The organism is Streptomyces sp. NPDC046335, assembly GCF_055587985.1.
This window is the reverse complement of record NZ_JBVJFF010000001.1, coordinates 341,060-569,337: the sequence shown is the minus strand read 5'-3', so window position 1 is coordinate 569,337 and position 228,278 is coordinate 341,060. Positions and strand designations below refer to the sequence as shown.

Annotated in this window: 208 protein-coding genes, 4 tRNA genes and 3 pseudogenes (2 of these 215 running past the window's edge); 103 read left to right on the top strand and 112 right to left on the bottom strand. The window is 71.3% G+C overall.

Annotated features, from left to right (window positions below; all coding sequences use genetic code 11):
• The 5 genes from era to ACZ6JY_RS02495 all read right to left on the bottom strand — a co-directional run.
• On the bottom strand, window positions 1-375 hold the beginning of the coding sequence (gene era / locus ACZ6JY_RS02515; protein ID WP_469191434.1) for a GTPase Era. Its footprint begins 588 nt before the window's first position; 375 of the gene's 963 nt are visible here — the first part of the coding sequence; it begins with the start codon at window positions 373-375; its stop codon lies off the left edge, out of view.
• 194 nt (window positions 376-569) lie between these two features.
• Window positions 570-923 (bottom strand): cytidine deaminase, encoded by a 354-nt coding sequence (locus ACZ6JY_RS02510; protein WP_469191433.1) that lies wholly within the window; start codon window positions 921-923, stop codon window positions 570-572.
• An 81-nt stretch (window positions 924-1,004) separates the two neighbouring features.
• Window positions 1,005-1,859: a helix-turn-helix transcriptional regulator gene (locus ACZ6JY_RS02505; protein ID WP_469191431.1), complete on the bottom strand. Its 855-nt coding sequence runs from the start codon at window positions 1,857-1,859 to the stop codon at window positions 1,005-1,007.
• 93 nt (window positions 1,860-1,952) lie between these two features.
• Window positions 1,953-2,177, bottom strand: coding sequence for a DUF397 domain-containing protein (locus ACZ6JY_RS02500; protein WP_469191429.1), 225 nt, complete (start codon window positions 2,175-2,177; stop codon window positions 1,953-1,955).
• Window positions 2,178-2,370: 193 nt separating this feature from the next.
• Window positions 2,371-3,285 (bottom strand): helix-turn-helix domain-containing protein, encoded by a 915-nt coding sequence (locus ACZ6JY_RS02495; RefSeq protein ID WP_469191427.1) that lies wholly within the window; start codon window positions 3,283-3,285, stop codon window positions 2,371-2,373.
• 442 nt (window positions 3,286-3,727) lie between these two features.
• Here ACZ6JY_RS02495 and ACZ6JY_RS02490 point away from each other — a divergent pair, with 442 nt between their 5' ends.
• A complete protein-coding gene (locus tag ACZ6JY_RS02490; RefSeq protein WP_363248501.1) occupies window positions 3,728-3,859 on the top strand; it encodes a hypothetical protein in 132 nt (43 codons plus the stop codon).
• 202 nt (window positions 3,860-4,061) lie between these two features.
• On the opposite strand, the gene ACZ6JY_RS02485 is transcribed toward ACZ6JY_RS02490, so the two are convergent.
• The 18 genes from ACZ6JY_RS02485 to hrcA form a co-directional block, all read right to left on the bottom strand.
• Complete coding sequence (locus tag ACZ6JY_RS02485; RefSeq protein ID WP_469191425.1) at window positions 4,062-4,418, bottom strand: MmcQ/YjbR family DNA-binding protein; 357 nt, start codon at window positions 4,416-4,418, stop codon at window positions 4,062-4,064.
• Entirely contained in the window at window positions 4,415-5,719 is a 1,305-nt protein-coding gene (locus ACZ6JY_RS02480) for a hemolysin family protein (protein ID WP_469191423.1), read from the bottom strand. The genes ACZ6JY_RS02485 and ACZ6JY_RS02480 overlap by 4 nt, the downstream gene beginning before the upstream one ends.
• A 4-nt stretch (window positions 5,720-5,723) precedes the next feature.
• Window positions 5,724-6,221, bottom strand: a complete 498-nt coding sequence (gene ybeY / locus ACZ6JY_RS02475; RefSeq protein ID WP_469191421.1) for an rRNA maturation RNase YbeY — start codon at window positions 6,219-6,221, stop codon at window positions 5,724-5,726.
• Window positions 6,222-6,233: 12 nt separating this feature from the next.
• The gene (locus ACZ6JY_RS02470) at window positions 6,234-7,250 is read right to left on the bottom strand and encodes a PhoH family protein (protein ID WP_469191419.1); all 1,017 of its coding nucleotides are present in this window, start codon (window positions 7,248-7,250) and stop codon (window positions 6,234-6,236) included.
• A 181-nt stretch (window positions 7,251-7,431) separates the two neighbouring features.
• Complete coding sequence (locus ACZ6JY_RS02465) at window positions 7,432-8,535, bottom strand: carbohydrate kinase family protein (RefSeq protein ID WP_469191417.1); 1,104 nt, start codon at window positions 8,533-8,535, stop codon at window positions 7,432-7,434.
• Between the two features lie 67 nt (window positions 8,536-8,602).
• Window positions 8,603-9,907, bottom strand: a complete 1,305-nt coding sequence (locus ACZ6JY_RS02460; RefSeq protein WP_469191415.1) for a glucarate dehydratase family protein — start codon at window positions 9,905-9,907, stop codon at window positions 8,603-8,605.
• A gap of 347 nt (window positions 9,908-10,254) precedes the next feature.
• Window positions 10,255-11,244: a TerC family protein gene (locus ACZ6JY_RS02455; protein ID WP_469191413.1), complete on the bottom strand. Its 990-nt coding sequence runs from the start codon at window positions 11,242-11,244 to the stop codon at window positions 10,255-10,257.
• A gap of 135 nt (window positions 11,245-11,379) precedes the next feature.
• Window positions 11,380-12,567, bottom strand: a complete 1,188-nt coding sequence (locus ACZ6JY_RS02450) for a macrolide family glycosyltransferase (protein WP_469191411.1) — start codon at window positions 12,565-12,567, stop codon at window positions 11,380-11,382.
• 150 nt (window positions 12,568-12,717) lie between these two features.
• A complete protein-coding gene (locus tag ACZ6JY_RS02445) occupies window positions 12,718-13,719 on the bottom strand; it encodes an adenosine deaminase (RefSeq protein ID WP_469191409.1) in 1,002 nt (333 codons plus the stop codon).
• 50 nt (window positions 13,720-13,769) lie between these two features.
• Window positions 13,770-14,675 (bottom strand): ribonuclease Z, encoded by a 906-nt coding sequence (locus ACZ6JY_RS02440; RefSeq protein ID WP_469191407.1) that lies wholly within the window; start codon window positions 14,673-14,675, stop codon window positions 13,770-13,772.
• 15 nt (window positions 14,676-14,690) lie between these two features.
• A complete protein-coding gene (locus tag ACZ6JY_RS02435; protein ID WP_447037356.1) occupies window positions 14,691-15,044 on the bottom strand; it encodes a histidine triad nucleotide-binding protein in 354 nt (117 codons plus the stop codon).
• Between the two features lie 58 nt (window positions 15,045-15,102).
• Window positions 15,103-18,339, bottom strand: a complete 3,237-nt coding sequence (locus ACZ6JY_RS02430) for a S41 family peptidase (RefSeq protein ID WP_469191902.1) — start codon at window positions 18,337-18,339, stop codon at window positions 15,103-15,105.
• A 40-nt stretch (window positions 18,340-18,379) separates the two neighbouring features.
• A complete protein-coding gene (locus ACZ6JY_RS02425) occupies window positions 18,380-19,000 on the bottom strand; it encodes a hypothetical protein (RefSeq protein WP_469191405.1) in 621 nt (206 codons plus the stop codon).
• Window positions 19,001-19,093: 93 nt separating this feature from the next.
• Complete coding sequence (locus tag ACZ6JY_RS02420; protein WP_469191403.1) at window positions 19,094-19,486, bottom strand: VOC family protein; 393 nt, start codon at window positions 19,484-19,486, stop codon at window positions 19,094-19,096.
• A 23-nt stretch (window positions 19,487-19,509) separates the two neighbouring features.
• Entirely contained in the window at window positions 19,510-20,250 is a 741-nt protein-coding gene (locus tag ACZ6JY_RS02415; RefSeq protein WP_469191401.1) for a 16S rRNA (uracil(1498)-N(3))-methyltransferase, read from the bottom strand.
• Complete coding sequence (locus tag ACZ6JY_RS02410) at window positions 20,247-21,329, bottom strand: nitronate monooxygenase (protein WP_469191399.1); 1,083 nt, start codon at window positions 21,327-21,329, stop codon at window positions 20,247-20,249. The genes ACZ6JY_RS02415 and ACZ6JY_RS02410 overlap by 4 nt, the downstream gene beginning before the upstream one ends.
• Window positions 21,330-21,436: 107 nt before the next feature.
• Window positions 21,437-22,573, bottom strand: a complete 1,137-nt coding sequence (dnaJ, locus tag ACZ6JY_RS02405; RefSeq protein WP_469191397.1) for a molecular chaperone DnaJ — start codon at window positions 22,571-22,573, stop codon at window positions 21,437-21,439.
• Window positions 22,574-23,590 (bottom strand): heat-inducible transcriptional repressor HrcA, encoded by a 1,017-nt coding sequence (hrcA, locus tag ACZ6JY_RS02400; RefSeq protein ID WP_469191395.1) that lies wholly within the window; start codon window positions 23,588-23,590, stop codon window positions 22,574-22,576.
• 166 nt (window positions 23,591-23,756) lie between these two features.
• Here hrcA and ACZ6JY_RS02395 point away from each other — a divergent pair, with 166 nt between their 5' ends.
• Both ACZ6JY_RS02395 and ACZ6JY_RS02390 read left to right on the top strand, forming a co-directional pair.
• Window positions 23,757-24,500: an MBL fold metallo-hydrolase gene (locus tag ACZ6JY_RS02395; RefSeq protein ID WP_469191393.1), complete on the top strand. Its 744-nt coding sequence runs from the start codon at window positions 23,757-23,759 to the stop codon at window positions 24,498-24,500.
• Between the two features lie 35 nt (window positions 24,501-24,535).
• Entirely contained in the window at window positions 24,536-25,369 is an 834-nt protein-coding gene (locus ACZ6JY_RS02390) for a DUF3097 domain-containing protein (RefSeq protein WP_469191391.1), read from the top strand.
• 19 nt (window positions 25,370-25,388) lie between these two features.
• Here the strand turns inward: ACZ6JY_RS02390 and hemW are convergent, their stop codons facing one another.
• Both hemW and ACZ6JY_RS02380 read right to left on the bottom strand, forming a co-directional pair.
• A complete protein-coding gene (gene hemW / locus ACZ6JY_RS02385) occupies window positions 25,389-26,621 on the bottom strand; it encodes a radical SAM family heme chaperone HemW (RefSeq protein ID WP_469191389.1) in 1,233 nt (410 codons plus the stop codon).
• Between the two features lie 28 nt (window positions 26,622-26,649).
• Window positions 26,650-28,569 (bottom strand): SpoIIE family protein phosphatase, encoded by a 1,920-nt coding sequence (locus ACZ6JY_RS02380; RefSeq protein WP_469191387.1) that lies wholly within the window; start codon window positions 28,567-28,569, stop codon window positions 26,650-26,652.
• A 243-nt stretch (window positions 28,570-28,812) separates the two neighbouring features.
• Between ACZ6JY_RS02380 and ACZ6JY_RS02375 the strand changes: the two genes are divergently transcribed.
• Window positions 28,813-32,907 (top strand): HAMP domain-containing protein, encoded by a 4,095-nt coding sequence (locus tag ACZ6JY_RS02375; protein ID WP_469191900.1) that lies wholly within the window; start codon window positions 28,813-28,815, stop codon window positions 32,905-32,907.
• Window positions 32,908-32,919: 12 nt separating this feature from the next.
• A complete protein-coding gene (locus ACZ6JY_RS02370; RefSeq protein ID WP_469191385.1) occupies window positions 32,920-33,504 on the top strand; it encodes a response regulator in 585 nt (194 codons plus the stop codon).
• A gap of 35 nt (window positions 33,505-33,539) precedes the next feature.
• On the opposite strand, the gene ACZ6JY_RS02365 is transcribed toward ACZ6JY_RS02370, so the two are convergent.
• Together ACZ6JY_RS02365 and lepA are read right to left on the bottom strand one after the other, a co-directional pair.
• Window positions 33,540-35,429 (bottom strand): AMP-dependent synthetase/ligase, encoded by a 1,890-nt coding sequence (locus ACZ6JY_RS02365; protein WP_469191383.1) that lies wholly within the window; start codon window positions 35,427-35,429, stop codon window positions 33,540-33,542.
• Between the two features lie 261 nt (window positions 35,430-35,690).
• Window positions 35,691-37,562: a translation elongation factor 4 gene (lepA, locus tag ACZ6JY_RS02360; protein ID WP_469191381.1), complete on the bottom strand. Its 1,872-nt coding sequence runs from the start codon at window positions 37,560-37,562 to the stop codon at window positions 35,691-35,693.
• A gap of 379 nt (window positions 37,563-37,941) precedes the next feature.
• Here lepA and rpsT point away from each other — a divergent pair, with 379 nt between their 5' ends.
• Window positions 37,942-38,208, top strand: coding sequence for a 30S ribosomal protein S20 (gene rpsT, locus ACZ6JY_RS02355; RefSeq protein ID WP_469191379.1), 267 nt, complete (start codon window positions 37,942-37,944; stop codon window positions 38,206-38,208).
• 526 nt (window positions 38,209-38,734) lie between these two features.
• Here rpsT and holA read toward each other — a convergent pair.
• Window positions 38,735-39,721, bottom strand: coding sequence for a DNA polymerase III subunit delta (holA, locus tag ACZ6JY_RS02350; RefSeq protein ID WP_469191377.1), 987 nt, complete (start codon window positions 39,719-39,721; stop codon window positions 38,735-38,737).
• Window positions 39,722-39,838: 117 nt separating this feature from the next.
• Here holA and ACZ6JY_RS02345 point away from each other — a divergent pair, with 117 nt between their 5' ends.
• Entirely contained in the window at window positions 39,839-40,084 is a 246-nt protein-coding gene (locus tag ACZ6JY_RS02345) for a hypothetical protein (RefSeq protein WP_469191375.1), read from the top strand.
• Window positions 40,085-40,145: 61 nt separating this feature from the next.
• On the opposite strand, the gene ACZ6JY_RS02340 is transcribed toward ACZ6JY_RS02345, so the two are convergent.
• Together ACZ6JY_RS02340 and ACZ6JY_RS02335 are read right to left on the bottom strand one after the other, a co-directional pair.
• Complete coding sequence (locus ACZ6JY_RS02340) at window positions 40,146-41,039, bottom strand: YceI family protein (RefSeq protein ID WP_469191374.1); 894 nt, start codon at window positions 41,037-41,039, stop codon at window positions 40,146-40,148.
• Window positions 41,040-41,377: 338 nt separating this feature from the next.
• Window positions 41,378-43,015, bottom strand: a pseudogene (locus ACZ6JY_RS02335) (ComEC/Rec2 family competence protein); the annotation flags it as partial.
• Between the two features lie 35 nt (window positions 43,016-43,050).
• Between ACZ6JY_RS02335 and ACZ6JY_RS02330 the strand changes: the two are divergent.
• Window positions 43,051-44,592 carry a recombinase family protein gene (locus ACZ6JY_RS02330; RefSeq protein ID WP_469191372.1) on the top strand — a complete coding sequence of 514 codons (1,542 nt, stop codon included), beginning with the start codon at window positions 43,051-43,053 and terminating at the stop codon, window positions 44,590-44,592.
• Window positions 44,593-44,628: 36 nt separating this feature from the next.
• On the opposite strand, the gene ACZ6JY_RS02325 is transcribed toward ACZ6JY_RS02330, so the two are convergent.
• Together ACZ6JY_RS02325 and ACZ6JY_RS02320 are read right to left on the bottom strand one after the other, a co-directional pair.
• Window positions 44,629-45,156 carry a hypothetical protein gene (locus tag ACZ6JY_RS02325; RefSeq protein WP_469191370.1) on the bottom strand — a complete coding sequence of 176 codons (528 nt, stop codon included), beginning with the start codon at window positions 45,154-45,156 and terminating at the stop codon, window positions 44,629-44,631.
• Between the two features lie 13 nt (window positions 45,157-45,169).
• On the bottom strand, window positions 45,170-45,622 hold the full coding sequence (locus ACZ6JY_RS02320) for a helix-turn-helix domain-containing protein (protein WP_469191368.1): 453 nt from the start codon (window positions 45,620-45,622) through the stop codon (window positions 45,170-45,172).
• Between the two features lie 258 nt (window positions 45,623-45,880).
• Here ACZ6JY_RS02320 and ACZ6JY_RS02315 point away from each other — a divergent pair, with 258 nt between their 5' ends.
• From ACZ6JY_RS02315 to ACZ6JY_RS02100, 44 genes are all read left to right on the top strand, one after another.
• Complete coding sequence (locus tag ACZ6JY_RS02315; RefSeq protein ID WP_469191366.1) at window positions 45,881-46,105, top strand: helix-turn-helix domain-containing protein; 225 nt, start codon at window positions 45,881-45,883, stop codon at window positions 46,103-46,105.
• Entirely contained in the window at window positions 46,102-46,281 is a 180-nt protein-coding gene (locus ACZ6JY_RS02310) for a hypothetical protein (protein WP_469191364.1), read from the top strand. The genes ACZ6JY_RS02315 and ACZ6JY_RS02310 overlap by 4 nt, the downstream gene beginning before the upstream one ends.
• A gap of 94 nt (window positions 46,282-46,375) precedes the next feature.
• Window positions 46,376-46,810, top strand: a complete 435-nt coding sequence (locus tag ACZ6JY_RS02305; protein ID WP_469191362.1) for a DUF6197 family protein — start codon at window positions 46,376-46,378, stop codon at window positions 46,808-46,810.
• On the top strand, window positions 46,807-47,361 hold the full coding sequence (locus ACZ6JY_RS02300; protein ID WP_469191360.1) for a hypothetical protein: 555 nt from the start codon (window positions 46,807-46,809) through the stop codon (window positions 47,359-47,361). Before ACZ6JY_RS02305 ends, ACZ6JY_RS02300 begins: the two co-directional genes overlap by 4 nt.
• Entirely contained in the window at window positions 47,358-47,516 is a 159-nt protein-coding gene (locus ACZ6JY_RS02295) for a hypothetical protein (RefSeq protein WP_469191358.1), read from the top strand. The genes ACZ6JY_RS02300 and ACZ6JY_RS02295 overlap by 4 nt, the downstream gene beginning before the upstream one ends.
• A gap of 3 nt (window positions 47,517-47,519) precedes the next feature.
• Window positions 47,520-48,344 (top strand): hypothetical protein, encoded by an 825-nt coding sequence (locus ACZ6JY_RS02290; protein WP_469191356.1) that lies wholly within the window; start codon window positions 47,520-47,522, stop codon window positions 48,342-48,344.
• A 208-nt stretch (window positions 48,345-48,552) separates the two neighbouring features.
• Window positions 48,553-48,969 (top strand): hypothetical protein, encoded by a 417-nt coding sequence (locus ACZ6JY_RS02285; protein ID WP_469191354.1) that lies wholly within the window; start codon window positions 48,553-48,555, stop codon window positions 48,967-48,969.
• A 63-nt stretch (window positions 48,970-49,032) separates the two neighbouring features.
• On the top strand, window positions 49,033-49,989 hold the full coding sequence (locus ACZ6JY_RS02280) for a hypothetical protein (RefSeq protein ID WP_469191352.1): 957 nt from the start codon (window positions 49,033-49,035) through the stop codon (window positions 49,987-49,989).
• Between the two features lie 12 nt (window positions 49,990-50,001).
• Window positions 50,002-50,313 carry a hypothetical protein gene (locus tag ACZ6JY_RS02275; RefSeq protein ID WP_469191350.1) on the top strand — a complete coding sequence of 104 codons (312 nt, stop codon included), beginning with the start codon at window positions 50,002-50,004 and terminating at the stop codon, window positions 50,311-50,313.
• Between the two features lie 115 nt (window positions 50,314-50,428).
• Complete coding sequence (locus tag ACZ6JY_RS02270) at window positions 50,429-50,794, top strand: hypothetical protein (RefSeq protein ID WP_469191348.1); 366 nt, start codon at window positions 50,429-50,431, stop codon at window positions 50,792-50,794.
• Window positions 50,795-51,092: 298 nt separating this feature from the next.
• The gene (locus ACZ6JY_RS02265) at window positions 51,093-51,539 is read left to right on the top strand and encodes a hypothetical protein (RefSeq protein ID WP_469191346.1); all 447 of its coding nucleotides are present in this window, start codon (window positions 51,093-51,095) and stop codon (window positions 51,537-51,539) included.
• Between the two features lie 77 nt (window positions 51,540-51,616).
• Window positions 51,617-52,156, top strand: a complete 540-nt coding sequence (locus tag ACZ6JY_RS02260; RefSeq protein WP_469191344.1) for a hypothetical protein — start codon at window positions 51,617-51,619, stop codon at window positions 52,154-52,156.
• Between the two features lie 97 nt (window positions 52,157-52,253).
• Window positions 52,254-52,454, top strand: coding sequence for a hypothetical protein (locus ACZ6JY_RS02255; RefSeq protein ID WP_469191342.1), 201 nt, complete (start codon window positions 52,254-52,256; stop codon window positions 52,452-52,454).
• Window positions 52,451-52,636 carry a hypothetical protein gene (locus ACZ6JY_RS02250; protein WP_469191340.1) on the top strand — a complete coding sequence of 62 codons (186 nt, stop codon included), beginning with the start codon at window positions 52,451-52,453 and terminating at the stop codon, window positions 52,634-52,636. The genes ACZ6JY_RS02255 and ACZ6JY_RS02250 overlap by 4 nt, the downstream gene beginning before the upstream one ends.
• A complete protein-coding gene (locus tag ACZ6JY_RS02245) occupies window positions 52,633-52,959 on the top strand; it encodes a hypothetical protein (RefSeq protein ID WP_469191338.1) in 327 nt (108 codons plus the stop codon). Before ACZ6JY_RS02250 ends, ACZ6JY_RS02245 begins: the two co-directional genes overlap by 4 nt.
• Window positions 52,956-53,294 carry a hypothetical protein gene (locus ACZ6JY_RS02240; RefSeq protein WP_469191336.1) on the top strand — a complete coding sequence of 113 codons (339 nt, stop codon included), beginning with the start codon at window positions 52,956-52,958 and terminating at the stop codon, window positions 53,292-53,294. The genes ACZ6JY_RS02245 and ACZ6JY_RS02240 overlap by 4 nt, the downstream gene beginning before the upstream one ends.
• 2 nt (window positions 53,295-53,296) lie before the next feature.
• A complete protein-coding gene (locus tag ACZ6JY_RS02235) occupies window positions 53,297-53,956 on the top strand; it encodes a hypothetical protein (protein ID WP_469191334.1) in 660 nt (219 codons plus the stop codon).
• A 148-nt stretch (window positions 53,957-54,104) separates the two neighbouring features.
• Window positions 54,105-54,944: a MerR family transcriptional regulator gene (locus tag ACZ6JY_RS02230; RefSeq protein WP_469191333.1), complete on the top strand. Its 840-nt coding sequence runs from the start codon at window positions 54,105-54,107 to the stop codon at window positions 54,942-54,944.
• Window positions 54,941-55,123, top strand: a complete 183-nt coding sequence (locus ACZ6JY_RS02225; protein WP_469191331.1) for a hypothetical protein — start codon at window positions 54,941-54,943, stop codon at window positions 55,121-55,123. Before ACZ6JY_RS02230 ends, ACZ6JY_RS02225 begins: the two co-directional genes overlap by 4 nt.
• A 5-nt stretch (window positions 55,124-55,128) precedes the next feature.
• Window positions 55,129-55,272 (top strand): hypothetical protein, encoded by a 144-nt coding sequence (locus ACZ6JY_RS02220; RefSeq protein ID WP_469191329.1) that lies wholly within the window; start codon window positions 55,129-55,131, stop codon window positions 55,270-55,272.
• Window positions 55,273-55,279: 7 nt separating this feature from the next.
• A complete protein-coding gene (locus ACZ6JY_RS02215) occupies window positions 55,280-55,801 on the top strand; it encodes a hypothetical protein (protein ID WP_469191327.1) in 522 nt (173 codons plus the stop codon).
• Between the two features lie 507 nt (window positions 55,802-56,308).
• Window positions 56,309-56,431 (top strand): hypothetical protein, encoded by a 123-nt coding sequence (locus ACZ6JY_RS02210; protein ID WP_469191325.1) that lies wholly within the window; start codon window positions 56,309-56,311, stop codon window positions 56,429-56,431.
• 60 nt (window positions 56,432-56,491) lie between these two features.
• On the top strand, window positions 56,492-56,695 hold the full coding sequence (locus tag ACZ6JY_RS02205; protein ID WP_469191323.1) for a hypothetical protein: 204 nt from the start codon (window positions 56,492-56,494) through the stop codon (window positions 56,693-56,695).
• Between the two features lie 186 nt (window positions 56,696-56,881).
• Window positions 56,882-57,301 (top strand): hypothetical protein, encoded by a 420-nt coding sequence (locus ACZ6JY_RS02200; protein WP_469191321.1) that lies wholly within the window; start codon window positions 56,882-56,884, stop codon window positions 57,299-57,301.
• 61 nt (window positions 57,302-57,362) lie between these two features.
• On the top strand, window positions 57,363-57,653 hold the full coding sequence (locus ACZ6JY_RS02195) for an HNH endonuclease (protein ID WP_469191320.1): 291 nt from the start codon (window positions 57,363-57,365) through the stop codon (window positions 57,651-57,653).
• 111 nt (window positions 57,654-57,764) lie between these two features.
• Window positions 57,765-58,046, top strand: coding sequence for a hypothetical protein (locus ACZ6JY_RS02190; protein ID WP_469191318.1), 282 nt, complete (start codon window positions 57,765-57,767; stop codon window positions 58,044-58,046).
• On the top strand, window positions 58,009-59,568 hold the full coding sequence (locus ACZ6JY_RS02185; RefSeq protein WP_469191316.1) for a terminase large subunit domain-containing protein: 1,560 nt from the start codon (window positions 58,009-58,011) through the stop codon (window positions 59,566-59,568). The genes ACZ6JY_RS02190 and ACZ6JY_RS02185 overlap by 38 nt, the downstream gene beginning before the upstream one ends.
• A gap of 14 nt (window positions 59,569-59,582) precedes the next feature.
• A complete protein-coding gene (locus ACZ6JY_RS02180) occupies window positions 59,583-60,794 on the top strand; it encodes a phage portal protein (protein WP_469191314.1) in 1,212 nt (403 codons plus the stop codon).
• On the top strand, window positions 60,791-61,459 hold the full coding sequence (locus ACZ6JY_RS02175; RefSeq protein ID WP_469191312.1) for an HK97 family phage prohead protease: 669 nt from the start codon (window positions 60,791-60,793) through the stop codon (window positions 61,457-61,459). Before ACZ6JY_RS02180 ends, ACZ6JY_RS02175 begins: the two co-directional genes overlap by 4 nt.
• 137 nt (window positions 61,460-61,596) lie before the next feature.
• On the top strand, window positions 61,597-62,985 hold the full coding sequence (locus tag ACZ6JY_RS02170) for a hypothetical protein (protein ID WP_469191310.1): 1,389 nt from the start codon (window positions 61,597-61,599) through the stop codon (window positions 62,983-62,985).
• Window positions 62,986-63,064: 79 nt separating this feature from the next.
• On the top strand, window positions 63,065-63,268 hold the full coding sequence (locus ACZ6JY_RS02165; protein ID WP_469191308.1) for a hypothetical protein: 204 nt from the start codon (window positions 63,065-63,067) through the stop codon (window positions 63,266-63,268).
• A 1-nt stretch (window position 63,269) separates the two neighbouring features.
• A complete protein-coding gene (locus ACZ6JY_RS02160; RefSeq protein ID WP_469191306.1) occupies window positions 63,270-63,866 on the top strand; it encodes a phage gp6-like head-tail connector protein in 597 nt (198 codons plus the stop codon).
• A 10-nt stretch (window positions 63,867-63,876) separates the two neighbouring features.
• Window positions 63,877-64,326 carry a hypothetical protein gene (locus ACZ6JY_RS02155; protein ID WP_469191304.1) on the top strand — a complete coding sequence of 150 codons (450 nt, stop codon included), beginning with the start codon at window positions 63,877-63,879 and terminating at the stop codon, window positions 64,324-64,326.
• On the top strand, window positions 64,326-65,063 hold the full coding sequence (locus tag ACZ6JY_RS02150; RefSeq protein ID WP_469191302.1) for a hypothetical protein: 738 nt from the start codon (window positions 64,326-64,328) through the stop codon (window positions 65,061-65,063). Before ACZ6JY_RS02155 ends, ACZ6JY_RS02150 begins: the two co-directional genes overlap by 1 nt.
• A 6-nt stretch (window positions 65,064-65,069) precedes the next feature.
• Window positions 65,070-65,480, top strand: a complete 411-nt coding sequence (locus ACZ6JY_RS02145; protein ID WP_469191301.1) for a phage tail protein — start codon at window positions 65,070-65,072, stop codon at window positions 65,478-65,480.
• Window positions 65,480-65,989 (top strand): hypothetical protein, encoded by a 510-nt coding sequence (locus ACZ6JY_RS02140; RefSeq protein ID WP_469191299.1) that lies wholly within the window; start codon window positions 65,480-65,482, stop codon window positions 65,987-65,989. Before ACZ6JY_RS02145 ends, ACZ6JY_RS02140 begins: the two co-directional genes overlap by 1 nt.
• Before the next feature lie 13 nt (window positions 65,990-66,002).
• Window positions 66,003-66,413, top strand: coding sequence for a hypothetical protein (locus ACZ6JY_RS02135; protein ID WP_469191297.1), 411 nt, complete (start codon window positions 66,003-66,005; stop codon window positions 66,411-66,413).
• A 155-nt stretch (window positions 66,414-66,568) separates the two neighbouring features.
• Window positions 66,569-68,548, top strand: a complete 1,980-nt coding sequence (locus ACZ6JY_RS02130) for a phage tail tape measure protein (RefSeq protein WP_469191295.1) — start codon at window positions 66,569-66,571, stop codon at window positions 68,546-68,548.
• Between the two features lie 2 nt (window positions 68,549-68,550).
• Window positions 68,551-69,924 (top strand): hypothetical protein, encoded by a 1,374-nt coding sequence (locus tag ACZ6JY_RS02125; protein WP_469191293.1) that lies wholly within the window; start codon window positions 68,551-68,553, stop codon window positions 69,922-69,924.
• A gap of 3 nt (window positions 69,925-69,927) precedes the next feature.
• Window positions 69,928-72,633 (top strand): alkaline phosphatase D family protein, encoded by a 2,706-nt coding sequence (locus ACZ6JY_RS02120; protein WP_469191291.1) that lies wholly within the window; start codon window positions 69,928-69,930, stop codon window positions 72,631-72,633.
• An 8-nt stretch (window positions 72,634-72,641) separates the two neighbouring features.
• The gene (locus tag ACZ6JY_RS02115) at window positions 72,642-73,169 is read left to right on the top strand and encodes a hypothetical protein (protein WP_469191289.1); all 528 of its coding nucleotides are present in this window, start codon (window positions 72,642-72,644) and stop codon (window positions 73,167-73,169) included.
• A gap of 62 nt (window positions 73,170-73,231) precedes the next feature.
• The gene (locus tag ACZ6JY_RS02110) at window positions 73,232-73,951 is read left to right on the top strand and encodes a peptidoglycan recognition protein family protein (RefSeq protein WP_469191287.1); all 720 of its coding nucleotides are present in this window, start codon (window positions 73,232-73,234) and stop codon (window positions 73,949-73,951) included.
• A 2-nt stretch (window positions 73,952-73,953) separates the two neighbouring features.
• Window positions 73,954-74,208 (top strand): holin, encoded by a 255-nt coding sequence (locus tag ACZ6JY_RS02105; RefSeq protein ID WP_469191285.1) that lies wholly within the window; start codon window positions 73,954-73,956, stop codon window positions 74,206-74,208.
• A gap of 20 nt (window positions 74,209-74,228) precedes the next feature.
• Window positions 74,229-74,537 carry a hypothetical protein gene (locus ACZ6JY_RS02100; protein WP_469191283.1) on the top strand — a complete coding sequence of 103 codons (309 nt, stop codon included), beginning with the start codon at window positions 74,229-74,231 and terminating at the stop codon, window positions 74,535-74,537.
• A 215-nt stretch (window positions 74,538-74,752) separates the two neighbouring features.
• On the opposite strand, the gene ACZ6JY_RS02095 is transcribed toward ACZ6JY_RS02100, so the two are convergent.
• Entirely contained in the window at window positions 74,753-75,202 is a 450-nt protein-coding gene (locus ACZ6JY_RS02095) for a hypothetical protein (RefSeq protein WP_469191281.1), read from the bottom strand.
• Window positions 75,203-75,228: 26 nt separating this feature from the next.
• Between ACZ6JY_RS02095 and cutA the strand changes: the two genes are divergently transcribed.
• A complete protein-coding gene (cutA, locus tag ACZ6JY_RS02090; protein WP_469191279.1) occupies window positions 75,229-75,555 on the top strand; it encodes a divalent-cation tolerance protein CutA in 327 nt (108 codons plus the stop codon).
• Here cutA and ACZ6JY_RS02085 read toward each other — a convergent pair.
• Window positions 75,552-76,823 carry an XRE family transcriptional regulator gene (locus ACZ6JY_RS02085; RefSeq protein ID WP_469191277.1) on the bottom strand — a complete coding sequence of 424 codons (1,272 nt, stop codon included), beginning with the start codon at window positions 76,821-76,823 and terminating at the stop codon, window positions 75,552-75,554. The two genes, cutA and ACZ6JY_RS02085, sit on opposite strands and share 4 nt — an antisense overlap.
• A 177-nt stretch (window positions 76,824-77,000) precedes the next feature.
• Between ACZ6JY_RS02085 and ACZ6JY_RS02080 the strand changes: the two genes are divergently transcribed.
• On the top strand, window positions 77,001-77,174 hold the full coding sequence (locus tag ACZ6JY_RS02080; RefSeq protein ID WP_469191275.1) for a hypothetical protein: 174 nt from the start codon (window positions 77,001-77,003) through the stop codon (window positions 77,172-77,174).
• Between the two features lie 382 nt (window positions 77,175-77,556).
• Entirely contained in the window at window positions 77,557-77,787 is a 231-nt protein-coding gene (locus tag ACZ6JY_RS02075) for a hypothetical protein (RefSeq protein WP_469191273.1), read from the top strand.
• Window positions 77,788-77,798: 11 nt separating this feature from the next.
• Here the strand turns inward: ACZ6JY_RS02075 and ACZ6JY_RS02070 are convergent, their stop codons facing one another.
• On the bottom strand, window positions 77,799-78,032 hold the full coding sequence (locus ACZ6JY_RS02070) for a helix-turn-helix domain-containing protein (RefSeq protein ID WP_469191271.1): 234 nt from the start codon (window positions 78,030-78,032) through the stop codon (window positions 77,799-77,801).
• A gap of 211 nt (window positions 78,033-78,243) precedes the next feature.
• Here ACZ6JY_RS02070 and ACZ6JY_RS02065 point away from each other — a divergent pair, with 211 nt between their 5' ends.
• Entirely contained in the window at window positions 78,244-78,435 is a 192-nt protein-coding gene (locus tag ACZ6JY_RS02065) for a hypothetical protein (RefSeq protein ID WP_469191269.1), read from the top strand.
• A gap of 73 nt (window positions 78,436-78,508) precedes the next feature.
• Here the strand turns inward: ACZ6JY_RS02065 and ACZ6JY_RS02060 are convergent.
• From ACZ6JY_RS02060 to leuS, 5 genes and pseudogenes are all read right to left on the bottom strand, one after another.
• Window positions 78,509-79,582 (bottom strand): annotated as a pseudogene (locus tag ACZ6JY_RS02060) (ComEC/Rec2 family competence protein); the annotation flags it as partial.
• Window positions 79,582-80,412, bottom strand: coding sequence for a ComEA family DNA-binding protein (locus ACZ6JY_RS02055; RefSeq protein ID WP_469191267.1), 831 nt, complete (start codon window positions 80,410-80,412; stop codon window positions 79,582-79,584). The gene ACZ6JY_RS02055 and the pseudogene ACZ6JY_RS02060, both read right to left, overlap by 1 nt.
• A 433-nt stretch (window positions 80,413-80,845) precedes the next feature.
• Window positions 80,846-81,691, bottom strand: coding sequence for a DegV family protein (locus ACZ6JY_RS02050; protein WP_469191266.1), 846 nt, complete (start codon window positions 81,689-81,691; stop codon window positions 80,846-80,848).
• 88 nt (window positions 81,692-81,779) lie between these two features.
• Window positions 81,780-82,520, bottom strand: a complete 741-nt coding sequence (locus ACZ6JY_RS02045) for a hypothetical protein (protein WP_469191264.1) — start codon at window positions 82,518-82,520, stop codon at window positions 81,780-81,782.
• Between the two features lie 139 nt (window positions 82,521-82,659).
• Window positions 82,660-85,560, bottom strand: coding sequence for a leucine--tRNA ligase (gene leuS, locus ACZ6JY_RS02040; protein ID WP_469191262.1), 2,901 nt, complete (start codon window positions 85,558-85,560; stop codon window positions 82,660-82,662).
• A gap of 398 nt (window positions 85,561-85,958) precedes the next feature.
• Between leuS and ACZ6JY_RS02035 the strand changes: the two genes are divergently transcribed.
• The gene (locus ACZ6JY_RS02035) at window positions 85,959-87,011 is read left to right on the top strand and encodes a hypothetical protein (RefSeq protein WP_469191260.1); all 1,053 of its coding nucleotides are present in this window, start codon (window positions 85,959-85,961) and stop codon (window positions 87,009-87,011) included.
• Window positions 87,008-88,600 (top strand): NADH-ubiquinone oxidoreductase-F iron-sulfur binding region domain-containing protein, encoded by a 1,593-nt coding sequence (locus tag ACZ6JY_RS02030; protein WP_469191258.1) that lies wholly within the window; start codon window positions 87,008-87,010, stop codon window positions 88,598-88,600. Before ACZ6JY_RS02035 ends, ACZ6JY_RS02030 begins: the two co-directional genes overlap by 4 nt.
• 95 nt (window positions 88,601-88,695) lie before the next feature.
• Here ACZ6JY_RS02030 and ACZ6JY_RS02025 read toward each other — a convergent pair.
• Window positions 88,696-88,768 (bottom strand) — tRNA-Ala (locus tag ACZ6JY_RS02025).
• A 121-nt stretch (window positions 88,769-88,889) separates the two neighbouring features.
• Between ACZ6JY_RS02025 and ACZ6JY_RS02020 the strand changes: the two genes are divergently transcribed.
• Complete coding sequence (locus ACZ6JY_RS02020; RefSeq protein WP_469191256.1) at window positions 88,890-90,107, top strand: glycosyltransferase 87 family protein; 1,218 nt, start codon at window positions 88,890-88,892, stop codon at window positions 90,105-90,107.
• Here the strand turns inward: ACZ6JY_RS02020 and ACZ6JY_RS02015 are convergent.
• The 3 genes from ACZ6JY_RS02015 to ACZ6JY_RS02005 form a co-directional block, all read right to left on the bottom strand.
• A complete protein-coding gene (locus tag ACZ6JY_RS02015; protein WP_062773809.1) occupies window positions 90,076-90,309 on the bottom strand; it encodes a hypothetical protein in 234 nt (77 codons plus the stop codon). The genes ACZ6JY_RS02020 and ACZ6JY_RS02015 overlap by 32 nt on opposite strands.
• A gap of 3 nt (window positions 90,310-90,312) precedes the next feature.
• Window positions 90,313-90,495 carry a hypothetical protein gene (locus tag ACZ6JY_RS02010; RefSeq protein ID WP_447037386.1) on the bottom strand — a complete coding sequence of 61 codons (183 nt, stop codon included), beginning with the start codon at window positions 90,493-90,495 and terminating at the stop codon, window positions 90,313-90,315.
• Window positions 90,496-90,565: 70 nt separating this feature from the next.
• Complete coding sequence (locus tag ACZ6JY_RS02005; protein ID WP_469191254.1) at window positions 90,566-92,044, bottom strand: MFS transporter; 1,479 nt, start codon at window positions 92,042-92,044, stop codon at window positions 90,566-90,568.
• A 94-nt stretch (window positions 92,045-92,138) separates the two neighbouring features.
• Between ACZ6JY_RS02005 and ACZ6JY_RS02000 the strand changes: the two genes are divergently transcribed.
• Window positions 92,139-93,098 carry a helix-turn-helix transcriptional regulator gene (locus tag ACZ6JY_RS02000; RefSeq protein WP_469191252.1) on the top strand — a complete coding sequence of 320 codons (960 nt, stop codon included), beginning with the start codon at window positions 92,139-92,141 and terminating at the stop codon, window positions 93,096-93,098.
• 40 nt (window positions 93,099-93,138) lie between these two features.
• Here the strand turns inward: ACZ6JY_RS02000 and ACZ6JY_RS01995 are convergent.
• The 7 genes from ACZ6JY_RS01995 to ACZ6JY_RS01965 all read right to left on the bottom strand — a co-directional run bounded on the left by ACZ6JY_RS01995 (window position 93,139) and on the right by ACZ6JY_RS01965 (window position 97,804).
• Window positions 93,139-93,211, bottom strand: a tRNA-Ala gene (locus ACZ6JY_RS01995).
• Window positions 93,212-93,335: 124 nt separating this feature from the next.
• Entirely contained in the window at window positions 93,336-93,977 is a 642-nt protein-coding gene (locus ACZ6JY_RS01990; protein WP_447037389.1) for a histidine phosphatase family protein, read from the bottom strand.
• On the bottom strand, window positions 93,974-94,417 hold the full coding sequence (gene rsfS, locus ACZ6JY_RS01985) for a ribosome silencing factor (protein WP_469191250.1): 444 nt from the start codon (window positions 94,415-94,417) through the stop codon (window positions 93,974-93,976). The genes ACZ6JY_RS01990 and rsfS overlap by 4 nt, the downstream gene beginning before the upstream one ends.
• Before the next feature lie 156 nt (window positions 94,418-94,573).
• Complete coding sequence (locus ACZ6JY_RS01980) at window positions 94,574-96,481, bottom strand: LCP family protein (protein ID WP_469191248.1); 1,908 nt, start codon at window positions 96,479-96,481, stop codon at window positions 94,574-94,576.
• 16 nt (window positions 96,482-96,497) lie between these two features.
• On the bottom strand, window positions 96,498-97,136 hold the full coding sequence (gene nadD, locus ACZ6JY_RS01975) for a nicotinate-nucleotide adenylyltransferase (RefSeq protein ID WP_447037392.1): 639 nt from the start codon (window positions 97,134-97,136) through the stop codon (window positions 96,498-96,500).
• 225 nt (window positions 97,137-97,361) lie between these two features.
• Entirely contained in the window at window positions 97,362-97,526 is a 165-nt protein-coding gene (locus ACZ6JY_RS01970; protein ID WP_469191246.1) for a hypothetical protein, read from the bottom strand.
• Between the two features lie 86 nt (window positions 97,527-97,612).
• Entirely contained in the window at window positions 97,613-97,804 is a 192-nt protein-coding gene (locus tag ACZ6JY_RS01965; protein WP_469191943.1) for a hypothetical protein, read from the bottom strand.
• Window positions 97,805-97,903: 99 nt separating this feature from the next.
• On the opposite strand from ACZ6JY_RS01965, the gene ACZ6JY_RS01960 reads away from it, so the two are divergent.
• A complete protein-coding gene (locus tag ACZ6JY_RS01960) occupies window positions 97,904-99,031 on the top strand; it encodes a M48 family metallopeptidase (RefSeq protein WP_469191244.1) in 1,128 nt (375 codons plus the stop codon).
• A 10-nt stretch (window positions 99,032-99,041) separates the two neighbouring features.
• Here ACZ6JY_RS01960 and ACZ6JY_RS01955 read toward each other — a convergent pair whose 3' ends face one another.
• The 5 genes from ACZ6JY_RS01955 to proB all read right to left on the bottom strand — a co-directional run bounded on the left by ACZ6JY_RS01955 (window position 99,042) and on the right by proB (window position 104,050).
• Window positions 99,042-100,151 (bottom strand): SCO2583 family membrane protein, encoded by a 1,110-nt coding sequence (locus ACZ6JY_RS01955; RefSeq protein WP_469191242.1) that lies wholly within the window; start codon window positions 100,149-100,151, stop codon window positions 99,042-99,044.
• A 66-nt stretch (window positions 100,152-100,217) separates the two neighbouring features.
• Window positions 100,218-100,826 (bottom strand): SCO2584 family spore wall biosynthesis protein, encoded by a 609-nt coding sequence (locus tag ACZ6JY_RS01950; protein WP_469191240.1) that lies wholly within the window; start codon window positions 100,824-100,826, stop codon window positions 100,218-100,220.
• A 50-nt stretch (window positions 100,827-100,876) separates the two neighbouring features.
• Window positions 100,877-102,169 carry a glutamate-5-semialdehyde dehydrogenase gene (locus ACZ6JY_RS01945; RefSeq protein WP_469191239.1) on the bottom strand — a complete coding sequence of 431 codons (1,293 nt, stop codon included), beginning with the start codon at window positions 102,167-102,169 and terminating at the stop codon, window positions 100,877-100,879.
• 82 nt (window positions 102,170-102,251) lie between these two features.
• A complete protein-coding gene (locus tag ACZ6JY_RS01940; RefSeq protein ID WP_469191237.1) occupies window positions 102,252-102,740 on the bottom strand; it encodes a hypothetical protein in 489 nt (162 codons plus the stop codon).
• A gap of 203 nt (window positions 102,741-102,943) precedes the next feature.
• Entirely contained in the window at window positions 102,944-104,050 is a 1,107-nt protein-coding gene (gene proB / locus ACZ6JY_RS01935) for a glutamate 5-kinase (protein ID WP_469191235.1), read from the bottom strand.
• 317 nt (window positions 104,051-104,367) lie between these two features.
• Here proB and ACZ6JY_RS01930 point away from each other — a divergent pair, with 317 nt between their 5' ends.
• Entirely contained in the window at window positions 104,368-106,458 is a 2,091-nt protein-coding gene (locus tag ACZ6JY_RS01930; RefSeq protein ID WP_469191233.1) for a hypothetical protein, read from the top strand.
• Between the two features lie 114 nt (window positions 106,459-106,572).
• Here the strand turns inward: ACZ6JY_RS01930 and obgE are convergent, their stop codons facing one another.
• From obgE to folC, 18 genes are all read right to left on the bottom strand, one after another.
• Window positions 106,573-108,012, bottom strand: coding sequence for a GTPase ObgE (gene obgE, locus ACZ6JY_RS01925; RefSeq protein ID WP_469191231.1), 1,440 nt, complete (start codon window positions 108,010-108,012; stop codon window positions 106,573-106,575).
• 182 nt (window positions 108,013-108,194) lie between these two features.
• A complete protein-coding gene (gene rpmA, locus ACZ6JY_RS01920) occupies window positions 108,195-108,449 on the bottom strand; it encodes a 50S ribosomal protein L27 (protein WP_062773847.1) in 255 nt (84 codons plus the stop codon).
• A gap of 14 nt (window positions 108,450-108,463) precedes the next feature.
• Window positions 108,464-108,784 carry a 50S ribosomal protein L21 gene (rplU, locus tag ACZ6JY_RS01915; protein ID WP_055555985.1) on the bottom strand — a complete coding sequence of 107 codons (321 nt, stop codon included), beginning with the start codon at window positions 108,782-108,784 and terminating at the stop codon, window positions 108,464-108,466.
• Between the two features lie 195 nt (window positions 108,785-108,979).
• Window positions 108,980-110,326 (bottom strand): phospholipase D-like domain-containing protein, encoded by a 1,347-nt coding sequence (locus tag ACZ6JY_RS01910; protein WP_469191229.1) that lies wholly within the window; start codon window positions 110,324-110,326, stop codon window positions 108,980-108,982.
• 222 nt (window positions 110,327-110,548) lie between these two features.
• The gene (locus tag ACZ6JY_RS01905; protein WP_469191227.1) at window positions 110,549-114,661 is read right to left on the bottom strand and encodes an Rne/Rng family ribonuclease; all 4,113 of its coding nucleotides are present in this window, start codon (window positions 114,659-114,661) and stop codon (window positions 110,549-110,551) included.
• Between the two features lie 236 nt (window positions 114,662-114,897).
• On the bottom strand, window positions 114,898-115,698 hold the full coding sequence (locus ACZ6JY_RS01900) for a TIGR03936 family radical SAM-associated protein (protein ID WP_469191225.1): 801 nt from the start codon (window positions 115,696-115,698) through the stop codon (window positions 114,898-114,900).
• A gap of 48 nt (window positions 115,699-115,746) precedes the next feature.
• A complete protein-coding gene (locus ACZ6JY_RS01895) occupies window positions 115,747-117,144 on the bottom strand; it encodes a hypothetical protein (RefSeq protein ID WP_469191223.1) in 1,398 nt (465 codons plus the stop codon).
• A gap of 6 nt (window positions 117,145-117,150) precedes the next feature.
• Window positions 117,151-117,696, bottom strand: a complete 546-nt coding sequence (locus ACZ6JY_RS01890; protein WP_469191221.1) for a GNAT family N-acetyltransferase — start codon at window positions 117,694-117,696, stop codon at window positions 117,151-117,153.
• 44 nt (window positions 117,697-117,740) lie between these two features.
• A complete protein-coding gene (locus tag ACZ6JY_RS01885; protein WP_469191219.1) occupies window positions 117,741-119,666 on the bottom strand; it encodes a TIGR03960 family B12-binding radical SAM protein in 1,926 nt (641 codons plus the stop codon).
• A gap of 102 nt (window positions 119,667-119,768) precedes the next feature.
• Window positions 119,769-121,388, bottom strand: a complete 1,620-nt coding sequence (locus ACZ6JY_RS01880) for a CYTH and CHAD domain-containing protein (protein WP_469191217.1) — start codon at window positions 121,386-121,388, stop codon at window positions 119,769-119,771.
• Window positions 121,389-121,412: 24 nt separating this feature from the next.
• The gene (rodA, locus tag ACZ6JY_RS01875; protein ID WP_469191215.1) at window positions 121,413-122,612 is read right to left on the bottom strand and encodes a rod shape-determining protein RodA; all 1,200 of its coding nucleotides are present in this window, start codon (window positions 122,610-122,612) and stop codon (window positions 121,413-121,415) included.
• A 3-nt stretch (window positions 122,613-122,615) separates the two neighbouring features.
• The gene (mrdA, locus tag ACZ6JY_RS01870; protein WP_469191213.1) at window positions 122,616-124,790 is read right to left on the bottom strand and encodes a penicillin-binding protein 2; all 2,175 of its coding nucleotides are present in this window, start codon (window positions 124,788-124,790) and stop codon (window positions 122,616-122,618) included.
• Window positions 124,787-125,458 (bottom strand): rod shape-determining protein MreD, encoded by a 672-nt coding sequence (mreD, locus tag ACZ6JY_RS01865; protein WP_469191211.1) that lies wholly within the window; start codon window positions 125,456-125,458, stop codon window positions 124,787-124,789. The genes mrdA and mreD overlap by 4 nt, the downstream gene beginning before the upstream one ends.
• A 12-nt stretch (window positions 125,459-125,470) precedes the next feature.
• Window positions 125,471-126,466, bottom strand: coding sequence for a rod shape-determining protein MreC (gene mreC / locus ACZ6JY_RS01860; RefSeq protein ID WP_469191209.1), 996 nt, complete (start codon window positions 126,464-126,466; stop codon window positions 125,471-125,473).
• Between the two features lie 165 nt (window positions 126,467-126,631).
• A complete protein-coding gene (locus ACZ6JY_RS01855) occupies window positions 126,632-127,651 on the bottom strand; it encodes a rod shape-determining protein (RefSeq protein WP_447037417.1) in 1,020 nt (339 codons plus the stop codon).
• 305 nt (window positions 127,652-127,956) lie between these two features.
• Window positions 127,957-128,370 (bottom strand): nucleoside-diphosphate kinase, encoded by a 414-nt coding sequence (gene ndk / locus ACZ6JY_RS01850; RefSeq protein ID WP_469191207.1) that lies wholly within the window; start codon window positions 128,368-128,370, stop codon window positions 127,957-127,959.
• Window positions 128,371-128,438: 68 nt separating this feature from the next.
• Window positions 128,439-128,804 (bottom strand): DUF4233 domain-containing protein, encoded by a 366-nt coding sequence (locus ACZ6JY_RS01845; protein WP_447037420.1) that lies wholly within the window; start codon window positions 128,802-128,804, stop codon window positions 128,439-128,441.
• A 4-nt stretch (window positions 128,805-128,808) separates the two neighbouring features.
• Window positions 128,809-130,329, bottom strand: coding sequence for a bifunctional tetrahydrofolate synthase/dihydrofolate synthase (folC, locus tag ACZ6JY_RS01840; protein WP_469191205.1), 1,521 nt, complete (start codon window positions 130,327-130,329; stop codon window positions 128,809-128,811).
• Window positions 130,330-130,484: 155 nt separating this feature from the next.
• Here folC and ACZ6JY_RS01835 point away from each other — a divergent pair, with 155 nt between their 5' ends.
• Window positions 130,485-131,495 carry a rod shape-determining protein gene (locus ACZ6JY_RS01835; protein ID WP_469191203.1) on the top strand — a complete coding sequence of 337 codons (1,011 nt, stop codon included), beginning with the start codon at window positions 130,485-130,487 and terminating at the stop codon, window positions 131,493-131,495.
• Between the two features lie 50 nt (window positions 131,496-131,545).
• Here the strand turns inward: ACZ6JY_RS01835 and ACZ6JY_RS01830 are convergent, their stop codons facing one another.
• Window positions 131,546-132,706 carry a sensor histidine kinase gene (locus tag ACZ6JY_RS01830; protein ID WP_469191201.1) on the bottom strand — a complete coding sequence of 387 codons (1,161 nt, stop codon included), beginning with the start codon at window positions 132,704-132,706 and terminating at the stop codon, window positions 131,546-131,548.
• A gap of 125 nt (window positions 132,707-132,831) precedes the next feature.
• Between ACZ6JY_RS01830 and ACZ6JY_RS01825 the strand changes: the two genes are divergently transcribed.
• Complete coding sequence (locus tag ACZ6JY_RS01825) at window positions 132,832-133,497, top strand: hypothetical protein (protein WP_469191199.1); 666 nt, start codon at window positions 132,832-132,834, stop codon at window positions 133,495-133,497.
• Window positions 133,498-133,590: 93 nt separating this feature from the next.
• Here ACZ6JY_RS01825 and ACZ6JY_RS01820 read toward each other — a convergent pair whose 3' ends face one another.
• Window positions 133,591-136,215, bottom strand: a complete 2,625-nt coding sequence (locus ACZ6JY_RS01820; RefSeq protein ID WP_469191197.1) for a valine--tRNA ligase — start codon at window positions 136,213-136,215, stop codon at window positions 133,591-133,593.
• 136 nt (window positions 136,216-136,351) lie between these two features.
• On the opposite strand from ACZ6JY_RS01820, the gene ACZ6JY_RS01815 reads away from it, so the two are divergent.
• From ACZ6JY_RS01815 to ACZ6JY_RS01800, 4 genes are all read left to right on the top strand, one after another.
• A complete protein-coding gene (locus ACZ6JY_RS01815) occupies window positions 136,352-137,314 on the top strand; it encodes a hypothetical protein (protein WP_469191195.1) in 963 nt (320 codons plus the stop codon).
• A gap of 188 nt (window positions 137,315-137,502) precedes the next feature.
• Window positions 137,503-138,537 carry a hypothetical protein gene (locus ACZ6JY_RS01810; RefSeq protein ID WP_469191193.1) on the top strand — a complete coding sequence of 345 codons (1,035 nt, stop codon included), beginning with the start codon at window positions 137,503-137,505 and terminating at the stop codon, window positions 138,535-138,537.
• 107 nt (window positions 138,538-138,644) lie between these two features.
• Entirely contained in the window at window positions 138,645-139,607 is a 963-nt protein-coding gene (locus ACZ6JY_RS01805; protein ID WP_469191191.1) for a hypothetical protein, read from the top strand.
• Window positions 139,604-140,320, top strand: coding sequence for a hypothetical protein (locus ACZ6JY_RS01800; RefSeq protein ID WP_469191189.1), 717 nt, complete (start codon window positions 139,604-139,606; stop codon window positions 140,318-140,320). The genes ACZ6JY_RS01805 and ACZ6JY_RS01800 overlap by 4 nt, the downstream gene beginning before the upstream one ends.
• A gap of 105 nt (window positions 140,321-140,425) precedes the next feature.
• Here the strand turns inward: ACZ6JY_RS01800 and clpX are convergent, their stop codons facing one another.
• The 5 genes from clpX to ACZ6JY_RS01775 form a co-directional block, all read right to left on the bottom strand.
• Entirely contained in the window at window positions 140,426-141,712 is a 1,287-nt protein-coding gene (clpX, locus tag ACZ6JY_RS01795; RefSeq protein ID WP_469191187.1) for an ATP-dependent Clp protease ATP-binding subunit ClpX, read from the bottom strand.
• A 167-nt stretch (window positions 141,713-141,879) separates the two neighbouring features.
• The gene (locus tag ACZ6JY_RS01790; protein WP_469191185.1) at window positions 141,880-142,584 is read right to left on the bottom strand and encodes an ATP-dependent Clp protease proteolytic subunit; all 705 of its coding nucleotides are present in this window, start codon (window positions 142,582-142,584) and stop codon (window positions 141,880-141,882) included.
• A 62-nt stretch (window positions 142,585-142,646) separates the two neighbouring features.
• Window positions 142,647-143,252 carry an ATP-dependent Clp protease proteolytic subunit gene (locus ACZ6JY_RS01785; protein WP_062774006.1) on the bottom strand — a complete coding sequence of 202 codons (606 nt, stop codon included), beginning with the start codon at window positions 143,250-143,252 and terminating at the stop codon, window positions 142,647-142,649.
• Window positions 143,253-143,652: 400 nt separating this feature from the next.
• Complete coding sequence (gene tig, locus ACZ6JY_RS01780) at window positions 143,653-145,038, bottom strand: trigger factor (protein WP_469191183.1); 1,386 nt, start codon at window positions 145,036-145,038, stop codon at window positions 143,653-143,655.
• Between the two features lie 137 nt (window positions 145,039-145,175).
• Window positions 145,176-145,252: transfer RNA gene (locus ACZ6JY_RS01775), tRNA-Pro, on the bottom strand.
• 143 nt (window positions 145,253-145,395) lie between these two features.
• Here ACZ6JY_RS01775 and ACZ6JY_RS01770 point away from each other — a divergent pair.
• A tRNA-Gly gene (locus tag ACZ6JY_RS01770) sits at window positions 145,396-145,469 on the top strand.
• Between the two features lie 133 nt (window positions 145,470-145,602).
• Here the strand turns inward: ACZ6JY_RS01770 and ACZ6JY_RS01765 are convergent.
• Window positions 145,603-145,797: a hypothetical protein gene (locus tag ACZ6JY_RS01765; RefSeq protein ID WP_127910262.1), complete on the bottom strand. Its 195-nt coding sequence runs from the start codon at window positions 145,795-145,797 to the stop codon at window positions 145,603-145,605.
• A 666-nt stretch (window positions 145,798-146,463) separates the two neighbouring features.
• On the opposite strand from ACZ6JY_RS01765, the gene ACZ6JY_RS01760 reads away from it, so the two are divergent.
• Entirely contained in the window at window positions 146,464-147,612 is a 1,149-nt protein-coding gene (locus ACZ6JY_RS01760; RefSeq protein WP_469191181.1) for an acyltransferase family protein, read from the top strand.
• A gap of 105 nt (window positions 147,613-147,717) precedes the next feature.
• Here ACZ6JY_RS01760 and ACZ6JY_RS01755 read toward each other — a convergent pair whose 3' ends face one another.
• Together ACZ6JY_RS01755 and ACZ6JY_RS01750 are read right to left on the bottom strand one after the other, a co-directional pair.
• On the bottom strand, window positions 147,718-150,183 hold the full coding sequence (locus ACZ6JY_RS01755) for an ABC transporter permease (RefSeq protein ID WP_469191179.1): 2,466 nt from the start codon (window positions 150,181-150,183) through the stop codon (window positions 147,718-147,720).
• Window positions 150,183-151,010, bottom strand: a complete 828-nt coding sequence (locus ACZ6JY_RS01750) for an ABC transporter ATP-binding protein (RefSeq protein ID WP_469191177.1) — start codon at window positions 151,008-151,010, stop codon at window positions 150,183-150,185. Before ACZ6JY_RS01750 ends, ACZ6JY_RS01755 begins: the two co-directional genes overlap by 1 nt.
• A 323-nt stretch (window positions 151,011-151,333) precedes the next feature.
• Here ACZ6JY_RS01750 and ACZ6JY_RS01745 point away from each other — a divergent pair, with 323 nt between their 5' ends.
• On the top strand, window positions 151,334-152,542 hold the full coding sequence (locus ACZ6JY_RS01745; RefSeq protein WP_469191175.1) for a cation:proton antiporter: 1,209 nt from the start codon (window positions 151,334-151,336) through the stop codon (window positions 152,540-152,542).
• Between the two features lie 107 nt (window positions 152,543-152,649).
• On the opposite strand, the gene ACZ6JY_RS01740 is transcribed toward ACZ6JY_RS01745, so the two are convergent.
• A complete protein-coding gene (locus tag ACZ6JY_RS01740; protein WP_469191173.1) occupies window positions 152,650-153,816 on the bottom strand; it encodes a SpoIIE family protein phosphatase in 1,167 nt (388 codons plus the stop codon).
• 152 nt (window positions 153,817-153,968) lie between these two features.
• Here ACZ6JY_RS01740 and ACZ6JY_RS01735 point away from each other — a divergent pair, with 152 nt between their 5' ends.
• Window positions 153,969-155,198, top strand: coding sequence for a GNAT family N-acetyltransferase (locus ACZ6JY_RS01735; protein ID WP_469191171.1), 1,230 nt, complete (start codon window positions 153,969-153,971; stop codon window positions 155,196-155,198).
• A gap of 35 nt (window positions 155,199-155,233) precedes the next feature.
• On the opposite strand, the gene ACZ6JY_RS01730 is transcribed toward ACZ6JY_RS01735, so the two are convergent.
• Both ACZ6JY_RS01730 and ACZ6JY_RS01725 read right to left on the bottom strand, forming a co-directional pair.
• A complete protein-coding gene (locus ACZ6JY_RS01730; protein WP_469191169.1) occupies window positions 155,234-156,043 on the bottom strand; it encodes an Fpg/Nei family DNA glycosylase in 810 nt (269 codons plus the stop codon).
• A 170-nt stretch (window positions 156,044-156,213) separates the two neighbouring features.
• Window positions 156,214-156,699, bottom strand: a complete 486-nt coding sequence (locus ACZ6JY_RS01725) for a ribose-5-phosphate isomerase (RefSeq protein WP_469191167.1) — start codon at window positions 156,697-156,699, stop codon at window positions 156,214-156,216.
• Window positions 156,700-156,883: 184 nt separating this feature from the next.
• Here ACZ6JY_RS01725 and ACZ6JY_RS01720 point away from each other — a divergent pair, with 184 nt between their 5' ends.
• Together ACZ6JY_RS01720 and ACZ6JY_RS01715 are read left to right on the top strand one after the other, a co-directional pair.
• Window positions 156,884-158,326 (top strand): amino acid permease, encoded by a 1,443-nt coding sequence (locus ACZ6JY_RS01720; protein WP_469191165.1) that lies wholly within the window; start codon window positions 156,884-156,886, stop codon window positions 158,324-158,326.
• Window positions 158,327-158,420: 94 nt separating this feature from the next.
• On the top strand, window positions 158,421-159,749 hold the full coding sequence (locus tag ACZ6JY_RS01715) for an FAD-binding oxidoreductase (protein ID WP_469191163.1): 1,329 nt from the start codon (window positions 158,421-158,423) through the stop codon (window positions 159,747-159,749).
• On the opposite strand, the gene ACZ6JY_RS01710 is transcribed toward ACZ6JY_RS01715, so the two are convergent.
• Window positions 159,746-160,324 carry a biotin transporter BioY gene (locus ACZ6JY_RS01710; protein WP_469191161.1) on the bottom strand — a complete coding sequence of 193 codons (579 nt, stop codon included), beginning with the start codon at window positions 160,322-160,324 and terminating at the stop codon, window positions 159,746-159,748. The two genes, ACZ6JY_RS01715 and ACZ6JY_RS01710, sit on opposite strands and share 4 nt — an antisense overlap.
• Before the next feature lie 390 nt (window positions 160,325-160,714).
• Between ACZ6JY_RS01710 and ACZ6JY_RS01705 the strand changes: the two genes are divergently transcribed.
• From ACZ6JY_RS01705 to ACZ6JY_RS01690, 4 genes are all read left to right on the top strand, one after another.
• Window positions 160,715-162,070, top strand: a complete 1,356-nt coding sequence (locus ACZ6JY_RS01705) for an amino acid permease (protein WP_469191898.1) — start codon at window positions 160,715-160,717, stop codon at window positions 162,068-162,070.
• Window positions 162,071-162,216: 146 nt separating this feature from the next.
• On the top strand, window positions 162,217-163,668 hold the full coding sequence (locus tag ACZ6JY_RS01700; RefSeq protein ID WP_469191159.1) for an amino acid permease: 1,452 nt from the start codon (window positions 162,217-162,219) through the stop codon (window positions 163,666-163,668).
• A 192-nt stretch (window positions 163,669-163,860) separates the two neighbouring features.
• Entirely contained in the window at window positions 163,861-164,511 is a 651-nt protein-coding gene (locus tag ACZ6JY_RS01695) for a superoxide dismutase (RefSeq protein WP_469191158.1), read from the top strand.
• Window positions 164,512-164,636: 125 nt separating this feature from the next.
• Entirely contained in the window at window positions 164,637-164,864 is a 228-nt protein-coding gene (locus tag ACZ6JY_RS01690; RefSeq protein ID WP_469191156.1) for a hypothetical protein, read from the top strand.
• A gap of 51 nt (window positions 164,865-164,915) precedes the next feature.
• On the opposite strand, the gene ACZ6JY_RS01685 is transcribed toward ACZ6JY_RS01690, so the two are convergent.
• Window positions 164,916-165,557: a mycothiol-dependent nitroreductase Rv2466c family protein gene (locus tag ACZ6JY_RS01685; protein WP_469191154.1), complete on the bottom strand. Its 642-nt coding sequence runs from the start codon at window positions 165,555-165,557 to the stop codon at window positions 164,916-164,918.
• 187 nt (window positions 165,558-165,744) lie between these two features.
• On the opposite strand from ACZ6JY_RS01685, the gene pepN (ACZ6JY_RS01680) reads away from it, so the two are divergent.
• Window positions 165,745-168,309, top strand: coding sequence for an aminopeptidase N (gene pepN / locus ACZ6JY_RS01680; protein ID WP_469191152.1), 2,565 nt, complete (start codon window positions 165,745-165,747; stop codon window positions 168,307-168,309).
• Between the two features lie 441 nt (window positions 168,310-168,750).
• Entirely contained in the window at window positions 168,751-169,821 is a 1,071-nt protein-coding gene (locus tag ACZ6JY_RS01675) for a hypothetical protein (protein WP_469191150.1), read from the top strand.
• Window positions 169,822-169,830: 9 nt separating this feature from the next.
• On the opposite strand, the gene ACZ6JY_RS01670 is transcribed toward ACZ6JY_RS01675, so the two are convergent.
• The 3 genes from ACZ6JY_RS01670 to ACZ6JY_RS01660 form a co-directional block, all read right to left on the bottom strand.
• A complete protein-coding gene (locus ACZ6JY_RS01670) occupies window positions 169,831-170,985 on the bottom strand; it encodes a serine hydrolase domain-containing protein (protein WP_469191148.1) in 1,155 nt (384 codons plus the stop codon).
• A 91-nt stretch (window positions 170,986-171,076) separates the two neighbouring features.
• Window positions 171,077-172,840 carry a TIGR03767 family metallophosphoesterase gene (locus tag ACZ6JY_RS01665; RefSeq protein WP_469191146.1) on the bottom strand — a complete coding sequence of 588 codons (1,764 nt, stop codon included), beginning with the start codon at window positions 172,838-172,840 and terminating at the stop codon, window positions 171,077-171,079.
• A 246-nt stretch (window positions 172,841-173,086) separates the two neighbouring features.
• Window positions 173,087-173,551 (bottom strand): NUDIX hydrolase, encoded by a 465-nt coding sequence (locus ACZ6JY_RS01660; protein ID WP_469191144.1) that lies wholly within the window; start codon window positions 173,549-173,551, stop codon window positions 173,087-173,089.
• 308 nt (window positions 173,552-173,859) lie between these two features.
• Between ACZ6JY_RS01660 and ACZ6JY_RS01655 the strand changes: the two genes are divergently transcribed.
• On the top strand, window positions 173,860-177,156 hold the full coding sequence (locus tag ACZ6JY_RS01655; RefSeq protein ID WP_469191142.1) for a S8 family serine peptidase: 3,297 nt from the start codon (window positions 173,860-173,862) through the stop codon (window positions 177,154-177,156).
• Window positions 177,157-177,227: 71 nt separating this feature from the next.
• Here the strand turns inward: ACZ6JY_RS01655 and ACZ6JY_RS01650 are convergent, their stop codons facing one another.
• Together ACZ6JY_RS01650 and ACZ6JY_RS01645 are read right to left on the bottom strand one after the other, a co-directional pair.
• Window positions 177,228-178,004, bottom strand: a complete 777-nt coding sequence (locus ACZ6JY_RS01650; protein WP_469191140.1) for a hypothetical protein — start codon at window positions 178,002-178,004, stop codon at window positions 177,228-177,230.
• Window positions 178,001-178,534, bottom strand: coding sequence for an RNA polymerase sigma factor (locus ACZ6JY_RS01645; protein WP_469191138.1), 534 nt, complete (start codon window positions 178,532-178,534; stop codon window positions 178,001-178,003). Before ACZ6JY_RS01645 ends, ACZ6JY_RS01650 begins: the two co-directional genes overlap by 4 nt.
• 198 nt (window positions 178,535-178,732) lie before the next feature.
• On the opposite strand from ACZ6JY_RS01645, the gene ACZ6JY_RS01640 reads away from it, so the two are divergent.
• Complete coding sequence (locus tag ACZ6JY_RS01640) at window positions 178,733-179,749, top strand: aspartate-semialdehyde dehydrogenase (protein ID WP_469191136.1); 1,017 nt, start codon at window positions 178,733-178,735, stop codon at window positions 179,747-179,749.
• A 43-nt stretch (window positions 179,750-179,792) separates the two neighbouring features.
• On the opposite strand, the gene ACZ6JY_RS01635 is transcribed toward ACZ6JY_RS01640, so the two are convergent.
• Complete coding sequence (locus ACZ6JY_RS01635) at window positions 179,793-181,019, bottom strand: MFS transporter (RefSeq protein ID WP_469191134.1); 1,227 nt, start codon at window positions 181,017-181,019, stop codon at window positions 179,793-179,795.
• 105 nt (window positions 181,020-181,124) lie between these two features.
• On the opposite strand from ACZ6JY_RS01635, the gene ACZ6JY_RS01630 reads away from it, so the two are divergent.
• Window positions 181,125-182,000 (top strand): LysR family transcriptional regulator, encoded by an 876-nt coding sequence (locus ACZ6JY_RS01630; RefSeq protein ID WP_469191133.1) that lies wholly within the window; start codon window positions 181,125-181,127, stop codon window positions 181,998-182,000.
• 64 nt (window positions 182,001-182,064) lie between these two features.
• Here ACZ6JY_RS01630 and ACZ6JY_RS01625 read toward each other — a convergent pair whose 3' ends face one another.
• Complete coding sequence (locus ACZ6JY_RS01625) at window positions 182,065-182,574, bottom strand: DUF1203 domain-containing protein (protein ID WP_469191131.1); 510 nt, start codon at window positions 182,572-182,574, stop codon at window positions 182,065-182,067.
• A 189-nt stretch (window positions 182,575-182,763) separates the two neighbouring features.
• Window positions 182,764-183,990: an FAD-dependent monooxygenase gene (locus tag ACZ6JY_RS01620; RefSeq protein ID WP_469191129.1), complete on the bottom strand. Its 1,227-nt coding sequence runs from the start codon at window positions 183,988-183,990 to the stop codon at window positions 182,764-182,766.
• A 215-nt stretch (window positions 183,991-184,205) separates the two neighbouring features.
• Between ACZ6JY_RS01620 and pepN (ACZ6JY_RS01615) the strand changes: the two genes are divergently transcribed.
• Entirely contained in the window at window positions 184,206-186,770 is a 2,565-nt protein-coding gene (gene pepN / locus ACZ6JY_RS01615) for an aminopeptidase N (protein ID WP_469191127.1), read from the top strand.
• 77 nt (window positions 186,771-186,847) lie between these two features.
• On the opposite strand, the gene ACZ6JY_RS01610 is transcribed toward pepN (ACZ6JY_RS01615), so the two are convergent.
• From ACZ6JY_RS01610 to ACZ6JY_RS01600, 3 genes are all read right to left on the bottom strand, one after another.
• On the bottom strand, window positions 186,848-187,801 hold the full coding sequence (locus ACZ6JY_RS01610; RefSeq protein WP_469191125.1) for a LysR family transcriptional regulator: 954 nt from the start codon (window positions 187,799-187,801) through the stop codon (window positions 186,848-186,850).
• Window positions 187,802-187,850: 49 nt separating this feature from the next.
• Complete coding sequence (locus tag ACZ6JY_RS01605; protein ID WP_469191897.1) at window positions 187,851-188,714, bottom strand: DMT family transporter; 864 nt, start codon at window positions 188,712-188,714, stop codon at window positions 187,851-187,853.
• Window positions 188,715-188,953: 239 nt separating this feature from the next.
• The gene (locus ACZ6JY_RS01600) at window positions 188,954-190,480 is read right to left on the bottom strand and encodes an FAD-dependent monooxygenase (RefSeq protein WP_469191123.1); all 1,527 of its coding nucleotides are present in this window, start codon (window positions 190,478-190,480) and stop codon (window positions 188,954-188,956) included.
• 99 nt (window positions 190,481-190,579) lie between these two features.
• Between ACZ6JY_RS01600 and ACZ6JY_RS01595 the strand changes: the two genes are divergently transcribed.
• Window positions 190,580-191,191, top strand: a complete 612-nt coding sequence (locus ACZ6JY_RS01595; protein WP_469191121.1) for a TetR/AcrR family transcriptional regulator — start codon at window positions 190,580-190,582, stop codon at window positions 191,189-191,191.
• A 133-nt stretch (window positions 191,192-191,324) separates the two neighbouring features.
• On the opposite strand, the gene ACZ6JY_RS01590 is transcribed toward ACZ6JY_RS01595, so the two are convergent.
• From ACZ6JY_RS01590 to ACZ6JY_RS01580, 3 genes are read right to left on the bottom strand one after another with little or no spacing between them, the layout of a single operon-like run.
• On the bottom strand, window positions 191,325-191,564 hold the full coding sequence (locus ACZ6JY_RS01590; protein ID WP_469191119.1) for a hypothetical protein: 240 nt from the start codon (window positions 191,562-191,564) through the stop codon (window positions 191,325-191,327).
• Between the two features lie 20 nt (window positions 191,565-191,584).
• The gene (gene malQ, locus ACZ6JY_RS01585) at window positions 191,585-193,711 is read right to left on the bottom strand and encodes a 4-alpha-glucanotransferase (RefSeq protein ID WP_469191117.1); all 2,127 of its coding nucleotides are present in this window, start codon (window positions 193,709-193,711) and stop codon (window positions 191,585-191,587) included.
• The gene (locus ACZ6JY_RS01580; RefSeq protein ID WP_469191115.1) at window positions 193,711-194,031 is read right to left on the bottom strand and encodes a hypothetical protein; all 321 of its coding nucleotides are present in this window, start codon (window positions 194,029-194,031) and stop codon (window positions 193,711-193,713) included. The genes malQ and ACZ6JY_RS01580 overlap by 1 nt, the downstream gene beginning before the upstream one ends.
• Before the next feature lie 502 nt (window positions 194,032-194,533).
• Here ACZ6JY_RS01580 and ACZ6JY_RS01575 point away from each other — a divergent pair.
• The gene (locus ACZ6JY_RS01575) at window positions 194,534-197,548 is read left to right on the top strand and encodes a beta-N-acetylglucosaminidase domain-containing protein (RefSeq protein ID WP_469191113.1); all 3,015 of its coding nucleotides are present in this window, start codon (window positions 194,534-194,536) and stop codon (window positions 197,546-197,548) included.
• A 146-nt stretch (window positions 197,549-197,694) separates the two neighbouring features.
• Here ACZ6JY_RS01575 and ACZ6JY_RS01570 read toward each other — a convergent pair whose 3' ends face one another.
• The gene (locus ACZ6JY_RS01570) at window positions 197,695-198,231 is read right to left on the bottom strand and encodes an HNH endonuclease (RefSeq protein WP_150184145.1); all 537 of its coding nucleotides are present in this window, start codon (window positions 198,229-198,231) and stop codon (window positions 197,695-197,697) included.
• A gap of 326 nt (window positions 198,232-198,557) precedes the next feature.
• Between ACZ6JY_RS01570 and ACZ6JY_RS01565 the strand changes: the two genes are divergently transcribed.
• The 15 genes from ACZ6JY_RS01565 (at window position 198,558) to ACZ6JY_RS01495 (ending at window position 219,976) form a co-directional block, all read left to right on the top strand.
• Window positions 198,558-199,637, top strand: a complete 1,080-nt coding sequence (locus tag ACZ6JY_RS01565; protein ID WP_469191111.1) for a mechanosensitive ion channel family protein — start codon at window positions 198,558-198,560, stop codon at window positions 199,635-199,637.
• Window positions 199,638-199,949: 312 nt separating this feature from the next.
• Window positions 199,950-200,129 (top strand): DUF397 domain-containing protein, encoded by a 180-nt coding sequence (locus ACZ6JY_RS01560; RefSeq protein WP_469191109.1) that lies wholly within the window; start codon window positions 199,950-199,952, stop codon window positions 200,127-200,129.
• A 1,905-nt stretch (window positions 200,130-202,034) separates the two neighbouring features.
• Window positions 202,035-203,228: an ROK family transcriptional regulator gene (locus ACZ6JY_RS01555; protein WP_469191107.1), complete on the top strand. Its 1,194-nt coding sequence runs from the start codon at window positions 202,035-202,037 to the stop codon at window positions 203,226-203,228.
• An 85-nt stretch (window positions 203,229-203,313) separates the two neighbouring features.
• The gene (locus ACZ6JY_RS01550; RefSeq protein ID WP_469191105.1) at window positions 203,314-204,642 is read left to right on the top strand and encodes an ABC transporter substrate-binding protein; all 1,329 of its coding nucleotides are present in this window, start codon (window positions 203,314-203,316) and stop codon (window positions 204,640-204,642) included.
• A gap of 61 nt (window positions 204,643-204,703) precedes the next feature.
• The gene (locus tag ACZ6JY_RS01545) at window positions 204,704-205,639 is read left to right on the top strand and encodes a carbohydrate ABC transporter permease (RefSeq protein ID WP_469191103.1); all 936 of its coding nucleotides are present in this window, start codon (window positions 204,704-204,706) and stop codon (window positions 205,637-205,639) included.
• Between the two features lie 6 nt (window positions 205,640-205,645).
• Window positions 205,646-206,554 (top strand): carbohydrate ABC transporter permease, encoded by a 909-nt coding sequence (locus ACZ6JY_RS01540; RefSeq protein WP_469191101.1) that lies wholly within the window; start codon window positions 205,646-205,648, stop codon window positions 206,552-206,554.
• A gap of 8 nt (window positions 206,555-206,562) precedes the next feature.
• Window positions 206,563-207,828 carry a 6-phospho-beta-glucosidase gene (locus ACZ6JY_RS01535; protein WP_469191099.1) on the top strand — a complete coding sequence of 422 codons (1,266 nt, stop codon included), beginning with the start codon at window positions 206,563-206,565 and terminating at the stop codon, window positions 207,826-207,828.
• Entirely contained in the window at window positions 207,819-208,808 is a 990-nt protein-coding gene (locus ACZ6JY_RS01530) for an N-acetylglucosamine kinase (protein ID WP_469191097.1), read from the top strand. Before ACZ6JY_RS01535 ends, ACZ6JY_RS01530 begins: the two co-directional genes overlap by 10 nt.
• A gap of 246 nt (window positions 208,809-209,054) precedes the next feature.
• A complete protein-coding gene (locus tag ACZ6JY_RS01525) occupies window positions 209,055-210,629 on the top strand; it encodes a hypothetical protein (protein ID WP_469191096.1) in 1,575 nt (524 codons plus the stop codon).
• 32 nt (window positions 210,630-210,661) lie between these two features.
• Entirely contained in the window at window positions 210,662-211,678 is a 1,017-nt protein-coding gene (locus ACZ6JY_RS01520; protein WP_469191094.1) for a glutamate ABC transporter substrate-binding protein, read from the top strand.
• A gap of 84 nt (window positions 211,679-211,762) precedes the next feature.
• On the top strand, window positions 211,763-213,082 hold the full coding sequence (locus ACZ6JY_RS01515; protein WP_469191092.1) for a hypothetical protein: 1,320 nt from the start codon (window positions 211,763-211,765) through the stop codon (window positions 213,080-213,082).
• A 47-nt stretch (window positions 213,083-213,129) separates the two neighbouring features.
• Window positions 213,130-215,613: a serine/threonine-protein kinase gene (locus ACZ6JY_RS01510; protein ID WP_469191895.1), complete on the top strand. Its 2,484-nt coding sequence runs from the start codon at window positions 213,130-213,132 to the stop codon at window positions 215,611-215,613.
• A 3-nt stretch (window positions 215,614-215,616) separates the two neighbouring features.
• Window positions 215,617-216,927, top strand: coding sequence for a PP2C family serine/threonine-protein phosphatase (locus ACZ6JY_RS01505; RefSeq protein ID WP_469191090.1), 1,311 nt, complete (start codon window positions 215,617-215,619; stop codon window positions 216,925-216,927).
• Between the two features lie 100 nt (window positions 216,928-217,027).
• The gene (locus ACZ6JY_RS01500; protein WP_469191088.1) at window positions 217,028-218,374 is read left to right on the top strand and encodes a vWA domain-containing protein; all 1,347 of its coding nucleotides are present in this window, start codon (window positions 217,028-217,030) and stop codon (window positions 218,372-218,374) included.
• A gap of 129 nt (window positions 218,375-218,503) precedes the next feature.
• Window positions 218,504-219,976, top strand: coding sequence for an FHA domain-containing protein (locus ACZ6JY_RS01495; RefSeq protein ID WP_469191086.1), 1,473 nt, complete (start codon window positions 218,504-218,506; stop codon window positions 219,974-219,976).
• A 15-nt stretch (window positions 219,977-219,991) separates the two neighbouring features.
• Here ACZ6JY_RS01495 and ACZ6JY_RS01490 read toward each other — a convergent pair whose 3' ends face one another.
• Window positions 219,992-220,957: a methyltransferase domain-containing protein gene (locus tag ACZ6JY_RS01490; RefSeq protein ID WP_469191084.1), complete on the bottom strand. Its 966-nt coding sequence runs from the start codon at window positions 220,955-220,957 to the stop codon at window positions 219,992-219,994.
• A gap of 89 nt (window positions 220,958-221,046) precedes the next feature.
• Between ACZ6JY_RS01490 and ACZ6JY_RS01485 the strand changes: the two genes are divergently transcribed.
• Window positions 221,047-221,460, top strand: coding sequence for a globin (locus ACZ6JY_RS01485; RefSeq protein WP_469191082.1), 414 nt, complete (start codon window positions 221,047-221,049; stop codon window positions 221,458-221,460).
• 10 nt (window positions 221,461-221,470) lie between these two features.
• Here the strand turns inward: ACZ6JY_RS01485 and ACZ6JY_RS01480 are convergent, their stop codons facing one another.
• The 4 genes from ACZ6JY_RS01480 to ACZ6JY_RS01465 form a co-directional block, all read right to left on the bottom strand.
• Complete coding sequence (locus ACZ6JY_RS01480) at window positions 221,471-222,169, bottom strand: DUF8010 domain-containing protein (RefSeq protein ID WP_469191080.1); 699 nt, start codon at window positions 222,167-222,169, stop codon at window positions 221,471-221,473.
• A complete protein-coding gene (locus tag ACZ6JY_RS01475; protein WP_469191079.1) occupies window positions 222,166-222,606 on the bottom strand; it encodes an acyl-CoA thioesterase in 441 nt (146 codons plus the stop codon). Before ACZ6JY_RS01475 ends, ACZ6JY_RS01480 begins: the two co-directional genes overlap by 4 nt.
• A 7-nt stretch (window positions 222,607-222,613) precedes the next feature.
• Entirely contained in the window at window positions 222,614-224,278 is a 1,665-nt protein-coding gene (gene ettA / locus ACZ6JY_RS01470; protein WP_469191077.1) for an energy-dependent translational throttle protein EttA, read from the bottom strand.
• A 290-nt stretch (window positions 224,279-224,568) separates the two neighbouring features.
• A complete protein-coding gene (locus ACZ6JY_RS01465) occupies window positions 224,569-225,048 on the bottom strand; it encodes a hypothetical protein (protein ID WP_469191075.1) in 480 nt (159 codons plus the stop codon).
• Window positions 225,049-225,153: 105 nt separating this feature from the next.
• Here ACZ6JY_RS01465 and ACZ6JY_RS01460 point away from each other — a divergent pair.
• Window positions 225,154-225,381, top strand: a pseudogene (locus ACZ6JY_RS01460) (replication initiation protein); the annotation flags it as partial.
• Window positions 225,382-225,462: 81 nt separating this feature from the next.
• Here ACZ6JY_RS01460 and ACZ6JY_RS01455 read toward each other — a convergent pair.
• The 3 genes from ACZ6JY_RS01455 to ACZ6JY_RS01445 all read right to left on the bottom strand — a co-directional run.
• The gene (locus tag ACZ6JY_RS01455) at window positions 225,463-226,905 is read right to left on the bottom strand and encodes a Cys-Gln thioester bond-forming surface protein (RefSeq protein ID WP_469191073.1); all 1,443 of its coding nucleotides are present in this window, start codon (window positions 226,903-226,905) and stop codon (window positions 225,463-225,465) included.
• Window positions 226,906-227,244: 339 nt separating this feature from the next.
• Window positions 227,245-227,667, bottom strand: a complete 423-nt coding sequence (locus tag ACZ6JY_RS01450; protein ID WP_469191072.1) for a single-stranded DNA-binding protein — start codon at window positions 227,665-227,667, stop codon at window positions 227,245-227,247.
• 183 nt (window positions 227,668-227,850) lie between these two features.
• Window positions 227,851-228,278 carry the end of a YfjP family GTPase gene (locus tag ACZ6JY_RS01445; protein ID WP_469191070.1) on the bottom strand. Its footprint extends 1,441 nt past the window's final position, so the window shows 428 of its 1,869 coding nt (coding positions 1,442-1,869); its start codon lies beyond the right edge, outside the window; the stop codon is at window positions 227,851-227,853.

The window sequence follows — 228,278 nt, the reverse complement described above, 5'->3', positions numbered from 1 at the left end:
GAGCTCCTTGGCGATGAACCGGTCGCCGGGGCCGAGCTTCTCGTTCGCGGGCAGACAGAAGCCGATGACGTCGACCTCGGCCCACGTCGTGCGCACGATGTCGTTGAGCCGCTCACCGAGCAGCGTGCGCGGCTTGTGCAGGCCGGGGGTGTCCACCAGGATCATCTGGGCGTCCGGCCGGTGCACGATGCCGCGTACGGTGTGCCGCGTAGTCTGCGGCTGGTTCGCGGTGATCGCCACCTTCTTGCCGACCAGAGCGTTCGTGAGGGTGGACTTGCCCGCGTTGGGGCGGCCGACGAAGCAGGCGAAGCCGGCGCGGTGGACGGCCTCGGACGGCTCGGCTGATGACGGGGTACGGACGCTCATGGCGCCCATTGTCCCTGATCCCGGGACCCCCGCCGCACAGTACTGGCCGTGGGCCTCGCTTCGACCCCCTCATCGCCGGCTGCGCCAGGCTCGCCCTCAAACGCCGGACGGGCTTGATCTGCCTCACCCGGGGCTTCATATCGCCGACCGCACCGAGCTCGCCCTCAAGCGCCCGACCGGCTTCATTTGCCTCCGCCCGGGCTCTATTCGGCTGTCAGCGTCTCCCGGACCTCGCCGTCGGGGCCCGCCAGGAAGACCGGCGTGCCCGCGCCGCCTAGGTCCCGCACCGCGGCGACGTCCTCGTCGGCGAGCTTCTCCGCACCGGAGACCACGGCCGCTGCCTCCAGCGACTCGGCTCCGGAGGCCACCGCCATGGCGACCGCGGTCCGCAGCGCCGAGAGCTGGAGCGATGCGAGGCCCACGGTCCCCGCCACGTACGTACGCCCCGTCTCGTCCCGTACGGCCGCGCCCTCGGGCACTGCGTTGCGGGCCCTGGCCGAGCGGGCGAGGGTGACGATCTTGCGGTCCTCGGGACCGAGGTCGGTGCTCTGCGTCATGGCACGAGCATAAGGAGCGGGGCGGCCGCCGGGTGACTCACCCCGTGGCGGGCGCGGGGGCCGTGACGGGTGTCACATCGGTCACAAGGCCAGCCAGGCCAGCTTCGCCGCCGTGTCCACCTCGGGGTGCGGGACCGGTGTGTGCAGCACGATCACGAGATCGGGCCTTGCGGGCACCCTGAGCTGCGTCGACTCCAGGAACAGCGGGCCGGCCACCGGGTGCTCGATCTCCTTGGTCACCTGCCCGCCCGGCAGGATGTCCTGCCGCTCCCAGAGCGCGGCGAAGTCCGGGCTCGCCGCCTTCGCCTCGGCGACCACCGAAGCGAAGCCGTCGTCCCCGGGGCGCTCCGAGCACGCCGCCCGGTACATCGCCACCAACTGCGGGGCGTTCCGCTCCCAGCTCCTTGCGCGGGTGCGGTAGAGGGGGTCGGCGAAGAAGTTGAGCAGGCAGTTCTCGGAGGTCTCCGAGCGCATGCCGAGCACGGCCGCCGCCGCGTCGTTGTACATGACGCAGTTCCAGTAGGCGTCCATGATGTGCGCCGGGTGGGGCTGCCAGGTGTCGATGAGCCGGCGCAGGCCCTCGCGCATGTCCCGGTCGTCCCGCGCGACCTCGGGCCGCGGCGGATTGAGCCCGGCGAGCACGTACAGATGGCGTCGCTCGGCGCCGCTCAGCTTCAGGACGCGCGCCACGGAGTCCAGGACCTGCGGCGACACCGAGATGTCGCGGCCCTGCTCCAGCCACTGGTACCAGGACGCCCCCACGCCGGCGAGCACGGCGACCTCCTCGCGGCGAAGCCCGGGCGTGCGCCTGCGGCCGCCACCGCCCGGGAGTCCGGCCTCCGCGGGGCTGACCCGCGCACGGCGGCTCATCAGGAACTCCCGCAGCTCCCCGAGGCGCCGCGCCTTGGAGACGTCCGTGACCGATGCCGCGACCATATGGAGCTCCCCCAAGCCTTGACCGGTGTCCCGGCCACCAGCATAGGTACCGGCCCCGGGCGCGCCGCCGCGCCCATCGGCGGTCCGCCTCACTCAGAGGCGGACCGCCGACTCGTCCCGTGGGCGGGCGGCTGAGGACGACCGGACCACGAGCCCGAGAAAGGCCGTCCAGGCTTGCGGCGAGAAGGCGAGCACGCCGCCTCGGCGCCGCGCGGAGTCACGCACCAGAACCGTCTCCCCGGTCCAGGCGGTCTCCACGCACTGCCCTTCCCCGCCATCGCTCACGCTGCTCTTGCGCCACGTCCACGAGCTGCCCACGCTTCTCCTCCACCCCGGGTGCGGAAGGCCAGCCGTCACTGCCCACGGCGAACGGACGGAGACTGGGGTTCCAGCTCACTCGACTCCCCCGCGCGACTGGTGCAGGCACACGCAGCACCTCTTCCAGAATAACCGGACGTCATTCGAATATGAACGACCGGTTTCTCGCCAAGGTCCCGCGTCCTGGGGCGTGTTACTCCTGTGCGACGGCGTCCACGGGGATGCCTTGAAGCAGTGTCTCCAGATCGTCCCGCCCATCCGCAACACGCTCGGCGAGCGCCCTCAGGAGCGCTCCGACATCTTCCTTGAGTGCGAGGTCCTCCAGCTCCCAGAAGCGCTCCAGATAGCGGCCCGTCTCGTCCGCGGCGTTGGTGGTGTACGAGTCGCCGCGCGGGTTCTCCAGGTGGAGCGAGTCCGGCATCTCGTCCGCCTCGAACTCGAAGAGGCTGAAGGGCCCCTGGATTCCGGCGTGGGCTCCGATGCTGAACGGCAGGATCTGGATGGTGACACCGGGTTTGGCCGACAGCTCGGCCAGCCGCTCCAGTTGGGCGCGCATCACGCCCCGTCCGCCCACGTGGCGGCGCACGACCGCCTCATCGAGGATGTAGAAGAGCTCGCGCCCGCCCGAGGTCAGCAACTCCTGGCGCGCCAGGCGCACTTCGACGCCTCGCTCCAAGCGCTCCTCGGGGATGCTCTTGTTGTAGGCGGTCATGATCGCCCGTGCGTACTCCTCGGTCTGCAGCGGGCCCGGCATCACCAGAGCGCCGTAGTGCCGGATGATGGAGGCCGAGGACTCCAGGGAGAGGAACTCCAGGAACTCCTTGCCGTACAGATCGCGGTACTCGCTGTAGGGCATGCGCCGACTGCCGCGCGCGAGGTCGAGGAGCTCGTCGATCTTGCGGCGGTCCCTGATCCCGTACGCGTCGAGGAGCGGACGCAGGTCGTTGACGGAGATCCCGACTTCGCCGGCCTCGATCCGGATCAGCTTGGAGGGGCTCCACTCCATCATGGCCGCGACCTGGCGCTGCGTGAGCCGGGCGCCTGTCCGCGCCTTGCGGAGCTCGGTACGCAGCCGCAGGCGCTGAAGGGCCGCATTCGGCACGCTCATGATGGCTCCACCCCCAACCGGACCGTGCGAGGTGCTACGTAGCAGACTAGCAGCTTACTCATCGAGACCTTCCGAGGCGACGGTTCACGTCACTGACAGGAGAACCCATCCCGCTCGTCACGGCAACAGGGGGCCCGGCAGTTGCCGGACAGCTATATCGCATTTGGCCACCTGCTCATCGGACGCTCCTAAGTTGACACGTACTTCGGCAAGCTGTCGTACCGCACTCTACCCAGCCGCGCACCTCCAGGCTACGCTGGCCTGAAGCAGCGTCACGCCCAACTGAAAGCTCCAGCAAGGAGGTTGCAACGCAGCGACGACACGGCGCCCGACTCACTCCTTCGAGTGGCCCGGACCGCCGGTTCCCTCTTCCTGGCGCCACCCGTTCGTGGATCGCCGCGGTATCCACGGCTCTCGTGGGACCAGGAAGGAGAACAGCCCGATGGCCGAGAAGCCGGATGGGCGTCGCACCCTCCGCACGTGGACCGACCGGGCCGCTCTGGCGGCTCCGTGGGTCAGCCTTCTCGTGGTGATCCAAAAGATCATCGACGAGTGGGTGCTGCCTCACGTGTGAACGGAACTGGCCCCGACCTAGGGGCCGGGGCCAGGTGCGGCGAATGCCATCGCACAGACGTTTCCACTCCGTGTTACTTCGACGGCAGCCCGGAGTGGGAGCGTTTCGGATCCGCCCTCCCCACCATTCTGCCGCCCCGCCACCCCGATGGCGAGGGCCTGTGGGGACACATCGGGGAGTTCGTCCCGGCGCGTGTGCGCGTTCAGGCGCGGTCGAGGCGGAGCCTCTGCGCCCGTGGCAGGCCGGCGACCACCAGGTCGTAGGAGTCCTCGATCAGTTCCTTGAGCTGCCGCTCCGGGAGCGCGGCGTCGGCCGTGACCGTGTTCCAGTGGCGCTTGTTCATGTGGTAGCCCGGCACGATCTCCGGGTGCGCGGCCCGCAGTTGGACGGCGAGGTCCGGGTCGCACTTGAGGTTGACGGTGAGCGGGCGGCTGTCGAGAGTCGTGAGGGCGAAGATCTTCCCCGCCACCTTGAAGACCGAGGTCTCCGGCGTGAAGGGGAAGTCCTCCACCACGTCGTTGAAGGAGAGACAGAACGCGCGCAGCTCCTCGGGGGTCATCCCGGCTCGCCCTCCTTCACCACGTCCCCGGCCGCGACCGGCTCCACGAGCACCGTCACGATCTTGTTCCGGCGGCCCGCCGCGGACTCGGCGGTGAGCGTCAGCTCGCGGCCGTCCGGCAGCGGCACGACCGCCGACGCCCCCGCGATCGGGACGCGGCCGAGCCGCTTGGCGAGGAGGCCGCCGACCGTCTCGACGTCCTCGTCGTCGAACTCGTCGAAGCCGAAGAGCTCCCCGAGGTCGCCGATGTCGAGGCGGGCGGTCACGCGGTAGCAGCCGTCGGCCAGCTCCTCGACGGGCGGCAGCTCGCGGTCGTACTCGTCGGTGATCTCGCCGACGATCTCCTCGAGGATGTCCTCGATGGTCACGATGCCCGCCGTGCCGCCGTACTCGTCGATGACGACGGCCACGTGGTTGCGCTCCTGCTGCATCTCGCGGAGCAGGTCGCCCGCGTTCTTCGTGTCGGGCACGAAGGTCGCGGGGCGCATCGCCGTCGAGACCAGCTCGGACTCGCTGTCGCGGTTGATGTGCGTCTTGCGCGCCAGGTCCTTGAGGTAGACGACGCCCACCACGTCGTCCTCGCTCTCCCCCGTCACCGGGATGCGCGAGAAGCCGGAGCGCAGCGCGAGGGTGAGGGCCTGGCGGATCGTCTTGAACCGCTCGATGGAGACCAGGTCGGTGCGGGGCACCATGACCTCGCGCACCAGCGTGTCGCCGAGCTCGAAGACGGAGTGCACCATGCGGCGCTCGTCGTCCTCGATCAGGGACTCCTTCTCGGCGAGGTCGACCATCGCGCGCAGCTCGGCCTCGGAGGCGAACGGGCCGCGCCGGAAGCCCTTGCCGGGCGTGAGCGCGTTGCCGATGAGGATCAGCAGGGGCGGGATCGGGCCCATGACGCGGGCCAGCGGGAGCAGGACGTACGCCGCGGCGGTCGCGGTGTTCAGCGGGTGCTGGCGGCCGATGGTGCGCGGCGAGACGCCCACGGCGACATAGCTGACGAGGACCATGACGCCGATGGCGATGGCCAGCGCCTCCCAGGTCCGCTCGAACTCCTTCAGGCAGGCGTACGTCACCAGGGCCGCCGAGGCCATCTCGCACGCCACCCGCACGAGCAGCGCCACGTTCAGATAGCGGGTGGGGTCGGCGGCGACCTGCGCGAGCTTGGCGCTGCCACGCCGCCCGGAGCGGACGGCCTCGTCGGCGCGGAAGCTGGAGACGCGGGCCATGCCCGCCTCCGCGCAGGCCGCGAGCCAGGCGACGACGACCAGGGCGACCGCGCCCGCGATCAGCTGGATGTCCACGGCGCTACGAGACGGTGGGCGCCGGGGACGGGCCGGTCAGGCCCTTCTCCGCGCGCCAGCCGTCGACGATCGCCGCCTGGAGGCCGAACATCTCGGTCTTCTCGTCGGGCTCCTCGTGGTCGTACCCGAGCAGGTGCAGCACTCCGTGGACGGTCAGGAGCTGGAGCTCCTCGTCCATGGAGTGCTGCGTCGGGGCGTCCTGGCCCTGCTTGGCCGCCACCTCGGGGCAGAGCACGATGTCGCCGAGGAGGCCCTGCGGGGGCTCGTCGTCGTCCTTCATGGGCGGCCTGAGCTCGTCCATGGGGAAGGACATGACGTCCGTGGGCCCGGGCAGGTCCATCCACTGGATGTGGAGCTGCTCCATGGCCCCCTCGTCCACCACGATCACCGAGAGCTCGGAGAGCGGGTGGATGCGCATCCGAGCGAGGGCGTAGCGGGCGATGTCGAGGATCGCCTGCTCGTCGACCTCGGTTCCGGATTCGTTGTTGACGTCGATCGACATGGTGGTGCTGGTCTACTTCCCGTCGCGGCTGTCGTGCTGCTCGTACGCGTCGACGATACGGCCGACCAGCTTGTGCCGTACGACGTCGTGGGAGGTGAGCCTGGAGAAGTGGATGTCCTCCACGCCGTCGAGGATGCGCTGGACCTCGCGCAGACCGCTCTTCGTGCCGCCGGGCAGGTCGACCTGGGTGACGTCACCGGTGATGACGATCTTCGAGTCGAAGCCGAGGCGGGTGAGGAACATCTTCATCTGCTCGGCGCTGGTGTTCTGCGCCTCGTCGAGGATGATGAACGCGTCGTTGAGCGTGCGGCCCCGCATGTAGGCCAGCGGGGCGACCTCGATCGTGCCCGCCGCCATGAGCCGCGGGATCGAGTCCGGGTCGAGCATGTCGTGCAGGGCGTCGTACAACGGGCGCAGGTACGGGTCGATCTTTTCGTACAGCGTGCCGGGCAGGAAGCCGAGCCGCTCGCCCGCCTCGACCGCGGGCCGGGTCAGGATGATGCGGTTGACCTGCTTGGACTGGAGGGCCTGCACGGCCTTGGCCATGGCCAGGTACGTCTTGCCCGTACCGGCGGGGCCGATGCCGAACACGATGGTGTGCTTGTCGATCGCGTCGACGTACCGCTTCTGGTTCAGGGTCTTGGGGCGGATGGTGCGGCCGCGGGACGAGAGGATGTTCTGCGTGAGGACCTCGGCGGGGGTCTCCTCCGCGCCGTCGCCGTTCTCGTCCGCCCTCAGCATGGCGATCGAGCGTTCCACTGCGTCCTCCGTCATCGGCTGACCGGTGCGGAGCACCAGCATCATCTGGTCGAACAAGCGCTGGATGAGGACGACTTCGCGGGCATCGCCCGCGGCGCTCACGTCGTTGCCCCGGACGTGGATGTCGGCTGCCGGGAAGGCCTTCTCGATCACGCGCAGCAGCGCGTCGCCGGAGCCGAGGACGGTCACCATGGGGTGGTTCGCCGGCACGGTGAAGTGCGCCTTGGCCTGGCCCTGCGCGGCAGTGGGAGTCGTGGGTGTCTGAGTCATGGGCCGGCTCTAAAGGCCTGCTCAACCCTCCTTCGCGCCGGGTCCGGCGCCGCTCTCGCGGACCGGGACGTCCGCCGTCGTGGTTCCCTGGACAACTGTTCTTGCACTGCCAAGAGTACGTCGGCCCACTGACAGAGCCGTAGGCCTTTTCGCCCCGGACAACCGGAGCCCCTCCGCCCGCTCAGGTGGAGCGGAAGCCGATCGTCGGCACGGCCCTGCGCAGCGGCCAGGGTCTGCCCGCCGCCGGGAGCAGGGTCTCCAGGAAGCTGTAGCGCCGCAGGGCCTTCGGGTCCTGCTCGTCGAACTCCGTGACCCGCCGCCACCAGCCGCCCACCTCGGCCCAGCCGGGCGCGGAGAGGGAGCCGCCGAACTCCTGCACGGAGAGGGCCGCGGTGAGCCCGGCGAAGGCGAGGCGGTCCGCCAGCGGCCAGTCGGCCAGGGTGCCGGTGACGAAACCGGCCACGAAGACGTCGCCGGCGCCGGTCGGGTCCATGGCCTCCACCTCGATGGCGGGCACCTCCGCGGTCTCGCCGGTCCGCCGGTCCACCGCGTACGCCCCTTCGGCACCGAGGGTCACCACGGCGAGCGGAACATACTCGGTGAGCGCCTGGGCCGCCGCTCTGGGGCAGGAGGTGCGGGTGTACCGCATGGCCTCCTCCGCGTTCGGCAGGAACGCCTCGCAGTGCCGCAGGTCGGGGAGGGCGGCGAGGTCCCACTGTCCTGTGTCGTCCCAGCCGACGTCGGCGAAGATCCGGGTGCCGCTGCCTGCGGCCTGGGCGATCCAGGGGGCGCTGGTGCCGGGCGTGAGCGAGGCGACGGCGGCGCGGGCGCGCGGCGGGCAGCAGGGGGCGCCGCCGTCCGGCGCGCCGGCGTCCGGGGGCGGCTCGTGGCCGTGGCTGACCATGGTCCGCTCGCCCTCGTACGCCATGGAGACGGTCACCGGGGTGTGCCAGCCGGGCACGGTCCTCGACGAGGCGAGGTCGATGCCCTCGCCGCCTTCGAGGGCGTCCCAGCAGTACTCCCCGTAGTGGTCGTCGCCGAAGGCCGCGGCCAGCGACGTGTGCAGGCCGAGCCGGGACAGCGCGGTCGCCATGTTGGCGACGCCGCCGGGGCTCGACCCCATGCCGCGGGCCCAGGACTCCGTGCCGCGCACGGGCGCGGAGTCGAGGCCGGTGAAGATGATGTCCAGGAATACGGTGCCGGTGAGGTAGACGTCGCAGGCCGGATCACCGGCTCTGCGGGCCGACTTCAGCGGGTCGACGGTGGGCTGCACGGGTACGACCATGCAGGCAACGTAACCGACGATCGTCGCCGGGACCCCGGGTTACGGACCCTCCGGCGTGGAGGAGGCCCTACCAGCGCGGCACCGCCGGCGTCACCCAGCCGGGGTCGGTCACCCGCATCGCCGCCGCGTCGTCGCGCTCCCGCATCGCGCTGAAGCCGTCGTCCAGCCAGCGCGCGTGCAGGACCGCGAGCCTCTCCCGGTCGAGCTCGACGCCGAGGCCGGGGGTGTCGGTGACGGCGACCCCGCCGTCCACGAACCGCAGCCGCTCGGTCAGCACGTCCTCGGACTGCCAGGGGTAGTGCGAGTCGCAGGCGTGATCGAGGCCGGGCACGGTCGCCGCCACGTGCGTCATCGCGGCGAGGCTGATGCCCAGGTGCGTGTTGGAGTGCATGGACACGGCCACCCCGAAGGTCCGGCAGAGGGCGGCCAGTTCGCGCGTACGCCGCAGACCGCCCCAGTAGTGGTGGTCGGAGAGCACCACCTGCACGGCGCCCGCACCGAACGCCTCGGGTATCTCCTCGAAGGTCGTCACGCACATGTTCGTGGCGAGCGGCACCGAGGTGCCCGCGGCGACCTCGGCCATGGCGGGGGTGCCGAGCGCGGGGTCCTCCAGGTATTCGAGCAGGCCGTCCAGCTCGCCGGCGACCTTGAGCGAGGTCTCGACCGACCAGGCCCCGTTGGGGTCGAGCCTGAGCGGCGCCCCCGGGAACGCCTCCGCGAGGGCGCGGACCGCGGCGATCTCCTCCTCCGGCGGGAAGACGCCGCCCTTGAGCTTGAAGGACGAGAATCCGTGCCGCTCGGTGAAGAGCCTGGCCTGGGCGACGATCCCGGCCGGATCGAGCGCGGCGCCCCACCCGTCGTCGGGCTCGTGGGCGCTGCCCGCCGGGTGCTCGGCCCGCTTGTAGAAGAGATACGCGCTGTACTCCACGGCGTCCCGCACCTTGCCGCCGAGCAGCGCGTGCACGGGCAGGCCGAGCGCCTTGCCGAGCGCGTCGAGGCACGCCACCTCGAACCCGGAGACCACGGAGAGCCGCAGCTTGTCGGCGGTCTGCACGCCGCGCAGCCCGCCCACGTCGACGGCGGCGTCCACGCGCGCGGCGTCCACGGCCACGTCGTCCGCGAGTGTGAACAGCCCGTTCAGATCGGCAACGCCCCGCCCGACCAGCCGCCGGGCGAACGGCCGCGCGAGTTCCAGGTACTTGCCGTCCCCGTACGTCTCCCCGATCCCGGTCACTCCGCCCTCCGTGACCACTTCGATGATCAGGCGCGGGGTGTAGGGCTGATGGACGCCCTGGGTATTGAGAAGGGGCGGATCGGCGACGAGCACCGGAGTGAGCCGAACCTCGCTGATGACCAAGCTCTGTCCACGCATGAGAACGGAGACTAGGTATGCGAACGCCATGGGGTCAATGGCTCAGGAGTGATCCGGCTCTCTCCTGGAGCGCCGCTCCCCTTGCGCGCACTCCGAGCAGTCCGGGTTGTGACAGGGGCCCGGCTTCCACTGGGGCACGAAGACCCCCATCGTCTTGTGCCTGCTGACCTCTTCGCTCACGGGGTTGTGGCAGGCGGGGCAGACGTGCCCGGCCTGCGGCGCGTTCGAATGCTTACCTCTACCCATATGTCGAGAATAGGGCATTTTGCAATAATATGGGAGTCATTTTACGCGGCCGAGAACGGCCGAGAACGGCCGAAACGGCCGGGGACAGCGGTGGGAGCAGGTCAGCCGTCCTTCGGCGGGTCGTCGGAATCCCGCGCCTCTCGCGCGACGGGCTCGACCGGGACCGGGCGCCGGATGCTCAGCACGACCGACACGGCCAGGATCATGACGATGATCGCCAGGCTGAGGAGTGAGGGGACCTCCGGGATGCTGCTGCTGAACAGCTTGTGGGAGGCCTGAAGGATCAGCTTCACGCCGATGAGGGAGAGGATCAGCGCGAGGCCCTTGCTGAGGTAGTGGAACCGGTCGAGCAGCCCGGCGAGCAGGAAGTACAGCGCCCGCAGGCCGAGGATGGCGAACGCGTTGCTGGTGTAGACGATGAAGGCGTCGTCGCTGACCGCGAGCACGGCGGGCACACTGTCCACCGCGAAGACCAGGTCGGCCGCCTCGATCGCGGCGACGACGGCGAGCAGCGGGGTGGCGACCCGCTTGCCGGCCTCTTTCACGAAGAACTTCATCCCGGCGTACTCGTCCCGGACGGGTACGACCTTGCGCAGCAGCCGCACGGCGATGCTCTTGCCCGGGTCGAAGCTCTCCTCCTCGCCCTTGAGGATCTTGTAGGTGCTGTAGAAGAGGATGGCCGCGAAGACGAAGAGCACCGCGGTGAACCGGCTGACCACCGCCACTCCTGCGGCCAGGAAGAGGCCACGGAACACCAGGGCGCCCATGACGCCGAAGAACAGCACACGGTGCTGGTAGGCGCGCGGCACCTTGAAGTAGGCGAAGATCAGCGCGAAGACGAACAGGTTGTCGACCGACAGGCTCTTCTCCAGCAGCCACGCGGTGGTGTACTCCACTCCCGGCGTCGTGCCCAGGACCAGGAAGACGACCGCGCCGAAGACGAGGGCGAGGCCGACCCACACCGCGCTCCAGGCGGCTGCCTCCTTGAACCCGATGACATGCGCCTCCCGGTGCGCAAGCAGGTCCACGGCCAGCGACACGACGACGGTGACGGCGAACGCCGTCCACAGCCACAACGGCACATCGAGCACGGGAGCACCTCACACGGGCGTGGGCGAAAGCCTGCCTCTGTAGACAAATTCTGACCCAGAGGTTCCGGCTTGTCGCCCGCACCCGCGTGAGGGGGCCGACGGCGCGAAGCGGTGCTGGAGCTCCGCGAAGCGGTACTACAGCTCGGCCTCGATCAGGTCCGCCGCACGCGCGGTGCCGCCCTCACCGCGGACCTCGGCCCTGAGCCGCCCGCAGCGCTCCGCGACACCGGGGTCGGAGGTCAGGTCCAGGAGCGCGCCCCGCAGCGCGGAGACCGTCGCGGCCTCCGTGTCGAGCCGCCGGGCGACCCCCAGCTCGACCAGCCGGTCCGCGTTCATCGGCTGCTCGGCCCCCTGAGGGACCGCGATCATGGGAACCCCGCAGTACAGCCCCTCGGCACTGCTCCCCATCCCCGCATGCGTGACGAACGCGTCGGCCTGCTCGAGGATGGCCATCTGCGGCACCCAGGAGCGGACCTCGACGGAGTCCGGCACGGGCCCCAGCTCGGCCGGGTCGACGTGCTTGCCGATCTGGAGCACGACATGCCACCCGTCGAGGTGCCCGAACGCCTCCACGCACCGCCGGTAGAAGTCGGGCTGCTTGGTGTAGGCCGAGCCGAGCGAGACCAGAAGCACCTTCGAGGCGCCCGGGGGCCGCTCCCACGCCCCCTGGTCCGCCCGGTCCCCGAGGCAGGGCCCGACGAAGTCGACCCGGGCCGCGTCGACCGTGGAGGCGTGTGGCTGCATGGCCCGCGGAATCGTGGCGATGGCCCGGGGCGGGACGCCGGAGAACTCGCCCACGTCGAGCGTGGTCGCCCCGCACCCGCCGAGCCACTCCTTGAAGCGGGCCTCAAGGGCGTCGGCGCCCGGCAGCCGCGCGAGGTGGGCGCCGACGTCCTCCTGGTAGCTGCCCCAGGCGACGAAGGTGGGCGACAGCTGCACGGCGGGACGCCCCTGCGCCTCGGCGAGCGCACGGCCGACGTACGCCCCGATGTCGTACAGGTACACGTCCGCGGGATCGTCGTCGTACGCCGCGTGGAGGCGCGGGAGCACCGCCATCGCGTCGTCGAGGAAGAGCGAACTGGCCTCGATGGGGTCGTCGGGCCAGATGTTGTCGCGGTGCGGGAGCGTCGAGTCGTACGGGACGAGTTCGGCGCCGGTGGGCTCGATGAGCTCGGCGGCGGCCGGGTCGTTGGCGTACGTCACGCGGTGGCCGCGCGCGGCCAGCACCCGGATGATCTCCAGACTCGGCAGCACATGGCTGACCATCGGGACGCCGATCATGGCGATATGGGCACGGCGACGGGGGTTTCGGTGGGATGACATGAGGTTCCTTCACCTGCGGGAGAACTACGGACGGGGACACGGCGGCCCACCGCCGCGGCCCCTCGGGGGCGGGCGGGGGCCATCAGGCCGTGTCAGCCGTAGATCTGCAGGAAGGAATCCATGCCACGACCGTAACGCGGCTCCCGGGCCTCAGTCGAACGAATAAGCCTCGACCTCGGCGAGGTACCGCGCCCGAAGCGCCTCGTCCGCCGCGTCGCGGTCCAGGAAGGCCGCCTCGAAGGAGTTGCGCGCCAGGGTGCGCAGCCGCTCCCGGTCGAGGCCGAGCGCCTCGCGTACGGCGTCGAAGTTGTCGCCCGCGTACCCGCCGAAGTAGGCCGGGTCGTCGGAGTTGACCGTGCACATGAGCCCGGCGTCCAGCATCCGCGGCAGCGGGTGGTCCGCCAGCACGTCGATGGTGCGCAGCCGGACGTTGGAGAGCGGGCAGAGGGTGAGCGGCACGCGCTCGGCGACCAGCCGCTCGACGAGGGCCGGGTCCTCCACGCAGCGCAGCCCGTGGTCGACGCGCTCGACCCGCAGCACGTCCAGGGCCTCGGTGATGTAGGCGGGCGGGCCTTCCTCGCCCGCGTGGGCGACGAGGCGGAGCCCGAGTGCGGCGGCGGCCTCGTACACCTCCTTGAACTTGGCCGGCGGGTGGCCGACCTCGGCGGAGTCGAGGCCGACGCCGATGATCCGGTGGAGGTGGGGCTTCGCGGCCTGGAGGGTCTCCATCGCGGACTCGGCGGACTCATCGCGCAGGAAGCACATGATGAGCCGCGTGGAGACGCCGTGCCGCTCCTCGCTGCGGTCGAGTGCGCGGGAGAGGCCCTCGATGACGGTGCCGATGGGGACGCCGCGCGCGATGTGGGCCTGCGGGTCGAAGAAGATCTCCGCGTGCCGCACGCCCTGCGCGGCGGCGCGGGCGAGGTAGGCGTCCGCGAGCTCCTCGAAGTCGGCCTCGGTGCGCAGCACGGCCATCAGGCCGTAGTACAGGTCCAGGAAGCTCTGGAGGTCGTCGAAGAGGTAGGCCTCGCGCAGCTCCTCGGTGTCGGCGTAGGGCAGGTCGACGCCGTTGCGCGCGGCGAGGGCGAAGGCCAGTTCGGGTTCGAGGGTGCCCTCGATGTGGAGGTGGAGTTCGGCCTTGGGGATCGGCATGGTGGGGTCTCGCTCAGTTCTGTGGTGGTGCCCGAAGGCCGTGCTGGTGTTCAGGTCCGCTTGGGCACGGGGACGCGTGTCAGGTCGCGGGCGATGGTCAGTTCGCCCGTGAACCCGGCGGCGCGGGCCTGCCGCTCGTAGACGGCCGGGTCGGGGTAGCGCTGGCTGAAGTGGGTCAGGACGAGGTGGCGGACGCCCGCCTCCACCGCCACCCGGGCGGCCTGCCCCGCGGTGAGGTGCCCGTGGTCGGTGGCGAGCTGTTCGTCCTCGTCCAGGAAGGTGGACTCGATGACGAGCATGTCGCAGCCCTGCGCGAGGGCGTGCACGCCCTCGCAGAGCCGGGTGTCCATCACGAAGGCGAACCGCTGTCCGCGCCGCACCTCGCTGACCTCGTCGAGCGTGACCCCGCCGAGGCCGCCCTCCCGCTGGATGCGCCCGACGTCGGGCCCCGTGATGCCGCGCTCGGCGAGCAGCCGGGGCAGCATGCGCCGCCCGTCGGGTTCGGTGAGGCGGTAGCCGTAGGACTCGACGGGGTGGGAGAGCCTCATCGCGTCGAGGGTGTACGAGGGCCCCTCGGCCAGGGGCCCGTCGGCGGCGACGGGCTCCTGGCGCAGCGCCACGGTCTCGCGGTACGCGGTGGAGTACCGCAGCCGGTCGAAGAAGTGCTGGCCGGAGGCCGGGTAGTGGGCGGTGACGGGGTGCGGGACGCGGTCGAGGTTGATGCGCTGGATCACCCCGGCGAGGCCCAGGCTGTGGTCGCCGTGGAAGTGCGTCACGCAGATGCGGTGCAGGTCGTGCGCGGCGACCCCGGCGCGCAGCATCTGCCGCTGCGTGCCCTCGCCGGGGTCGAAGAGGATGCCCTGGCCGTCCCAGAGCAGGACGTAGCCGTTGTGGTTGCGGTGCCGGGTGGGAACTTGGCTGGCCGTGCCGAGCACGACCAGTTCACGTACGGACAAGGGGTGTTGGCCCCGCTATCCGGGAGGCCACTGGAGGCCGCGGCCGCCCAGGACGTGCGCGTGCGCGTGGAACACGGTCTGCCCGGCTCCGGAGCCGGTGTTGAAGATGATGCGGTAGCTCTCCGCCTTCTCGTCGGCGGCCACTTCGCCCGCCTCGCGCAGCACGTCGGCGGCGATCCCCGGCTCGGCGGCGGCCAGCGCGGCGGCGTCCGCGTGGTGCACCTTGGGGATGACCAGGACGTGCGTGGGCGCCTGGGGGTTTATGTCGCGGAAGGCGAGTGTCGTCTCCGTCTCGCGTACGACGGTCGCCGGCACGTCGCCCGCGACGATCTTGCAGAACAGGCAGTCGCTCTGTGGTTCGCCCGCCATGGCCCGGCCTCCTGGCTCGTGATGATCGATTACGTACGGAATGCTATCCCCGCGGCCGTCACGGGGCTCCGGGTACTCGCGGTGCCGTCTTCGCCGGGTTCTCCTCAAGGGCGGCGACGGCGATCCGCACGGCCTCGTCCAACTGCGGGTCGCGGCCCGCCGCGTGGTCGTCGGGGGTGGTCACGACCTCGACGTCGGGCTCGACCCCGCGGTTCTCCAGGCCCCAGTCCTGGCCCTCCAGCCAGAACGCGTACTTCGGCTGTGTCACGAGCGTCCCGTCGACCAGGTGGTAGCGGCTGTCGATGCCGACGACGCCGCCCCAGGTGCGGGTGCCGACGACGGGACCGATGCCGAGCGCCCTGATGGCGGCGTTGACGATGTCGCCGTCGGAGCCGGAGAACTCGTTGGCCACGGCGACGACGGGGCCGCGCGGCGCGTCCTGCGGATAGCTGAAGGCCCGCGAGCCGCGGGGGATGTCCCAGCCGATGATCCGGCGCGCCAGCTTCTCCACGATCAGCTGCGAGGTGTGTCCGCCGCCGTTCTCGCGGACGTCGACCACCAGGCCCTCGCGGGCGACCTCGACGCGCAGGTCACGGTGGATCTGCGCCCAGCCGGGCGCCTGCATGTCGGGGACGTGGAGGTAGCCGAGCCGGCCGCCCGAGCGCTCGTGGACGTAGGCCCGCCGGTCCGCGACCCACGCGTGGTAGCGCAGCGGCTCCTCGTCGTCGACGGGGACCACCACGGCGTGCCGCGGGTCGCCGCCGCCGGAGGGCGAGACGGTCAGCTCGACGGGCTTGCCCGCGGTGCCGACGAGCAGCGGTCCCGGCCCGGTCACGGGGTCGACGCCCTGGCCGTTGACCTCGATCACCGCGTCGCCGGGGCGCACCGCGACGCCGGGGGCGGCGAGCGGTGAGCGCGCGGCCGGGTCGGAGGTCTCCGAGGGCAGGACGCGGTCGACGCGCCAGAGGCCGTCCTCGCCGCGCGAGAGGTCGGCGCCGAGGAGCCCCTGCCGGAACGTGGCCCCGCCCCCGCCGCCGGAGACGACGTACGCGTGCGAGGTGCCGAGCTCTCCCTGGACCTCCCAGAGCAGGTCGACGAGGTCGTCGTGGGTGGCGACGCGGGCGAGGACGGGGCGGTAGCGCTCAAGGACGCCGTCCCAGTCGACGCCGCCGAGGTCCGCCCGCCAGAAGTTGTCCCGCATGAGGCGGCCGGTCTCGTCGTACATCTGCCGCCACTCGGCGGCCGGGTCGACGGTGAGCCGGATGCGGGAGAGGTCGACGGTGATGTTCGAGTCGCTGTCCTCGTCGCCGGAGGCGCGCCGGTCGCTCGGCACCACCTTCAGCTTGCCGTCGGTCCACAGCAGGACCCGTTTGCCGTCGCCGGTGACCGCGAAGTGGTCGGCGTCCGAGGCGAGTTCCTCCACGCGGCGCTGTGCGAGGTCGTACCGCTCCAGCTCGGTGTGCGGGTCGGGGTCGAGGGGGTGCGCCCGGGAGGCGCCGAGCACGCCGCGCACCGGGTGGCGCAGCCACAGCAGCCCGTCCTTGGCGGCGCGCAGCGTCGAGTACCGGGCGGCCTCCACGGGGAAGGGCACGATGCGGTCGGCGAGCCCGTCGAAGTCGACGCGGGTGACGGGGGCGCCCTCGCTGTCGGGGGTCTCCGGGCCGCCGTCCTGCGCGTCGAAGGGCCTGCCGTGGCGCTGCGGCCCGAACGGGGACGGCGTGGTCGCGGCGAGCGTGATCAGGTGCGGCCGTGCGCCGCCGACGAAGGCGAGGTCGAAGACGTGCTCGTCGTAGACCGGGTCGAAGGCGCGCGCGGAGAGGAACGCGAGGTGCTTGCCGTCGAGGGTGAAGGCGGGCGAGTAGTCGCGGAAGCGCAGCGGGGTGGCGTCGCAGACCGAGAGGTCGGCGGTGTTGGCGAGCCTGAGCTGCCGCAGCGGGCGCGGCCCCGGGTGCGACCAGGCGAGCCAGGCGGAGTCGGGCGAGAAGACGAGACCCGTGGCCTCGCCGTCCTCGCCGCGGTCGACCTCGCGGACCTCGCCGCTCTCCCGCTCCACGAGCAGCACCCGGCCGTCGTGCGAGGCGACGGCGGCGCGGCTGCCGTCCGGCGAAACGGTGAGCCCGAGGACCCGCCCGAGCTGCCCCGCGGCGAGCCTGCGGGGCGTGGCGCCGGGCGCGGGTCCGGTGGCGGGGGCGAACTCCAGTGCCTCGTCGCCCTCGGCGTCGGTGACCCACACGACGTGTTCCTCGCCCGCCACGCGGAAGGTGCGGGGCAGCCGGGCGCGGACGCCCCGGGTGGCGGCGAGGGCGCGGGCGGGGCCTTCGCGGTGCGTGACCCAGTGCACGGAGCCGCGCACGGAGACGGCGCTGCCGCGTCCGGTGTGGTCGGGCGCCGCGGCCCCGAACCAGCGGGCGGCGGCCACGCGGTGCGGCTGGAGGTCGGTGCGCTGGCCGCCGAGGCGGATGCCGAGGCGGCGCGGCTCCGCTCCGTCCAGGTCGTCCAGGAGCCAGAGTTCACCGGCGGACGCGTAGACGACGCGGGTGCCGTCGGTGGCGGCGTGCCGGGCGTAGAAGCCGTCGACGGGGGTGTGGCGGCGCAGGCCGGTGCCGTCGGGCAGTGAGGAGTAGACGGCCCCCACGTCCTCGTGATCACTCAGGAAGGCGATCCGCTCCCCCACCCAGAGGGGGTACTCGATGTTCCCCGCGAGCTCCTCGTGGACGCGTACGAACGGTGCGGCGGCCTCGCCCGGCGGCTCGGGGGCGGCGGCCGCGCGGAGCCACAGCTTTCCCGCCGTGCCGCCCCGGTACCGCTTCCACCAGGCGGCCTCGCGCCCCATGGGGGCCGAGAGGAGCAGGACCTGCCCCTGGGGGCCGTGCGTGACATCGCCGACGAGGCCGTACGGCAGGGTCTCGGCGGGGCCGCCGTCGAGGGGGACGGCCCGTGCCCAGGTGCGGCGCAGGGAGGCCTGGCCCGCCGCGCTGACGGCCAGGACGCGCCCGTCGGGGGTCCAGCCGCGCACGCCGGTCTTCGCCGTGCCCCAGTACGTGAGCCGCTGGGAGGGGCCGCCGTCGAGGGGCGCGATGTGCACCTCGGGCGCGCCGTCGCGGGTGGACGTCCAGGCGACGGTCGTGCCGTCCGGGGAGATACGGGGATGGTTCACAGGCATGTTGTCGGCGCTGACCCGCCAGGCCCGGCCCCCGTCGAGGGGGGCGACCCAGACGTCGTCCTCGGCCGTGAAGGTGACCAACTCGCCGTGAAGGTGCGGGTATCGGAGGTACGCAGTCTGTGTCACACCTATCAGCCTAGGCAGGCCCGCGGCGGTCCGACAGAGGTTTGGATCACTTGCCCGGCAGGCAGTCGCAGGTCGGCGCGGGCGGCGTCACGGTCACGGTGACGGTCGTGGTGGGGCCTGGCCGCGGCTCCTCCTCGGCGGGCGGCTGATGCGAGACGGGCGGATTCGAGCCGTTGCCGTCGCCGTTGTCGCCGTTGTCGTTGTCGTCGCCCGCGTCGCAGTTGCCGAGGACGTCGGCCTGGAACCACTCCTTGCCGTCGACCTTGGCCGTGAGGTCGCCGCGGACGCAGCCTCCGTCGACGACGGAGTACACCTTGCCCTTGATGGTGATGTCCTTGCCGTCGTCGCTCTCGCCCTGGCAGTCCACCGTGACGGCCGCGTTCTCGTCGGCGGAGGAGCCGCTCTTCGGGGTCACCTTGTCCTCGTAGCGCGCCGTGCAGCTCAGCCAGGCCACGTCCAGGTGCTGCCGCTCCAGCTCCTTGGTGCCCGTCCGGTCGGTGGTGAGCGCGACCGCGGAGGTGTTCATGTCGCCGTTCGCCGGGTCGCACGCGGTGACGCCGAGCGCGGCGGCACCGGCGAGCCCGACGGCGTACAGGACCGGCGCGCGCCGCTTCCGCGGCCGCGCGATCCCCTTTTCGCGACCGCCCGGCCGCCTCAATGCCCCCATGAGCGGCAGAGTGCCACCCCGCACGCCGGAGGGGTAGACCGCTTGCGGCCATCTGCCAGGGGGCCGAGGGCCGGTCGCCGAGCGGTCCCCGCCTCAGCCCTGCGAGAGCAGCCACTCCTGGAGCTCCACCACGTTGCCCTCCGGGTCCTTGAGGTGGGCCACCCGCATACGGTCCGTCATCGGTGCGGGCCCGTGCGCCAGGACGGCGCCGCGCCCGGTGATCTGCTCGCAGTACGCGTCCAGGTCGTCGACCCGCAGCACCACCAGGGAGCGGTGCCCGGTCGCGGGCCCGGCGAGCTCGCCGATCAGTCCGGCCGTCATCGCCCGATCCTGAAGCGCGATGCCCGCCGAGCCGACGGCCGGGCTGAACTTCTCGTACGGCCCCTCCTCAGCGCCCGACTGGGGCTTGAGGCCGAGGACCCCGGCGTAGAAGCGGTAACAGGCAGGGAAGTCCGAGACGAGCAGACGGACCTGGGCGAGTTCCAACGCAGCCCCCCGGGGGGTCGGGTTCAGGACCAGCGGCCCGTGCGTCCGAGGAGCAGCGCGCTCGCCGCGGTCCCCGCGGTCGATGTGCGCAACACGCTACGCCCGAGCCGGTAGGGCGCCGCCCCGGCCTGCGCGAAGAGCGCCAGCTCGTCGGGGGAAACCCCTCCTTCTGGCCCCACGACGAGCACGATGTGGCCGGTGGTGGGCAGTTCCGCGGTGGCCAGCGGCTCGCTGCCCTCCTCGTGCAGGACGGCGGCGAAGTCGGCCTCCGCGAGCAGCGCCGCGACCTGCTTGGTCGACGCCGCGTCCGCCACCTCGGGGAAGCGCGTCCTGCGCGACTGCTTGCCGGCCTCGCGCGCGGTGGCCCGCCACTTGGCGAGCGCCTTCTGGCCGCGCTCGCCCTTCCACTGCGTGATGCAGCGCGACGCGGCCCACGGCACGACGGCGTCGACGCCGGTCTCCGTCATGGTCTCCACGGCCAGTTCACCGCGGTCGCCCTTGGGCAGTGCCTGGACGACGGTGATACGGGGCGACTCCGCGGGCTCCTCGGCGACGGAGTCCACGCGGACGACGAGCCGGTCCTTGCCCTCGGTGTCCACGACCACGCACCGGGCCCACCGTCCGGCGCCGTCGGTCAGGACGACGTCCTCACCGGCGCGCAGCCGCTTCACGGAGACCGCGTGCCGTCCCTCGGGCCCGTCCAGCACAAAGCGCCCGCCGGCGCCCGCGTCGAGGGGCTCGACGACGAATACGGGTGCGGTCACCTGGTGCCTCCCTGGTCCGTCGCGGCCGACGACGCCTTCGCCTCGGCCAGTTCGGCCACGAGGACCTCCACGAGCTGCCCGGCGGGCAGCTCCCTGGCGAGCCGGTGGCCCTGCCCGGCCCAGAGCGCCATGGCCTGCGCGTCACCGGCCTTCGCCGCGGCCTTGCGCAGGTCGCTGGTCAGGTGGTGGACCTGGGGGTAGGCGGCGGGGGCGTACGGGCCGTGCTCCCGCAGGAAGCGGTTGACGAGGCCGCGCGCGGGCCGCCCGGAGAACGCCCGGGTCAGCTCGGTACGTACGAACAGCGGGTTGGTCATGGCCTGCTTGTGCAGGGTGTGGGCGCCCGACTCCGGGGTGACGAGGAAGGCCGTGCCGAGCTGCGCCGCGTCCGCGCCCGCCGCGAGCACGGCGGCGATCTGCGCGCCGCGCATCAGGCCGCCCGTGGCGATCACGGGGAGCCGCACGGTCTCGCGGACCAGCGTGAGGAGGGTGAGCAGGCCGAGTCCTGCGCCGTCGGTCTCCGGCTGGTCCCGGTGGGTGCCCTGGTGGCCGCCCGCCTCCACGCCCTGCACGCACACGGCGTCGGCGCCGGCCCACTGGGCGGCCTGCGCCTCCTCCGGGGTGGTGACGGTGACGACGGTCAGGGTGCCGGCGCGGGTGAAGGAGTCCAGGACGTCGCGGGTGGGGCAGCCGAAGGTGAAGGAGACGACCGGTACCGGGTCGTCGAGGAGGATCGCGAGCTTGGCGTCGTACCCGTCGTCGAGGCCGCTCTCCGGGTCGCCGAGCCGCGTCTCGTACCAGGTCGCCTCGCCCGCGAGCTGGTTGCGGTACACCTCCACCGCCCCCGCGTCGGCGCTGTCGGGCTGCGGCATGAAGAGGTTGACGCCGAAGGGCCGCGCGGTCAGCCCCCGCACCTGCTTGATCTCCTGGTACATCCCGTCGGCGGTCTTGTACCCGGCGGCGAGGAAGCCGAGCCCTCCGGCCTCGGACACGGCCGCGGCCAGTTGCGGGCTCGAGGCCCCGCCGGCCATGGGGGCCTGCACGATCGGACAGCGGAGGAGATCGGTCAGTGCGGAGGACATAACGGCATCGTGCCACGTCCCCGTACGAATCCCCCTCCCACCCCCTGAGCGCGGCAGGGGCCCCGGAGGCGGAACGCCCCGGGGCCCCTGTCGTACCGCTGAAGGCGCTACCGCCCGTTGAACGCGTCCTTGAGCCGGGAGAACAGGCCCTGCTGCCCCGGCTGGAACTGCCCCGTGGGCCGCTCCTCGCCGCGCAGCTGCGCCAGCTCCCGCATCACCCGCTCCTGCTCGGCGTCGAGCTTCGTCGGCGTGAGGACCTCGACGTGCACGATGAGGTCGCCCCGGCCGCCGCCACGCAGATGCGTGATGCCGCGCCCGTGCAGTGGGACGGACTGCCCCGACTGCGTGCCGGGCCGGATGTCGATCTCCTCAAGGCCGTCGAGCGTCTCCAGCGGCACCTTCGTGCCGAGCGCCGCCGCCGTCATCGGGATCGTCACCGTGCAGTGCAGATCGTCGCCGCGCCGCTGGAAGACGGCGTGCGGCAGCTCGTGGATCTCGACGTAGAGGTCACCGGCGGGACCGCCGCCGGGCCCGACCTCGCCCTCGCCCGCGAGCTGGATCCGGGTGCCGTTGTCGACACCGGCCGGGATCTTGACGGTCAGCGTCCGCCGCGAGCGGATCCGCCCGTCGCCCGCGCACTCGGGGCACGGCGTCGGCACGACCGTGCCGAAGCCCTGACACTGCGGGCAGGGCCGCGAGGTCATGACCTGGCCGAGGAAGGACCGCGTGACCTGCGACACCTCGCCGCGGCCGCGGCACATGTCACACGTCTGGGCGGAGGTCCCCGGCGCGGCTCCCTCACCGCTACAGGTCGTACAGACGACCGCGGTGTCGACCTGGATGTCCTTGGTGGTGCCGAAGGCCGCCTCGTCGAGGTCGATCTCCAGCCGGATCATGGCGTCCTGGCCGCGGCGCGTGCGCGACCGCGGGCCACGCTGCGACGCCGTACCGAAGAACGCGTCCATGATGTCGGAGAAGTTGCCGAAGCCACCGGCTCCGAAGCCACCGGCTCCGCCGCCGCCCGCCTGGGACAGCGGGTCGCCGCCGAGGTCGTAGACCTGCTTCTTCTGCGGGTCCGACAACACCTCGTAGGCGGCGTTGATCTCCTTGAAGCGCTCCTGAGTCTTCGGGTCCGGATTCACGTCCGGGTGAAGCTCACGCGCCAGCCTCCGGAAGGCCTTCTTGATCTCGTCCTGGGAAGCGTCGCGGCGCACGCCGAGTACGGCGTAGTAGTCCGTGGCCACTTACGACTCCGCCAGGATCTGTCCGACGTAACGTGCCACTGCGCGTACTGCTCCCATCGTTCCCGGATAGTCCATGCGGGTCGGTCCGACCACGCCTAGTTTCGCGACTGCCTCGCTGCCCGAACCGTAGCCGACCGAGACCACGGACGTGGAGCTGAGCCCCTCATGGGCGTTCTCATGACCGATCCGTACGGCCATGCCCGAATCCTGCACCTCACCAAGCAACTTGAGGAGCACGACCTGCTCCTCAAGGGCTTCGAGAACGGGCCGGATGGTGAGGGGAAAGTCATGTCCGAAGCGGGTGAGATTGGCGGTGCCGCCGATCATCAGCCGTTCTTCGGTCTCCTCGACGAGCGTTTCGAGGAGGGTGGAGAGGACCGTCGCGACGGTGCCGCGATCCTCGGCCTCGAAGGCCTCGGGCAGGTCCTGCACCAACTGCGGCACGTCCGCGAAGCGGCGCCCCGCGATCCTGCTGTTCAACCGCGCCCGCAGGTCCGCGACCGAGGTCTCACCGAAGGGCGCCGGGCAGTCGATCATGCGCTGCTCGACCCGGCCGGTATCGGTGATCAGTACGAGCATCAAGCGCGCAGGAGCGAGCGAGAGCAACTCCACGTGCCGCACCGTCGACCGCGTGAGCGAGGGGTACTGCACGACGGCCACCTGCCGCGTGAGCTGCGCGAGCAGCCGCACCGTACGCCCCACCACGTCGTCGAGGTCGACGGCGCCGTCGAGGAAGTTCTGGATGGCCCGCCGCTCCGGCGCGGTCATCGGCTTGACGCCCGCGAGTCTGTCGACGAAAAGGCGGTAGCCCTTGTCGGTCGGGATACGCCCCGCGCTGGTGTGGGGCTGGGCGATGAACCCTTCCTCCTCCAGCGCCGCCATGTCGTTGCGGACCGTGGCCGGCGAGACTCCGAGACTGTGCCGCTCGGTGAGCGCCTTGGAGCCGACGGGCTCCTCTGTCCCGACATAGTCGTGGACGATGGCGCGCAGCACCTCGAGCCTGCGTTCGCTGAGCATCGCGCACACCTCCAGCCGTCATCCGTCGCCGTGATCCCCGCCTGGCACTCAACGCGGGTGAGTGCCAGCCTGTCAAAGGGCCAGTGTACGGCGGTCGGGTACGGGCCCGGCAAGGCCGGACCCCTCTCGCTCTGCCGAGGCCTTCCACAGCGGTTAGCGTCACCGTATGGACGTGGAGCCGGCATGGGAAGCGGCGGGCTGGGAACGGCTCGCCCCGCGGGTGGGACGGGTGCGGCTGCCCGGCTGGGACTGCACGGCGGGACTCGTCGTCGGTGCCGGGGCGGCCCTCATGGTCGAGGCGGGGTCGAGCCTGGCGGAGGGCGCGGCGCTGCGGACACGGGCCCGGGATCTCATGGGCGGCGGGCGCAGAGTGACGCATCTCGCGCTCACCCACCCCCATTTCGATCACGTCTTCGGGACGGCGGCCTTCGCGGGGGTACAGGTGTACGCCGCCGTGGGCGTCGACACGGTCTTCGACGCGGGCCGCGAGGAGCTGCGGACGGACGCGGTGCGGCACGGCCTCGGCGCGGACGCGGCGGCGGAGGCGGCCGATCTCCTGCGCGCGCCGGGGCATCTGGTGTGCGGGGAGTGGACGCTGGACCTCGGCGGCGGGATCGAGGTCCTCCTCGCGAACGTCGGCCCCGGTCACACGGCGCACGACCTGGCGGTCCTGGTGAAGAGCCCCGGCGAAGGCCCCGAGGTCGTCTTCTGCGGCGACCTCGTCGAGGAGTCGGGCGACCCCCAGGCGGGTCCGGACGCGGTGCCCCGGCGGTGGCCCGCGGCGCTGGACCGGCTCCTCGAACTCGGCGGCGAGAACGCGCTGTACGTGCCGGGGCACGGTGCGGTGGTGGATGCGGCTTTTGTCCGTGCGCAGCGCGCCACACTGGCGGCTCTCTTCGGCGTGTCGTGAGCGCCGCCGCCCCCCTTATTCCTATCGTCGGCAGAATGCGCCAGTACTCCGCCGACCTCACGCCCCCCTGGAAGAAGCCGAAGGCCGTGCCCGAGGTGGCGGCGGACGCCGGTCTCGTGGTCGAGGAGCCGGCCACCGGGTTCTGCGGGGCGGTGATCCGCTGCGAGAAGACGGCGCAGGGGCCGACGGTGACGCTGGAGGACCGCTTCGGCAAGCACCGCGTGTTCCCGATGGAGCCGGGCGGCTTCCTCCTTGAGGGCCGGCCGGTGACGCTCGTCCGCCCGGCCGCGACGGCGCCCGCTCCGGTACGTCCCTCCCGTACGGCATCCGGCTCGGTGGCCGTCCCGCGGGCGCGCGCCAGGGGCGCGCGCGCGGGGCGCATCTACGTGGAGGGCCGCCACGACGCGGAGCTCGTGGAGCGGGTATGGGGCGAGGACCTGCGGGTCGAGGGCGTCGTCGTCGAGTACCTGGAGGGCATCGACGACCTGCCCCGCATCGTCGCCGAGTTCTCCCCGGGCCCCGACGCGCGCCTCGGCGTCCTGGTGGACCACCTGGTCCCCGGCTCCAAGGAGTCCCGCATCGCGGCGGAGGTCGGCTCCCCGGACGCCCTGGTGGTCGGCCACCCCTACATCGACGTCTGGGAGGCCGTGAAGCCCTCCTCGGTGGGCATCGAGGCGTGGCCGCGGGTGCCGCGGGGCCAGGACTGGAAGCTGGGCGTCTGCGAGGCCCTGCGCTGGCCCCCGAACACGGGCGCGGCCTGGCAGCGCATCCTCTCCTCGGTCCACAGCTACCGGGACCTGGAGCCGGAGCTCCTCGGCAGGGTGGAAGAACTGATCGACTTCGTGACGGAGCCTGGCCCCGGGGCCTAGGACCCGCGACAGAAGCCCCCTAGTCCACCAGGTCCCGTACGACCGCGTCCGCCAGCAGGCGGCCCCGTAGGGTCAGGACCGCGCGGCCGGCCGCGTAGGGCTCGGGAGCCAGGAGGCCGTCGGAGAGGGCTCTCCGCGCGGCGGCAAGACCCGCCTCCCGGAGGAGGGAGAGCGGGCAGCCGTCCTGGAGGCGGAGTTCCAGGAGGATGCGTTCGACCCTGCGGTCCTCGGCGGAGAGGACCTCCCGCCCGGCCCCGGGCGACCGTCCCTCGGCCAGGGCCGCCGCGTACGCGCCGGGGTGCTTCACGTTCCACCACCGCACGCCCCCGACGTGGCTGTGCGCGCCGGGTCCGGCGCCCCACCAGTCGGCCCCGCGCCAGTACAGCTCGTTGTGCAGGCACCGGCCCGCCGGTGTCGTCGCCCAGTTGGAGACCTCGTACCACGCGAAGCCCGCGGCCCCGAGCACCTCGTCGGCGATGAGGTACCGGTCCGCGTGGGCGTCGTCGTCGGTCATCGGCACCTCCCCGCGGCGGATGCGCCGCGCGAGCTGCGTGCCCTCCTCGACGATCAGCGCGTAGGCACTGATGTGGTCGGGCCCGGCACCGAGCGCCGCGTCGAGCGTGGCCCGCCAGTCGGCGTCGGACTCGCCCGGCGTGCCGTAGATCAGGTCGAGGTTGACGTGGTCGAAGCCGGCCGCCCGCGCCTCGGCCACGCACGCCTCGGGCCGCCCGGGCGTATGCGTGCGGTCGAGCACCTTCAGCACGTGCTGCCTGGCGCTCTGCATGCCGAAGGAGACGCGGTTGAAGCCACCGGCCCGCAGCTCGGCGAGGTACGCCTCGTCCACCGACTCCGGGTTCGCCTCGGTCGTGACCTCCGCGTCGTCCGCGAGCCCGAACTCCTCCCGTACGGCATCCAGCATCCGTACGAGATCACCCGCGGCGAGGAGCGTCGGCGTGCCGCCGCCGACGAAGACGGTCCGCACGGGCCGCGGGTCGTCGCCGAGGACCTTGCGGGCGAGCCGCACCTCGTCGGCCAGGGTCTCGGCGTAGTTGTCGCGCGAGGCGAGCACGCCACCGGAGCCGCGCAGCTCGGTCGCGGTGTAGGTGTTGAAGTCGCAGTAGCCGCAGCGCGTGGCGCAGTACGGGACGTGCAGGTAGAAGCCGAGCGGGCGGGAGGCCGCGCCGTCCAGGGCGGACGCGGGCAGCGCCCCGTCCTCGGGCATGGGCTCACCATCGGGCAGTGCGGAAGGCATGTACTCGATTGTCCCGCACCGCGCGCCTTTACCGCGCCTGGAGCACCAGCACCGCCAGATCGTCGTCCGGCGGCCGGTCGGAGAACTCGTGCACGAGCCGCCGGATCCGCTCCGCCACGAGCTCCGCGTCGAGCCCGGCACAGTCGGCGAGGGCCAGCGCGAGGCCGTCGCCGTCGTCGAACTGGAGCCGTCCCGAGCGCCGCTCGGTCACGCCGTCCGTGACGCACAGGAGCGTGTCGCCGGTCCGCAGCTCGAAGGACTCACTCGTGTACGTCTCGTCGTCGAAGACCCCGAGCAGCATCTGCGGGTTCGCCGCCACCCGCACCTTCCCCTCGGGGCCGAGCAGGAGCGGCAGCGGGTGTCCCGCGCACGCGATGGTGCAGCGGACCCCTCCCTCGTACGGCACGAGCTCTCCGTAGAGCAGGGAGAGGAAGCGCGCGGTGGGGCCGTCGGCCGGCACTCCCTGGCCGCCGCCCGCGACGGCGACGACCGCGGCCGCCGCGTCGGACGCCTCGGTGGCGTCGTCGAGGAGGAGCTGGTTGAGGCGGTCGAGGACCTCGGCGACCGCGTACCCCTCGCGGGAGAGCAGCCGCAGCCAGGGGCGGGCGAGGCCGATGACGACGGCGGCCTCGGGGCCCTTGCCCTGGACGTCGCCGAGCGCGAAGCACCAGCGCCCGTCGCCCGCCTGGAAGAGGTCGTAGAAGTCGCCGCCGGGCCCGCCCTTGTCCCGCGGTTCGTACACCACGCCGCTCGCCATGCCGGGGATCTGCGCGACCTTCTCGGGCAGCAGTCCGCGCTGGAGCACCTGGCTGATGTTGGCCTGGCGCTGGTACCGCCGGGCCGTGCTGATCGCGAGGGCGACCCGGCGGCTGAAGTCCTCGACGAGCCCGGTGACCTCGTCGGGGAAGCGGTCGAGGCCCGCCCGGCCGATCACCAGCGTGCCGAGGGCGCGCCCGCCCGCGGTGAGCCGGTACGCGAGCGCGGCACCGGAGGTGTCGTCCGGCAGGGCGGCGCCCGGCCAGTTGACGGCGTGGGCGCCGGAGCCCGCGGCGACGGGCAGGTGGGGCGGGTCCTTCTCCAGGACGCGGCGGAGCTCCTCCATGCGGCTCTCGCTGGTGTGCCAGACGCGGGCGAGCCGCGTCGCGGAGCCGTCGGCGGCCGTGTGGGCCGGGCCCTCGGAGGCGACGTCGAGCCAGACCGCGCACCAGTCGGCGAGCCGCGGCACGAGGAGCTGGCCCGCCAGGGAGGCCACCAGGTCCTCGTCGAACTGCCCGGCGAGGAGGTCGGACGCCTCGGCGAGGAAGCTCAGCGCACCGCGGTTGACCCACTCCATGCCGTGGGAGGTCTGCTTGGGCAGCGGCGCGAGGATCTCGACGGCGCGCAGACCGCGCTGGAACGCCTGGTCGTTCGCGTACGCCTCGATCCCCTTGACGGCCACGACGCCGTGGACGGGCAGGCTGGCCCAGACGCTCTTGGTGCCCCTGCGGTAGGTGATGCCCCAGGACTCGGCGAGGCTGGCGACGAGCTGGAGGCCGCGGCCGTACTCGGGGATGCCTGCCGGGCTCGGGCCCTGGTCGCCGCGGACGGCGCGGGCGGGGTGGTGGTCGGACACCTCGATGACGAGGGTCTCGGCCTCCTCCCCCGGCCCGGCCTCGTCAAGACGGCACAGCAGTTCGACGTCGGTGCCCGCGTGGACGACGGCGTTGGTCGCCAGTTCGCTGACGATGAGCACCGCGTCGTCGGCCAGGCGGTCGTCGATACCGGCCGCCGCCGGCACGCCGAGCTCGGCCCAGTCGGCGAGGGCGACGCGCACGAATCTTCGCGCGGCCGCCGGTGCCAGCGAGTTTCCGGGCAGCGACGTCCGCACCACCGCCGACGACCCGGGATGGTCCGGATCCTTGGCGGAGGCACGGAACGCGGTCTCCCGTTGCGTCGAAGTGGACCCCACGGTGCGGCTCCTGAGCAGTTCGGGCGAATACGCCTCAGGCGACACCGACAGAGTGACAGACTGGCCGCGCCCATAAGCACCGAGTTACCGAAGTGGGCCGCTATGAGTGAGAACAGTGCTATGCCCGCGCGTGGATCGAGCCGCGTTCCCGCCCCGGCGCGCCCTTCGGTGCCGGCGGACGGCGGCGCCCCCGCGAGCGTCGTCACCATCACCCCGGCCGAGCTGCGCCCGCTTCTCGCCGCCATGCGGGCCGCGCGGGACGGGGACTTCACCAAGGTGGTGCCGGTCGGCGAGGGGCTGACCGCCGAGCTGTACACGGTCTTCAACGAGATGATGGACCGCTCCCTGCACTTCGACGCCGAACTCGTCCGGGTGCGCAGGGAGATCATCCGGCACGGCCGTCTCGACGAGCGGTTCTCCGCGAGCCCGGGGCAGGGCAGATGGACGGCCCGGGTCCAGGAGGTCAACACCCTCCTCGACTCCCTGGTCGCCCCGGCCGCGAACGCCACCCGGGTGCTCAACGCGGTGGCGGGCGGCGACCTCACCCAGCGCGTGGACCTGCACGACGGCAGCCGCGAGCTGCGGGGCGACCTGCGCAGGCTCGGCCGCGCGGTCAACACGATGGTCGACCAGCTCTCCCTCTTCACGGTCGAGGTCACGCGCGTGGCCCGCGAGGTGGGCACCGAGGGGCGGCTCGGCGGGCGCGCCAAGGTGCGCGGCCTGTCCGGGAGCTGGCGTGACGTGACCGAGGCGGTCAACACCATGGCGGCGCGGCTCACCGCGCAGGTGCGGGACATCGCCCTGGTGACCACGGCGGTGGCGCAGGGCGACCTGACGCGCACGGTGACGGTCGAGGCGACGGGCGAGCTGCTCGAACTGAAGCTGACCGTGAACACGATGGTGGAGCAGCTCTCCGCCTTCGCCGCCGAGGTGACCCGAGTCGCCCGCGAGGTCGGCACGGAGGGGCAGCTCGGCGGCCGTGCGCAGGCGCGGGGCGTCTCGGGCGTCTGGAAGGACCTCACCGACAACGTCAACTTCATGGCGTCGAACCTCACCTCCCAGGTCCGCAACATCGCCCAGGTGACCACCGCCGTCGCCAACGGCGACCTGAGCCAGAAGATCACCGTCGACGCCCGGGGCGAGATCCTGGAGCTGAAGTCGACGGTGAACACGATGGTCGACCAGCTCTCCGCCTTCGCCGACGAGGTCACGCGCGTGGCCCGCGAGGTCGGCACCGAGGGCAACCTCGGCGGGCGCGCTCAGGTGCGGGGCGTCTCGGGCGTCTGGAAGGACCTCACCGACAACGTCAACTTCATGGCGGACAACCTCACCTCCCAGGTCCGGAACATCGCGCTCGTCTCGACGGCCGTCGCCCAGGGCGACCTCGGCAAGAAGATCACCGTCGAGGCCAAGGGCGAGATCCTGGAGCTGAAGTCGACCATCAACACGATGGTCGACCAGCTCTCCGCCTTCGCCGACGAGGTCACCCGCGTCGCCCGCGAGGTCGGCACCGAGGGCAACCTCGGCGGCCAGGCCCAGGTGCGGGGCGTGTCCGGCGTATGGAAGGACCTCACCGACAACGTCAACTTCATGGCGTCGAACCTCACCTCCCAGGTCCGCAACATCGCCCAGGTCACCACCGCCGTCGCCAACGGCGACCTCTCCAAGATGATCACCGTCACCGCGCGCGGCGAGATCCTGGAGCTGAAGGACACCGTCAACACGATGGTGGAGCAGCTGCGCGCCTTCGCCGACGAGGTGACCCGGGTGGCCCGCGAGGTCGGCACGGACGGCCGTCTCGGGGGCCGCGCGCAGGTCCTCGGCGTCTCGGGCGTGTGGAAGGACCTCACCGACAACGTCAACTACATGGCGGACAACCTCACGGGCCAGGTCCGCAACATCGCCCAGGTCGCGACCGCCGTCGCCCAGGGCGACCTCTCCAAGAAGATCGACGTGGACGCCCGCGGCGAGATCCTGGAGCTGAAGACCACCATCAACACCATGGTGGACACGCTCTCCTCCTTCTCCTCGGAGGTCACCCGCGTCGCCCGCGAGGTCGGCTCCGAGGGGCAGCTCGGCGGCCAGGCCCGCGTCGAGGGCGTCTACGGCACGTGGAAGCGCCTGACGACGAACGTGAACGAGCTGGCGCTGAACCTCACCACCCAGGTCCGCGCCATCGCCGAGGTCGCCTCCGCCGTGGCCCAGGGCGACATGACCCGCGCCATCACCGTGGAGACGCGAGGCGAGGTCTCGGAGCTCAAGGACAACATCAACCTCATGGTCTCCAACCTCCGCGAGACCACCCGCGCCAAGGACTGGCTGGAGTCCAACCTCGCCCGCCTCGCGGGCCTGATGCAGGGCCACCGCGACCTGATGGAGGTCGCCGACCTGATCCTGCGCGAGCTGACCCCGCTGGTGAACGCGCAGTACGGCGCGTTCTTCCTGGCCGATCCGGACACCGCGGAGAGCCCCGCGCCCACCCAGGTCACGGCGAAGGGCCTCGCGTTCATCGCGGGCTACGGCGCGGCGCAGGGCTCGGTCGTCGACACCGGCGGGATGCCCGCCCAGGGCCTGGTGCGGCAGGCGGCCCTGGAGAAGAAGCGCATCCTGGTCGAGGAGGTGCCGCCGGACTACATCAAGATCCATTCGGGGCTCGGCGACGCCGCCCCCGCCACCGTGGTGATCATCCCGATCCTCTTCGAGGACAAGCTCCTCGGCGTGATCGAGCTGGCCACGTTCTCCCGGTTCTCCGACGTCCACCTGGCCTTCTTCGACCAGTTCGTGAACACCATCGGCGTCGCGATCAACACCATCATCGCCAACTCCCGTACGGAGTCGCTGCTCGGCGAGTCCCAGCGGCTCGCCACCCAGCTCCAGGAGCGCTCGGACGAACTCCAGCGCCAGCAGGCCGAGCTGCGCCGCTCCAACGCCGAGCTGGAGGAGAAGGCGGCCCTGCTCGCCACGAGCTCGCAGTACAAGTCGGAGTTCCTGGCGAACATGTCGCACGAGCTGCGCACCCCGCTCAACTCCCTGCTCATCCTGGCCAGGCTGCTCTCCGACAACCCCGACAACCACCTCTCCGACCAGGAGGTGCAGTTCGCGACGACCATCCACCGCTCGGGCTCGGACCTCCTCCAGCTCATCAACGACATCCTCGACCTGTCGAAGATCGAGGCGGGCCGGATGGACGTACGCCCCAAGAAGCTGCCGCTGATCAAGGTCCTCGACTACGTCCACGCGACGTTCCGCCCGCTCACCCTCGACCGGGGCCTGGCCTTCGACGTGTCGGTCGGCGAGGACGTGCCGCGCGAGATGTTCTCCGACGAGCAGCGCCTCCAGCAGATCCTGCGCAACCTCCTGTCGAACGCGGTGAAGTTCACCTCGGCCGGCAGCATCGAGCTGCGGGTCAGCCGCGTCAAGGAGGCCGCGCGCGACCGCCTGGCCCACGACAACGACGACCTGCTCTGCTTCGCGGTCAAGGACACCGGCATCGGCATCCCGCCCGAGCAGCTACCGGTGATCTTCGAGGCGTTCCAGCAGGCCGACGGCACCACCAACCGCAAGTACGGCGGCACCGGCCTCGGCCTCTCCATCAGCCGCGAGATCGCGGGCCTGCTCGGCGGCCGGATCACCGCCGAGAGCCGCCCGGGACAGGGCTCGGTCTTCTCGCTGTACGTGCCCGTGGTGCACCCCGGCCACGGCGCCGCCGCCCTGGCGTACGCGGCGGCCCACACCCAGCACCTGCCCGAGCCCGTGGAGCACGCGGCCCTGCGGCCGCACACCGCCCTCGAACCCGACGACAGCTGGCCCACTCCCACGAAACTGGAGGAGTGGAAGGAAGGGCGTGCCGGCCGGATACTGCCGGGCCGCAGGGTGCTGATCGTCGACGACGACATCCGCAACGTCTTCGCGCTGACCCACGTGCTCAGCCGCGTCGGCATGCCCGTCCTGTACGCGGAGAACGGCCGCGAGGGCATCGAGACCCTGGAGCGCAATCCCGACGTCGACATCGTCCTGATGGACATCATGATGCCGGAGATGGACGGCTACGAAACCATGGCGGCCATCCGCCGCAGCCCCCGCTGGCGTGGGCTGCCGATCGTCGCGCTGACCGCCAAGGCCATGCCGGGCGACCGCGAGAAGGCGATCGCCGAGGGCGCCACCGACTACGTACCCAAACCCGTGGATGTGGACCAGCTCCTCGGTGTCGTCTGCGCCCTTCTGGACCAGGACGGCACCGCCACCGGCCAGGAGTCCGCCTCCCCCGACCCGGCATCCCTCGCAGCGGAACAGCCGAGCACCCCTGAAGAGAGCGCTGCTCCGCCGGCAACCGATTGAGGCACCATGACCATGAGCGCAGATTCCATGACCGACCACCGCGCGAGCATCCTCCTGGTCGATGACATGGAGGACAACCTGATGGCACTCGAAGCAGTCCTGGGGTCCTTGAACGAACCACTGGTGCGTGCCCGTTCGGGGGAGGAGGCGATGAAGGCGATCCTGAGGCAGCGGTTCGCCGTGATCCTCCTGGACGTCCGGATGCCCGGCATGGACGGCTTCGAGACCGCGACCAACATCAAGCGCCTCGACCAGACCAAGGACGTGCCCATCATCTTCCTGACGGGCACCGACAACGACGCGGGCTACGCCTTCCGCGGGTACGCCACGGGCGCCGCCGACTACCTCACCAAGCCCTTCGACCCATGGGTGCTGCGCGCCAAGGTCACCGTCTTCCTCGAACTGCACCGCAAGAACCGCCAGCTGGAGCGGATACTCGCTCGCGAGCAGCGCCAGTTCGACGAGCTGGCCGCCCGCCTCTCGGCGATCGAGAGCCACATGGCGGCGAGCAGTCTCCAGGACGTCCTGGAGCTGCGCCGCCATGTGACCCACATGGAGGAACTGGTGCAGGAGATGCGCCGCGGACGGGGCGTCTGAGGCCGGCCGCCCCGTGCGCCTACCCCTGCCGGGGCTCAGGCCTCGCGCGAGCCCGCGTACATCTCGTCGATCAGGTGCTTGTACTCGCGCTCGACGACCGGGCGCTTCAGCTTCAGGCTCGGCGTCAGCTCGCCGTGCTCGACGTCGAGGTCGCGCGGGAGGAGGCGGAACTGCTTGATGGTCTGCCAGCGCTGAAGGCCTTCGTTGAGCTGCCGCACATAGCCGTCGACGAGCTTGACGGCGGCGGGCGAGGCGCAGACCTCGGCGTAGGACCTGCCCTCCTGGCCGTTCTCCTTGGCCCACTGGAGGATCGCGGGCTCGTCGAGGGAGATCAGCGCGGTGCAGAAGTTCCGGTCCGCGCCGTGCACCAGGATGTTGGAGACGTACGGGCACACGGCCTTGAACTGGCCCTCGACCTCGGCGGGCGCGATGTACTTGCCGCCGGAGGTCTTGATCAGGTCCTTCTTGCGGTCGGTGATCCGCAGATAGCCGTCGACGGACAGCTCGCCGATGTCCCCGGTGTGGAACCAGCCGTCGGACTCCAGGACCTCGGCGGTCTTGTCGGGCAGCTTGTGGTAGCCCTCCATGATGCCGGGGCCGCGCAGCAGGATCTCGCCGTCGTCCGCGATCCGCACCTCGGTGCCGGGCAGCGGCTTGCCGACCGTGCCGGTGCGGTAGGCCTCGCCGGGGTTCACGAAGGAGGCCGCGGAGGACTCGGTCAGGCCGTACCCCTCCAGGATGTGGATGCCGGCGCCCGCGAAGAAGTACCCGATCTCCGGGGCCAGCGCGGCGGAGCCGGAGACGGCGGCGCGCAGCCGTCCGCCGAAGGCCTCGCGCAGCTTGGAGTAGACGAGCGCGTCGGCGGCCTTGTGCTTGGCGCGCAGCGCGAAGGGCACGGAGGCGGTGCCGGTCCTGCGGAAGTTGTCCTGGCTGACCTTCGCGTACTCGCGGGCGACGTCGGCGGCCCACAGGAAGATCTTGTACTTGGCCCCGCCGCCGGCCCGGGCCTTGGCCGCGACGCCGTTGTAGACCTTCTCGAAGATGCGGGGCACGGCGGCCATGTAGGTGGGCTGCACCACCGGCAGATTCTCGATGATCTTGTCCACCCGGCCGTCGACGGCGGTGACGTGCCCGAGCTCGATCTGCCCGGAGGTCAGCACCTTGCCGAAGACGTGGGCGAGCGGCAGCCACAGGTACTGCACGTCGTCCGGGCCGAGCAGCCCGGTCGACGCGATGGCCTTCGCCATGTACGACCAGTTGTCGTGCGGCAGGCGCACGCCCTTGGGGCGGCCCGTGGTGCCGGAGGTGTAGATCAGCGTCGCGAGCTGGTCGGCGGTGATCGCCGCGATCCGGTCCTTGACGAGCGCGGGGTTCTTCTCCAGGTGGGCGGCACCCCTGGCCTCCAGGTCGGCGAGGGTGAGCACCCATCCTTCGGGGTCGCCCTCGGCGGCCGAGACGCCCTCGGCGTCGATCACCACGACGTGCCGCAGCTCGGGCAGCTCGGCCCGCTTCTCGCGCGCCTTGGCGAGCTGGGCGGCGTCCTCGGCGATCAGCACCCGGCTCTCGGAGTCGGCCACGATGTACGCCGACTCCTCCGCGTTGGTCTGCGGATACACGGTCGTGGTGGCCGCGCCCGCGCACATGACGCCGAGGTCGGCGAGGATCCACTCGACCCGCGTGGAGGACGCGAGGGCGACGCGGTCCTCGGGGCGCAGGCCGAGCTCGATGAGGCCCGCGGCGATGGCGTGGACCCGCTCGGCGGCCTCCGCCCAGCTGAGCGCCTTCCAGTCGTCGGGGCCCTCGCCGGTGGCCGTGGGCACCGGGTAGCGATAGGCCTCGGCGTCGGGCGTGGCCGCCACGCGCTCCAGGAACAGATGCGCCACGGACGGCGGACGGTTCTCGATCAAGGTCTGTGTGTCGCTCACGACATCCTCCGGGCCCACGTCAGTGCGGCGAACTGGCTGGTTGGCTGCTTCTTACGTCCCTGCCGGCTACTTGTTTAACTTGCGAGTAACCTACGAGTGGTGATCAGAGTAGAGCGCCGACGCCCGGTGCGTAAGGGGCATCTGCCTGTCACTTCGTACAGACACTCAAACGGAATGAGCAGGCCCGCGGCAACATGCCGCGGGCCCGGTACGCATACGCACCGGGCCCGCGCGGCAGCGGCTCGACCGCCGCCGGTGTGACTACTTCTTGCCCTTGCCGGGGCCGCTCTCGTCACTGGAGAGCACGGCGATGAAGGCTTCCTGCGGCACCTCGACGGAGCCGACCATCTTCATGCGCTTCTTGCCCTCCTTCTGCTTCTCCAGGAGCTTGCGCTTACGGGAGATGTCACCGCCGTAGCACTTGGCGAGGACGTCCTTGCGGATCGCGCGGATCGTCTCGCGGGCGATGACGCGCGAACCGATCGCCGCCTGCACGGGGATCTCGAAGGCCTGCCGCGGGATGAGCTCGCGCAGCTTGGCGACGAGCCGCACGCCGTACGCGTACGCCGCGTCCTTGTGGGTGACCGCCGAGAAGGCGTCGACCTTGTCGCCGTGGAGCAGGATGTCGACCTTGACGAGCTGCGCGGACTGCTCGCCCGTGGGCTCGTAGTCCAGCGAGGCGTAGCCGCGCGTCTTCGACTTGAGCTGGTCGAAGAAGTCGAAGACGATCTCGGCGAGCGGCAGCGTGTAGCGGATCTCGACGCGGTCCTCGGAGAGGTAGTCCATGCCGAGCATGACGCCGCGCCGGTTCTGGCACAGCTCCATGATCGAACCGATGAACTCGCTCGGGGCGAGGATCGTGGCGCGCACGACGGGCTCGTGCACCTGGTCGATCTTGCCCTCGGGGAACTCGCTCGGGTTCGTGACCGTGTGCTCGGTGCCGTCCTCCATGATCACGCGGTAGACCACGTTGGGGGCGGTGGCGATCAGGTCGAGCCCGAACTCGCGCTCGAGCCGCTCACGGATCACGTCGAGGTGCAGCAGCCCCAGGAACCCCACACGGAAGCCGAACCCGAGAGCAGCCGAGGTCTCCGGCTCATACACCAGCGCGGCGTCGTTGAGCTGGAGCTTGTCGAGGGCCTCGCGCAGGTCCGGGTACTCCGAGCCGTCCAGCGGATACAGCCCCGAGAACACCATCGGCTTGGGGTCCTTGTAACCGCCGAGCGCCTCGGCCGCGCCCTTGTGCAGGGAGGTGATCGTGTCACCGACCTTGGACTGACGGACGTCCTTCACGCCGGTGATGATGTAGCCCACCTCGCCGACGCCGATGCCGTCGGCCGGGGTCATCTCGGGCGAGGAGACACCGATCTCAAGGAGCTCGTGCGTGGCACCGGTGGACATCATCCGGATGCGCTCGCGCTTGTTGAGCTGACCGTCGACGACTCGTACGTACGTCACGACGCCGCGGTAGGAGTCATAGACCGAGTCGAAGATCATCGCGCGCGCCGGAGCGTCCTTGACGCCGACCGGCGCCGGGATCTCGGCGACGACCTTGTCCAGCAGCGCCTCGACGCCCATGCCGGTCTTCGCGGAGACCTTCAGGACGTCGTCGGGGTCGCAGCCGATGAGGTTGGCGAGCTCCTCGGAGAACTTCTCCGGCTGGGCGGCCGGCAGGTCGATCTTGTTCAGTACGGGGATGATCTTGAGGTCGTTCTCCATCGCCAGGTACAGGTTGGCGAGAGTCTGCGCCTCGATGCCCTGGGCCGCGTCGACCAGGAGGACCGTGCCCTCGCAGGCCGCGAGCGAACGTGAGACTTCGTACGTGAAGTCCACGTGGCCCGGGGTGTCGATCATGTTGAGGATGTGGGTGCTGCCCTGGTCCGGGCCCTCGCTCGGGGCCCAGGGCAGACGCACCGCCTGGGACTTGATCGTGATGCCGCGCTCGCGCTCGATGTCCATCCGGTCGAGGTACTGAGCACGCATCTGCCGCTGCTCCACCACCCCGGTGAGCTGGAGCATGCGGTCGGCGAGCGTGGACTTGCCGTGGTCGATGTGCGCGATGATGCAGAAATTGCGGATCAGAGCCGGGTCGGTACGGCTCGGCTCGGGCACATTCTTAGGGGTCGCGGGCACGCAGGGTCCTGTCTCTTGAGGCGCCGGTCGCCTCGGGTCGGATCTATACGTAGCTTCCATCGTCCCATGGGCGCGGCGCGGGCCGGGCGCTTGGTGTGGCGGGGGGTGGTGTGGGGGCGGTGCGGGGGGCTCGGCGCTTGGGGTGGTGGGGCGTCGGTACTTCTCGGGGTGGGGGCTCGGCGGCTGGGGTTGGCGCTCGGCAGCTCGGTGCCGGGCTAGGCGGCTTGGCGGGGGCTGGAGCTGCGCCCGGTTTGGGCCGGTCGGAGGGCGGCTGGTACCGTGGACAGCTGTGTCTCGTAGCCCTCTCGAGCATCGAGGCGCGTGTCATAACACTCATCTGCAGTACCTCTGCAGTACCTGAACCTGAGAAGGCTCTTTCGTGGCGAACATCAAGTCCCAGATCAAGCGGATCAAGACCAACGAGAAGGCGCGTCAGCGCAACAAGGCGGTCAAGTCTTCTCTGAAGACCGCGATCCGCAAGGCCCGCGAGGCCGTTGCCGCCGGTGACACCCAGAAGGCCGCCGAGCTCACGCGTGAGGCCACGCGTCAGCTGGACAAGGCCGTCTCCAAGGGCGTCATCCACAAGAACCAGGCCGCCAACAAGAAGTCGGCGCTTGCGACGAAGGCCGCGTCCATCAAGGGCTGAAGCCTCTGCGAGTACCGCGGGCCCTCGCTTCGAGCGGCTGACAGCGGCCTCACTTGATTTGACGCCGGCACGGGAACCAGCGGGCCCCTCTCTTCCGCTCCCGTCCGGCACCCCGGATCCGTACACGATCTGCGTTCGCCACGCGGGTACGGATCCACTCAGTGTTTCTACGAAAACCCCGTCCCGCTGCCCTTCCCCAGGTCGGCGGGGCGGGGTTTTCGGCGTTGGGGGTACGGACGGCTCCGGCGGGGCGGGGGCTGGCGCCGGGCGCTGCGAGCGGGGCGTGGCTGGGGCACGCGGTGGCTGCGGGGCGGCGGCTGCGACTGCGGCTGCGAGGTGCGGCGACTGCCGGGCCCGGGGGTAAGGGAGCTGCGGGGCTCGGGCGGCTGGGCGCTGCGGGGGCTGACGCCAAGCGTTGCGGGGCGTGGCTGGGCCCGTGGTCATCGCTTCCGGGCGGCTGCGAGCGTGGTGGGCCGGCTCCGCGGTCGCGGAGGCGGGGCGGGGCTGTCGCCGGGGCCGGGGGAGGTCAGGTGCGGCGGGATCTGGCGGCGCGGGCGATGGCCACCACGGCCTTCTCCAGTGCGTACTCGGGGTCGTCGCCGCCGCCCTTGACCCCCGCGTCGGCCGCGGCGATCGCGGTGATCGCGGCGGCTACGCCATCCGGGGTCCAGCCACGCATCTGCTGCCGCACACGGTCGATCTTCCAGGGCGGCATGCCCAGCTCACGGGCCAGATCGGCGGGCCGCCCGCCCCGCGCGGAGGAGAGCTTGCCGATGGCCCGCACGCCCTGCGCGAGCGCGCTCGTGATCAGGACGGGCGCGACCCCGGTCGACAGCGACCAGCGCAACGCCTCAAGCGCCTCCGCGGCCCGCCCCTCCACGGCCCGGTCCGCCACCGTGAAGCTCGACGCCTCCGCCCGGCCGGTGTAGTACCGCCCGACGACCGCCTCGTCGATCGTGCCCTCGACGTCCGCCACGAGCTGCGAGACCGCCGAGGCGAGCTCCCGCAGATCGCTGCCGATCGCGTCGATGAGGGCCTGGCACGCCTCGGGCGTCGCCGAACGCCCCGTCGCACGGAACTCCGAGCGCACGAACGCCAGCCGGTCCGCGGGCTTGGTCATCTTCGGGCAGGCGACCTCCCGCGCTCCCGCCTTGCGGGCCGCGTCGAGCAGGGCCTTGCCCTTGGCGCCGCCCGCGTGCAGCAGCACCAGGGTGATCTCCTCGGCGGGCGCCCCCAGATACCCCTTCACGTCCTTCACCGTGTCGGCCGACAGATCATGCGCGTTGCGCACGACGACGACCTTGCGCTCGGCGAAGAGCGAGGGACTGGTGAGCTCGGCGAGCGTGCCGGGCTGCACCTGGTCGGAGGTGAGGTCACGCACGTCCGTGTCCGCGTCGGCGGCGCGGGCGGCCGCCACCACCTGCTGCACGGCACGGTCGAGAAGCAGGTCCTCCTGCCCCACGGCGAGCGTGAGGGGAGCGAGCGGATCGTCGTTAGCTGTCTTCCTGGCCATCGCGGTCAAGCATCCCACGCGGCACTGACAGTCCGTCCCGTACGACGGCCTTCCCGGCCGGGAGCCCGTGCCGGGAGCCCGTGCCGTGCCGCGCGGCCCGTATCGGAGAATGGGGGCGTGAACGACGTACGACATGTCCTGGTGCTGCCCGACCGCGATGCCGCGGAGGAGGTGGCCGAAGATCTTCCCGACCGCTTCGGCGTCACCGAGGAGCCCCAGCTCGTACGCGACGCCCTGGCCGGCGAGGACGACGCCGAGGACGCCCAGTGGCTGGTCGTGGTCGAAGACCCCGAGTCCCGCCTCGACCGCGCGGCGCTCGACGAACTGGCCGCCGAACACGAGGGCTGGCTGGAGGCCCCGTAGGCGTGGCGGTCGCGCGGCGGCGCGGGGCCGGCCTCGGGCCGCAGCGCGTACCCCCGCCGCGTCAGCTCTTGGGGACGACCTGGATGTCGAGGTCGACCGTGATGCTGTGCCCGACGGCCGCGATACCGCGCGCGAGCATCGTCTGCCAGGTGATCGTGAAATCGTCGCGGAGCAGCTCGGTGCTGGCCCGGCAGGCCACGCGGGTCTCCCCCTCGAGCCCCTGCCCGACCCCGAGATACTCGGCGTCCAGCGTCACCGTCCGCGTCACGCCGTGCAGCGTCAGCCCACCGGATATCGCCCAGCGGCTACCGCCCTTGTGCACGAAGCGGTCGCTGTAGAACTCCATCGTCGGGAAGCGCTCCACGTCCAGGAAGTCCCCCGAGCGCAGATGGTCGTCGCGCATCTTGACCGCGGTGTCGATGGACGCCGCGTCGATGACGACGTGCATCGCGGAGTCCTCCATGCGCTCGCCCAGCCGAATCGCCCCCGCGAAACTGTTGAACCGCCCGTGGATCCGGGCCAGTCCGATGTGCCGCGCCGAGAACCCGACCGAGGAGTGCTGCGGGTCGACCTCCCAGTCGCCGGGCTCGGGAAGCGCCGGGGGCTGGGCGACCTGAAGCGTGACGTCACCGAGCGAGGCGTGCGCGTCCTCGCCCACCGTGGCGCTCGCCCGGTACGGAGTGAACCCCTCCGCCGACACCGCGAGGCGGTACTCCCCCGCCGGCACGGTCGTGATGAACGACCCGAAAGGGTCCGTCCCCCCGCTCACCACCTTGCGGCCCACGGCATCGCTGACCACGAACTCCGCGTTCCGAACGGGCTCGTTCACGGCATCGAGCACCCGGCAGCTGAGCAACCCCGCACTCGGCGGAACCGTGAACGCCGACAGGGCCCCCGTCCGTCCCACCCGATTCGTACGGTTCCCCAACCGACTCCCCAGCCAACGGCCGAACACCTACGACACACCCCCGCGTTCCCTTGACAACACCTGAAACCTGCTAACTACAACGAAAGGGCATTCGATCACCGTTGCGGCATTCGATGCAACACGGACCTACATCACGCCAAATGCCGACGATGCGCTGTAGCGCCACTACTGGACCGCTTTGGCCCCTACGCTTCCGACTCCGGCGCAGGTCAGCCTGTGTTCCCGGCGGTAGCCCTACCGGCGGGGCCTAACGGAGGGGCCGGCCGGAGGGGTCGGCCGCTCGGGGCGATGTCCACTCAGCCCTGCGGCGGCCACCGGCCCCGCGTCCTGCGTTCTGCGCCACCGGCCCTGCGTCCTGCGTCCTGCTAAGGCGGCCGTGTGGCGACCTCCAGCCGCGGCGCCGATCTCCGCCCCGAAGCCAGCACCGCGATCGCGCCCTGCTTGTCCGTGCGCAACACCTCCGCCCCCTCCGCCCTCAGCGCCGCCACGGTGACCGGTGCCGGGTGTCCATACGTGTTGTCCGCGCCACTAGAGACGAGGGCCAGCCGGGGCGCCGCCCTGCGCAGTAGCTCCGGGTCCTGGTTGGCCGAGCCGTGGTGGGCGACCTTCAGGACGTCCACGGACGTGAGCGACGCGGCTTGCGGGCTTCGCAGCAACGCCCGTTGGGCGGGTGGTTCGAGGTCACCGAGCAGCAGCAGTCTCAGCCCGGCGGTCCGCACGAGCAGGGTGACACTCGCGTCGTTCGGCCCCTCGGGCCGCACCCGTGGCTCGGCCTGCGGCCAGAGCACCCGCCATTCCAGGGCACCCGCCCGCCGCCGCTCCCCTGCCGTGGCCCGGGTCACCGGCACCCCCTTCGCAGCCGCCTGCCGCCGGACGAACTGCGCCTGGTCCGAAGGCTCCTCGAACCCGGTTGTCTGGATCGCCCCCACCTCACGCCCCCGCAACACCCCCGGCAGCCCGGCCACATGGTCGGCATGAAAATGCGTCAGGAGCACCAGGGGCACACGTGTGATCCCGAGGGAGTGCAGGCAGCGGTCCGCCGCCACCGGGTCCGGCCCCGCGTCGACCACCACCCCGGCACCCCCACCCGCCGCGAGCACCATGGCGTCGCCCTGGCCCACGTCGCACATCACCATGCGCCAGCCCTGCGGCGGCCAGCCCGCGATCACCCGGGTGAGGGGCGGCGGCTGAACGATGACCAGGAGCAGCAGCAACGCGCAGGCCGCCGCGAGCCACGGGTGCCGTGCGAGCCTGCGCCCGGCCAGGACGACCGCCACCGTGGCGAGCGCCAGCAGGAACCCGCCACGCCAGCCGCCCGGCCAGTCGACACCACTGCCGGGCAGTGCCGCGCCCGTGCGGGCGATCTCCGCGATCCACCCGGTGGGCCAACTGGCGCCCCACGCGAGCACCTCCGCGACCGGCATCGCCACCGGCGCCACCGCGAGCGCGGCGAAACCGAGCACGGTGGCGGGCGCGACGGCGAACTCCGCCAGGAGATTGCACGGCACCGCGACCAGACTCACCCGGGCGGCGAGAACGGCCACCACCGGCGCGCACACCGCCTGCGCCGCGGCCGCCGCGGCCAGCGCCTCCGCCGGCCGTGGCGGCACCCCGCGCGTTCGCAGCGCGGCTGCCCAGCGGGGCGCGAGGGTGAGCAGGGCGCCGGTGGCCAGGACGGAGAGCAGGAAGCCATAGCTCCGGGCCAGCCAGGGGTCCCACAGAACGAGCAGCAGCACCGCGGCGGCCAGCGCCGGGATCAGCGATCTGCGCCGCCCGGTGGCGATGGCGAGCAGCGCGATCAGCCCGCAGGCCGCGGCACGCAGCACGCTCGGGTCCGGCCGGCAGACGATGACGAAGCCGAGGGTCAGCATCCCGCCCAGTAACGCCGTGGTCCGCAACGGAATGCCCAGCTTCGGCGCGAGCCCCCGCCGCTCGGCCCGCTGCGCCATGCCCGGCGGTCCGATGAGCAGCGCGAGGACGATCGTCAGGTTAGCCCCTGCCAATGTCACTCAGGCAGATGAGTCGATAGTCTCAACTCATGCCCATCGCGCCCGAGTACCTGCACATGGTCTTCCCCGACGAGGAATTCCCCGCGCTGCTCTACGGGCGCGCCTCGCGAGACCCGAAGAAGAAGGGCCGCAGCGTCGCCGACCAGATCGATACCGGCCGCCAGATGTGCGACCAGTTCGGATGGCCGATCGCCGAGGTTTTCGACCAAGACGTCGACCGCAGCGCGAGTCGCCACGCACGCCGCACCCGAAAGGACTTCGAGGCCCTGATCCTGGCCATCATGGCCGGTCGCGGTCGTATCGTCGTGGCCTTCGAGGCGTCTCGCTACTACCGCGATATCGAGGCGTACATCCGCCTGCGCAACGCCTGCATGGAGAACGACGTCCTGCTCTGTTACAACGGGCAGATCTACGACCTGTCCAAGCGCGAGGATCGCAAGATCACCGCTCAGCACGCGGTCGAAGCCGAGGATGAGGGTGAAGGCATCCGTGAGCGGGTGCTCCGCACGACACGGTCACAGGCGAAGAAGGGCGCTCCGCACGGTCGGATCCTGTGGGGGTACGGCCGCCGCTACGACCCGGATACCGGCGACCTGATTGACCAGTACGTGCTTCCCGAGCGCGGACCCGTCGTCGTCGACATCTTCCAGCGCGTCGAGGCGGGCGAGACCGAGTATTCGATCTTGCAGGATTTGCAAGCCGAAGGGGAGCGGGAGCCCGGCATCCCGTGGCGGTACGACCACTTGACCAGCATGCTGCGGAACCCCGGTTACATCGGAAAGCGTGTCTTTCAGGGTGAGGTCATCGGCGATGCCGCATGGCCGCCGATCTCGAACGGGAACGATGACGAAGGGTTCATCCAGACGTTCCACAACGTGCAAACGATCGTGACCAATCCGAAGCGGCGCACGTCGCACGACACATCGGTAAAGCACGAGCTGTCATTCCTTGGGTTGTGCGGCGAGTGCGAAGAGGAACCGCATCTCAAAGTCCTGAAGAACCGCGGCTATCTGTCGTACCAGTGCAGCCTCCGTTACGACACGGTCATGCGGAAAGAGACGCTGGAGGCGTACGTCGAAGAGGCAGTGGTCCAGTGGCTTTCCAGCCCGGCTGCCGCCGAGGCCTTCCGTAACGATGCGGAGCAGAAGGCTGCCGCCGCCTCACGCGCGCTCGCTCAGGCCCTGACCGAGCAGTTGGAAGAGGCGCGCGCTACGGCAGGCCAGCTGACGCCCCAGGGCCGCCCGGTCCTATCCATTGCGTCTCTGGCAGCCATCGAGGCCCGTTTGATCCCGCAGATCGAGGTGGCGGAGGCGGCCGGCGAGGTGACCTCTGCGCCGCCGCTTGTGCGGCGGCTGTTGAGTGCCGAGGACGTGGATGCGATGTGGCAGGGCCTGACGGTGCCGCAGCATCGGACGGTGTACCGGGCGGTGGTCACGATCCGTCTGAACAAGGCAAGGGCACGGGGGGTGCGCGCTGTCGAGCCGGGCCGCATCACGCTGGCCTTCGTGGGGCAGCCTGGGTTCCGGCCGTACAGGCTGACTCGCGCGTCTGCGCGACCGTCGCCGAAGTGAGGGGTACGCGTTGAACTGCGGCTGTTGGGCCAGCCGTTAGCGGACGTCGCGGCTCCTGGCCCTTTCCTGCTCCTGTTTTGGGAAGGCGATGACGCGGGCGTGTTCCTGGGTGGCCTCTGTTGCGTTGTGCTTCCGCATGAGCTGGATGCCGGCCTCTAGGGTGTCGCAGACGAGTTGGGCTTTCTGCTCGTCGAAATTGTCCTGCATTTTGGCGCGTTCGGCGGCGAGGATTGCTGTCGTTTGGGCTCGGTCTGCTGCGGCATCTCGCGAGAGGCGTTGCCGTTCCATCTCGATGGAGGCCTGCGCTGCGATGTATCGGGTTCGCTCGTCGTTGGCGCTGCGGATCGATTCTGCGAGTTCCGCCCGCTCCGCCTGTGTGTCTGTGATCCACCGGCGTATCGCGGTGAGGGTGAGCAGGGTGAGAGTGACCGTGGTGAGGCTTGCTCCACCCAAGGAGTAGGCCAGCTCGTTTCGTGCGACGCCGTAGAGGATGAGTGAGATTCCTGCGGCGGCTGTGAGTGCCGCTACCACCGCTGATGCTCTGGTTGCCCCTGTCGCCGCCATACGCACTCCCGCCCTACATCTGTGCTGCTGTGCCTCCGCGGGTGTCGTCGGCGCGATCACCGGCGTCCTCATCTTCTTGACGCATGAGGCGCTCGACGGTTGCGGTGAACATGTGGCGTCCCACTGCGTCATTAATGCCGAGTCGGTCTGCTGCATCGTCCGGAGTGAAGGACGAGCCTACCTGTGACTGATCGGTTTCGTGTGGTGACTGAAGCGAATCAGGAGAAATGAGCCCTGTATCGATCAGTAGGGCGACAGGGCTGTACTTGATGGCGGCGGCGAGGGGGCTCAGGAATTTGAGCTCAGGGATGGCCTTGCCCTTGAGCATGCGACTGACGCTGCTCTCGGACATGCCGGTGTCGCGGGCGAGTCGGGCTTGCGCTCCATGACCGAAGTAGCCGGCCGCCTTGGCGGCGGGGGCGACCACGGCAGCGAAGCGCTGCGCGTGCGTGGGGGCCTCTGTCATGTCCCGAAACTCTACCTCCCTCGATAGGGAGTATCCAGAAAATCCCTCGCGCGCAAGAGTGGCCATTGGGCCACTCACCTGCATTAACACAGGCCACACGCGCAATCGAACAAGCGTTCGCTTTAAAGAATCACTCTCCCTCTTGAGCAATCTCCCTTGCGCGGGAGGAAGCTTGGTGACAAAGTCTCCCTCGTGAGCAAGGAACACTCTGCTACCAGGGACGACGCCTGCCACAGAAGGCACGAGGGAGGTGAATTCGTGTTCCGCCTAGACGTAACCAAGCTCCTCGCCGCGACCGCCGCTCACGGCGACGACACCGGCGCCAAGATCTACCGCCGTACGGGAATTGCCGAGTCCTCCGTCTACCGGATCCTCAACGGCGAGACCCAGCCTGACCTGAACTCGGCCATGCGCCTCGCCGAGACCTACGACTTCGATCTACGTCAGGTCATCCAGCGCGTACGCATCGAGGCCGCAGCGTGACCGGCGAAGAGCGCCGCGCGCTCCTCGGCGACGCAGTCATTGAGCACATCCGCGAGTGCGTCAAGGACGCGCCCGCTCCCTCGCAGGACGTCATCGACACCCTGCGCCAGATCTTCGCCAGGCCTGCCGCACGCCCCTCCGTGCCGCAACGCCCCCCGGCTGATCAAGCCGCCTGACCCACCCCTTTTCGCGCCGAAGGGCCGCCCGACTTCCCGGCCTGGCGACCCCTCTACCGGCGCCTCTACCAACCCAGAAAACGAGAGGTCACCAATGGCCACATCATTGCAGACCAGCAGCAGGGTTCTCCCGCTGCACCAGGCGCCGCAGGCGCGGCCAGCGACCGTCTCCAGCCTGTTCCGGTCGGCGGCTCGACTGCTCGCCGTAAACGGCCTGTACAAGGGCGACTTCGTCCCGGACGCGATGGACCGGGAGATGTGCATCCCGCACGCCTTCCGCCCCATGAGCATCGTGGCCGCGCTGAAGTGCGCGACGACCGGCGACCCGCACCGCCCCTCCCTGCTGTCGGACGAGGCAATCGCCGTGCTGGCGCTGCGCCTGGAGGTCGACGGCGAGGGCCCGCTGTACGGCGGGATCTTCGACCTGGAGGCGCACGTCGACGCGTGGGGTGACGCCGAGTCGCGGACCACGGAGGCCGCAGTTGCGGTCCTGGAGCACGCCGCGGACGCGAACGAGGTGTCCGCATGAGCGCGCCGCTGGTGGTCAACCTCAGGGACGGGTCGGTCTGGGAGCGCCGTGCTGAGACCTCGGCTGGGGTGGCGTTGTACGCGGTGGCTGGTGCACCGAAGTGCTGCCCGCCGCAGGCGATGGCGACGCTGCCGGAGTTGGCGGAGCACGGAATCGCGGGCTCCGCGCACGCACTGCCGATGCCCATCGGCCCGCAGCCGGACACGATCACGTTCGCATTGACGCCGAAGGCAGAGCTAGGCAAGAAGGACACCCTTGCGGGCGAGTCCACTTCCCCGGCCACGTTGACCGTCTACCGCGCCGAGCACGACAGCGGCACCCCCCTCGGCCTCTACACCACCGAGACCGCCGCCCGCGCCCACTGCGAAGCCACCGCCAGCCGCGAACACCCCGCCAGCGTCGCCCTCTTCTTCGACTGGATCAACGACGACTCCGAGCCCGAGGACCCGCAGGAACTGACCGTGACCATCGACGGCGACGAGGAAACCACGGGCTACATCGTCACCCCGATCACCGTCGCCTCTGCGTACGACGACCAGGCCGACGAGTGACCGACACCCCGCAGGTCGTCGGCGCAATCGTCGTCTCGATCTGCCTCTACGCCCCCGTTGCCCTCGCCCTGAAGTGGCTCCTCGATCGCGACTGCGCCACCCAGGCCTCCGAGGACCCGCACACCACTCGCCCGGCACGTCACCACAAGGGATAACCCGTGAACCTCATCAATCTCGCCGCCACTGCCTACACCGAGGGAAGCTCATCCGCCGAGGACCAGGCCGCCGAGCATGCCGCGCAGGAGCAGGCCCAGTTCCTGAAGTACGCCCGCGGATGCGCCGGCAGCACCCTGGCCCACGCGGCGGCTGAACTCGACTGGCAGTACACGGCCGCCGCCGCCCTGCCCGAGCAGGTTGAGGAGGCTCGAGCTCTCCTCGCCCCGAGGCGTCCGGAGTACCTGCGCTACCGCATGGACCACCACAACGACCCTGACGTCACCGTGGGCCTGGAGCTGGTCCAGCCGTGTCAGGCCTGCAAGCACGAGCGCATCTCGTCCGTTACCAGCCTCTTCCACCTCGGCCGGCTCCTCGCCGAGGCGGAAGACGACCAGGCCCACGGCAGCGAGGAGGGCCAGGCGCAGGAGCCGGGCCCGCTCGCCGCGGTCGAGGAGCTGGAGAACCACATGGCACGCCTGGCCCGGCTCGCCCGCCGCCTCCTCATCGAACACCCGGACGCAGGCCTCGCCGTTCAGCATGTCTCCCTCTTCAGCCACGAGAGCGGCGGCGGCCGCGCCGAGGTCCACTTCAAGGCCGACGGCATGGAGGCGCTCCGCCAGGTCGCCGCTGCCTTGGGGACAGAGGTGGCCGCGAAGGTGTCCGGTCACTCCTCCTTCGTCCTCGAGCACGGCAGGGCGAGCGTCACGGTCGACGGGATCGATGTGGAGCTCTCCGGCTACAGCCAGCTGCCCGACGACGAGGCCGCCACGTGGCGCACCCAGCAGGACCAGCCCGAGGAGCCTGCCTCCCGGAACGCCGAGGCGTGAGCAACTCCAAGAAGCCGCCCGCGTGCGGATCGCTGGCTCTGCCACATGGGCTGACGTACGCGCGGCTGTACCCCTGCGGCTGGCGGTGTGCCCGTCACACGCCAGCCGCGCAGAAAGGCCAGCCCGAGGCCCCACCGGGCCCGGGCTGGCCGGTCCACCGCCAGCCCCCACCGGACGCCGACGCCCCTCAAGACCAACAGGAGTCATCGTGACGACCCAGGCCTCCACCGTGCCGACACCTCGCGACCTCGTTGCCCGGGGTTCCGCCCGCCGCGCCGCCGAAATGATCGCCCCCGGCACCGTGCTGCGCGGCGAGAGGTTCCGCCCGCTCTTTGAGCGCGGCATCCGTGCGAGCGGGATGACGCCGCACTCCCGCCTCGTCGCCCTCGCCCTGCTGGGGTTCGCCAACGGCGGCACCGGCGAACTGCCCGTCGAGCGACAGCCGTACCTGACCGGTCTGGTGGACGCGACCGGCCTCACCAGCGGCCAGGTCGTCGTGCAGCTGCGCGCGCTGGAGTCCCGCGGCTGGGTCCATCGCGACTCCAGCCGCTCCGCTCGGTACGAGGAGGCCCTGCTGCGGCCGGTCATCCCGCGCCACGCGCTGGAGCGCCTGCGCGCTTCGTGACCCCGTCCGGCCCAGCCGGATCTTGCCGCAACGGTTCAGCAACATCACGGAGAGAGCACCCACTTGAGCAGCAGCGAGCACGTGCAAACGGTGCGGAACGCGTGGATCAACCGCGTCCGTGACGAGGCGCTGCGTATGCGACGGCCCGAGGTCTCCAAGTGCGTCCACATCGGCATGCTCATCGCCACCTACGCCGACGCCGATGGCTCCAACGCGTTCCCCTCCGGCGCCACCCTCGCCGCCATCGCAGGGTGCACGGAGGAAACGGTCACCAGGTGCGTCAAGGTCCTCGTGGCCGTGGGCCTGCTGGAGCGCAAGCGCCGGCCGAACAAGTCCGCCATGTACCGGCTCATCGTCCCCATGCAGCGGCCTCTCTGGGCGCCGCACCTGCACCTCTACACCGACACCCGGCAGGCCAGGCGCAAGCGGGAGTTGAAAGAGAAGGAGGTAGCAGAGGCGCTCGCCGCGGAGAAGGCGAAGACGGCCCGGGACCCGTCGCAGAACGGTGTCCGGGACCCGTTCCAGAAGGGGGTTCCGGACACCGTTCCCGCCGGGGGTTCCGAAGACTCCGGAACCCGTTCTGGAACGCCCCCGGAACCCGTTCCGCACCGCGGTCCGGAACCCGTTCCCGCCGGGGGGGACCAGTCCACCCCTACCTTCGGTAGGGACCCAGAGCGTGACCACAACTTGGCTGACGACCCAGCTCAGCCACCGACGCCCGCAGGCGCCCGCGAGGCTGCCGACGCGGCGCCTGGTCTGCGCTCGGTCCCCAGGCCGCCCGGCGTCAACGCAGAAACCAGCGGCCAAGACAGCAGCGGGCAGCGGCCGTTACTGCTCCCCGTGCGCTCCCTTCACCAGGTCTCCCGCGAAGAGCTGGCCACGCTGCGCGCAACCGCGACTCCGGACGACGTGAGGCACGCCATCGCCGAACTCGGCCGCCAGCAGGCGCTCAACGTCTACGGCCACCGCCTGGTGCTCCCACACCTGCCTGACCTGCACGACACCGACACCGGCACCTGACCGGAGGAACCAATGCCCAGTGATCACGACGTCACGACGTGCTCCAGCTGCCTCGCCCGTATCCGCTGGGCGATCAGCGCCAAAGGCCGACGCCAGGCCGTCAACGCCGCCCCCGACGACGGCGGGAACCTCGCCTGCTACACCGACGGCACCGGCACTCTGCGGGCCCGCGTCCTGACACGGGACCGCGACCGCCTGGAGGGCAACGAGTGGCGTGCCATGCCGCACGCCGCCACCTGCACCGCGTCCCGACCCCGCCCCCCGTCCAGGCCCGGGCGTCGCGCCGCCGCACGCCCGGGGCCATGGCCGAGGCGGGCGCGGTGAGCCGGGCCCACGGCATCGTCACCGATGCCGTTGCCGCGGTCATCGCAGCCGAATTGCAGGCCATCGGCCCCACCATCCCCACCGCATGCCAACGCCGAGCCGAGAGGCACGCGTCATGACCTTCAAGTTCGAGCAGCCCCCAGAAGAGCTGACCTGGTACCACCTCCCGTCACTCCTCGACGCCGAGACCGGAACCCTGAAGTACGACCAAGAGCGGTACCGGGTCAGCGGCGTATCGAACAACGCCGTCGCCTGCGTCTGGTGCGGCCTCCTGGCCGACGACGGCGACGGCTTGGTGCTCACCGACCTCGGCCAGCGCATGCTCGCCGACTGGAAAGCCAGCCCCCGGGGACAGACCTGGCTCGCCGAACAGAGCGCTCTCGACGACGAGCCCGACGGCCACCAGGAACCCACCGGGGCCACCCCGCAGCTCGATACCGCGCGCGCCGACCAGCTCGACCTCTTCGGAGCCACCCCGTGACGGGCCCGTACGAGCGCCTCGCCGCCGAACAGATCCCCACCGGCACCTTCGGTCACGCACTGCCCCCACGACCCCCACAACCCCACGAACGGCCTGCGCCTCACTGGTCCCCAACCCAACAGGCGCAACACCGCGCCGACCTCCTCGCAGGAATCGACGGATGGGTCTGGGACGACGACCAACGCGACACCGACCGCCGACACCTCCAACTCATCACCCAGACAGACACACACGCCGCCTGACCGCTCGCATCCGGTTCCGCCCGCACTCGCGCACACACGAACCAACGGAGACCACCATGACCAAGGCCCTGCCCCACGATCCGTACATCACCGCCGTCATCGCCGCCCTCACCGCCGCCGGCCTCGAACCCGACAGCTTCTGGACGTCCGACGCCGAGATCGATCCGTACGCCACCGGCGACGACGCGGGCTGCACCACGATGCTCACTGCCGTCATCAGCTGGGACGACAGCACGGACGACGACACCGGCGGCCTGCTCCTGCTGTGGGACCACCCCGCCGAGGCGTGGCAGTACGCCCGGCCGCGCGTCGAGGGCGGCAACACCACGCCGGAGTTCCTGCCCCAGCTCGGCCGCTACGCCCACCCCGAATCGGTCGTCGCGACCGTGAGCGCACTCCTCGCCGGGGATCCGGTGCCCGAGGGCCACGCCCCGTACTGGCACGAGGCCGACGCCGTACGCGTCGCCGTGGACGCGTGGGCCGAGGACGAAACCAGCGAGTGAGCAGCAGCACGGCCGCCCCTGTCCTTAGCAGGGGCGGCCGACCCGGCCAGTCCACCACGACCACCCCGGAGACGACCATGACCGAGCCCCTCGACCTCATCCCGATCGAGGCCCGCGCTTCCGCAGCCACGCGAGGCCCGTGGGAACGCCACCCGCAGTACGGGCCGCACTTTCTGGCCAACATCACCGGCGCGTACCTGGAAGGCGTCGGAGACTTCAACTTCGGCGTCGGCGAGCAGGCCGCCGCCGACGAGGAGTTCGTGCGCCACGCGCAGCCGGACGTGACCGCGCTGATCGCGGAGGTACAGCGGCTCCGAGCCGCCGCGCCGTCTGCGCCCACCGACCGCCGCGACCGCATCCGGCACGCCATCGCCCGCGAGTTCCGAGGCGCCGACTACAGCGCAAACGACCTCGACCCTGAAGAGTTCGGCAGCTTCGCCGACGCCGTGCTGGCCGCCCTCCCCGCACCCGCCGACCGGGCCGCCACGTTCCGCGAGGCCGCCGACGCGCTCGACAACTCCGAACGCCTCCGTGACCTCACAGACGATCACATGCTCGACATCCACGCCGCCGCGAACGAGCTGCGCTGCCTGGCCGACGAGGCGCAGCAGCCGTGACGCTCGTCGTCGCCTACGTCGTCCTCGTCATGGTGACCGCCGGCCTCCCCCTCGCCCACTGGACGCAGATCCCGCCCTGGAAACCCTGGAGGTCCCGTTGACCACCCTCCCGTGCCTCTCCTGCCGTCGCCTCCGCCGCACCGGCCAATACCTCTGCCGCGCATGCTGGTTCAAGATTCCCGGCCCCTCCCGCAGCGCTTTGAACCTGCGCGACAGCCGGGCCTTGGCCCGACTGCGCGAGCTGCACACCCAGCTCACCGCCGGTGTGCCCCTCACCGAAATCCAGGTGACCCCGTGAGGCGCTGCACGCGCGGGCACTTCATCCCCGCCAACGCCCCGACGCACATCTGCCACTGCACGCTCACGCCCCGCCGCCGGCGCTACCGCAGCCACGAGCTGGGCTCAGACCTGTGGGGCCAAGGTCTCACCGCCCGCAGGAAGGTCATCCGCACCATCTCTCTCACCGGGAGCTACCTATGAGCCGCTTCGCCCGCGCCCTGTGCAGCCTCCAAGGCGGTGCCTTCCTCTGGCTGGCCTACTGCGCCGTGCAATCCGCCCGCAACGGAGCCACGTGGGAAGTCTGGCTGTTCGCCGCGGCCTCGGTCCTGCCCGTCATCGCCGTGTTCCGCGAGTACGAGCTGGCCGACGAGCGCCGCGCCGTCGCGGTCCGCGCCGAGCGCCTGGCCCGCCTCCGCATCCACGCCGACGAGCTCAACTGGGCGTGCTGCGAGCGGTGGTGGACGTCGTTCGCCACCGACCACGACCCGACCTGTCCGAACCAGACCCGCAGGAGCGCAGCATGACCGAGCCCCGAAAGACCGCCGACACGATCACCGACGACGACCTCGACGCCCTGTACGCCCGGGTGGAGGCCGAGGCGAAGGCCAGCCGCCGACTCCTCGCGCAACGGCAGGAGATGGCCGAGGAGCGGTATGCGTGGCAGCAGCGCGGAGACAGGGCCGAGGCCGCCATCGAGCGCGTGCGGAAGCTGGCCACCCGCTGGGCCGTGTTGCGCGCCTACGGCAGCGCCGCTACCGAGCTGCGCGCGGCCCTCGACGAGCCCGCCCTCACCGAGGATGACATGACGGACCTCCTGGCCGACCGCCGCGTGCCGTGCCTCGGGCGCAAGGAGCCGTGACCATGCCCCGTAGCTGCGGTCTGTGCGAGAACGATCTGGAGCACGGCTACCTATGCCCGGGCTGCACCCTGACCACTGCCCGCCGTCTGGACGCCGCGCCGTACTGGTACCGGGGTCTCGCCGCGTTTCTCCAGCCCGCCGCCACCGGCCCCGCCGTCGGCTGCCGCACCACGCGCGCCGAGGCGCCGATGCCGCTCGCGGAGGGGCCGTTCAACCTCCGCGGCCCCGGCGGGATCGTCGGCGTCCTTGAGGACTGGCGCAGCGCGATGCAGGCCGACCGCGGATGGGGCGAACCCGTCATCGCCGGGACGCTGGAGCAACGCATCGTTGTCGCCGCCCGTGCCCTGAGCATCAACCTCGAATGGATCGCGGTGTCCTGGCCTCTGGCCGCCGCCTGCTCCGAGGAGATCCGCGACCTCGAGCGCTCCGTGCGCTCCATCGTCGCGCCCACCGATCCCGCCGAGCGGCCCGTGCGTATGGGGCCATGCCCAACCGTCCTGGACGCACAGGACGCCCGTTGCGGCACCGTCCTGACTCGGCGTCCCGGCGAGGGGACAGTCACCTGCCGGGGGTGCGGCTCGACATGGCCGCCGTCCCGCGCGCTCGCCCTCGCTCGTGCGCAGCAGGACGCTTCCAACGGGCCCAGGACGCTGGCGAGTTGAGCCGCGAAATTCGCAACAGACCATCGCTTAACGGCTGATCTTGTGCCAAGCTGACCCGTACAACCACAAAAAGAACGGCCCCCGTCCGGTGTTGGAGCACCGAAACGAGGGCCTGACCGCCACCCCTGACGTAACCAGGAGGACGGCTATGGCAAATCTTGCCATGCGTCAGCGCGCCCGCCGCGCCCTTGGCCGGATCTTCCGGCCCACCCCCAGACACCCCCGCACCACCAGCTCGCGCCCGCAGGCACCCCTCTGGGTCCGCGGCCTCACCGCCGGCGGCCGCCCCGTCGTCCTCGGCGTCGCACTCCTCATGTGCGCCCCCGGTGAGTACCACCTCGCCCGCGCCGCAGGCTGGTCCGAGCAGTTCGCCTACGGCATGCCAGTGGTCCTGTCCGCTTACGCGGGCATCGCCGCCGCCGTGGCGTCCACCCGCCGCAAGGGCGACCGCGGACTCTGGTCCGCGATCATCGGCGCCTGCCTCGCCCTCGGCCTTGCCATGGCCGCGCAGGTCGTCTCGCACCTCATCGGCACCGGCCATGTCCGCGCGTCCCAGCCGTGGCTGATCGCCGTCACGTCACTCGTGCCCCCGGCGGTCGTCGGTCACCTCCTGCACCTCGCGGCGACCCCGCCCGCCGCGCACCAGGACGCCGAGGACGCAACATCGGCCCCCGCCGTCCCAAGCGTCCCGCAGCGCCCGGCAGTCGTCCCGGACAACGTCCGCTTGCTCCCGCTCGTTGCACGGCCCAAAACCGAGGCCGAGGACGCCCAGGACGCCGTCGAGACCGAGCAGGACGCCGATGGCCGCCCCGCTCCGCCCCCCGTCCTGCTGTCGTCCTCAGAGGTCGCCCGCTGGTACGGCGTCGAAGCCTCCACGGTTCGCACCTGGGTCGCCGCAGGACGCCTCACCGTCCACACCAAGGACGCAGGACGCAACTGGTTCGACCGGGACGCCCTGCCGGATCTGGCCGCCGAGGTGACGTCATGACGCACGCCGCGCCCGACGAGCGCCGCGTCCGGCACCTGCTCGTCACGAGCGGCGTAGGCCCCGACGCCGAGCAGCTGCTCCCCGCGCTCCCGCCCGGCGACCTGCCGCGCGGCTACGAGTCCGCCCCGGCCCCCTGGTCGTGGGACGTCTACTTCGCCGGCCTCCCGCTCACCGAGTAGCCCCGGTGCTCGCCGCGTTCTTCGCAGGCTCCGTGCTGGTCGCGTTCCTCGGCCTCTGCGCCGTCGCGCTCACCGACGTCCCCCGCATCACCGGGACCGTCGCCCTCATCGTCACCCTCGCCGCGCTCGCCGTGGCCATCCTCCACTGAGGACCCCATGACCCCGCTCGACATCCCGACGTACGGCCTCGTCTCCCTGGGAGGCGTCACCGTCGGCCTGTCCCTGTTCGCCTGGGACTTCACCCGCTGGTTCGCCTCCAACAAGAAGCGCTTCGCTCCCAAGGCCCTCCGAAAGCTGCTGCCGTTCCTGCTGTGCATGGCCTACGGCACCCTGCTGATCCTCTCTGCGGGAGGGATCATCGGCGGCCTGGCGGACTGGAGCCTGTGGGGCACCAATCAGGTCGGGGAGTTCGCCCTGGTCTACGGCGTCGGCGGCACCGCGCCGGACGTCACCCGCGGCTCGTCCCTCGCCCTCTCTCCGGGCGGCCACGCGTTCATCATCATCGCCACCGTCATCGTGGTCGCCGTCACCAGCGTCCGCGGCATGCGATGGGACTTCCTCCGCGGCGTCCTGAGCGGGATCAGCCTCGGCCTCGCGTCCAGCGTCGCGGGCGTCGCCGGGTACATCCTCGCGCCCGCCGTCTCCTGGGTCGGCGACTTCATTCCGGGGCTGTCGTGAAGACCCGTACAGCCGCTACGGGGCGGCGCATCGCGCGCGGCACGTGGCGCCTGATCGAGGCGTACGGGCACTGGCTCAGCGGCGAGTCACATCGGCCGGCCTCTGCCGGACTCCGCTCGGGTGTCCGGTGGTTGGGCGTCGTCGTGCTGCGCCTGGCGGCCTCGCTCTTCGCCCTCGTCTTCTACGGCTCGGTGGTCCAGCGAGCCCCGTACCTGATGTACGCGCTGCCTCCCGCGTGGGCCTACAACGCGTGGCACATGTCCGATTGGTCCGCCACTCCCCCGCCGAGAGGGGTGGCCCCCGATTCCGACGTTGATGCAGCTCGCAGGCGTGCACGCGCGAGAGGGGTGTTCGATCCGAACGGGGTTATGTGCGTCTACCAAGCACCTCGCGAGGAGACCAACGAGCCCGACTCACAGCCCACTTAGACACCGGGGCGGCCGACTGCTGCCAGGCGACCCGACCACCCCGGCCCACCCATCCCGATCACACGAGACAGGAACCGCCATGATCTCTCGACTCTTCGCTGTCGCGCGCCACCTCGCCGCACTCCGCTACGACCAGCCGCCCCTGGAGCTGTGCCAGAACTGCATGGGCTACTTCCCGCCCAGCCACTTCCCCTGCAACTAACGAGCAGGCACCCCGCCACGCGGCACTCCGCGCGGCGGGGCTCTGCCGCATCATGGCCCCATGGAGTCGCAGATCATCCGCCCCGGCTACCTCACCGCCCACCAGACCGCCCAAGCCCTCGGCGTCGGCCTCCCCGCCGTGCGCAAGCTCGTCGAGCGGGGAGAGCTGAAGAGAGCCCCCGGCAGCACCCCACGACAACCCTGGTACGCCCTCACCGATGTCCAGGCATACGAGGCCCGCCGCGCCACACGCGCCGCCGCTTGACGCGCAGGTCAGAGCAGTGTCACGATCCCGGTGAACACCTGTGCCCTCAACCGGCACCGCAGACGCACACGAAGCCCCGACCACATCCCCCCGGTCGGGGCTTCGTCGCGCCTCGGGAGCATCGCCAACACGGCTTCTCCCTATACCGCATGATGTCCCTTCACGCACAACATCCCAGGGGGGACCATGCGCATCCGTACCACCACTGCGGTCATCACCGCCGTACTCGCGCTCGCACTCGTCGGCTGCAGTAGTGACGATGGTGGCAGCGACGGCAAGGCCGAACCGAGCAAGAGCACCGCACCCAAGGCCACCAAGTCCCAGGACTACAGCGACGCCGAGAAAGCTGCTGGCATCCCGCCCGAGCCCAACGCCGCTGAGCGAGCCGCACTCATCAGGGCACTCAGGGCGGTGAACCCCGCGCTCGTCGCCGACGAGGACAAGGCCGTCGACAACGCGCGCAACCAGTGCGCCACCATCAACGGTGGTGGCAAGGCCGACGTGACCGCGCAAGCCCGCTTCTCCACCAGCGAGCACAGGGCCTCTGAGGCTGAGGCCAAGGCCATCAACGAGGCGCTGAAGGCCTTGGGGTTCTGCAAGGTCTAGCCAGCAGATCGGCCCGGCCCTCACGCGCGTGAGGCCGGGCTCTCGCATGAGGGGGAAGGTCATGGCTGGACGTACCGACCTGGTCAGCTACGACTACCGCAAGGTGCGCGCCCGCATTCTCGCGGAGTCCGACGTGTGCATCGTGTGCGGCCATGGTGCAGCCGAGGCCGTCGACCACATCCACCCGGTCGCCAAGGGCGGGGCGAAGCTCGACCCCGACAACCTCGCTCCCATCCACGGCGTGAACGGCTGCCCTGTCTGCCTGCGCAAGTGCAACAACGAGAAGGGCGCCCGCCCTCTCGCAGAGGTGCAGCAGCTGATCACCTCAGTGGATTGGTTCGCGGGCCCCTGATCTGGGGTGGCCCAAGATTTTTTGGAAACGGACATATCCCAACCCCGCGCCCAGCTTTTATTTTTCTCCCCCCGGGCCGATCTCGTCGGAACGATCATGGAAGGGGGCGTCATGGGTCCCGTCGAGCAAGCGGTCCGCGACGACATCCGGGAGCTCGGCGACCTGGTCGGTGTCGAGCCTTCGCTGTCGGAGATGGCCTACCGGCTCGCCCGCGAGATCGACGGGGCATCCTCCGCCGAGTGTGAGACGTGCGGCGAGCCAATCCCCGTGCAGGACGACGCCCGCAGCCTCCCCCAGTTGAACCGCGAGCTCCGCCAGACGCTCGCCCAGCTGCTGGAGGGGCGGGCCGCTGACGATGACGACGACCTCGGAGACCTGGCGAGCCCCGACTGAGGTCGCCGAGGATCTGCGCGAGCGGTACGGACTGCAGTGCCCGCCGCGCTGGGGCACGCCGCGTCATCCGGACCGGCCCTCGCTCGGGCCCAAGCTGTGGAAGGTCATGACCAAGCTCGGCGCGCCGCCGATGCCGTGGCAGAAGTACGTCTCTGACGTCGCCTTGGAGATCGACCCGGACACCGGGCTGTTCGCCCACCGCGAGGTCGGCATCTCGGTCTCCCGCCAACAGGGCAAGACCGAGCTGTGCCTGGGCGCGCAGGTTCACCGGGCGATGGCGTGGCAACGGCAGAACATCGTCTACGCAGCGCAGACCCGGGGCATGGCCCGGCAGCGCTGGGAGGACGAGTTCTGGGAGAAGATCTCGGGCTCGGACCTCCGCAAGCGGGCGCGCATCCGCAAGTCCAACGGCAACGAGGCGATCCTGTGGCCCGCGACGCGCTCGAAGATGGGCATCACTGCGAACACGGAAAAGGCCGGCCACGGGCCACCGCTCGACATGGGGTTCATCGACGAGGCGTTCGCGCACGAAGACGACCGGCTGGAGCAGGCGTTCAGTCCGGCAATGCTCACGCGGAAGATGGCTCAGCTGTGGTGGGCGTCCGCGGGCGGCACGACCAAGTCGGTGTGGCTCAACAAGAAGCGCGAGGCGGGCCGGAAGCTGATCGAGGAGTTCTTCGCCGTGCTGGCAGAGGACGCCGCGGCGCAGCGTCCTCGGGTCGCGTACTTCGAGTGGTTCGCCCCCGAAGACATGCCGCGCGATGACCCGGCGACTTGGTACGCGACGCTGCCCGCGCTGGGCCACACGGTCACGGTGGACGTCATCCGGGCCGAGCTGGGGAAGATGGACCCGGCCGAGTTCGACCGGGCGTATCTGAACCGCACCCGCAAGCCGACACCGCCTGTGGACCCAAACGTGCCCAAGAGCAAGTGGCCGGGCATGGTCGACGCCGAGAGTAGGCCGACCCGTGACGTGGCCTTCGCCATCGACGTGTCGCAGGACCGGGCGCACGCCTCAATCTCGGTGGCCTCACTGCGGCCGGACGGCAAGGTGCACGTCGAGGTCGTGGCCCGCCGCCCCGGCACGGACTGGGTGGTGCCCGCGGTGGTGAAGCTGCACAAGCTGTGGAATCCCGTGGTCGTGGCAATCGCCTCCGTGGGCACACCGGCCGGATCGCTTATCGACGACCTGGTGGCCGCGGGCATCGACGTACCCAAGGACAAGGAGCACCCGCAGCGCGGCGACCTGATCGTGATGCGTACTGGAGACGTCGTCGAGGCGTGCGGGCAGATGGCCGACGCCATGAACCAGAGCACCGTGCGGCACATCGACCAAGTGCCGCTGACCGCGGCCGTGAACGGCGCCAGGACCCGTAAGAACGGGGACGCCTGGACGCTGGACCGCACCAGTTCCATTACCGAGATCAGCCCGTTCTGCGCGGCGACGTTCGCCCGCTGGGCGCTGTTGATCCGGGGCCCGCACGTGATCGAGGACTACGACGTCGCGGACTCGTTCGCGTGAGGGGAGGGCAGGCCATGGGCGCCTGGTCCAAGCTGAGGCACGCATTCACCCGCAGCGCACAGATCACCAGCGCCGAGGACCTGATGGCGCGGGCCCGCGAGCAGCGCACAGGCGGCGTGCACGTCACCAACGACTCGGCGCTGCGGCACAGCGCGGTGTGGGCATGCCTGCGGCTGCGCGCGGACCTGGTGTCGACGATGCCGGTGGACGTCTACCGGCGGGTCAACGGCATCCAGGTGGAGGTGCCCAAGCCTCCTGTCCTGGTCTCTCCTGGCGGCGCTCAGGTCGGCCTGCCCGAATGGCTGTACTCCAGCCAGGTCGACCTCGACCGGGCGGGCAACTGCTTCGGCATCATCACCGAACGGTCGGGCGTGATCGGCCCGGACGGGCGCGGGCTGCCCGCGCGGGTCGAGCTGGTGGCGCTGGGAGACGTCACCGTCCGCGCGAACGGCTCGCAGATCCTGAAGTTCGTCATCGCGGGCAAGGAGTACGAGCCGTGGGACATCTGGCACGAGAAGCAGTACACCGTGGCTGGTCTACCCCTGGGGCTGTCCCCGGTGGCGTATGCGGCGTGGACGATCGAAGAGTCCCTGAACGCGCAGGAGTTCGCCCGTGACTGGTTCGCCGGCGGCGCGGTTCCGATGGCCGAGCTGAAGAACACCGCCAAGAAGATCGACAAGGGTGAAGCGCGTGTCGCCCGCGAGCAGTTCAAGGCCGCGGTGTCGACGGGTGATCTGTTCGTCCACGGCAACGACTGGGAGTACAAGCCGATCCAGGCCGTTGCTTCCCAGTCCGCATTCATCGAAGCCCGGCAGTACGGGCTGAGTGACATCGCGCGGTTCTTCGGCTGCCCCGGCGACATGATCGATGCGGCGGTGTCCGGGAGCAGCATCACTTACGCGAGCATCACGCAGCGCAACTTGCAGTTTCTGATCATGCATCTGGGTCCGGCGGTGGGGCGCAGGGAGAACGCGTTCAGCCGCTTCCTGGTGCCCGGCCCGCGGTTCGTGAAGCTCAACACCGACGCGCTGTTGCGCATGGATCCCGAGGCCCGCGCCCGCACCATCGGCGCACGGATCACCACGCGCATCCTCGCCCCCTCGGAGGCCCGTGCGCTGGACAACCTGCCGCCCTTCACCGACGAGCAGCTCGCCGAGTTCGACCGGCTCTTCGGCACGCGCGCCGTACCCACGCCACCTACCGCTGCTACGGGAGCAACGTCATGACCGTAACCACGCTCGCCGCAGCTGCGGCCCGTGCTCAGCAGGTGCGCCAGCGCGCCGACCGTCCCTCTCAGCGGCGCAGCGCCGAACAGAGCGGCTCGCGCGCCACGGTGCGCGCGGCGCTGTCCGGTGTGCAGGTCCGCGAGGCAGGCGAGGGCGGCGCCCTGGAGTTCCTGGGCCACGCCACGGTGTACGAGCAGAGCTACGAGATGTGGGACATGTTCGGTCCCTATTCCGAGGTCGTCTCAGCGGGGGCCGGTACGGATTCCCTGGCCCGCGCGGACCTGGACGTGCCGCTCGTGCTCGGCCACGACCAGCTGCGCCGCCTGGCCCGCACCACCACCGGGACGCTGCTGCTGTCCGAGGACGAGACCGGACTGTCGGTGCGCGCCCCGCAGCTGGACCCCGCCGACTACGACGTGGCGTACATCGCGCCCAAGCTGCGGTCCGGCCTCGTCGACGAGATGTCGTTCGCGTTCCGCATCGAGTCGGGCCAGTGGTCCCCGGACTACACCGAGTACCGCATCAACCGGTACGACATCCACCGCGGCGACGTCGCCATCGTCGGCTACGGCGCCAACCCCTACACCGTCAGCAGCCTGCGGCAGGAGCCCGCGCCGGCGAAGAGCCGGGCCCGCGCGCTCCTTGAGATCGCACTCGCCCGCTGACCCCCTGATCTTCCCGCCGCCCGGCGGGATGCTGCCCTGCGCTCTCGCGCGCACGAGCCCACCCGGCGCCATGCCTCGGGTGGCCGTCTGACCTGGACCGGGGCGTCTGGATTGAATCGACCAAGGAGAGCTGAGCCATGACGCTCGCTGACCTGATCGCCCAGGCGCGCACCGCGCTGGACACGGCGATCACTGCACGACAGCAGGAGCAGGACGCGCTGATGGCGCTGCGCTCCGACGAGAACCTGACCGAGGACGCGGTTGCCGCCCGGGTCGCCACCCGCGACACGGCCGACGCCGAGGTCACCCGACGGCAGGAGGCCCTGGCCGCACTGGAGGCCGAGCAGGTCCGCGAGGACGAGGTGGCCGCCCTCCAGGCGCGCACCGTGCCCGCGGCCAACCGTGCCCCGGCCTACGACCAGGTGCACCGTGTCGGCCAGGATGAGCGCACTTACCGGGCCGACCAGGACCGGCGTGGCGCGCAGTTCCAGTACGACGTGAGGGCCGCGTTCCTCGGGGACTACGAGGCGCAGGCGCGACTCTCTCGCCACATGCAGGAGGAGCGCGTCGAGCGCGGGCAGCAGATCCGCGCGGTGGGAACGGGCGCGTTCGCTGGCCTGGTCATCCCGCAGTACCTGACCGACATGTACGCGCCGCTGGCCCGCACGAACCGGCCGTTCGCCGACGCCTGCCGTCGCCACACGCTGCCGCCCACGGGCATGACGGTGGAGATCTCCCGCATCACCACGGGATCCGGCGTCGACAACCAGGCGGCGGAGAACGACGCAGTGACCGAGACGAACATGGACGACACGGCGCTGTCGATCCCTGTCCGTACCGCTGCCGGGCAGCAGACCGCGTCCCGCCAGTCCATCGAGCGGGGCGCCGGCGTCGAGGACGTCATCCTGGACGACCTGTTCCGCGCCTACGGCAGCCGCCTGGACACCACCATGCTGAACCTGGCGACGGTGGGCCTGTCGGCCGCGGCCACCGCGGTCGCCTACACGGACGCCACGCCGACCACGGCGGAGCTGTACCCCAAGGTGATCGAGGGACTGTCGGGCGTCGAGTCCGCGCTCCTGGACCAGGCGTCCGGCGACAACCTCGCCGTCATGCACTCCCGGCGCTGGTACTGGATGCAGAACGCCATGGGCACCTCGTACCCGCTGATCACCCAGCCGGGTGTCGTGGCGCAGACCCTGGGCGCGAACTACGCCGAGGCGTATGGGCGCGGCGTGCGCGGCATCCTGCCCAACGGCACCCCGGTCATCGTGGACAACAACATCGCCACGAACCTGGGCGCCGGCACCAACGAGGACGAGATCTACCTGGTGGACCGGCAGGAATGCCACCTCTGGGAGGACCCCGACGCCCCGGTCTACATCCGCGCCGAGCAGGCCAAGGCCGCCAACCTCGGCGTCCTGATGGTGGTGTACGGCTACTACGCCTTCACCTTCCAGCGCCAGCCGCACGCCCGGAAGATCGGCGGCACCGGCCTGGTCCCGCCGACGTTCACCGGCCTCTGATCCACCGCCACGCGGGGCCCGCTCCACACCAGGGGCGGGCCCTGCGTGCGCCCACCCTCCATCGCCTGGGAGCGAAGCAATGACCGAGGACACGATGATCGCCGCCCTGCTGCGGGAGCGCGAAGGGCTCATCCAGCGCGGCCTGACCGAACGGGTTGCCCAGGTCGACGAGCAGCTGGCCCGCCGTGGCCACACGCCGCCGGCCGACGAGAAGTCCGCCGCACCGGTGTCACGCTCGACGCCGCCCAAGGGCCGCCGCCAGCGGGGCCCGGAGAAGACCTGACGTGGCCAACGAGTACGGCGACCGGGTCACGCTCAAGGAGAGGCTGGGCCTCGAGGCCGCCGACACCAGCCGGGACACGCTGCTGGACAAGGCGCTGTCCGCCGCCTCCCGCAGCATCGACAAGACGTGTGGCCGCCGCTTCTGGCTCGACCCCGAGGCCGTGCAGCGCACCTACCGCACGCGCGGCCGGGTGGTGCGCGAGGACGACGGCGACCTGCTCCTGGTCGACGACATCGGCGTCATCACGGGCCTGGTCGTCGAGACCGGCTCGGGCAGCTCGTTCACGGCCGTCACCGGCTACGAGACGAGCCCGGACAACGCCCTGCTGGACGGGCAGCCCATCACCGGCCTGCTGCGCGTGAGCGGCACGTGGGGCAACGCCAGTGCCCGCGCCCGGATCACCGCACAGTTCGGCTGGCCTGCCGTACCGGACGACATCACCGAGGCCGCGCTCATCCAGGCAGCCCGCCTCTACAAGCGCAAGGACTCCGCCGAGGGCATCACCGGCTCGGCCGAGTGGGGCGTGGTGCGGCTCTCCCGCCGCGACCCGGACGTGTGGAACCTGATCGAGCCGTTCATCCTGCCCGGCTTCGCCTAGGAGGGACGGCATGCAAATCTCCCTGGTCCGCAACGCCATCGCGGCCGCGGCCCGCACCGTCGTCCTGCCCGCGGGCATCGGCAAGCTGACGACCACCGGCTACACCCCGGACGCCATCGCTGCCCCGCACTTCTTCGTCGCCGAGGTCGAGGTCACCTTCGACAAGACATTCGGCCGCGGCACCGACCAACTCGAGTTCACCTGCCGCGTCCTGGTCGGCCGCGCCGATGACCGGGCCGCCCAGCGGATCCTCGACTCCCTGCTGTCCGGCTCCGGCCCGGCCTCGCTGAAGACGGCGATCGAAGTGGCCCGCGGCGCCCCCGGAGAGCTGGCCCTGGGGGGCCTGGCAGATGACCTGCACGTGATGCGGGTGCAGGGATACCGCTGGTACGAGCACGAAGGCACCACCTACATCGGCGCCGAGCTGATGATCAAAGTCATTGGGGACGGGAGCAGCTGATGAGTAAGTTCGTGCTGACCGACGTGCGGCTGTTCACCGGCGGCGCCGACCTGACCGGACACTCCAACAAGGTGGAGATCTCCGCCGAGGTCGAGGACAAGGACACCACCAACTACGCCTCCCAGGGCTGGAAGGAGATCCTCGGCGGACTCGCCTCGGCCGAGATCTCCGGCGAGGGCCAGTGGGAGGCCGGAGACCCCGGCAAGGTCGATGACCACTCCTGGGAATCCCTCGGCGGCCTCGGCCCCTGGTCGATCGGCCCCGCAGGCGCGGCCGTCGGCAGCCTGTCCTACTTCACCAACGCGCTGCGCGCCGACTACAAACTCGGCGACGCGGTGGGCGAGGTCGCCCCCTGGACCGGCACCGCCAAGTCATCGTGGCCGCTGGTACGCGGACAGTTCGCCCATCCGCCGGGTACCGCGCGCACCGCCACCGGGGTCGGCACGTCGATGAACCTGGGCGCGGTCACGGCGGGCAACCGCCTGTACGCGGCCCTGCATGTGGTGTCCCTGGCCGGTACGGCGACGCCGACCATCACGGCCCGGATCGAGTCGGACGACGCCACGGGGTTCGCGTCACCGACCACGCGCTTGAGTTTCGCCGCGGCCACCGCGGTGGGCGGGCAGGTGCTGCGTACCGATGGCACCGCCATCACGGACACCTGGTGGCGGATCGCGTGGACGATCACCGGCACCACCCCTTCGTTCCTGTTCGTCTCCTCTATCGGGATCTGGTGATCACCCATGCCCAAGATGATTCTGCTGGCGGAGTTCGTCAGCCTCAACAGCACCGACATGACCGAGTACTGCCGCAAGGCCGAGCTGTCCACGGAGGTCGAGGACAAGGACGTGACGACCTACGCCTCCCAGGGGTGGAAGGAAGTCCTGGGCGGGCTGAAGTCCGGTGAGCTGGGACTGGAGTTTCTGCAGGACGTCGCCGCCACAAAGATCGACTCGATCATGTGGCCGCTGCTCGGCACGGTCGTCCCCTTCGAGGTGCGGCTCTCCCAGGCCGCCGTCGGCGCCGCCAACCCGAAGTACTCCGGCAGCATCCTGATCAACGGCTGGAACCCCATCGAGGGCTCCGTCGGCGACGAGGCGTCCGTGTCGGTGGGCTACCCCACCTCGGGTGTGGTCACCAGGGCGACCGCCTGATGGCCGGAGAGCCGCCGTTCGATCTGCGCTGCACGCACGAGGGCCTGGACTCCCTGGTGCGTGCCATCCGCGCAGAAGAGGACGGCAAGGCGCTGCGCAAGGATCTCGCGAAGAACATGCGCGAGGCCCTCAAGCCCGGGGCGGCGCAGGCCAAGAGCAGCATCATGGGCATGGTCTCCTCCGGCGGCATGCGCACCGGACCGGCCCTGCGCTCCTCCATCGCCCGCAAGATCCGGCCCGAGGTGAAGCTGGGCGGACGCTGGTCCGGCGCCCGCGTGAAGGCGTTCAAGACGAAGAACGTCCGCGGCTTCCCCAACGCGCCCAAGCGCACCAACCGCGCGTCCGGCTGGCGTCACCCCGTCTTCGGCAACCGCGAGGTGTGGATCCAGCAGCGCGGCAAGTTGGAGTGGTTCGACCGCTCGTTCACGGGCCGCGAGGCCATCTACAAGGAGGCGGTCGAGTCCGCCATGACCGACATGGCCCAGCGCATCGCGTCGCGGGTCCGATAGGAGGGGGACCCCGATGTACCTGATCTACACGCCCGAGGGCACGGACGAGCCGCAGCGCTGGAAGTACAACCCCAAGAAGCTGATGACGCCCGAGCGCGAGGACATCGAGCGGCGCACCGGCTACGACTTCTCCGAGTTCACCACCCGCGTCCTGAAGGGCAACAGCCTGTGCCGCCGCGCCCTGCTGTACGTCTTCCTGCGCCGTGAGCACCCCAAGACCCGCTACGAGGACGTCCAGTTCCAGTGGGACGAGCTCGACCTGGCCTACTCCGCGGGCGAGCTGCGCGAGATGCGGGCGCAGGTCGCCGAGAAGCTGCACGGCGATGAGCTCGCCACCGCCCTGGAGCAGCTGGACGAGGAGATCGCTGAGGCGTTCGAGGACCCGGACGACGAGGGAAAAGCGAGTCTGCCCGTCGCCGGATAAGGCGACTGGGCGACGCGGCCCACCTGCTCGGCATCCGCCCCTGGCAGTGGGACCTGATGACGGTTGAGCAGACCGACCACGTCCTTGACTGGCTCGACGCCTACGAGAAGGCCCAGGACGAGGCCGCAGCGAAGATGAAGTAGGGAGGTCGGGCCGTGAGCGACACCTCTCTGGTGTTCAACCTGGTCGCGACGGACAACGCGTCGCCCACGGTGGAGCGCTTCAAGGAGCGCATCTCCACCGCGGCGGCCGGTATCGGCGCCGGCGTCGCCGCCGCACTCGGCGTGGGCGTGGCCGCCAACCTCGACATGGAGGCCGCGGGCGACAAGCTCGCCGCGCAGCTGGGCATCGGCCCGGCCAAGGCCGCCGAGCTGTCCAAGGTCTCGGCGAGCGTCTACCAGAACGCCTGGGGCGACTCGATCGAGACCGTCAACGAGGCCGTGAAGGGCGTCTACTCCAACATCGGGGACACCTCCAAGGCCAAGGGCGGGATAGAGGGCCTGACCACCAAGGCCCTCGCTCTCTCCGAGACGTTCGGACAGGAGGTCGGGCCCACCACGTCGGCCGTCGGGCAGATGCTCAAGACGGGCCTGGCCAAGAACGCGGACGAGGCGTTCGACATCCTCACCCGCGGTTTCCAGTCCGGCGCCAACAAAGCCGACGATCTCTTGGACACCGTGAATGAGTACGGCACCCAGTGGCGCAAGTTCGGCTTGGACGGCAAGACCGCGATGGGTCTGCTCTCCCAGGGGCTGAAGGGCGGCGCGCGGGACGCCGACGTCGTCGCGGACTCCATCAAGGAGTTCTCCATCAGAGCCATCGACGGCAGCGAGAGCACCGCTGAGGGCTTCAAGATGATCGGCCTGAACGCCGACGACATGGCCGCCAAGATCGGAAAGGGCGGCAAGTCCGCGTCCGGCGCCCTGGACGAGACCCTCGACCGGCTGCGCAACATCAAGGACCCGGTCGAGCGCTCCAAGGCTGCCGTCGCCCTGTTCGGCACCCAGGCTGAGGATCTCGGGGACGCCTTGTACTCGTTGGACCCCTCCAAGGCTGTCGAGTCCCTGGGCAAGGTCGGCGGGGCCGCCGACAAGATGACCAAGACCGTGGGCGACAACCCCAAGGCCGCGCTGGAGTCCTTCAAGCGCACGTCCATCGCCAAGCTCGCGGAGATCTCCGGGACGTTCATCACCTTCGCCACCCAGAACAAGACCGTCATGGAGCCGCTCGCCTACACCCTGGGCGGCCTCGCCATCGCGGTGCTGGCCATCAAGGGCGGCATGATGGCCTGGGCGGCAGCTCAGGCGGCGTGGACGGCAGCGACGACGATCGCCACCGGCGCCCAGTGGCTGTGGAACGCCGCGATGGCCGCCAACCCGATGGTCTGGGTCATCGCCATCATCGTCGCCCTGGTCGCCGTGATCATCGTGATCGCCACCAAGACGACCTGGTTCCAGACGCTCTGGCGCAACGCCTGGGGCGGCATCCGCTCCGGCGTGGGCACGGCCTACGCATGGATGCGCGACAAGGTGTTCCTGCCCATCGGCCGCTTCTTCACCCAGACCATCCCCGGCGCCGCGGGCGTCGTCCGGGACAAGATCGTCGGCGCGTTCTCGACTGCGGGCTCCAAGATCCGGTCCGTGGTCGGCGGGGCCATCAGCGCGGCGCGCGGCAAGTTCAACGACTTCGTCGGGTTCGTCGGCGGTCTGCCGGGCCGGATCGGCAGGGCCGTGAAAGGCATGTTCAGCGGCGTGAAGAACGCGTTCAAGTCGGCGATCAACTGGGTGATCGGCAAGTGGAACGGCTTCGGGTTCTCCATCGGCGGCGGCTCGTTCATGGGCGTCGACATCCCCAAGGTCACCATCTCCACCCCGAACATCCCCTACCTGGCCAAGGGCGGCCTGATCAACCGTGCCGGTATGGCCATGGTCGGCGAGCAGGGCCCGGAACTGCTGTCCCTGCCGCGCGGTGCGGGCGTCACGCCCCTGTCGCGCATGGGCGGGGGCGGCGGCACCATCACCATCCGCTACGAGACCAGCGGCGCCTACGACAACTGGCTGCGCGCGATCCGACAGATGGTGCAGGTCGAGGGCGGCGGCGACGTGCAGGCCGCGTTCGGCAACGGGAGGCGGTAGCTGTGGCGTTCCCGCAGACCCCCCTCGCCGTGGCCATCGCCCTGTACCTGGGCGGCACCTGGGTGGACATCACTTCGGACGTCTACCTGCGCAACCGCATCCAGATCACCTGGGGACGCCAGGACTGGGCGTCGAAGGCCGACACCATCAAGTGCCCGCTGACCATCAACAACAGGTCCGGGAAGTACAGCCCGAAGAACCCCAACAGCCCCTACTACGGGCAGCTGGGGCGCAACACCCCCCTGCGGATCAGCGTCACCACACCCACCGGCCTGGAGTCGATACGTTTCGAGGGGCACGTCTCCAGCTGGCCCACCCGCTGGGACCTCTCCGGCAAGGACGTCTACGTGGGCGTGCAAGCCAACGGCATCCGCCGGCGCCTGAGCCAGGGCGTGCCCGCCGTGCTCGACACGCTGCGGCGTCACATCGAGAAGCACGCCCCACTCTCGTACTGGCCGCTGACGGACGGCGAGGACGCCCGCCACGGCTCCGAGATCGTGCAGGGCAGCCAGCCCATGCGGGCAATCGGCTCGGCCGGATCCTTCTACCAGGGGCAGCCGAACTGGGGAAAAGGCGTGCTGGGCTCGTGGCTGGAGCCGGTCGTGGAGTGTCCCGACGACACCGAGGGCCTGCTGACCGCGCCGGTGCGGGCGCGCCCCACGGGCGGCTGGTCCGCCGAGTACACCATCGCCAGCAGCGGCCAGGACTACCTGACCGCGTTCGAGCTGCTCGACACCGGACAGCAGACGACGACCACCACCCAAACTCAGTGGCAGGTCCTGACTGTCTCCTTCAGCAAGGTTGTGCAGCTGCACGTCACCGACAAGGGCGACGGCACCTCTTCCACCTCAATGCTCGCGAACGTGTCCGCGCCCATCGTGTTCGACGGCAGCGCCCACCACATCCGGCTATCCGTCGCGGACGCCGGTTCCGGCTCGATCGGCTGGACCCTGTACATCGACGGCGTCGCCGAGGCCTCCGGTAGCCGGGCGGTCCCCTACCGGCCGCTCGGCCGCTTCACCATGCGCTGGACCACGAACATCACGGACACCAACACCGTCGCCGTCAACGTCGGGCACATCGCCTACTGGGGGGCCACCCCGCCCCTGGCCATCGACACCTGGAAAGCCATGCGGGGCTACGTCCGCGAGCTCGCCGGACGGCGAATCGAGCGCCTGTGCGCCGAGCAGAACGTGCCACTGCAAGTGGTCGGCAACCTCGACGAGACGCCGCAGATGGGCCCGCAGCACCCCGGCACGTTCCTGGACCTGCTACAGACCGCGTCCGACGTGGACGGCGGCGTCATCTACGAATCCCGGGCCGTGGCCGGGCTCGCCTTCCGCACCCAAAGATCCAAGTACAACCAAGGGGGATGAGCCGTGGCTTTCGACGTCAAGAGCGCATGGTCCGGGGCCCTCACCGACACCTCGGTACGGATCATCGCCGACACCGCGCCGCCCACCAACGGCTCCGTCCTGGTCGCCGACAACGAGGCGATGACCGGCGCCGCCGTCATCGGCCCGGTCACCGCCACCGCTGAGGGCATCCTGGCGTTCACCGTGAGCGGCCTGGACCCGGACACCCGCTACTGGTACGTCGTCGACGCAGGCGGCCTGAACACCTCCTACAAAGGCACCTTCCGCACCCACCCGGGCCCCGCCGGCGAGCCGCTGAACTACATCTTCGGAGCAGCAGGCGACGCCGGACTGACCGGCGACGGCGACGAGGGCACCGTCACCAGCGCCGTCAGCAACAACCCCGTCTTCGACACCATGCGCGCCCAGTCCCGCACGGAAGAGTGGGCGTGGTTCTCCCACCTGGGGGATCTGCACTACCGCAACATCGCCACCAACGACCCCGCCCTGTACCGGGCTGCCTACGACGACACCCACAACTACGCGCTCGGCTTCAACCCGGCAGCACGCCAAGGCATGTTCCTGCGCGAGCAGGCGATCACCTACGTGTGGGACGACCACGACTTCGGGCCGAACAACTCCGACCGCACCTCCGCGGGCAATCCCGCCGCGAACCAGGCGTACCGCGAGTGCGTGCCGCACTACCCGCTCGCCGATCCGGCGGGGATCTACCAGTCGTGGCAGGTCGGCCGTGTCCTGTACATCGCCTCCGACGTGCGCAGCTTCCGCGACCCCAACGCGAACCCGCTGACCCCGGCCAAGACGATGCTGGGCACCGCCCAGAAGGCGTGGATCGAGAACCTGCTGACCACCACCTCGGCCGAGGCTCTGGTGTGGCAGTCGCCCTCTCGCTGGGTCGGCGGCTCGGACACCTGGGAGTCCTTCTCCTACGAACGCGCCGAGATGGTCCAGATGTTCGGCGACACCGGATGGTTGGACCGGATGCTGTTCATGACCGCCGACATGCACGCCCTGTCCATCTGCTCCGGGCCGAACAACGCCAACGGCCGCTTCCCGATGTTCATGTTCGCGGGCATGGACGCCGGGTCCTGGTCCACCGGAGTCGAGTACGACATCGGCTCGATCGCAGGACGGCGCCAGTACGGCACCATGCGCGTGCGCGACGACGGGCACACCATCGCCCTGACCGGCACCGGATACCGCGACGGCACCGTCCTGATGAGCCACACCGCCTACGTCGACATCGGCTCACCCGTCTTCGCCCTGAGCTACACCGCCGGGCACGTCTCCGAGCCACTGGAGCCCACCGACGACGACCAGGGCCTGCGCAACCACGTCACCGCCAAGCGCGAGGACGGCGGAGAAGCCCGCTACGCCAAGACCACCGGCCCGCTCAACACCAGCACCCCCGACCAGGACCCGGACGGGGTCGGCGTCTACGACGAGGGCGTCACCGTCAACGTCGCCCGCGACGACCAGCTGCCCGACCAGGCAGGCTGGCGCGTCCACCTGGGCACCGTGGACGAGGCCCGCTACCCGATGGTGCACATCGACCTGGCCGCCAACCCGGACCTGGCCGACCAGGTCGCCGCCCTCGGCCTAGGTGACAGGGTCACCATCGACAACCCGCCCGCCTGGCTGCCCCCCGACCAGATCCAGCTCATCGCCGAGGGCGGCACCGAAACGGTCGGCATGTACGACTGGGACGTCGAGCTCAACGCCAGCCCGGGGTCGCCCTGGACCGTCGCCCAGCTGCCCCCGGGCGACGCCTCGACCGCCGGCCCCAACCGGCCCAACCGGCTGGACACCAGCGGCTCACAGCTGGTCGCCGACGTCACCAGCAGCGCCACCGAGCTACTCGTGCACACCCCGCAGGACGAGATCCTCGGCCACGCCCAGTGGATCAACACCGAAGGTTTGACGGGGGTCTACCCCACGCACTTCCCCTTCGATCTGCGGCTCGGCGGCGAGGTTGTCCGCGCCACGGCCATCAAGCCGCTGAGCTACGACACGTTCACCCGCAGCGTCGCCGCGGGCAGCTGGGGCACCAGCACCGGCGGGCAAACCTGGACTCTGGACCAGGGAACCACCTCGGAACGCTCGGTCGATGGCACGCGCGGCCTGGTCGCCATGCCGTCCGCCATCTCCACCCTGCGCTTCCAGATCCTTCCGCAGGCCGTTGGCGACTGCGAGATCCGCACCCGGCTGTCCGTGAACCAGGTCGCCACCGGCGCCAGCCTGGTCCCCGGCGTGCTGCTGCGGTACGTCGACGCCTTGAACTACTACCGGGCCCGCATCCACTTCGGCACCGGCGGACTGCTCTTCGCCTCCATCACCCGCGACACCACCCAGATCGGCGGCAGCCCGCAGCTGCCCGGCACGTACACCGCGGGCGCCGAGTTCGAGATGCGGGTACGCCTGATCGGCCACCGCATCCTCATGCGGGTCTGGCCCGTCGGCAAGTCCGAACCAGAGCGATGGCACCACGAAGCCACCGTGACCACCAACCCCATCGAGACCGGCCGTGTGGGCACCACCGTGTCCGGTTTCGCCGGGAACACCAACGTCTCCCCGGTCGCGTCCTGCGACAACTTCGAGGTCATCACCCCGCAGCGCGTAACGGCCACCCGCAGCATCAACACCGTCGTCAAGGCGCAGACGGCGGGCACCGCGGTGTCGCTCGCGCAGCCCGCCCCCGTCGCGCTCTAGGAGGCCCGATGTCCTTTCCTCAGTGGTTCGCCGGGCAGGCCCTCACCGCGGACGGCCTCAACGGCCGCAACATGCGGCTGGTCATGCAGGAGAACGACCAGACCGTCAACAACTCGACGGCCTACGTCGCCTCGGAGATCGTCTTCACCCCCGAACCCAACGCCACCTACTGGTACACGCTGCTGGTCTCCTACAGCGCCGACGGCGCCGGCGACTTCAAGTGGAACTGGAACGCCGCAGGGGCAACGTTCGCGTCATTCACGCAGGCCCGATCGGTCGACGCGACCGGCACGTTCAACGCGGGCGCAACCGTGATCTTCCGGCGACCAGGCAACACCACGGACCGGCTCGCAGGCGGCGCCACGACGGGCACGCCAACGGACTCGTTCTACTCCGCCTACGACCAGGGGACGTTCGTCACCGACGGCACCATCACACCGGTCACCATGCAGTTCGCCCAGGCAACCGCCGCCGCCGTGAACTGCATCCTCCGCGGCGGCAACCAAACCCGGCTCCTGTACCAGCGCATCGCCTGACCCTGCCCGCCCTCACGCCCCGAGCCGATACGGCCGGGGCTTTCCTCATGCCCGGAGGCTTCGTGAAGCTGATCTCTCGCACCCAGTGGGGTGCGCGCGCCTACCGCACCCCGAACGGGGCGACGCCGTATAGCCGCGCCCGCCGCGGCGTGAAGCTCCACTACCTCGGCTCCGCCTACAGCGACCGGCCGCACGAGAAGTGCGCCGCCTACGTCCGGCAGATCCAGGCGCAGCACATGGACGGCAACGGCTGGTCCGACATCGGCTATTCGTTCATCGTCTGCACGCACGGCTCCGTGTACGAGGGCCGCGGCCTGCGTCGCCGCAACAGCGCGAACGGCTCAACATCTCTCAACGAGCAGGACTACGCGATCTGCCTCCTCGTCGGCTCGTCCGGGCTGACCGAGCCCACCGACGCGCAGCTGCACGGCGCCCGCGACGCCATCGACTACTGCCGCGGAAGCGGACCGGCCGGTGCGTGGCTCGGCGGGCACCGCGACGGCTACGCCACCACCTGCCCCGGCAACGCCATCTACGCCTGGGCCCAGCAGGGCGCACCGCGCCCGAACAGTGAGGAGCTCGACATGGACAAGGCCGACGTCTTCGACGCGGTGTGGGACCAGGACAAGGCGCCCGCCCCGTCCACCTCGTCCACCGCGAAGACCAACCCGCGTTGGAAGCCGATCAGTTTCCTTAGGGAGATCTACGACGCGGTGACCAAGCTGCGCGCGGAGGTTTCCTCGCTGCGGGGCGAGGTCGCCGCCATCAAGAAAGGGGTCTGACCATGGGCACCATCGCGTTCTGGAAGGCCACCGCCGAGCGCGCGGTGCGCACCTTCGCTCAGTCTTCCCTCGCGCTGATGGCCGGGGACGGCATCGGCATCCTCGACGTCGACTGGGGAGAGGTGGTCTCGGTCGGCGGCCTGGCCTCCCTCGTCGCTGTCCTGACCGCGATCGTCACCAGCGGCGGACCTGTCGGCCCCGGCCTCACCGAGACCGTCGCCACGGCGGACACCCCGCGCCGGCCTACCTCAATCTGAACTGAGGGGAGGCCCTACGCGTGACCGATGAGCCGACTACCGGGGAAGTCGTCCGCCGCCTGGAGGACGTCCGCCAGGACCTGAAGGAGGACATCCACGGCGTCGTCACGCTCGTCGCGCTGAAGGTGGACAACGAGATCCACCGTCTCGGCCAGGAAGCACAGGACGAGCGGCACACCACCCTCGTCGCCCGCGTGGCAAAACTGGAGGAGCAGGCAGCGGAAAGGGAGCGCCAGCGGCTCGCGGACCGCCGCCTGATCTTCTTCTCCCTCGTCGTGCCCGTGTTGCTCCTGGCCATCCAGCTCTACAACGCCAATCGGGGGGCCTGATGAGCACGCATAGGCCCGCCCGGCGGGACCCCGTTGCGCTGCTCCTGGGCGGGCTGCTTGCGCTCCTCGTCGCGTACATCTGGTGGCAGACGTCGCAGCTCTCCCACGACCTGCGCACCGCCAACGGCGCGCGCGACACCCTCGCGCGGCAGGTCCAGGGCCTCGGAGCAAAGCCCATCACGGGTCCGCCAGGTAGCCGCGGCGACGCCGGCCGTTCAGTCGTCGGGCCCCGCGGTCCTCGAGGAGAGCCCGGCGAACCAGGACCCGTAGGCTCGAGCGGAAAGCCAGGGGCCGAGGGAGACAAGGGCGCCGCCGGGGCCAACGGCACGGACGGCGTCGGCGAGCCCGGGGCCGACGGTGAACCGGGCGCATCTGGCGCAGAGGGAGTGGCAGGCCCGCCCGGTGCGCAGGGCGAGCCCGGCCCGGCTGGACCACAGGGGGAGGCCGGGCCCGCTGGCGACGACGGCCGCGACGGGCAGACCTGCCCCGACGGGTACAGCCTCCAGCCGCCCGCTGACGACCCAGCCGCCCTCGTGTGCCGCCGTGACGGCGCACCCCCACCGGATCCCGACCCCGAGCCCAGCCCACAGGCCGCGCTCGACCCCACCCGGCGCCAGTACTGACAGAGCCCCCATCGCCTTCGGGCGGTGGGGGCCTTTCGTCATGCCCACAGGCGGCTACCCTCACCGTCATGGCTGACTACGTGCAGGTATCAACCGCGACAGAAACCCGTGACGCCGCCGTGGAGTTGGCGCGCACCGCAGTGCGCGACCGGCTCGCCGCCGGTGCTCAGATCATCGGCCCCGTGACGAGCGTGTTCTGGCACAACGGCGAGTTCGGCACCGGTGAGGAGTGGCAGCTGCTCCTGAAGACCACGACCGAGCGCTACCCAGAGCTGGAGAAGCACCTCGTCGACAACCACCCGTGGAAGAACCCCGAGGTGTGCGCCACGCCCATCGTGTCCGGCGCCGAGCCCTGCCTGAAGTGGATCCGCTCGTCCACCACGCCCGCCGACTAGCTGCGGGCCTGCTCGACCACTTCGGCGACCGCGGGCAGGGACCCATGCCTACCCGACAGTTCCGCCAGGACCGGCGCCAGGCGCTGCCGCGGTCGCACCGAAGCCACACCGTCCGCCAAGGTCAGGGCGCGGCTGGCCACGGCCGCCGCCTGTTCTGGCTCCCCGGCCGTCACGTATGCCTGAGCCAGCCAGGAGGAGTACAGGGCTTTGTCCCGTGCGTGGTAGTCGTCGTAGCGGGCGAGGGCGGCTTCCAGGACGGGCACGGCCCGCAGGGGGCGGCGTAGCTCGGCCCAGCACCGGCCCGTCATGATGTCCAACTCGGTGCGGTCCACCCACGCTACCCAGTCGGGTTGAGGCTGCTCGGCCACATCGTCCAGTGCGTGATTTGCCGCGGCCAGTGACCGCTCTGCCTCGGTCGGCATGTCGGCTACAGCGCAGGCCCACGCTCGCCGCTCGTGCAAGAGCGCCCGCACGCCGGCGGGTGTGCGTCCGTCGATCGCCTCCGTCGAGCGGCCCGCGATCTCGGCCCCGGCTCTTCGGTCCCCGCCAAGCCGCTGGTAGGCCAGAAACGCCAGCGCATTCCCCGCGAGGCTGCCATCGTCTGCGTCCAGGGCGGCGGTTCGGCTGGCTTCGTACAGGCTGGTCGCGTCTGCCGCACGGCCTCCGTCGAAAGCTGCCCATCCGGCCTGTTGTGCCTGCTCGGCGAGAAGGGACAGCAGCGATCGGCCGGTCGCCTCGTCGTAACTTGCCTCGCGCAGCAGTGCCTTGGTGCGTTGGTACTCGGCGGTGTACACGGAATAGGTGTCGCCGCCCCCGAGGACTTCATCGAGGCGCCGCAGTCTGGCGGTGCGTTCACGTAGACGGGTAACGGTGGACTGCCCGACGCGGCCGTGCGGCGCGGGCATGGCGACGGCCAGCCCAGCGGCTAGCAGACGACGGCGCCGCAACAGGTCCTCCTCCGTATCGCTGCCCTGCGCGCGTTCCCACGGGCGTTCGGACAAGCCCAGCATGAGGCCCGGGATACGGAGCGCGTCGCTGATGGTGACGATCTTGTCGAAGGATGCCACCTTGCCCTGGCCTCGCGCGAGGGTCCCCACGCGGTCCGGCTTGATATCGCACTCCGCCGCGATCTGTGAGTAGCTGATGCCCGCCCGCTGGCGCGCGAGCCGGAAGACGGATCCGAAGTCGTGGCACTCGATGGCGGCACGCAGCTCGGGATCCTCCAGCAGCCATACGGGCAGAGCGGTCGGCGGCCTGTATCCGGTCATGCGCAGCACTCTTCCGTGCGGTCACTGCCTGTGGCGGCAACTCCGGGGATCCCTACCCATCATGGGTATACCCGCGCGGGGGAGGAAGGGTTACGGCCACTCCTGAACAGTGAGGCGTGAAAGCCCTGGCGACCGCGTGACCGGCCCCAGGGCGTGGCCGACCGGTAAGGAGTCGACATGGCCGAGCGTAGCGAGTCCAGAGGGACTGCGGCAGTGGCGGAGTCCGTCGCCGGTCTGGCGTACCGCGCGCTGCTGGACCACTTGGGAGGGTGCGGCAGGTGCGCGGCGAACTGGCGTGCGTGCCCCACCCGGCGGGCGCTCTCTGCGACGCTGCGCGAGGCGCGGCGATGAGCGACCGCGTCGTGATCCCCTGCATCTGCCACATCCGAAAGCAGGGAGCAGAGTTCCGGTGCACCCTCCCGCCGCAGCACACCGGGGGGCACCGGCACGTCTACCAGCGCATCGACTGGCCGCGCCGCTCAGGCGAGACGCAGGCCAGCTGAGACCCCCGCCCGTGGCTATGTCGGAGCCGCTAGCGGGAACGGGCGGCCGCTCTGAATGCGCGGAGAGCGGCCGCCTACCCCCATCGACCGGAGGACTCATGGCCACCCCACCATTCCACTCCCCTCCCCTCTGCGGGCGATGCGGCCATACGGTCCGTGAAGAAGTCGAGGAGTGCGAGCCCTGTATGTGGGAGACCACATCGGGGCCGCCAGTCCCGGGGTACATCCACGTGTCCAGCTGTCCCGGGGAGCGGGTACCTCTGCCCTGCACGCCGTGTCTGCTCCTGCTCCTCGACGGGCGGACCGACGAGGCGCATCTCTGCGCGCTCACGTCCGCCGTCGCCATCGAGGGGACGCTCCTCGTGGTCGGCCCCGAGTCGGACTGCACGTGCGCGTGTCAGCGACCGATGGAGGAGAGCGAGGCGCTGCGGGCGGCGCGGGCGAAGGCAAGGGGGGCGTAGGCGCGCGGTGCCTACACGAGGTCGCGGAGCGGGACGTCGAGGGCGTCGGCGATCCGGATGAGGGTGTCGAGGAGGGGCGATGCGTGGCCTTGCTCGATACGCGCGTAGGTGGCCCGATCCATAGGGATGGCCAGAGCGACGGCCTGCTGGGTCAGGTTGGCGTGCTCGCGGGCGGAGCGGATCTTTGCGCCGATGGTCCGTCGCCGGATGAGGACCCAGTCTGGCGATTCAGTGGAGCGCGGCACGCGTCTACGCTCACTGGCTCATGATCAAAAGTATGCAGGGTCTACCCTACATTTGTCGATCATGTGGCCCCTTTGTGGATCCCGTGCGAATAGTGCACACGTTCGAGTGACCCCGGGCATATCCCATTGCATAGGCCAATGACGTGCCCAAGCATGACCTCAACCCCCTGCGATCTTCCCCCGGCCCCACAGCTCTGACAGGTGCCCCCCTATGACCGAGCAGCCCATCCGCCTATCCCAGTCGCAGGCCTCGACCATCGACTTCGCGCGCCGCGACCTCGAACTCGTACGGGCGTCAGACTTGGCCCAACTCAACAGCACATCCCTCCTGCTCCAGGTTGAACGCTTGACCTCTCGGCTCGATGATGTGCTGCGGGTGCTCGACGAGGTCACAAGCACATAGCTGCACCTCAGGGGCCCGTCCTCCCTCACGAGGAACGGGCCCTCTCCGTATGCAACCCATCTCTTTGCCTTAGATTGGCGCCGCTGACGGCCAGCAAATGAGTCAGATCCGTCGCCCGGAACGCCTGCTCCAACTCGGCGGGCACCCGCGAGGTGTCCCCGATCACGAGCCCCGGCAGCAGCGCCCGGGCATCGGCCGGCAGTCCGTCCGTGGCCTCCCGCAACCCCGCCCGCAGTCCACCGGCGAGCCGCTGCGCCCGGGAGGGCGGCCCGATCACGTGCGGCGCCCGCCGCCCCGACACCCGCAGCACCGCCGCGGCCCTGCCTCCCTGCGGCAACGGCGGCGCCAGACGCCCTTGCACCCGCAGCCGCGTCGACGGCAGCAGAGCGAGCCAGGAACTACTGCCGGGGTCCCCGGCTTCGGGCTCCCGCGCGTCGCTCCCCCGCGCGTCGCTGCCCCGCGCCTCCGACGCCGAGCTCACCGTTCTGTCCGCGACCCCGCCCGGAGGCGCCTCCGCGGCCCTACTCGTGCCCCCGTCCTCAGTCCTTCCTTCCGTCCGCACGATGACCAGCACCGGCGCCCGCGTCACCGACTCCGACCCGTCAGCCTTCGTGAGGCGCACGACCTCGGCGTCCAGCAACACGGCGGGCGGCATCGCGTGCGCGCTCGCCGTGCGGGGCCGGGTGCGACGGGGATCGGACGTGACCCGCAGCTCCGCCTCCACCTCCGCGTACTCCCTCGCCGAGGCGGGCACCGGTCCACGACGCAGGTCCGCCCCGTGCAGCGCCGCGGAGCCGGCCGAAGCCGCGGTACACAGCAGCACGGCCGCCACCGTCAGCCGTCCCCAGAGGGGGCGTCGCCCCGGCGTTCTCCCGCGCTCCGATACGGCGTGCGACGGCCCCCGCGCCGCACGCGCCGTCCGCGCCACCAGCAGGGCTCCGGCCACCACCACGCAGGCCACGACCGTCGTGACCGCCCATCGGGGTGGGGCGTCCAGCATCAGCGCTGCCGTCGCCCACGCCGCCAGCGCGGGCGGCACGAGGCGGAGGTCGACCGGTCCCTCCTGCCGGGGATGCGAGGCGCCCAGGTGGTTGCCCGACGAGAGGTGGACCGCCTCGCGCGCCGTCCCGGCCCCGGTGCCCGGCATCATGGCCGTACGAGATCCTGGAGATCGGCGAACCGCCGGTCACCGATGCCGTTGACCTCGCGGAGCTCTTCGACGGAGCGGAAACCGCCGTGCTCGGTGCGGTAGTCGATGATGTGCTGAGCCAGGACCGGTCCGACGCCCGGCAGTTCGTCGAGCTGCGCGGCGCTCGCCGTGTTCAGCCCGACCGGCCCCGCGGCAGCCGCCGCCCCGCCGGCTCCGGCGCCACCCGCACCGGTCCCACCCGCGCCGGTCCCGCCCGGAGCGGCCGGCACGGCAGGGGCGCCGACGACCACCTGTTCGCCGTCCAGCAGGACCCGCGCACGGTTGAGCCCACCGAGGTCGACACCGGGCCGGACCCCACCGGCGGCCCGCAGCGCGTCGGCCACCCGGGAGCCGGCGGGCAGCCGCTGCACCCCTGGGTGACGCACCTTTCCGCTGACGTCCACGACGACCCGGCCGCCCTGCGCACCGGCCGCCGCGACACCGCCGGCCGCAGTCGTGCTGCCCCCTTTCGGCGCCGCACCCGGCGAAGGAACCGGTTCCGCACCGCGCTCACGGGCGCCGCCCGCCTCACGCACCACGTCAGGCGGCCGCACCGACTGCGTACGCCCCGCCCAGAAGTGCTGCGCCGCGAAGACCGCGGCGACGGCAAGGACCACGACGAGCGCGACGACGCCTCGCCGCTCCAGGCCGCACCGCGACTGCAGCCACACCGGCAGCCGCTCCCGCACGGCGAGCCCCGCCCGCTCCCGACGCGAGGGCCGCCCCGCCACCGCCTGCCCATCGGTGTCGGGCTCCTGCTCGGCGTCCCCTTCCGGCGCACTTCTCACCTCGGGCAATTCGGCAGGCACGGCCTTCCCCGCCCACTGTGGCCCGGGCACACACGGCGGCGCATGTGCCTCACCAGCAGCCGCTACGTCCAGCCGTGCCGAGGCGGGCGGCGGCTGTGGCTCGGGGAAGAGGTTCTCCGCGCGCAGCCGCACGGCCTCCACGGTGGCACGCCTGCGGCGGGCCCTGCCTCGGGCGTGCCGGCTCTGCGCACGGCCGTCGGATGCGGGACCGCGGCCGGGGCCGCTCGTCGCGGAGGGCGCCCGAGGCGTCCGGGCCGCGGAGGTCACGTGAGGTGTCCGGGAAGGAGATCGAAGAGTCATACCGACGACGTTAGGCAGCATCGCCCGATCGCGATGATCTTGGGCAAAACCCGTGGATCACCGGCCAGTTGTGGATAACTCCGTCACCCGCACGAGGGGTTTCGCGCCCCGCCTACCGAGGCGAGATCACAGCCCCCAGCAGCCCCGGCCCCGTATGCGCCCCGATCACCGCGCCCACCTCACTGACGTGGAGGTCCGCCAGGCCCGGCACCCGCTCGCGGAGGCGGTCGGCGAGGGTCGACGCGCGGTCCGGCGCGGACAGGTGATGGACCGCGATGTCGACACGGCCGGCTCCCGCGCGCTCCACGACGATCTCTTCGAGGCGGGCGATCGCCTTTGACGCCGTCCTGACCTTCTCCAGCATGTCGATGCGGCCGTCGTCCAGCTGCAGCAGCGGCTTCACGGCCAGCGCCGAGCCGAGAAGCGCCTGCGCCGCGCCGATGCGGCCGCCCCTGCGCAGATAGTCGAGGGTGTCGACGTAGAAGTAGGCGGAGGTGCCCGCGGCGCGCTTCTCGGCCGCCGCCACCGCCTCCTCGGCCGAGGCTCCCGCCTCGGCGGCCTCCGCCGCCGAGAGGGCACAGAAGCCGAGGGCCATCGCGACCATTCCGGTGTCCACGACCCGCACCGGGACCGGCGCGTCCTTCGCCGCGAGGACCGCGGCGTCGTACGTACCGGAGAACTCGGCGGACAGATGGAGCGAGACGATGGCCGTGGCGCCCGCCTCGGCGACCTTCCGGTACGTCTCCGCAAAGACCTCCGGGCTGGGCCGGGACGTCGTCACCGGCTTCCGCTTCTGCAAGGCCTGGGCGAGGGAGCGGGCGGAGATCTCGGTGCCCTCCTCGAGCGCCCGACTGCCAAGGACCACCGTCAGGGGCACCGCGGTGATGCTGTGCCGGTCCATCGTCCGCTGCGGCAGATAGGCCGTTGAATCCGTGACGATCGCGACATGGCGGGACATGAGCTGGAGGTTACCCGTCTGACCGGCGGGGCGGCAGTCCGGCCCCCGCTCACCCTGCCCCGGGGCGACGTGCCGGGTCACGGGCGGCTCAGGTCGTGCTCTCGGGCTTGGCCTGCTTCTCCCACGGATAGGTGACCGGCGGCTTGGGCGGGGTGATCGCGGGCCGCTGCGGCTCTTGCGTCTCCCGCGCGGAGGCGGGGGACGGCTCGGACCAGGTCTGCTCGGAGGCCTTGCCGGGCGCCGCCGGCTCCGGCCACGCAGCGGGCGGCTGCTCCGGCACGGGCTCCGTCGCCCAGTGGCGCAGGGCGCCCGCCTCCAAGTCGATCTGGGTGCTCAGCGAGTCCAGGTCGTCGTTGGCGAACCGGTGGGCGCGGTCGCGCGCCACCCACCGCAGCGAGTCCGCCGCCTTCGTGATCTGCTCGGTGCGCTCCCGCAGCTCGGGGAGGCGCGCGGCGAGGGCCGCCTTGTCCGGGTCCCGCTCCAGGCGCCGCAGCTCATCGTCCAGCTCGTGCCCATGGGCGCTGAGCCGGTCGAAGAGTCCGAGGGACTCCTTCAGCGAATTGTCCTCGACCGCGCCCGCGCGCAGCACGTCCTGCGTGGCCCGCATCGACGTGCGCAACGACAGGCGCAGCTGCGCCAATTGCGCGGCGCTGCCGACCTGCGCGAAGCTCCTCGCCCGCAGCGTGGTGTCCTCCACTGTGCGGCGGGCCTCCGAGATGGTGCGGTCGACTCCCCGCTTGGTCGCCTTGACGACCTTCACCGTCGCGTAGATCCCCGTCACCAGGAACAGTACGACGAGCAGCGCCACGATTGCGCCCACGGCTTCCATGACGCCCCTCTCCGATTCGCGTCCGCTCCTGCGACCGTCCTCCCACCGTAAACGGAGAAGGCAGGCCAGAGGTTCCAGCGGAACCCCCAACCTGCCCGTAGGGGATGACCCCCATGCCGCCCCCGCGGGGCGGTTCCGGCTACGCGGGAACGATGTTCACCAGCTTCGGCGCCCGCACGATGACCTTGCGGATACCGGCGCCGTCCAGCGCGGCGACGACCCTGTCGTCGGCCAGGGCCACCTGCTCCAGCTCCTCGTCGGAGATGGCGGGAGAGACCTCCAGGCGCGCCTTGACCTTTCCCTTGATCTGCACGACGCAGGTCACGGCCTCGTCCACGACGTACGCCGGGTCGGCGACGGGGAAGTCCTGGTGGACGACCGAGTCGGTGCGGCCCAGCTTGCGCCACAGCTCCTCGGCGATGTGCGGGGCCAGCGGCGCGATCAGCAGCACCAGGCGCTCGGCGACCGAGCGCGGCACCGGACCCGCGGCCTTGGTCAGGTGGTTGTTCAGCTCGGTGATCTTGGCGATGGCGGTGTTGAACCGCATGCCGTCCAGGTCCTGGCGCACGCCGTCGATCGCCTTGTGCAGGGCGCGCAGGGCGGCCTCGTCGATGTCGGCCTCGGCGGTGTCCGCGACGGTGACCTCACCGGTCGACTCGTCGATGATCAGACGCCACAGCCGCTGCAGCAGGCGGTACTGGCCGACGACCGCGCGGGTGTCCCACGGGCGGGAGACGTCCAGGGGACCCATCGCCATCTCGTACAGGCGCAGGGTGTCCGCGCCGTACTCGTCGCAGATCTCGTCCGGGGTGACGGCGTTCTTCAGGGACTTGCCCATCTTGCCCAGCTCGCGCTTGACCGGCTCGCCCTCGAAGAAGAACGTGCCGTCGCGCTCCTCGACCTCGGTCGCGGGCACCGGGAAGCCGCGGCTGTCCCGGTAGACGTAGGCCTGGATCATGCCCTGGTTGTACAGCTTGTGGAACGGCTCGGCCGACGAGATGTGCCCCAGGTCGAACAGGACCTTGGACCAGAAGCGCGCGTACAGCAGGTGCAGGACGGCGTGCTCGGCGCCGCCCACGTACAGGTCGACGCCACCGGTCGGCCGGTCCGCCCGCGGGCCCATCCAGTACTGCTCGACGGCCGGGTCGACCAGCTTCTGGTCGTTGTGCGGGTCCAGGTAGCGCAGCTCGTACCAGCAGGAACCGGCCCAGTTGGGCATGGTGTTGGTCTCGCGGCGGTACTTCTTGGGGCCGTCGCCCAGGTCCAGCGTGACGTTGACCCAGTCGTCGTTGCGGGACAGCGGCGTCTCCGGGGAGGTGTCCGCGTCGTCCGGGTCGAAGGTGCGCGGGGAGTAGTCCTCGACCTCCGGCAGCTCCAGGGGCAGCATGGACTCGGGCAGCGAGTGGGCGACGCCGTCCTCGTCGTAGACGATCGGGAAGGGCTCGCCCCAGTAGCGCTGGCGGCTGAACAGCCAGTCGCGCAGGCGGAAGTTGACGGTGCCCTCGCCGATGCCGCGCGTGGCCAGCCAGCCGGTGATGCGGGCCTTGCCCGCGGTGACGTCCAGGCCGTCCAGGGAGATCTCCTGGTTCGCGGAGTTGATCAGCTTCGCCTCGTAGGAGGAGAAGGCGTCGTCCCACGTGGCGGTGTCGGTGCCGCGGTCGTCCGACGGCTCGACCACGCAGCGCATCGGCAGGCCGAAGGCGCGCGCGAAGGCGAAGTCGCGGCTGTCGTGGGCGGGGACGGCCATGATCGCGCCGGTGCCGTAGCCCATCAGTACGTAGTCGGCGATGAAGACCGGGACCTGCTCGCCGCTGACCGGGTTGGTGGCGTAGACGCCGGTGAAGACGCCGGTCTTCTCCTTGGCGTCGGCCTGACGCTCCACGTCGGACTTGGCCGCGGCGCTCGCGCGGTACGCCGTGACGGCCTCGGCGGGCGTGGCGTGGCCGCCGGTCCAGGTCTCGTGGGTGCCCTCCGGCCAGGCGGCGGGCACGACCTTGTCGACCAGCTCGTGCTCGGGCGCCAGGACCATGTAGGTGGCGCCGAACAGGGTGTCCTGGCGGGTGGTGAAGACGGTGATGGCGTCACCCTCGGTGCCCACGGGGAAGCTCACGCGGGCGCCTTCGGAGCGGCCGATCCAGTTGCGCTGCTGCAGCTTGATGGCCTCGGGCCAGTCCAGCCCGTCCAGGTCGTCGATCAGCCGGTCGGCGTAGGCGGTGATGCGCATGTTCCACTGGCGCAGCTTGGCCTTGAAGACGGGGAAGTTGCCGCGCTCGGAGCGGCCGTCGGCGGTGACCTCCTCGTTGGCCAGGACGGTGCCCAGGCCGGGGCACCAGTTGACGGGCGCGTCGGAGGCGTAGGCCAGGCGGTACTCGCCCAGGATCTCCGCGCGCTCGGTGGCGTCCAGCTCGCTCCACGCGCGCGTGGTGCCCGGTACGGGGCGCTCACCGCTCGTGAACTGCGCGACCAGGTCGGCGATCGGGCGGGCCTTCCGGGCGTCGGCGTCGTACCAGGAGTTGAAGATCTGGACGAAGATCCACTGGGTCCACTTGTAGTACTCGGGGTCGATCGAGGCGAACGAGCGCCGCTTGTCGTGCCCCAGACCCAGCGCGCGCAGCTGGCTCTTCATGTTCGCGATGTTGGCCTCGGTGGAGACCCGCGGGTGGGTGCCCGTCTGCACGGCGTACTGCTCGGCGGGCAGGCCGAAGGCGTCGAAGCCCAGGGTGTGCAGGACGTTGTGGCCCGTCATGCGCTGGAAGCGGGCGAAGACGTCCGTGGCGATGTAGCCCAGCGGGTGGCCGACGTGCAGGCCCGCACCCGAGGGGTACGGGAACATGTCCATGATGAACTTCTTGGGCTTGGCGACCAGCGCGGCCTCCGCCTCGTCCCGCGCGGCCATGTCACCGCTGGGGTTCGGCGCCTCGTAGGTGCCCTCGGCGTCCCAGAAGTCCTGCCAGCGTGCCTCGATCTCAGCGGCCAGGGCGGCCGTGTAGCGGTGCGGCGCGGCCACCTCGGAGGCGGCAGCAGAATTCGTCTCGCTCATGATCCTCAAAGCTCCATCGATCGTCTCTGCCTGCGGAATTGACCGTGCGGGTCAAATAAAAATGCCCCTCGCACAGGAGGGGACGCCGCGCCGATTCCGACCGCGGTTCACCGGCGGTCGGGACTGATCAACGCGGCCCGCTAAGCAGAAGGCGTACGGCACGCATGGCGTCAGGGTACCGCAGCCCTCCCGCGCCCCGCGACGAGCTTTCCCCGCGTGGGCCGCCAGGCCGTGGATCTTCAGCCTTGGCCAAGGGTTACTCGGCGTACCGCCCACTATCGGGGCAACACCAAGAGCAGATAGCGCTTTGGTAACGACGCAATAACTCAAACCTCGTACCCACCGGTATGGAGCGACTTAGCATGCGGCGGGAACCGAACCATTTCGGAGCCGCCCCCATGAACCCTCTGCACCCTCATCGCCGGAGCCGAGTTCTCGCCGCCGGCGCCCTGCTCCTGATACCCCTGCTCGTCTTCGCGGGCAGCGACGGTTTCCGCGTCGCCCTGGACTTCACGACCGGCGTCCTGTGCCTGGTCTCCCTCACCGCGGCCGTGGTCTGGGGTCTGGTCGCCACCGACCGCCTCTTCCTCCGCTCCCGCCAGCGGCTGCTCGCCCAGGCCGTGCACCGTGCCACCGCGGTCGCCTCGGTGGGCTTCCTGCTGCTGCACGGCACCGTCAAGGTCGCACTCGACCACGTGTCGCTCCTCGGCGCCCTGGTGCCCTTCGGGCTCGGCGTCACCGGCAGCGCCGGGCTGATCGGCCTGGGCTCGCTCGCGGGCCTCCTCATGGTGGTCACGGGCGTCACCGGAGCCCTGCGCAGCGCCTTCGCCTCCCCCGCCCGGATCGCGTCGCGCTGGCGGTCACTGCACATGCTCGCCTACCCCGCCTGGTGTGCCTCGCTCACGCACGGCCTGTACGCGGGCCGCCAGCCGAAGCCCTGGGTGGTCGCCCTGTACTGCCTGTGTCTCATCGCGGTCGCCGGGGCCGTCGCCCTGCGCGCCGCGCCGCCGCCGGTCAAGCGGAAGGTCGCCGCCCGCATCCTGGCCCTGCTCGAACCGGGACGTGGCTCATCGCCCCCGGAAGGGCCTCCCGCGCGGGACACCGTTTCCGCCCCGCTGCCGGGCACGCTCACCGGCGTCGCGACCGACCCCGGCCCCGTGGTCGGCATCTCCGCGGCCTACCGCGCACTGGCCACCACGCCGCCCCTGTACCCGCCGGGGCCCCCACCCCGCGCCGAGCCCGCCGAGCGCTGGCCCACGCCGTCGCCGCCCCCACCCGTCGAGTCCCCCTACGTGGCGCCCCCGCCCACCTACGACACCGCACCCCAGCCCGTGTACGAGCCCTACGACCCCGCCTACGACAGTGGCTCCGCCACCGAGCCGCTGCCCGGGCCCTTCCAGGCCCCCAGCTCGGGTGAGCCCTGGAACGCCGCCACCGGAGGCCACCCGTGAACGCGTCGCTGCCCGACGTCCCCGAGGTCCGCGTCGTCGGCCTGCCCCTGCTCACGTCCGGCTTCGACCTGGTCGAACGCCTCGATCTGACGATGCACCTGAAGGTGCACGGGCCCCTGGAACCGATGGCGGGCGAAGCCCTCGCCGGACTCGCCGAGCAGATCGAGCTGCGCGGCAGAGGCGGCGCGGGCTTCCCCTTCGCGCGCAAGCTGCGCTCCGTCGCGGAGGCGGCGATACGGCGCGGCGTGCGCCCCGTGGTGGTCGTCAACGGCAGCGAGGACGAGCCGGCCTGCCGCAAGGACACCGTCCTGATCAACCGCGCCCCGCACCTCATCCTGGACGGCGCGCTGCTCGCCGCCGAGGCCCTCGGCGCCCGCACGCTCGTCATCGGCGTGACCCGCGACTCGACCGAGGCCTCGATGCGCACCGCCCTCGCCGAGCGCGGCCTGGGCAACCGCCGCGGCGCCGCACTACGCGCGCGTGTGCAGCGCAATCCGGTGCGCATGGTCACCGGGGAGTCCTCCGCGCTGGTCCGCTCCGCCGACGGCGGGCCCGCGCTGCCGCCGGGCCGCAAGGTGCGCACCTCCGACTCCGGGGTGGGCGGCGCCCCCACGCTGCTCTCGAACGCCGAGACGTTCGCCCAGCTCGCGATCGCCGCACGGATCGGCGCGGACCGCTACTGCCGCACCGGCCTGCGCGACGAGCCCGGCACGGTCCTGCTGACCCTCTCCGGAGCGGTCGCGCGGCCGATGGTCGTGGAGGTGCCCACCGGCGTCCCGCTGCGGTACGTGCTCCAGCTCGCCGGTGCTCCCGCGCTGCCCCAGGGCGTACTCACCGGCGGCTACCACGGCAAGTGGCTCGACAGCGTCACCGCGCACGAGGCGATCGTCTCCAGGGCCTCGCTGGACGCCTGCGGGGGCGCGCTCGGCGCCGGGGCGATCCTGCCGATCGGCGAGTCGACCTGCCCGCTGGGCGAGTCGCTGCGCGTCGCGCACTGGCTGGCCGCGGAGAGCTCGGGACAGTGCGGGCCCTGCTATCTCGGCCTCCCCGCGGCGGCCCGCGGCCTCGCGGACGTCCTCAACGGAGGCGGCCCCACCGCCCTGGAGGCGCTGCGCGAGGTGACCAGAGCCGTGAAGCGGCGCGGCGCCTGCAAACATCCGGACGGCACGGCCGCCTTTCTGGAGTCGGCGATCGCGGCGTTCACCGACGACCTGGCGGCGCACGTCCTCGGCGGCGGCTGCGGCCGCCCCGTGGCGGGCGTCCTGCCCCTCCAGGCGGAGGCTCCGCGGGGTGAGGCGCCCAGCGGCCGCAAGCTGGCCGTCGACTGGACGCTCTGCCAGGGCCACGGGCTGTGCGCGGACATCGTCCCCGAGCTGCTCCAACTCGGCCCTGACGGCTTCCCCTCGGTGGCGGAAGCCTCCGTACCGCGCTACTCCGAAGCGCGTGCCGCGCGCGCGGTGCGGCGCTGTCCCGCGCTCGCCCTGCGCATCGAGGAGGACCCGAAGGCGGCGCCACGGCAGCGTCCCGCACTGCCCGCCGCGCTGCCGCCCGGCCGAGGGCGCAGGGCACTCGGCAGCGGAAGGCAGTAACAAGTAGGGCCTCGCCCACGAAAACGACGACAAAGAAGGATGACGACAAAGAAGAAGCGGGCCACCCGATCCGGGTGACCCGCTTCCATTTGCTGTGGAGCTAAGGAGAATTGAACTCCTGACCTCCTGCATGCCATGCAGGCGCTCTACCAACTGAGCTATAGCCCCTTGCCTGTCCGCCCGGTTTCCCCGGCGGCTCCGCCAACATTACACGGTCATCCCCGTGCTCCACCAAATCGTTTCCGGTCTGCACCGGTACAGCCCGATTCGGCCGGTACTGTCAGCCCCCGTGACCGTGATCGCGCTCGCCGCCACCCGCCGCCGCGTCCCCGTGGCCGCCGGGGCCTGCCTGCTGTCCTTCACGGCCTTCTGGCTCGCCCAGCGTGCCGCCGACGTCTCGATGATCGACCTGATGGTCTACCGGGCCGAGGGCGAGACCGTGCGCGCGGGAGGCGACCTCTACGCGCTGCGCACCACCGAAGCGCACCTGCCCACCACCTACCCCCCGTTCGCCGCGCTCCTGTTCACGCCGCTGACGCTCCTGGACGTCCCGGACATGCGCGTTCTCACGACGCTGGGGAACCTGCTCCTGCTGGTCGTGTTCGTGGGGCTCTCCCTGCGGCTCATCGGCGGTGACGCGCGCCACGCGCGCGTGCGGACCGCCCTCGGCCTCTCCGCGCTCGCCGTCTGGTGCGAGCCGGTATGGACGACGCTGCGCTACGGACAGATCAATCTGCTGCTCGGCGTCCTCGTCCTGTGGGACCTCTCCCGGCGCCCCGGCCACCGCTGGGCCGGCGTGGGCATCGGGATCGCCGCGGCGATCAAGCTCACGCCCGCGCTCTTCGTCGTGTTCCTTCTCCTGACCGGGACCGCCGAGGCCCTGCGGCGCGGCCCGTGGCGGCCCGCCGTGCGGCACGCGTGCGTGGCGGCCGTCTCGTTCGCCGGGGCCACGCTCCTCGCGGCCGCCGTGCTGCCCCACGACTCGTGGCGGTTCTGGACCCGCATGGTCTTCGAGGCCGGCCGGGTCGGCCTGCCGGAGGACACCGCGAACCAGTCGCTGCGGGGCGTCCTCGCCCGGCTGCTGCACACCGCCGACCCCGGCGTCTGGTGGGCGGCAGCGGCCGCGGTGAGCTGCGCGTGCGGTCTCGCCGTCGCGGTGGCGGCGGCGCTGCGCGGGGAGCGGGCGTGGGCCGCGCTCTGCTGCGCGGTGACGGCCCTCCTGGTCAGCCCGGTGTCGTGGTCGCACCACTGGGTGTGGTGCGTGCCGATGCTGCTGCTCCTGGGCACTGACGCGGTGCGACGGGGCGGGCGGGGGCGCTGGGCGGTGACCGGGGGCGCCTCGCTGGTCTTCGTCTCGTACGCCCTGTGGTGGGTGCCGCACGGTGCGGGACGGCTCGAACTCGGCCAGAATTATGGCCAGATGTCGCTGTCCGCCCTCTACGTGGTGACCGCTTTCGGGTTTCTGCTGATCGGGGTCAGGCGGTGGCGAACGAGTAGAACCGCTTGAGGGTGCAGTGTTCGTCGAGCAGCCGGCCGTAGATCGGCTCCCCTTCGAGCTCTCGGTAGGTCTCGATGGGGTCGCCTTTTATGATCAGCGCCCGGGCACATTCCTCGCACCAGTACTGGTACTCGTCGTTGACCGGTTCCATGTCGCGGACGATCGGTGTGCCGCTGTCACACCAGTCGCATTTCCGCCTGTGTGCACCCATCGATCAGCTCCAGCTGTGGCCGCAGGCGGTGCACACGTACGAGACTCCGCCGTTGTCACCGAGTACTTGGGCGACATGGGACGAGCCGCAGGAAGGGCAGTTGAGGAGCGTGCGGCGCCCGGCACGTTCTCGCATCGCCGCCTCGCCGGAGAGGCGGTCGCCCTCTCCGATGATGCTCGCGGGCATCGCGCTCTCCCTCCCGTCGGGCTGCGTCCCCTTCCGGCCGTCCGATTCTGCCACGGCCTGAGCGACACGGTCAGCGACGCCGTCGTACCAGTCCGGACACGGCACCCAGTGCGGCCACTGAGGCGAGCGCGTATGCGCACACCAGGAGCGCGTCCGCGGATGAATACGCCCCCCGGCCCCCTGACGACTCAAGCCGGTGCAAGAAGAGCGCCCCGAAACAGGCGACTCCGGTCAACTGGCCGATCTGCGTGACCGTCGCGAGCAGACCGCTGGCGTCCGCCGCGTCTTCGGCGCGCACCGTCGCGAGCGCCCGCGTCAGCGTAGGACCGAAGCCGAGGGAGAGTCCGGCGCCCACGCCCACGAAGGCCACGTACAGCCAGAGCCCGCCGTCGCCGCCGTCACGCAGCAGCAGCCCCACGGCGGCCGTCGCCACCGCGGTCAGCGCGAAGCCGCCGGGGATCAGTGCCCGTTGCACCTGCTGCGGCCAGCGCCGCCACGTCAGTCCGACCGCGCCGAAGACGACGGCGGTCGGCCCGAAGGTGAGCCCGGCCCGCAGCGCGCTGTATCCGAGGCCTCCCTGGACGTGCAGGGTGAGCGCGAAGAGGAAGCCCGCGTTCACGGCCATCACGGCGGCGATGCGGAAGACGGCGAGCCCCATGCCCGGCGACCGCAGGAGCCGCGGCGCCATCAGCGGCGCCCCGCCGCGCCGGGCGAGCCGGGACTCGTACACGCAGAACAGGGCGAAGAGGACCGCTGCCGCGACCAGCGAGAGCCAGGACCACAGCGGCCAGCCCTCCTCCTGCCCGAGGACCAGCGGCACGGTGAAGAGCGAGACCGCGGCGCCGAGCAGCACGAGGCCCGGCACGTCGAACCCGCGTGCCCGCCCGGCCGCGAGCGCCGCGGCGTCGTCGCGCGGCAGCACCCGGGCCGCGAGGGCGAGCAGGACCACGCCGACCGGCACGTTCACCAGGAAGACCGGCCGCCAGCCGGTGCCGAAGAGGTCGGCGCTGACGAGGACACCGCCCAGCACCTGCCCGGCGGCGGCGCCGGTGGCGAGGACGGCCGAGTACGCGCCGAGCGCCTTGATCCGCGCCTCGCCCGCGAAGTTGCGCTGGATCAGGCTGAGCACCTGCGGGATCAGGACCGCCGATCCTGCCCCTTGCAGCAGCCGGAAGGCGATCAACTCCCCCGTTCCCTGCGCGAGTCCGCAGGCCAGCGAGGCGACGGTGAAGACGGCGAGGCCGAAGAGGTACACCCGCCGGTGCCCCAGGCGGTCACCGAGCCGGGCGCCGGTGATCAGCAGGACGGCGTACGTGATGGTGTAGCCGGCGATGACGAGCTGCAATCCGGCGCCGGACGCGTGCAGTTCGGACTGGATGGTCGGCGCCGCGACGTTCACGATGAACACGTCGAGCAGCGCCATGAACTGGGCGGCCAGCACGACCCCGAGCAGCCGTCCACGCCGATTGTCAGTGCCGGGGGCTTTACTGGTTGTGGGAGTTGGACCGGGAGTCGGACCCGCGGGGGCGGGTGAGGTGGTCGTCGTCATGCCGTCGAGCGTGCGGGCGATCCGGTACGGGTGACGAGAGCCCGCCGATGCTGGTACTGACAGCACCTGGCAGCGGCCGACGCGGGCGCGGACGATGGGGGACGTGACGACGATGACGACGACGCGGGAGTGGGCACCGGAGCAACCGCAGGGGCCCCAGAGGTGGGCGACAGGGCAACCGCGGCGGCCTCAGGGCCGGGCGGAGGAACAACCGCAGAGGCCGCAGCGGCGGCGACCGGAGCTGGCCGCCTTCCTGCGCGGGCGCAGAGCCAGGGTGACCCCGGCCGATGTCGGGATGCCTCCCGGGCTGCGCCGCCGGACGCCGGGGCTGCGGCGTGAGGAGGTCGCCCAGCTCTCCGGGGTGGGCGTCACCTGGTACACCTGGCTGGAGCAGGGCCGGCCGATCAACGCGTCGCCGCAGGTCCTGGACGCCGTGGCGCGCACGCTGCGGCTGGGCCGGCCGGAGCGCGAGCATCTGTACCACCTGGCCGAGGTGCCCTACGAGCCGGATCCCGAGGCCGTGGTGGCCGTGGTGGGCCCGGAGGTCCAGGACGTCATCGACGCGATGGACCCGCTCCCCGCGGTGGTCTACAACGCGCGGTACGACATCCTCGCCACCAACCCCGCGTACCGGGACCTCTTCCTGATCCCGCGGAGCGCCGAGGTGGGCGTCCCGAACGTGCTGTGGTCGCTGTTCACCGTCCCCGAGGTGGTGTGCCCGCTGGTCTTCCGCGACTCGGAGCTGCCGGTGATGGTGGCGACCCTGCGCAACGCGTACGGCCGGCATGTGGGCGAGCCCGAGTGGGAGGGCTTCATCCACCGGCTCTCCGCGGCGAGCCCGTACTTCGCCGAGCTGTGGGCGAGCGGGAACGTCATACCTCCCGGGTCCCGGGTGAAGACGTTCCGGCACAAGGCGATAGGCGAGCTGCGCATGACCTCGGTCTCCCTGAGCGTCAACGGCATGCCGGAGTGCCGGATCGTCGCCTACACCCCGGACGACGAGGAGAGCAGACGCCAGACCATGGAACTGCGCGCGCGAAGGCTGAGGGCATGAAAAAACCCGCCCCCTGACGGGGACGGGATTTCCGGAACTGTGGAGCTAAGGAGAATTGAACTCCTGACCTCCTGCATGCCATGCAGGCGCTCTACCAACTGAGCTATAGCCCCTTGTGTTCTTCCCGCTCGGCGGGCGAACAAGAAGAACTTTAGCCTGCGACCAGCCGGAATGTGAAATCCGGGTGCCGGTGCCCGCCGGGAGCCGTCCGGCCCACGTCACGGGCGCCCGGGGCGCTCAGTCGTCGTCGCCGAGCACCGGTTCCGGCAGCGTGCCGGCGTTGTGCTCGAGCAGGCGCCAGCCGCGCGCGCCCTGGCCGAGGACCGACCAGCAGCAGTTGGAGAGACCGCCGAGACCTTCCCAGTGATGGGAGTCCAGACCGAGGAGGCGACCGATGGTGGTGCGGATGGTGCCGCCGTGGCTGACGACGACCAGCGTGCCGTTGTCCGGCAGCTTCTCGGCATGGCGCAGGACGATCGGCGCCGCCCGGTCGGCGACCTCGGTCTCCAGCTCGCCGCCGCCCCGGCGCACCGACTCGCCGCGCTTCCACGCGTCGTACTGGTCGCCGAAGCGCGCGATGATCTCGTCGTGCGTCAGGCCCTGCCACTTGCCCGCGTACGTCTCCCGCAGGCCCTCCTCGTGGGTGACGGGGAGGCCGGTGATGGCGGCGAGCTCGTCCGCCGTGGCCGCCGCCCGCTTGAGGTCGGACGCCACGATGGCGTCCGGCTTCAGGGAGGCGAGCAGCCGGGCGGCGCGCTTGGCCTGGCCGGTGCCGGTCTCGGTCAGCTCGATGTCCGTGGAGCCCTGGAAGCGGCGCTCAAGGTTCCAGGACGTCTGGCCGTGCCGCCACAGGATGACCCGGCAGCCGCGGTTGCTCACCGAAGCTCACCGTCCAGGTCCGCCTCCTCGGCGGCCCGCTGCTCGGCGTGCTCGGCGGCCTTGCCGCGGGTCGCCGTGGCCTCCTCGGGCAGCGCGATCTCGGGGCAGTCCTTCCACAGGCGCTCGAGGGCGTAGAAGACACGCTCCTCGCTGTGCTGGACGTGCACCACGATGTCGACGTAGTCGAGGAGGATCCAGCGGGCGTCGCGGTCGCCCTCACGGCGGACCGGCTTGGCGCCGAGCTGCTTGCTGAGCTGTTCCTCGATCTCGTCGACGATCGACTTGACCTGGCGGTCGTTGGGCGCGGAGGCGAGCAGGAAGGCGTCCGTGATCGACAGCACGTCGCTGACGTCGTACGCGATGATGTCGTGCGCGAGCTTGTCGGCAGCCGCCTGGGCGGCGACGTTGATGAGCTCGATGGAGCGGTCCGTGGCGGTCACTGGTGAGCTTTCCTTCAGATGGTCAAGACACCCCAAGGGTCTCACGGACCGCCGACGGAGCCCCAGACGATTACGTCACGGCTCCGCCGGCCCCGTTCCGTGCCTGTCCGGCACGGCTCCGCACGCCCCGTACGGCACGGCTCCGACGGCCGGTCCTCACTTCGTCTCGTAGTCCTGGCCGAGCACCACGGAGACATCGGCGTTCGCCGTCGTCTTGCCCTTGCGGACCGCGCCTGCGGGCAGGCCGAGGGTCTTGGCGACCTCGGTGGCCTGCGACTTCTTGGCCGCGTCGGCGTAGGTGATCTGCGAGGACGGCTGGGCAGCGGAGTCCGTGCCGCCGTCGACGAAGGCGTAGCCGCCGTTGACCAGGGTGACGCGGGCCTCCTGGGCCGCGCCCTTGCTCCCGGAGGCGTTCTTGACGCCCACGCGCACGGCCGCGCCCTCCTCGGGGCTCTTGGCGGCGCCGCCGAGGATGTCCTTGACCACACTGTCCCCGGCCTTCTCGGTCAGCGTGCCGTCCTGCTGCACCGGGAGGAGCGTCGTCTTGTAGTCGCCGCCCTTGGCCCGGTCGGCGAGCTTGGCGAGGAAGGCGCCGAGGTCCTTCTCCTTGAGCGACGGGTCGAGGATCTGCGCGAGTGACTCGACGGTGGTGGTGGCCGCCTTCGCGTCGGACGACAGCTTGCGCAGGATGCCCTGCATGACCTGGCCGAAGCGGTTGAGCTGCGCGGCCTCGGTCTCGCCGGAGCCGCGGTGGGTGGCGTAGGCGACGGCCATCGGGCCGCTGAGGGTCTGCTGCTCACCCTTCTGGACCAGCGGGGCCTCGCCCTTCTTGGCCTTGGGGTCGGGCACGTCGGCGTCGGTGTCGACGTCGATGTTGCCGACGAGCTCGACGAGGTTCTGCAGATACGGCGTGTCGAGCCGCCAGGTGCCCTCGACCTCGGTGCCGAGGGCCGTGTCGATCGACTCGCGGGTGCCGGTCGAGCCGTCGTCGTCGACGGACTTGCCGAGCGTCGTCGCCGAGCCGTTGTCGTCAGAGACGGCGAGGGAGTTCGGGATCAGTACGGTCGCGCCCTGGCCCGTGGTGGCGTTGTTCACCAGGAGCGCGGTGGAGGTGCCGCCGCCCTTGGTGTTGTGCAGGTGGACGACGATCACGTCACGCTTCTGCGGGCCGCTCGCCGCCGCGGCGCCGCCCTCGCCGCCCGACTGGCCCGGCAGCTTGCCCGCGAACCACAGGTAGCCGACGCCGCCCGCGATCACCAGTGCGAGGACGACGACGAGCGCGACGACGCGGGAGCGCCCGCGCCGCTTGGCCTCCTCGCGCCGCTCGGTGCGGCTCTCGGTGAACTTCAGCCAGTCGATGACGTCCTCGGAGTCCTCGTCCGGCTCCTCGATGAACGAGAACTGCTCGGTCTTGTACTCGGGCTGCGCCTCGCGCGGCGCGGCGCTCGGCTCCGCCGGGGCAGACGCGGCGGGCGCGGGCCCGGCTTCGGCCGCCGCCCGGCCCCGCGCCGCCCGCGCCGCCCGCTGGGGCTGCTGGGGCTGCTGGGGCTGCTGGGGCTGCTGGGGCTGCTGGGGCTGCTGGGGCTGCTGGGGCTGCTGGGGCTGCTGGGGCTGCTGGGGCTCAGCCTGCCGCGCTTGCTGCTGCTGCGGAATCCACCCGGCGTCCCCCGTCCCACCGGTGCCGTACGCGGCTCCCCCGGCGTTTTCGTACCCGGACCCCGCGGCATTGTCGTACGAGGTCCCCGCCCCGTACGTGTCAGGCGTCGTCGTCCCCGTGCCGTAGGCATGCGCGTCGTAGCCCTGCTGCTGCCCGCCCCCGTAGGGGTCGTACCCGTACCCCTGAGGCTGCTGGTACTGCGGAGCCTGCTCCTGGTACCCGGAAGCCTGCTGCTGGGGCTGCTGGTGGGACTGCTGCTGAGGCACCTGCTGGTACACCGGCTGCCCATACTCGTCGTACCCGACGACCTGGTACTGATCCTGGTACTGATCAGCCGCGTACTCGCCCGCGTACTCGCCCGCATACGGGTCGCTGCCCGCATAAGGGTCGTACTGTCGGTCGTTCACCGGTGCCCCTCTCGGCTCATTCGCCGCGGTACAGCTCGCGCTTGTCGATATAACGCACCACGCCGTCGGGCACCAGGTACCAGACGGGGTCGCCCTTGTGGACCCGCGCGCGGCAGTCGGTGGACGAGATGGCCAGGGCGGGCACCTCCACGAGGGAGACGCCGCCCTTGGGGAGCCCGGGGTCGGTCAGCGTGTGGCCGGGCCGGGTGACCCCGATGAAGTGCGCGAGGGAGAACAGCTCTTCCGTGTCCCGCCAGGTGAGGATCTGGCCGAGCGCGTCCGCGCCCGTGATGAAGAAGAGGTCCGTGTCGGGGTTGAGGGCACGCAGGTCGCGCAGCGTGTCCGTGGTGTAGGTCGCGCCGCCGCGGTCGAGGTCGATGCGGCTCACCGAGAACTGCGGGTTCTCGGCGGTCGCGATGACCGTCATCAGATAGCGGTCCTCGGCGGGTGACACCTGCTTGTCGCTCTTCTGCCACGGCTGCCCGGTCGGCACGAACACCACCTCGTCGAGGTGGAACTGCGCGGCGACCTCACTGGCCGCCACCAGGTGTCCGTGGTGGATCGGGTCGAACGTGCCGCCCATGACGCCGAGGCGGCGCTTGCCGTTGGCTGCCGGACCGGTCTCCGGACCGGTGGGCATGTCCTGCTCTCCCATGCGTGCAGACCCTACCGGCCCGGTGGACGGGCTCGGTCCGGGCGGTCCCCTGCCGAAGCCCCCGGGCAGGACGGCTCACCGTTCCCGTACGGGAACGGCCTCAGTGATCCCGTAAGGGAACGCACGCAACGGCCCCCTACGGGAACCCACGGGAGCCCAGGGAAGCCCACGGGACGCCACGGGGACCCACAGAAGCTGCTCAGCGGCCCCGCACGGGCGCCGTGCTCAGCGGTCCCGGTTGAAGCGCGTGGTGATCCACAGGAGCAGCATCAGGGCGAGGAACGCGCCGCCGCCGGTCAGGAGGGGGCTCAGGCTCGTGTGACCGCCGGCGTGCTCGCCGCCCTCGGAGGCGAGAGTGACCAGCTGGGCGGCGTTGGCGTGGAGGCTCATCTCAGGCAGGACCTATCCGGGGGAGGGATGGACATAAGAACTTCCGGGCCATCGTAAGCGTGGGCCCTGCTCCGGCTCACGCCGACTCAGCTGTTGCGGTCCTCGTCGGCGCCCCGGCGGTACCCGCGCAGCAGGAACCAGCCCGCGAGGACGCAGCCGACGACCATGACGATCAGTACGATCCGCAGCAGATTGCCCGGGCCCTGCTCTCCGGCGGCCTTGGCCGCCTCCGTGAGCCAGTCGGCCCCGGTGTTGTACTCCATGGGATCCATGGCCATGACGGATGACTCCTTCTGTGTGCTGCCCTGTCACGGTATCTCCGCCTAGGCTGGGCCCCACCTCGGGGGCATCGGAGGACGACACATGGGGGAATCGGCATGACCGACGACAACCACCACGACGGCGGCACAGGCGGCGGCACGGGCGGCGGCACAGGCGGCGGCACGGACGGCGAAGGCCACGAGAACGTGCCCAGCCGGCAGCGCAGGCGTTTCCCCGGCATCTCGTCGCGCGCCTACGAGCACCCCGCGGACCGCTCGGCCCTGGTCGCCCTGCGCAAGCTCAGCGGCTTCGACACGGTCTTCAAGGCGCTCAGCGGCCTGCTGCCCGAGCGCAGTCTGCGGCTGCTCTTCCTGTCCGACTCCGTACGGGTCTCGGACGTGCAGTTCGCGCACCTCAACACCATGCTGCGGGACGCCTGCTACATCCTGGACCTGGAGAAGGTCCCGCCGATGTACGTGAACCAGGACCCGAATCCGAACGCGATGTGCATCGGTCTCGACGAGCCGATCATCGTCGTGACGACGGGCCTGGTCGAGCTGCTCGACGAGGAGGAGATGCGGGCGGTCGTCGGCCACGAGGTGGGCCACGCGCTGTCGGGCCACGCCGTGTACCGCACGATCCTGCTGTTCCTCACCAACCTCGCGCTGAAGGTCGCGTGGATCCCGCTCGGCAACGTCGCGATCATGGCGATCGTGACGGCGCTGCGCGAGTGGTTCCGCAAGTCCGAGCTCTCGGCGGACCGCGCGGGGCTCCTCGTGGGACAGGACCTGCGGAGCTCCATGCGCGGCCTGATGAAGCTGGCGGGCGGCAACCACCTGCACGAGATGAACGTGGACGCGTTCCTTGAGCAGGCCGAGGAGTACGAGGCCGGGGGCGACCTGCGCGACTCGGTGCTGAAGATCCTGAACGTGCTGCCGCGCACGCACCCCTTCGCCACGGTGCGGGCCGCCGAGCTGAAGAAGTGGGGCGAGTCCCGCGACTTCCAGCGGATCATGGACGGGCACTACCCGCGCCGGGACGAGGACGGGGACACCTCCGTCTCCGACTCCTTCCGGCAGTCGGCCTCCGCGTACGCGGACGACGTGCGCAACAGCAAGGACCCGCTGATGAAGCTGGTCAGCGACATCGCGGGCGGCGCGGGCGATCTCGGCGGCAAGCTGCGGGGCAAGTTCACGGGTGGCCAGGGCGGCGGCGGCACAGAGGGCCCCGCGGACCCGAAGTAGCGGGCGCCCGCTAGAGCGAGGGCTGGGCGGCGGCCGCCAGCGTGCCGCAGAGCGCCGGGGCATGGCCCGTGGCGTACGGGTCGGTGCCCGCCGGGCCGCCCGCCTTCGCGCGCTCCCCGGCGAGCAGCGGCCGCAGATGGCTCACCGAGTCGTCGCTGCACGTCAGCGGCCCGGCCTGGGTGTCGGACGTGACCAGCTCGGCCTGGTGCATCCGCAGGTCGTCACGGTCGAAGCGGAAGTGCAGCTCCCGCCGCACGGTGAACAGGGAGGCCTTCGCCTCCCCGTCGCCGGAGGCCTTCGCCTCCCTGGAGGCCTTCGCCTTGCCCGGCTCGGCCCCCCGTACCGCGTACACGAACGTGTGATCGGTGAACACCTCAAGCGTGCCCTTGTCCGTCTCGGCGGCCCGCAGCGTGCCCTCGACCCTGACGCGCTGGTCGGCGAGGGCGGTCCGTGCCGGGTCGAACCGCACCAGCCAGCCGGTGGGCGCGTGCCGCCCGTCCGCGGCGGGGTGCGCGAAGCTCCGGTCGAACTGGTCGTACTGCTCCGGGTCGAGGAGCAGCCGGACGGAGCGCGGTGATCCGCCGGTGAGCACGTCGGGGTCGAGGGAGGACTCGACCAGGTAGTCCTTGGCGGTGGTCAGCGCGGACGTCACCTGGCTGTCGGAGAAGTGCGCGGTGCGGCGCGCGGCGGGGAGGTTCACGCCGCCCGCGCCCACCCGGAACTGCGCGGCGGGGCTGTGCGCGTACAGGTCGGCGACTTTCCCGGCCCCCGGCACGCGGCCCTGCGGGGAGAGCGGTACCACCGTCATCCGCAGCGGATCGGAGCGCTTGGCCGGCGGGCTCGGATACGGCTGCCGTACGCCCACGAAGATCGCCGTGCCGAAGGCCAGCGCGATGAGCACGACGAGGATCACGGCCTGGCGGGACAGTCGGCGGCGGGACAGGGCGGGGCGGCGGCGCACGGCGTGCTCGTGGTCGATCATGCGTTCCTGGGCGGAGTACTCCTGGAGGCGTGCAGCGCGGACGAACGACTCGTCGAAGACAACGGATCGGTACTCGTCCTCGCCACCGCCGGGAGCGCCCTCGGGTGTACCCGCCGGCGGGTCTCCTGGCCCGCCCATACTTTGAGGGTAGGTCTCCGGGCGGGCAAGTAAACGCCCGGTTACGCCACAAGTTCTTCCGGCGGCTCAGGGAGTGCGCGGCGTCGCGGGCACCGCCGGGCGGCCGAACTCCGCGGAGGCCGAGGGACTGACCGCGACCTCGCTGTCGGCGCTCTGCCCGACCTCCGTGGAGGCGGGCGCGGGCACCTGGTCCTGGCGGCCCGACGAGGCGCCGCGGTAGACCGCGGTGAAGGCGAGGGCGACCATGCCGACGCCCATCAGGAGGGCCAGCATCCAGGCGACGGGGCGGTGCCAGCGGGACTGGCCGGGGTGGCGGCCCGCGCGGCCGTACCGCCGGGCGTCGGTGTCGTGTTCGTAGGCCTCGTCGAGGTCGTCGTGGCCGAACTCGCCCTCTTCGGGGTCGAAGCCGTCGTCGTAGTACTCGTCGTCAGGGGCGTCGCGTGCCGGGCCGCGCATACGGGCCCTGCGGTTCTCGGCCTCGGTGGCCTCCGCGCGCGCCTGGGCGGCCGCGAGCAGCCGCTCCACGGCGGACGGCTCACGGATCTCGGCGGCCCGTACGAAGTCCTCGTCGAAGACCACGGAGGCGAACTCTTCGTCCGCACCCCCGCGGTCGCGGTCGTCGTCGGGCTCCCCGCCGTCAGGGAACGACGGCGTGCCCCCCACGTCCTCCGGCACCCCTCCAGCCTAGACCTGGAAGGGGCAATTTGGGCAGGGCGCAGGGGAATTCAGCGGATGTGGCCGTCGCCCGTCACGATGTACTTGGTGGAGGTCAGCTCGGGCAGCCCCATCGGTCCCCGCGCGTGCAGCTTCTGCGTGGAGATGCCGATCTCGGCGCCGAAGCCGAACTGCCCGCCGTCGGTGAAGCGCGTCGAGGCGTTCACGGCGACGGTGGTGGAGTCCACGAGCTGGGTGAAGCGGCGGGCCGCCTGCTGCGAGGTGGTGACGATGGCCTCCGTGTGCCCCGAGGTCCACAGGCGGATGTGCTCGACGGCCTGCTCAAGGGTGTCGACGACGGCGGCCGCGATGTCGTACGAGAGGTACTCGGTCTCCCAGTCCTCGGTGGTCGCGGGGACGACGGTGGCCTTGCTGCCCTCGGCGTACGTGAGGACGCGCTCGTCGGCGTGGACGGTGACGCCGGCCTCGGCGAGGGCGTCCAGGGCGCGCGGCAGGAAGGCCCCGGCGATGTCGCGGTGCACGAGCAGCGTCTCGGCGGCGTTGCAGACGCTGGGGCGCTGCGCCTTGGAGTTGATCAGGATGTCGACGGCCATGTCGAGGTCGGCGGCGGCGTCCACGTACACGTGGCAGTTGCCGGTGCCGGTCTCGATGACCGGGACGGTGGACTCCTCGACGACGGTCTTGATCAGCGAGGCGCCGCCGCGCGGGATGAGCACGTCGACGAGGCCGCGGGCGCGCATCAGCTCGCGTACGGAGTCGCGGTTCTCGCCGGGGACGAGCTGGACGGCGTCCGCGGGCAGGCCCGCGCCGTGCACGGCGTCGCGCAGGACGCGCACCAGGGCCGTGTTCGAGGAGTACGCCGATGACGAGCCCCGCAGCAGGACCGCGTTGCCGGACTTCAGGCAGAGGGCGGCGGCGTCCACGGTGACGTTGGGGCGGGCCTCGTAGATGATCCCGACGACGCCGAGGGGGACGCGGACCTGGCGCAGGTCGATGCCGTTGGGGAGCGTGGAGCCGCGGACGACCTCGCCGACCGGGTCGGGCAGGGCGGCCACGTCGCGCACGTCGGCGGCGATGGCGCGGACCCGCTCGGGGGTCAGGGTGAGCCGGTCGACGATGCCCTCGCTCGTGCCCGCCTCACGGGCGCGCGCGATGTCCTCGGCGTTGGCCGCGACGATCTCGCTGGTCCGCACCTCCAGGGCGTCGGCGATCGCGAGGAGCGCGTCGTCCTTGGCGGCCCGTGGCAGCGGCGCGAGCGTGGCGGCGGCGCCACGGGAGCGGTAGGCGGCCCGGGCGACCGGTGAGAGGTTGTCGTACGGCGAGACGGGAGAGAGCGACGTCATGCCCGCAGGGTAATCCCCGCGCGCGGGGCGTCCACCCGGTATTCCAGTACCCGAGACCGGCGGGCGGCTGTGGGACGACGGCTCAAAACGGGTGCACGCCCACCGGGGTGGCGGGTAACGGACCGTAGCCCTCGGCCACCCGGTGGTGATAGGTGTCACGGTCGATCACTTCGAGCCCCACGATCTCCCACGGGGGCAGCCGCGCGCTGTGCCGGTGCTCGCCCCAGAGTCGGAGCGCGACGGCCGCGGCGTCGTGCAGATCGCGGGCCTCCTCCCAGTAGCGGATCTCGGCGTGGTCGGGGGCATAACGGCTGGTGAGGAGGAAGGGGTGGTCGTGGGCGAGCTGTTCCAGGCCGCGCCTGACCTCCTGCAACGGGGTCTCCGCCCCCGAGACGCTCAGCGTGACGTGCCACAGCCGGGGCGCCTCCACCGGCTCGCCGTCCCGGCTCTCGCGCGCGGCGCCCTCCGGCGCGGCCTGCGGCTCGCTCTCGTACGCCTCGCCCGCGGCGACGCTCGTCAGCGCCCGCTCCGCGGAGCCGCGGGACGCCACCCCAGGGCGCACTCGTCTCACGACGGCCTCCTTCACGCGATGGCGATGCGGATACGCAACGGTTCAGCGGAACTGTTCTCGACAAAGTTGAGCAGGCCAAGCCGTCCCGCGGGGCGGTTTTGGGGAGTTTCACCTCCCGCGGGGCGGCCTTCGGGGACGGTTCGCGGCGGTTTTCAGCCGGGGCGGGTGGGGCTGGTGTGACTGGTGGGGCGGGCCCGGGCAGGTCATCCGTGCAGCAGGACCAGGTCGTCCCGGTGCACGACCTCCCGCTCGTACGCGGGTCCGAGTTCACGCGCGAGGTCACGCGTCGAGCGGCCGAGGAGCTGCGGCAGCTCCTTGGCGTCGAAGTTCACCAGGCCGCGCGCGACGGCCCGCCCTCCGGTGTCCCGCAGCTCGACGGGGTCGCCCGCGGTGAAGTCGCCCTCGACCGCCGCGATGCCCGCGGGCAGCAGCGATTTGCGCCCCTCGACGACCGCGCGCACGGCCCCGTCGTCGAGCGTGAGCGCGCCGCGCGGCTCGGAGGCGTGCTGGAGCCAGAGCAGCCGGTCGCCCGAGCGGCGTCCCGTGCGGTGGAAGTACGTGCCCGTCGTGCGGCCCGCGAGGGCGTCGCCCGCCTGGCTCGCGGAGGTCAGGACGACCGGGATGCCCGCGGCCGCGGCGATCCGCGCCGCCTCGACCTTGGTGACCATGCCGCCGGTGCCGACCCCGGCCCTGCCCGCGCTGCCGATCTGGACGTGCGCTATGTCGGCGGGCCCGGTGACCTCGGAGATCCTGGAGGTGCCGGGCTTCGCGGGGTCGCCGTCGTAGAGGCCGTCCACGTCGGAGAGGAGCACGAGGAGGTCGGCGCGGACGAGGTGGGCGACGAGGGCCGCCAGGCGGTCGTTGTCGCCGAAGCGGATCTCGTCGGTCGCCACCGTGTCGTTCTCGTTCACCACGGGCAGCGCGCCCATGGCCAGGAGCTGGTCCAGGGTGCGGGACGCGTTGCGGTGGTGGGCGCGGCGCGCCATGTCGTCGGAGGTGAGGAGCACCTGTCCGACGCGTACGCCGTACCGCGCGAAGGAGGCGGTGTAGCGGGCCACCAGCAGCCCCTGGCCGACGCTGGCGGCGGCCTGCTGGCGGGCCAGGTCCTTGGGCCGTTCGGCGAGGCCCAGCGGGGCGAGGCCCGCCGCGATGGCGCCGGAGGAGACCAGGACGATCTCGCGCGCGCCGGCCCCTCTGCTCTTGGCGAGGGCGTCGACGAGCGCGTCGACGCGGTCGGCGTCCAGGCCCCCCGACGCGGTGGTCAGGGACGAGGACCCGACCTTGACGACGACCCGCTGGGCCTCTGCCACCGACTGCCTTGCCGCTGCCGCTGCCACGCTCTTCCCCAAATGATCTGGTGCTCCGGAACCCGCGAGCCGGGGTCCGGAATGTTCCGGAGACGCAATCTACGCGAGCGCCCGCAAGAAGCGCCCGTGCATTCCGAAGGGCGGACCTGACACCGCCGAACGGGTGACGAGGGAGAAAACAGCCCCTTGGTTCAGTCTTGTTTGCCCCAGTTTTCGGTGATTGTTGTCACGGAAGATTGCTACGGAGGTACCGCGCGTCATACGGTCAGTGGTCGACTTCCCCCCATTCCCTCTCCCTCCCCCGCCAGGAGCCCACACCCGTGCCCTCTGCCGGACTCGTCCCCCGACGCATCGTGCAGCTGACAGCGCTGTTCGCGATGTTCGCGCTCTTCACGGCCCAGCTCGTGAGCGCGTTGCTCCCCTATGTCCCGGTGTTCGTCGCCGCGGCGGCCGCGAACCTCGCGCTCGACATCTATCTGCAGTACAAGCAGCCGGGCCTCCTGTCGCTCCTGGGCAAGATCCGGTTCGACGTCACGGTCCGCCAGCTCCTGCGCGACATGCTGATCCTGGTCGGCCTGCTGCGCATAGACGGCATCGAGCCGCTGGCCGAGCAGTCGCCGCTGACCATCGCGCTGCTCGCCTTCTACGCCCTGCACTTCTGCTGCCAGGCCGTCGCCGTGCTCGTACGCCGTACGCGGTCCCTGCCGATCGTCACGCGGAACATCGACACCTCGGCGCTGCACCTGACGGCCGCGCCGCCGCGCATCCTCTCCCGCCGCCAGGCCCACCGCCTGCTGACGTTCTCGGTGCCGGGGACGGCCGGTCTGCTGGCCGCCGCGGCCACCACCGACGCCTACTGGGGCGGCATCGGCCTCGGCGTGTCGATCGTCCTGATCGGCGGTGGCGCGCTCTACCTCGGCACCTGGCTGCTGCCGAAGAAGCGGGCCAAGAACGACCAGAAGGTCATGGAGTGGCTCGACGAGTGGCTGGCCGAGTACAAGCCGACCGTCGGCATGTACTTCTCGGGCGGCACGACGTCCGCGTACCAGGCCAACATGTGGCTCTCGACCCTCTCCCGGCTCGACGGCAACCCGCTGATCGTGCTGCGTGAGCGGTTCATGGTCCAGAAGATCGACGCGACCGACGTCCCGATCATCTGCTTCCCGAAGGTCGCGACGATGTTCTCGCTGGAGACGTCGACGCTGAAGATGCTGCTGCACCCGGCGAACGCCGCGAAGACCTCCCAGGTCCTGCGCATCCCGACGATCAAGCACGCCTTCATCAACCACGGCGAGAGCGACAAGCTGTCCTCCTGCAACCCGTACGCGAAGGCCTACGACCAGGTGTGGGTGGCGGGCCCCGCGGCCCGCGACCGCTACCAGCTCGCGGACATCGGAGTGGACGACAAGGACGTCGTCGAGGTGGGCCGCCCGCAGCTCTCCCCGATCAAGCCGTTCTCGGGCGCGCCCACGGGCCCGTTCACCACGGTCCTGTACGCCCCGACCTGGGAGGGCTGGGACGGCAACCCCGGCAACACCTCGGTCGTCCTGGCCGGCGAGAACATCGTCCGCGAGCTCCTCGCCGACCCGGCCGTACGCCTCCTGTACAAGCCGCACCCGATGACCGGCTCCCAGGACCCGCGCGCGGGCGCCGCCAACGAGCGCATCAAGGCGATGATCCTCGCGGCCAACACCAAGCGCTCCGGCGCCCGCCCCGGCCCCGAGGTCGCGGCCGAGCTGGTCCGGCGGACCGCCGCGCTCGACGCCCTGACGGCGACCTCGTTCCGCAAGAGCGCGGACGAACAGGAGCGGATGATGCTCCAGGGTTCGCCCGACGGCGACCAGCAGGCCATGGTGGCCGAGGCGACGGCCGCCTGGGAGGCCGCGTACTGGGCGTCCTTCCCGGAGTGGGAGCACCAGATCATCACGACGGCGCGCCCGGCGATCTTCTCCTGCTTCAACCAGGCGGACCTGCTGATCAGTGACGTCTCCTCGGTCGTCTCCGACTGGCTGAGCAGCGAGAAGCCGTACGCCGTCGCCAACACGGCAGGCATGTCCGAGGCGGAGTTCCGCGCGAGCTTCCCGACGGCGTCCGCGGGGACGATCCTCGCGCCCGAGGCGGACGGCGTGGCAGCCCTCCTGGAGTCCGTGCGCACCCCGGAGCTGGACACCCGCGCGGAGGCCCGTGCCGAGCTCAAGGAGCACCTCCTGGGCCCCTCGGACCCGCCGTCCCTGGTCCGCTTCAACGCGGCGGCCCTCGCCCTGTCCGCCCAGGCCGACGCCCGGCGCGCCCGCATGGCCTCCCGCATCGACGCGGACATCCCCGGCCAGCGGGTGGCCGAGGAAGCCGCGGAGGAGACGGAGCAGGACCCGGCGGAGTCCCCCGGCGCGGAGGACTCGGTCACCGCGTAGCGGTACGCAGAGCGAAGAGAAGGGCCCCCGGAGCTTCGTGCTCCGGGGGCCCTTCTTCTTGTGCCTACGACGTGCCTGGGCCGGCCTGGTGCCTACGACCCGCCCCGGCGGGGCCTAGAAGGGCTCGAAGTCGTCGTACTCGCGCTGGGCGTCGTCCCGCTCCGCCTCACGGTCACGGCGGCGCTGGGCGGCGGGACGGGGCGCCTCCAGGCGGTGGTCCTCACCACGGCGGCCCAGCATCTCCGCGCCGGCCATCATCGTCGGCTCCCAGTCGAAGACGACCGCGTTCTCCTCGGGGCCGATCGCGACGCCGTCACCGCTGCGCGCGCCCGCCTTCATCAGCTGGTCCTCGACACCGAGGCGGCTGAGGCGGTCCGCGAGATAGCCGACGGCCTCGTCGTTGTTGAAGTCGGTCTGGCGCACCCAGCGCTCCGGCTTCTCGCCGCGCACGCGGTAGATGCCGTCCTCCTCACGGACGACCGTGAAGCCGCTGTCGTCCACGGCCTTGGGCCGGATGACGATACGGGTCGCCTCCTCCTTCGGCTTCGCGGCGCGCGCCTCGGCGACCAGCTCGGCCAGGGCGAACGAGAGCTCCTTGAGGCCCTTGTGCGCCACGGCCGACACCTCGAAGACGCGGTGGCCGCGCGCCTCCAGGTCGGGCCTGACCAGGTCGGCGAGGTCCTGCCCGTCCGGTACGTCGATCTTGTTCAGGACGACCAGGCGCGGCCGGTTCTCCAGGCCCGCGCCGTACTCCCGCAGCTCGGCCTCGATGACGTCGAGGTCGGAGACGGGGTCGCGGTCGGACTCCAGGGTCGCCGTGTCGAGCACGTGGACGAGCACACTGCACCGCTCGACGTGCCGCAGGAACTCCAGACCGAGCCCGCGGCCCTGGCTGGCGCCCGGGATGAGGCCGGGCACGTCGGCGACGGTGTAGACGGTCGAGCCCGCCGTCACCACGCCCAGGTTGGGCACCAGCGTGGTGAAGGGGTAGTCGGCGATCTTCGGCTTCGCGGCGCTCAGCACGGAGATCAGCGAGGACTTGCCCGCGCTCGGGTAGCCCACGAGGGCGACGTCGGCGACGGACTTGAGCTCCAGGACGAGGTCCCGCTCCTCACCCGGCACGCCGAGCAGCGCGAAGCCGGGGGCCTTGCGGCGGGCCGAGGCAAGAGCCGCGTTGCCGAGGCCGCCGCGGCCGCCCTGGCCTGCGACGAAGATGGTGCCCTGGCCGACCATGTCCGCGAGGACGTTGCCGTCCTTGTCGAGGACGACCGTGCCGTCGGGAACGGGCAGGACCAGGTCCTGGCCGTCCTTGCCCGAGCGGTTGTCGCCGGCGCCGGGCTGGCCGTTGGTGGCCTTGCGGTGCGGGCTGTGGTGGTAGTCGAGCAGCGTGGTGACGTCCTGGTCGACCACCAGGATGACGTCACCGCCACGGCCGCCGTTGCCGCCGTCCGGGCCGCCGAGCGGCTTGAACTTCTCACGGTGGACGGAGGCACAGCCGTGGCCTCCGTTACCCGCGGCGGCGTGCAGCTCGACGCGGTCCACGAAGGTGGTCATAGCGGGGTGCCTCCTGGGAATTGCTTACTGCGGGGGGTGGTGTGTCCATCCGGAACTCACACCCGTCCGGAATACACGTCTATCTAGAACACGCGAAAGGCGGACCCGCTTCCCGAAACCGGGAAGAGAGGTCCGCCCTCGCAGAAATCGCTCGACGAGCGCCAGTCAGTCGGAAAGACGGATCAGGCGACCGGAACGATGTTCACGACCTTGCGGCCACGGTGGGTACCGAACTCCACCGAACCGGCGTCCAGCGCGAACAGGGTGTCGTCCTTGCCGCGGCCGACGCCCGAGCCCGGGTGGAAGTGGGTGCCACGCTGGCGGACCAGGATCTCACCGGCGTTGACGACCTGACCGCCGAAGCGCTTCACGCCGAGCCGCTGAGCATTGGAATCGCGCCCGTTCCGAGTGGACGATGCGCCCTTCTTGTGTGCCATCTTGTCTCAGTCCCTTACTTCGCAGCCGTGGGGATGCCGGTGATCTTGATCGCCGTGTACTGCTGACGGTGACCCTGACGACGGCGGTAGCCGGTCTTGTTCTTGTACCGAAGGATGTCGATCTTGACACCCTTGTGGTGGTCCACGACCTCGGCCTGCACCTTGATGCCGGCCAGGACCCACGGGTCGCTGGTCACGGCGTCACCGTCGACAACGAGCAGGGTCGAGAGCTCGACCGTGTCGCCAACCTTGGCAGTGGAAATCTTGTCAACCTCAACGATGTCGTCGACAGCAACCTTGTGCTGACGACCACCGCTGCGCACGATGGCGTACACGCGGATCTCTCTCTCGCTCGGAACGGGGCCCCCGCAGTCCAGCCGCCCACAGAGCGGACGGCCTCTCCCGGCCCGGAACAGTGCCCACGAATCGGGAGGAAAAAGGTTTACAGGGGGTGGCGGTGTATAGGAACACGCCGACGGTCAAGGTTACGGGGCTGACCCGGAAGGGTCAAACCGGCCCCGCACCCCCGCTCACGTGGGCTCACCGTCCGGCGGCAGCGGCTTGACGCCCTTGCACAAGTCGGTCTTGTCGGCCTTGCCCGGCCAGGCCACGTTCCACGTGCGGTTGAAGTGCGAGCGGTAGGTGTTCTGCACCGAGTCGTCGTCGATCTTCACGATCGCCTCGTCGTTCTCGCGCAGCGCGGGAGCCGTGTAGTTCTGCGAGCCGGTGAAGGAGATCTTGTTCCGCTTGCCGTCGTACATGCCGTCGATGAGCAGGTACTTCGAGTGGATGATGTACGGCGTCGTCAGCCGCGAGCCGGGGCGCGAGGGGTCCCGGTCGTCGTTGAAGCAGCGCACCGAGGGGCCACCGGACTTGTGGAGCTGCTCCCAGGTGCCGGGGGTGCCGTTCTGGCTCTTGGCGCTGTCCGTCTCCGCGTACAGGATGCTCACCGAGCAGCCCGCCTTCTTCAGCGAGACCAGCTTGTCGGCGATCTGCTTCCGCGTGATCTTGAAGATCGCGGCGCGGACCTTGGTGCGCTGTGTCACACCCGCGGTGTCCTTGTACGTGCACTTCACGTTGTTCAGGACGGAGTACATGGTATCGGTCTCGTTGACCGTGCCGTTGCGCGGGAAGAAGTACGACTTGTAGCGCCCGCTGCTGACCGTGCGGTAGTCCCAGTCCTGCCAGCGCTTGCCCAGCATGTCCGTGAAGAACTCCGCGTAGGCGTCGTACATCGCCGGGTTGTCCGGGAGCAGCAGCGCGTCGTTGTAGAACTTCGTGTGCGCCGACGGCGTCGAGTTCGACGTGGTCTGCACGACGACGTCCTTGGCGCCCTCGACCTCCGAGAACAGCCAGAACTTGTTGTGCATGATCGATTTGCCGTACCGCGGGTTGCCCAGGCACGACTTCCCGGCCGGGCAGAGCGTCACGAAGGACGACTTGCTCTTGTCGGTGCCGAGCGCCTGCTTGAGCGTGGCGTACGACGTGTTGGTCGGCCGGTCGCTCTTGCTGGTCTCGTCCAGCAGGACCTGCACGCGGACGCCCCGCTTCTTGGCGTCCACCAGGGCGTTGACGACCGTGGCCTCCCACACGTGGTAGACCGCGACCTTGATCGTCGAGCCGCGCACCGCGGACTCGGTCAGCTCCACGAGCCGGCTGCGGATCGCGTACTGCTGGGCGGTGGTGCCCTTCGGATCGTTGAAGATCGGCCCCTCCGTCCAGGTCCGCTCCGTGTCCGCGGCCGCGGGGCTCACGGAGCCCACGGCCTGGATGCCCGCCGCGGACAGGACCGTGGCGAGGGCCACCGCCTGGCGTCCGCCCTTGACCGGCTTCACCGCACGGTGTCGTCCCGTGCCACGCAGGCGCACTTGCGCCATCTTTCATCCCTCCCCCGAGACCGAGACGCGGTCTCCCCAACCGGGTGCTCAAGCCTCTGTTCATTCGTCAGACCGCATGAGTTTTACAGGTATCCACCCGAGCACCAAGACAGGGTGGCGCGGTTCACGCTTTCGGGTCGCGCGACGCCCTCCCCGCGGACACGCCTGTGCCCCCCTGTCCGGCCTGGTGGCCGGGCAGAGGGGCACGGGTCGCGCCGGGTGTCAGCTCTCGCTGGAGGCGGAGACGGAAGACGCCGTCTGCTCGGCAGCCGCCGTCTTCTTGGCGGTCGCCTTCGTCGTCTTCTTGGCCGTCGTCTTCTTGGCGGCCGTCTTCTTGGCGACGGTCTTCTTGGCCGCCGTCTTCTTCGCGGGCGCCTTCTTGGCCGCCGCCTTGCGCGCCGTCTTCTTGGCCGGGGCGGCGGCCTCGGCCTCCGCCACGGGCTCCTCGGAGACCTGCGGCTTCTCCGCCGCGGGGACGACCACGACGGCCGCCTCCTCGGACGCGGTCGGCGCGGTGGCCTTGCGCACCGCACGGCGGCGCGGACGGGCCGGAGCGGCGTCCGCCACGGGCGCCTGGGCCACGGGCTCGGCGACGGGCTCCGCCACCGGCTCGGCCTTGGGCGCCGGGGCCACGACGACACCGGCGGCCTCGGGCTCGCTCTCCGCGGCCTTCGGCGAACCGGCGGGCGACGTCGCCTTACGGACGGCACGGCGGCGCGTACGTCCCTTCGGCGCGGCGTCGTCCACGGGGGCCTCGGGAGCCGCGGGGGCCTCGTGAGCGGCCTCCACAGCCTCCGGGGTGCCCACGACCGGGTCCTCGGCCGCCGGCGCCGCGGTGCGCGCCACGTCGGACTCGACGACGGGGACCTCGGCCTCGGCGGCCTCCGTCTCGGCCTGCGCGGCCCTCTCGGCGGCCCTCTCGGCGGCCTTGGCCCGCTTGCCCGACTTCTTCGGGGCGCGCGCCTTGGGGGCCTCGTCCTGCGCCACCTCGGCCTCGGCCTGCGGAGCCTCCGCACGCGGGGCCTCGGCCGGCGCGGACTCCGTGCGGGGAGCGCCCGCCGGAGCCGATGCCCTGCGGGTCGCGCGGCGGCGCGAGCGGCCACCGCGGGAGGCAGCGGCGGCCTCCGCCTCGGCGGCACTGCTGTACAGCTCCTCGTCCGCGACGAACTCCGGCTCGGGCAGGGCCACCGGAGCGGCGGCCTCCGCGGCGACCTCGGCCTCGGTCTCGGCGCTCTCGGCGCCGTCCGGGACCTCGTGCTCGTACGTGTGCTCGTGGTCGTGCTGGTCGGCACCGCCGCGCCCGCGCTTCTTGCGCTTGCCGCCGCCACCGGCGGAGGTGGGCTGCTCCATGTGCACGATGACACCGCGGCCGTTGCAGTGCACGCAGGTCTCGGAGAAGGACTCGAGGAGCCCCTGGCCGACACGCTTGCGGGTCATCTGGACCAGGCCGAGCGAGGTGACCTCGGCGACCTGGTGCTTCGTACGGTCGCGCCCGAGGCATTCGAGCAGACGGCGCAGGACCAGGTCACGGTTGGACTCGAGGACCATGTCGATGAAGTCGATGACGACGATGCCGCCGAGGTCGCGCAGCCGGAGCTGACGCACGATCTCCTCGGCCGCCTCCAGGTTGTTCCTCGTCACGGTCTCTTCGAGGTTGCCGCCCTGACCGGTGAACTTGCCGGTGTTGACGTCGACGACGATCATCGCCTCGGTCTTGTCGATCACCAGCGAGCCGCCGCTCGGCAGCCAGACCTTGCGGTCGAGGGCCTTCGCGAGCTGCTCGTCGATCCGGTACGTCGCGAAGACGTCGACCTCGGACGTCCAGCGCGAGAGGCGGTCCGACAGGTCCGGCGCGACGTGCGCGACATAGCCGTGGATGGTCTCCCACGCCTCGTCGCCACTGACGATGACCTTGGAGAAGTCCTCGTTGAAGATGTCGCGGACGACACGCACCGTCATGTCCGGCTCGCCGTACAGCAGGCTCGGCGAGCTGGTGGTGGACATCTTCGCCTTCTTCTGGATGTCCTCCCACTGCTCCTGGAGCCGCTCGACGTCACGGCGCAGCTCGTCCTCGCTCGCGCCCTCGGCGGCGGTGCGCACGATGACGCCCGCGTCCTCGGGGACGATCTTCTTGAGGATGGTCTTCAGACGCGCGCGCTCGGTGTCGGGCAGCTTGCGGCTGATGCCGGTCATCGAGCCCTCGGGCACGTACACGAGGTAGCGGCCCGGCAGCGAGACCTGGCTGGTCAGGCGGGCGCCCTTGTGGCCGATCGGGTCCTTGGTGACCTGCACGAGGACCGACTGGCCGGACTTCAGCGCCGACTCGATGCGCCGGGGGCCGTTGGCCATGCCCAGCGCCTCGAAGTTGACCTCACCGGCGTACAGGACCGCGTTGCGGCCCTTGCCGATGTCGATGAACGCGGCCTCCATGGACGGCAGCACGTTCTGGACCTTGCCCAGGTAGACGTTGCCGACGTAGCTGGTGGCCTGCTCCTTGTTGACGTAGTGCTCGACGAGCACGTTGTCCTCGAGGACGCCGATCTGGGTGCGCTCGCCGTTCTGGCGGACGACCATCACACGCTCGACGGCCTCACGGCGGGCCAGGAACTCGGCCTCGGTGATGATCGGCACGCGGCGGCGGCCCTGCTCGCGGCCCTCGCGGCGGCGCTGCTTCTTCGCCTCCAGACGCGTCGAGCCCTTGATGGACTGGACCTCGTCGGCGCCGGTGCCGAGCTCGCGCTCCTCCTTCTTGCGCGGCTCACGGACCTTGACGACCGTACGCTCCGGGTCGCCGTCGCCGGGCTCGCCCTCGGCGGAGTCACCGGCGCGACGGCGGCGGCGCCTGCGGCGGCGGCTGCTGCTTGAGCCGTTGGAGTCCGCGCCGGACTCGTCGTCGTCGTGCTCGGCGCCGTCCGCGGCGTCCTCGTCGGCGTGCTCCGCCTGCTCGGCGGTGTCGTCGGAGTCGGCGGCGTCCTGCTGCTCGCCGTCCTGGTCGCCGGAGTCACCGCGGCGACGGCGGCGGCCACCGCGACGGCGGCGACGGCCCTGGCGCTCGCCGGAGTCCTCGCTGTCGTCCTCGGACTCGGCCTGCTCGGCCTCGGCGGCGGTGTCGTCGGGCTCCTCGGCGGGCTGCTCCTCGACGGCGGCCTTGGCGGGCTCCCGCTCCTCGACGGCGGCGGGCTGCTCTTCGGCGGCCCGACGGCGGCGGCGACGGCGCGGCGCCGGCTCCTCCTCCGCCACGGGGGCGGCGGGGGCGACCGGCTCTTCCTCGGGCTCCGGCTCCTCGACGGCCTCGGCGGCAGCGGCCGCGGCGGCGCTCTCCGGGGTCTGGAACATCGGCGCGGCGAACACGGGCGCCTGGAAGACGGCGACGGCGGGCCTGGCCGGCTTGCGGCGGCCCTCCTCACCGGACTCGGACTCGTCGGCGCTCGCGGCCTTGCGGGCCTTGTGGCCCGAGGGCGCGGAGAATCCGGCCGCGGCCTTGCGGGTGGCACGGCGACGACGGCCGCGCGGGGCCTCGTCCTCGGTGGACTCGGCGGACCCGGCGGGCTCGGCGGGCTCGGCGGCGGGCTCCTCGACCGGGGCGGCCTTGGCCTTCCCCGCGGCCTTCGCGGGCGCCTTCTCCTCGGCCCGCTGCTCAGCGGCGGCCGGTGCCTCGGCGGCGGGCGCGGAGGCACCACGGGTGGCACGGCGGCGCGCACGGCGCGGCGCGGCCTCCTCGGCCTGCTCCTCGGCGACCGGCTCCGGAGCGGCGGCGGGCGCCTGTGCGGCAGCGGCGGCCGTCTCCTCGGCCACGGGCTGCGGAGAGCCCGTGGGCGCGGAGGCACGGCGGGTGGCGCGGCGCGGCGCGGCCTCCTCGGCGACCGGCTCCGGCGCCTGTGCGGCAGCGGCGGCGGCCGTCTCCTCGGCCACGGGCTGCGGGGAACCCGTGGGCGCGGAGGCACGGCGGGTGGCGCGGCGGCGTGCGCGGGGGGCCGGTGCGGCCTCCTCGGCGGCCGGCTCGGGCTCGGGCTCGGCGGCCGGCGCGGCGGGCTCCGCGACCTCGGCGGTCCCCGGTGAACCGGCGGGCGCGGAGGCGCGGCGGGTCGCACGGCGGCGCGTGCGCGGCGCCGGGGTGCTCTCCTCGGCGGCGGGCGCGGGGGCCTCGGCGGCCGCCACGGTCTCTTCGGCTTCCTCGGCCGCGGGGGTGGCCGGTATGGCCGGAGCCGCTGCCCCGGTCGTGCCGGCGGGCGGACCCGCCGGACGCGACGCGGCGCGGCGCCTGCGGCGCGGCGGCAAGGTATCGCTGGGACTGTTGTTCTGCGAGCCCTCAGTGGGGTCGTTCGGCTCAAGCATGCGGGCGGTTCTCCCGTCACGCTCCCGGGCGCCGCGCCTGGTCCGGTGATGTCCACGGCTCGCGCTAGATGCGCGGGGCCGTCATCCGGGGGCGTGGGCGCCGCACGGGAGCTCTCTGTGTCTTGTCTCGCCGGTTCCGTACGCCCAAATGCGGACGGCCTGGCGAAAGTCTCGGTCAGTGCGCTGCCCGACCCAGGTGGCTCCCGAGTACGAGGGCGGCGCTTTGACGTACGTCCTTACCGGGGGCCTTCCGTCGCAGGCGCCTTCGCGGCGGCGGGCACGGCGGCCGTGGTTGATGCGGCCGTGACTGCCTCGCGGTCGGGCGCGAGCGGGTCGGTCACCGTGCCGGTCTCTTCATCGAAAAGCCCCTGCGCCAGCCTGGTCACCGCTGCGGGGACCGGCGGCGCCAGGTCGGCCACAGCTCGGAGACCGGACAGGACGTCGTCAGGTCGTACGGCAGGTGTTACGTGCCGAACAACCAGCCGCAGTATCGCACAGGGCTTGTCGCTCGGCCTATCGGTGTCGTGCGTGACCGCCTCTTCTGCGGCGGTCACCTCCAGACTCGCGACCGCCGAGCGCGCGTCGAAGGTGCGCATGCCGTTCTTCGTGCGGCGCTGCACCTCGACCGTCTCCGCGTCCCGGAACAGCTCGGCGGCGCGGGCCGCGTCCGCGGTCTCCACGCCGACCAGGCGCAGCTCCCAGACCGAGGCGGTCAGCCGGTCGGCGAGGCCCGAGGTGCGGGACTCGACGGCGTCGGTGATGTCCAGACCGTCCGGCAGCGACTCGTTCAGCAGGTCGCGCAGGAGCTCGGGGTCGCGCGGTGCGGTGAGCGCGATCTCCAGGTACTCGGCCTCACTGCCCGTGCCGGTGGGTGCGGCATTGGCGTACGACACCTTCGGGTGCGGGGTGAACCCCGCCGAGTACGCCATGGGCACCTCGGCGCGGCGCAGCGCACGCTCGAAGGCGCGCTGGAAGTCACGGTGGCTGGTGAACCGGAGGCGGCCGCGCTTGGTGTAACGCAGTCGGATGCGCTGCACCGCGGGTGCGGGCGGCGGGCCTTCGGGCTGTCGCTTGCCCAGTGTCGCTCAGTCCTTCGTGAGTGCGGTCGTACTGCTACCTAGAGTACGTGCCATCGGCGTATCAGGTTCCCGCCGGGCCACCGGTACGGGCGCCGGTTCCGGCTGTACGGGTACCCGCTCCGGCCGTACGGGTACCGGTTCGGGCCGTACGGGTGCCCCGAAGAGCGTGCGGCGCACGTCGGCCCGTGCCTGTCGCATGCTTGTCCGTGCGGAGGCCAGGGCCTGCCGGGTCGCGGCGCGCACCTCCCTGACCGCCCTGGCGGCGGGGCGCCACACCGTGTCACGGGCCAGGTGACCGATGGGCGTGAGCACGGAGCGGTAGGCCCAGCGCACCGGCTCGACGAAGATCCAACGGAACAGTGCGGCGAGGAAACGGCCGACGACCAGCGAGACGTACCCGGCGACGCGCCACGCGTGGCCCAGCGCGGTCCCGACCTCGCGGGCGACGACGGCGACCGCGCGCCCCACGGGGGCCAGCACCCAGCGCCACACCGCGACGGCCGGTACGACGAAGATCCAGCGGCAGAGCGTGGCGACGACGGTCCAGAGGCCGCGCACCAGCCACACGGTCGCCGCGCCGATCCCCCCGCAGAACCAGGCGATGCCGTGTCCGACCGGCGTGAGCACGGCCCGGTACAGCCACACAGCCGGCACCACGACAAGCACCCGGCCCAGCCACGCCAGACCCCTGCCGAGCGGCACCACCACGTACCGCCACAGCCCCACCCACGGCCACACGAACACCGCCTTGAACAGCCACACCAGGGCGACGCCGATGCCGCGCCCCGCGGCCGTGACGCCGGTGCCGAGGCCGCGGGCCAGCCAGGTGAGCGCGTGGCCGAGCGGGGTGAGTGCGCGGGCGTAGAACCAGCGGGCCGGGATCACCGCGAGGTGGTGCCAGAGCCAGGCCGCCGGGGTCACGACCAGGGTCCGCCCCAGCCAGGCGATGCCCGCCCCGATGCCGAGGACGCCCGTCGCGATGCCGCGCGCGAGCCGGATGACACCGGCCGCGAAGCCTCTGCCGAGCCAGGCGATGCCGTGTCCGACCGGCGTGAGCACGGCCCGGTACAGCCACACCGCGGGCACCACGACGAGCACCCGGCCCAGCCACGCCAGACCCCTGCCCAGCGGCACCACCACGTACCGCCACAGCCCCACCCACGGCCACACGAACACCGCCCTGAACAGCCAGCCCAGGACGGCGCCGATGCCACGTCCGACCGGTCTGAGCGCACCGCGGTACACGAACCGCCCCGCCACGGCGAGCGCGTCCCACACGAGGCGCACCGGCACGACGAGCACCAGGACCACGATGCGCACCGGGACGCGGATGGCGACGGCGAGGCAGCCCTCGGCGGGCGCGGGCTGCCGGTCCGCGGGTGCCGGGCGTTTTTCCAGGTCCATGTCGTCCTAGACGCCTGCTGGACCCGTTCGGATCCAGTACCGCAGCTTTCCGCCCCGCTCGTCCTCGAACCGGCCGCCCGCCGCCTCGATGACCTTGCGCGATCCGGTGTTGTCGGTATCGCAGGTCACCAGGACGGACTCCAGGCCGAGGGCTGCGGCGTACGGCAGGGCGGCGCGCAGCATGCCGGTGGCGTGACCGCGCAGGCGCGCGGTGGGCCTGACGTCGTAGCCGATGTGACCGCCGTACTCACGCAGGAAGCGGGTGGCGATGGTGTGCCGTACGGCGATGCGGCCGAGGTAGTCGGTGCCGTCGACGTACCAGAGGGACGTGACGGGGACGGAGAACGGCTCGGCCGGGTACGCGGCGGCGCGGGCCTCGGCCACGTACCGCTCGAAGACCGCGGGGTCGTGCCACTTCGCGCCGTACTCGCGCAGGGTGTGACCGAGCGTCGTGTCGTCGTCATCCCCGCCGCGCCCCTCGGCCCGGAACTCCTCCATCGCTTCGATGAAGGAGCGGTGCACCAGGCCGGTGGGCAGGACGAGTTCGGGCATGTGCGGCGACGTGACGCTCGGTCTCTGCTTCTTCTTCCCCGCCGCTACTTCACGACCGTGAGCGGCAGCAGCTTCTTGCCGGTGGGGCCGATCTGGATCTGGGTGTCCATCTGCGGGCACACGCCGCAGTCGAAGCACGGCGTCCAGCGGCAGTCCTCGACCTCGGTCTCGTCGAGCGAGTCCTGCCAGTCCTCCCAGAGCCAGTCCTTGTCGAGACCGGAGTCCAGGTGGTCCCAGGGCAGGACCTCTTCGTACGTGCGCTCACGGGTGGTGTACCAGTCGACGTCGACGCCCATCTCGGGCAGCGTCTTGTCGGCGCAGCTCATCCAGCGGTCGTAGCTGAAGTGCTCGCGCCAGCCGTCGAAGCGGCCGCCGTCCTCGTAGACCGCGCGGATGACGGCGCCGACGCGGCGGTCGCCGCGCGAGAGCAGGCCCTCGACGATGCCGGGCTTGCCGTCGTGGTAGCGGAAACCGATCGAGCGGCCGTACTTCTTGTCGCCGCGGATCTTGTCGCGCAGCTTCAGGAGGCGGGCGTCTGTGTCCTCCGCCGAGAGCTGCGGGGCCCACTGGAAGGGCGTGTGCGGCTTGGGGACGAAGCCGCCGATCGACACCGTGGCACGGATGTCGTTCGAACCCGAGGCCTCGCGGCCCTTCTGGATGACCTTCGTCGCCATGTCGGCGATCTGGAGGACGTCGTCGTCGGTCTCGGTCGGCAGGCCGCACATGAAGTACAGCTTCACCTGGCGCCAGCCGTTGCCGTACGCCGTCGCGACGGTGCGGATGAGGTCGTCCTCGGACACCATCTTGTTGATGACCTTGCGCATGCGCTCGGAGCCGCCCTCGGGGGCGAAGGTGAGGCCCGAACGGCGGCCGTTCCTGGTCAGCTCGTTGGCGAGGTCCACGTTGAAGGCGTCGACGCGGGTCGAGGGGAGGGACAGGCCGATCTTGTCCTCCTCGTACCGGTCGGCGAGGCCCTTGGCGATGTCGCCGATCTCGCTGTGGTCCGCGGAGGAGAGCGAGAGCAGGCCGACCTCCTCGAAGCCGGTCGCCTTCAGACCCTTCTCCACCATGTCGCCGATGCCGGTGATGCTTCGCTCCCGCACGGGGCGCGTGATCATGCCGGCCTGGCAGAAACGGCAGCCGCGGGTGCAGCCGCGGAAGATCTCCACGGACATGCGCTCGTGGACGGTCTCGGCGAGCGGGACGAGCGGCTGCTTGGGGTAGGGCCACTCGTCGAGGTCCATGACGGTGTGCTTGGAGACCCGCCACGGCACGCCGCTGCGGTTCGGCACGACGCGGCCGATGCGGCCGTCCGGGAGGTACTCGACGTCATAGAACCCCGGGATGTACACCGAGCCGGTCTTCGCCAGGCGGAAGAGGACCTCCTCGCGCCCGCCGGGGCGGCCCTCGGCCTTCCAGGCGCGGATGATCTCCGTCATGTCGAGCACGGCCTGCTCGCCGTCGCCGATGATCGCGGCGTCGATGAACTCGGCGATCGGCTCGGGGTTGAACGCGGCGTGGCCGCCCGCGAGCACGATCGGGTCGTCGACGGTGCGGTCCTTGGACTCCAGCGGGATGCCCGCGAGGTCCAGGGCGGTGAGCATGTTGGTGTAGCCGAGCTCGGTGGAGAAGCTGAGCCCGAAGACGTCGAAGGCCTTCACCGGGCGGTGGCTGTCGACCGTGAACTGCGGGACCCGGTGCTCGCGCATCAGCTCCTCCAGGTCCGGCCAGACGCTGTAGGTGCGCTCGGCGAGGACGCCCTCGCGTTCGTTGAGGACCTCGTAGAGGATCATGACGCCCTGGTTGGGCAGCCCGACCTCGTAGGCGTCGGGGTACATCAGCGCCCAGCGGACGTCGCAGCTGTCCCACGGCTTGACGGTGGAGTTCAGCTCACCGCCGACGTACTGGATGGGCTTCTGCACATGCGGGAGCAGGGCTTCGAGCTGTGGGAAGACCGATTCGACAGACATCGCGAACCTTCATGAGCCGGCAGGGGAGACCCTCAAGCCTAACGCGGCTGGGGAGTCCTCCCGCACGGCCGCCCTCCCGCACGGCCTTCGAGGCGCCCCCGCTCAGCCGCCCAGCGGCGCCCGCAGCTTCCGGCGGGAGGCCCTGGCCCACACCTGCGGCAGTTCCCGCTCGCGGTCGGCGGCCGACGCCTCCTCCTGCCCGTGGAGCAGGCCCCAGCTGAAGGCGTTCTCCCCCGCCAGGTGGGCCTGGACGGCCAGGGCCCGCAGCGCCTCGCGCGCGACCACGCTGTCCTGGTGGTCGCCGAGCACGCTCTGCACGGCCTTCATCTCCTTCGCGAACCGCTTGGCCGGCCTGCCGAGCGCGGGCGTCGCCGCCTCGCCCGCGTACCGGGCCCGCTTCGCGGCCTTGCGGGCTTCGTGCAGGGCGCGGTCGCGCTCCTGGCCCGCGGGCAGGCCGAGGGCGTGCTCGACGCGGGCCGCGAGGCGGGCGTAGTCCTTGAGCAGCGCCTTGGGCAGCACGTCGGCCGGCGGCCGCGCGGCGGCGGGGCGCAGCGGCGGCTCGGCCAGCAGGGCGTCGACGGCGTCGAGGAGCGCCAGGTAGCGGCCGCCGTCGAGCACGGCGACGGTCCTGCCGCGCGATCCGGTGCGGCGGGCCACGGCCCAGACGCGGAGCCGGCCGCGGACCGGGCCGAGCAGCAGCGTCTTGGGGAGCCCGTCGATGCGGGCGGTGAACCGCTCGGCGAGGACCTCCTGGTCGCGGTCGACGCCCAGCTCCCCCGCGAGCCACTTCAGCTCCTCGCCCAGGGGGTCGGTGACCGTCCGGTCGAGGATCTTCCGGTACGACTTGAAGGCGCTGCGCATCCGGCGTGTGGCGACCCGCATCTGGTGCACGGAGTCGGGCAGGTCGCGGCGGACCGCCGGGTCGAGGGAGACGATCGCGTCGCGCTGGGCGCGGAGGTAGGCGACGAGGTGGTCCCCGGCGGTGCCGGTCCCGTCCCCCACGGCCTCGCGCACCGCCTGCTGCACGGCCTCGGCCTTGCCGGCCCGCTTGCCGCTGCTCACGGCCCCTTCGGAGGGGGCCACTCCGGCGGTCTTCCCGTCGGCCGTACGTGATGCAGGCGCCGTCTCCGCGAGGGCCCGGGCCAGCTTCGACGACGAGCCGGCTCTCCGTACGCCCGCCTTCTTCAGCCTCTTCTCGGCCTTGTCGAGGAACGCGGGGTCGCCGCCGTCGGCGAGCTCGACCTCCAGTTCGGTCCACTCGGCCGTGCCGCCGCCGTCGGTGAGCCGCTCGGCGACGACCGCGTCGACGCTGACCTCGGCGAGCAGGGCGCCCTCGGCGTCGACGAGGTGGCGCACCCGGCGTGAGGACAGCAGCCGGACCACGGGGACAAGATCGGCCTCGCGGACGCGGGAGCGCACGAGGCCGAGCAGGGGGCGCGGCACGGTGTCCGAGAGCGGCTCGTGGATCTCGTCGCGCACCCCCTCCGCGAGGGAGACCGGCAGTTTCAGGTGCCAGCCCTCGTCCGCGCCGCCGATGCGGCGGCGCAGCGTGATGGACGCGGCGGCCAGACGCTGGTCGGGGGTGTCCCAGTAGACGGCGTCCAGCTCCGCGACGCCTCTGTCGACGGAGTCCGCGACGCCGGCCGCGCCGGTCAGGTCGGGCAGCTCGGCGCCCGCCGCCACGTCGTACTTCCGCTCGATCTCGCGCTTCGTCTCCGCCATGGACCGAATCTAGACGCGAAGCGTTCAGGCCGACAGTGGGCGCTGCACCTTGATCGACTGGAGCAGGCCGACCGCCACCCAGACCGCGAACATCGACGAGCCGCCGTAACTGACGAACGGCAGCGGGAGGCCCGCGACCGGCATGATGCCGAGGGTCATCCCGATGTTCTCAAAGGCCTGGAAGGCGAACCAGGCGATGATGCCCGCGGCGACGATCGTGCCGTACAGCTCGGTCGTCTCGCGCGCGATGCGGCAGGCGCGCCAGAGCACCACGCCGAGCAGCAGCAGGATGGCGCCCGCGCCCACGAAGCCCAGTTCCTCGCCCGCGACGGTGAAGACGAAGTCCGTCTGCTGCTCGGGGACGAACTGTCCGGTGGTCTGGGAGCCCTTGGTCAGGCCGGTGCCGGTGAGGCCGCCCGAGCCGATGGCGATGCGCGCCTGGTTGGTGTTGTAGCCGACGCCCGCCGGGTCGAGCGCGGGGTTGGCGAACGCCGCGAAGCGGGCGATCTGGTAGTCGTCCAGGACGCCGAGCTGCCATATGGCGACGCCGCCGAGCGCGCCGGTGCCGAGGAGCCCGAAGACCCAGCGGTTGGAGGCGCCCGAGGCGAGCAGGACGCCGAGCACGATCATCACCATGACCATGACCGAGCCGAGGTCGGGCATCAGCATGACGATGGCGATCGGCACGGCCGCGAGGCCGAGGGCCTGCACCACCGTGCGGTGGTCGGGGTGCTCGCGGTCGCCCGCGTCGACGCGCGCCGCGAGCAGCATGGCCATGCCGAGGATGATCGTGATCTTCACGAACTCCGAGGGCTGGAGCGAGAAGCCGCCGCCGATCACGATCCACGCGTGCGCGCCGTTGATGGTGGCGCCGAGCGGGGTGAGGACGAGCAGCACCAGGAAGACGGAGATGCCATAGAGGATCGGCACGGCCGTGCGCAGGGTGCGGTGGCCGAGCCAGACCGTGCCGATCATCAGGGCGAAGCCGATGCCGGTGTTCAGCAGGTGCTTGAGCAGGAAGGAGTACGGGTCGTCGCCGACCAGCTCGGTGCGGCCGCGGGTCGCCGAGTAGACGAGCGCGGCGCCGAGCATGGAGAGCGCGATGGCGGCGAGCAGTATGACCCAGTCGAGCCGGCGCAGTATCGAGTCGCGGGCGAGCAGCCGCGAGAGCTGGGAGCGCTCGGGGCCGTACCCGGAGACGGAGAAGCCGTTGTTCGTCACCATGGGTCAGTCCCGCTTCCAGGCGGCCGGGGGGCCCGCGAGCTCCTGCGGAGCCGTCGGCGGCTTGGGCGCCGCGGGCTTGTACGGCTTGATCTTCGGGGAGTGGATGGAGCCGTCACTCTTGATCTTGGGCAGGGACTTCTGCGGCTCGGGCAGGAGGGCCTTCTTCAGGTCCTGCTTGCCCTCGTCGTCCAGGCCGTAGATGGCGTTGTAGATCTGGCGGACGGCGGGTCCCGATGCGCCGGAGCCCGTACCGCCCTGGGAGATCGTCATGACGATCGTGTACTCCTTGGTGTACGTCGCGAACCACGAGGTGGTCTGCTTGCCGTAGACCTCGGCGGTACCCGTCTTGGCGTGCATCGGGATCTTGTCCTGCGGCCATCCCTGGAACCGCCAGGCGGCCGTACCGCGCGTGGCGACGTCCTCAAGGGCACCGTCTATGTCCTTGCGCAGCTTGGCGTCCATCGGCAGCTTGCCGTGCGACCGCGGCTTGATCTCCTGGACCTGCCTGCCGTCGGCGCTGATGATCGCCTTGCCCACCGTCGGGTCGTACATCGTGCCGCCGTTGGCGATGGCGGAGTAGATCGTCGCCATCTGTATCGGCGTGACGAGGGTGTCGCCCTGTCCGATGGAGTAGTTGATGGAGTCACCGGCGCGCATCTTCATGCCTTCGAGGCAGTTCTCGTACGCGATGCGCTCGGCGTACTCGCCGCTCTTCTTGCCCTGCTTGCACCAGGCGTTCTTGTTGGCCTTCCAGTAGTCCTTCTTCCACTGGCGGTCCGGGACGCGTCCGGTGACCTCGTTGGGCAGGTCGATGCCGGTCTCCTTGCCGAGGCCGAACTGGTGGGCGGTCTTGTAGAACCAGTCCTTGGCGTCCTTCTTCGGCTTGTTGCCGCCGTCCTTCGCCCACTGGTCGTGCGAGAGCTTGTAGAAGACGGTGTCGCAGGAGACTTCCAGGGCCTTGCCGAGGCTGATCGTGCCGTGGCCCTTGGACTCGTAGTTCTGGAAGGTCTGGCCGCCGACGGAGTACGAACTGGGGCAGGGGTAGCTGCCGTTGAAGTCGTAGCCCGCGTTGACCGCGGCGGTCGTCGGGATGACCTTGAAGATCGAGCCGGGGGCCGCCTGGCCCTGGATGGCGCGGTTGAGCAGCGGGTAGTTGGACTTCTTGCCGGTGAGCTCGGTGTAGTCCTTGCCGGAGATGCCGCCGACCCAGGCGTTCGGGTCGTAGGTCGGGTTGGAGGCCATGGAGACGACGCGGCCGGTCTTGTTCTCCATGACGACGACGGCGCCCGCGTCGGCCTTGTAGTTCTGGTTGGTGTTCTTGTCGTGCTCCTTGCGGGCCTGCTTCATCGCGTCGTTCAGCCAGTACTCGGCGACCGCCTGCACGCGCGCGTCGATGCTGGTGACGACGTTCGCGCCGGGCTGGGCCTTGTCGTCCTTGGCCTTGCCGATGACGCGGCCGAGGTTGTCGACCTCGTAGCGGGTGACGCCGGCCTTGCCGCGGAGCTGCTTGTCGTACGTACGCTCAAGGCCGGAGCGGCCCACCATGTCCGAGCGCAGGAACGGCGAGTCGGTGTTCTCGGCCTTCTTGATCTCCTCGTCCGTGACGGGCGAGAGGTAGCCGAGCACCTGGGCGGTGTTGGACTTGCCCGGGGCGGCGTAGCGGCGCACGGCGGTGGGCTCGGCCGTGATGCCGGGGAAGTCCTCGGAGCGCTCGCGGATCTGCAGGGCCTGCTTGGGCGTGGCCTCGTCGGTGATCGGGATGGGCTGGTAGGGCGAGCCGTTCCAGCAGGGCTGGGGCGTCTTGGCGTCGCAGAGGCGGACCTTGCCCTCGACCTCCTCGGGCGTCATGTCCAGGACGTCGGCGAGCTTGGCGAGGACCGCCTTGCCGTCGTCCTTCATCTTCATCAGGTCCGTGCGGGAGGCGGAGACGACGAGGCGGGTCTGGTTGTCGGCGATCGGCACGCCGCGCGCGTCCAGGATCGAGCCGCGTACGGCCGGCTGGACGACCTGCTGGACGTGGTTGCCGGAGGCCTCCTTGGCGTACTCGTCGCCGTTGCGCACCTGGAGGTACCAGAGCCGGCCGCCGAGGGTGAGCAGCAGGGAGACGACGAGCACCTGGATGATCATCAGACGGATCTGCACGCGGGGCGTGCGCCCCGTCTCGGGGATGTTGGTCACAGCCGCTTGACCCCCTTGATGCGTCCGGCGCGGGCGGCCCGCGCCTTGGCGGTCTTCATGCGCAGGCCGCCGCGCTGGTTGCCGATGCGCAGTCCGGTGCCGGAGGAGAGCCAGCCGGAGGTGACGTCGGCCCCTTGGTTGGCCGGGCCGTTCTCCCCCAGCGGGTCGTTGTCGGCACGTCTGGCGAGCGCGATGATCAGCGGCACCGTGAACGGCGCGAGCAGCAGGTCGTAGAGCGCGGCGGTGAAGAGCAGCCCCACCAGGCCCACATGGCGGGCGGCGGTGTCACCGACCAGGGAGCCGACGCCCGCGTACAGCAGGGTCGAGCCGATGGCGGCGGCGAAGACCACGACGAGCGGACCGCTGACGGAGCGCAGTCTGCCCGTGTCGGGCTTCGCGAGGCCCGCCAGATAGCCGATGACGCAGAGCACGAGGGCGTAGCGCCCCACGGCGTGGTCGGCGGGCGGGGCCAGGTCGGCGAGGAGGCCCGCGCCGAAGCCGACGAGGGCGCCGCCGACGTGGCCGTAGACCAGGGCGAGCCCGAGGACGGTGAGCAGCACCAGGTCGGGCACGGCGCCCGGGAGCTGGAGCCGGGCGAGGACGCTGACCTGGATCACCAGGGCCACGACGACCAGGGCGGCGGAGAGCAGGATTCGGTTGAAGCGCATGGGTCCGGACTCCTACTGCTCGTCGTCGTTGGCGGCACCGTCGGCCGGATCGGCAGCGCCGTCGGCCGGGTCTGCGGCACCGTCGGCCGGGGCCTGTCCCGAGGGGGTGGCCGTCACGGTCACCGTGGGCGTCGGCTTGGGCTTCTCGGGCTTCTTCGGCAGGACCGTGTCGCGCGGGTCCTCGCGGGGCGCCTCGACGACCACGCCGACGATGTCGAGCCGGGTGAAGCCGACGTAGGGCCGTACGTAGACGGTGCGGGTCAGGTCGCCGCCTGAGGGGTCCACGCGGACGACCTCGCCGACCGGCACGCCGGGCACGAACGGCTTGTCCTTGCGGGAGCCGAAGGTGACGAGGCGGTCGCCCTTCTTGACCTCGGACTTGCCGTTGAGAAGCTGGACGGAGAGCGGGCGGTCGCCCTGTCCGGTGGCGAAGCCGAGCTCGTCGGTCTTCTCCATGCGGGTGCCGACCGTGAAGTCGGGGTCGTTGGCGAGCAGGACGGTCGCGGTGCTGGGGCCGACCGTGGTGACGCGGCCGACCAGGCCGTCGCCGTTCAGGACGGTCATGTCGCGCTTGAGCCCGTCGTTGGCGCCCGCGTCGATGGTGACGGTCCAGGAGAAGCCCTGGGCCGCTCCTATGCCGATGACCTCCGCGCCCTTGATGCCGTACTGTCCGGCGCCCGCCTTCTTGAGCATGCTGTCGAGCTGGCGCACCCGGCTGCGGTTGCGGTCGTCGCTGCCGAGCCTGGCCTTCAACGCGGCGTTCTGGCGCTCCAGTTCGGCGATGCGGTCGTGCCGCTCGCCGGAGTCGCGGACCGCGCCGATGGCGTTGCCGATCGGGTCGACGGCGGAGGACATTCCCTCCTCGACCGGACCGAAGACGGTGGCGGCGGCCCGGCGGGCACCGTCGACCGGTGAGTCCTCGCCTCCGCGGATGTCCACCGTGATCAAAGCGAACGCGATGGCGATCAGCAGCACCAGGAGCAGCCGGCTCTCTCGTGTGTCCCTCACGTGCGGCGGCGTGCCTTCCTCAATCGGAATGACGTGGAATATGCGAGTTCCACGGAGTTCGGGGAAATTCCTCTGCCTTGCCGGGAATCTTCTGTCCTGCCTCTATATCAACGATCCGCCGCACGAAGTGGCAGGCACTCGTACGGCGGATCTTCGCGCGTCAGATCATCTGCGCGGCTGGGAGTCCAGCACCTGCTGCAACGCCTCGAACTCCTCGACGCACTTCCCGGAGCCGAGCGCCACGCTGTCGAGCGGGTTCTCGGCGATGTGGATCGGCATGCCGGTCTCGCGGCGCAGCCGCTCGTCGAGGCCGCGGAGCAGGGCGCCGCCACCGGTGAGGACGATGCCGCGGTCCATGACGTCGCCCGACAGCTCGGGCGGGCACTTGTCGAGGGTCGTCTTGACCGCGTCGACGATCGCGTTGACCGGCTCCTCGATGGCCTTGCGGACCTCGGCGGCGGAGATGACGACGGTCTTGGGCAGCCCGGAGACCAGGTCCCTGCCGCGGATCTCGGTGTGCTCGTCGGCGTCCATGTCGTACGCCGAACCGATGGTGATCTTGATCTGCTCGGCCGTGCGCTCGCCGAGGAGGAGGGAGTACTCCTTCTTGATGTGCTGGATGATCGCGTTGTCCAGCTCGTCGCCCGCGACGCGGATCGACTGTGCCGTCACGATTCCGCCGAGGCTGATGACCGCGACCTCGGTGGTGCCGCCGCCGATGTCCACCACCATGTTGCCCGTGGCCTCGTGGACCGGCAGGCCGGAGCCGATGGCCGCGGCCATGGGCTCCTCGATGATGTGCACCTGACGCGCGCCGGCCTGCGAGGAGGCCTCGATGACGGCGCGGCGCTCGACACCGGTGATGCCGGAGGGCACGCAGACGACGACGCGCGGACGGGCGAGGTAGCGCCGCTTGTGGATCTTCAGGATGAAGTAGCGGAGCATGCGCTCGGTGATCTCGAAGTCGGCGATCACGCCGTCCTTCAGAGGACGCACCGCGACGATGTTGCCGGGCGTGCGCCCGATCATCTTCTTCGCTTCCGCGCCCACCGCGAGAATGCCACCGGTGTTGGTGTTGATCGCGACGACGGACGGCTCGTTGAGCACGATCCCCCGACCCCTGACGTACACCAGCGTGTTGGCGGTCCCGAGGTCGACAGCCATGTCACGGCCGATGAACGACATGTTGTTCCCCATGAGGATGCGTCTGGCCTTCCCTATTGGAGCGTTTGATGGCTTTTTAGGTAGGCGAGGTGGGTGCTGTGTGGCAGTGGAGGCTTCCATCGTAGTCTCGGCCGCGCGAGGACGGCGCGAGGGTCTTCGCCATTGTCAGCAGATGACGTGCCGCCTCGCCCATAGAGACGTGCCATAAGGGCCACACGTTCCCCCGATTGGGGCGCATATGCCAAAGGACGGCCGAATTTGTTCGGCCGTCCGAGGTCAGGCGGGTTTCTTCCTGACGTATTGTCAGTTCGCGTCGCCGGCGAGCGTCACGCCACGCCCGGGAAGAAGATCTTCAGCTCGCGCTCGGCGGACTCCTCGGAGTCCGAGGCGTGGATCAGGTTCTCCCGCACGATGGTGCCGAAGTCACCCCGGATGGAGCCCGGCGCCGCGGCGATCGGGTCGGTCGGACCGGCGAGCGCGCGCACACCCTCGATGACCCGCTCGCCCTCGACGACGAGCGCGACGACCGGACCGGACGCCATGAAGGCGACCAGCGGCTCGTAGAAGGGCTTGCCCTTGTGCTCGCCGTAGTGCTGCTCCAGGGTGTCCTGGTCCAGCGAACGCAGCTCCAGCGCGGAGATCGTCCAGCCCGCCTTGCGCTCGACGCGGCCGATGATCTCGCCGATCAGGCCACGACGGACGGCGTCGGGCTTCAGCAGGACGAGGGTGCGCTGGCTCATGTGCGGCTCCAAAGTGTTTTCACGATCTTTACGATCACGTGGGATGGCCCGCACGATACCGGGGGCGGCTACGCGGTGTTACCTCCGGCCTCCGCCTGGCCCTCCGCCATGGCCGCGAACCTGGCCTTCGCCTCGTCGATCTGGCGTCCGAAGTGCACCGAGGCCCACCACAGGGCGGCGAACACCGCGCCCATGAAGAACATCACCGGGACCACGAAGCCGCTGGCGATCAGCCCGATCTGGAGGGCCCAGCCGAGCTGCACCCCGCCGGGCCGGGTGATGACACCGCAGAGCAGCACCGAGAGCAGCATCGCGATGCCACAGACCGTCCAGACCGTGCCCATGGACAGGTCCGGGTCCTTCATGGCGACGAGACCCGCGAAGCCGATGACGAAGAACTCGCCGATCAGGGTCGAAGCGCAGAGCGTACGCATAAGGTCAGCCTCTCCCCAGGAGCAGCCGGGCCTCGCCGACCGTGATGACGGAACCGGTGACGAGGACTCCGGCGCCCGCGAACTCCCCCTCTTCCTCGGCCAGGGTGATCGCGGCCTCCAGGGCGTCCGGGAGCCGCGGCTCGACCTGGACCCGCTCGTCGCCGAAGACCTCGACGGCGATGGCAGCCAGGTCGTCCGCGTCCATCGCGCGGTGGCTGCTGTTCTGCGTGACGACGACCTCGGCGAAGATCGGCTCGAAGGCTTCGAGGAGCCCCTTCACGTCCTTGTCGTCGCTCGCGCCGACCACGCCGATGAGGTTGCTGAAGTCGAAGGCCTCGCTGACGCCCGCCGCGGCGGCCCGCGCGCCCGCCGGGTTGTGCGCGGCGTCGAGCACGATGGTGGGCGAGCGGCGCACGACCTCCAGGCGGCCCGGCGACGCGACCGCGGCGAACGCCTTGCGGACCACGTCGATGTCGAGCGGACGCGCGTGCTGCGCGCCGACGCCGAAGAACGCCTCCACGGCCGCGAGCGCGACCGAGGCGTTGTGCGCCTGGTGCTCGCCGTGCAGGGGCAGGAACACCTCTTCGTACTCCCCGCCGAGTCCACGCAGCGTCATGAGCTGGCCGCCGACGGCGACCTGCCGGGAGACGACACCGAATTCGAGGCCCTGGCGGGCGACGGTCGCGTCGACCTCGACGGCCTTCTTCAGGAGCACCTGCGCGGCGTCCACCGGCTGCTGGGCGAGGATCACCGTCGCGTCCTGCTTGATGATCCCGGACTTCTCGGCGGCGATCTCGCCCGGCGTGGAGCCGAGGCGGTCGGTGTGGTCCAGGTCGATGGGGGTCACGACGGCGACGGAGCCGTCGATGACGTTCGTCGCGTCCCAGCTTCCGCCCATGCCGACCTCGACGACGGCCACGTCCACGGGGGCGTCGGCGAAGGCCGCGTACGCCATGCCGGTGAGGACCTCGAAGAAGGAGAGGCGGAACTCCTCCTTGGCGTCGACCAGCTCCACGTACGGCTTGATGTCGTGGTACGCCTCGACGAAGCGCTCGGCCTCGATGGGGGCGCCGTCCAGGCTGATCCGCTCGGTGATGGACTGCACGTGCGGCGAGGTGTACCGCCCGGTGCGCAGCTCGAAGGCGGAGAGCAGGGCCTCGATCATCCGGGCCGTGGACGTCTTGCCGTTCGTCCCCGTGATGTGGATCGAGGGGTACGCGCGCTGGGGCTCACCCAGGACGTCCATCAGCGCGGCGATGCGCCGGACGGAGGGCTCCAGCTTCGTCTCGCCCCAGCGCCCGGCGAGCTCGGTCTCCACCTCGCGCAGCGCCTTGTCCACCTCGGGGTCGGTGGGACGGGCGGGGATGTCGCCCTCGGGCGGGCCCGCCTGGGTGCGCAGGGTGCGGCTGCCCGCCTCGATCACCGCGAGGTCGGGGTCCCGGTCGGTCTCGGCGCCGACGATGTCCTCGAAGGCGTCGTCGGGGTCGGTGGGTCGGTCGTCGTCGTGCGGGGGGAGGTCACTCACGCACGCCAGTCTACGGAGCGCCACCGACACACGCGGTCAGGCCCCGCCCGGGACCTCCGAGGCGCCGCGAGCGGCCCTCGTCGGGACTTTAGACCCGTCCGATTCGGGACCAAAGTCCCTCCGCTTCGCAGGACTACCGGGCAAACTTGGTGATCATGGACATAGGTATCGACCTCGGCACTGCGAACACCCTTCTCTACGTACGCGGAAAGGGCATCGTGCTCAACGAGCCGTCCGTGGTCGCCGTGCGGGAGGGCGGCAGGGGCGGGGTGCTCGCCGTCGGGACCGAGGCCAAGGAGACGATCGGTCGCACCCCCGGGTCCATCACCGCGATCCGGCCGCTGCGGGACGGCGTGATCAGCGACTACGAGGCCGCCGAGGAGATGATCCGGCACTTCGTGCGCAAGGCCCTGTCCGGCCGGCGCCCCCGTACGCGCATGGTCGTGTGCGTGCCCAGCGGGGTGACGCCCGTCGAGCGGCGGGCCATCGTGCACGCGTCGCAGCGGGCCGGGGCCAAGGCCGTGCACCTGATCGAGGAGCCGATGGCCGCCGCGATCGGGGCGGGGCTGCCGGTCGCCGAGCCGCGCGGCTCGATGGTCGTCGACATCGGCGGCGGCACCACCGAGGTCGCCGTCATCTCGCTCGGCGGCATCGTCACGGCCCAGTCGCTGCGGGTGGGCGGGGACCGCTTCGACCAGGCGATCACCGACTTCGTGCGCAAGCAGCACGGGCTCCTGGTGGGCGAGCGCACCGCCGAGGACGTCAAGGTCGCCATCGGCTCGGCGTGGCCCGTGCCGGGCCAGGAGGAGTTCGAGCAGCGGACGTTCACCCTGCGGGGCCGGGAGAAGGTGGGCGGCCTGCCCAAGACCCTGGACCTGACGGTGCGCGAGGCCCGTTCGGCTTTGGACGAGCCGGTGGAGCAGATCATCGCCGCGGTCCGGGCGACGCTGGAGGAGTGCCCGCCGGAGCTGTCCGGCGACATCATGGAGCACGGCATCGTGCTGACCGGCGGCGGCGCCCTGCTGCCGGGCCTCGATCTGCGCATCGCCTCCGCCACCGGCATCCCGGTCTTCGTGGCCGACGATCCGCTGGACAGCGTGGCCCTCGGCTGCGGCAAGTGCGTGGAGGACTTCGACGCCCTGGAGAAGGCGACGACGGCCGGTTAGGGCCTGTCGTTTGGATCATCTCGGCGTCGCGGGCCCTGGCCGCGGCCGCCTCAGGTCAGCTCGCCCGCCGGGAGCACCGCCCTGACCTCGTACGTCCCCTCGCCCGGCCCCGCCGTGAACTCGCCGCCCACCGCGCGGACGCGCTCGGCCATCCCCGTCGTCCCCGTGCCCGCCGAGACGGGGGCGGCGGCCGGGGCCGACGTGGGCAGGGCGTTGCGGACCGTGATGCCCAGGCGTCCCTCCGACACGCTGACGCGGACCGAGACCGGCTCGCCCGGCGCGTGCTTGGCCGCGTTCGTCAGGCACTCCTGGACCACCCGGTGGACCGCGGCCTGACGCAGCGGGGAGAGCCGGTGGGCGGCGTCCTCGACCACGAGCGTGACGGGGCTGCCCGACTCACCGCTGCGCCGGGCGAGCTCCGGGAGGGCGTCGACGCCGGGGGTCGGGGTGCCGTCGGCGCCGCGCTGCACGATGATCTCGTTCAGCATCCGGTGGGCGCTGCGCGCCGTCTCCGACAGCTCCTCGAAGCCGTCCTCGAAGGGGCCGCCCGCGGCCCGCCGCGCCAGCACCTGCGAGCGCACGCTGAGCAGCGTCAGCTCGCGGCCGACGAAGTCGTGCACGTCACTCGCGATGCGGACGCGCTCCTGCTGGACGGCGTGCAGCGTGTCCGTCTCCGCGCGCTGTGCGGCGAGGGCGCGGACCAGGTCCTGCCGGTTGGCCGCGACGCCGACCCCGGCGGCGAGCACGCCGATCGGGACGACCAGGCTGAGGAAGTCGGTGAGCGTCTCGCCCCGGTGGGGCGGCCAGCCGGGGAACAGGAAGAGGCCGTAGGCGCAGGCCACGTAGCCGATGACGCCGAGTGTTCCGGCGCGCCGCCCGCGGTGCTTGCCCAGGGAGTACAGCGCGAACTGCGCCAGGGTCAGCTCGTGCAGCCAGCCGAGCAGGAACAGCGCCACGGCGTACGGCAGCCAGGGCGCCGAGCGGCGGAGCAGCAGCGAGGCGGCGCCCGCCGCGAGGACGAGGACGGCCAGCGGGCCGTTGAGGGAGTTGTCCGCCGCGGCGAGGCCGGGCACGTCCAGGCTCATCAGGGCAAACGCGCTGAGCGCCGTCAGCAGGTCGAGCGCCCCCGGCCGCCGTGCCCAGCGCCGGGCGAGGCGGCGGCCGCCGGCCGCCGCCCGGCGTATCGCCTGGCCGGCGGGGCGGTCGTGCATGCCCTCCATCATCCAGGGTCCGACGGACCCCTATGATCGGACTTATGACCCTGATGTGGTGATGTGCGGCACTTGTCGCCGCGCGGCTCACGGGTTCCCGTCCTCACCATGGGTCAAATCTGACCATGTGGTATGCCCAAGATTCCGCGCGAAAGACCCATCAGCTCGTCGGTGACGCCGTGGTCTTCCTGTGGACCGCGCTGTGGGCCGCCGCCGCGGTCAGCACGTACCGGCTGGCCTGTTCCCTCGCCGTCCCCCAGGCCCTCCAGGAGCACCGGGCGCCGTTCCCCCTGATCGGCGGGCCCCTCGACACCGCCGTGCGGCGCGTGACGGCCGCCGTCGACACCATGGACCCGGTGCTCGTCCGCGTGGGCATGGCCGTGGGCGCCCTCGCCCTCTTCGTCGTGCCGGCCGGCCTGCTCGTCGTCCTCTGGCTGCCGCGCAGGCTCCGCTGGGTCCGGCAGGCGGGCACGGCCAAGGACCTCGCCGCCTCCGCCGACGGCCGCGATCTGCTCGCCCTGCGCTCCCTGCTCCAGCCGCTGGACGAGCTGGCCGTCACCGCGACGGAGATCTCCGGCACGACTCCGGGCAGCCTGGCCCGGGGCTGGCGCCAGGGCGACCCGGAGATCCTCGACGCCCTCGCGTGCGCGGAGCTCCACCGGCTCGGCCTGGAGCCGCCGCCGTCGGACGCCCCGGAGCCGGCGCCCGCGGAACCCGCCGAGCCCGTCGGCCTCATCGCCCCCTCACCCGCCGCCGACGACCGAACCCCCGATACGCACGGCGTGAGCTGAGCGGCTCGCCCTCGTACGTACGCCGAAGGCCCCCGGAACCGAGTCGGTTCCGGGGGCCTTCGTGCACGTACGCCGTCGTACGGCCGGGCGGCGTCACGCCGCCGGCAGGGCCTCCAGCTGGGCCTGGAGGCGGGCGATGTCGGCGTCCGCCTTGGTCAGGCGGCCACGGATCTTGTCGACCACGTTGTCCGGCGCCTTGGCGAGGAACGCCTCATTGCCGAGCTTGGCGTTGGCCTGCGCCTTCTCCTTCTCGGCGGCGGCCAGGTCCTTGGCGAGGCGCTTGCGCTCGGCGGCCACGTCGATGGTGCCGGACAGGTCGAGCGCGACGGTGGCGCCCGAGACCGGCAGCGTCGCCGTCGCCGTGAAGGCGTCACCCTCCGGCTGGAGGCGGAGCAGCTGGCGGATGGCGGCCTCGTGCGGGGCGAGCGCCGTACCGTCGAGGGCCAGCCGTGCCGGGACCTTCTGGCCCGGCTGGAGGCCCTGGTCGGCGCGGAAGCGGCGAACCTCGGTGATGACCTGCTGGAGGGTCTCGATCTCCCGCTCGGCACCGGCGTCGCGGAAGCCGCTGTCCGAGGGCCAGTCGGCGATGACGAGCGACTCGCCGCCGGTCAGCGCGGTCCAGAGCGTCTCGGTCACGAACGGCACGATCGGGTGCAGCAGCCGCAGCGTGACGTCGAGGACCTCACCCAGGACGCGGGCCGAGGCCTTCGCGCCCTCGCCGCCCGCCATGAACGTCGTCTTGGACAGCTCGACGTACCAGTCGAAGACCTCGTCCCACGCGAAGTGGAAGAGGGCGTCCGAGAGCTTGGCGAACTGGTAGTCGTCGTAGAGCGCGTCGACTTCGGCGACCGTCGCGTTGAGGCGGGAGAGCACCCAGCGGTCGGTGGCGGACAGCTTCTCGGCCGGGGGCAGCTCGCCCTCGACCGTGGCGCCGTTCATCATCGCGAAGCGCGTGGCGTTCCAGATCTTGTTGGCGAAGTTGCGCGAGCCCTGGACCCAGTCCTCGCCGATCGGCACGTCGGTGCCGGGGTTGGCACCGCGGGCGAGCGTGAAGCGCAGGGCGTCGGAGCCGTACTTGTCCATCCAGTCGAGCGGATTGACCGCGTTCCCGAAGGACTTCGACATCTTCTTGCCGAACTGGTCGCGGACCATGCCGTGCAGCACGATCGTGTGGAACGGCGGGGTGCCGTCCATCGCGTAGAGGCCGAACATCATCATCCGGGCGACCCAGAAGAAGAGGATGTCGTAGCCGGTGACCAGGACGGAGTTCGGGTAGAACTTCGCGAGGCTGTCGGTCCGCTCGGGCCAGCCGAGCGTGGAGAACGGCCACAGTCCTGAGGAGAACCACGTGTCGAGCACGTCGTGGTCCTGCGTCCAGCCCTCGCCGGTCGGCGCCTCGTCGTCGGGTCCGACGCAGACGACCTCGCCGTTCGGCCCGTACCAGACCGGAATCCGGTGGCCCCACCAGAGCTGGCGCGAGATGCACCAGTCGTGGAGGTTGTCGACCCAGTCGAAGTAGCGCTTCTCCATCTCCTGCGGGTGGATCTTGACCTTGCCGTCGCGGACCGCGTCACCGGCGGCCTTCGCGAGCGGGCCGACCTTGACCCACCACTGCATGGACAGGCGCGGCTCGATGGTGGTCTTGCAGCGGGAGCAGTGGCCGACCGAGTGCGTGTACGGGCGCTTCTCGGCGACGATGCGGCCCTCGGCGCGCAGGGCGCCGACGATGGCCGAGCGGGCTTCGAGCCGGTCGAGGCCCTGGAACGGCCCGGGGACGGTGATGACCGCGTGCTCGTCCATGACCGCGATGTTCGGCAGGTCGTGGCGCCGGCCGATCTCGAAGTCGTTCGGGTCGTGCGCCGGGGTCACCTTGACGGCGCCGGTGCCGAACTCGGGGTCGACGTGCTCGTCGGCGACGACCGGGATCGTGCGGTCGGTCAGCGGCAGCTTGATCTGCTTGCCGATGAGGTGCTTGTACCGCTCGTCCTCGGGGTGGACCGCGACGGCGGTGTCACCGAGCATCGTCTCGGCGCGGGTGGTGGCGACGACGATGGTGTCGTCCCCCTCGCCGTACTTCATCGAGACGAGCTCGCCGTCGTCGTCCTGGTACTCGACCTCGATGTCCGAGATCGCCGTGAGACAGCGGGGACACCAGTTGATGATGCGCTCGGCGCGGTAGATCAGCTCGTCGTCGTAGAGCTTCTTGAAGATGGTCTGGACGGACCGGGAGAGGCCCTCGTCCATCGTGAACCGCTCACGGTCCCAGTCGACGCCGTCGCCGAGGCGGCGCATCTGGCCGGAGATCTGGCCGCCGGACTCGCCCTTCCACTTCCAGACGCGCTCGATGAACGCCTCGCGCCCGAGGTCGTGGCGGGACTTGCCCTCCTTGCCGAGCTCACGCTCCACCACGTTCTGCGTGGCGATGCCCGCGTGGTCCATGCCGGGCTGCCAGAGCGTCTCGTGGCCCTGCATGCGCTTGCGGCGGGTGAGGGCGTCGATCAGCGTGTGCTCGAAGGCGTGGCCGAGGTGGAGCGCGCCGGTCACGTTCGGCGGCGGGATGACGACGGTGTACGGCGGCTTCTCGCTCTTCTCGTCGGCCGAGAAGTAACCCCGTTCCACCCAGCGCTCGTACAGCGGCCCCTCTACCTCGGCCGGCGCGTACTGGGTCGGCAGTTCGGGAGTGGTCGCTGGGGGCTGCTGCTGAGCGTTCTCGGTCACGCGGTCAGTTTAGAGGGGTCACCGAGCGGTCCCGAAACCGGAATCTTCGGTAACGGTTGTCTCCGGGCTCCCCACGGGGCCGCGGCTTCCTTCAGGATGTCCGGGACACATCAGCATTCACGGGGGGACCCACACGATGAGCGACAACCAGCCGGGCCCGTACGGGCAGCAGCCCCAGCAGCCGGGACCCTACGGCCAGCAGCCGCAGCAGCCCCCGCAGCCAGGACCGTACGGACAGCAGCCGCAGCCCGGTTACGGTCAGCCGGGTGGCGGCCAGCAGCCGCAGCCCGGTTACGGCTACCCCCAGCAGCCCCCGCAGCAGCCCGGCTACAGCCAGCCGCAGCAGCCCGGCCCCTACGGGCAGCAGCCCCAGGCCCCGTACGGGCAGGTCACGCCGCCGCCCCCGCCGTCCGGCGGCGGCGGCAAGAAGAAAACGGGCCTGGTCATCGGCGCCGTGGCCGTGGTCGCGGCCATCGGCGTGGGCGCGTACTTCGTCCTCGGCGGCGGGGGCGGCGGCTCCGCCTCGGTCGAGGACGACGGGGCGCACAAGCTGGTGCCGCCGGCCTCGGTGGGCGACTACAAGCAGAACGCCGGCGACGCGCCCGACGACGGCCCGCTCGGCTCCGGCGACAAGAAGAGCGCCGAGGAGATCGGCATCAAGAACCCCGAGAACGTCTCGGCCGCGTACCAGTCGGGTGAGGCCTTCAAGGGGAAGCAGATGAGCTTCCAGGGCATGTACGGCGAGATCGACGACCCGGAGAAGGCCGTCGACGACGGCTTCGCCAAGGCCAAGGAGAACTCCGAGAAGGGCACGGGCGACAACGCGGGCGACCCCGAGGAGATCAAGCTCGTCGGCGAGCCCGAGACCGTCACGCCCTCCGGCCTCGACAACGCCGTCATGAAGTGCCAGTCCGCCAGCTTCAAGGAGGGCAGCAAGGCGACGGAGCTGCCGATCTGCATATGGGCGGACCACAGCACGTACGGCATCGTCTTCGGCATCGACGCCGGCGCGATGATCAAGGGCGGCGACGGCATCCCCACGGACGACGTGGCGCAGTTCGCCACCGACCTGCGCAAGGCGGCCCGCGTCAAGGCGTGACGGTGGGCGTACGTGAACGAAGGGCCCGGAAGCGCCGCGCGCTCCCGGGCCCTCGTGCGCCGGGCGTCGGTCCGGTCTCTGGTACAGCCCCTCAACAACTGCGCATCGATCCGGTCCGTCCGCCCCGTGCCCTGTCCGCATCCGCGAGGATGTTCGTCAGACATAAGCATCGGGAGGGAACCCCAGTAATGAGCTACAACCAGCCGGGCCCGTACGGCGGGCAGCAGCCCCAGCAGCCCGGGCCGTACGGCCAGCAGCCGCAGCAGCCGGGCCCCCACGGCCAGCCGCCGCAGGCTCCGCCGCCCGGCTACGGCTATCCGCAGCAGGCTCCCCCGCCCCAGCCCCAGCAGGGCTACGGCTATCCGCAGCAGGCCCCGCAGCAGGGCTACAGCCAGCCCCAGCAGCCGGGCCCCTACGGGCAGGCCCCCGGTCAGATGCCGCCCCCGCCGCCGAGCGGAGGCGGCGGCAAGAAGGTCGGCCTGATCATCGCCTCGGTCGTCGTGGTCGCCGCGGCGGCGGTCGGCGGCTACTTCGTCCTCGCGGGCGGGGACGACGACAAGGGCGGCAAGAACGGCGGCTCCTCGGACGTGGCGGGCGGCGGTGGCGACGACAGCGGCGTCAAGGACGACGGCCCGCACAAGCTGACGACGCCGGAGACGGTCCTCGTGGACTACAAGAAGGAGCCCGGCGACGCCTCGAGCTCCAGCGGCGTCGACCTCGACAAGGCCGAGGCGGCCGGCGTGAAGAACGCCAAGGACGTGTCGGCCCAGTACAAGTCGGGCGGTGACGACAACCCGATGGCGCAGAAGATCGTGAGCTTCGGCGGCGTCTACGGCGACATCGACGACCCCGAGGACGTCGTCGACAAGATGTTCGCCAACGCCGAGAAGAAGCAGCAGGAGGGCGCCACCGCCAACGGCGGGAAGGTCACGCTGGTGGGCAGCCCCAAGGAGTACACGCCGAGCGGACTCGACGGCGCCGTGCTCAAATGCCAGGAGATGAAGGTCGACATCGGCGGCGGCGCGGGCACCACCGGCTCCACGACCGGCTCCTCCGCACCGAAGAACATGTCCGCGTCGACCTGCATCTGGGGCGACCACAGCACCATCGGTTACGTCGTCGGCACGGACGTGGCGAGCGCCCTGTCCGGCACGTCCGTCGACCTCGACGAGGCCGCCACGAACTCGGCCAAGCTCCGTACGGACGTGCGCGTCAAGCTCTGACGCCACGCCGCTGTGTGACGACGGAATGTGGGGCCCCGGTCGGCGGACCGGGGCCTCTGCGTCAGGATGTCGGCATCACATAAACGCTCCAAGGGGGAACCCACGCGATGAGCCACAACCAGCCGGGCCCGTACGGCGGCCAGCCCCAGCAGCCGGGTCCGTACGGCGGCCAGCCCCAGCAGCCGAATCCGTACGGCCAGCAGCCCGGCCCCTACGGCGGCGGCCAGCCCCAGCAGCCGGGCCCCTACGGGCCGCCCCAGCAGGCGCCCCAGCCCGGCTACGGATACCCGCAGCAGCAGCCCGGATACGGCCATCCGCAGCAGCCGGGCCCCTATGGTCAGCTCCCGCCGCAGGCGCCCTACGGGCAGGTGCCGCCCCCGCCGCCCGGTGGCGGCGGCGGGAAGAAGGCCGGGTTCGTCATCGGCTCGGTAGCCGTCGTGGCCGCGATCGGCGTCGGCGCGTACTTCGTCCTCGGCGGCGGCGACAGCGGCGGCGGCTCCTCCTCGGTCGCCGACGACGGCCCGCACAAGCTGTCCGCGCCCGCCACGCTCCTCGGCGACTACGAGAAGCAGGAGGGCCAGAGCGGCGAGGGCTTCAACGCCAGTGACATGGCCGCCGCGGAGAAGGCCGGCGTGAAGGACCCCAAGGACGTCAACGCCGGCTACGAGACGGGCGACGAGAGCAACCCCCTGGCGCAGAAGGCCATTCAGTACATGGGCGTCTACGGCGAGATCGACGACCCCGAGAAGGTCGTCGACGGCATGTTCGCCAAGATCAAGAAGGATTCAGAGAAGAGCAGCACGGAGACGGGCAGCCTCGTCGGCCCCCTGAAGGACTTCAGCACCGACGACGCGGTCCTCAAGTGCCAGGAATCCGTGATCAAGAACAAGAACGCGGGCGCCTCGGCCCCCAAGGAGATCCGTATGCCGGTCTGCATGTGGGGCGACCACAGCACCGTCGCCGTCGTGGTCCCGGTCGAGGTCGCCGACGCGATGGCGGGCAAGGTGTCGCTCGACGACGCCTCGGCCACCACGCTGAAGGTCCGCGAGGAAGTCCGCGTCAAGCTGTGACGAGCGGCAGAGGGGGCAAGAGGCGGAGCGGGTTCGTCATCGGCGCCGCGGTCGCGGTGGCCGCGGCGGCCCTCGGCGGCTGTCAGCTCCTCGACCGGAGCGACGGCGACGGCGACGGCGGCCGCTCCGTCGCCGACGACGGCAGGACGTACGAGCTGACGACGCCCGCGACCGTCCTCGGCGGCGCCTACAAGGCGGTGGACTCCATCGGCGGCATCGCCGTCCGCAGCGGCGAGCTGAAGGGCATGGAGAGCATGGGCGTCGCCAAGCCCGAGGCCGTCACCGCCCAGTACCTGGCGGGCAAGGGCGCCGGCCAGCGGTCGATCACGTACTCCGGTGTCCACGGCGAGGTCGACGACCCCGAGAAGGTCGTGGACGCCCTGTTCGCCGAGATGGAGCGGAAGGCGTCGGAGGGGGACAGCGGCGTGACGTTCGTCGGCGGCCCCGAGGAGTTCACTCCGGACGGCTTCACGGACGCGGTCATGAAGTGCCAGGCGTCCGAGCTGCGGACGGGCACCGACGGCACCGCGGGCGCCGACGGCACCCCGAAGAGCTTCCGGACCCCGATGTGCGTCTGGGGCGACCACAGCACCATCGGCTACGTCTCCCCCACCGACGCGGGGGCCGCCTCCCGCGGCGAGAAGCCCTCCCTGGCCGCCACGGCGAAGCTGACCGCCGAGCTGCGCGCCGACGTCCGCGTCGAGGTCAAGTAGCCCCGCGCACACGGCAGTACGGCCGGGTACGACGAAGGGGCGCCCCGCGAATCACTTCGCGGGGCGCCCCTTCGGCTTACGCCGTACTGCTCGCTCGGCTTTCGCCTACGCGGACTTCTGCTCGCCGGTACCAGGACCGCGCACCTCACGCGGCACCAGCGTCGGGTTCACGTTCGAACGGACGACGTCCGCCGTGATGACGACGCGGGCGACGTCCTTGCGGGACGGCACCTCGTACATCACCGACTGGAGGACCTCCTCCATGATGGCGCGCAGGCCGCGCGCGCCGGTCTGGCGGAGGATCGCCTGGTCCGCGATGGCCTCAAGCGCCTCGCGCTCGAAGTCAAGCTCCACGCCGTCGAGTTCGAACAGGCGCTGGTACTGCTTCACCAGGGCGTTGCGCGGCTCGACGAGGATCTGGAGCAGCGCCTCGCGGTCGAGGTTGTGGACCGAGGTGATCACGGGGAGGCGGCCGATGAACTCGGGGATCATCCCGAACTTCACCAGGTCCTCCGGCATGATGTCCTCGAACTGGTCCTTCTCCTCCATCTCGCGCTTCGAGCGGATGGTGGCACCGAAGCCGATGCCCTTCGCGCCCGCCCGCGACTCGATGATCTTCTCGAGGCCGGCGAAGGCGCCGCCCACGATGAAGAGCACGTTCGTCGTGTCGATCTGGATGAACTCCTGGTGCGGGTGCTTGCGGCCGCCCTGCGGGGGGACCGAGGCGGTGGTGCCCTCCAGGATCTTCAGCAGGGCCTGCTGGACGCCCTCGCCGCTGACGTCGCGCGTGATCGACGGGTTCTCGCTCTTGCGGGCCACCTTGTCGATCTCGTCGATGTAGATGATGCCCGTCTCGGCCTTCTTGACGTCGTAGTCAGCGGCCTGGATGAGCTTCAGCAGGATGTTCTCGACGTCCTCGCCGACATAGCCCGCCTCCGTCAGCGCCGTCGCGTCCGCGATGGCGAACGGCACGTTCAGCATCCGGGCGAGCGTCTGCGCGAGCAGCGTCTTGCCGGAGCCGGTCGGGCCGAGCAGAAGGATGTTGGACTTCGCGAGTTCGATCGCGTCGTCACGGCCCTGCGCCCCGCCGTTCTCTCCGGCCTGGACGCGCTTGTAGTGGTTGTACACCGCTACCGAGAGGGCCTTCTTCGCGGGCTCCTGGCCCACCACGTAGCCCTCAAGGAATTCGTAGATCTCGCGAGGCTTGGGCAGTTCCTCCCAGCGCACCTCGCTCGTCTCCGCGAGCTCTTCCTCGATGATCTCGTTACAGAGGTCGATGCACTCATCGCAGATGTACACACCGGGGCCTGCGATGAGCTTTTTGACCTGCTTCTGACTCTTTCCGCAGAACGAGCACTTGAGCAGATCGCCGCCGTCACCGATGCGTGCCACGAGGTGCTTCCCCTTCGCCTGGGAGACGCCACGTTCAGCGGCTCCTGGTGCCTCATATCCGACGGTACCTTGCCGGAGGCCCCGTACGGGCCCCCCTTGGCACGGTTCACTTCGACGCGAGTCGTCCGCGAACCTTGCCAAGGAGCGGCAGATGCTACAGCGCCGTGTCAGGCCGCCGAGGCATTGTTCATCTTCCGGGTGGAGATGATCTGGTCGATGAGGCCGTACGAGAGCGCGTCCTCGGCCGTGAGGATCTTGTCGCGCTCGATGTCGTCGCGGATCTTCTCGATCGGCGTCGTGGAGTGCTTGGCCAGCATGTCCTCCAGCTGCGCGCGCATCCGGAGGATCTCGTTGGCGGCGATCTCCAGGTCGGAGACCTGGCCACGGCCCGTCTCGCTGTAGGGCTGGTGGATCAGGACGCGGGCGTTCGGCAGCGCCATGCGCTTGCCCGGCGTGCCGGCCGCGAGCAGGACGGCGGCGGCCGAGGCGGCCTGGCCCATGCACACGGTCTGGACGTCCGGCTTCACGAACTGAATCGTGTCGTAGATGGCCGTGAGGGCCGTGAACGAGCCGCCGGGGCTGTTGATGTAGATGGAGATGTCACGGTCGGGGTCCATCGACTCCAGGCACAGGAGCTGCGCCATGACGTCGTTGGCCGACGCGTCGTCGATCTGCACGCCGAGGAAGATCACGCGCTCCTCGAAGAGCTTCGCGTACGGGTCGTACTCACGCACGCCCTGCGAGGTGCGCTCGACGAAGCGCGGGATGATGTAGCGGGATTCGGCGCGGGCGCCGGTGAACTCGGCCTGCGCGGCCTGGCTGTACTCGGCCTGGGCGTGCGCGAGCGGGCCGCTGCCGGGGAAGTGGTTCATCTCTCTTGGTCTCCTGAGGAGCGTGGGCTGAGGTTTCGGCTGGGAGGTGCTGAGGGGATGCCTCAGGCTCCCGTGCCGCCCCCGCCCGGCATGCCGGCGGCGGTGGGCATGATGTCGTCGATGAGGCCGTACTCCTTGGCCTCCTGCGGGTCGAACCAGCGGTCGCGGTCCGAGTCGCGGGTGATCTGCTCGACGGTCTGACCGGTGTGGTGAGCGGTCAGCTCGGCCATGCGCCGCTTGGTGTGCAGCAGACGCTCGGCGTGGATCTTGATGTCCGACGCGGAGCCCGCCAGGCCCGCGGAGGGCTGGTGGATCAGGATCTCGGCGTTCGGCAGGGCGAAGCGCTTGCCGGGCGTGCCGGCGCTGAGCAGGAACTGGCCCATGGAGGCCGCCATGCCCATCGCGATCGTCACGACGTCGTTCTTGATGTACTGCATGGTGTCGTAGACCGCCATGCCGGCTGTGATCGAGCCGCCGGGGCTGTTGATGTAGAGGAAGATGTCCTTGTCCGGCTCTGCGGCAAGAAGCAGAAGCTGCGCAGTGATCTTGTTGGCGATGTCGTCGTCCACGGCCTGGCCGAGGAAGATGATCCGCTCGCCGAGCAGCCGGTTGTAGACCTGGTCGCCGAGGCCACCACCGATGGAGGGGTCGCCGGCGGCGGAGGGCATCAGATTCGTCACGTATCCACCTGCTCGTCTTACGACGGCGCCGGGCCGTCTCACGTCTTCAGCTGGGGCTGGGACCCCGCGTGCTCGCCGCTCCGGGGCGGCTCCGGGAACTCCCCTGCCCTCGTATTCATGGACCCTAACGCTCAGCCCCGTCCGGGGAATCCCGCAAAGGTGACTGTTCGCTGTGAGCGCAGGTTCTGGCAGGGCGCCCCATCAGGGGCGCGGGGAACTGCGCGGCCCGCCCCCACGCGGTCGCAGGCGCGTCTGCCGCGGTACGTCCCACGGCGGGTGCGGGCCGTACCTGGTTGCTCGCGCAGTTCCCCGCGCCCCTGACGGGGCGCGACAGGGCCCCCGGGACCGAAGTCCCGGGGGCCCTGTCGTACGCGCGTCAGAGCGAGGCTCAGGCCTCGGTCTTCTCCTCGGCGGCCTCGGCCGGCTCCTCGGAGGAGGCCTCGACCGTCTCGGCGGTCTCGTCCTCGTCGTCGAGGTCCACGACCTCGCCGTTCGTGTCCTTGACCGTCGCGGCCTCCACGACGACCGCGAGGGCCTTGCCGCGGGCGACCTCGCCGACCAGCATCGGGACCTGGCCGCCCTCAACGACGGCCTGGGCGAACTGGTCGGGGGACATGTTGGAGGACTGCGCGCGACGCATGAGGTGCTCGGTGAGCTCCTCCTGGTTCACGTTCAGCTTCTCCTTGTTGACGAGCTCGTCGAGGACGAACTGCGTCTTGATGCCCTTCTCGGCCTGCTCCTTGGTCTCGGCTTCGAACTCTTCCTCGGTCTTGCCCTGGATCTCCAGGTACTTCGCGAGGTCGAGGCCCATCTGGCCGAGCTGGTGGTTCACCAGGTTGTGCTTGCGGGTCTGGATCTCGTCCGCGAGGAGCTTCTCGGGGACGGGGACCTCGACCAGCTCGAGCAGCTTCTCCAGGACGCGCTCCTGGGCCTGCGTCGCCTGGTCGTACTGCTTCATGTTCTCGAGGCGCTTGCGGCTGTCGGCCTTCAGCTCGTCGAGGGTGTCGAACTCGGACGCGAGCTGCGCGAAGTCGTCGTCCAGCTCCGGCAGTTCACGCTTGGCGACCTGGGTCACCTTGACGGTGACCTCGGACTCCTTGCCGGCGGCGGAGCCGCCCTTGAGCTCGGAGGTGAACGTGGCCTCGGCCCCGGCCTCCAGGCCCTTCACGGCCTCGTCGATGCCTTCGAGGAGCTCGCCGGAGCCGATGGTGTAGGAGACGCCGGACGCGACGCCGTCCTCCAGGACCTCGCCCTCGACCTTGGCCTCCAGGTCGAGCGTCACGACGTCGCCGTCCTCGGCGGCACGCTCTACCGGCGAGGTGGACGCGAAGCGCTCACGGAGCTCCTCGACGGCCTTCTCGATGTCTTCGTCGCTGACCGCGACCGCGTCCACCTCGACCTCGATGCCGGAGTAGTCCGGGATCTCGATCGTGGGACGGATGTCGACCTCAGCGGTGAAGTTGAGGGTCTCGTTGTCCTTCAGCTCGGTGATGTCCACCTCGGGCTGGCCCAGGACGTTGAGCTCGGCCTCGTTCACGGCCTCGGTGTAGAACTTCGGGAGCGCGTCGTTGACGGCCTCTTCGAGGACGGCGCCACGCCCGAACCGCTGGTCGATGACTCGGGCCGGGATCTTGCCCTTGCGGAAGCCCTTCACCGTGACCTGCTGGTTGATCTTCTTGTAGGCCGCGTCGAGGCTGTCCTTGAGCTCCTCGAAGGGCACCTCAACAGTGAGCCGAACCCGAGTCGGGTTCAGGGTCTCCACGGCGCTCTTCACGGTTCGGTCTCCTTGGGGCTGACTTCTTGGGATTGAGCCCGGCTCAGAGACACACGGGCACACAGCTTGCATAGTAACGGCAAGCGGGAGTCGAGCCACAATGCGATCTTGATGTGAACCCGTGAGGAAGATCCTGCTGGTCGGGGTGGCGGGATTTGAACCCACGGCCTTCCGCTCCCAAAGCGGACGCGCTACCAAGCTGCGCCACACCCCGTCGGTGCGACACGTAGGGTACATGCCCGCAGGCGGTGCGGCCCCTCGTCGGCCGGGGCGGTGAAGAGGGTGTGCGGGGAGAGGCGATGACCCGCTACGATGCCTGTCGTGCCGCGGGCCCCTGTGGGCCCTGGCGCGAGCTGTGCGGGCGTAGCTCAATGGTAGAGCCCTAGTCTTCCAAACTAGCTACGCGGGTTCGATTCCCGTCGCCCGCTCCACGACCACCGGCCCGGCCGCTGAATCCCAGCGGCCGGGCCGGTGGTGTTTCCGCGTACGCCACCGCGCGCCGCGCCCGCCGTCCGTGCCGGGTCGCGGGCCTGCCGGGTCGCGGTCCTGCCGGGTCGCGCCGGGTCAGAAGCTGATGGAGTTGATGGTCTCCGCCAGTTCGTTCAGGAAGCGGTTTATGGACGGCGCCATGCCTGTGGACGCCAGGAAGAAGCCGAAGAGCACAGCGACGATCGCGGGGCCCGCCTTGAGCGACCCCCCGCGGATCAGCACTACGAGGATGATCGCCAACAGCAGTACCACTGACAGCGAAATAGCCACACTGATCACACCCTAGGTCGGTCGCTCTCCCGGCCCGGGGGGTACGACCCCGCACGCCCCCGCCACGACCATCGTGCCACCAACGCGCCCCGCATATGCGGCCGGTGACGCATCGTCGGCCAACGCTTCCGCGGCCGTGTCCGCGGCGATGCCCTAGGGGCGTATGCGCGCGGGTGTCCGCCACGGCAATTCGACGACCTGCGGGCATGCGTAATTCGGCTTGATCGTTGCCGTCACCACACACGATGTTCGCAGGAAATTCGAATTGTCGTCGGAGGCACATCGAGCGGTGTTCATCCGCCGACCTAACGGACATTCGACCGGAGTCGCCTGCGGGCGTTATGCACCATTTAAACCGGATGAAATGTGACGTATCGGGCGTCGAGTTGTGAGATCTTCCTGTAGTACGCGACCGAATCGCGGGTACCCGGCCTCGATAAGCGGTAATCGCCTTCAGGGATAGACACGGATAGGGCTGACGAAAGTGACCAGGGTTTTACGAAGACAGCGCGGCGCCGCTAGGGTGCGTCAGATGTTCCACGCTGCCACCATCCCCCCAGGCGCAGTGCGGTCCCGGGTCGTTCCCCCGAACTCTGGGTGGGAGGGCCTGTGACGAACTCGGTGCACCCGCACGGACGCCATCGGGCGCCGCTCCCCCCGGCCCAGATGCCGACGGCCAAAGGCGCCTCCCGCACCCTCGACCATCCGACCCCGCAGGCCGCCACCGCTCCCCCCACCTCCAGCGGTCACCGCGCGGCCGAAGGCGCGGCCAAGCCCGCCAAGCAGCGCGACGCGTTCTTCGACAACGCCAAGTACCTGGCGATCGTCCTCGTGGCGATGGCCCACGCGTGGGAACCCCTGACGGATCACAGCCGTACGGCCGAGGCGCTGTACATGACCGTCTACACCTTCCACATGCCGGCGTTCATCCTGATCTCCGGCTACTTCTCGCGCAGCTTCGACATGCGCGCGGACCGCCTCAAGCGCCTGGTGACCGGCGTCGCCGTGCCGTACGTGATCTTCGAGGTCGCGTACACGCTCTTCAAGCGCTGGGCGGACGACGACCCGAACCAGCCGATCAGCCTGCTCGACCCCTGGTACCTCACCTGGTTCCTGGTCGCGCTGTTCGTGTGGCGGCTCACCGTGCCGCTGTGGAAGATCGTGCGCTGGCCGGTGCCGCTCGCTCTGGCCATCGCCATGCTCGCCGTGCTCTCCCCGGACATCGGTGACGACCTCGACCTCCAGCGCGTGCTTCAGTTCCTGCCGTTCTTCGTGCTCGGCCTCTTCATGAAGCCCGAGTACTTCCAGCTCGTACGGCGCCGCGAGGTGCGGATCCTCTCCGTGCCGGTCTTCGCCGCCGCGCTGCTGCTCGCCTACTGGGCGGCGCCGCGCATGACGTCCGTGTGGTTCTACCGCCGCGACAGCGCCCACGAGCTGGGTGTGCCGTGGTGGGTCGGCATCGTGATGACCCTGGCGCTCTTCGGCTGCTCGGTGGTGCTCACCGCCTGCTTCTTCGCGTGGGTGCCCCGCCGCAAGATGTGGTTCACGGTGCTGGGCGCGGGCACGCTGTACGGCTACCTGCTGCACGGCTTCCTCGCCAAGGGCTCCCGTTTCTGGGGCTGGTTCGAGGAGTACGAGTGGCTGCACAAGCCGTTCGGTGAGCTCTTCGTGACGGCGGTCGCCGCGACCGTGGTGACGCTGCTGTGCACGCCCCCGGTGCGGCGGATGTTCCGGTTCGCCATGGAGCCCACGATGGAGTGGGCCTTCAAACGGGACGCCGCGGAGCTTGCCCGGGAGCGGGCCAAGTCGACGTAACGGGTCTCCCGCAGACCCAGCAGGGCGCGCATGACGGCGTACTTCGCCGTCATGCGCGCCCTTGTCGTTTCGTCCGGCGCGCCTCTTCCCGGAACCGCCCGGTGATCAGTGGCCGCTCCGCGGCCGGGCCAGGGCCGCCCTCGCCGGGATCGTCGCCGACGCCAGGCCCACCAGCAGGGTCGCCGCCACGAAGGAGCCGTAGATCTGCGGGGGGATGTACGGGGCTTCACCCGTGAGGCCGTTCATCATGGGGATCAGGGTGGCCAGGGCGATGGCCGAGCCGATGACCGTGCCCGCGACCGCCACGATCAGGGCCTCCCAGCGGACCATCCGCAGGACCTGGCGGCGCGTGGAGCCGATCAGGCGGAGCATGCCGAGTTCGCGGCGGCGGTCGAGGACGCTCATCACCAGGGTGTTGACGGCGGCGACCGCCGCGAAGCCGCCGAGTACGGCCGCCATGGTCGTGTTGGCCCAGGCGCTGAGTTCGCGGTCCATGGACTGGGCGGTGGTGTAGCCGTCGCGGGTACTCAGGGTGCCCAGGGCGGCGAGGGACCGGGCCGAGCCGCCCTTCGTCCAGACCTCGGAGGGCAGGGGCGAGGTGACGTGGCGGCGTACGTCGGCGGCCGGCAGCGTCACCTGGGAGAGGCCAAGGCCCCTGCCGTACGTCGCCACGACCTCCGGCTCGGCCCTGGTGCCGTCGGGCAGGCGGATGGCGATGCGGTCGCCGGTCCCGACGTCGGCGGAGCGGGCGAGGGCCGTGTCCAGGGCGATCTCGTTCCTGCCCAGTTTCAGGGTCCCTGTCTCCACCTTCAGGTCCTGGACCTTGGCCAGGTCGGCGGCCGAGCCCGTGATGCCCTGGGCGGAGGCGGACTGCAGCCAGTGGTCGCCCGCCGAGCCCACCGGGACGAGCACCGATGTCTTGAGCAGCCCGACGGCCGAGGTGACCCCTTCGGCGTCCGCGGCCCTGCGCACCGCGTCCGGGGCGAGACCGGCCTCGGAGGTGACGATGTGATCGGCGGTGATGCCGGCGCGCTGCTGGCCGGCGGCGGCCCTGTCCTCACTGGTGTGCATGAAGACGAGGACGGAGGAGAAGGCCATGGCGAGCACGATCGGGGTGATCGCCGAGGCGAGCCGGCGTGCGTTCGTACGGGAGTTGGCGGCGGCGAGGGAGCCTGCCGCGCCCGCTCCGCGCAGCGGGAGGCCCAACACGGCCGCGCAGGCGCGGGCGATCAGCGGGCCCAGCAGGGCCACGGCGAGCATGAAGAGCATGACGACGCCGAGGGCGGCGTTGGCCGCGTCGTCGCCCGCGGCGTTGGCCGCCACCCCGGAGAGGACGAAGCCGCCCACCGCGGCGGCGACACCGAGGGGCGTGCGGATCCAGCCGAGCCGCACCCGCTCCACGGAGGCCTCGCTGAGCGCCTGGCCCGGCTTGATGCGGGAGGGGCGGCGGGCCGCGAGGTACCCGGCGCCGAGCGCGGTGACGACGGCCACGCCGACGGCGGCGGCGAGCGGGATGAACGAGACCGCGAGGTCCACGGCCTCGGGGACCGCCCCCTTCTCCTTGAGCTGCCCGAACCACCAGGACGCGAGCGCGATGCCGGGCAGCAGGCCCACCGCGGCGGCGGCCGGGGCGACGAGCAGCGTCTCGGTGGCGATGGTGCGGCGGATCTGGCGCGGGGTGGTGCCGATGGCGCGCAGCAGCGCGTACTCGCGGGCCCGCTGGCCGACGGAGAGCGCGACGGTACCGGCGGCGGTGAACACGGCGGTCAGGGCGGCGATGCCGCCGAAGGAGCCGCCGAGCGCGGTGAGCATCTCCTTGGCGTAGGCGAGGGAGGCGCTCTCCGCGGTGCCGCGGTCGTCGCCGGTGTGCACCTGGGCCTTGCCGCCGACGGCGTGCGCCACCTGGGCCTTGAGGGTGTCGGCCGGGACGCCCGCCTTCGGCAGTACGGCGATGGCGTCGATCCGCCCGGGGTGCCCGGAGACGCGGACGGCCTCGGAGTCGGCGAGCCAGGCGGTGGGCGCTGCCCGTGAGGGCGCGACCGTGCCGGAGACACGGAGGTCGCGCGGCCCCTCTGCCGTGATCAGGGTGGTGCGCTCGCCCACGGAGGCGCCGGGCGCGGCGAGGACGACCTCGCCGGGGTGCGGGGCGCGGCCCGCGGTCAGCTTCTCGCCGGTGAAGGCGGTGGAGCCCCAGTTGTGCGCGGTGAGGGCCTTGTCGCCGGAGCGCACGGGGAAGGTGACGTCGGCGACGGCGGTACGGGCGCCGGGCGCCGCGGCGGCCCTGGCCACCAGGGAGTCGTCAAGGCGGGCCCGGTCGGGCAGCGGCGTGGACTCCTCGGTGCGGTCCTCGCCGCTGCCGGTGACGTGGTGCGCGGCCTGGTCGGCGGCGGCGACCACGGGGGCCCCGGCGTAGCGGGCGGGCGGCACGGAGGCGCGCAGGCCGGTCTCCAGGAGGATGCCGCAGGCGGCGACGATCAGCGAGGCCATCATCAGCGCGACGAAGGTGCCGGCGAAGGCGGCGGGTTTGAAGCGGACGGCCGCGCGGGCGAGGCCGTTGGGCGCGTACGCCATTACGCGGCCACCCCCGCGTAGGCCGGAGCCGTGAGGGTGGTCATGCGGTCGGCGATCCGCTGGGCGGAGGCGCGCTCCAGGTGGTCGACGATGATGCCGTCGGCCAGGAAGAGGACGCGGTCGGCGTGGGCGGCGGCCGCCGGGTCGTGGGTGACCATGACGACGGTGGCGCCCAGGGTGTCGACGGCGGAGCGCAGCAGGGCGAGGATCTCGGTGGCGGTGGTGGTGTCGAGGGCGCCGGTCGGCTCGTCGGCGAAGATCACGTCCGGCTCGGTGACCAGGGCGCGGGCGATGGCGACGCGCTGCTGCTGGCCGCCGGAGAGCTGGCCGGGGCGGCGGCGCCCCTTGTCGCCGAGGCCCACGCGGCCGAGCATCTCGGCGGCCTTGCGCCGGTCGGGGCGGTGGCCCGCGAGGCGCATCGGCAGGACGACGTTCTGCTCGACGGTCAGCGAGGGCAGCAGGTTGAACGCCTGGAAGACGAAGCCGAGGCGGGTGCGGCGCAGGGCGGTGAGCTTGTTCTCGCTCATGCCGGTGATCTCGGTGCCGCCGAGGTGGACGGTGCCGGAGCTCGGCCGGTCGAGACCCGCCGCGCACTGGAGGAACGTGGACTTGCCCGAGCCCGATGGGCCCATGACCGCGGTGAAGCTGCCGCGCGGCAGGGCGAGGTCGATGCCGCCGAGGGCGTGCACGGCGGAGTTCCCGCGGCCGTACTGACGGCGGACCGCGCGCAGTTCGACGGCCCAGTCGCCGGGGCGGACGCCCGGCATCGGCGGCGCCGGGACCGCGCGTGTCCCCTCGTCGGCCCGGTTCTTCCGTCGCAGCCCCATGGCTGTGCCCGCCTTCCGTTCGTTCGTCGCCGACCGGTGTCCCCGTCGATGTCTCGAACGTACGGACAAGGGGGTGGCGCGGACCATGAGGGCGGCTGGCGAACCGGTGGTGGGGAGAACCCCACCCCGCGCGTTCAGGGACGTGAGTTCAGGGACGCGCGTTCAGGGGCGGCTGTTCAGGGACGCCCGGTCGGCCGCTCGATCGTTTGGTAACCTAAGTATTGACGCGTTCTTGACGTTTTCTTTACCATCCCCTTGGCGCGTCCTTTTGCCATCCCTACGGGAGGAACGAGCCCATCGGACACGCAGACACCTTGATAGCCATGGGCGGCGCCTTTCTCGCCGCCGCCGTGCTCGCCCGCCTGGGCGGCCGCATCGGTCTCCCCACGATTCCCCTCTTCATCCTGGCCGGGATCCTCCTCGGCCCCCACACCCCCGGCGTGGTCCTGGTCTCCGACCCCCACGACCTGGAGATGCTCTCGGCGCTCGGCCTGGTCCTGCTGCTCTTCTACCTGGGCCTCGAATTCCACATGGACGACCTCAAGGCGGGCGGCCGCAAGATGGCCCTCGCCGGAGGCACCTATCTGACGCTGAACGTCGGCGCGGGCCTGGGCTTCGGGTTCGCGCTCGGCTGGGGCACCTCCGAGGCGCTGGTCCTCGCCGGGGTGCTCGGCATCTCCTCCTCCGCGATCGTCACGAAGGTCCTGGTCGACACCGGCAGGCTCGGCAACCCCGAGACGAAGCCGATCCTCGGCATCATCGTGGTCGAGGACATCTTCCTCGCCCTCTACCTCGCGGCGCTCCAGCCCATCCTGTCCGGCGCGGACAGCCTCGCGGCGGCCGTGATGGACGGCGGCAAGGCCTTCGGATTCCTGCTGCTGCTCGCCCTCGCGGCACGCTTCGGCACCCGGCTCGTGGGCCGTCTCTTCGACACCAAGGACGACGAGCTCCTCGTCATCTCCTTCCTGGGCGCCGCCGTGTTCGTCGCCGGAGTCTCCGAGTGGTTCGGCGTGGCCGACGCGATCGGCGCCTTCATGGTCGGCCTGATGCTGGGCAGCACGGCGTCCGGCGACCGCATCCGCACCCTGGTGCACCCGCTGCGGGACGCGTTCGGGGCGATCTTCTTCTTCGCGTTCGGGCTCTCCATCGACCCCGGCGACCTGCCGGTGGTGGTGTGGCCGGTCCTCGCCGCGGTCGCGGTGACGCTCCTGATGAACGTCCTGGCGGGCCTCGGCGCGGCACGCGTGTACGGCTTCGGGGCCGGCCCCGCGGCGAACATCTCCACGACGCTCCTTGCGCGCGGCGAGTTCGCGCTGATCCTCGCCACGATGGCGGCCGGCGCGGGCCTCGACGAGCGCCTCTCCCCCTTCATCGCGGGCTATGTCCTGCTGCTCGCGGTCCTCGGCCCGCTGGCCGCCGGACGCTCGGAGTGGCTGGCCCGGGTGCTGCCCGGCGGCCGCGACCTGGCCCTGGCGGACGGGCCGGGCCCCGGGGGCCGCAAGGAACGGGCCACGGCGGACAGCGTCCCGTAAGAGCCTGTGTCACCGCCCCCGGCGGCGGACGGAACGTGGAGGGCGGGCCCGCGGAGAGGCCGCCCTCCACGGCGTCAGGGACCGCCGCGGTTCACGTCTCCCGGCGTTCACGTCTCCCGGCAGATGAGCAGCAGCGCGCGGTCGTCGTTCACGTCCTTGGCGACCGCCTCGATCAGATGCCAGGCGGCGCCGTGGAAGCCGCCGGCGACATACCGGTCGGCCTCGCCGGTCAGGCGGTCGATGCCCTCGGCGATGTCGCGCTCCGAGGTCTCCACCAGGCCGTCGGTGAACAGCATCAGGACGTCGCCGGGGCGCAGCAGGCCCTTGACCGGGTCGAACTGGGCCCCGTCGTAGACGCCGAGCAGCGGGCCCTGGCCCGTCTTCTCCTCCCAGCGGCCGGTGCCCGCGCTGAGCTGGAGGCCGGGCGGGTGACCCGCGGAGAAGAGTTCGTAGTCGCCGGTCTCCAGGTCGAGCACCAGGTGGATGGAGGTCGCGAAGCCCTCGTCCCAGTCCTGGCGGAGCAGATAGCCGTTGGCGGCGGGCAGGAAGGAGTGCGGCGGCAGCGAGCCGAGGAGGCCGCCGAAGGCGCCGGACAGGAGCAGCGCCCGCGAACCGGCGTCCATGCCCTTGCCGGAGACGTCGGTGAGGACGACCTCCAGGGTGCGGCCGCCGTTCGTACGGGCCGCGACGACGAAGTCGCCCGAGAAGGACTGGCCGCCGGCCGGGCGCAGCGCCATCTCACGGTGCCAGCCGCGCGGCAGCCTGGGCAGCTTGCTCTGTACGCGGATGCGCTCGCGCAGGTCGAACAGCATCGTGCCGCCGCCGCGCCAGGGCACGCCGACGCGGCTGCGGAACTGGGCGATGACGAGCCCGAAGAAGCCGCAGGCGGCCACCACGAGGACCACGCCGGGGGTGACGCGTGAGTTCCCCTCGGTGTAGGGGCCGAGCAGGACCGACTCCACGATCAGGGCGACCGCCGAGGCCGCGTAGAGGCCCAGGAGGCTCGCGGGGCGCAGCAGCAGGCCGCCCGCGACGATGGGCAGGACCAGGGCGGCGGGCGCGCACCACACGCTGTTCATGATCGTGCCGCAGGTGATCAGCGGAACGGTGAGGAGCAGCCCGGCCAGGGCGACCCAGTCGGAGCCGTCCCCGCGGAAGTAGTCGACCCCGGATTTGCGCAGCACTATGCGGGCCCGGTGCATCCGCTTTTTCATCCGGGCCGTGAATGTCTCGGCTTCCGCGCGCCGCTCGCGACGTTCTCCTCGTACCGCCATTGCTCGTGGACCTTATCCAGCGGGCCGTGCGCTTCGCACGGGAGGTCCCACTTGTCCCTCGTCGAAGGGGGCCGCGGCGCGGGACACGGTGGCCGGAACGGACCCCGAAAATCCTGTCGCCCCGGCTCGTACCGCCCTGGTAGGCATGGCATATGACAACAGACTTGCGGGTGCTCGCGAAGGACGAATGGGACACGTGGTACCAGACGTTGGACGTGGCGTTCGGAGGTGTGCCCGAGTCGCCCGACGAGCAGGAGCTGTGGCAGTCGCTCACCGAGCGCGAGCGGTCGATCGGCGCCTGGGACGGGGAGGCCTGCGTGGGGTCGGCGGGGTCGTTCTCCTTCCGGCTCTCCGTGCCGGGTGGGGCCCTGGTGGACGCGGCGGGCGTGACGATGGTGTGCGTGGCGGCCACGCACCGCAGGCGCGGCATCCTGACGTCGATGATGCGGCGCCAGCTCGACGACGTGCGCGCGCTCGGCGAACCCCTCGCCGTGCTCACCGCGTCGGAACCGGCCATCTACGGCCGGTTCGGGTACGGCGCCGCGACCCAGCAGGTGAAGGCCGACATCGACACGGTCCGGGTACGTCTGTCCACCCCCGCGGGTACGGATGACGTAGAGCTGCGGTACGCGAAGCCCGCCGACGTCCACGACGCCTGCGAGGAGCTGTACGCCCGCGCGGTCCCCGGACGCCCGGGGATGCTGGCCCGGCAGCCCGGCTGGGAGCGGCTCGGGCTGCTCGACCCCAAGGAGAACCGGGCCGGCGCGTCACCGCTCCAGTGCGTGGTCGCGGAGCGGGCCGGCGAACTGGTCGGGTACGTACGCTTCGCCGTCAAGCCCGAGTGGGACGCGAAGGGCCCCAAGGGTGTGGTCCAGCTGCGCGACATCGAGGCCCTCGACCCGGCGGCGTACGCGGCGCTGTGGCGCTTCCTCTTCGGCATCGACCTGACGTCCTCGGTCCTCGCGAACAACCTCCCCGTGGACGATCCGCTGCTCCACCTCGTCTCGGACGTCCGGCGGTGCGACGTGTCGGTCCGCGACTCGCTGCACGTACGGCTCGTGGACGTGGGCGCGGCCCTCGCCGCGCGTACGTACCAGATACCCCTGGACGTGGTCCTCGACGTCGAGGACGCCTTCTGCCCCTGGAACGCGGGGCGCTGGCGGCTCACCGGCGACGCCAAGGGTGCCTCGTGCGAGCGCACCGAGGACGCGGCCGACCTCGCCCTGTCCGTACGGGAGTTGGGCTCCGCCTACCTCGGCGGCACCTCCCTGACGTCGCTGGCGGGCGCGGGCCGGGTGCGGGAGCTGCGCCGGGGCGCTCTCGCCGAGGCCTCACCGGCCTTCGGCTCGGACGTGGCCCCCTGGCTTCCGCACGGGTTCTAGCCGGGGGCTGCGAGCGGGGGGCTGCTGGCCGGGGCTCAGGCCGGCCGCTGGCAGGCGGGGCACCAGAACAGGTTGCGGGCGGCGAGGTCGGCGGTGCGGATCTCGCCGCCGCAGATGTGGCAGGGCTGGTTCGCCCTGCGGTAGACGTACACCTCGCCGCCGTGGTCGTCCACGCGCGGCGGGCGGCCCATGGCCTCCGGGGTGTGCTCGGGCCTGACGGTGTCGATGCGGTTCAGGCGCACGCCCTCGCGCATCAGCTCCACCAGGTCCGCCCAGATGGCGTCCCACCGCTCCTCCGCGAGGTCCTTGCCCTGGGTGTACGGGTCGACGCCGTGCCGGAAGAGGACCTCGGCGCGGTAGACGTTGCCGACGCCCGCGATGACCTTCTGGTCCATGAGGAGCGCGGCGACGGTGGTGCGGCTGCGGGAGATCCGCCGGTACGCCTTCGCCGGGTCGTCCCCTTCCCTCAGCGGGTCGGGGCCGAGGCGGTCGTGTATCGCCCGCTTCTCCTCGTCCGTGACGAGGGCGCAGGTGGTCGGCCCCCGGAGGTCGGAGTAGTACGAGTCGTTGCGCAGCCGCAGGCGGACGGTGTCCGTGGGCGGCGGCGCGGGGACCTCGCCGAGGGCGTACTTGCCGAAGAGCCCCAGGTGGATGTGGACCCAGTCCTCCCCGAAGCCGAGGAAGAGGTGCTTTCCGTGGGCTTCGGCGGTGTCCATCACCCGCCCGTCGAGGAGGGCGGCGCTGTCGGAGAACTTCCCCTGCGGACTGCGCACGGCCGCGGGCCGCCCGGCGAACCGCGCCAGATGGTCCTGAGCCAGCCGATGAATGGTGTGCCCCTCCGGCACGGGTCCCTCCGGGGGTGGTTCGGTTCAATCGCCTTGAGGGCTCGTCCTCAAACGCCGGACGGGCTGGGATCCGCCGGCTCGGGCCAGGGGGATATAGCGCCGGGGGGCCGTAATTCAGCCCCTCCGGCGTTTGAGGAGCGGGGTCCGGGGCGGAGCCCCGTGGGGGATGACTACTGCTGGGGGTGCCCGGCAGGGATGGGCGGCAGCTCGCCGGTCGTCTCGTAGGCCGACAGCATGTCGATGCGGCGCGTGTGGCGCGCCTCGCCCGAGTACGGCGTGGCCAGGAAGATCTCGACGAACTTCGTCGCCTCCTCCTGCGTGTGCATCCGGCCGCCGACCGAGATCACGTTGGCGTCGTTGTGCTCACGCCCCAGCGCCGCGGTCTGCTCGCTCCAGGCGAGGGCGGCCCTGACGCCCTTCACCTTGTTCGCGGCGATCTGCTCACCGTTGCCCGAGCCGCCGATGACGATGCCGAGCGACTCCGGGTCCGCGGCGGTCCGCTCGGCGGCACGCAGGCAGAACGGCGGGTAGTCGTCCTGGGCGTCATAGATGTGGGGCCCGCAGTCGACGGGCTCGTGGCCGTGGCTCTTGAGCCATTCGACCAGGTGGTTCTTGAGTTCGTAGCCGGCATGATCCGAGCCGAGGTACACGCGCATGCGTCCGAGTGTGGCACGTCGGGAGCCGGGTAGCCGCGACCGGGGCAGCACCTTGATCCCCCGGGTCAGGGCATTGGTCCAGGCCATCGTCCGGAATACAACGATCCGGATTCAGGACTTCCGTCCCGTTGACCCCTGAGTTTGAATGCGGGGGCTCGCGACCCGAGAACTTAAGGAATCGTCCATGACCTCGCAACCCTCCCTTGCGAAGCCAGACAGCACCCCGCCACAGCCTGGCGATCCGCAGACTGGCGGCAGTGACACCGGCGACGGCCTCAAGGCGGGTCTGAAGAACCGGCACCTCTCCATGATCGCCATCGGCGGCGTCATCGGAGCCGGCCTCTTCGTCGGTTCGAGCTCCGGCATCGCCGCCGCGGGGCCCGCGATCCTCGTCTCGTACGCCCTCGTCGGCACGATGGTCGTCCTCGTGATGCGGATGCTGGGCGAGATGGCCGCCGCACGGCCCGCGTCCGGCTCCTTCTCCACCTACGCCGACCAGGCGCTCGGCCGCTGGGCCGGGTTCTCCATCGGCTGGCTGTACTGGTTCTTCTGGGTGGTCGTCCTCGCGGTGGAGGCCACCGCGGGCGCGGTGATCCTCAACGGCTGGATACCGGCCGTCCCCCAGTGGGGCTGGGCGCTCATCGTGATGGTGGTGCTCACCGCGACGAACCTCGTATCGGTCGGCTCCTACGGCGAGTTCGAGTTCTGGTTCGCGGGCATCAAGGTCGTCGCCATCGGCGGCTTCGTCATCATCGGCCTGCTCGCCGTCTTCGGCGTGCTGCCCGGCTCCGACAACCCCGGCGCCGGATTCGCGCACCTCACCGACGCGGGCGGCTTCATGCCCAAGGGCGCGGGCGCCATCCTGACGGGCGTGCTCATGGTCGTCTTCTCGTTCATGGGCTCCGAGATCGTCACGCTGGCCGCCGGTGAGTCCGAGGACCCGCAGCGCGCCGTCACCAAGGCGACGAACAGCGTGATCTGGCGCATCGGCGTCTTCTACCTGGGCTCGATCTTCGTCGTCATCACGCTGCTCCCCTGGGACGACAAGTCGATCCTCAAGGACGGTTCGTACGTCGCCGCGCTCAACTCGATCGGCATTCCGCACGCCGGTCAGGTCATGAACGTCATCGTCCTGACCGCCGTGCTCTCCTGCCTCAACTCCGGGCTCTACACCGCCTCCCGCATGGCCTTCTCGCTCGGCCAGCGCGGCGACGCGCCCAAGGCCTTCGCGCGCACCAACGCGCGCGGTGTCCCGCGGGCCGCGATCCTCGGCTCGGTCGTCTTCGGTTTCGTCGCCGTCTGGTTCAACTACCAGTGGAAGGACACCGTCTTCGACTTCCTGCTGAACTCCTCGGGCGCGGTCGCCCTCTTCGTCTGGCTGATCATCGCGTTCACGCAGCTCCGGATGCGCGGCATCATCCTGCGCGAGGAGCCGGAGAAGCTCGTCGTGAAGATGTGGCTCTTCCCGTACCTGACGTGGGTCACGATCGCGATGATCTCGTTCGTCCTCGTCTACATGCTCACCGACGAGGCCGGGCGCAAGCAGGTACTCCTCTCCCTGCTCGCCGCCGCCTTCGTGGTCGTCTTCTCCCTGGTCCGCGAACGGCTCGGCCGCCCGAAAAGCTGACGGTTGGTGTTAGGTTATTGCGGGATGCTCTCCGGCGTCAGGCAGGAACGCGCGGCCAGTGGGTCGCGCACGTACGGCCCAACGGAGGCATCTCGTGGACTTCACCGCACAGCGACTCGTGTTCCGGCCCGGTGACACCGGGTACGACGAGGAACTCGCCGGGTTCCAGACCGGCTTCGCGGCGCGGCCCGCCCTCGTCGTCGGCGCCGTGAGCGCCGACGACGTCGTCGCCGCCGTGTCGCACGCCGCCGAACACGGTCTGCCCATCGGCGTACAGGCCACCGGGCACGGGCTGCCGGGCGCGTACGAGGGCGGGGTCCTGATCAGTACACGGCGGATGGACGGCGTCCGCGTCGACGCCGCGGCCCGTACCGCCACCGTCGGCGCCGGGGCCCGCTGGGGCCAGGTCGTCGAGGCCGCCGCGCCCCACGGCCTCGCCCCGCTCAACGGCTCGGCGCCGGGCGTGGGCGTCGTCTCGTACACGCTCGGCGGTGGCCTCGGCATCCTCGCCCGGGAGTTCGGCTACACCGCCGACCACGTACGTTCGCTGGGCGTCGTCACGGCCGACGGCACGCCGCGCCAGGTGAGCGCCGACCGCGACCCGGAGCTGTTCTCGGGCCTCCTCGGGGGCGGCGCGAACCTCGGCGTGGTCACGGAGCTGGAGGTCGGCCTGGTGCCCGTGACGCGGCTGTACGGCGGGGCGATCAGCTTCGACGGGCGCGCGACCGACCCCGCCGCCCTGCTCAGCGGCTACGAGCGGTGGACGCGGACCCTCCCCGACACACTGACCTCGTCGGTGTCCGCGCTGCCCTACCCCGACATCCCGCAGCTCCCGCCGCACCTGCGGGGCCACTATGTCGTCTCGGTACGGGTGGCGTTCACGGGTCCGGCGGCCGACGGGGAACGCCTCGTGGCGCCGCTGCGGGAGCTCGGGCCCGCCGTGTCGGACACGCTGCGGGAGATGCCGTACGCCGAGAGCCACACCATCCACAGCGACCCCGACTTCCCGCACGCCTACTACGGGGACAGCGTGGTCCTGAGCGGCCTCGACGTGGCGGCCGCCGGTGAGCTGCTCGCCCTGACGGGCCCTGACGCCGCGTCCATGCACGTCGTCCAGGTCAACCACCTGGGCGGTGCGCTCGCGCGGCCCGCGGCCAACGCGGTGCCGCACCGCGACGCGGGCTGGCTCGTGCGCATCCTGTCGCCGCTGGACGGTACGGACGTCGCGACCGTACGCGCGCTGCACGCCGAGGCGTTCGGGCACCTCGCGGGGCAGGTGATGGGGCGCTCGCTGAACTTCGCGTTCGGCGGCGGCGACCGCCCCGAGGGCCTCTACGACCCGCAGACGCGGAAGAGGCTCGCCGAACTGAAGGCCACGTACGACCCGGCGAACCTCTTCAGGCGGAACTACGGCGTTCTCTAGCGGTCGAGCAGCTTCCACGCCGTCGGCAGCGCGCCCATCGCGAGCGCGGCCTTGAGGGCGTCGCCGATCAGGAAGGGCGTGAGCCCGGCGGCGACGGCCTGGGTCAGGGACATGCCGGTCGCGGCGGAGAGGTAGGGGACGCCGACCGCGTAGATGATCGCGGAGCCGAGGACCATCGTGCCCGCCGTGCGCAGCACCGAGCGGTCGCCGCCGCGGCGGGCGAGGGCGCCCACCACCGTGGCGGCGAGGAGCATGCCGAGGACGTAGCCGAGGGACGGGGCCGCGACGCCCGAGCCCGCCTGCGCGAACCACGGCATGCCGGCCATGCCCACGAGGGCGTACAGCGCGAGCGAGAGGAAGCCGCGGCGGGCACCGAGCGCGGTGCCGACGAGGAGCGCGGCGAAGGTCTGCCCGGTCACCGGCACCGGGGAGCCCGGCACGGGCACCGCGATCTGGGCGGCGATCCCGGTGAGCGCGGCGCCGCCGAGCACGAGGACCGCGTCCTTCGCACGGGACGCGGGCAGCAGGTCCGCGAGGACCTGGCCGGGGCGGGTGGTGGCAGCGGCGATGCTCATCGGGACTCCGCGGGGACGTGGGCAGGCTGGGACGGACCGACGCTATCCCAGGCGAGGGCACCCGAACACGGTCTCCGGGCGACAACCCGGGGGCGGGGCATTGGTGGGCTCCGTACAAAGGGCGCCTTGTACACCTCACCCGGCGTGACGCTCGTCACGGAGGTCGGCGGGCGGGTGCCTCGTTTTGCGCGGGAGGCCGCCACGCGGGGAGACTGTGGGGTCCCGCCAAACCTTCTTGAGCACCCTGAAAGCCGGCTGAGCACCATGCACGACCCCCAGGCCGCCGTCGAACCCGTCGGGGACGGCAAAGAACCCCTCGGGGACGGCAACGCCCCCCTCGGGAACGGCAACGAACCGCTCGCCGGCGGTCTCAAGCAGCGGCACCTCACCATGCTCGGTCTCGGCGGGGTCATCGGGGCGGGGCTCTTCGTCGGGTCGGGGGCCGGGATCGCGGTCGCCGGGCCCGGCATCGTCGTCTCGTACCTCATCGCGGGGGCGCTCGCGATGTGCGTGATGCGGATGCTCGGCGAGATGTCGGCGGCGATGCCCGCCTCGGGCTCGTTCTCCGTGCACGCCGAGCGCGCGCTCGGCCGCTGGGCCGGGTTCAGCGTCGGCTGGCTCTACTGGTTCCTGCTCGTGGTCGTGCTCGCCGTGGAGGCGACCGGCGCCGCACAGATCGCCAACGGCTGGGCGCCCGCCGTGCCGCAGTGGGCCTGGGTGCTGATCTTCATGCTGGTCTTCACCGGCGCGAACCTCGCCTCGGTGAAGAACTTCGGCGAGTTCGAGTTCTGGTTCGCCACGCTGAAGGTCTGCGCGATCGTCGCCTTCCTCGTGCTCGGCCTGCTCGCGGTCTTCGGGGTGCTCCCCACTGCGTCTGATTCTTCCGGTGCCCCCGTCGGCCTCAGCCACCTCAGCGGTGACGGCGGCTTCCTGCCCAACGGCTGGGAGGGCGTCGTCTCCGGAGTGCTCGCCGTCGTCTTCGCCTTCGGCGGCCTGGAGGTCGTCACCATCGCCGCCGCCGAGTCCGACGACCCGGTCCGCGCGGTCGCCCGCGCCGTGCGCAGCGCCGTCTACCGCATCCTCTTCTTCTACGTCGGCTCGATGCTGGTCATCGTGACGGTGCTGCCCTGGACGGCGCAGAAGGCGGGCGTCAGCCCCTACGTCACCGTGCTCGACTCGATCGGGGTGCCGTCCGCCGGGACGATCATGAACATCGTCGTCTTCGTGGCCCTGCTCTCGGCGCTCAACGCCAACCTCTACGGGTCCTCCCGCATGGTCTTCTCGCTGGCCGAGCGCGGCGAGGCGCCGAAGGCCCTGCTCAAGGTCTCCGGCGGCGGGGTGCCGCGCCGCGCGGTCCTCGCCTCCGTCGCCTTCGGCTTCGTCTCGGTCCTGCTCAATCTGGAGTGGCCCGACTCGGTCTTCCTCTACATGCTCAACTCGGTCGGCGCCGTACTGCTGTTCGTGTGGGCGCTCATCGCGGTGTCGCAGCTGCGGCTGCGGCGGCGCATCGAGCAGGAGGCCCCCGAGCGGCTGGTGCTGCGGATGTGGGCCTTCCCGTATCTGACCTGGGCGACGCTGGTGGCGATGGCCGTCGTGATCGGCCTGATGCTGAACGACGACGGGGCGCGGCCCCAGCTCCTGTGGTCGGCGGGCGCCACGGCGCTCGTCCTGGTGATCGCGGGGCTGCGGGAGTGGCGCGGGCGGCGCGCGGCGCACCAGGGCCGGGACGACGTGAGGCCCGCGTAAACGACACGTGAACAAAATGTGTCGACTTCTTCACCAAGTGTGAGCGTCGTGTCCGTATAGCGGTCCGCTGTTCCCTGTCAGCGGTGCCGGACTTCAGACTGTGGGCCCGCTCGTCCCCCGTCTCGGCTACTGAACAGGGCCCGCCCATGTCTCGGACGTCCGCCTCCCAGGACACACCTCCCGGCGAAGCACCCGACGGAGCGCCCGGCTCGGCGCCCACGGCCGACTCCCCGCTCGTCCACGGCCTCAAGCAGCGGCACCTCTCGATGATCGCCCTCGGCGGCGTGATCGGTGCCGGGCTCTTCGTGGGCTCCGGAGCGGGCATCGCCGCCGCGGGCCCCTCGATCGTCCTCGCCTACGCCGTCTCCGGCGCGCTCGTCATGCTCGTGATGCGCATGCTGGGCGAGATGTCGGCCGCCAACCCGGCCTCCGGCTCCTTCTCCGTCCACGCCGAGCGGGCCATCGGCCCCTGGGCGGGCTTCACGGCCGGCTGGGGCTTCTGGTTCCTGCTCTGCGTCGCCGTCGGCATCGAGGGCATCGGCGCCGCGGAGATCATGGTGGGCTGGTTCCCCGGCACCCCGCAGTGGGCCTGGGTCGCGCTGTTCATGCTGGTCTTCTGCGGCGCGAACCTGACGGCCGTGAAGAACTTCGGCGAGTTCGAGTTCTGGTTCGCCGCCCTCAAGGTCGGGGCCATCACGCTCTTCCTCGGCATCGGCGTCCTCGCGATCCTCGGCATCCTGCCCGGCTCGGACACCCCCGCCCCCGGCACCGCGAACCTCACCGGCGAGGGCGGCTTCATGCCGCACGGCACGGACGGCCTGATCATCGGCCTGCTCGCCTCCGTCTTCGCGTACGGGGGCCTGGAGACCGTCACGATCGCCGCCGCGGAGTCCAAGAACCCGGTCCAGAGCGTCGCCAAGGCCGTCCGCACGGCCATGTGGCGCATCGCCCTCTTCTACGTGGGCTCGATGCTCGTCGTCGTCACGCTGCTGCCGTGGGACGACAAGGAAGTCGTCGGCAAGGGCCCCTACGTCGCCACCCTCGACCACCTCGGCATCCCCGGTGCCGGCCAGATCATGAACGTCGTCATCCTCGTCGCCCTGCTCTCCGCGATGAACGCGAACATCTACGGCGCCTCGCGCATGTCGTACTCCCTGATCGAGCGCGGCCAGGGCCCCAAGGCACTCGGCCGGGTCTACGGCGGCGTGCCCCGTCTGGCGGTGCTCGCCTCCTCGGTCTTCGGCTTCGTCTGCGTGCTGCTCAGCTACTGGCGCCCCGACGACGTCTTCCCCTGGCTGCTCAACATGATCGGCGCGATGATCCTGGTCGTCTGGATCTTCATCGCCGTCTCGCAGCTCATCCTGCGCCGCAGGACGGAACGCGACGAGCCGCAGAAGCTGGTCGTCCGGATGTGGGCGTACCCCTTCCTGACCTGGGTGGCGCTGGCCGCGATGGCGTACATCTTCTATCTGATGACGGAGCAGCCCGACACGCGCAAGCAGCTCATCGCGACGGGTTCGCTCACGCTGGTGCTCGCCGTGATCGGCTACGTGCGCCAGAAGGCGGCGGAGCGGTCGGTGGCAGCGGCCGCCGAGTAACGGATCGGCGTACACGAAGGGGCCCGGGGTCGGCATCGACCTCCGGGCCCCTTCGGCGTATCCGGCGCCCCCATGGGCCTGTCGTCGCGGGTCCTAGGACGAAGGGCTGATCAACTTCGTGGCACTCCTGCTGTTAGCCTGCACTTGCACATAGGTTGCAATAAGCAGAGCAGCAGTCGGAGGGCTCGGATCATGGCCATTTACACGCTTCCTGAACTTCCGTACGACTACGCGGCGCTCGAGCCGGTGATCAACCCGCAGATCATCGAGCTGCACCACGACAAGCACCACGCGGCGTACGTGAAGGGCGCGAACGACACCCTTGAACAGCTGGAGGAGGCGCGCGACAAGGAGACGTGGGGCGCCATCAACGGCCTGGAGAAGAACCTGGCCTTCCACCTCTCCGGCCACATCCTGCACAGCATCTACTGGCACAACATGAACAGCCCCAAGGACGGTGGCGGCGGCGAGCCGCTGGCCGCCGACGGCGTGGGCGAGCTCGCGGACGCGATCACCGAGTCGTTCGGCTCCTTCGCCAAGTTCAAGGCGCAGCTCACCAAGGCCTCGGCGACCACGCAGGGCTCCGGCTGGGGCGTGCTCGCCTACGAGCCGCTCAGCGGCCGCCTCATCGTCGAGCAGGTCTACGACCACCAGGGCAACATCGGCCAGGGCTCCACGCCGGTCCTGGTCTTCGACGCCTGGGAGCACGCCTTCTACCTGCAGTACAAGAACCAGAAGGTCGACTTCATCGAGGCCATGTGGCAGGTCGTCAACTGGCAGGACGTCGCCAAGCGCTACGCGGCCGCCAAGCAGCGGGTGAACAGCCTCCTGTTGGCCCCGTGAGAACGTCCCGCCTCGTGATCGTCTTCTCAACTTTCGCCGGGGCGGGCGGATGAAGGAAAGGCCCCCGTGAGGACGTGACTCACGGGGGCCTTTCGGTGACCGGGGTTACGCGGGAACGTGTCGGCATGGTGGACGAGAAGCACTGCCCCACATGCCGACAACTGCACCTCTTCCGCAAGGTCACCCCGGCCGAGGAGGTGCACATCGCTCAGACCGTGGGTGTCGCGGAGGCCCGCGGCTTCTGGCGCTGCACGAACCCGGGCTGCCTCTGGGTCCAGCCGTACCACGTGCAGAAGCGGGGCTTCCAGCTCCCGGAGGAGACTTTCGGCCTGCCCGACGGCGCCTCTACGTAGCGGCCGGGCAGCCCTTACGGAGAGGCCGGTCAGCGCTTGGGAAAAGGCCGGTCAGTCGAAGACCGGGCCCTGCGTGCGGGTGCGCTTGATCTCGTAGAAGCCCGGCGTCGAGGCGACGAGCAGCGTGCCGTCCCAGAGCTTGGCGGCGGCCTCGCCCTTGGGGGCCGGGGTGACCACGGGACCGAAGAAGGCGACCTGCTCGCCGTCGGCGCCGGGGACCGCGATGACCGGCGTGCCGACCTCCTGGCCCACCTTGTCGATGCCCTCCTTGTGGGAGGCGCGCAGCTCGGTGTCGTAGGCGTCGGAGTCCATGTAATCGACGAGGTCGGCGGGCAGGCCGACGTCCTCCAGGGCTCCGGCGACCGCCTCGCGCGTGGGGCCCTCGCCGCGGTTGTGGAAGCGCGTGCCCAGCGCCGTGTACAGCTTCCCGGTGATCTCGTCCCCGTGCTTCTGCTGAGCGGCGATGACGACACGGACCGGGCCCCAGGCCTTGGTCTCGAGCAGCTCGCGGTACTCCTCGGGGAGCTCGTCGATCTTGTCCTCGTTCAGGACGGCCAGGCTCATCACATGCCAGCGGACCTCTACGTCGCGGACCTTCTCCACTTCGAGCATCCAGCGGGACGTCATCCACGCCCAGGGGCACAGGGGATCGAACCAGAAGTCGACAGGTGTCTTGCCGTTGTTCTCTGACATGTCTCTCCCTAAGGAATGTGTTCGGCGCCTGGGGAGGGGAACGTCGGGGGTCCACCAGGGCATTCCCGGATGTCGGCCGCCGACGGCACATGCGAGGATCGTAGCCATTCGTACGAGTCATGCGCGGCATGCGAGTCATGCGGCATGCGAGTCACCCAGTCAAGCGAGTCACGAAGGAGTGCCGCCCGTGCCCGGTGAGAATCTGTCCCGCGACGAGGCCCATGAGAGGGCCGCGCTGCTGTCCGTCGACGGTTACGAGGTCTTCCTCGACCTGCGCTCGGCAGTCGGTGAGAGCGGTCAGGAGCCGCGCACGTTCCGGTCGGTGACCACGATCCGCTTCCGCGCCGAGCCGGGCGCCGCGAGCTTCGCGGACCTCGTCGCGCCGAGCGTCACGGCGCTCTCCCTCAACGGCAGGGACCTCGACCCCTCCGAGGTCTTCGACGGCACCCGGATCGCGCTCGAAGACCTGGCCGAGGAGAACGAACTGGTGGTGGACGCGCAGTGTGCCTACAGCCGCACCGGCGAGGGCATGCACCGCTTCGTCGACCCCGAGGACGGCGAGGTCTACGTCTACACCCAGTACGAACCGGCCGACTCCCGGCGTGTGTACGCCAACTTCGAGCAGCCGGACCTGAAGGCGCCCTACCGCTTCCAGGTGCAGGTCCCCGACGGCTGGACGGCGTGGTCCAACGGCGTCGGTGAACTGGCCGACGGCATCTGGAAGTTCGCCGAGACGAAGCCGATCTCGACGTACATCACGGCGGTCGTGGCGGGCCCGTACCACTACGTGGAGGACCGGTACGAACGCGTTCTCGACGACGGTTCGGTCCTGGAGATCCCGCTCGGCGCGATGTGCCGCAAGGGCCTCGCCCCGCACTTCGACGCCGACGACGTCTTCCTGGTGACCAAGCAGGGCCTGGACTTCTTCCACGACAACTTCGACTACCCCTACCCCTTCGGGAAGTACGACCAGGCCTTCGTGCCGGAGTACAACCTGGGCGCGATGGAGAACCCGGGCCTCGTGACCTTCCGCGAGGAGTTCATCTTCCGCGGCAAGGTGACCCAGGCGTCGTACGAACGCCGGGCCAACGTCATCCTCCACGAGATGGCGCACATGTGGTTCGGCGACCTGGTCACCATGCGGTGGTGGGACGACCTGTGGCTCAAGGAGTCCTTCGCCGACTTCATGGGCTCCTTCTCCATGGTCGAGGCGACCCGCTTCACCAACGGCTGGATCACCTTCGCCAACAACCGCAAGGCGTGGGCCTACCGCGCCGACCAGCTCCCCTCCACCCACCCGGTCACCGCGGACATCCGTGACCTGGAGGACGCGAAGCTCAACTTCGACGGGATCACGTACGCCAAGGGCGCCTCGGTGCTCAAGCAGCTCGTGGCGTACGTCGGACGCGACGCGTTCCTGGAGGGCGCCCGCCGCTACTTCAAGCGCCACGCGTACGGCAACACGGTCCTCGGCGATCTGCTCTCCGTCCTGGAGGAGACCTCGGGACGTGACATGGCGGGCTGGTCGCGTGCCTGGCTCCAGACCGCGGGCGTCAACTCCCTGACCCCACAGGTGATCCTGAACGCGGAGGGCCGCATCACCGAGCTCTCCGTGCTCCAGGAGGCCGCCGAGTCCCACCCCGAACTGCGGCCGCACCGCGTGGCCGTGGGTCTCTACCGCAGGACGGCCGCCGGCCCCCTTGAGCGGTACGCCCGCGCGGAGCTCGACGTCGAGGGCCCGCGCACGGTCGTGGCCGAGCTGGCCGGTGAGCACGCTCCCGAGCTGGTCCTGGTCAACGACGACGACCTGACCTACTGCAAGATCCGCTTCGACGAGAACTCCCTCGTCACGCTGCGGGAGCACCTCGGCGACCTCACGGACCCCCTCGCCCGCGCCCTGTGCTGGTCCGCCCTGTGGAGCCTGACGCGGGACGCGCTGATGCCCGCGCGGGACTTCATCGGGCTCGTGCTGCGCTTCGCCGGGCGCGAGAGCGACATCGGCGTCCTGCAGATGCTGCACGCGTGGGCCAACTCCGCCCTCACGCACTACACCGCGCCCGAGTGGCGCGAGGAGGGCGCCAGGGCGCTCGCCGAAGGGGCGCTGCGGGAGCTGCGGAACGCCGGTCCCGGCAGCCAGAACCAGCTGACGTGGGCCCGCTTCTTCGCCGCGGTGGCCTCGTCCCCGGCCGATCTCCAGCTCCTGCAGGGCCTGCTCGACGGCACGGCCAAGATCGACGGCCTCGATGTCGACCAGGAGATGCGCTGGGCGCTGCTCGGCCCGCTCGCCGCGCACGGCGCCGCCGACGAGGAGGTGCTCGCGGCCGAGCTGGCCCGCGACGACACGGCTTCCGGCAAGCGGCACCAGGTGCGGTGCCTGGCCGCCCGGCCCTCGGCGGCGGTCAAGGCGCAGGCGTGGGCCTCCGTGGTCGAGTCGAGCGCCCTGTCGAACGCGCTGGTCGAGGCGACGATCTCCGGGTTCGCACAGCCGTCGCAGCGGGAGCTCGCCGCGCCGTACGTCTCGAAGTACTTCGACGCGATCGAGCGGGTGTGGGCGGAGCGGTCCATCCAGATCGGCATGGACGTGGTGCGGGGCCTGTTCCCCCACCTCCAGTCCGACGAGGCGACGCTGGCGGCGGCCGACGCCTGGCTCACCGAGCACGAAGCCTCGGCCCCCGCTCTGCGCCGCCTGGTCCTGGAAGCCCGCGACGACCTCGCCCGCTCGCTGCGGGCGCAGGCCTGCGACGCGTCATAACCCCCGCCTGACCTCTCCACGGGCACCCCGCACCTCCACTCCGGGGTGCCCGTTCCTGGCCGGGGGCCTTGAACCCGGGGCGGCCCCCGCCCTGGCGCCGCGCGGGGCCTCCCTCGCCGGTGGCCCGGCCACGTCCCCAGCCGGCGCGCTTCCACCGGCCACCGCTTGGCCCGGCCACCGCTTGGCCCGGCGCTTCGCCGGGACAGGCTCCGAACGGCGCAGAGCGAGCAGAGACGCCCTCCACCCCCACACCCCCGCCCCCCCGGGGCCCGCCCAGGTGAAACCGGGCGGCCGGGGGTTTCCCGGGAGGCCCAGGGGCCAGAGATCATCGGAGGTCGAACGCCCGTGCTTTAGGGCAGGGTTGTCCAGGTTTGTCGACGAGCTTGTAACAGGGGTCAGCGGTGGGTTAGAGCGCCGGTCACGTGAGGGAACGACCCGGGCATGAACCACGAAACCCCGCTCTCCCCCCTCCCCCTCCCCCTCCCCCTCCAGCACCTCGCCACCGACGCCCGCCCCCGCGTCATGAGCGCCGCCCAGCTCCGCGCGCACGGCGTGTCCGCCGCCGACGCCAACGCCCAGTGCCTGCCCGGCGGCCCCTGGCGGCAGCTCCTGCCCGGCGTATGGCTGCTGCACCCGGGCCCGCCGACCAGTGACGAACGGCTGCACTGCGCCCTGTTGTACGCGGGACGCCCACCGACCCGCCAGGTCAGGTCCGTGCCCGCGCAGCCCGGCGCGGGCGAGCCGCACGCCCCGTACGCCGACGCGATGGTCACCGGCCTCGCCGCCCTGGCCCTGCACCGCTTCGCCTCCGCTCCCCCGCTGCCCTCGCTCGACCGCATCGACATCCTGGTGCCCCGCACGCGCCGCCTGCGGTCCGTGGGGTTCGCGCGGCTCGTGCGCAGCCCCGAGATGCCGACCACCCAGCGGATCGCGGGAGTCCCGGTGGCGCCGGTGCCGCGCGCCCTCGCCGACGCGGTGGCCCAGCTCGTCGACGCGGCCAGTGTGCGCCGGCTGCTCACCGAGGCGGTACGCGGCGGCCACTGCGAACCGGCGGCCGTGGTCCGCGAGTTGCGGCGCGCCCGGCTGCTCTCCCTGCCGCACGTCGTGGACGCCGTCGACTCGCTGCTCGCCGAGGGGCGCGCCATCGCCGAGGACTGGCTCTACCGCATGGTCACCGAGCACGCCCTGCCCGACCCCCTGTGGAACGTCGACCTGCGGCTGCCGGGCGGCCCGTACCTCGGTGGCGTCGACGCCTACTGGCCCGACCAGGCCGTCGCCGTCGAGCTCGACACCCGCGCGCCCCGGCAGGGCCCGCGGCACGACGACGACGCCCTGTGGTCGGAGTGCGCACGCAAGCGCGAGCACCTGGAGCGGCTCGGCATCACGGTCGTCCACCTCACCCCGAAGAAGCTCAGGGACGCCCTCGACCAGCAGGCCACCGTCGTACGGACCGCCCTGATGGCGTCGCACGACCGCGACCCGGCGGCGTACGTCGTGGCGCTCCCCCGGTAGCGGCCCGCCCTACCGCTTGCCGCAGAACTCGGCGTCGATGACCGAGAGCAGGTCACCCGATGGGCCGTTGGCGTTGACTGCCAGGGAGTGCCTGCCGTCCGCCGTCGTCAGGGCCGCGGACGACGAGCCGTGGATGTCGCCGCCGTGGCCCCACACCACGGTGCCGCAGGAGGTGGTGACGGGTTCGAGGCCGAGTCCGTAGCGCTCGCCCGGCCGGTTCTCGCCCTTCGGCACGGAGGTCTTCATCGCGGCGAGCTGTTCCTTCGGCAGGAGCTTGCCGCGCAGCAGCGCGGAGTAGAAGCGGTTCAGGTCGGCCGAGTCGGAGATCATCCCGCCCGACGCGCCCGCCACGGAGGGGTTGAGCAGCGTCACGTCGTGGATCTTGGCGTTCGCCTCGTCGGAGAGCCTGGTGTAGGCCTTGGAGCTGGGCTTCGGCATGCTCGACCGGGTGCCGGGGACACTGGTGCCGTGCAGCTTGAGCGGCTTGATGACGCGCTGCCTGATCTGGTGCGCGTAAGACGTCCCTGTGGCCTTCTCGATGACCATCGCGGCGAGCACGTAGTTGGTGTTGGAGTACTTCCAGCCGTCACCGGGAGCGAAGTCCGGCTTGTGGCCCATCGCGATGGCGACTTGCTGTTCGGGGGTCCACGTGTCGTAGCGGTGGGCGAGGAACTCCTCGCTGAAGACTCTGCGCCGGAACCCCGGGTCGGACGTCACGTTGTAGATGCCGCTGGTGTGGTTCAGGAGCTGCCGCAGCGAGATCCGGTCGCCGTCGTGTCCGTTCCCCTCCACGACGCCGGGCAGCCATCGGCCGGCCTTGTCGTCGAGGTCGAGTCTGCCCTCGGCCTCCAGTTGGAGGAGCACCGTGGCGACGAAGGTCTTGGTGACGCTGCCGACCCGGTAGTGGTCGTGGGCGCCGCGCGGGCTCTGCCGTGCGAGGTCGCCGATGCCCGCGGCGGAGTTCCAGGTGCCGTGGCGGTCCTTCGCCTGTGCGGTGATGCCGGGGACGTCATCCTTCAGTGCGGCCTCCATCGCCCGCTGTGTGGCGCGGTGCCGCTCCCCGCCCCCGGTGTCCGCCGCGAACGCGGGCGCCGAGAGCGCCCCCGCCGCCACCGTCACTGCCAACGCCGCCGCCACTGTGGTCCATGTCCTGCGCACTGTCATGTGCTGCCCCTCCCGTACGTGCTGGTCGTCGGGCCGGGAGACCTTCGGGTGCCGGGCGGGGTTGAGCGGCGGCGCCGTGGTTGAGCCTGATTCAGCCCTTCCGCAGGATCAGCTCCGTGTTCCTGTCGCCCGCCTCGCCGCCGAGCGCGGGCTTGGCGCCGGGGGCGTTGAAGGACAGCTCGCGGTACAGCGCGGCCAGGCCGGTCTGGGAGAGGTCGGCGAAGTCCGTGCGGTGCGGGGCTGAGGACTCGATGAGCGTGGTGAAGAGGGAGACCGTGCCGTCGTGGTTGTCGGCGATTTCCACCACCCGCGCGAGCTGCGGGAAGTCGATGTGCGAGGCGGTGGAGACCTCCCAGAAGGAGCCGTGGGCGGTCCGGTGCGGGGTGATCGCGTTCTTGTGGCTGTGCCCGTTGACCCAAGCCAGGACCGAGCGGTACCGGCCGAGCAGCGAGACGATCTCCTCGCCGCCGTGGCGCGCCTCGGCGGGCCGCGCCGGGTCCTGGCGGAGGTTGCGCATGGTCCTGCTGGTGTGGTGGCTGAGGACGACGACGTACGAGGGTCCGCCGGCCCGCCGCTCGTTGGCCGCGAGCTCACGCTCCAGCCAGCGCAGTTGCCGGGTGCCGAGGGAGCCCTCGTAGTGCCCGGCGGGGTCGGTGCTGTCCAGGCTGATGCCGAGCACGTCGTCGCTGATGCGGAAGGAGTAGTACTGGGTGGCCGCCGCGAGGTTCTCCTCGGTGTAGCCGTGTCCCGCGGGGCCCGCGCCCGCGTGGGCGGGGTCCAGGTGCGCACGGACGTACTCGGCGGGGGTGAAGGGCGCCCGTGCGGGGTCCGGCGTGACGGAACGCATGCGCCGCGCCTCGGACTTCAGCACGTCCTTGAACATGTCCCCCTTGGGGTCGCGCCCCTTCTTCACGGCCTTCCACAGGGCGGCGCCCCGCGTCTCGTCGAGGGACATCAGCTTCTTGCCGCCGACGGCGAAGTCGGTGAAGTACGAGTCCCTGGGCGCCCAGCAGCCGCCGGGCAGCGCGTCGTGGTTGCCGACCGTGGAGTACCAGGGCAGTGCGAGTCCCGGGCTGTTGACCTCGCGGGTCGCCGCGTCGAGGAAGCCGTGCAGACGCGGGAAGCCGAGGCTCTTGTCGGCGTCGCGCAGGGCGTCGTCGGGGTGCCAGTACAGCGTGCTGCCGCTGGCCTGCACGCCCTCGTAGCGGCGCGGGTCCCCGGTGTTGGGGGTGATGCGGCCGCCGCTCATGACCTTGAGGAACCAGTCGAGTTCGGCGCGGGAGTTGTTGTCGGTGTTGTCGCCGGTCGTCACGACACAGTGCAGGGGGGCGCCGGTGGCGGGCGCGCCGCGCAGGGCGTTGACGCGTTCGACCAGGGACACGGCACCGGCCACCGAGAGGGACTCGTGCGGGCGCCAGGCGCTCGCGGTCTGCGCCCGCAGGTACTCGTACCGCAGCGGATGCTGTACGTCGACCAGGTGCAGGTCGGTGAACTGCACGAACGCGGCGAGCGCGGTCCGCCGCTCCTCGCGCCCCGCCTTCGCCGCCGCGAGGTCCCCGCGGACGACGCGGCGCCAGGCGGGCCCGTCGCCGAGCCGCCGGTAGCCGGAGGTGCCGCGCGGGGCGGCGACGGTGAGCAGGGTGGTGCCGCCCTTGTAGGGCGCGAGGGGCGCGGCGGGCGCCGGCCGGGAGCGCGGCACGGAGGCGTGGCCCAGGGGTGCCGCGTTGCCGGCGCCCGCGCCGGGGCCGAGGGTGTGGCCGATGCCCGCGGAGAGGGCGACGGCTCCGGTGGCGGCGAGGAGGGCGCGGCGGTCGATGGCGGCGGTTGCGGTGGCGACGGTGCGTATGCGCGACATGGCGCGGTCTCCCCGGGTGCGAACGCGTCGGCAGTGGTCGCGAGGGCCCCGGAGTCCGACCGGACCCGTGAATTCCTCGCTCTTACTGGATCGTTGGCAGCGGGGGTGACCTGCGCGTGAACGAGACGGCAACGCGCAGCACCGATCACCGTACGTGGATCACCGGGCACCCTGCGCGGTCACCCACCTCTCCGCGAATGGAGAGGAGGCGGTCACTCCGCGTTCATCTGTCGGGGAAGCGAAGGCTCAGGGCGTGTGTTCCGCGGCCCGGCCCCGGCCGTCGGCGGGGCGGTCGCGCCACAGTTCGAGGCCGATGTCGACGAGGCCCACGCGGTCGAGGCCGGGGACGGACTCCAGGGGGTGCCAGGCCGCGAGGTCGGTGGAGCCGTTGGTCTCGTGGCGCAGTTCGCCGCCGGTGACGCGCCCCTCGTACACGATCCGCAGTCCGTGGAAGTCGGCGACGGCGCCGAGCCTGCGGGGGTAGCGGCGGCGCAGGCTGTCGATGCCGAGGAGGGCCAGCGGTTCCACCACGTAGCCCGTCTCCTCGTCCGCCTCGCGGATCACCGTGTCGTAGGGGTCCTCGCCGTGGTCCATGCCGCCGCCCGGCAGCGTCCAGCGTTTGCCGCCGTCGCGGTCGACCCAGCGGGCCAGGAGGATTTGTCCGTCCCGTACGCATACGGCGTAGGCCGCCACCCGAAGTTCTTTCTGCACAGGTTGACGCTAGACGCTTCGACGGGAGTTGACCGCCCGTCCGCGGGTTCGCCGTGACCGGCCGCGCGGTTGCCCGCGCCCCTTCCGGACCGCGCCGTCCGGGCCGCGGACCCTGGTGCATGTCATGCCATACACCGCCATGTCCGCGATGGCGTATGGCGGAATTGCGTCACGCACTGATCACAGCTCGGACAACTCTCCCCAAACACCTGTCACTTAAGTAAAGCTGAGCGGTCATCCGACCCCGGATTTCGGACCCGTTCGAAAATCGGTGCCGGATCACCCTCTCCCGACCTTCACGTACAGGGATGCCGATGCCCAGATCCAGTTCCAGCGCCAGACGCGCGCCCCGTCTCGCGATAGCCGTCGGTCTCACCGCCGCGCTGTGCGCGACCGGGGCCGTCCCCCTCGCCTTCGCGGCGGACGAGTCCCCCGTGCCGGCCCCCAAGTCGACCGGCGGCAAGCTCGGCTCGGCCGACGCCGATCTGCTCGCCGACGCCAAGGCGGACGGCGAGAAGACCGTCACGATGATGGTCGCCACCGCGCCCGGCGCCACCGAGCAGGTCGCCGACCAGCTCGACGGCGTCAAGGGCGGCTCGGTCGGCCGCACCTACGACAAGCTCGGCTACGTCCGCGCGACCGTGCCGACCGGCAGGGCCGACGCCGCGATCAAGTCCGCGGCCAAGCTGTCGTCCGTGCACGCCATCGACCTGCGGCACGAGATCGAGCTGGACGACCCGACCCCGGCCGCCGACCGCGCCAAGGGCGCGGAGCGCGGCGAGCGCGGCACGTACGCGGGCCCGGGCAAGAAGACCCCGGCGGACAACCCGTACAACCCGTCGGCCGAGACCGGCGCCGTGGACTTCGTGAAGAAGCACCGCAAGGCCGACGGCCGGGGCGTCACCATCGGCATCCTCGACTCCGGCGTCGACCTCGGTCACCCGGCGCTGACGAAGACGACCACCGGCGAGCGCAAGATCACCGACTGGGTGACGGCGACCGACCCGATCGTCGACGCGGACGGCACCTGGCGCCGCATGACCAACCCCGTCAGCGGCCCGGTCTTCACCTGGGACAGCGAGACGTGGAAGGCCCCGGCGGGCTCCTTCCAGGTCAACCGCTTCCGCGAGTCGGCCACCACCGGCGGCGACGCCAAGGGCGACATCAACCGCGACGGCGACACCACCGACAGCTGGGGCGTCCTGTACGACCCGGCGGCCGGCACGGTCCGCGTCGACCTGAACGACAACAACGACTTCACCGACGACGAGCCGATGAAGCCGTACAAGGACGACCACCAGGTCGCCTACTTCGGCAAGGACGACCCGGCGACCGACGTCGTCGAGCGCGTCCCGTTCGTCGTCGAGATCCGCAAGGACGTCCCCACCGACCCGTACGGCGGCGACTGGATCGGCAAGAAGGCCGACTTCGTCAACATCGGCGTCATCGAGTCCGAGCACGGCACGCACGTCGCGGGCATCACCGCGGCCAACGGCCTGTTCGGCGGCAAGATGAACGGCGCCGCCCCCGGCGCCAACCTGGTCTCCTCGCGCGCCTGCACCTGGACCGGCGGCTGCACGAACGTCGCACTGACCGAGGGCATGATCGACCTCGTCACCGAGCGCGGCGTCGACATCGTCAACATGTCGATCGGCGGCCTCCCGGCGCTGAACGACGGCAACAACGCGCGCACCGAGCTCTACAACCGCCTCATCGACACCTACGGCGTGCAGCTGGTGATCTCCGCGGGCAACTCGGGCCCCGGCGCCAACACCATCGGCGACCCCGCCCTGGCCGACAAGGTCATCTCGGTCGGCGCCGCCATCTCCAAGGAGACCTGGGCCGCCAACTACGGCTCCAAGGTCGAGAAGAAGTACGCGATGATGCCCTTCTCCTCGCGCGGCCCGCGTGAGGACGGCGGCTTCGCGCCGATCATCTCGGCCCCCGGCTCGGCCATCAACACCACCCAGACCTGGCTGCCGGGCTCCCCGGTGACCGAGGCGGGCTACAAGCTCCCGGCCGGCTACTCCATGCTCCAGGGCACGTCGATGGCGTCCCCGCAGGCCGCGGGCGCCTCGGCGCTCCTCCTCTCCGCCGCCAAGCGCGAGAAGATCGACCTGACCCCGGCGAAGCTGCGCACCGCGCTCACCTCCACCGCGGACCGCATCCGCGGCGAGCAGGCGTACGCGCAGGGCACCGGCCTCATCGACGTCGTCGACGCCTGGGAGGCCATCGAGGACGACGCCAAGGCGCACACGTACACGGTGAAGGCCCCGGTCGACACCGCCCTTGAGCAGGAGCTGAAGAAGCCCGGCACCGGCATCTACGACCGTGAGGGCGGCCTGAGGACCGGCCAGAAGCGGACGTACGACGTCACGATCACCCGCACCTCCGGCCCCGACCGCGGCGTCCGCCACGAGCTGGAGCTGGAGAACAACCACGAGGGCACCTTCAAGCTGCTCGGCGACGACGACGTCACGCTGCCGCTGAACAAGCCGGTCACGGTCAAGGTCCAGGCGAAGGCGAAGTCGGCCGGTCTGCACAGCGCGAACCTGACCGTCGACGACGAGCGCACCGAGGGCGTCGACCACCAGATCATGTCGACGGTCGTCGTTTCGGCGCCCCTCGCGAAGCCGTCGTACACGTTCTCGGCCAAGGGCTCGACGCAGCGCAACAGCCCCACGTCGTACTTCGTGACCGTGCCGAAGGGCGCCAAGTCCCTCGAAGTCGCCCTCGGCGGCCTGAAGGACAAGAGCCAGACCCGCTTCATAGCGATCCACCCGTACGGCGTCCCGGTCGACTCCACCTCGTCGATCGTCTGCTACCCGAACTACGAGAACCCCGCCAACACCTGCCGCCCGGACCTGCGTTCGTACGCGGAGCCGCAGGCGGGCGTCTGGGAGATCGAGGTCGAGTCGCGCCGCACGTCGCCGCTGCTCGACAACCCGTACGAGCTGAAGGTCTCCGCGCTCGGCGTCGACTTCGACCCGGCCGTGCAGACGCTCCCCGAGGCCAAGGTCGGCACCCCGGCGCCGGTCTCCTGGAAGGCCACGAACAACTTCGCGGCCGTCGACGGCAAGCTGAAGGGCGGCTCGCTCGGCTCGGCCAAGTCGGCCCGGCCCAGCATCGCCCAGGGTGCCACGCAGACGTCCACGGTCGTCGTGCCCGCCGGCGCCGAGCGGTTCGACGCCGTCATCGGCTCGCCCGCGGACATCGCCGCCGACCTGGACCTGACCGTCAAGAGGGACGGCGCGGTCGTCGGTTCGTCGGCGGGCGGCGACTCCGAGGAGTCCGTGACGCTGACGAAGCCGGCCGCCGGTACGTACACGATCGAGGTGACGGGCTACTCCGTGCCGTCCGGCACGACCGCGTACGACTACCGTGACGTCTTCTTCTCGGGCGCCCTCGGCAGCGTGACCGTCGACGAGGCCAAGCAGATCAAGCTCGGCAGCGGCGACTCGGCGGAGGTCGACGCCAAGATCGAGGCGAAGGCCCCGGCCGCCGATGGCCGCGAGCTGTTCGGCGAGGTGTCGCTCCTGAACGCGGCCGGCACGGCGGCAGGCAGCGGCAGCGTCAAGATCGAAAAGGTCACGCCGAAGGCCTGACCCACGGGAATCACAGAAAAGTCCCGCTGGAGTGCCCCTTTTGGGCGGATTCCAGCGGGACTTTTCCGCAATCACGGGCAGTCGGTCTTCCTTGACTGCGGGAGGGCCTTGAGGATCAGGGTGCGGAGGGGGGCGCGGTCCTTGCCGACCGCCCAGTTGGCGGGTTCCGTCGCGCCCTTGTCGACGGTGATCAGGACGTGGTCGCCCTCCTTCAGGCGGGGATACGCCTCGCGGTCCATGGGGAAGCGGACGGTGCCGCTGCCCGACTCCGGCTTGATGTAGCGGGTCACGTCGACCGTCACCCGCTCCTGCACCCCGCCCGGCACCGGGTCGACCGCCGTGACCGTGCCCTCCACGATCAGCCGCGAGCACGCCACGAAGCCCTCGGGGCTGAGGTCCGCGTCCGCGTCCGCGTCCGCGCCGCCGTCGGGCCGGCTCCGCTCGTCGGACGCCGCGCCCGCCTTCCCGTCCATGCCGCTCGCCCCCTGCCCGGCGTCCACCGCGAGCCAGGCGAGCCCGCCGAGCATGGCGGCGGCCGCCGTGGCCGCGACCGCGCCGAGCGCGACCGTGACCGTGACGCGGCGGCGGGCCGTGCGCCGGGAGCGGATCGGCACGACCGGCTGCCGCGGGGCCGCCGGGGTCGCCGGGACCGCCGGGGCCGCCGGGACCGCCGGGACCGCCGCCAGGGTGTCGCCCAGGGCGGTGAGCCGCTTCCGGAGCAGGGTGACGTCCGTCAGGGCCGCCGCGTGCTCGGCGGCGAAGCGTGGGTCGTCCAGGGCCTCGTCGGGGACGGGCTCGTCCGTGATCGCGGACATCAGCGCGTCGAACTCCTTCTCCGGCACCGTCACACCACCTCCCCCTCGTGCAGCCGCACCCGCAGGAGCCGCACCGCCGTGTGCAGCCTGCTCTTGACCGTGCCCTCGGGGATGCCCAGCTCATCGGCGATCGCGCGCACCGGCAGGTCGGCGTAGAAGCGGAGCACGACGACCTGCCGCTGGGCGGCGGGCAGCGCGCCGAGGCCCTGCGCCACGGCCATCGACAGGGCCCGCGACTCCGCGCCGTCCTCGTCCGTGGTCTCCCGCCACAGCACGGCGAGGCGCTCCCCGAGCCGCTCCTGCCTGCGCCGGGCCCGGTGCCAGTCCATGGCCAGGTTGGAGGCCACGACCGCCGCCCACGCCGAGACGTCCCGGGGCGCCTCACGCCCGTCCGCGGCCCGCTCCAGGAGCTTCAGCCGCACCTGCTGGACGCCGTCGGGGAGGTCGGCGTACGGCACGCCGCCGAGCGCGAGCACCGCCCGCACCCGGTCCTCCTGCGCCGCGTCCAGCGGGTCCGCTCCCCCGGCCTCCGTCTGCGCGCGGCGCGTCTTTCTGCGCAGCAACGTGCCCCTCCCCTCCCCCGCGTTTCCCCTACGACGCCCGGGACGTCCGAAAGGTTCGCTCCGGGGTCCGGCGAATGTGGCGTCCCGCACCTCGGACAATGGATTGGACAACGCGGCACTGGAGAGACGCATCATGGAGCCACCCCGCACAGACCGGCCGAGGTCACGAGGCCGCACGCACATACGGAGGAAGTCCCTGTGAAGGTCGGAATCGTCGGAGCCACCGGTCAGGTCGGCAAGGTCATGCGCAAGATCCTCGTCGAGCGGAAGTTCCCGGTCGATGAGCTGCGCCTGTTCGCCTCGGCCCGCAGCGCCGGGACGGTCATCGACGGCGTGACCGTCGAGGACGCCTCCACGGCCGACTTCACGGGCCTGGACATCGTGCTGTTCTCCGCCGGTGGCGCCACGTCCAAGGCCCTCGCCGAGAAGGTCGCGTCGCAGGGCGCCGTCGTGATCGACAACTCCTCCGCCTGGCGCCGGCACCCCGAGGTCCCCCTCGTCGTCTCCGAGGTGAACCCGCACGCGATCAAGAACCGCCCCAAGGGCATCATCGCCAACCCGAACTGCACGACGATGGCCGCGATGCCCGTCCTCAGGCCGCTGCACGCGGAGGCGGGCCTCGAAGCGCTCGTCGTCGCCACCTACCAGGCGGTCTCCGGCTCCGGCCTCGCCGGGGTCGACGAGCTGTTCGAGCAGGTCAAGAAGGTCGGCGAGGACGCTCCGAAGCTCACCCACGACGGCTCGTCGGTCGAGTTCCCCGAGCCGGACAAGTACGTCGCGCCGATCGCGTACAACGTCCTGCCGATGGCCGGTTCCATCGTCGACGACGGTCTGAACGAGACGGACGAGGAGCAGAAGCTCCGCCACGAGTCCCGCAAGATCCTGGAGATCCCGGAGCTGAAGGTCTCGGGCACGTGCGTGCGCGTCCCCGTCTTCACCGGACACTCCCTCCAGGTCAACGCCCGCTTCGCGCGTCCGCTGAGCCCCGGGCGCGCCACCGAGCTCCTTGAGGCCGCCGAGGGCGTCGTCGTCACGGAGGTCCCGACGCCGCTGGTCGCCGCGGGCAAGGACGACGCCTTCGTGGGCCGCATCCGGGCCGACGAGACCGTCGAGAACGGCCTGGCCTTCTTCATCTCCGACGACAACCTCCGCAAGGGCGCGGCGCTGAACGCCGTCCAGATCGCGGAGCTCGTCGCGGCGGAGCTCAAGGGCTGAGTCCCGCCGCCCGTCGTACGCCCGGTGTGTGTGGTGGGGGCGGTCACCGTTCGTCGGTGTCCGTCCCCTTCGCGTTCGCGTGGGCCACGGCGGCCAGGGCGAGCACCGCGAGCGCCCCGCCGAGCCACAGCACGCCACCGGCCCCGCCGCTGTCCGCGACCCGGCCGCCGGTGAAGGCGCCGAGCGCGATCGCCACGTTGAACACCCCGGCGAAGAGCGCGGAGGCGGCCTCGCGGGCGTGCGGGGCAGCGGCCATCACCCAGTTCTGGGCGGAGACCGAGACCCCGCCGTACGCCAGGCCCCAGGCGACCAGCAGCACCACGGACGCGGCGAGCGAGCCGCCCGCCGGGACCAGCAGGAGCACGACCGTCCCGAGCCCCGCGCTGATGGCGAGCAGCGCCCTGCGCGGATCGCGGGCCGCGACGGCTCCGCCCGCGAAGTTGCCGACGATGCCGGCGGCCCCGTAGGCGAGGAGCAGCCCACTGATCAGCCCCGCGCCGATGCCGGGCACCCGCTCCAGGACGGGCCGTACGTAGGTGTACGCGGCGAAGTGCCCGGTCACGAGCAGCATGACGGCGAGCAGCCCGCCCCGCAGCCGCCCCACCCGCAGCAGCCCGGCGAAGACGCCCAGCCGCACCGCCTCACCCGCGGGCAGCGCGGGCAGCAGCGTGGCGAGCAGCCCGGCCACCACGAGGGCGAGCACAGCGAGCGCGGCGAACCCCCAGCGCCATCCGGCCAGCTCCCCGAGGAGCGTCCCGGCGGGCACGCCGAGCACGGAGGCCACGGCGATCCCGCTGAAGATCACCGCGGTGGCGCGCCCCGCGCCCTCCGCGCGGACGAGGCGCGCCCCGAGCCCCGCGGCGATGGCCCACACCCCGCCGATGCACACGCCCACCAGGACGCGCGCGGCGAGCAGCACGCCGAAGCCGGGGGCGAGCGCGGACGCCAGATTGGCGGCGGCGAGCAGGACGAGCAGCGCGCACAGGACCGTACGCCGGTCGGCACGGCGCACCACGACGGGCAGCAGCAGGGCGGCGAGCGCCGCGACGATCCCGGGCAGGGTGACGGCCAGACCGGCGCTGCCGTCGGAGACGCCCAGTCCGGAGCCGATGGAGGTGAGGAGTCCCACGGGAAGCATCTCCGTGGTGACGACGGAGAAGGTGGCGGCGGCGACGGCGAGAACGGCGGTGCGAGCACGCCGCTCGCCCGCCGGGCTGTGAGTGCTGTGATTGCTGTCCGCGCTCTGTGTGCTGTGTGTGCTGTGTGGCATGCCACCCACCCTGTGGCGAGCCCGCAGGGGGGAACAACGCCGCAGATCTCATCCTTGTATGAGCCGGGTTCATCGATCCGGCGAGCAGTGCAGAGGAGGCGCTCCGTGGGCGCAGTGGAGCGTGGCCTGGAGATCCGCGAACTGGAGTGCTTTCTGGTGCTCGCCGAGGAGTTGCACTTCGGGCGGGCCGGCGAGCGCCTGTACGTCTCGCAGAGCCGCGTCAGCCAACTGCTGGCCGCCCTGGAGCAACGGATCGGCGCCCGGCTCGTCGAGCGTACGAGCCGCCGGGTCGCGCTGACCCCGCTGGGCAAGCAGTTTCTCGCCGAACTCTCCCCCGCGTACGGGGAGTTGGCCTCGACGGTCGAGCGGGCGAGGGCGGCGGCGCGGGGCGTGGAGGGCACGCTGCGGATCGGCTTCCAGGGGACGGCGGACGCCCGTCTGATGGCAGCGATAGCGGCGTTCCAGGAACGCCATCCCGCCTGCACGACCCACATCCTGGAGATCCCCTTCTCCGACCCCTTCGGCGCGGTACGGCACGGTGAGGTGGACACGGCGGTCGTGCTGCTGCCGGTGGCGGAGGCGGATCTGGTGCTGGGCCCGGTCTTCTCCCGCGAGCGCCAGACGGTGGCGGTGTCGGTGCGGCATCCGTACGCGGGGAGGGAGTCGTTGACGGCCGCGGAGCTGCGGGAGATCCCGCTGATAGCGGCGACAGCCCCGGCTCCCGCGTACTGGCGTGCGGCCCACGCCCCCTCGGACGAGCCCGCTCCGGAGGTCCGCACGCTCCAGGAGGGTCTGACGCTGGTGGCGGCGGGCCGGGGCGCAATGCTGCTGTGCCGGCCGACGGCGGAGTACCACGGCCGCAAGGACGTCGTCTTCGTACCGGTGGACGGGCTTCCGGACTCCGTCCTGGGGATGGTGTGGCACCGGGACGGGGAGACGGCGCGGGTGAGGGAGTTCGCCCGCGCCCTGGCCCTCGGCTGACGTCGGCTTCGGTTTCGGTTTCGGTTTCGGTTTCGGCTTCAGCTTCGGTTTCAGCTTCGGCTGGTCAGTCCCCTCGCCGCACCTCGAAGTGGAAGCACCCGTACTCCACGGCACGGACGTGTACGAGGGCGACGGCGGGATCGGCGAAGGCCTCGCCGAGAGCGGCGTCGAAGCCTTCCGCCTCGGCCTCGGGAATCTCCAGCAGCCGCCCGCCGACGATCCGGCCACCGGCGTCGTACCGCCGCAGGGTCCGCAGCGCCCCGGCCCGTGAGAACGGATACCCCGTCCGCCGCCCCTCTTCGGGCCCCGCGCACGGCTCGGCGTGAATGAAGACGGGCCCCTGCTCGTCGTAGGCGCCGGGCGCGGCCCCGGTCCGGGCGGCCCAGCGCCGCAACGGCGCGTACGACACGAGCGCGACGCGCTCGCCGGGGGCGACGGGCCGCAGACAGCACCGCAGGGGGGCGCCGCCTTCGTGATCGACGTACGGAACGCAGTCCCGCCCGGCATCATCACGCCGCCGCAGCTCGGCGAGGGCTTCGGGGTCGATGGGCCGGGGCGTGTAAACGGTGCTCATGCCCCGAGCCTCGCGCGGCACCAGCGATGGCGCTGGCGGTTTTCGGACGACGACTCCAGTGAGCCCGTCCGGCGCTTGAGAACGAGCCCGGAGCAAGACCAGGCCTCTCTGAGCCCGTCCGGCGATTGAGGACGAGCCAGGCGCAGCCGGCGATGAGGCGAGCCAAGACACCGGGTCCAAGGCCACCGCCTACGAAAGCTCGTCCGGCGATTGAGGACGAGCTCGGCGCAGGCGGTGATCGGCCGAGCCGGGATCCCCGCGCCAGGCCGAAGGCAGGGGCAAGGACCGCCCAGAGGCCCAGGGGCCAGCCCTCGCCGCGAGGACCACCGCGTTGGCCGCCGCCCCCCGCACGTCCTCGTAATGCCGCAGTCCCGCCTCCCGGTCGGGCCCCGCGTACGCCAGGCACTGCGCGAGCACCCGCGCGTCGAGGACCGCCTGGGAGCCGCTCTCCGAGCCCACGGGGTACACGGGGTACACGGGATGCGCCGCGTCCCCGAGCAGCGTCACGGGCCCCCGCCCCCACCGCGACAGCGGCTCCCGGTCCACCATCGGGCACTCCAGGATCTGCCGGGTACCGGCGAGCAGCGCCGGCACGTCGAGTTCCGCCACCCGCCACCCGGCGAAGTGCGGCAGGACGTCCGAGAGCCGCCCGGAACGGTTCCAGTCGGCGGGCCCGGCGACGGCCTGGTGGTGCGCCGGGGGGAACCGGACCTCCGCCACCCAGCTCAGCAGTGACCGCCCCCGCTCCCCCGCCCCCCGCGACACCGGCTGGACGACGAGCTTCGCGGAGTCGTCGCCCGCCACCACGACCGTCCGCCCGCCGAGCACGGGATGCCATTCCGTGACCCCGCGCCACATGCGGACGCCGCTCCACAGCGGCGGCCCCTCGCCGGGGTGCAGCGTGGCCCGCACCGCGGAATGCAGCCCGTCCGCCCCCACGAGGGCCCGCGCCCGCACCCCGTACTCCCGGCCCCGCGCCACATCCCGCAGGATCACGCGCAGCCCGGCCCCCTCGCGCTCGGCGAGGCGTACGAAGGCGGTCCCCGTCTGCACGGCATGGTCGCCGAGCCGGGCGCGGACGGCTTCCAGGAGCATGAGCCGCAGGGCCCCGCGGCGCAGCGAGTACTGCGGCCAGGGGTGGCCGAGCGCGAGACCGCACGGCTCGCCGCGGAGCCGGTCGCCGTGCCGGTCGAAGTAGACCGCGGCCTCGGGCGCCACCGCGGTCCCCGCCAGCTCACCGCCGAGCCCGAGCTGCGTCAACTCGCCCACCGCGTACGGCATGAGGGCCACCCCGACGCCGTCGGGCCGCGGCTCGTCGACCGCGTCCACCACACGTACGCCGATGCCCGCCGCGTGCAGGCTCAGGGCGGCCGTGAGCCCGCCGGTGCCGGCACCCGCCACCAGTACGTCGATCATGGCCGCCGCCCCCTGTGGTCCCGGTGGTCCCCTGCGGACGCGCGGAGCGTAGCGGGACCGGCAGGGGGAGAACAATGGGCCGGGCGGCCAGGCGAACCCGCATGGAAGGATGGCCGGAAACACCACAAGTGCACCCGCTTGGACCCAGGGGTCCACACCACCGGGATCCGCGAGATCCCCGAGATCCCACCCGTCGTACCCGAGGAGATGACCGCGTGCCCGGCACCAATCTGACCCGCGAAGAGGCGCAGCAGCGGGCGAAGCTGCTCACCGTCGACTCGTACGAGATCGACCTCGATCTGTCCGGAGCGCAGGAGGGAGGCACCTACCGGTCCGTGACCACCGTGCGCTTCGACTCCGCGGAGGCGGGCGCGGAGACCTTCATCGACCTGGTGGCCCCCGCGGTCCACGAGGTCGTCCTGAACGGTCACGCCCTTGAGGTGGCCGCGGTGTTCCGCGACTCGCGCATCGCGCTGAGGCACCTTCAGGCGGGCGCCAACGAGCTGCGGGTCGTCGCCGACTGCGACTACACCAACACCGGTGAGGGCCTGCACCGCTTCGTCGACCCGGTCGACCAGCAGGCATACCTCTACACGCAGTTCGAGGTGCCCGACGCCCGCCGCGTCTTCGCCTCCTTCGAGCAGCCGGACCTGAAGGCCACCTTCCGGTTCACCGTGAAGGCGCCCACGGGCTGGACGGTGATCTCGAACTCGCCGACGCCCGAGCCCAAGGACGACGTCTGGCACTTCGAGCCGACGCCGCGCATCTCCTCGTACATCACCGCCCTGATCGTCGGCCCGTACCACTCGGTGCACTCCTCGTACGAGGGTCCGAACGGCCAGTCGGTGCCGCTCGGCATCTACTGCCGCCCCTCGCTGGCGGAGTTCCTCGACTCGGACGCGATCTTCGAGGTGACACGGCAGGGCTTCGACTGGTTCCAGGAGAAGTTCGACTACGCCTACCCCTTCGCCAAGTACGACCAGCTCTTCGTGCCGGAGTTCAACGCGGGGGCGATGGAGAACGCGGGTGCGGTCACCATCCGCGACCAGTACGTGTTCCGCTCGAAGGTGACGGACGCGGCGTACGAGACGCGCGCGGAGACCATCCTCCACGAGCTGGCCCACATGTGGTTCGGCGACCTCGTGACGATGGAGTGGTGGAACGACCTCTGGCTGAACGAGTCGTTCGCCACGTACACGTCCATCGCCTGCCAGGCGTACGCGGAGGGCTCGCGCTGGCCGCACTCGTGGACGACGTTCGCCAACTCCATGAAGACGTGGGCGTACCGCCAGGACCAGCTTCCGTCGACGCACCCGATCATGGCGGACATCCGCGACCTGGACGACGTGCTCGTCAACTTCGACGGCATCACGTACGCCAAGGGCGCGTCGGTGCTCAAGCAGCTCGTCGCCTATGTCGGGATGGACGAGTTCTTCCGGGGCGTGCAGGCCTATTTCAAGGCGCACGCGTTCGGCAACACGCGCCTGTCCGACCTGCTCGGCGCCCTTGAGGAGACCAGCGGGCGCGACCTGAAGACCTGGTCGAAGAAGTGGCTGGAGACCGCCGGCATCAACGTGCTGCGCCCCGTCGTGGACGTCGACACCTCCGGTGTCATCACGTCCTTCGCGGTCAAGCAGGAGGCCCCCGCCCTGCCCGCGGGCGCCAAGGGCGAGCCGACGCTGCGGCCGCACCGGATCGCGATCGGCCTGTACGACCTGGACGAGGCGACCGGCAAGCTGCTGCGCACGGACCGCGTGGAGCTGGACGTGGACGGCGAGCTGACGGCCGTGGACGCGCTGGTCGGCAAGCGCCGTCCGGCGGTGATCCTGCTGAACGACGACGACCTCTCGTACGCGAAGGTCCGCCTGGACGCCGAGTCCCTGGCGTTCGTCACGGACCACATCGGTGACTTCGAGGCGTCGCTGCCGCGGGCGCTGTGCTGGGCGTCGGCGTGGGACATGACGCGGGACGCGGAACTGCCGACGCGGGACTATCTTTCGCTGGTCCTCTCCGGCATCGGCAAGGAGTCCGACATCGGCGTCGTCCAGTCGCTGCACCGGCAGGTGAAGCTGGCGCTCGACCTGTACGCGGCGCCCGCGAACCGTACGGCCGCGCTGACCCGCTGGACCGAGGAGACCCTCTCCCACCTGCGCTCCGCGCAGCCCGGCAGCGACCATCAGCTCGCGTGGGCGCGGGCCTTCGCTGCGACGGCTCGTACGGACGCGGAACTCTCGCTCCTTGAGGGGCTCCTCTCCGGCACGGAGTCCATCAAGGGCCTGGCCGTGGACACGGAGCTGCGCTGGGCGTTCGTGAACCGCCTCGCGGCGACGGGACGTCTCGACGAGGCGGGGATCGCGGCGGAGCTTGAGCGGGACAAGACCGCCGCGGGCGAGCGTCACGCGGCTTCCGCACGGGCCGCGCGGCCCACCGCGGAGGCCAAGGCCGCGGCCTGGGCCTCGGTCATCGACTCCGACACGCTGCCGAACGCGATCCAGGAGGCGGTGATCGGCGGCTTCGTCCAGACGGACCAGCGGGAGCTGCTCGCGCCGTACACGGAGAAGTACTTCGCGGCGGTCAAGGGGGCGTGGGACTCGCGCTCCCACGAGATGGCGCAGCAGATCGCCATCGGGCTCTACCCCGCGCTCCAGGTCTCCCGGGCGACGCTGGACGCCACGGACGCGTGGCTCGCCGCGGAGAACCCCTCCGCGGCCCTGCGCCGCCTGATCACGGAGTCCCGCGCGGGCGTCGAGCGCGCCCTGCGGGCCCAGTCGGCGGACTAGCCCTCGGCCGGGCGGGGGGAGCGGTCTCCTCGCCCGGCGCTTCGGGGCCGGGGGCGGGGCAGCGGCGTTCCCGCCCGTTACCCCCGGTTTCCGGTGCCCCCGGGAGCGGCCGACCGCTCCGGAGGAGCCGGGGCTCGGCCCGCTTCCCGGAGCTCCGCCAGGACCCGGGCCACGGCCGCTCCCCCGGCGGCGCCCTTCCGCACCGCGGCGATCACATGCCGCCGGGGCCGGTCCGCTGCGAGGTCCCGCATCACGACCCCGTCCCGCCGGACCGCCGCCATCCGCGGCACCAGGGCCACGCCCATCCCCGCCTCCACCATCGCGAGGATCGCCGTCCAGCCGGAGGCGGAATGCGCCTGCTCAGGGCTGAACCCCGCACCCTCGCAGGCCGCCCGCGTGATCTCGGACCACGGCCCGCTGCCCCCGAAGATCCACGGCTCCCCCGCCAGACCGGCGAGGCGCAGCCCCTCGGCCGCCGCCAGCGGATGGTCCGCGGGCAGCGCCACGTCCAGCGGGTCGGCGACCAGCGACTCCCGGGTGAAGCGCGTGTCGGCGTCGGGCGATGCGGGCGCCTGCACCGCGAGGGACAGCGCCACGTCGACCTCCCCCGCCGCGAGGAGCTCGTACGCCTCCGCCGCCTCGGCCTCCCGTACCCGCACCGAGATGCCCGGCGCCGCCGACCGCAGCGCCCGCACCGCGGGCACGACGAGCGCGGGCACGGCTGTGGAGAAGGCCCCGACCCGCACCTGACCCGCCTCGCCGTGCGCATACGCGGCCAACTCCGCGTCCGCCCGCTCCAGTTGCGCGAAGACCGCTTCCGCGTGCCGCAGCACGAGGTGCGCGGCGTCGGTGAGCCTGACCCGGCGTCCATGGGCTTCGAGGAGCGGCACGCCGAGCTGCTTGGCGAGGTTGGACAACTGCTGGGAGACCGCGGACGGCGTCATCTGGAGCGTCCCGGCCGTCGCCGTGACGGTGCCCCGCTCGCTCAACGTACGCAGGATCTGCAGTTTCTTGATGTCCCACTCGCTCATGGGGTCAACGTACCGACTGTCCACAGGGGCCGATCCCACCGGCCGCGCCCTACTTGGCGCGGGCCGAGCCGAGCACGACCCCGCCGAGGATCAGGCCCATGCAGAGCACCTGGAGCCACCCCATCGCCTCGCCGAGCAGCGCGAAGGAGAGCAGGGCGACGCAGACGGGCTGGAGGTAGTAGACGACACCGGCACGGGCGGCGCCGATGACCGAGATGGCCTTGTTCCAGGCGAAGAAGGCCACCGCCGAGGAGACCACGCCCACGTACAGGAGCGGGGAGACGGTGGCGACGGTCGGCGTGAAGCCGCCCTGGACGGCGTAGCTGGCCACGAACACCGGCAGCAGCATCAGCGTGCCGAGCACGAACGTCGAGAGGAGGAAGGGCAGTCCGCCGATCTCCGCGGGCCTGCGCTTGAGGAGCACGCTGTAGGAGCCGAAGGAGAGCGCCCCCGCGATGATCCACAGGTCGCCGGCCGCGAAGTCCATGGCGAGGGAGCCCTTGCTGACCAGGAGCAGGACGCCGGCGCAGGCGATGGTCATGCCGGTCACGCGGCGCGCCCCGAGCCGGGTGCCGCCGACGCGTTCGTGGACGGCCATCAGGACGGGCGAGGCGGCCATGATCATGCCCATGTTGCCCGCGGTGGTGGTCGTGCCCGCCTGGTTCACCAGGGTGTTGTAGACGGTGACGCCCAGCAGGGAGGCGAGCAGCAGGAAGCGCAGGTGTTCGCGGAGCAGCCGCCGTTGCCGCCAGGTCTCCCGTACCGCGAAGGGCGCCACGGCCGCGATGGCGATGACCCAGCGCCAGAACGCGTGCTGGACGGGCGGCACGCTGTCGTGCAGCGCCCGCGAGGTGACGAAGCTGCCGGACCAGACGACCGTGGCGAGTGCCGCGAGGGCGAGGCCGACCCCGATGGGACGGGCCGCGCCGCCCTTCTGGGACGGGTCACCCTTCTCGGACGGTGCGGACTTCGCGGACGGTGCGGCCTTCGCGGATGGGTCGGCGTGGTGAGGGGGCGTCCGGTCCAGGACTGTCACTGGGTATCCCTTGCCTGTCTTCCCCGCCACGTCGCGGCGGGGACGTCGAGTGCGTTGCGGGACTACCGTGACAGCGAGCCACCCATCAGGTCCATCGAAACTTTACGCCTGCTCTCTTAAGCAGAAGCGAACGTTTCGTCGCTCGACGATCCCTCACGCCCGGCATTCGTCCCGCATCCCCACTCCGTCAGCGCCGCCTCGACGGCCCCCGCGTCCGCCTCCTCCGCGGCCCACGCCACGTAACCGTCGGGCCGGACGAGGAGCGTCGTGCGGCGGGCGCTCGACCAGTGCGCCGCCACCGCCCGGCCCGCCCCGAACGTCACGCCCCGCGGCGTGACCAGCACGAACTCGCCCGCGCGCAGGGCTTCGTAGAGCCGCCCGTCCGCCAACGCGATGTCCGGCGCCCGGCGTCCGACCAGGCGGTGGGAGCCCCTCGGGGCACGGTACGAGATGCCGATGCCGGTGATCTGACCGGTCATTTTGGCGCGCGCGGGACCCACCCGGCCGAGGAGGGCGGCGAGCCCGGCACGCACCGCCCGGGTCCACGGCCGCTTGGCCATCGCGAGCCTGACGAGGCCGCCACTGCTGCGCAGGACCGCCTTGCCGACCGGGTGCCGCTCGGCCTGGTAGGTGTCGAGCAGCCCTTCCGGCGCCCGTCCCGTGACGGCGGCGACCAGCTTCCAGCTCAGGTTCGCGGCGTCCTGGAGACCGGTGTTCATACCCTGGCCGCCGGCCGGGGAGTGGACGTGCGCGGCGTCCCCGGCGAGGAAGACCCGGCCCACGCGGTACGCGGGCGCCTGCCGCTCGTCGCTGTGGAAGCGGGACATCCAGCGGGCGTCGTGCATCCCGAAGTCGCGCCCGAGCGCCTGCCGGACGATGTCCTTGACCTCGTCGAGGTCGAGCGGGTCGCTGTCGGGGACGTTCCGCGAGCGGTCCCAGCCGACGACGCGGTGGTAGCCGTCGGCGAAGGGGGCGATGAAGGCGAAGGCGTCGCCGACCGTGTCGACGGTCAGCCGGGCCGGCGGCCGCTCGGCGAGCTTGACGTCGGCGAGGACCAGCGAGCGGATGACGGACCTGCCGGGGAAGGGCAGCCCGACCGCCTCGCGCACGCCGCTGCGCATCCCGTCGGCGCCGACGACGTAGGCGGCCGTGAGGGTGCGGGAGCCGCCGTCGGCGTCGCGCACGTCGAGCCGTACGCCGTCCGCGCCCTGGGTGAGCCCGACGACCTCGGTCTCGTACACGAAGCGCACCCCACCCTTCACCGCACGCCGCTCCAGGGCCCGCTCGACCTCGTACTGCGGCAGCACCAAGACGTGCCGGAAGCGGGAGGGCAGGCCGGTGAGGTCGAGGGTCAGGCGGCCGAAGAGGCGCAGCTTGTCGAGCGGCTCCCCCGCGGCCTCCAGCTCGTCGGCGAGGCCGCGGGCGTCGAGCTGCTCCAGGGTGCGGGCGTGCACGACCAGCGCGCGGGAGAGGTTGCTGATGCCGTGCGGCCGCTTCTCGACGAGGGTGACGTCGACGCCCGCGGCGGCCAGGTCACCGGCGAGCAGCAGGCCGGTGGGGCCCGCGCCCACGACGACGACGGTGCGGTCGATGTCCTGCGCGTGCCCGGCGGTGGTGCTCTTGTCCCCAGTCGTGCCGTTCATGACTGCCTCCTGATGCCAACGCTTGTTGGTCAACGCCTGTTGGCAATGTAGGACCGCCACTTCTGGACTGTCAACACATGTTGGCCTACGTTTGTTGGCATGACCGGAAAAGCCCCCGCCACCCCCTCGGCCGACACGCCCGCCAGCCGTTCCGACTCCCCCCGCCGCTCCGACGCCACCCGCGCCGGAATCCTCGCGGCGGCCCGGGAACGGTTCGCGGCGGACGGGTACGAGCGCGCGACGATCCGCGCCATCGCCAGGGACGCGCGCATCGACCCGTCGATGGTGATGCGCTACTACGGCAACAAGGAGGGGCTCTTCGCCGCCGCCACCTCCGCCGACCTGCGGATGCCGGACTTCACGCGGGTGCCGCGCGAGGACGTCGGGCGGGTCCTCGTGACGCACTTCCTGGACATGTGGGAGGACGGGGACGTGCTCACCGCGCTGCTCCGCGTGGCGCTCACCAACCAGCCGGGCGCCGAACGCATGCGGGCCATCTTCGAGGAGCAGTTGCTGCCGGTCGCCCGTGCGGTCTGCCCCGTTCCGGCCGAGGCGCCGGCGCGGGCGGCGCTCTGCGCGGCGCAGGTGCTCGGCCTCGCGCTGACCCGGTACGTCCTGCGGTTCCCGCCGTCGGTCGCACTCACGCGCGAGGAGGTCACGCGGTGGCTGGCGCCGACGCTCCAGCGCTATCTGACGGCCGAACAGCCGTAGCCCCCGCCGGGAACAGAGCGCGCCGAGGGCGCCCCTCGCCGATGGCGTACGCGACACGGCGTACGTATGTCGGTGAGGGGCGCCCTCGGCGCGGAAGTCGTGACGGCGCGGGACCGGGTCCCGCGTCGGCGCGTCAGCCCTGCTTGTGCTGCTTGCGCGTCTTGTCGCCGACCATCACGAGGCCCGCGATGACCAGGAACAGCACGATGGGGGCCGCGACATAGAGACCGAGCGTGTCGATGACGCTCAGGCCGGGGCCCGGGTCGTCGCCGTCGTCCCGCATGTTCGCGAGCGCGGGGGACGACATGAGCAGCATCATCAGCGTCGTGCCGGAAGCCAGGGCGCCGGCGCGCAGAGCGTTCTTCTTGTCCACGGTGCAAACGTAGCGAACTCCTAAACGGGATGCGCGCCCGGGGGTGCCGTACGGGTCTTCGCGTCGTCCCGCGCGGCTTCGCGGAACACCGCGAGGAGCGCGTGCAGCCGCGGGGAAGCCGCGAGGTCCTCCAGGGTGACGGGGCGTCCGGTGGCGTCGGCGATCGGCAGCCGCCAGTTGGGATACTCGTCCCAGGTGCCCGGCAGATTCTGCGGGCGGCGGTCGCCGACGGCGTCCGGCAGCCAGATGCCGACCATGCGGGCCGGGGTGGCGAGCAGGAAGCGGTGCACGGCGCGGATCTCGTCCTCCTCGCAGCCCACGCCGCCCGGCAGCATGCCGAGCCGGGAGAGCAGCCCGAGCCACTCACGGACGTCGGCGGCGGCCTCCCCCTGCTCCTCGGCGAGCGGGCGGGCCAGCAGCCCCAGATCGTGGCGCAGTTGGACGTGCTCGCCGGTGAGGCGGGCGGCGGTCGGGGGCAGATCGTGCGTGGTGGCGGTGGCGACGCAGTCGGCGCGCCACCGCTCGGCGGGCAGCGGGCGGCCCGTGCCCTCCCAGTCCCGCTCGAACCAGAGCACGGATGTGCCGAGGACGCCGTGCTCCCGCAGGGTCTCCCGGACGCCGGGCTCGACGGTCCCGAGGTCCTCGCCGATGACGAGGGCGTCCGCGCGGCCGGCCTCAAGGGCGAGCACCGCGAGCATCGCCTCGGCGTCGTAGTGCACGTAGGTCCCCATGGTGGGGTCGTGGCCCTCGGGGACCCACCAGAGCCGGAACAGGCCCATGACGTGGTCGATCCGCAGGGCGCCCGCGTGGCGCAGGAGGCCGCGGAGCAGGGCGCGGTACGGGGCGTACCCCGACTCGGCGAGGCGGTCGGGGCGCCAGGGCGGCAGGCCCCAGTCCTGGCCGCGCGCGTTGAACGCGTCCGGCGGCGCGCCGACCGACATGCGCCGGGCGAAGTGCCGCTGCTGGGCCCAGGCGTCGGCGCCGCCGGGGTGCACGCCGACCGCCAGGTCGTGCACCAGGCCGATGTCCATGCCCGCCTCGCGGGCGGTGCGCTGGGCGGTGGCCAGTTGTGTGTCGGTGAGCCAGGCGAGGCGGCAGTGGAAGTCGACGCGGTCGAGGAGCTCGCGCCGCGCGCGGGTGGTCGCGGCCGATGCCGGGTCGCGCAGCGCGGCGGGCCAGGAGTGCCAGTCGGGGCCGTAGACCTCCGCGAGGGCATACCACGTGGCGTGGTCTTCGAGGGCCGGGCCCTGCTCGGCGAGGAAGGCGCTGTAGGCGGCGCAGCGGCCGGGGCCGACGGGGACTTCGGCGAGCAGTTCGAGCGCTTCGCGCTTGAGGGCCCAGACCGCGTCACGGTCGATCAGCTCGCCCCGCTCGACGACCCCCTCGCGCAGCCCGTCGGCCCGGCGGCACAGCTCCTCGGCCCGCTCCCGGGCGGCGCCCCGCAGCTCCGCGAACTCCGGGACGGCCTGGACGCGCAGATGCACCGGGTCGGGGAAGCGGCGGGAGGAGGGGCGGTACGGAGAGGGGTCGCCGCCCGGCCCTTCCCGCGGGCTCGGCACGGCCGCGTGCAGCGGATTGACCTGGAGGAAACCGACGTCCAGGGCGTGGCCCGACCAGGCGGCGAGCTCGGCCAGGTCGCCGAGGTCGCCCATGCCCCAGGAGCGGTGGGACAGCAGGGAGTAGAGCTGGACCAGGAGGCCGTGCGCGCGGCGCTCCGGGGTCTTGATCCGGCGTGGGGCGGCGATGAGATGCGCCCTGGCCTCGCGCCCGTCGGGACCGCGTACGTGGAGGGTGTGCACGCCCGGCGGCAGCGGTGGGCCCGAGCCGCACCCGGCCACCCACTCGTGCGTCCCGCCCTGCTCCGCCTCGACCCGCACACGCGTGCCCTTCGGCAGCTCCGCGAAGCAGGGGGCGGCGGACGGCGCGCCGTCCGTCCAGGCCACCACGGTCGGCGGGAGCAGACGCCCGGACAGCTCCGCCTCGCGCGCGGCGAGGGCGGCGGAGACCGCGTCGGGGGTGCTCCCGTCCACGCCGAGCGCGGCGAGGGCGGCGATCACCGCGGTGTCGGCGGCCGGGACCGTGCGGCCCGGGGACGGGGAGTAGGAGGTGGCCACGCCGTACGAAGCGGCCAGCCGGGGCAGGGCCATCAGACTCCCATGTAGTCCAGGCTCGCGGCCATGCCGGTGGAGGTGGGCTCGCTGGTCAGATGCGCGGCGTCGGCGAGGGGCGGCTCGCTGGTGAGCGGCGCGGCGTCGGCGAGCGGGGGCTCGCTGGTCAGGGGCGGCTCGAAGCAGCCGCAGGAGCAGGATCCGTCCAGGCCCGAGTCGGGTCCGGAGAGCTGCGCCGAGTCCGGTCCTGTCACCCGGGCCCAGTCGGGTCCCGACGACTGCCGGGGCACCTGTCCGGAGACCGGCCCGGGCACCTGTTTGGAGAGGGCGTCGAGCAGAAGATTGGCTGAAGCGGCCACGTGTGAGCTCCTTGTCAGGGGGCAGTTCACGGCAGCCCTACCCAATACGCGGGGCCGCAGACGTATACGTTGTATCAACGTGACGCTGGTCACGTCAGGTTCCCGGCGCGGGAGTTGTTCTTCCCGTGACCCGGCTCACCCCGGAAGATCAAGCGAGGACGGCACCTCCGCCGGGAAATCGTGCACCGCCCGGAGAACGGGGCCAGAGCCTCGGGGGCCCCGCCGAAGCCGCCGCGACACCCCGCGGAAGCCGCCGTCCGGCCGCCGCGGAAGCCGCCGTCCGCCCACTGCGGGAGCCACCGCTTGCCCGCCGCGGGAGCCACCGCTTACCCGTCGCGGGAGCCGCCGCTCGCCCTGGCCCCCGGCTCGCATTCGCGCGGGTTCCGCGAAGAATCACCCCTCGTACACCTCCTCCCGTTGACACCCCAGCCGCGTCAGTGGTGGGCTCACTGCCACATGTGACGTCAGGGGCCACTGGGTCCACAGGAAACAGGGAGCGACCGTGCAACTGCGGCGCAGGCAGGGCGCGGCCGCCATCGCGGTCGCCGTCATCGCGGGCGCCCTCGGCGGCGCCCCCGGCGCGCTCGCGGCCCCGGGGGTGCCCGGCGCCCCCGCCACCTCCCCCGACGCCTCCCCCGGGAGCGACGGCGGCGACCGCAAGGCCGAGTCGGGGCTGCCGCCCGTCTGGCCGCGCCCCCAGACGATGGACGCCGCCGGAAGCGCCGTCACCGTGGGGGACCACGTGGTCCTCGTGACCAGCGCCGCCGACGGCGCCCGGAGCGAGCGCGCGGGCTCCGACACGTACGCCCTGAAGGCGCTGCGCGCCCTGCTGAGCGACGCCGGCGTCCAGCGCGTCACCGAGGTCCGCGACGGCGACCCGCTGCCCGCGGGCAGCACCCTCGTCGTGCGGGCCGGCGGCTCGGGCGCCGACCGGGCCCTGCGCTCCCTCGGCGCCCGCGACCGGGCCGACCTGCCGTCGGGCGGCTACCGCCTGGCCGTCGGCCGCGTCGGTGGCCGGGACACCGTCGCCCTCGACGGAACCGGCGACGACGGCCTCTTCCACGGCGTGCAGACCTTGCGGCAGTTGACCGCGGCGAAGACCCGCACGATCCCGGGCGTACGGATCAGGGACTGGCCCGGCACGGCCGTGCGCGGCCTGACCGAGGGCTTCTACGGCACCCCGTGGACCCGCGCCCAGCGCCTCGCCCAGCTCGACTTCCTGGGCCGCACGAAGCAGAACCGCTACCTCTACGCCCCCGGCGACGACCTCTACCGCCAGGCCCGCTGGCGCGAGCCCTACCCGGCCGGGCAGCGCGCCGACTTCCGCGCCCTCGCCGAGCGGGCGAAGGCCAACCACGTCACGCTCGCCTGGGCCGTCGCGCCCGGCCAGGCCATGTGCATGTCCTCGGACCGGGACGTCAAGGACCTCACCCGCAAGATGGACGCGATGTGGGCGCTCGGCGTGCGCGCCTTCCAGCTCCAGTTCCAGGACGTCAGCTACAGCGAGTGGCACTGCGAGCGGGACGCCGAGACGTTCGGCAGGGGCCCGAAGGCCGCCGCTAAGGCGCAGGCCCGGGTGGCCAACGCCGTCGCCGCGCACCTCGCCGAGCGCCACCCGGGCGCGGAGCCGCTCTCCTTGATGCCGACCGAGTACTTCCAGCGGGGCACGACGGAGTACCGCGCGGCCCTCTCGGACGACCTCGACCACCGCGTCCAGGTGGCGTGGACCGGCGTGGGAGTGGTCCCCAAGACCATCACCGGGCGCGAACTCGCGGGCGCCAAGGAGGCCTTCGGCCCGCACTCGCTGGTCACGATGGACAACTACCCCGTCAACGACTTCGCGCAGGACCGCATCTTCCTCGGCCCCTACACCGGCCGTGAGCCCGCCGTCGCCACCGGTTCGGCCGCCCTCCTCGGCAACGCCATGGAGCAGCCATCGGCCTCCCGCATCCCGCTCTTCACCGCCGCCGACTACGCCTGGAACCCCCGCGCCTACCGCCCCCACGAGTCCTGGCTCGCCGCCATCGACGACCTCGCGGGCGGCGACCCCGAGGTGCGGGGCGCGCTGCGGGCCCTCGCGGGCAACGACGCATCGTCCGTGCTCGGCGCCGACGAGTCCGCGTATCTGCGCCCTCTCATGCGGGACCTGTGGCAGGCCCGTACGACGACGGACCGGGCCAGGACCGAGAAGTCGGCCAAGGCCCTGCGTGCGGCGTTCGGCGTCATGCGTGAGGCGCCGCGACGGCTCGCCGACAGCGCCCTCGACGACGAGGTCCGGCCCTGGATCGACAAGCTCGGCACCTACGGCGAGGCCGGTGAGACCGCCGTCGACATGCTGCGCGCCCAGTCCGCCGGTGACGGGGCCGCCGCCTGGCGTGCCTCGCGCAAGCTGACGGGGCTGCGCAAGGAGCTGAAGGACGGCCGGGTGACCGTCGGCGAAGGCGTGCTCGACCCGTTCCTGACGCGGGCCCAGAAGGCGTACGCGAGCTGGGCGGGCACCGACAGCGAGCGGGCATCGGACCGCGCGACGGCACGGTTCGGCGGTACGCACACGCTGGCCGCGGTGACGGCGCTCACCGACCCCGGCACCGAGGGCAGTGTCGAGGCGCATGTGCCGGGCGAGGGCTGGCGGCGGATCGGCACGCTCTCGAAGAGCGGCTTCACCGAGGTCGACCTCTCGAAGGAGCGTACGAAGGAGCGTGGCGAGCAGGGGGCCGCCGGCGCCGCGGGCAAGGGGCTGCGCGCCGACGCCGTGCGCACCACCCTCACCGACGGCACCGTCCGCCACCTCGTCCCCTGGTACGCCGACGCCCCCGAGGCCCGCCTCTCGCTGGCCCGCACCGAGGCGGACGCGGAGATCGGCGGCGATTCCCTGCGCGTCACGGCCAAGCTGCTCGCCCAGCGCCCCGCGGACATACGGGGCAAACTCACGGCCAAGGCCCCGAAGGGCATCCAGGTGCGGCTGCCCGAGGAGTCCACGCTGCCGCGCGGCACGCAGGTCGAGGTGCCGGTCGACATCACCGTCAAGGCGGGCACGCGCGCGGGGACGTACGACATCCCGCTGACCTTCGGCGACGAGACCCGCACGGTCTCGGTGCGCGCCTACCCGCGTACGGCGGGCCCGGACGTGGCACGCGGCGCGCGGGCGACGTCCTCGGGCGACGAGACGAAGGACTTCCCCGCGTCGGCCGCCAACGACGGCGACCCGAAGACCCGCTGGTCCTCACCCGTGGAGGACGGCGCGTGGTGGCAGACCGAGCTGGCGGAGCCGGTCAGGCTCGGCCAGGTCGTACTGCGCTGGCAGGACGCCTACGCCGCCGGCTACCGCGTACAGACGTCCGCCGACGGCAAGACCTGGCGCACGGCGGCGACCGTGAAGGACGGCAGGGGCGGTCGCGAGGCGATCCGCATGGACGCGCGTGACACGCGTTACATCCGCGTCCAGGGCGACGAGCGCGCCACGCGGTTCGGCTACTCGCTCTGGTCGGTGGAGGCGTACGCGGTGGCGGAGGACTAGCGGACGCGTACGCGCGCGTGGGGCACGGGTGAACGCGCACGCGCGCGCCGGTGAACGCGCACGCGCGCGTGGATGCGGTCCACGCGCGCGTACCTAGGTACGTACTCCTGCTTCTACGTCCTCACAACAATGGCCCGGATCGTTTGCTAGGCAGAAATGCCATCGATCCGAGCCATCGCGTCGTCCGCGCCGAACGGCTGCAAATACGGCAGCCAGCGCGGATCCCTATGTCCGGTCCCGATGATGCGCCACGCGAGGCCCGAGGGCGGCGCGGGCTTGTGCCGCAGCCGCCAGCCGAGCTCCATGAGGTGCCGGTCGGCCTTGACGTGGTTGCAGCGGCGGCAGGAAGCCACCACGTTGTCCCAGGCGTGCTGGCCGCCTCGGCTCTTGGGGATGACGTGGTCGACGCTGGTTGCGACGCCACCGCAGTACATGCACCGACCGCCGTCGCGGGCGAACAGCGCCCGTCTGGTCAGCGGAACGGGGCCGCGGTAGGGAACCCGTACGAACCGCTTGAGGCGGACCACGCTGGGTGCGGGGACGGTGCGGGTGGCACTGTGCATGAAGGCGCCGGATTCCTCGAGGCAGAGAGCCTTGTTCTCCAGGACGAGGACGAGCGCGCGGCGGAGCGGTACGACGCCGAGCGGCTCGTACGACGCGTTGAGGACCAGGACATGCGGCACGGATGCCTCCTTGTACGCCGGCGGCGCGTGGCTCGCGCCGGGACGATCTGCTGCCAGTCTCCCCTCATGCCTGGTCGAAGCGCCACCATGTGCCGGTAACGGCCTTGAAGTGTTTTCGACCACAGGTCGTCCGGCGATGATGCGTCACTTCCTTCTTTCCCAGGTGAACACCGTCTCTCCCGCCCTCCTCCTTCGAACATCACAACGATCCACACACGATGCCCCGTTAGTGTGGTGGGTCTGCCCGGTTCCCCCCGGCTCATCGTTGATCGCTGTTGATCGCTCTTCGTTCGCCGGGCAGGCCGCTATTCCTGGAGGTACCTGCCGTGCTCTTGTCCGCCCTTTCGGCAGCCGGAGCGAACCCGGACGACACGCCATCGCCGAAGCCACCCACCTTCGAGGACGCCCAGGAGAGCGCCACGAACGCGGCGAGCTGGGTCGAGCAGAACTGGTCCGCGTGGCTCGGCATCGGCCTGCGCATCGTGCTCATCGTGGCGATAGCGATCACTCTGCGCATCCTGGTCCGCCGGGCCATCACCAAGCTGATCGACCGCATGAACCGCACGGCGCAGGCCGTGGACGGCACGGCGCTCGGCGGTCTCCTGGTCAACGTCGAGCGGCGCCGCCAGCGCTCGCAGGCCATCGGTTCCGTGCTGCGCTCGGTGGCGTCGTTCCTGATCCTCGGCACCGCTGCCCTGATGGTGCTCGGCACCTTCGAGATCAACCTCGCCCCGCTGCTCGCCTCGGCGGGTGTCGCGGGCGTCGCGATCGGCTTCGGCGCGCGGAACCTCGTCACGGACTTCCTCTCCGGCGTCTTCATGATCCTGGAGGACCAGTACGGCGTCGGGGACTCGATCGACGCGGGTGTCGCCTCCGGCGAGGTGATCGAGGTCGGCCTGCGCGTCACGAAGCTGCGCGGCGACAACGGCGAGATCTGGTACGTCCGCAACGGCGAGGTCAAGCGCATCGGCAACCTCTCCCAGGGCTGGTCCACGGCCGGCGTCGACGTGACGGTCCGCCCCGACGAGGACCTGGACAAGGTCAGGGCCACGCTGGCCGAGGTCGGCGAGGCCATCGCGAAGGACGAGCCGTGGAACGAGCGACTGTGGGGCCCGGTGGAGATCCTCGGCCTGGACAGCGTGCTGCTCGACTCGATGGTGGTCCGCGTCTCGGCCCGGACGATGCCGGGCCAGTCGCTTGGGGTCGAGCGGGAGCTGCGGTGGCGCATCAAGCGCGCCTTCGACGAGGCGGGCATCCGCATCGTGGGCGGCCTGCCGGTGGCGGTGGCCGAGAACGCCGCCGACCCCTCGGCAGGCGTGGCGGCCCCCTCGGCCTACGCCTCGGCCACGTCCCCGCAGTCCCTGGCCACCGCACCGATCACCCCACCGCCGAACCTGGCGAAGTAGTCCGTTCTCGCACGGCTGGCGCCATTCGCGTCGCACCTTCTCGGCGACGGCGCGATCCCACTCCGCGTAGACCGTCTTCCCGACGGCCTCCAGCCGCCACCCCCAGCTGTCGGCCAGCGCCTCCACCAGGAGCAGTCCCTGCCCGAACTGGTCCGTGCCGTCCGCCACGCGCGGCTCCGGCAGCCGCTCGCCTCGCGGGTCGGTGACCTCTATGCGGAGGGTGTCGACGGTGAGGGTGATCCGTACGCGGATGAGGCGGTCACGGAGACTGCCGTGCAGCAGCGCGTTGGTCATCAGCCAGGAGATCTGACCGTGCCCGAGTTCACCTTCACCAAGTCGAGTTACAGCAACACGGCAGGCGAGTGTGTGGAAGTAGCCACCAACGTGCGGGGAACGGTCGCCATACGTGACTCCAAGGACCCGGACCCCCACGCCCCGATACTTCGCCTCACCCCGGCCACCTGGGCGGCTTTCACCACGTCACTCCGCTGAACGCGGCCTGCGGGGCGGGAGCCTTGCCGGGCCGGTGGCGTTGCTCGGTCACCGGGGCCGCCCGGTTCTCCGGAAGTGTGGCGGTTCCGCCCCGCCAGTAAAGGGCGCTCCTGCGTCGCGTCGGCTCCGCCGATTCCGCTCCGCTGCACCCTTGACTGCCGGGCCTCCACCGCAGGGGATTTGCTGACCGGGCGGCCACGGGTGGGGCGACGGGGACGGTTGGGTGGGCAGCGAGGTGTGAGTGCCGGGTGCGGACTGGTTCGTCGCAGCCTCGCCGAGGCCGAGGATGCTCGGCCGGGCGGACCGGCTGCGCTCCGGTGGGCGGTGCGGGTTGGCGGCCGGGTGCGGACTGGTTCGTCGCAGCCTCGCCGAGACCGGGCACGCTCGGCCGGGCGGGGCGGTTCCGGTCCGGTGGCGGCTCGGGCATCGCTGCCGGGTGCGGACCGGCCCATACGAGGCGCGGGCGACACGGGGCGGGCTCGGCTTGTTCTTCCGCCGCCGACACGGACGGACGAGGGCAGCGGCCAGGGCCGGCCGCAGCAGAGTTCACCTTTCCGGCTCGGCTCCACCGTCGCAGGCACGCGGTACGCAGTACGCAGGCGCGTAGGCGGTACGCCGTTCGGGGCGTGCTGGCCAGGTAGCGCAGGAAAGTCCCGCTGTCTGGCCTGGTCGCCTGCCTCTGACTTGCTGTTTCTCTGGCGCGGGTGGGGACTTTTCTGCAATCCCTGCGTGTCACATCTGGGGCGGCCCGGGAGGTCCTCGTGGGGCCGCAGGGGGGGGCAGGGCGGGGAGTTGGGGGCGTATACGTCCGGCTGACCGGCTGAGACTGGCGGGCTGGCGGGCTGGCGGGCTGGCGGGCTGGCGGGCTGGCGGGGACCAACTTTGCGGACAGCGCACTCGCCGCCGCGTGCGCCCCCCGTTGGTCGAAACGCAACCTGCGCAAAGTTGGTGCCCGTCCCCCTCCCAGAGCGGTCGACCGCCAGCTCGCCAGCACAACCTCCCGGGCCCGCCCTCCGTATAGGCCCGCCCGCACCCAGCCGCCACGCTGGCCCATCCACCCGGCCGAGCGACGCCCCTGCCCTGCGCCCCGTATGGGCCGGTCGCACCCGGCCACGACACCCGACGCCGCCACCGGACCAGAGCCGCCCCGCCCGGTCGAGGCCGTACGAGCTGACCCACTCCCCGTATGGGCCGGTCCGCACCCGGCAGCGATACCCGACACCGCCACCGGGGCGGAACCGTCCCACCCAGCCGAGCATCCCCGGCCTCGGCGAGGCTGCGACGAACCAGTCCGCACTCGGCCGCGACACCCGACACCGCCACCGGAGCGCAGCCGGTCCGCCCGGCCGAGCATCCTCGGCCTCGGCGAGGCTGCGACGAACCAGTCCGCACTCGGCAGTGAAACCCGATGCCCCGAGCGGAGAAGCCGGCCCGCCCCCGCCCGCCTTGCCCCTTGGCGTTCACGCCAGAAGGACTAGTCCGCACCCGGCAGGCAACTCGCACCGTCCACCCAACCGTCTCCGTCGCCCCACCCCGTGGCCGCCCGGTCAGCAATCCCTCTGCGGTGGAGGCTCGGCAGTCAAGGGTGGAGCGGAGCGGAATCGGCGGAGCCGACGCGACCGTAGGGAGCGCCCTTTACTGGTGGGGCGGAACCGCCACACTTCCGGAGAACCGGGCGGCCCCGGTAAGCAAGCAACGCCACCGGCCCACCGAAGCCCCGTAAGCACGCCCAGAAACGCAGCCCTTGCAACGCCGCCCCTCCCAGGTAACGACTTGGTTGCCGCAAAGCCCTCTTCTCTTGACGGCATATTCACGCCAGGCCTAGCGTCCACACCCGTCAGAACGTTTGGAAAGTTTCCTAACAGTTAACCGGCGGCGAGCCGACAGGCACAGGCAGGTGGCGTCATGGCAGCAGGCAGCACCCCGGGGGCTCCGGGCACCCCTGGCACCCCCGGCACGCCCCGCGTCCTGCGGGCCATGAATGACCGGGCCGTGCTGGATCTCCTCGTAGCGCACGGCCCCCTCACCCGTACCCGCATCGGAGAGCTGACCGGGCTGTCCAAGCCGACGACCTCCCAGCTCCTCGGGCGGCTCGAAGCGGCCGGCCTCGTGCACACCACCGGCAGCCTCAGCGGGCGCCCGGGGCCGAACGCCCTGCTGTACGAGATCGACCCCGGCGCCGGGCACGTCGCCGCGCTGTCCGCCGACCCCACCGGCATCACCGCCCTCGTCGCCGACATCACCGGCACCGTCCTCGGCAAGGAACGCGTGGAGGCCGACGCCGTGGCCGAGGACGTGCGCCACCGCACCGCCCAGCTCGTCACCGAGGCCGTCGACGGCGCCCTGCGTCAGGCGGGCCTCGGCCACGAAGACCTGCGGGCCGCCGTCATCGGCACCCCCGGCGCCATCGACCCGCACACCGGCCAGCTCCGCTACGCCCCTCACCTGCCCGGCTGGCACTCCCGCACCCTGCGCGACGACCTCGCCGCGGTCCTCGGGACCCCCGTCGCCATCGAGAACGACGTCAACCTGGCCGCGGTCGCCGAGCAATACGAAGGCGCCGCCCAGGACCACGACAACTACGTGCTGACCTGGCTCGACGACGGCGTGGGCGCAGCCATCGTGCTCGGCGGCACCCTGCTGCGCGGCGCCACCGGCGGCGCAGGCGAGATCGGCTACATGCCCCTCCCGGGCGCCCCCCTGGCGCACGGCGGCCCGGAGGCGACCCGCGGGCCCGACGGAGGCGGCGGATTCCAGAGCCTCGTCTCCGCACCCGTGGTACGCGAACTCGGCGGCCCCGAAGCCACCCTGGAGGCCGCCCTCGCCGACGACACGGTCCTCGCCGAAGTGGCCCGCCGCCTCGCCACCGGCATCGCCGCCGTCGTCGCCGTCGTCGACCCCGAACTCGTCGTCCTCTCCGGGTCCGTGGCCCAGGCGGGCGGCGACAAGCTGCGCGTACGCGTCGAGGAGGAGCTGACCGGGCTCGCCCTGCCGCGCCCGCAGGTCCGCATCAGTGAACTCGCCGGTGACCCGATCCTCACCGGCGCCCTCCGCGAAGCCCTCACCCAGGCCCGTGACCAGGTCTTCGACACGGCCTGAACCCACAGAGCACCAGACCACCAAAGCACCGTAGCCCCAGAAGCTCCGCCCCCCCTCCCCCCGTACTCCGTAAAGGAAGTCCGCCATGCCGCGATGGCGCATACCCGCGGCGCTCGCCGCAGCCGGGCTGTTGCTCGCCGGCTGCGCCAACCCGAGCGTCGGCAGCGCGAACGACGACCCGACCAAGCCGGTCACCCTGAAGTTCTGGCACGGCTGGGCGACGCCCGGCGAGGTCAAGGCCGTCAACGACAGCATCGCCCGGTTCGAGAAGCTGCACCCGAACATCGACGTGAAGGCCACCGGCAACGTCTCCGACGCGACCGTCAACCAGGCCCTGCGCGCGGGCGGCGACAAGGCCCCGGACGTGGTGTCGTCCTTCACCACCAACAACGTCGGCCAGTACTGCGACTCCGGGATGTGGGCGGACCTCGATCCCTTCATGGAGAAGACCGGGCTGGACAAGCGCAAGACGTTCCCCAAGACGCTGCTCGACTACACCAGTTACCGCGGCAACCAGTGCGCCCTGCCCCTGCTCGCCGACGCCTTCGGCATGTACTACAACAAGGACGCCTACAAGAAGGCGGGCATCGAGCGGCCGCCGCGCACCATGTCCGAGTTCGAGGAGGTCAGCAAGAAGCTGACGATCCGCAGCGGCAAGAACTCGTACAAGCAGGTCGGGTACCTGCCCAACTTCCGCTTCTACCAGAACAGCCCCGACCGGCTCTTCGCCCAGTGGGGGCCCAAGTACTTCAACGCGGACGGCGAATCGCGGCTCGCCGACGAGCCCGCCACGTACGAGTTCTTCAAGACCACGCGCGAGCTGGCCCGCGTACAGGGCGGCTTCGACGATCTCGAACGGTTCCGGCTCACCTTCGGTGACGAGATGTCCAGCCAGAACGCCTTCCTGACCGGGAAGGTCGCCATGCATCTGGACGGTGAGTGGCGCGGACTCATGCTGGACGAGGCCAAGGCCAAGTTCGACTGGGGCGTGGCTCCGCTGCCCGTTCCCGACGACCAGGCCGAGACGTACGGGCGCGGCTTCATCACCGGGACCGTCGCGGGGATCGCGCACAGCAGCAAGCACCAGAACGCCGCCTGGGAGCTGGTGCGGTTCCTGACCGCGGACACCGAGCAGGTCGTCAGCTTCGCGAACGCCATCCACAACGTGCCCTCCACGTTCGCCGCGCTCAAGTCACCGAAGCTGGACGCCGATCCGACCTTCCGGACGTTCTTCGACATTCTGGAGAACAAGCACAGCGAGGCCCTGCCGCCCTCCGTCAACGGCGGCTCGTACGTCGTCTCGCTGATGGACTTCGCCTACTCCGTCGAGGCCGGGCGCGCCGGTGACCTGCGCAAGGGCCTGAGGAAGCTCGACGAGCAGATCGACGCCGACATCCTCCAGTCCAAGAGCTGAAGACCGGAAGAGATCACGTGCTGACGAGCTGAAGAGCTGAAGAGCTAAGGAACCCCCGCCCATGGCAATGACCCTCTCCAACCCCGCGCGCCGCAGACTGCGCACGCTCGGCTTCCTCTCCCCCTGGCTGGTCGGCTTCAGCGTCTTCTTCGCGTATCCGCTGATCGCCACCGTCTACTTCTCGTTCATGCACTACAACCAGATCAAAGAACCCACCTTCGTGGGTCTTCGGAACTGGACGTACGTGTTCGAGCAGATGCCCCTGTTCGGGCCTGCCCTGTGGAACACGCTCTGGCTGGTCGTGGTCATGGTGGCCGTGCGCGTGGTCTTCGGGCTCTCGCTCGGGTTGCTGATCACGAAGATCAAGACGGGTGCCGGGCTCTTCCGCACCGCCTTCTACCTGCCGTATCTCGCCCCGCCGGTGGCCGCCACCGTTGCCTTCGTCTTCCTGCTCAACCCGGGCACGGGCCCGGTGAACGAGATGCTGGACGCCGTCGGGATCTCCGGGCCCAACTGGTTCAACGACCCGGACACCGCCAAGCCCTCGCTCGTGATGCTCTCCTTGTGGGGCATCGGCGACCTGATGGTCATCTTCATGGCCGCCCTGCTGGACGTGCCCAAGGAGCAGTACGAGGCGGCGGACCTGGACGGCGCCGGGGCGTGGGCCAAGTTCCGCTACGTCACGTGGCCCGCGATCACGCCGATCGTGATGTTCGCGGTGGTCACGGGTGTCGTGCAGACCATGCAGTACTACACGCAGGCCCTGGTCGCCGGAAAGGTCGCCTCCGGCGTCAACATCGGGCCGGGATCCGTCATCCAGCCCGGCTACCCGGACCACTCGACCCTCACGGTCCCCCAGCTCGTCTACCAGATGGGCTTCCAGAACTTCAACACCGGTGCCGCGTGCGTGCTCTCGCTCGTACTCTTCGCCATCGCCATGGCCGTGACGTTGCTCCTGATGCGCAAGCGCTCCGGGCTGCTCTCGGCGGAGGACTGAGGACTCATGACGACTACGACTCTCAGCGCGCCCGCCGCGCCGGCCACCACCGCCCCCAAGCAGCGCGGCCCCGCAGCCGCCCGCGCCCGCCGCAAGCGGGTCCTGCACTGGATCGCGGTGCACAGCGTGGCGATAGCCGTCGCTCTGCTGTTCGTCCTGCCGTTCGTCTTCGTCTTCCTGACGTCGGTGATGAGCGACGCGCAGGCCATGAGCGGAGACCTGTGGCCCGACACCTGGCACTGGTCGAACTACAAGGCCGTGTTCGAGACGCCGGGCTTCCTGGACTGGTGGCGCAACTCGCTCATCTACGCGGGTCTCGGCACCCTCTTCACGGTCTGCTCGGCCATCCCCGTGGCGTACGCGCTCGCCAAGTTCCGCTTCCGCGGGCGGCGCGCCGCGATGCTGCTCGTCATCTCGACGATGATGCTGCCGCCGCAGGTCATCGTCATTCCGATGTACCTGGTGTGGGCGCAGCAGTTCCACCTGTCGGGCACCTTGTGGCCGCTCATCATCCCGATGGCGTTCGGCGACGCGTACTCGATCTTCCTGCTGAGGCAGTTCCTGCTCACCATCCCCAAGGAGTACATCGAGTCGGCCAAGGTGGACGGCTGCGGTGAGTTCCGCACCATGGTCAAGATCGTCGTGCCGATGGCCAAGCCGGGCATCGCCGCCATCGCGCTCTTCCAGTTCTTCTACTGCTGGAACGACTACTTCGGGCCGCAGATCTACGCGGCCCAGAACCCCGGCGCGTGGACGCTCAGCTACGGCCTGGAGTCGTTCAAGAGCGCCCACAGCGTCAACTGGAACATGACCATGGCCGCGACCCTGCTCGTCATGGCGCCCGTCATCGTCATCTTCTTCTTCGCACAGAAGGCCTTCGTCGAAGGCGTCACCCTCACCGGAGTAAAGGGCTGAGAACCGATATGAAGCTCGCAGTGGTCGGCGGAGGGTCGACCTACACGCCAGAACTCATCGACGGATTCGCGCGGTTGAGGGACTCCCTGCCGATCGAGGAGCTCGTCCTCGTCGATCCGGCCGCCGACCGTCTGGAGCTGGTGGGCGGCCTCGCGCGGCGCATCTTCGCCAAGCAGGGGCACCCCGGCCGCATCGTCACCACATCCGACGTGGACGCGGGCGTCGCGGACGCGGACGCCGTGCTTCTGCAACTGCGCGTCGGCGGGCAGGCGGCCCGCAACCAGGACGAGACATGGCCCCTGGAGTGCGGCTGCGTCGGCCAGGAGACCACCGGCGCGGGCGGCCTCGCCAAGGCGCTGCGCACGGTCCCCGTCGTCCTCGACATCGCCGAGCGCGTACGGCGGACCAACCCGAACGCCTGGATCATCGACTTCACCAACCCCGTGGGCATCGTCACGCGCGCGTTGCTCCAGGCCGGGCACAAGGCGGTCGGCCTGTGCAACGTGGCGATCGGCTTCCAGCGGAAGTTCGCCAGGCTGCTCGACGTCGCGCCGGGCGAGGTGCACCTCGATCACGTGGGGCTCAACCACCTGACGTGGGAGACGGGCGTACGTCTCGGGGGCCCCGGCGGCGAGGACGTGCTGCCCAAGCTGCTCGCCGAGCACGGGGACGCGGTCGCCGCCGATCTGCGCATGCCGCGCGAGATCGTCGACCGGCTCGGTGTCGTGCCCTCGTACTACCTGCGCTACTTCTACCAGCACGACGCGGTGGTCCAGGAGCTGAGGACCAAGCCGTCGCGCGCCGCCGAAGTGGCCGAGATGGAGCGTGAGCTCCTGGAGATGTACGGCGACCCGACGCTCGACGAGAAGCCTGCGCTGCTCGGCAAGCGCGGCGGAGCCTTCTACTCCGAGGCGGCCGTGGACCTGGCGGCCTCGCTGCTCGGCAACGGCGGCAGCCCCCACCAGGTGGTCAACACCGTCAACAACGGCACGCTGCCGTTCCTGCCCGACGACGCGGTCATCGAGGTGCAGGCGTCGGTGGACGGCACGGGCGCCACGCCCCTCGCGGTCCCCGCGCTCGACCCGCTGTACGCGGGGCTGATCGCCAACGTCACCGCCTACGAGAACCTCGCGCTGAAGGCCGCCCTGCACGGCGGCCGCGACCGCGTCTTCAAGGCACTGCTCGCCCACCCCCTGGTCGGCCAGTACGCGTACGCCGAGCAGCTCACCGACAGCCTGATCGCGCACAACCGGGAGCACCTGGCGTGGGCGTAGGCACGAGCGTGCTCGCGATCGACGCGGGCAACAGCAAGACCGACGTCGCGGTGGTCGCGGCCGACGGCACTGTCGTCGGCGCGGCCCGCGGCGGCGGGTTCCAGCCCCCTCAGGTCGGCGTCGGGCCGGCGGTGGACGTGCTCGCGGACGCGGTGACGCGGGCGTTCGCCGAGGCGGGGGTCGACTCCGTGGGCCATGTGTCGGCCTGCCTGGCCAACGCCGATCTGCCGGTGGAGGAGCGGCAGTTGGCGGACGCCCTGCGCCGGCGCGCGTGGGGGGCTTCGGTGGACGTGCGCAACGACACCTTCGCCATCCTGCGCGCCGGGCTCCTGGAGGACGCCGAGCCGCGGGGCGTCGCCGTGGTCTGCGGGGCGGGCATCAACTGCGTCGGCATGCTGCCCGACGGGCGCACCGCGCGCTTCCCCGCGATCGGCCGGATCTCCGGCGACTGGGGTGGGGGCGGCAGCCTCGCCGAGGAGGCGCTGTGGCACGCGGCGCGGGCCGAGGACGGCCGCGGCGGGCCGACCGCGCTGCGCGGGACGCTGCCCGCCCACTTCGGCCTGCCGTCGATGTACGCGCTGATCGAGGCGCTGCACCTGGGCCGCATCCCGGCGGCCAGGCGGCACGAGCTGACGCCGGTGCTCTTCGCCACCGCGGCGGCGGGCGACGCCGTGGCGCGCTCGCTGGTGGACCGGATGGCCGACGAGGTCGTCGCCATGTCGACCGTGGCCCTCGACCGCCTCGGGCTGCTCGCCGAGAAGGCCCCGGTGCTGCTCGGCGGCAGCGTCCTGGCGGCCCGCCATCCGCAACTGGACGACAGGGTTCGGGCGTTGCTCGCCGAGCGGGCCCCGAAGGCGGAGCCCCGGGTCGTCACCGCGCGGCCGGTGCTCGGCGCCGCGCTGCTCGGCCTCGACCAGGTGGGGGCGCCGGCCGGGGTGCACGCGCGCGTGCGGGAGCAGTACGAGAGCGGCGACGCCTGACGGTCCCCGCAGTGGGCGCACGTTTCGAGCCGCGTCGGGCCAACGCCCGGCGCGGCTCGGCTCGTTCGGGGGAGAGAGGGGACCGAACACAGGCCGAACACGGAACCGAACGCCTTCGAATCTCGTGTTCCAGAGCAGGGATCCGAACAAGATCGAGTCAAGGCCTGTGCGGATGTCAGTCCCTGCGGCAATACTTGCGGCCGTGGACTTCTCGTGCCGGTGCGCCGGGGCGGGAGCCGCAGTCCGATGACCAAGGGGGAGGTCGAGGTCGAGGTGTCACATCCGCCGAACGGCAGCGCGATGCCGCCGGGCCCGCCCGGACCACCGGGTCCGCCGGGGCCGCCCGCGCAGGCCGGGCCTCCGGGCCAGACTTCGGGCCGGACTCCGGGCCAGACCCCGGGTCCGCCCGCCCCCACGCTGCCCGCCGCCCCGTCGCAGCCCCCTGGTGTTCCGCCCGCGCGCCGGTCTCCCGATACGCAATCCGCCGCCGGCCGGCGCACCGCCTGGGCCGAGGGCATGGACCGGCTGCGCGCCGCGGCGACCACCGAGCCGGGCAGGCTGCGGATCATCGGCGCCCTCCTCGCCGCGCTGGTCCTCGCGTTCGGCGCGGTCACCACCTGGCAGATGTCGGACCGCTCGGCCGCCGCGCACGACGTGCTGTACCGCAGCCAGCCGCTGAGCGCCGACGCCGCCGCCATCTACCGCTCGCTGGCCGACGCCAACACCGCGGCGTCCAGCGGTTTCCTCGCCGGCGGCCAGGAGCCCGAGGCCGTCCGCGACCGGTACGACCGGGACATCGAGCGGGCGTCGGAGAAGCTCACCACGGCCGCGTCGAACGCGGGATCGACCTCGTCGTCGGCCGCCGCCGTCGGCAAGCTGAACGAACTGCTCCCGGAGTACACGGGCCTCATCGAGCAGGCCCGCGCCAACAACCGCCAGGGTTTGCCCCTGGGCGGCGCCTATCTGCGGTACGCGAACGACAAGATGCAGACGCAGATGCTCCCGGCCGCCGAGAAGCTGTACGAGGCGGAGAACGCCCGCCTGGCCTCCGACTACGACAAGGCCAAGCCGTATCCCTGGTTCGCCATCGCCCTCGGCGTCCTCGCGCTCGCCGCCCTCGCCTGGGCGCAGCGTCGCAACTATCGCCGTACGAACCGGGTGTTCAACCACGGCATGCTCGCGGCGACGGCCGCCTGCACGGTCGTGCTGCTCTGGCTCGTCGTCGGGCACACCGTGGCCCGCTCCGGGCTCAACGAGTCGTACGACGACGGCGTGCGCTCCCTGAACGTCCTCAACGACGCCCGCATCAAGTCCCTGAAGGCCCGGGGCAACGAGAACCTCACACTGGTGAGCCGGGGCGCGGAGACCATCGAGGTGAAGGGCAAGAGCAAGGACAAGTTCGACGTCTCCTACCGCGCGCTGATGAAGCAGCTCGGCGACAAGGACAGCGGCCTCCTCGGCAGGGCCGCGGACCTTGCCAGGGGTGACGCGCGCGGCGCGGACCCGGTGGCCGAGGCCGCCGAGAGCGTGGTCGTCTGGGAGGACCGCCACGAGGTGGCCCGCTCCAGCGACGACTCCGGTGACTACCAGGGAGCGCTCGACAAGGTCATCGGCGCCAAGGGCGCGACCGGCGAGTGCTTCGACAACGTGGACGCGGCCCTGGACCGGGCTTTGAAGCATGAGCAACGTCAGTTCAAGCAGGCGGCCGAGGACGGCAGGGGCGCCATGCGCGGGCTGCCCGTCGGTGCCGCGGTCCTCGCGGTGCTCGCCGCGGCGGGTGCCGTGCTCGGCATCGGCCGCAGGCTCTCGGAGTACCGATGACGGGGCCGACGGCGGAAGGGAGCGAGCGGACGATGAGGACACGACACGGCATGGCCGGGCCGAGCGGCGGGCGCCGGGCGGGCCTCGGCGCGCTGGGCCTCGCCTGCGCCCTCACGGGGGCCCTCGTGGCCCTGCCGCACGGCGACAGCGGCAGGGACGGCGGCAGGGACGGGGACGGCGCGGGCCGCGGCGGCGAGACCGTCGCGGTCGCGGCACCCGCGCGGGCCGAGGCCGACGACTGCAACGACCAGAGCCTTCCCCCGGCCGACGACGACGGCCCGACGATCGAGGCCATCAAGAACCGCAAGGTCAAGAAGATCGTCATCGGCGTCGACCAGAACAGCTACAGCTGGGGCTACCGCGATCCGAACAAGAAGGGCGGTGAGCTGAAGGGCTTCGACATCGACCTCGCGCGGGAGATAGCCGAGGAGATCTTCGACAAACGTGACGCGGTCGTGTTCCGCGCCATCCCGACCAACAAGCGCACCGATGCGATCAAGGGCGGCCAGGTCGACATGGTCGTACGCACCATGACCGTCAACTGCGAGCGACTGAAGGACGTCGACTTCTCCACCGGGTACTTCAAGACCGGCCAGCAGGTGCTCGCGCCCAGGAAGTCCACCGACATCACGGGCTACGACAAGTCGCTCAAGGGCAAGAAGATCTGCTCGGCCGCGGGCTCCATCGCCGAGGACGAGCTCAAGAAGAAGAGCTACGGTGCCGACATCTCCACCACGGTGCCCAACCAGCTCGACTGCCTGGTGCGGCTGCAACTGGGTGAGGTGGACGCGGTGGTGACCGACAGCGCGCTCGCCGCGGGCCAGGTGGCCCAGGACCCGACGCTCGAACTCAAGGGCAAGGAACCGTTCACCACCGAGTACTACGGCGTGGCGATGAAGAAGGGCTCGGACGACCTGGTCCGCAGGGTCAACAAGGTCCTCGCCGACTACCGCGCGGACAAGGACGGCTGGCAGAAGTCCTACGACAAGTGGCTCAGGGGCCCGATCGGCAAGGACGCGATACCGCCGAAGGCCGAGTACCGCGACTGACAGACGCGGACGTTATGCATGAGGGCGTACAACTGGCTCGTAACCAACGCGGAGTTACGGCAACGCAGAGCGGAGAGGTGATCGATGAGCGTCACGGGACCCCCCGGCCCGTTGATGGACCGGGACGAGGTGGACCGTGCGCTGGCGCGGCTCGACGCCGAGCACGAGGCGATCGAGACCTCGCTCCTCGCCCTCCAGGACCACGCCGGGCGCCGCCTCCTGGAGGGCGCTCGGCTGACCGGCGTCACCGAGGAGCGCTGGGCGGCTGCGGAGAGCCGGATCACCCTGCTCTGGGCCTACTTCGACGCCTACGCCGGTGCCCTGCACGCCGCGCGTGAGCTGCGCGCCCGCCGCCGCTGGCCCAGCCGCGAGGACCTGGCGGAGCTGACGGAGCTGCTGCGCGGGGAGTCCGTGACCCTGGCGGGCGGCTCCGCGTCCGGCACCTCCCCCTCCATCACGGGCCCCGCCAAGCTGACCGAGCGCTTCACGCTCGAAGAGCTGGTCACTCGTATGAACGACCTGTACGCGCACTCGCTGGACATGGTGGTGGCCGCCGACGCGGTGTGGTCGGCGCTGCCCGCCCGCATCGACCTGCTCGCCGCCGAGCTGTCCCGCACCCGTCAGCTCGCGCACTCCGTGGGCGTGCGCCCCGGGGAGCACCCCTCGGGCGACGACCTGGAGCGCATCACGCGCGCCCTGACCGCTCTGCGCGAGCAGGTGATCAGCGACCCGCTCGCCTTCTGGCAGCGCGCCGAGGGCAGTTCGGCGCCGGGCGGCGGCCGTGCGCACACCGACCGCTACGACCGCGAGGCGCGCGCCCTGGAGGAGGTGCGCCGCGAGATCGAGGCGGTGCTCACCGTCCGCCAGGACGCGGAGGTCAGGCTCGGCCGGCTGCGGGACGTGCTCTCCCGCGCGGACCGCACGCTGGCGGAGGCGAGGAACGCCCGCGGCGAGGTCCTCGCGAAGATCGCCGCCTCCGAGGTGCCCGCGGTCAGCGGCCCTCCGACCGCGCTCCAGGAGCAGCTCGCGATGGCCTCCGACTACCGAAGGAACGCCCAGTGGCACCGCCTCTCGCCGCTCCTGGAGTCACTGGAGGAGAAGGCCGAGGAGGAGCTGCTGCGGGCCCGTGAGTCGCTGACCGCCGTCACGGCGCCGCTCGCGGTCCGCGCGGAGCTGAGGGGCCGCCTGGACGCGTACAAGGCGAAGGTGGCGCGGCACGGCCACGCCGAGGACCCGCTCCTGATCGAGCGGTACGACGCGGCGCGCCGGATGCTGTGGAGCGCGCCCTGTGACCTGCGCGTGGCCGAGGAGGCGGTGCTGCGCTATCAGCGGGCCGCCGCCGAGGTGTTCGCGCCCAGGGTCCCGCAGCAGGGCGGGACCGCCGACCGGAGGGGGGAAGCGTGAGCCAGCGGCAGTGTCAGCGGCCCGGATGTGCGGGGTCGTACGAGGACATGGGCGGCGGCGAGCTGTACTGCGACACGTGCGGTCTCGCGCCGGTCGTCTCACCGACCGGCATGGTGGGTTCGCCACCGACCGGCATCACGGGCGGCGGCAAGGGCTCGCGGGGCTCCAGCAGTTCGAGTTCGCGTTCGTCCTCGCGCTCGTCCTCGCGTTCGTCCTCCCGTTCCGCCCGGTCGCAGTCCTCGCGCAGATCGGTGTCGGGGCGGCTCTCGCGCTCCCTCTCCGGCGGCTCGACCTCCCGTTCGGTGTCGGTGCGCAGCTCGGGCTCGGCGGCCCCGTCCTCGGGGCGCGGGCGGCTCGGCGTCGGCCTGGTCACCGTGCCGGACGTGCCGCGTCCCGACCCGCGCGGCGCGGTGCAGGAGAATCCGGAGGTGCCCGAGCGGAAGCGGTTCTGCTCGCGCTCGGACTGCGGGGCGCCGGTGGGGCGGGCGCGGGGCGAGCGGCCCGGCCGCACCGAGGGCTTCTGCACCAAGTGCGGCCACCCGTACTCCTTCGTGCCGAAGCTGAACGCCGGTGACATCGTGCACGGGCAGTACGAGGTCGTGGGCTGCCTGGCGCACGGCGGCCTCGGCTGGGTGTATCTCGCGATCGACCGCGCGGTGTCCGACCGCTGGGTGGTCCTCAAGGGCCTGCTCGACACGGGCGACCAGGACGCGATGGCCGCCGCGATCTCCGAGCGCCGCTTCCTCGCCGAGATCGAGCACTCGAACATCGTCCGCATCTACAACTTCGTCGAGCACCTGGACCAGCGCACCGGCTCCATGGACGGCTACATCGTCATGGAGTACGTCGGCGGCAAGTCCCTGAAGGAGATCGCCAACGGCCGCCGAGCGGCGGACGGCAAGCGCGACCCGCTCCCGGTCGAGCAGGCGTGCGCGTACGGCATCGAGGCCCTTGAGGCCCTCGGCCACCTGCACAGCCGCAATCTTCTGTACTGCGACTTCAAGGTCGACAACGCCATCCAGACCGAGGACCAGCTCAAGGTCATCGACATGGGCGCGGTCCGCAGGATGGACGACGACGAGTCCGCGATCTACGGCACGGTCGGCTACCAGGCGCCCGAGGTCGCCGAGGTCGGCCCCTCGGTCGCCTCCGACCTCTACACGGTCGCGCGCACGCTCGCCGTCCTGACCTTCGACTTCCAGGGCTACACGAACGTCTTCGTGGACTCCCTGCCCGACCCCGACAACATCGAGGTCTTCCGCACCTACGAGTCCTTCTACCGGCTCCTGGTGCGCGCCACCGACCCCGACCCGGCGCGCCGCTTCGCCTCCGCGCAGGAGATGGCCGAGCAGCTCACGGGCGTCCTGCGGGAGGTCGTCGCGCTCCAGACGGGCAAGCCGCGCCCGTCCCTGTCCACCCTGTTCGGGCCCGAGGTGAAGGTCACCGACACCGAGCTGTTCGCGGAGCTCTCGGGCGACGTGTCGCGGCTCGGAGTGCGTCCCTACGTCCCGGCGGGCGGCAACGGCCACCGGGCGCTGCCGCCCGCGCCCCCGACGTCCACGATCGTGCGGCCGCTGGAGTCGGCCGCGACCTCGCTGGCCCTGCCCGTGCCGCGCGTCGATCCGAACGACCCGAACGCGGGCTTCCTCGCCGGGCTCCTGGCGTCCGCGCCCGCCGAGCTGATCACCGCGCTCGGGGCGGCGCCCACCGACTCGGTGGAGCTCCAGCTGCGCGGCCTGCGCGCCCGGCTCGCCATGGGCGAACTGACGTCCGCCTCCCAGGCCCTCGTCGACCTGGAGCGGCAGCATCCGGACGACTGGCGGGTGGTCTGGTACCGGGGGGTCGCGGCCCTGGCCACCGGCGACTTCGAGAACGCGGCGCTCTCCTTCGACGCGGTCTACGACGCGTTCCCCGGCGAGGCCGCGCCGAAGCTGGCGCTGGGCGTCTGCGCGGAGGTGCTCGGCCAGCTCGACAACGCCGCCGAGTACTACCGCCTCGTATGGACCACCGACCCGAGTTATGTGAGCGCCGCGTTCGGCCTGGCCCGGGTGCGGCTCGCCGCCGACGACAGGACCGGCGCCGTGGAGACCCTGGAGTCGGTGCCGGAGTCGTCGATCCACTACACCGCGGCCCGCGTCGCGGCGGTGCGGGCGCGGCTGCGGCAGCGCCTCGACGGGCAGGCGGTGTCACCCGGCGCCGCCTTCCTTGACGATCTGACGGCCGCCGCCGGGCAGATAGAGGCCCTCGCCGGCTTCGGTCTCGACGCGGTGCGCAGGGAGCGCCTGTCGACCGAGGTTCTGGGGACGGCGCTCGACTGGGTACTCTCCGGTAGGCACTCTGGTCACGTTTCCGCGCCGCCGGCCACCACCGGCTCGCGGACCGTACTGCTCGGCAGTGAACTGGACGAGCGCGGTCTCCGGTTCGGACTGGAGCGTTCGTACCGGACACTTGCCCGGCTCGCACAGGGTGGCGAGGAGAGGATCGAACTGGTGGAGCGGGCCAACCGTTTCCGCCCCCGGACGTGGGTGTGAGTGATGTCGCAGATGCCCCAACTGTCTGCCTGTCCCAGCTGCGAGGAGCCGCTGGAGTCGGGCGACCTGTTCTGTGGTGCGTGCGGGTACGACCTGTCGGCCGTGCCGGCCCGTCCCGCCGCCTCCCCCAACGGGTCCGCCGGGCGCCCCGCCCCTGAAGCGTCCTGGCCCGTCGCCCCCGAGGTGGACAGCTCCGACACTCCGGTGCCCACCCATCTGGCCACCGACGTGCCGGGCACGGACTCGGCGGGCAGTGAGCCCGCGGAGCCCGACGAGTACCCGCTGCCCCCGCCGGGCGGCGCCCCGCCGCTGCCCGCCGATGGCCCCGCGGCCACCGCCGAGCCCGCAGACCCGCGTACGGCCGTGCCCGACCCGGCCGTGCCCGGCCCGGCCGCGGCCGCCAAGGTCTGCGTGGCCTGCCGCTCGGGGCGCGTCGACCCCGACGGGTACTGCGAGAACTGCGGGCACGCCCAGCCGCGCGAGCGCGACCACATGGAGCAGGAGCTCGGCGCGGTCGCCGCGGTCAGCGACCGTGGGCTCCGCCACCACCGCAACGAGGACGCGTTCGCGATCTCGGCGGCCGCCCTGCCCGACGGCTCCTCCGCGGTCGTCGCCATCGTCTGTGACGGCGTGTCCTCCGCGACCCGCCCCGACGAGGCCTCCCTCGCCGCCTCCCGCGCCGCCGACGAGACGCTGCGGGAGGCGCTGCCCCGTGGCACACACCCGCAGCAGGCCATGCACGACGCCATCCTGTCGGCGGCCGACGCCGTCAACGCCCTGGCCACGGAGCCCACTTCGGCCCGCGAGCACAGCCCGCACCAGAACGCGCCCGCCTGCACCCTGGTCGGCGCCGTCGTCGCCGGCGGTCTGCTCGTGATCGGCTGGGTCGGCGACAGCCGCGCCTACTGGGTCCCCGACGACCGCGGCGGCCCCACCGTCCGCCTCACCGAGGACGACTCGTGGGCCGCCCAGATGGTCGCCGCGGGTCTCATGAACGAGGCCGAGGCGTACGCGGACGAGCGCGCGCACGCCATCACGGGCTGGCTCGGCGCGGACGCCTACGAACTGGAGCCGCACACCGCTTCCTTCAAGCCCGACCGCCCGGGTGTAGTGGTGGTGTGCACGGACGGACTGTGGAACTACGCCGAGGCCGTCGAGGAGATGGCCCGGGCCGTTCCCGCCGACGCGGCGGACCGGCCGCTGCACAGCGCCCAGGTCCTGGTCGGCCACGCGCTGGACGGCGGGGGCCACGACAACGTAACAGTGGCCGTCGTCCCGTTCCCCTTCGTGCCGCAAGGGGCAGGATCGGCCTAGAGCCGGCGTACGCGCCGCGCACCACCGACGCGTCCACCGCACGTACTTCACCGGCCGGGGGAGGCCGGAACGCATGAGGATCTGAGGGGGAGCAGCTTCCATGGCCATTTTCTCGAAGTCGAACGTGCCGCAGTTCTCGGTCGACGTCTACCAGAACGAGTACCTGCCCGAAGGCGGCCGCGAGGTCAACGCCATCGCCACGGTCAGCTCGACCGGCGGCGGCACGATCGGCACCGCCGTCAGCGCGCCGCACCTGTACTCCGCGGGGCAGAGCCCGGACGCCGCCGTGGCGGTCATGGTCGACTGCTCGGGCTCCATGGACTACCCGCCGACGAAGATGCGGGGCGCGCGGGACGCCACGGCCGCCGCGATCGACGCCCTGCGCGACGGCGTGCACTTCGCGGTGATCGGCGGCACCCACGTCGCCACGGAGGTCTACCCCGGCAACGGCCGCCTCGCGGTGGCGGACGCGGCCACCCGCGCGCAGGCCAAGCAGGCCCTGCGCAGGCTGAGCGCGGGCGGCGGCACGGCGATCGGCACCTGGCTGCGCCTGGCCGACCGCATCCTCGCCTCCGCCGACGTCGCCATCCGGCACGGCATCCTGCTCACCGACGGCCGCAATGAACACGAGTCACCGGAGGACCTCAAGGCCGCGCTCGACTCCTGCGCGGGCCGCTTCACCTGCGACGCCCGCGGTGTCGGCACCGACTGGGAGGTGAAAGAGGTCACAGGGATCGCCTCCGCGCTGCTCGGCACCGCCGACATCGTCGCCGACCCGGCCGGGCTCGCCGCCGACTTCACCTCGATGATGGAGACGGCCATGGGCAAGGAGGTCGCCGACGTCAGCCTGCGGCTGTGGACGCCGGTGGGCGTGGAGATCAAGTTCGTGAAGCAGGTGGCGCCCTCGGTCGAGGAGCTGACGGACCGCCGTACGGAGGCCGGGCCGCGGGCCGGGGACTACCCCACCGGTTCCTGGGGCGACGAGTCCCGCGATTACCACATCTGCGTGCAGGTTCCCGGCGCCGGCCTCGGCCAGGAGATGCTCGCCGCCCGCGTCTCCCTGGTCGTGCCGCAGGACGACGGGAGCGCGCAGACGCTGTCGCAGGGCCTCGTGCGGGCGGTGTGGACGGACGACATGACGGCGTCCACCAGCATCAATCCTCAGGTCGCGCACTACACGGGCCAGGCCGAGCTGGCCCAGGTCATCCAGCAGGGACTCGACGCGCGCAAAACGGGAGATCTCGACGGCGCGACCGCGAAACTCGGCCGGGCCGTCCAGCTCGCGGCCGCCTCCGGCAACGCGGATACGGCGAAACTGCTTTCGAAGGTGGTGGACGTCGTGGATGCCGCGGAAGGTACTGTTCGATTGAAGGCGAAGGTCGCCGAGGCCGACGAGATGACACTCGAGACCCGGTCGACGAAGACTGTGCGGGTGAAGAGGCAGTAGCTTCGCCCGAGAGAATCACCCGAGAGATTCGCCCGAAGAGCAGCAAGCGCGGCGCCCGGCGCCGCGGACAGTGCAGAACGTTGAGTCGTACGGCCCTCGGGCCGGAGTAGGAGAGGGGGAAGCGCCGACATGCCGACCTGCCCGAACGGACACCAGTCGGGTTCCGACGACTGGTGCGAGGTCTGCGGTCACCGCATGGCCGGTGCCGTACCGCCGCCTCCCCCGCCGCCGCCCGCGGCCGGGTACGGCTACCCCCCGCCGCCTCCCGGCCAGGACCCGAACTTCTCGCAGCCCGCGCCCGGACGCCCGCATCTGGCCGCCGTGCCGGACCCGGGCCCCGAGGCGGAGCTCTGCCCGCAGTGCCGCACGCCCCGCGAGGCGAACGCGCCGTTCTGCGAGGAGTGCCGCTGGAACTTCCTCACGAACACCGCCACGTCGTACACCCCGGCCGCGCCGAACCCGCCGCTGCCGGCCACGCACGGCGGTCCCGGCATGCCGCCGCCGCAGTCGGGCCGGCAGTTCCAGCAGCAGCAGCCCGGCCCCGGTGGGCCCGGTCCCGGTGGGCCTCAAGGCCGTCCGGGTCAGGAGTCGTACGAGTACCAGGGCTCGCGCCCCTCGCAGATGAACCGCCCCGCCGAGCCGATCCCGCCCTTCGGGAACGGCAACGGCAACGGCGGCGGTGGCAACGGTGACGGCAGGCCGGGGCAGCCCGGTCCTCCCGGGCAGCACGGTGGACCGGGGCAGCACGGTCAGCAGGGTCCCGGTGCTCCGCAGGCGTTCCAGCAGCCGGGTCCGCCCGCGCCGCCCGCGCCCGCCTTCCCGCAGCAGACCGGCGGCCCGCAGGGTCCGCCCCCGCCGCCGCCCGGCTCCGGAGGCCCCTCCTTCGGCGGTGGCGACGACTGGGTGCTGTCCCCGCCGTCGTCCGCGTCCGCGCCGCCCGCCCAGGCGGAGCCGTTCCGGCAGGGCCCGCCGCCGCAGCAGGAGCAGTTCCCGTCGGGGCCGCCCCAGCAGCAGGAGCCCTTCCAGCGGCAGGACGTGTTCCAGAGCCCGTCCCCGCAGCAGAGCCCGCCCCCGCAGCAGGGCCCGCCGCAGCAGCAGGGCCCGCCTCAGCCGAGCCCGCCGCAGCAGCAGGGCGCGCCTCAGCAGCAGGACCCCTTCCAGCAGGGGCCCCCGCAGCCGCAGGCACCGCAGGGACCCGGCACGTGGACGGCGACCATCGGTCCCGACCGCGAGTACTTCATGGCGATGATGCAGCGCAGCGGCCCCGAGGCCTCGGGCCTGAACCTGCCCGCGTACTCGCCGGAGCAGCAGCGTCCACTGGCCGGCAACCAGCTCACCATCGGCCGCCGCCGGCACTCCACGGGCGACACCCCGGACATCGACCTGTCGGTGCCGCCGGAGGACCCGGGCGTCTCGCACCAGCACGCGGTCCTGGTCCAGCAGCCGGACGGGAGCTGGGCGGTCGTCGACCAGAACTCCACGAACGGCACCACGGTCAACAATGGCGAGGAGCCCATCCAGCCGTTCGTCCCGATCCCGCTCCAGGACGGCGACCGCGTACACGTGGGCGCCTGGACCACCATCACCGTCCGCCGCGACTGAACCGTCCGCGGGCCGTCACAGCGGCCAGACGTACGGCCCCTCGGGGTCGTCGAGCCAGGCCCACTCGTACGGTCCGCGCACGGTCACCCCGAAGCGCTCGCGCACCGGCCGCCGCTCGCGCTGCCACAGCGCGAGCGCCTCGTGCGGGTCGAGGCTGCCCGCGGTCAGCTCCAGAAGGAACCGGAAGAGTTCGTTCTGGAGGGCTTTGCGCGGCAGTCCTCCGGTGTGCTGCTCGTAGGAGCTCCGCGCCTCGCCGCCGCGCAGCGGGACGAAGTAGGCGGGCGTGTGCAGGAAGCGCCCCTCGGCGTGCTCCGCGTCCCGCACCGTCAGCGCGATCAGGCCGGTGGCCAGCGGGGACAGGATGCGGGCGCCCGGCCGGCACTGGGCGAGCCAGGGCCTGGGCACCGAGCTGAGGGAGCAGGTGGCGATGATCCGGTCGTACGGTGCGCGCTCCCGGCAGCCCGTGGCCCCGTCGCCGGTCACCACGGCAGGGCGGTACCCGGCGGCCGCCAGGTGCCTGCGCGCGGACTCCGTGATCTCCGGGTCGAGGTCAACGGTGGTGACGTGGTCGTCGCCGAGCCGGTGGGCGAGCAGCGCCGCGTTGTAGCCGGTGCCCGCGCCGATCTCCAGGACGTCGCAGTCGCCCCCGTCCCCCACCTCCAGCCAGGCGAGCATCTTCGCCATGAGGGACGGCTGGCTGCTGGAGGAGATCAGCTGTCCGTCGCGTACGCGGGTGGCCAGCGGGGCGTCGGCGTAGGCCCCGTCCAGCCAGCGGGCGCGGCGTCCCGCGTCGGGGTCCTCGCACCAGAGCCGCTCGTACCCGCCCGGCACCCCGAGGTAGTAGTACGGCACGAACAGGTGCCGCGGCACGGCCTCGAACGCCTCCCGCCAGGCGGGGTCCTCCGCCCAGGCCCCGCTCGCCTCTAGCTCGCGCACGAGGGCGGCCCCGGCCTCGGCGACACGTGCTGGATCGGGTTCCATGACTCCACTGTGCTGCCGGGAAGCCGCCGATGCGAGCGGCCGGACGACAGGACCTAGGTCTTCCGTACTCGGCCGCGGCGTCTGAGACCATGGACAGCGTGACAGAGATCCCGCACGGCACGGTTCAGGAGCAGACCTACTACGAGCAGGTCGGCGGCGAGGAGACCTTCCGGCGTCTGGTGCACCTCTTCTACCAGGGGGTCGCGGAGGACCCGCTGCTGCGGCCGATGTACCCCGAGGGGGACCTGGGGCCGGCCGAAGAGCGCTTCGCGCTCTTCCTCATGCAGTACTGGGGCGGCCCGCGCACGTACAGCGACAACCGCGGCCACCCGCGCCTGCGCATGCGGCACGCCCCGTTCACGGTGGACCGGGCGGCGCACGACGCGTGGCTGAAGCACATGCGGGCGGCCGTCGACCAGCTCGGCCTCTCCGAGGAGCACGAGCGGACCCTGTGGAACTACCTGACGTACGCGGCGGCGTCCATGGTCAACTCCGAGGGCTGACCGCCGCGCTTCACCGAGGTGGCTGGGCGGGTGTGACGGAGAGCCCCGGGGCGCCCGCCCGGCGGACGGCGACGGACCCGTAGGCCGTACGCAGCCGGAGCCACGCCCCCGACGACAGCAGGGTCAGCGCGTCGCCGCGCAGGAAGCCGAGGGACTGCGCGGCGTGCGCGGCCCGTACCGGCAGGCCCGTGGTGCCGATGGTCCTGGACCAGATCTCCCGGCCCACCCGGTCCAGCTCGGCGCGCACCCGCTGCTCCGCGGGCAACTCATCGACGCGGGCGCGGAATTCGGTCACGGCGACCCGCACCAGGTCCCGCACGGCCTCGGGGGCCGGCAGCCCCGGCTCCTGCCGCCAGCCGCCGCGGGGCGGCAGGACGCCCGCCCACGGCGGCCCGGTGACGGCCCCGGGCACGGTGGCGTCGCCCGGCGCCAGGACCGACTGGGCGGCCTCGCCCACTGACTCCAGGAACTCCCCCGCCGAGACGGTGACGTCCAGCATGGCGTCGAGCCCGTGTTCGTACGGCTTGGCGAGCCGTGCCGTACGGATGGCGAGCACCTCGAACGACGGCGGCCGCCCGAACACGGCGAGCGTGTCCCCGGCGGCCTGGAGCCGCACCGCGGCGGCCTTGTCGTAGTGGATCAGCCGGGCCAGGAAGGCGGCGAGGTCCGCGGCCTCCCCGGCATCGGCGAAGTGGAGCCGCCCGGTCATGCGGCGAGCGCCCCCGAACCGCTGTCGGCGCCGTCGTCCACGTACCGCTCCAGGAACGACCGCTCCTCGGCGGAGATCCGCCGGGGCCGCTGCGCCTCCAGGTCGAAGGGCACGACCACGGTCGAGGCCCGCACATACACCTGATCCGCGTCCTTGATCTCGTACGCGATGGTCAGCGACGCCGCGCCCATCTTCGTCACCCACGACTCGATGGTGACCGGCTCGTGCCGGTGCACCAGCGGCCGTACGTAGTCGATCTCGTGGCGGGCCACGACGGACCCGCCGGAGAACGACGGGGAGCCGTCACCGGGTGCGAGCCGGAACATGAAGTCGATGCGCGCCTCTTCCAGATACCGCAGGAAGACGACGTTGTTGACGTGCCCGAAGGCGTCCATGTCCGACCAGCGCAGCGGGCATTGGTATATGTGTCGAGCCACGGTCGCCTCAGCCTCGCGTGAGCTTCTTGTAGGTGGCGCGGTGCGGGCGGGCCGCGTCGGCACCGAGGCGCTCGATCTTGTTCTTCTCGTACGACTCGAAGTTGCCCTCGAACCAGTACCACTTCGAGTCGCCCTCGTACGCCAGGATGTGCGTGGCGACCCTGTCGAGGAACCACCGGTCGTGGGAGATCACGACTGCGGCGCCCGGGAACTCCAGGAGCGCGTTCTCCAGGGAGGACAGGGTCTCGACGTCCAGGTCGTTCGTCGGCTCGTCGAGGAGGAGCAGGTTGCCGCCCTCCTTGAGGGTCAGCGCCAGGTTGAGGCGGTTGCGCTCACCACCGGAGAGCACACCGGCCGGCTTCTGCTGGTCCGGGCCCTTGAAGCCGAAGGCGGAGACGTACGCCCGCGAGGGCATCTCGACCTGGCCGACGTTGATGTAGTCGAGCTCGTCGCTCACCACGGCCCAGAGGGTCTTCTTCGGGTCGATGTTGGCGCGGCCCTGGTCGACGTAGGAGACCTTGACCGTGTCACCGATCTTGATCTTGCCGGAGTCCGGCTCCTCCAGGCCCTGGATCATCTTGAACAGCGTGGTCTTGCCCGCACCGTTCGGACCGATGATGCCGACGATGCCGTTGCGCGGCAGCGAGAAGCTGAGGTCGTCGACCAGAACCTTGTCGCCGAAGGCCTTGGAGAGGTTCTCGACCTCGACGACGATCGAGCCCAGACGCGGGCCCGGCGGGATCTGGATCTCCTCGAAGTCCAGCTTCCGCATCTTGTCCGCCTCGGCGGCCATCTCCTCGTAGCGCGCCAGACGCGCCTTGGACTTGGCCTGACGCCCCTTGGCGTTGGACCGCACCCACTCCAGCTCTTCCTTGAGCCGCTTGGCGCGCTTCTCGTCCTTGCGGCCCTCGACCTTGAGGCGGGTCTGCTTCTTCTCCAGGTACGTGGAGTAGTTGCCCTCGTAGGGGTGGGCGCGACCGCGGTCGAGCTCCAGGATCCACTGGGCGACGTTGTCCAGGAAGTACCGGTCGTGGGTGACCGCCACGACGGCTCCGGCGTACTGGGAGAGGTGCTGCTCCAGCCAGTTCACCGACTCGGCGTCGAGGTGGTTGGTGGGCTCGTCGAGGAGGAGCAGGTCGGGCGCCTCGATGAGGAGCTTGCAGAGCGCGACGCGGCGCTTCTCACCGCCGGAGAGGGTGGTGACGGGCCAGTCGCCGGGCGGGCAGCCGAGTGCGTCCATGGCCTGTTCGAGCTGGGCGTCGAGGTCCCAGGCGTTGGCGTGGTCCAGGTCTTCCTGGAGCTTGCCCATCTCCTCCATCAGCGCGTCGGAGTAGTCGGTCGCCATGAGCTCGGCGACCTCGTTGAAGCGCCGGAGCTTGCCCATGATCTCGGCGGCGCCGTCCTGGACGTTCTCCAGGACGGTCTTCGTCTCGTCGAGCTGCGGCTCCTGCATGAGGATGCCGACGCTGTAACCGGGCGAGAGGAACGCGTCACCGTTGGACGGCTGCTCGAGGCCCGCCATGATCTTCAGCACCGTGGACTTACCGGCGCCGTTGGGGCCCACGACACCGATCTTGGCGCCAGGCAGGAAGCTCAGGGTGACGTCATCAAGAATCACCTTGTCGCCGTGCGCCTTGCGCGTCTTGCGCATGGTGTAGATGTACTCAGCCAAGAGAAACCGTCCGGCAATCAGTGAGTGGGCAGATACACCCCATCTTGCCTGACGGCCACCTACCGGGGGAAACCAGTATGGCTGGGGGGCCATGACCTGGACGTTCTCTGACCGCTTGGGTAGTTGACTTGCCACTGACTGTCACCGTTGGTCGCTGCTGAGCAACCTCGCACGGCCCAGGGACGGCCCAGGATTCGGTCACCAAGAGCTGCCGCTCAAGCGACTGGGAGCACCCAGAAGCTGCTCGCCGTCGAGTCAGGTGTGGGGGCGCCCAGCTCGACGTACACCCGTCAGCGTCTCGTAGTCGACTCGGCCACACCGAGGTCCCGGCGCATGATCTTACGGAGGTCGGCCACTGCCCGATCGAACCTGTCCTCCAACGCTCGGTACGCAGGACTCTCGACCGTGGCACCGCCCACAAGGAGGTCCCTCGTATCCCTCAGCACCACGAATGCGGTGCGTGAGGCCTCGACGACGTCGTGCGGCGCGGTGATGGCCAGCTGGTGTCGGATCTCGTAGGCCCCGGGCGCCAGAAACAGTTCGCGCACCCTTTGAGGGCGCTCCTCAGCCGGGACGCCCGCCTGCGCACACTCATTGAGGGCGGTACGCATGCGTGAGAGTGCGGCGGTGTAGTCGGCATAGAGCTGCCTACGCACGTCGAGACTCTGGCCGACACGCTCCCTGCGCCACCTGATCCGATCGGCCACCAGCGTGGACCCGACCCCGATGACCGCGCCGAGCAGCGTACTTACTGGCGATATCCACTCCATGGCGAAGGAGCGTAGGCGGCGAGAGACGTTACCCCACTAGGGATTGATCGGAACCTCGTAGACGATCTCGCACAGAGCAGCGGGCACCACGATGTCCGCCGCGAACTCCGCCAAGCTCGTGCCGACTTCCGCGCCGCGCAGGATCGCGATGCCCTCGGCCTGGACGACCGCGAGCCGGACACCGTCCTCGTCCTCTCCGACTGGCAGTACGCGGGCCACGGCCACACACCGGGTGAATCCGCCCTCGCCGCCACGATCGCCCGAGATCTCCAACTCAACCGCGACACCGCCCGAGAAGAGCTCAAGGCGGCCACCGATGAAGGGGCGTGGTGACGATGGAATCCCGGCTCCCTGTCCGCTACCTGACCCCTGACGACCTGGTGGACCTCTTCGACCTGCCCAGCGTCGAGCCTGTCACGAACGGTCGCGTTCGGCCGGGTCCTTCTTCTTGCGGAGGAAGAAGACCGCCGCGCCGCCGAAGACGACGAAGACCACCGCGATGCCGGCGATCAGCGGCGTACTGCTGGAGCTGCCGGTCTCGGCCAGGTCGCCGCCGCCCGTGGTGCCGCCCGCCGACGCGGGGCTCGGCTCGTTGACCGGGTGGGACTTGCTGCCGATCGCCGCGCCCTCGGTCTTGCAGTCGAGCACGCCCTTGAAGCGCTTCTCGAAGCCGCTGGGGCCCTGGATCGTGAAGTCGTAGGCCTGGTCCTCCTGGAGCGGGATCGTCACGGTCTGCGACGTGCCCGCCTCGATCGTGTGCTTGAACCCCATGAGGCGGAACGTGAAGGGCTTGTCGCCCTTGTTGCTCGCCGTGATGTCCACGCCGCCCTTGGCGCAGTTCTTCTCCGCCGAGAGCGCGGGTATCGCGCCCTCGGTGGCCCAGTCGGCCGTCGCCGTGGCCGACACGGTCGACTCGCTGGAGCCCGCGAGGATCTGCGCCTGGCTCCGGGTCCCGGAGGTGAACGCCCGGCCGACCGGCACGGTGGTCGACGCCTGGACGGAGAGCGCGGCCGTGCCGTCCGGGGCGTCCTTGGGCACCTCGAAGTACAGCCGGGTGCCGTCGCCCGCGGACTTCACGGGCTTGCCGTCCTTGCCGACGATCTTCACGCCGCTCGCCACGGAGTCCGCGGGCGGTGTCACGGTCACCGCGTCCGCGTCGGTCCGCACGGTGACGGGGCCGAGCCGCTCCCCCGCGTGCCCGGAGACGGCCGGCGGCTCAAGCGTCAGTGAGGCCTTCGGCTCGGCGCTGTCGCGCGCGCTCCGCTCCAGGTAGTCGGCGAGCTTCTCGGCCTGCGGGTCGACGGCTTCGACCTTCGCCCCGTCCGAGTACCGCCAGATCGCCACCTGGGTGCCCGCCGCCGCGGTCTGCTCGGTGAGGGACCTCGCGCCGGCCTTCTCGGCGAGCGCCGCGAGGTCGTTCACCTGGGGGTAGGAGTGCTGAAGGATCCAGCGGATCTTCCCCGCGTCACGGTTGCCGTGCAGCGAGGTGCCGCTCCACGGGGTCTCCTGGTACTCGGCGTCCTTGCGCGTGGGGTTGTGGATGTCCACGCAGTACGTCTGGAGGGTGCCGCCGTTCTCGACGGACATCTCGAAGAGGCCCGCGGGCACCTGCTGGGAGCTGCCGTTCTCACGGATGACGGCCTGGTCGTAGGTTTGCAGTCCGCCCAGCGTGGCGGTCGCCCCGCCCCGGTGCTGCGGCGCCTCCTCCGCGGCGGCCGGTCCGGCGGTGACCAACGCACCCGTGGCGACGAGCCCGGACGCCGCGGCCACCGCGGCGAGGCGGGCGGCGCCTCTGCCACGTAGGGCGCCGCGCACGACGCTGCCCAGGGCGCTCCGTATGGACCACGCAGAAAACACTGAATTCTCCTCCGTGCGGGACCCGTTCAAGACGGTGGGGGATGGTCCCGCCAGCAGATCGAAAGAGGCAGGAACACCTGCCACCTGCGTGGCTCCTCCTGCCAACTGCCCCGTGAGTTACGTTCGGCATCCTAAGGAAACAGCCCACCGTGACCCCCCGTCATACCGTCGGATAACCGATCCGACTCGGAATCGTTATGGCGGCCCCCCTCACAACACCCCTTGCGAGCTGGGCTTATCGACAAATCAATGGCACGCGAAATGCCGATAAGCCGCACATTCGCCGCCGGTACCCGACGTATGGCTGCCGCCGGTGCCCGACGCATGGCTGACTGGCCGTCACCCCACTGGCTCCGGCTCCGGACGCTCCCTCGCCGACGCCGGCTCCGTCAGTGCCCCGTCGCCCTTGAGCACCCGCCGGAACGCCGCCGTGCCGCGCGACAGATCGTGGCCGATGGTCTGCGCGTCGATGTCCGCCGACGTCCAGTGCTGGCCGCCCCGCTCCTCGTCGCGGACCTTCAACCGCCCCTGCACGATGACCGGTTCGCCGACCGCGAGCGAGCCCTGCACATTGGTGCCGAGCGTGCGCCTGGCCCACACCGTGAAGAAGTTCGTGTGCCCGTCGTTCCAGGTGTTCTTCACCGCGTCGAAGTACCGGGCCGTCACCGCCAGCCGGAACCGTGCCACCGGTCCCGACGGCAACTCCCGGTACACCGGCGTCGTCGCCACGTTCCCCACCACCGTGACCGTCGTCTCGTTCATGCGAGCCTCCCCGTGCGTGCGCTGCTGCCTCCGCCGCCGCGCCGTCCGCGGCTGCGTTCTCAGACTGCACCGGTCGGGCCGGGCCCGCTGGGGCCTGTGGGTTACCCGCAGGTTGTGGACAACCCCGTCACCCTTGAGGGCACGCGGCCGGGGTCGCCCTTGAGGGCACACACCCGGCCAAGGTCACCACAGCGGCGCCCGTGTCCCCGTCACCCGCACGTACTGCTCCCGGACCTCCCGGTACCTCAGCAGCTCCGCCGCCACCGGATCGAGGACGCGGGCCCGGCCGCACCCGGCGGCCGCCTCCCGCAGCCGCCACTCCGCCTCGTGCCCGTACCGCCTGGCGGGTCCGCGCGCCGCGAAGCGGCTCATCCACTCCACGCAGGGGCCGCCCACGATGCCGGTCAGCATCAGGAGCACCGGCACGCCCAGGTTCGGCGTGGCGATGCCGATGACCTGGGCGAGGAGCCAGAGGCCGCCGACCACCTGGATCAGGCTCATCGCCGCCTGGGTGAGCACCGCGGCGGGCCACCAGTTGGGCCTCGGCGGCCGGCCCGCGGGCACGCCCGCCCGTACCGCCAGGATGTCCAGCGCCTCGGGCAGGCCTTCGG

Bases quoted from the DNA above. Each gene is read 5' to 3' on its own strand.
- ACZ6JY_RS02510 (WP_469191433.1), bottom strand. From the start codon at position 923: ATGACGCAGAGCACCGACCTCGGTCCCGAGGACCGCAAGATCGTCACC.
- ACZ6JY_RS02505 (WP_469191431.1), bottom strand. From the start codon at position 1,859: ATGGTCGCGGCATCGGTCACGGACGTCTCCAAGGCGCGGCGCCTCGGG.
- ACZ6JY_RS02495 (WP_469191427.1), bottom strand. From the start codon at position 3,285: ATGAGCGTGCCGAATGCGGCCCTTCAGCGCCTGCGGCTGCGTACCGAG.
- ACZ6JY_RS02490 (WP_363248501.1), top strand. From the start codon at position 3,728: ATGGCCGAGAAGCCGGATGGGCGTCGCACCCTCCGCACGTGGACCGAC.
- ACZ6JY_RS02485 (WP_469191425.1), bottom strand. From the start codon at position 4,418: ATGACCCCCGAGGAGCTGCGCGCGTTCTGTCTCTCCTTCAACGACGTG.
- ybeY (WP_469191421.1), bottom strand. From the start codon at position 6,221: ATGTCGATCGACGTCAACAACGAATCCGGAACCGAGGTCGACGAGCAG.
- ACZ6JY_RS02470 (WP_469191419.1), bottom strand. From the start codon at position 7,250: ATGACTCAGACACCCACGACTCCCACTGCCGCGCAGGGCCAGGCCAAG.
- ACZ6JY_RS02465 (WP_469191417.1), bottom strand. From the start codon at position 8,535: ATGGTCGTACCCGTGCAGCCCACCGTCGACCCGCTGAAGTCGGCCCGC.
- ACZ6JY_RS02460 (WP_469191415.1), bottom strand. From the start codon at position 9,907: ATGCGTGGACAGAGCTTGGTCATCAGCGAGGTTCGGCTCACTCCGGTG.
- ACZ6JY_RS02450 (WP_469191411.1), bottom strand. From the start codon at position 12,567: ATGTCATCCCACCGAAACCCCCGTCGCCGTGCCCATATCGCCATGATC.
- ACZ6JY_RS02445 (WP_469191409.1), bottom strand. From the start codon at position 13,719: ATGCCGATCCCCAAGGCCGAACTCCACCTCCACATCGAGGGCACCCTC.
- ACZ6JY_RS02435 (WP_447037356.1), bottom strand. From the start codon at position 15,044: ATGGCGGGCGAACCACAGAGCGACTGCCTGTTCTGCAAGATCGTCGCG.
- ACZ6JY_RS02425 (WP_469191405.1), bottom strand. From the start codon at position 19,000: ATGGGGGCATTGAGGCGGCCGGGCGGTCGCGAAAAGGGGATCGCGCGG.
- ACZ6JY_RS02410 (WP_469191399.1), bottom strand. From the start codon at position 21,329: ATGTCCTCCGCACTGACCGATCTCCTCCGCTGTCCGATCGTGCAGGCC.
- hrcA (WP_469191395.1), bottom strand. From the start codon at position 23,590: ATGCTCAGCGAACGCAGGCTCGAGGTGCTGCGCGCCATCGTCCACGAC.
- ACZ6JY_RS02395 (WP_469191393.1), top strand. From the start codon at position 23,757: ATGGACGTGGAGCCGGCATGGGAAGCGGCGGGCTGGGAACGGCTCGCC.
- ACZ6JY_RS02390 (WP_469191391.1), top strand. From the start codon at position 24,536: ATGCGCCAGTACTCCGCCGACCTCACGCCCCCCTGGAAGAAGCCGAAG.
- hemW (WP_469191389.1), bottom strand. From the start codon at position 26,621: ATGCCTTCCGCACTGCCCGATGGTGAGCCCATGCCCGAGGACGGGGCG.
- ACZ6JY_RS02375 (WP_469191900.1), top strand. From the start codon at position 28,813: ATGCGGGCCGCGCGGGACGGGGACTTCACCAAGGTGGTGCCGGTCGGC.
- ACZ6JY_RS02370 (WP_469191385.1), top strand. From the start codon at position 32,920: ATGAGCGCAGATTCCATGACCGACCACCGCGCGAGCATCCTCCTGGTC.
- holA (WP_469191377.1), bottom strand. From the start codon at position 39,721: ATGGCCAGGAAGACAGCTAACGACGATCCGCTCGCTCCCCTCACGCTC.
- ACZ6JY_RS02330 (WP_469191372.1), top strand. From the start codon at position 43,051: ATGCCCATCGCGCCCGAGTACCTGCACATGGTCTTCCCCGACGAGGAA.
- ACZ6JY_RS02325 (WP_469191370.1), bottom strand. From the start codon at position 45,156: ATGGCGGCGACAGGGGCAACCAGAGCATCAGCGGTGGTAGCGGCACTC.
- ACZ6JY_RS02320 (WP_469191368.1), bottom strand. From the start codon at position 45,622: ATGACAGAGGCCCCCACGCACGCGCAGCGCTTCGCTGCCGTGGTCGCC.
- ACZ6JY_RS02305 (WP_469191362.1), top strand. From the start codon at position 46,376: ATGGCCACATCATTGCAGACCAGCAGCAGGGTTCTCCCGCTGCACCAG.
- ACZ6JY_RS02300 (WP_469191360.1), top strand. From the start codon at position 46,807: ATGAGCGCGCCGCTGGTGGTCAACCTCAGGGACGGGTCGGTCTGGGAG.
- ACZ6JY_RS02275 (WP_469191350.1), top strand. From the start codon at position 50,002: ATGCCCAGTGATCACGACGTCACGACGTGCTCCAGCTGCCTCGCCCGT.
- ACZ6JY_RS02270 (WP_469191348.1), top strand. From the start codon at position 50,429: ATGACCTTCAAGTTCGAGCAGCCCCCAGAAGAGCTGACCTGGTACCAC.
- ACZ6JY_RS02265 (WP_469191346.1), top strand. From the start codon at position 51,093: ATGACCAAGGCCCTGCCCCACGATCCGTACATCACCGCCGTCATCGCC.
- ACZ6JY_RS02260 (WP_469191344.1), top strand. From the start codon at position 51,617: ATGACCGAGCCCCTCGACCTCATCCCGATCGAGGCCCGCGCTTCCGCA.
- ACZ6JY_RS02245 (WP_469191338.1), top strand. From the start codon at position 52,633: ATGAGCCGCTTCGCCCGCGCCCTGTGCAGCCTCCAAGGCGGTGCCTTC.
- ACZ6JY_RS02240 (WP_469191336.1), top strand. From the start codon at position 52,956: ATGACCGAGCCCCGAAAGACCGCCGACACGATCACCGACGACGACCTC.
- ACZ6JY_RS02235 (WP_469191334.1), top strand. From the start codon at position 53,297: ATGCCCCGTAGCTGCGGTCTGTGCGAGAACGATCTGGAGCACGGCTAC.
- ACZ6JY_RS02230 (WP_469191333.1), top strand. From the start codon at position 54,105: ATGGCAAATCTTGCCATGCGTCAGCGCGCCCGCCGCGCCCTTGGCCGG.
- ACZ6JY_RS02225 (WP_469191331.1), top strand. From the start codon at position 54,941: ATGACGCACGCCGCGCCCGACGAGCGCCGCGTCCGGCACCTGCTCGTC.
- ACZ6JY_RS02215 (WP_469191327.1), top strand. From the start codon at position 55,280: ATGACCCCGCTCGACATCCCGACGTACGGCCTCGTCTCCCTGGGAGGC.
- ACZ6JY_RS02210 (WP_469191325.1), top strand. From the start codon at position 56,309: ATGATCTCTCGACTCTTCGCTGTCGCGCGCCACCTCGCCGCACTCCGC.
- ACZ6JY_RS02205 (WP_469191323.1), top strand. From the start codon at position 56,492: ATGGAGTCGCAGATCATCCGCCCCGGCTACCTCACCGCCCACCAGACC.
- ACZ6JY_RS02200 (WP_469191321.1), top strand. From the start codon at position 56,882: ATGCGCATCCGTACCACCACTGCGGTCATCACCGCCGTACTCGCGCTC.
- ACZ6JY_RS02195 (WP_469191320.1), top strand. From the start codon at position 57,363: ATGGCTGGACGTACCGACCTGGTCAGCTACGACTACCGCAAGGTGCGC.
- ACZ6JY_RS02190 (WP_469191318.1), top strand. From the start codon at position 57,765: ATGGGTCCCGTCGAGCAAGCGGTCCGCGACGACATCCGGGAGCTCGGC.
- ACZ6JY_RS02185 (WP_469191316.1), top strand. From the start codon at position 58,009: ATGACGACGACCTCGGAGACCTGGCGAGCCCCGACTGAGGTCGCCGAG.
- ACZ6JY_RS02180 (WP_469191314.1), top strand. From the start codon at position 59,583: ATGGGCGCCTGGTCCAAGCTGAGGCACGCATTCACCCGCAGCGCACAG.
- ACZ6JY_RS02175 (WP_469191312.1), top strand. From the start codon at position 60,791: ATGACCGTAACCACGCTCGCCGCAGCTGCGGCCCGTGCTCAGCAGGTG.
- ACZ6JY_RS02170 (WP_469191310.1), top strand. From the start codon at position 61,597: ATGACGCTCGCTGACCTGATCGCCCAGGCGCGCACCGCGCTGGACACG.
- ACZ6JY_RS02165 (WP_469191308.1), top strand. From the start codon at position 63,065: ATGACCGAGGACACGATGATCGCCGCCCTGCTGCGGGAGCGCGAAGGG.
- ACZ6JY_RS02155 (WP_469191304.1), top strand. From the start codon at position 63,877: ATGCAAATCTCCCTGGTCCGCAACGCCATCGCGGCCGCGGCCCGCACC.
- ACZ6JY_RS02150 (WP_469191302.1), top strand. From the start codon at position 64,326: ATGAGTAAGTTCGTGCTGACCGACGTGCGGCTGTTCACCGGCGGCGCC.
- ACZ6JY_RS02145 (WP_469191301.1), top strand. From the start codon at position 65,070: ATGCCCAAGATGATTCTGCTGGCGGAGTTCGTCAGCCTCAACAGCACC.
- ACZ6JY_RS02140 (WP_469191299.1), top strand. From the start codon at position 65,480: ATGGCCGGAGAGCCGCCGTTCGATCTGCGCTGCACGCACGAGGGCCTG.
- ACZ6JY_RS02135 (WP_469191297.1), top strand. From the start codon at position 66,003: ATGTACCTGATCTACACGCCCGAGGGCACGGACGAGCCGCAGCGCTGG.
- ACZ6JY_RS02115 (WP_469191289.1), top strand. From the start codon at position 72,642: ATGTCCTTTCCTCAGTGGTTCGCCGGGCAGGCCCTCACCGCGGACGGC.
- ACZ6JY_RS02105 (WP_469191285.1), top strand. From the start codon at position 73,954: ATGGGCACCATCGCGTTCTGGAAGGCCACCGCCGAGCGCGCGGTGCGC.
- ACZ6JY_RS02095 (WP_469191281.1), bottom strand. From the start codon at position 75,202: ATGACGAAAGGCCCCCACCGCCCGAAGGCGATGGGGGCTCTGTCAGTA.
- cutA (WP_469191279.1), top strand. From the start codon at position 75,229: ATGGCTGACTACGTGCAGGTATCAACCGCGACAGAAACCCGTGACGCC.
- ACZ6JY_RS02085 (WP_469191277.1), bottom strand. From the start codon at position 76,823: ATGACCGGATACAGGCCGCCGACCGCTCTGCCCGTATGGCTGCTGGAG.
- ACZ6JY_RS02080 (WP_469191275.1), top strand. From the start codon at position 77,001: ATGGCCGAGCGTAGCGAGTCCAGAGGGACTGCGGCAGTGGCGGAGTCC.
- ACZ6JY_RS02065 (WP_469191269.1), top strand. From the start codon at position 78,244: ATGACCGAGCAGCCCATCCGCCTATCCCAGTCGCAGGCCTCGACCATC.
- ACZ6JY_RS02050 (WP_469191266.1), bottom strand. From the start codon at position 81,691: ATGTCCCGCCATGTCGCGATCGTCACGGATTCAACGGCCTATCTGCCG.
- ACZ6JY_RS02045 (WP_469191264.1), bottom strand. From the start codon at position 82,520: ATGGAAGCCGTGGGCGCAATCGTGGCGCTGCTCGTCGTACTGTTCCTG.
- leuS (WP_469191262.1), bottom strand. From the start codon at position 85,560: ATGAGCGAGACGAATTCTGCTGCCGCCTCCGAGGTGGCCGCGCCGCAC.
- ACZ6JY_RS02035 (WP_469191260.1), top strand. From the start codon at position 85,959: ATGAACCCTCTGCACCCTCATCGCCGGAGCCGAGTTCTCGCCGCCGGC.
- ACZ6JY_RS02015 (WP_062773809.1), bottom strand. From the start codon at position 90,309: ATGGGTGCACACAGGCGGAAATGCGACTGGTGTGACAGCGGCACACCG.
- ACZ6JY_RS02010 (WP_447037386.1), bottom strand. From the start codon at position 90,495: ATGCCCGCGAGCATCATCGGAGAGGGCGACCGCCTCTCCGGCGAGGCG.
- ACZ6JY_RS02005 (WP_469191254.1), bottom strand. From the start codon at position 92,044: ATGACGACGACCACCTCACCCGCCCCCGCGGGTCCGACTCCCGGTCCA.
- ACZ6JY_RS02000 (WP_469191252.1), top strand. From the start codon at position 92,139: ATGGGGGACGTGACGACGATGACGACGACGCGGGAGTGGGCACCGGAG.
- nadD (WP_447037392.1), bottom strand. From the start codon at position 97,136: ATGGGAGAGCAGGACATGCCCACCGGTCCGGAGACCGGTCCGGCAGCC.
- ACZ6JY_RS01970 (WP_469191246.1), bottom strand. From the start codon at position 97,526: ATGAGCCTCCACGCCAACGCCGCCCAGCTGGTCACTCTCGCCTCCGAG.
- ACZ6JY_RS01965 (WP_469191943.1), bottom strand. From the start codon at position 97,804: ATGGCCATGGATCCCATGGAGTACAACACCGGGGCCGACTGGCTCACG.
- ACZ6JY_RS01960 (WP_469191244.1), top strand. From the start codon at position 97,904: ATGACCGACGACAACCACCACGACGGCGGCACAGGCGGCGGCACGGGC.
- ACZ6JY_RS01955 (WP_469191242.1), bottom strand. From the start codon at position 100,151: ATGGGCGGGCCAGGAGACCCGCCGGCGGGTACACCCGAGGGCGCTCCC.
- ACZ6JY_RS01945 (WP_469191239.1), bottom strand. From the start codon at position 102,169: ATGACGTCGCTCTCTCCCGTCTCGCCGTACGACAACCTCTCACCGGTC.
- obgE (WP_469191231.1), bottom strand. From the start codon at position 108,012: ATGACCACCTTCGTGGACCGCGTCGAGCTGCACGCCGCCGCGGGTAAC.
- rpmA (WP_062773847.1), bottom strand. From the start codon at position 108,449: ATGGCACACAAGAAGGGCGCATCGTCCACTCGGAACGGGCGCGATTCC.
- ACZ6JY_RS01910 (WP_469191229.1), bottom strand. From the start codon at position 110,326: ATGGCGCAAGTGCGCCTGCGTGGCACGGGACGACACCGTGCGGTGAAG.
- ACZ6JY_RS01905 (WP_469191227.1), bottom strand. From the start codon at position 114,661: ATGCTTGAGCCGAACGACCCCACTGAGGGCTCGCAGAACAACAGTCCC.
- ACZ6JY_RS01895 (WP_469191223.1), bottom strand. From the start codon at position 117,144: ATGGACCTGGAAAAACGCCCGGCACCCGCGGACCGGCAGCCCGCGCCC.
- ACZ6JY_RS01890 (WP_469191221.1), bottom strand. From the start codon at position 117,696: ATGCCCGAACTCGTCCTGCCCACCGGCCTGGTGCACCGCTCCTTCATC.
- ACZ6JY_RS01885 (WP_469191219.1), bottom strand. From the start codon at position 119,666: ATGTCTGTCGAATCGGTCTTCCCACAGCTCGAAGCCCTGCTCCCGCAT.
- ACZ6JY_RS01880 (WP_469191217.1), bottom strand. From the start codon at position 121,388: ATGGCGGAGACGAAGCGCGAGATCGAGCGGAAGTACGACGTGGCGGCG.
- rodA (WP_469191215.1), bottom strand. From the start codon at position 122,612: ATGGTGACGAACAACGGCTTCTCCGTCTCCGGGTACGGCCCCGAGCGC.
- mreD (WP_469191211.1), bottom strand. From the start codon at position 125,458: ATGCGCTTCAACCGAATCCTGCTCTCCGCCGCCCTGGTCGTCGTGGCC.
- ACZ6JY_RS01855 (WP_447037417.1), bottom strand. From the start codon at position 127,651: ATGTCGTTCATCGGCCGTGACATGGCTGTCGACCTCGGGACCGCCAAC.
- ndk (WP_469191207.1), bottom strand. From the start codon at position 128,370: ATGAGCCAGCGCACCCTCGTCCTGCTGAAGCCCGACGCCGTCCGTCGT.
- ACZ6JY_RS01845 (WP_447037420.1), bottom strand. From the start codon at position 128,804: ATGCGTACGCTCTGCGCTTCGACCCTGATCGGCGAGTTCTTCGTCATC.
- ACZ6JY_RS01835 (WP_469191203.1), top strand. From the start codon at position 130,485: ATGGACATAGGTATCGACCTCGGCACTGCGAACACCCTTCTCTACGTA.
- ACZ6JY_RS01830 (WP_469191201.1), bottom strand. From the start codon at position 132,706: ATGCACGACCGCCCCGCCGGCCAGGCGATACGCCGGGCGGCGGCCGGC.
- ACZ6JY_RS01825 (WP_469191199.1), top strand. From the start codon at position 132,832: ATGTGGTATGCCCAAGATTCCGCGCGAAAGACCCATCAGCTCGTCGGT.
- ACZ6JY_RS01815 (WP_469191195.1), top strand. From the start codon at position 136,352: ATGAGCGACAACCAGCCGGGCCCGTACGGGCAGCAGCCCCAGCAGCCG.
- ACZ6JY_RS01810 (WP_469191193.1), top strand. From the start codon at position 137,503: ATGAGCTACAACCAGCCGGGCCCGTACGGCGGGCAGCAGCCCCAGCAG.
- ACZ6JY_RS01805 (WP_469191191.1), top strand. From the start codon at position 138,645: ATGAGCCACAACCAGCCGGGCCCGTACGGCGGCCAGCCCCAGCAGCCG.
- ACZ6JY_RS01790 (WP_469191185.1), bottom strand. From the start codon at position 142,584: ATGAACCACTTCCCCGGCAGCGGCCCGCTCGCGCACGCCCAGGCCGAG.
- ACZ6JY_RS01785 (WP_062774006.1), bottom strand. From the start codon at position 143,252: ATGCCCTCCGCCGCCGGCGACCCCTCCATCGGTGGTGGCCTCGGCGAC.
- ACZ6JY_RS01760 (WP_469191181.1), top strand. From the start codon at position 146,464: ATGCCGACGGCCAAAGGCGCCTCCCGCACCCTCGACCATCCGACCCCG.
- ACZ6JY_RS01755 (WP_469191179.1), bottom strand. From the start codon at position 150,183: ATGGCGTACGCGCCCAACGGCCTCGCCCGCGCGGCCGTCCGCTTCAAA.
- ACZ6JY_RS01750 (WP_469191177.1), bottom strand. From the start codon at position 151,010: ATGGGGCTGCGACGGAAGAACCGGGCCGACGAGGGGACACGCGCGGTC.
- ACZ6JY_RS01745 (WP_469191175.1), top strand. From the start codon at position 151,334: ATGGGCGGCGCCTTTCTCGCCGCCGCCGTGCTCGCCCGCCTGGGCGGC.
- ACZ6JY_RS01740 (WP_469191173.1), bottom strand. From the start codon at position 153,816: ATGGCGGTACGAGGAGAACGTCGCGAGCGGCGCGCGGAAGCCGAGACA.
- ACZ6JY_RS01735 (WP_469191171.1), top strand. From the start codon at position 153,969: ATGACAACAGACTTGCGGGTGCTCGCGAAGGACGAATGGGACACGTGG.
- ACZ6JY_RS01725 (WP_469191167.1), bottom strand. From the start codon at position 156,699: ATGCGCGTGTACCTCGGCTCGGATCATGCCGGCTACGAACTCAAGAAC.
- ACZ6JY_RS01720 (WP_469191165.1), top strand. From the start codon at position 156,884: ATGACCTCGCAACCCTCCCTTGCGAAGCCAGACAGCACCCCGCCACAG.
- ACZ6JY_RS01710 (WP_469191161.1), bottom strand. From the start codon at position 160,324: ATGAGCATCGCCGCTGCCACCACCCGCCCCGGCCAGGTCCTCGCGGAC.
- ACZ6JY_RS01705 (WP_469191898.1), top strand. From the start codon at position 160,715: ATGCTCGGTCTCGGCGGGGTCATCGGGGCGGGGCTCTTCGTCGGGTCG.
- ACZ6JY_RS01700 (WP_469191159.1), top strand. From the start codon at position 162,217: ATGTCTCGGACGTCCGCCTCCCAGGACACACCTCCCGGCGAAGCACCC.
- ACZ6JY_RS01695 (WP_469191158.1), top strand. From the start codon at position 163,861: ATGGCCATTTACACGCTTCCTGAACTTCCGTACGACTACGCGGCGCTC.
- ACZ6JY_RS01690 (WP_469191156.1), top strand. From the start codon at position 164,637: ATGGTGGACGAGAAGCACTGCCCCACATGCCGACAACTGCACCTCTTC.
- ACZ6JY_RS01685 (WP_469191154.1), bottom strand. From the start codon at position 165,557: ATGTCAGAGAACAACGGCAAGACACCTGTCGACTTCTGGTTCGATCCC.
- ACZ6JY_RS01675 (WP_469191150.1), top strand. From the start codon at position 168,751: ATGAACCACGAAACCCCGCTCTCCCCCCTCCCCCTCCCCCTCCCCCTC.
- ACZ6JY_RS01670 (WP_469191148.1), bottom strand. From the start codon at position 170,985: ATGACAGTGCGCAGGACATGGACCACAGTGGCGGCGGCGTTGGCAGTG.
- ACZ6JY_RS01665 (WP_469191146.1), bottom strand. From the start codon at position 172,840: ATGTCGCGCATACGCACCGTCGCCACCGCAACCGCCGCCATCGACCGC.
- ACZ6JY_RS01655 (WP_469191142.1), top strand. From the start codon at position 173,860: ATGCCGATGCCCAGATCCAGTTCCAGCGCCAGACGCGCGCCCCGTCTC.
- ACZ6JY_RS01635 (WP_469191134.1), bottom strand. From the start codon at position 181,019: ATGCCACACAGCACACACAGCACACAGAGCGCGGACAGCAATCACAGC.
- ACZ6JY_RS01625 (WP_469191131.1), bottom strand. From the start codon at position 182,574: ATGAGCACCGTTTACACGCCCCGGCCCATCGACCCCGAAGCCCTCGCC.
- ACZ6JY_RS01620 (WP_469191129.1), bottom strand. From the start codon at position 183,990: ATGATCGACGTACTGGTGGCGGGTGCCGGCACCGGCGGGCTCACGGCC.
- ACZ6JY_RS01610 (WP_469191125.1), bottom strand. From the start codon at position 187,801: ATGAGCGAGTGGGACATCAAGAAACTGCAGATCCTGCGTACGTTGAGC.
- ACZ6JY_RS01600 (WP_469191123.1), bottom strand. From the start codon at position 190,480: ATGAACGGCACGACTGGGGACAAGAGCACCACCGCCGGGCACGCGCAG.
- ACZ6JY_RS01595 (WP_469191121.1), top strand. From the start codon at position 190,580: ATGACCGGAAAAGCCCCCGCCACCCCCTCGGCCGACACGCCCGCCAGC.
- malQ (WP_469191117.1), bottom strand. From the start codon at position 193,711: ATGGCCCTGCCCCGGCTGGCCGCTTCGTACGGCGTGGCCACCTCCTAC.
- ACZ6JY_RS01555 (WP_469191107.1), top strand. From the start codon at position 202,035: ATGGCAGCAGGCAGCACCCCGGGGGCTCCGGGCACCCCTGGCACCCCC.
- ACZ6JY_RS01550 (WP_469191105.1), top strand. From the start codon at position 203,314: ATGCCGCGATGGCGCATACCCGCGGCGCTCGCCGCAGCCGGGCTGTTG.
- ACZ6JY_RS01545 (WP_469191103.1), top strand. From the start codon at position 204,704: ATGGCAATGACCCTCTCCAACCCCGCGCGCCGCAGACTGCGCACGCTC.
- ACZ6JY_RS01540 (WP_469191101.1), top strand. From the start codon at position 205,646: ATGACGACTACGACTCTCAGCGCGCCCGCCGCGCCGGCCACCACCGCC.
- ACZ6JY_RS01535 (WP_469191099.1), top strand. From the start codon at position 206,563: ATGAAGCTCGCAGTGGTCGGCGGAGGGTCGACCTACACGCCAGAACTC.
- ACZ6JY_RS01525 (WP_469191096.1), top strand. From the start codon at position 209,055: ATGACCAAGGGGGAGGTCGAGGTCGAGGTGTCACATCCGCCGAACGGC.
- ACZ6JY_RS01520 (WP_469191094.1), top strand. From the start codon at position 210,662: ATGAGGACACGACACGGCATGGCCGGGCCGAGCGGCGGGCGCCGGGCG.
- ACZ6JY_RS01515 (WP_469191092.1), top strand. From the start codon at position 211,763: ATGAGCGTCACGGGACCCCCCGGCCCGTTGATGGACCGGGACGAGGTG.
- ACZ6JY_RS01510 (WP_469191895.1), top strand. From the start codon at position 213,130: ATGGGCGGCGGCGAGCTGTACTGCGACACGTGCGGTCTCGCGCCGGTC.
- ACZ6JY_RS01505 (WP_469191090.1), top strand. From the start codon at position 215,617: ATGTCGCAGATGCCCCAACTGTCTGCCTGTCCCAGCTGCGAGGAGCCG.
- ACZ6JY_RS01500 (WP_469191088.1), top strand. From the start codon at position 217,028: ATGGCCATTTTCTCGAAGTCGAACGTGCCGCAGTTCTCGGTCGACGTC.
- ACZ6JY_RS01495 (WP_469191086.1), top strand. From the start codon at position 218,504: ATGCCGACCTGCCCGAACGGACACCAGTCGGGTTCCGACGACTGGTGC.
- ACZ6JY_RS01490 (WP_469191084.1), bottom strand. From the start codon at position 220,957: ATGGAACCCGATCCAGCACGTGTCGCCGAGGCCGGGGCCGCCCTCGTG.
- ACZ6JY_RS01485 (WP_469191082.1), top strand. From the start codon at position 221,047: ATGGACAGCGTGACAGAGATCCCGCACGGCACGGTTCAGGAGCAGACC.
- ACZ6JY_RS01480 (WP_469191080.1), bottom strand. From the start codon at position 222,169: ATGACCGGGCGGCTCCACTTCGCCGATGCCGGGGAGGCCGCGGACCTC.
- ACZ6JY_RS01465 (WP_469191075.1), bottom strand. From the start codon at position 225,048: ATGGAGTGGATATCGCCAGTAAGTACGCTGCTCGGCGCGGTCATCGGG.
- ACZ6JY_RS01450 (WP_469191072.1), bottom strand. From the start codon at position 227,667: ATGAACGAGACGACGGTCACGGTGGTGGGGAACGTGGCGACGACGCCG.